The organism is Enterobacter sp. MGH119 (genome assembly GCF_001037675.1).
Classification (GTDB): Bacteria; Pseudomonadota; Gammaproteobacteria; order Enterobacterales; family Enterobacteriaceae; genus Enterobacter; species Enterobacter hormaechei_C.
In genome coordinates, this window is the sequence record NZ_KQ089929.1 from 1,509,206 (window position 1) to 1,739,891 (window position 230,686).

Annotated in this window: 211 protein-coding genes, 4 tRNA genes, 1 pseudogene and 1 riboswitch (2 of these 217 cut by a window edge); of the genes and pseudogenes, 94 read left to right on the forward strand and 122 right to left on the reverse strand. The window is 55.5% G+C overall.

Annotation, left to right across the window (positions count from 1 at the left end):
- From fabD to yceD, 5 genes are all read right to left on the reverse strand, one after another.
- Positions 1-662, reverse strand: the 5' portion of a protein-coding gene (gene fabD / locus SK53_RS07200; RefSeq protein WP_003857958.1) for an ACP S-malonyltransferase. Its footprint begins 268 nt before the window's first position; the window shows 662 of its 930 coding nt (coding positions 1-662); its start codon is at positions 660-662; its stop codon lies off the left edge, out of view.
- 15 nt (positions 663-677) lie between these two features.
- Complete coding sequence (locus tag SK53_RS07205; RefSeq protein WP_003857960.1) at positions 678-1,631, reverse strand: beta-ketoacyl-ACP synthase III; 954 nt, start codon at positions 1,629-1,631, stop codon at positions 678-680.
- 6 nt (positions 1,632-1,637) lie between these two features.
- Positions 1,638-2,672 (reverse strand): phosphate acyltransferase PlsX, encoded by a 1,035-nt coding sequence (gene plsX / locus SK53_RS07210; protein ID WP_003857962.1) that lies wholly within the window; start codon positions 2,670-2,672, stop codon positions 1,638-1,640.
- Between the two features lie 81 nt (positions 2,673-2,753).
- Positions 2,754-2,927 (reverse strand): 50S ribosomal protein L32, encoded by a 174-nt coding sequence (gene rpmF / locus SK53_RS07215; RefSeq protein ID WP_003857964.1) that lies wholly within the window; start codon positions 2,925-2,927, stop codon positions 2,754-2,756.
- 16 nt (positions 2,928-2,943) lie between these two features.
- Positions 2,944-3,465 (reverse strand): 23S rRNA accumulation protein YceD, encoded by a 522-nt coding sequence (gene yceD, locus SK53_RS07220; protein WP_003857966.1) that lies wholly within the window; start codon positions 3,463-3,465, stop codon positions 2,944-2,946.
- Positions 3,466-3,605: 140 nt separating this feature from the next.
- Between yceD and SK53_RS07225 the strand changes: the two genes are divergently transcribed.
- Complete coding sequence (locus SK53_RS07225; protein WP_032609001.1) at positions 3,606-4,190, forward strand: Maf family protein; 585 nt, start codon at positions 3,606-3,608, stop codon at positions 4,188-4,190.
- Between the two features lie 95 nt (positions 4,191-4,285).
- On the opposite strand, the gene rluC is transcribed toward SK53_RS07225, so the two are convergent.
- Positions 4,286-5,233 (reverse strand): 23S rRNA pseudouridine(955/2504/2580) synthase RluC, encoded by a 948-nt coding sequence (rluC, locus tag SK53_RS07230; protein ID WP_003857970.1) that lies wholly within the window; start codon positions 5,231-5,233, stop codon positions 4,286-4,288.
- Positions 5,234-5,803: 570 nt separating this feature from the next.
- Between rluC and rne the strand changes: the two genes are divergently transcribed.
- The gene (rne, locus tag SK53_RS07235; protein ID WP_048208944.1) at positions 5,804-8,920 is read left to right on the forward strand and encodes a ribonuclease E; all 3,117 of its coding nucleotides are present in this window, start codon (positions 5,804-5,806) and stop codon (positions 8,918-8,920) included.
- Positions 8,921-8,960: 40 nt separating this feature from the next.
- On the opposite strand, the gene SK53_RS07240 is transcribed toward rne, so the two are convergent.
- Positions 8,961-9,899 carry a LysR family transcriptional regulator gene (locus tag SK53_RS07240; protein WP_086598422.1) on the reverse strand — a complete coding sequence of 313 codons (939 nt, stop codon included), beginning with the start codon at positions 9,897-9,899 and terminating at the stop codon, positions 8,961-8,963.
- Between the two features lie 109 nt (positions 9,900-10,008).
- Here SK53_RS07240 and SK53_RS07245 point away from each other — a divergent pair, with 109 nt between their 5' ends.
- Positions 10,009-11,220, forward strand: coding sequence for an MFS transporter (locus SK53_RS07245; RefSeq protein ID WP_045330545.1), 1,212 nt, complete (start codon positions 10,009-10,011; stop codon positions 11,218-11,220).
- Positions 11,221-11,295: 75 nt separating this feature from the next.
- Here SK53_RS07245 and flgL read toward each other — a convergent pair whose 3' ends face one another.
- The 11 genes from flgL to flgB all read right to left on the reverse strand — a co-directional run bounded on the left by flgL (position 11,296) and on the right by flgB (position 21,153).
- Positions 11,296-12,249: a flagellar hook-associated protein FlgL gene (gene flgL, locus SK53_RS07250; RefSeq protein ID WP_003857977.1), complete on the reverse strand. Its 954-nt coding sequence runs from the start codon at positions 12,247-12,249 to the stop codon at positions 11,296-11,298.
- A 16-nt stretch (positions 12,250-12,265) separates the two neighbouring features.
- Complete coding sequence (flgK, locus tag SK53_RS07255; RefSeq protein WP_048208947.1) at positions 12,266-13,906, reverse strand: flagellar hook-associated protein FlgK; 1,641 nt, start codon at positions 13,904-13,906, stop codon at positions 12,266-12,268.
- Positions 13,907-13,981: 75 nt separating this feature from the next.
- Positions 13,982-14,935: a flagellar assembly peptidoglycan hydrolase FlgJ gene (gene flgJ, locus SK53_RS07260; protein ID WP_017384732.1), complete on the reverse strand. Its 954-nt coding sequence runs from the start codon at positions 14,933-14,935 to the stop codon at positions 13,982-13,984.
- Complete coding sequence (locus SK53_RS07265) at positions 14,936-16,033, reverse strand: flagellar basal body P-ring protein FlgI (protein ID WP_048208948.1); 1,098 nt, start codon at positions 16,031-16,033, stop codon at positions 14,936-14,938.
- 12 nt (positions 16,034-16,045) lie between these two features.
- Positions 16,046-16,744, reverse strand: coding sequence for a flagellar basal body L-ring protein FlgH (gene flgH / locus SK53_RS07270; protein ID WP_003857987.1), 699 nt, complete (start codon positions 16,742-16,744; stop codon positions 16,046-16,048).
- A gap of 57 nt (positions 16,745-16,801) precedes the next feature.
- Positions 16,802-17,584: a flagellar basal-body rod protein FlgG gene (gene flgG, locus SK53_RS07275; RefSeq protein ID WP_000625853.1), complete on the reverse strand. Its 783-nt coding sequence runs from the start codon at positions 17,582-17,584 to the stop codon at positions 16,802-16,804.
- Positions 17,585-17,595: 11 nt separating this feature from the next.
- Positions 17,596-18,351 carry a flagellar basal body rod protein FlgF gene (locus SK53_RS07280; RefSeq protein WP_003857990.1) on the reverse strand — a complete coding sequence of 252 codons (756 nt, stop codon included), beginning with the start codon at positions 18,349-18,351 and terminating at the stop codon, positions 17,596-17,598.
- 20 nt (positions 18,352-18,371) lie between these two features.
- The gene (gene flgE, locus SK53_RS07285) at positions 18,372-19,580 is read right to left on the reverse strand and encodes a flagellar hook protein FlgE (protein ID WP_003857992.1); all 1,209 of its coding nucleotides are present in this window, start codon (positions 19,578-19,580) and stop codon (positions 18,372-18,374) included.
- Between the two features lie 26 nt (positions 19,581-19,606).
- The gene (gene flgD / locus SK53_RS07290; protein WP_003857994.1) at positions 19,607-20,317 is read right to left on the reverse strand and encodes a flagellar hook assembly protein FlgD; all 711 of its coding nucleotides are present in this window, start codon (positions 20,315-20,317) and stop codon (positions 19,607-19,609) included.
- Positions 20,318-20,328: 11 nt separating this feature from the next.
- Positions 20,329-20,733, reverse strand: a complete 405-nt coding sequence (gene flgC / locus SK53_RS07295) for a flagellar basal body rod protein FlgC (RefSeq protein WP_003857997.1) — start codon at positions 20,731-20,733, stop codon at positions 20,329-20,331.
- A 3-nt stretch (positions 20,734-20,736) separates the two neighbouring features.
- Positions 20,737-21,153 carry a flagellar basal body rod protein FlgB gene (gene flgB / locus SK53_RS07300; protein ID WP_003857999.1) on the reverse strand — a complete coding sequence of 139 codons (417 nt, stop codon included), beginning with the start codon at positions 21,151-21,153 and terminating at the stop codon, positions 20,737-20,739.
- 157 nt (positions 21,154-21,310) lie between these two features.
- On the opposite strand from flgB, the gene flgA reads away from it, so the two are divergent.
- The 3 genes from flgA to flgN all read left to right on the forward strand — a co-directional run bounded on the left by flgA (position 21,311) and on the right by flgN (position 22,787).
- The gene (gene flgA, locus SK53_RS07305; RefSeq protein ID WP_003858001.1) at positions 21,311-21,970 is read left to right on the forward strand and encodes a flagellar basal body P-ring formation chaperone FlgA; all 660 of its coding nucleotides are present in this window, start codon (positions 21,311-21,313) and stop codon (positions 21,968-21,970) included.
- 93 nt (positions 21,971-22,063) lie between these two features.
- Positions 22,064-22,357, forward strand: a complete 294-nt coding sequence (gene flgM / locus SK53_RS07310; RefSeq protein WP_003858002.1) for a flagellar biosynthesis anti-sigma factor FlgM — start codon at positions 22,064-22,066, stop codon at positions 22,355-22,357.
- Between the two features lie 4 nt (positions 22,358-22,361).
- The gene (gene flgN, locus SK53_RS07315; protein WP_003858003.1) at positions 22,362-22,787 is read left to right on the forward strand and encodes a flagella biosynthesis chaperone FlgN; all 426 of its coding nucleotides are present in this window, start codon (positions 22,362-22,364) and stop codon (positions 22,785-22,787) included.
- Positions 22,788-22,846: 59 nt separating this feature from the next.
- Here the strand turns inward: flgN and murJ are convergent, their stop codons facing one another.
- The 4 genes from murJ to rimJ form a co-directional block, all read right to left on the reverse strand.
- Positions 22,847-24,382 (reverse strand): murein biosynthesis integral membrane protein MurJ, encoded by a 1,536-nt coding sequence (gene murJ / locus SK53_RS07320; protein ID WP_003858004.1) that lies wholly within the window; start codon positions 24,380-24,382, stop codon positions 22,847-22,849.
- A 129-nt stretch (positions 24,383-24,511) separates the two neighbouring features.
- The gene (locus SK53_RS07325; RefSeq protein WP_023315806.1) at positions 24,512-25,435 is read right to left on the reverse strand and encodes a Gfo/Idh/MocA family protein; all 924 of its coding nucleotides are present in this window, start codon (positions 25,433-25,435) and stop codon (positions 24,512-24,514) included.
- Positions 25,436-25,437: 2 nt separating this feature from the next.
- Positions 25,438-26,088 carry a YceH family protein gene (locus SK53_RS07330; protein WP_003858006.1) on the reverse strand — a complete coding sequence of 217 codons (651 nt, stop codon included), beginning with the start codon at positions 26,086-26,088 and terminating at the stop codon, positions 25,438-25,440.
- Between the two features lie 9 nt (positions 26,089-26,097).
- The gene (gene rimJ, locus SK53_RS07335; protein ID WP_003858007.1) at positions 26,098-26,682 is read right to left on the reverse strand and encodes a ribosomal protein S5-alanine N-acetyltransferase; all 585 of its coding nucleotides are present in this window, start codon (positions 26,680-26,682) and stop codon (positions 26,098-26,100) included.
- Positions 26,683-26,918: 236 nt separating this feature from the next.
- Here rimJ and mdtH point away from each other — a divergent pair, with 236 nt between their 5' ends.
- The 9 genes from mdtH to SK53_RS07380 all read left to right on the forward strand — a co-directional run bounded on the left by mdtH (position 26,919) and on the right by SK53_RS07380 (position 33,576).
- Positions 26,919-28,127, forward strand: coding sequence for a multidrug efflux MFS transporter MdtH (gene mdtH / locus SK53_RS07340; RefSeq protein ID WP_003858008.1), 1,209 nt, complete (start codon positions 26,919-26,921; stop codon positions 28,125-28,127).
- 98 nt (positions 28,128-28,225) lie between these two features.
- Positions 28,226-28,786, forward strand: a complete 561-nt coding sequence (locus SK53_RS07345; RefSeq protein WP_003858009.1) for a lipoprotein — start codon at positions 28,226-28,228, stop codon at positions 28,784-28,786.
- 128 nt (positions 28,787-28,914) lie between these two features.
- Positions 28,915-29,961: a dihydroorotase gene (gene pyrC / locus SK53_RS07350; RefSeq protein WP_023315804.1), complete on the forward strand. Its 1,047-nt coding sequence runs from the start codon at positions 28,915-28,917 to the stop codon at positions 29,959-29,961.
- Between the two features lie 74 nt (positions 29,962-30,035).
- Positions 30,036-30,281, forward strand: a complete 246-nt coding sequence (dinI, locus tag SK53_RS07355) for a DNA damage-inducible protein I (RefSeq protein ID WP_003858011.1) — start codon at positions 30,036-30,038, stop codon at positions 30,279-30,281.
- A gap of 273 nt (positions 30,282-30,554) precedes the next feature.
- Positions 30,555-30,809, forward strand: coding sequence for a biofilm formation regulator BssS (gene bssS, locus SK53_RS07360; RefSeq protein WP_003858012.1), 255 nt, complete (start codon positions 30,555-30,557; stop codon positions 30,807-30,809).
- Positions 30,810-30,921: 112 nt separating this feature from the next.
- Entirely contained in the window at positions 30,922-32,040 is a 1,119-nt protein-coding gene (solA, locus tag SK53_RS07365) for an N-methyl-L-tryptophan oxidase (protein WP_023324445.1), read from the forward strand.
- A gap of 50 nt (positions 32,041-32,090) precedes the next feature.
- Positions 32,091-32,204, forward strand: a complete 114-nt coding sequence (locus SK53_RS07370; protein WP_003858014.1) for a YceO family protein — start codon at positions 32,091-32,093, stop codon at positions 32,202-32,204.
- A gap of 225 nt (positions 32,205-32,429) precedes the next feature.
- Positions 32,430-32,996 carry a cytochrome b gene (locus SK53_RS07375; protein WP_003858015.1) on the forward strand — a complete coding sequence of 189 codons (567 nt, stop codon included), beginning with the start codon at positions 32,430-32,432 and terminating at the stop codon, positions 32,994-32,996.
- 1 nt (position 32,997) lies between these two features.
- On the forward strand, positions 32,998-33,576 hold the full coding sequence (locus tag SK53_RS07380) for a YceI family protein (RefSeq protein ID WP_022650779.1): 579 nt from the start codon (positions 32,998-33,000) through the stop codon (positions 33,574-33,576).
- A 38-nt stretch (positions 33,577-33,614) separates the two neighbouring features.
- Here SK53_RS07380 and SK53_RS07385 read toward each other — a convergent pair whose 3' ends face one another.
- Positions 33,615-34,664 (reverse strand): oxygen-dependent tRNA uridine(34) hydroxylase TrhO, encoded by a 1,050-nt coding sequence (locus SK53_RS07385; RefSeq protein ID WP_048208952.1) that lies wholly within the window; start codon positions 34,662-34,664, stop codon positions 33,615-33,617.
- A gap of 218 nt (positions 34,665-34,882) precedes the next feature.
- Between SK53_RS07385 and SK53_RS07390 the strand changes: the two genes are divergently transcribed.
- The 3 genes and pseudogenes from SK53_RS07390 (at position 34,883) to SK53_RS07400 (ending at position 37,650) form a co-directional block, all read left to right on the forward strand.
- Entirely contained in the window at positions 34,883-35,809 is a 927-nt protein-coding gene (locus SK53_RS07390; RefSeq protein ID WP_048208954.1) for a Kdo(2)-lipid IV(A) acyltransferase, read from the forward strand.
- 141 nt (positions 35,810-35,950) lie between these two features.
- Positions 35,951-37,196, forward strand: a pseudogene (gene mdtG, locus SK53_RS07395) (multidrug efflux MFS transporter MdtG).
- Between the two features lie 79 nt (positions 37,197-37,275).
- Entirely contained in the window at positions 37,276-37,650 is a 375-nt protein-coding gene (locus SK53_RS07400; RefSeq protein WP_003858026.1) for a MysB family protein, read from the forward strand.
- Between the two features lie 7 nt (positions 37,651-37,657).
- Here SK53_RS07400 and SK53_RS07405 read toward each other — a convergent pair whose 3' ends face one another.
- The 3 genes from SK53_RS07405 to mdoG all read right to left on the reverse strand — a co-directional run bounded on the left by SK53_RS07405 (position 37,658) and on the right by mdoG (position 42,044).
- Positions 37,658-37,885, reverse strand: a complete 228-nt coding sequence (locus SK53_RS07405) for a YceK/YidQ family lipoprotein (protein WP_003858030.1) — start codon at positions 37,883-37,885, stop codon at positions 37,658-37,660.
- An 84-nt stretch (positions 37,886-37,969) separates the two neighbouring features.
- A complete protein-coding gene (gene mdoH, locus SK53_RS07410) occupies positions 37,970-40,498 on the reverse strand; it encodes a glucans biosynthesis glucosyltransferase MdoH (RefSeq protein WP_015570846.1) in 2,529 nt (842 codons plus the stop codon).
- A complete protein-coding gene (mdoG, locus tag SK53_RS07415) occupies positions 40,491-42,044 on the reverse strand; it encodes a glucans biosynthesis protein MdoG (RefSeq protein ID WP_048208956.1) in 1,554 nt (517 codons plus the stop codon). Before mdoG ends, mdoH begins: the two co-directional genes overlap by 8 nt.
- 255 nt (positions 42,045-42,299) lie before the next feature.
- Between mdoG and mdoC the strand changes: the two genes are divergently transcribed.
- Positions 42,300-43,439, forward strand: a complete 1,140-nt coding sequence (mdoC, locus tag SK53_RS07420; protein ID WP_023315799.1) for a glucans biosynthesis protein MdoC — start codon at positions 42,300-42,302, stop codon at positions 43,437-43,439.
- Between the two features lie 41 nt (positions 43,440-43,480).
- Here mdoC and ymdB read toward each other — a convergent pair whose 3' ends face one another.
- From ymdB to csgB, 5 genes are all read right to left on the reverse strand, one after another.
- Positions 43,481-44,017 (reverse strand): O-acetyl-ADP-ribose deacetylase, encoded by a 537-nt coding sequence (gene ymdB / locus SK53_RS07425; RefSeq protein WP_023324442.1) that lies wholly within the window; start codon positions 44,015-44,017, stop codon positions 43,481-43,483.
- 80 nt (positions 44,018-44,097) lie between these two features.
- Positions 44,098-44,418, reverse strand: a complete 321-nt coding sequence (locus SK53_RS07430; RefSeq protein WP_048208959.1) for a type 1 fimbrial protein — start codon at positions 44,416-44,418, stop codon at positions 44,098-44,100.
- Positions 44,419-44,571: 153 nt separating this feature from the next.
- Complete coding sequence (csgC, locus tag SK53_RS07435) at positions 44,572-44,904, reverse strand: curli assembly chaperone CsgC (RefSeq protein ID WP_003858040.1); 333 nt, start codon at positions 44,902-44,904, stop codon at positions 44,572-44,574.
- A 56-nt stretch (positions 44,905-44,960) separates the two neighbouring features.
- A complete protein-coding gene (gene csgA, locus SK53_RS07440) occupies positions 44,961-45,416 on the reverse strand; it encodes a curli major subunit CsgA (protein ID WP_003858043.1) in 456 nt (151 codons plus the stop codon).
- A 39-nt stretch (positions 45,417-45,455) separates the two neighbouring features.
- On the reverse strand, positions 45,456-45,911 hold the full coding sequence (csgB, locus tag SK53_RS07445) for a curli minor subunit CsgB (RefSeq protein ID WP_003858046.1): 456 nt from the start codon (positions 45,909-45,911) through the stop codon (positions 45,456-45,458).
- Between the two features lie 743 nt (positions 45,912-46,654).
- On the opposite strand from csgB, the gene csgD reads away from it, so the two are divergent.
- The 4 genes from csgD to csgG are packed head-to-tail and all read left to right on the forward strand — an operon-like array spanning position 46,655 to position 49,002.
- Positions 46,655-47,305 (forward strand): biofilm master transcriptional regulator CsgD, encoded by a 651-nt coding sequence (csgD, locus tag SK53_RS07455; RefSeq protein WP_003858049.1) that lies wholly within the window; start codon positions 46,655-46,657, stop codon positions 47,303-47,305.
- Positions 47,306-47,309: 4 nt separating this feature from the next.
- Positions 47,310-47,699: a curli production assembly/transport protein CsgE gene (csgE, locus tag SK53_RS07460; protein ID WP_003858052.1), complete on the forward strand. Its 390-nt coding sequence runs from the start codon at positions 47,310-47,312 to the stop codon at positions 47,697-47,699.
- Positions 47,700-47,725: 26 nt separating this feature from the next.
- Positions 47,726-48,142: a curli production assembly/transport protein CsgF gene (csgF, locus tag SK53_RS07465; protein ID WP_003858054.1), complete on the forward strand. Its 417-nt coding sequence runs from the start codon at positions 47,726-47,728 to the stop codon at positions 48,140-48,142.
- Positions 48,143-48,168: 26 nt separating this feature from the next.
- Positions 48,169-49,002 (forward strand): curli production assembly/transport protein CsgG, encoded by an 834-nt coding sequence (gene csgG / locus SK53_RS07470; RefSeq protein WP_003858055.1) that lies wholly within the window; start codon positions 48,169-48,171, stop codon positions 49,000-49,002.
- A 43-nt stretch (positions 49,003-49,045) separates the two neighbouring features.
- Here csgG and SK53_RS07475 read toward each other — a convergent pair whose 3' ends face one another.
- From SK53_RS07475 to ghrA, 4 genes are all read right to left on the reverse strand, one after another.
- On the reverse strand, positions 49,046-49,528 hold the full coding sequence (locus SK53_RS07475; RefSeq protein ID WP_075262515.1) for a DUF1097 domain-containing protein: 483 nt from the start codon (positions 49,526-49,528) through the stop codon (positions 49,046-49,048).
- A 96-nt stretch (positions 49,529-49,624) separates the two neighbouring features.
- Complete coding sequence (locus SK53_RS07480; RefSeq protein WP_003858059.1) at positions 49,625-50,179, reverse strand: TorD/DmsD family molecular chaperone; 555 nt, start codon at positions 50,177-50,179, stop codon at positions 49,625-49,627.
- Between the two features lie 19 nt (positions 50,180-50,198).
- Positions 50,199-50,936 carry a phosphatase gene (locus SK53_RS07485; RefSeq protein ID WP_022650773.1) on the reverse strand — a complete coding sequence of 246 codons (738 nt, stop codon included), beginning with the start codon at positions 50,934-50,936 and terminating at the stop codon, positions 50,199-50,201.
- A gap of 84 nt (positions 50,937-51,020) precedes the next feature.
- Positions 51,021-51,959 (reverse strand): glyoxylate/hydroxypyruvate reductase GhrA, encoded by a 939-nt coding sequence (gene ghrA / locus SK53_RS07490; protein ID WP_003858063.1) that lies wholly within the window; start codon positions 51,957-51,959, stop codon positions 51,021-51,023.
- Positions 51,960-52,188: 229 nt separating this feature from the next.
- Between ghrA and SK53_RS07495 the strand changes: the two genes are divergently transcribed.
- Positions 52,189-52,276, forward strand: a tRNA-Ser gene (locus SK53_RS07495).
- Between the two features lie 131 nt (positions 52,277-52,407).
- Here the strand turns inward: SK53_RS07495 and SK53_RS07500 are convergent.
- The gene (locus SK53_RS07500; RefSeq protein WP_045894142.1) at positions 52,408-53,313 is read right to left on the reverse strand and encodes a LysR family transcriptional regulator; all 906 of its coding nucleotides are present in this window, start codon (positions 53,311-53,313) and stop codon (positions 52,408-52,410) included.
- A 109-nt stretch (positions 53,314-53,422) separates the two neighbouring features.
- Between SK53_RS07500 and SK53_RS07505 the strand changes: the two genes are divergently transcribed.
- The 3 genes from SK53_RS07505 (at position 53,423) to SK53_RS07515 (ending at position 55,206) form a co-directional block, all read left to right on the forward strand.
- Positions 53,423-54,283: a pirin family protein gene (locus tag SK53_RS07505; protein ID WP_032608986.1), complete on the forward strand. Its 861-nt coding sequence runs from the start codon at positions 53,423-53,425 to the stop codon at positions 54,281-54,283.
- Between the two features lie 20 nt (positions 54,284-54,303).
- Entirely contained in the window at positions 54,304-54,981 is a 678-nt protein-coding gene (locus SK53_RS07510) for an isochorismatase family protein (RefSeq protein ID WP_003858068.1), read from the forward strand.
- 137 nt (positions 54,982-55,118) lie between these two features.
- Positions 55,119-55,206, forward strand: a tRNA-Ser gene (locus SK53_RS07515).
- A gap of 474 nt (positions 55,207-55,680) precedes the next feature.
- Here SK53_RS07515 and phoH read toward each other — a convergent pair.
- The 4 genes from phoH to efeU all read right to left on the reverse strand — a co-directional run bounded on the left by phoH (position 55,681) and on the right by efeU (position 60,257).
- The gene (phoH, locus tag SK53_RS07520; RefSeq protein ID WP_048208965.1) at positions 55,681-56,469 is read right to left on the reverse strand and encodes a phosphate starvation-inducible protein PhoH; all 789 of its coding nucleotides are present in this window, start codon (positions 56,467-56,469) and stop codon (positions 55,681-55,683) included.
- Positions 56,470-56,969: 500 nt separating this feature from the next.
- Entirely contained in the window at positions 56,970-58,253 is a 1,284-nt protein-coding gene (efeB, locus tag SK53_RS07525) for an iron uptake transporter deferrochelatase/peroxidase subunit (RefSeq protein WP_003858074.1), read from the reverse strand.
- 3 nt (positions 58,254-58,256) lie between these two features.
- On the reverse strand, positions 58,257-59,384 hold the full coding sequence (gene efeO, locus SK53_RS07530; protein WP_023324437.1) for an iron uptake system protein EfeO: 1,128 nt from the start codon (positions 59,382-59,384) through the stop codon (positions 58,257-58,259).
- Positions 59,385-59,423: 39 nt separating this feature from the next.
- Complete coding sequence (efeU, locus tag SK53_RS07535) at positions 59,424-60,257, reverse strand: iron uptake transporter permease EfeU (protein ID WP_023324436.1); 834 nt, start codon at positions 60,255-60,257, stop codon at positions 59,424-59,426.
- A 251-nt stretch (positions 60,258-60,508) separates the two neighbouring features.
- Between efeU and SK53_RS07540 the strand changes: the two genes are divergently transcribed.
- Positions 60,509-61,693: a NupC/NupG family nucleoside CNT transporter gene (locus SK53_RS07540; RefSeq protein WP_003858081.1), complete on the forward strand. Its 1,185-nt coding sequence runs from the start codon at positions 60,509-60,511 to the stop codon at positions 61,691-61,693.
- 82 nt (positions 61,694-61,775) lie between these two features.
- On the opposite strand, the gene SK53_RS07545 is transcribed toward SK53_RS07540, so the two are convergent.
- Both SK53_RS07545 and putP read right to left on the reverse strand, forming a co-directional pair.
- Positions 61,776-62,195 (reverse strand): DUF3574 domain-containing protein, encoded by a 420-nt coding sequence (locus tag SK53_RS07545; protein ID WP_048208968.1) that lies wholly within the window; start codon positions 62,193-62,195, stop codon positions 61,776-61,778.
- 71 nt (positions 62,196-62,266) lie between these two features.
- Positions 62,267-63,775 carry a sodium/proline symporter PutP gene (putP, locus tag SK53_RS07550; RefSeq protein ID WP_003858085.1) on the reverse strand — a complete coding sequence of 503 codons (1,509 nt, stop codon included), beginning with the start codon at positions 63,773-63,775 and terminating at the stop codon, positions 62,267-62,269.
- 422 nt (positions 63,776-64,197) lie between these two features.
- Here putP and putA point away from each other — a divergent pair, with 422 nt between their 5' ends.
- Together putA and SK53_RS07560 are read left to right on the forward strand one after the other, a co-directional pair.
- The gene (putA, locus tag SK53_RS07555) at positions 64,198-68,160 is read left to right on the forward strand and encodes a trifunctional transcriptional regulator/proline dehydrogenase/L-glutamate gamma-semialdehyde dehydrogenase (protein WP_048208970.1); all 3,963 of its coding nucleotides are present in this window, start codon (positions 64,198-64,200) and stop codon (positions 68,158-68,160) included.
- A 51-nt stretch (positions 68,161-68,211) separates the two neighbouring features.
- Entirely contained in the window at positions 68,212-68,607 is a 396-nt protein-coding gene (locus SK53_RS07560) for a lysozyme inhibitor LprI family protein (RefSeq protein ID WP_015570864.1), read from the forward strand.
- On the opposite strand, the gene rutR is transcribed toward SK53_RS07560, so the two are convergent.
- The gene (rutR, locus tag SK53_RS07565) at positions 68,604-69,242 is read right to left on the reverse strand and encodes an HTH-type transcriptional regulator RutR (RefSeq protein ID WP_023324433.1); all 639 of its coding nucleotides are present in this window, start codon (positions 69,240-69,242) and stop codon (positions 68,604-68,606) included. The two genes, SK53_RS07560 and rutR, sit on opposite strands and share 4 nt — an antisense overlap.
- Positions 69,243-69,487: 245 nt before the next feature.
- On the opposite strand from rutR, the gene rutA reads away from it, so the two are divergent.
- Genes rutA through rutG form a run of 7 tightly spaced genes read left to right on the forward strand, consistent with a single transcriptional unit; the run spans position 69,488 to position 74,926 of the window.
- Complete coding sequence (gene rutA, locus SK53_RS07570) at positions 69,488-70,579, forward strand: pyrimidine utilization protein A (protein ID WP_003858092.1); 1,092 nt, start codon at positions 69,488-69,490, stop codon at positions 70,577-70,579.
- Positions 70,579-71,268, forward strand: coding sequence for a pyrimidine utilization protein B (gene rutB, locus SK53_RS07575; protein ID WP_023324432.1), 690 nt, complete (start codon positions 70,579-70,581; stop codon positions 71,266-71,268). Before rutA ends, rutB begins: the two co-directional genes overlap by 1 nt.
- 11 nt (positions 71,269-71,279) lie before the next feature.
- Entirely contained in the window at positions 71,280-71,666 is a 387-nt protein-coding gene (gene rutC, locus SK53_RS07580; RefSeq protein WP_032608979.1) for a pyrimidine utilization protein C, read from the forward strand.
- A 7-nt stretch (positions 71,667-71,673) separates the two neighbouring features.
- The gene (gene rutD / locus SK53_RS07585; RefSeq protein WP_048208973.1) at positions 71,674-72,474 is read left to right on the forward strand and encodes a pyrimidine utilization protein D; all 801 of its coding nucleotides are present in this window, start codon (positions 71,674-71,676) and stop codon (positions 72,472-72,474) included.
- A gap of 9 nt (positions 72,475-72,483) precedes the next feature.
- Entirely contained in the window at positions 72,484-73,074 is a 591-nt protein-coding gene (locus SK53_RS07590; protein ID WP_023324429.1) for a malonic semialdehyde reductase, read from the forward strand.
- A gap of 13 nt (positions 73,075-73,087) precedes the next feature.
- A complete protein-coding gene (gene rutF, locus SK53_RS07595; RefSeq protein WP_023324428.1) occupies positions 73,088-73,582 on the forward strand; it encodes an NADH-dependent FMN reductase RutF in 495 nt (164 codons plus the stop codon).
- 21 nt (positions 73,583-73,603) lie between these two features.
- Positions 73,604-74,926 carry a pyrimidine utilization transport protein G gene (gene rutG, locus SK53_RS07600; protein WP_023324427.1) on the forward strand — a complete coding sequence of 441 codons (1,323 nt, stop codon included), beginning with the start codon at positions 73,604-73,606 and terminating at the stop codon, positions 74,924-74,926.
- Positions 74,927-75,036: 110 nt separating this feature from the next.
- On the opposite strand, the gene SK53_RS07605 is transcribed toward rutG, so the two are convergent.
- Together SK53_RS07605 and SK53_RS07610 are read right to left on the reverse strand one after the other, a co-directional pair.
- The gene (locus SK53_RS07605) at positions 75,037-75,957 is read right to left on the reverse strand and encodes a DMT family transporter (protein WP_003858106.1); all 921 of its coding nucleotides are present in this window, start codon (positions 75,955-75,957) and stop codon (positions 75,037-75,039) included.
- Between the two features lie 116 nt (positions 75,958-76,073).
- Positions 76,074-76,244 carry a con-10 family general stress protein gene (locus SK53_RS07610; RefSeq protein ID WP_001273664.1) on the reverse strand — a complete coding sequence of 57 codons (171 nt, stop codon included), beginning with the start codon at positions 76,242-76,244 and terminating at the stop codon, positions 76,074-76,076.
- A 391-nt stretch (positions 76,245-76,635) separates the two neighbouring features.
- Between SK53_RS07610 and wrbA the strand changes: the two genes are divergently transcribed.
- Together wrbA and SK53_RS07620 are read left to right on the forward strand one after the other, a co-directional pair.
- Positions 76,636-77,232 (forward strand): NAD(P)H:quinone oxidoreductase, encoded by a 597-nt coding sequence (gene wrbA / locus SK53_RS07615; protein ID WP_006809323.1) that lies wholly within the window; start codon positions 76,636-76,638, stop codon positions 77,230-77,232.
- Positions 77,233-77,250: 18 nt separating this feature from the next.
- The gene (locus SK53_RS07620; RefSeq protein WP_003858110.1) at positions 77,251-77,478 is read left to right on the forward strand and encodes a YccJ family protein; all 228 of its coding nucleotides are present in this window, start codon (positions 77,251-77,253) and stop codon (positions 77,476-77,478) included.
- A 32-nt stretch (positions 77,479-77,510) separates the two neighbouring features.
- Here SK53_RS07620 and agp read toward each other — a convergent pair whose 3' ends face one another.
- The gene (gene agp / locus SK53_RS07625; protein ID WP_032657984.1) at positions 77,511-78,752 is read right to left on the reverse strand and encodes a bifunctional glucose-1-phosphatase/inositol phosphatase; all 1,242 of its coding nucleotides are present in this window, start codon (positions 78,750-78,752) and stop codon (positions 77,511-77,513) included.
- A gap of 92 nt (positions 78,753-78,844) precedes the next feature.
- Positions 78,845-79,345 carry a DedA family protein gene (locus SK53_RS07630; protein WP_003858113.1) on the reverse strand — a complete coding sequence of 167 codons (501 nt, stop codon included), beginning with the start codon at positions 79,343-79,345 and terminating at the stop codon, positions 78,845-78,847.
- Between the two features lie 158 nt (positions 79,346-79,503).
- Positions 79,504-79,673, forward strand: a riboswitch (M-box (ykoK) riboswitch).
- Positions 79,674-79,733: 60 nt separating this feature from the next.
- On the opposite strand from SK53_RS07630, the gene SK53_RS07635 reads away from it, so the two are divergent.
- Positions 79,734-80,735, forward strand: a complete 1,002-nt coding sequence (locus SK53_RS07635; RefSeq protein ID WP_003858115.1) for a magnesium transporter — start codon at positions 79,734-79,736, stop codon at positions 80,733-80,735.
- A gap of 42 nt (positions 80,736-80,777) precedes the next feature.
- Here the strand turns inward: SK53_RS07635 and SK53_RS07640 are convergent.
- Positions 80,778-80,865 (reverse strand) — tRNA-Ser (locus tag SK53_RS07640).
- Between the two features lie 253 nt (positions 80,866-81,118).
- Between SK53_RS07640 and SK53_RS07645 the strand changes: the two genes are divergently transcribed.
- Positions 81,119-81,637, forward strand: a complete 519-nt coding sequence (locus SK53_RS07645) for a LuxR C-terminal-related transcriptional regulator (protein WP_003858117.1) — start codon at positions 81,119-81,121, stop codon at positions 81,635-81,637.
- Between the two features lie 40 nt (positions 81,638-81,677).
- Here SK53_RS07645 and SK53_RS07650 read toward each other — a convergent pair whose 3' ends face one another.
- The gene (locus tag SK53_RS07650) at positions 81,678-83,291 is read right to left on the reverse strand and encodes a mechanosensitive ion channel family protein (RefSeq protein ID WP_048208976.1); all 1,614 of its coding nucleotides are present in this window, start codon (positions 83,289-83,291) and stop codon (positions 81,678-81,680) included.
- A 173-nt stretch (positions 83,292-83,464) separates the two neighbouring features.
- Here SK53_RS07650 and SK53_RS07655 point away from each other — a divergent pair, with 173 nt between their 5' ends.
- From SK53_RS07655 to SK53_RS07665, 3 genes are read left to right on the forward strand one after another with little or no spacing between them, the layout of a single operon-like run.
- A complete protein-coding gene (locus SK53_RS07655; RefSeq protein ID WP_022650752.1) occupies positions 83,465-84,472 on the forward strand; it encodes an ABC transporter substrate-binding protein in 1,008 nt (335 codons plus the stop codon).
- Positions 84,469-85,500 (forward strand): FecCD family ABC transporter permease, encoded by a 1,032-nt coding sequence (locus SK53_RS07660; protein WP_032608974.1) that lies wholly within the window; start codon positions 84,469-84,471, stop codon positions 85,498-85,500. The genes SK53_RS07655 and SK53_RS07660 overlap by 4 nt, the downstream gene beginning before the upstream one ends.
- Positions 85,497-86,258 (forward strand): ABC transporter ATP-binding protein, encoded by a 762-nt coding sequence (locus tag SK53_RS07665; protein WP_048208978.1) that lies wholly within the window; start codon positions 85,497-85,499, stop codon positions 86,256-86,258. The genes SK53_RS07660 and SK53_RS07665 overlap by 4 nt, the downstream gene beginning before the upstream one ends.
- Positions 86,259-86,319: 61 nt before the next feature.
- Here SK53_RS07665 and SK53_RS07670 read toward each other — a convergent pair.
- Both SK53_RS07670 and SK53_RS07675 read right to left on the reverse strand, forming a co-directional pair.
- Positions 86,320-86,407: transfer RNA gene (locus SK53_RS07670), tRNA-Ser, on the reverse strand.
- Between the two features lie 144 nt (positions 86,408-86,551).
- Entirely contained in the window at positions 86,552-88,180 is a 1,629-nt protein-coding gene (locus SK53_RS07675) for an ABC transporter substrate-binding protein (protein WP_048208979.1), read from the reverse strand.
- 270 nt (positions 88,181-88,450) lie between these two features.
- Here SK53_RS07675 and yccA point away from each other — a divergent pair, with 270 nt between their 5' ends.
- The gene (yccA, locus tag SK53_RS07680) at positions 88,451-89,110 is read left to right on the forward strand and encodes an FtsH protease modulator YccA (RefSeq protein WP_003858127.1); all 660 of its coding nucleotides are present in this window, start codon (positions 88,451-88,453) and stop codon (positions 89,108-89,110) included.
- Positions 89,111-89,198: 88 nt separating this feature from the next.
- Positions 89,199-89,528 carry a sulfurtransferase TusE gene (gene tusE, locus SK53_RS07685; protein ID WP_032610197.1) on the forward strand — a complete coding sequence of 110 codons (330 nt, stop codon included), beginning with the start codon at positions 89,199-89,201 and terminating at the stop codon, positions 89,526-89,528.
- On the opposite strand, the gene yccX is transcribed toward tusE, so the two are convergent.
- Positions 89,525-89,806 (reverse strand): acylphosphatase, encoded by a 282-nt coding sequence (yccX, locus tag SK53_RS07690; protein ID WP_017693676.1) that lies wholly within the window; start codon positions 89,804-89,806, stop codon positions 89,525-89,527. The genes tusE and yccX overlap by 4 nt on opposite strands.
- A gap of 93 nt (positions 89,807-89,899) precedes the next feature.
- On the opposite strand from yccX, the gene rlmI reads away from it, so the two are divergent.
- Entirely contained in the window at positions 89,900-91,090 is a 1,191-nt protein-coding gene (rlmI, locus tag SK53_RS07695; RefSeq protein ID WP_023315772.1) for a 23S rRNA (cytosine(1962)-C(5))-methyltransferase RlmI, read from the forward strand.
- A 60-nt stretch (positions 91,091-91,150) separates the two neighbouring features.
- Positions 91,151-91,468, forward strand: coding sequence for a heat shock protein HspQ (gene hspQ / locus SK53_RS07700; RefSeq protein WP_003858136.1), 318 nt, complete (start codon positions 91,151-91,153; stop codon positions 91,466-91,468).
- Positions 91,469-91,500: 32 nt separating this feature from the next.
- Here the strand turns inward: hspQ and SK53_RS07705 are convergent, their stop codons facing one another.
- On the reverse strand, positions 91,501-91,914 hold the full coding sequence (locus SK53_RS07705) for a CoA-binding protein (protein ID WP_003858138.1): 414 nt from the start codon (positions 91,912-91,914) through the stop codon (positions 91,501-91,503).
- A gap of 171 nt (positions 91,915-92,085) precedes the next feature.
- Between SK53_RS07705 and SK53_RS07710 the strand changes: the two genes are divergently transcribed.
- Together SK53_RS07710 and mgsA are read left to right on the forward strand one after the other, a co-directional pair.
- Complete coding sequence (locus SK53_RS07710) at positions 92,086-92,748, forward strand: curli synthesis inhibitor (RefSeq protein WP_023315770.1); 663 nt, start codon at positions 92,086-92,088, stop codon at positions 92,746-92,748.
- 80 nt (positions 92,749-92,828) lie between these two features.
- On the forward strand, positions 92,829-93,287 hold the full coding sequence (gene mgsA / locus SK53_RS07715; protein WP_003858146.1) for a methylglyoxal synthase: 459 nt from the start codon (positions 92,829-92,831) through the stop codon (positions 93,285-93,287).
- 53 nt (positions 93,288-93,340) lie between these two features.
- Here mgsA and helD read toward each other — a convergent pair whose 3' ends face one another.
- Positions 93,341-95,395: a DNA helicase IV gene (gene helD / locus SK53_RS07720; protein ID WP_048208981.1), complete on the reverse strand. Its 2,055-nt coding sequence runs from the start codon at positions 95,393-95,395 to the stop codon at positions 93,341-93,343.
- A 122-nt stretch (positions 95,396-95,517) separates the two neighbouring features.
- Between helD and SK53_RS07725 the strand changes: the two genes are divergently transcribed.
- Together SK53_RS07725 and yccS are read left to right on the forward strand one after the other, a co-directional pair.
- Positions 95,518-95,964: a YccF domain-containing protein gene (locus tag SK53_RS07725; protein WP_003858149.1), complete on the forward strand. Its 447-nt coding sequence runs from the start codon at positions 95,518-95,520 to the stop codon at positions 95,962-95,964.
- 18 nt (positions 95,965-95,982) lie between these two features.
- The gene (gene yccS, locus SK53_RS07730) at positions 95,983-98,145 is read left to right on the forward strand and encodes a YccS family putative transporter (RefSeq protein ID WP_048208983.1); all 2,163 of its coding nucleotides are present in this window, start codon (positions 95,983-95,985) and stop codon (positions 98,143-98,145) included.
- Here the strand turns inward: yccS and SK53_RS07735 are convergent.
- On the reverse strand, positions 98,102-98,728 hold the full coding sequence (locus tag SK53_RS07735) for a TfoX/Sxy family DNA transformation protein (protein ID WP_023315767.1): 627 nt from the start codon (positions 98,726-98,728) through the stop codon (positions 98,102-98,104). The two genes, yccS and SK53_RS07735, sit on opposite strands and share 44 nt — an antisense overlap.
- A 217-nt stretch (positions 98,729-98,945) precedes the next feature.
- On the opposite strand from SK53_RS07735, the gene sulA reads away from it, so the two are divergent.
- Together sulA and ompA are read left to right on the forward strand one after the other, a co-directional pair.
- Positions 98,946-99,455: an SOS-induced cell division inhibitor SulA gene (gene sulA, locus SK53_RS07740; RefSeq protein ID WP_048209418.1), complete on the forward strand. Its 510-nt coding sequence runs from the start codon at positions 98,946-98,948 to the stop codon at positions 99,453-99,455.
- 356 nt (positions 99,456-99,811) lie between these two features.
- On the forward strand, positions 99,812-100,864 hold the full coding sequence (gene ompA / locus SK53_RS07745; protein ID WP_017694761.1) for a porin OmpA: 1,053 nt from the start codon (positions 99,812-99,814) through the stop codon (positions 100,862-100,864).
- Positions 100,865-100,929: 65 nt separating this feature from the next.
- On the opposite strand, the gene matP is transcribed toward ompA, so the two are convergent.
- Positions 100,930-101,382, reverse strand: a complete 453-nt coding sequence (gene matP / locus SK53_RS07750) for a macrodomain Ter protein MatP (protein ID WP_003858158.1) — start codon at positions 101,380-101,382, stop codon at positions 100,930-100,932.
- 186 nt (positions 101,383-101,568) lie between these two features.
- On the opposite strand from matP, the gene SK53_RS07755 reads away from it, so the two are divergent.
- Both SK53_RS07755 and fabA read left to right on the forward strand, forming a co-directional pair.
- Positions 101,569-103,329 (forward strand): AAA family ATPase, encoded by a 1,761-nt coding sequence (locus tag SK53_RS07755; RefSeq protein WP_032608967.1) that lies wholly within the window; start codon positions 101,569-101,571, stop codon positions 103,327-103,329.
- 68 nt (positions 103,330-103,397) lie between these two features.
- Positions 103,398-103,916 (forward strand): bifunctional 3-hydroxydecanoyl-ACP dehydratase/trans-2-decenoyl-ACP isomerase, encoded by a 519-nt coding sequence (gene fabA / locus SK53_RS07760; protein WP_000227926.1) that lies wholly within the window; start codon positions 103,398-103,400, stop codon positions 103,914-103,916.
- 71 nt (positions 103,917-103,987) lie between these two features.
- On the opposite strand, the gene rmf is transcribed toward fabA, so the two are convergent.
- The 6 genes from rmf to rlmKL form a co-directional block, all read right to left on the reverse strand.
- Positions 103,988-104,155 carry a ribosome modulation factor gene (gene rmf, locus SK53_RS07765; RefSeq protein WP_003858162.1) on the reverse strand — a complete coding sequence of 56 codons (168 nt, stop codon included), beginning with the start codon at positions 104,153-104,155 and terminating at the stop codon, positions 103,988-103,990.
- Between the two features lie 254 nt (positions 104,156-104,409).
- Entirely contained in the window at positions 104,410-104,976 is a 567-nt protein-coding gene (gene pqiC, locus SK53_RS07770) for a membrane integrity-associated transporter subunit PqiC (protein ID WP_022650740.1), read from the reverse strand.
- Positions 104,973-106,613 carry an intermembrane transport protein PqiB gene (pqiB, locus tag SK53_RS07775; RefSeq protein ID WP_003858166.1) on the reverse strand — a complete coding sequence of 547 codons (1,641 nt, stop codon included), beginning with the start codon at positions 106,611-106,613 and terminating at the stop codon, positions 104,973-104,975. The genes pqiC and pqiB overlap by 4 nt, the downstream gene beginning before the upstream one ends.
- Positions 106,614-106,617: 4 nt before the next feature.
- Positions 106,618-107,871 carry a membrane integrity-associated transporter subunit PqiA gene (gene pqiA / locus SK53_RS07780; RefSeq protein ID WP_045336731.1) on the reverse strand — a complete coding sequence of 418 codons (1,254 nt, stop codon included), beginning with the start codon at positions 107,869-107,871 and terminating at the stop codon, positions 106,618-106,620.
- Between the two features lie 13 nt (positions 107,872-107,884).
- The gene (locus SK53_RS07785; RefSeq protein ID WP_006809352.1) at positions 107,885-109,792 is read right to left on the reverse strand and encodes an ABC transporter ATP-binding protein; all 1,908 of its coding nucleotides are present in this window, start codon (positions 109,790-109,792) and stop codon (positions 107,885-107,887) included.
- A gap of 12 nt (positions 109,793-109,804) precedes the next feature.
- A complete protein-coding gene (gene rlmKL, locus SK53_RS07790; protein WP_048209420.1) occupies positions 109,805-111,913 on the reverse strand; it encodes a bifunctional 23S rRNA (guanine(2069)-N(7))-methyltransferase RlmK/23S rRNA (guanine(2445)-N(2))-methyltransferase RlmL in 2,109 nt (702 codons plus the stop codon).
- Between the two features lie 98 nt (positions 111,914-112,011).
- Between rlmKL and SK53_RS07795 the strand changes: the two genes are divergently transcribed.
- Positions 112,012-113,121: a YcbX family protein gene (locus SK53_RS07795; RefSeq protein WP_003858174.1), complete on the forward strand. Its 1,110-nt coding sequence runs from the start codon at positions 112,012-112,014 to the stop codon at positions 113,119-113,121.
- On the opposite strand, the gene zapC is transcribed toward SK53_RS07795, so the two are convergent.
- Together zapC and pyrD are read right to left on the reverse strand one after the other, a co-directional pair.
- Positions 113,118-113,660 (reverse strand): cell division protein ZapC, encoded by a 543-nt coding sequence (zapC, locus tag SK53_RS07800; RefSeq protein ID WP_022650736.1) that lies wholly within the window; start codon positions 113,658-113,660, stop codon positions 113,118-113,120. The two genes, SK53_RS07795 and zapC, sit on opposite strands and share 4 nt — an antisense overlap.
- Positions 113,661-113,826: 166 nt before the next feature.
- The gene (gene pyrD, locus SK53_RS07805) at positions 113,827-114,837 is read right to left on the reverse strand and encodes a quinone-dependent dihydroorotate dehydrogenase (protein ID WP_015570907.1); all 1,011 of its coding nucleotides are present in this window, start codon (positions 114,835-114,837) and stop codon (positions 113,827-113,829) included.
- Between the two features lie 249 nt (positions 114,838-115,086).
- Here pyrD and ssuE point away from each other — a divergent pair, with 249 nt between their 5' ends.
- From ssuE to ssuB, 5 genes are read left to right on the forward strand one after another with little or no spacing between them, the layout of a single operon-like run.
- Entirely contained in the window at positions 115,087-115,662 is a 576-nt protein-coding gene (ssuE, locus tag SK53_RS07810) for an NADPH-dependent FMN reductase (protein WP_048208986.1), read from the forward strand.
- A complete protein-coding gene (locus tag SK53_RS07815; RefSeq protein WP_048208988.1) occupies positions 115,655-116,617 on the forward strand; it encodes a sulfonate ABC transporter substrate-binding protein in 963 nt (320 codons plus the stop codon). Before ssuE ends, SK53_RS07815 begins: the two co-directional genes overlap by 8 nt.
- Positions 116,614-117,759 carry an FMNH2-dependent alkanesulfonate monooxygenase gene (gene ssuD, locus SK53_RS07820; protein ID WP_003858183.1) on the forward strand — a complete coding sequence of 382 codons (1,146 nt, stop codon included), beginning with the start codon at positions 116,614-116,616 and terminating at the stop codon, positions 117,757-117,759. Before SK53_RS07815 ends, ssuD begins: the two co-directional genes overlap by 4 nt.
- Before the next feature lie 9 nt (positions 117,760-117,768).
- The gene (gene ssuC, locus SK53_RS07825) at positions 117,769-118,560 is read left to right on the forward strand and encodes an aliphatic sulfonate ABC transporter permease SsuC (protein ID WP_003858185.1); all 792 of its coding nucleotides are present in this window, start codon (positions 117,769-117,771) and stop codon (positions 118,558-118,560) included.
- The gene (gene ssuB / locus SK53_RS07830) at positions 118,557-119,327 is read left to right on the forward strand and encodes an aliphatic sulfonates ABC transporter ATP-binding protein (RefSeq protein WP_023324411.1); all 771 of its coding nucleotides are present in this window, start codon (positions 118,557-118,559) and stop codon (positions 119,325-119,327) included. Before ssuC ends, ssuB begins: the two co-directional genes overlap by 4 nt.
- Before the next feature lie 102 nt (positions 119,328-119,429).
- On the opposite strand, the gene pepN is transcribed toward ssuB, so the two are convergent.
- A complete protein-coding gene (gene pepN, locus SK53_RS07835) occupies positions 119,430-122,042 on the reverse strand; it encodes an aminopeptidase N (RefSeq protein ID WP_048208990.1) in 2,613 nt (870 codons plus the stop codon).
- A 254-nt stretch (positions 122,043-122,296) separates the two neighbouring features.
- Between pepN and pncB the strand changes: the two genes are divergently transcribed.
- The 4 genes from pncB to SK53_RS07855 all read left to right on the forward strand — a co-directional run bounded on the left by pncB (position 122,297) and on the right by SK53_RS07855 (position 128,108).
- Positions 122,297-123,499, forward strand: coding sequence for a nicotinate phosphoribosyltransferase (gene pncB / locus SK53_RS07840; RefSeq protein ID WP_003858188.1), 1,203 nt, complete (start codon positions 122,297-122,299; stop codon positions 123,497-123,499).
- Between the two features lie 168 nt (positions 123,500-123,667).
- The gene (asnS, locus tag SK53_RS07845) at positions 123,668-125,068 is read left to right on the forward strand and encodes an asparagine--tRNA ligase (RefSeq protein ID WP_003858191.1); all 1,401 of its coding nucleotides are present in this window, start codon (positions 123,668-123,670) and stop codon (positions 125,066-125,068) included.
- 606 nt (positions 125,069-125,674) lie between these two features.
- Positions 125,675-126,733, forward strand: a complete 1,059-nt coding sequence (ompF, locus tag SK53_RS07850; protein WP_022650730.1) for a porin OmpF — start codon at positions 125,675-125,677, stop codon at positions 126,731-126,733.
- Positions 126,734-126,917: 184 nt separating this feature from the next.
- A complete protein-coding gene (locus SK53_RS07855; protein ID WP_003858198.1) occupies positions 126,918-128,108 on the forward strand; it encodes an amino acid aminotransferase in 1,191 nt (396 codons plus the stop codon).
- A 54-nt stretch (positions 128,109-128,162) separates the two neighbouring features.
- Here SK53_RS07855 and SK53_RS07860 read toward each other — a convergent pair whose 3' ends face one another.
- From SK53_RS07860 to cmoM, 7 genes are all read right to left on the reverse strand, one after another.
- Entirely contained in the window at positions 128,163-128,810 is a 648-nt protein-coding gene (locus tag SK53_RS07860; protein WP_022650729.1) for an MBL fold metallo-hydrolase, read from the reverse strand.
- Positions 128,811-128,830: 20 nt separating this feature from the next.
- Positions 128,831-129,382 (reverse strand): YcbK family protein, encoded by a 552-nt coding sequence (locus SK53_RS07865; protein ID WP_003858202.1) that lies wholly within the window; start codon positions 129,380-129,382, stop codon positions 128,831-128,833.
- Positions 129,383-129,557: 175 nt separating this feature from the next.
- Positions 129,558-131,381 (reverse strand): L,D-transpeptidase, encoded by a 1,824-nt coding sequence (gene ldtD, locus SK53_RS07870; protein ID WP_003858203.1) that lies wholly within the window; start codon positions 131,379-131,381, stop codon positions 129,558-129,560.
- 179 nt (positions 131,382-131,560) lie between these two features.
- Complete coding sequence (mukB, locus tag SK53_RS07875) at positions 131,561-136,009, reverse strand: chromosome partition protein MukB (RefSeq protein ID WP_032657945.1); 4,449 nt, start codon at positions 136,007-136,009, stop codon at positions 131,561-131,563.
- On the reverse strand, positions 136,009-136,713 hold the full coding sequence (mukE, locus tag SK53_RS07880; protein WP_003858208.1) for a chromosome partition protein MukE: 705 nt from the start codon (positions 136,711-136,713) through the stop codon (positions 136,009-136,011). The genes mukB and mukE overlap by 1 nt, the downstream gene beginning before the upstream one ends.
- Positions 136,694-138,016 carry a chromosome partition protein MukF gene (gene mukF, locus SK53_RS07885; protein WP_015570962.1) on the reverse strand — a complete coding sequence of 441 codons (1,323 nt, stop codon included), beginning with the start codon at positions 138,014-138,016 and terminating at the stop codon, positions 136,694-136,696. The genes mukE and mukF overlap by 20 nt, the downstream gene beginning before the upstream one ends.
- A 3-nt stretch (positions 138,017-138,019) precedes the next feature.
- Positions 138,020-138,799 carry a tRNA uridine 5-oxyacetic acid(34) methyltransferase CmoM gene (cmoM, locus tag SK53_RS07890; protein WP_003858212.1) on the reverse strand — a complete coding sequence of 260 codons (780 nt, stop codon included), beginning with the start codon at positions 138,797-138,799 and terminating at the stop codon, positions 138,020-138,022.
- A 120-nt stretch (positions 138,800-138,919) separates the two neighbouring features.
- Between cmoM and elyC the strand changes: the two genes are divergently transcribed.
- Positions 138,920-139,699, forward strand: coding sequence for an envelope biogenesis factor ElyC (gene elyC / locus SK53_RS07895; RefSeq protein WP_048208993.1), 780 nt, complete (start codon positions 138,920-138,922; stop codon positions 139,697-139,699).
- Here elyC and SK53_RS07900 read toward each other — a convergent pair.
- The 13 genes from SK53_RS07900 to SK53_RS07960 all read right to left on the reverse strand — a co-directional run bounded on the left by SK53_RS07900 (position 139,676) and on the right by SK53_RS07960 (position 154,599).
- On the reverse strand, positions 139,676-140,569 hold the full coding sequence (locus tag SK53_RS07900) for a YcbJ family phosphotransferase (RefSeq protein WP_048208995.1): 894 nt from the start codon (positions 140,567-140,569) through the stop codon (positions 139,676-139,678). The genes elyC and SK53_RS07900 overlap by 24 nt on opposite strands.
- 142 nt (positions 140,570-140,711) lie before the next feature.
- On the reverse strand, positions 140,712-141,458 hold the full coding sequence (gene kdsB / locus SK53_RS07905) for a 3-deoxy-manno-octulosonate cytidylyltransferase (protein WP_003858218.1): 747 nt from the start codon (positions 141,456-141,458) through the stop codon (positions 140,712-140,714).
- Positions 141,455-141,637, reverse strand: coding sequence for a protein YcaR (gene ycaR, locus SK53_RS07910; RefSeq protein ID WP_003858220.1), 183 nt, complete (start codon positions 141,635-141,637; stop codon positions 141,455-141,457). The genes kdsB and ycaR overlap by 4 nt, the downstream gene beginning before the upstream one ends.
- Before the next feature lie 45 nt (positions 141,638-141,682).
- Positions 141,683-142,912: a winged helix-turn-helix domain-containing protein gene (locus SK53_RS07915; protein WP_003858222.1), complete on the reverse strand. Its 1,230-nt coding sequence runs from the start codon at positions 142,910-142,912 to the stop codon at positions 141,683-141,685.
- Positions 142,913-142,955: 43 nt separating this feature from the next.
- Positions 142,956-143,933, reverse strand: a complete 978-nt coding sequence (gene lpxK / locus SK53_RS07920) for a tetraacyldisaccharide 4'-kinase (RefSeq protein WP_003858225.1) — start codon at positions 143,931-143,933, stop codon at positions 142,956-142,958.
- Positions 143,930-145,678 (reverse strand): lipid A ABC transporter ATP-binding protein/permease MsbA, encoded by a 1,749-nt coding sequence (msbA, locus tag SK53_RS07925; protein WP_003858227.1) that lies wholly within the window; start codon positions 145,676-145,678, stop codon positions 143,930-143,932. Before msbA ends, lpxK begins: the two co-directional genes overlap by 4 nt.
- A gap of 36 nt (positions 145,679-145,714) precedes the next feature.
- The gene (locus tag SK53_RS07930) at positions 145,715-147,979 is read right to left on the reverse strand and encodes a ComEC family protein (protein WP_048208997.1); all 2,265 of its coding nucleotides are present in this window, start codon (positions 147,977-147,979) and stop codon (positions 145,715-145,717) included.
- 212 nt (positions 147,980-148,191) lie between these two features.
- Positions 148,192-148,479, reverse strand: coding sequence for an integration host factor subunit beta (gene ihfB / locus SK53_RS07935; RefSeq protein WP_003858233.1), 288 nt, complete (start codon positions 148,477-148,479; stop codon positions 148,192-148,194).
- Between the two features lie 170 nt (positions 148,480-148,649).
- Positions 148,650-150,323 (reverse strand): 30S ribosomal protein S1, encoded by a 1,674-nt coding sequence (gene rpsA, locus SK53_RS07940; protein WP_003858235.1) that lies wholly within the window; start codon positions 150,321-150,323, stop codon positions 148,650-148,652.
- A gap of 111 nt (positions 150,324-150,434) precedes the next feature.
- Complete coding sequence (gene cmk, locus SK53_RS07945) at positions 150,435-151,118, reverse strand: (d)CMP kinase (protein ID WP_003858236.1); 684 nt, start codon at positions 151,116-151,118, stop codon at positions 150,435-150,437.
- Positions 151,119-151,303: 185 nt separating this feature from the next.
- On the reverse strand, positions 151,304-152,587 hold the full coding sequence (aroA, locus tag SK53_RS07950) for a 3-phosphoshikimate 1-carboxyvinyltransferase (RefSeq protein WP_003858238.1): 1,284 nt from the start codon (positions 152,585-152,587) through the stop codon (positions 151,304-151,306).
- Between the two features lie 68 nt (positions 152,588-152,655).
- The gene (serC, locus tag SK53_RS07955) at positions 152,656-153,744 is read right to left on the reverse strand and encodes a 3-phosphoserine/phosphohydroxythreonine transaminase (protein ID WP_003858240.1); all 1,089 of its coding nucleotides are present in this window, start codon (positions 153,742-153,744) and stop codon (positions 152,656-152,658) included.
- Positions 153,745-153,906: 162 nt separating this feature from the next.
- Positions 153,907-154,599, reverse strand: coding sequence for a DUF421 domain-containing protein (locus SK53_RS07960; RefSeq protein WP_003858241.1), 693 nt, complete (start codon positions 154,597-154,599; stop codon positions 153,907-153,909).
- Between the two features lie 127 nt (positions 154,600-154,726).
- On the opposite strand from SK53_RS07960, the gene ycaO reads away from it, so the two are divergent.
- The 4 genes from ycaO to pflA all read left to right on the forward strand — a co-directional run bounded on the left by ycaO (position 154,727) and on the right by pflA (position 161,028).
- On the forward strand, positions 154,727-156,487 hold the full coding sequence (ycaO, locus tag SK53_RS07965; RefSeq protein WP_048209423.1) for a 30S ribosomal protein S12 methylthiotransferase accessory factor YcaO: 1,761 nt from the start codon (positions 154,727-154,729) through the stop codon (positions 156,485-156,487).
- Positions 156,488-156,892: 405 nt separating this feature from the next.
- On the forward strand, positions 156,893-157,750 hold the full coding sequence (gene focA / locus SK53_RS07970; RefSeq protein ID WP_017384832.1) for a formate transporter FocA: 858 nt from the start codon (positions 156,893-156,895) through the stop codon (positions 157,748-157,750).
- A 51-nt stretch (positions 157,751-157,801) separates the two neighbouring features.
- Complete coding sequence (gene pflB / locus SK53_RS07975) at positions 157,802-160,084, forward strand: formate C-acetyltransferase (RefSeq protein WP_023315750.1); 2,283 nt, start codon at positions 157,802-157,804, stop codon at positions 160,082-160,084.
- 203 nt (positions 160,085-160,287) lie between these two features.
- Positions 160,288-161,028 (forward strand): pyruvate formate lyase 1-activating protein, encoded by a 741-nt coding sequence (pflA, locus tag SK53_RS07980; protein ID WP_003858250.1) that lies wholly within the window; start codon positions 160,288-160,290, stop codon positions 161,026-161,028.
- 36 nt (positions 161,029-161,064) lie between these two features.
- Here the strand turns inward: pflA and SK53_RS07985 are convergent, their stop codons facing one another.
- From SK53_RS07985 to lrp, 10 genes are all read right to left on the reverse strand, one after another.
- The gene (locus SK53_RS07985; RefSeq protein WP_022650721.1) at positions 161,065-161,586 is read right to left on the reverse strand and encodes an anti-virulence regulator CigR family protein; all 522 of its coding nucleotides are present in this window, start codon (positions 161,584-161,586) and stop codon (positions 161,065-161,067) included.
- A 123-nt stretch (positions 161,587-161,709) separates the two neighbouring features.
- On the reverse strand, positions 161,710-162,858 hold the full coding sequence (locus tag SK53_RS07990; protein ID WP_003858254.1) for an MFS transporter: 1,149 nt from the start codon (positions 162,856-162,858) through the stop codon (positions 161,710-161,712).
- Between the two features lie 274 nt (positions 162,859-163,132).
- Complete coding sequence (locus SK53_RS07995) at positions 163,133-163,996, reverse strand: dimethyl sulfoxide reductase anchor subunit family protein (protein ID WP_047654007.1); 864 nt, start codon at positions 163,994-163,996, stop codon at positions 163,133-163,135.
- A 1-nt stretch (position 163,997) separates the two neighbouring features.
- Positions 163,998-164,615, reverse strand: a complete 618-nt coding sequence (locus SK53_RS08000) for a DMSO/selenate family reductase complex B subunit (protein ID WP_017384545.1) — start codon at positions 164,613-164,615, stop codon at positions 163,998-164,000.
- Positions 164,616-164,625: 10 nt separating this feature from the next.
- On the reverse strand, positions 164,626-167,070 hold the full coding sequence (dmsA, locus tag SK53_RS08005) for a dimethylsulfoxide reductase subunit A (protein WP_022650720.1): 2,445 nt from the start codon (positions 167,068-167,070) through the stop codon (positions 164,626-164,628).
- 211 nt (positions 167,071-167,281) lie between these two features.
- The gene (gene serS / locus SK53_RS08010; RefSeq protein WP_048209000.1) at positions 167,282-168,574 is read right to left on the reverse strand and encodes a serine--tRNA ligase; all 1,293 of its coding nucleotides are present in this window, start codon (positions 168,572-168,574) and stop codon (positions 167,282-167,284) included.
- Positions 168,575-168,666: 92 nt separating this feature from the next.
- Entirely contained in the window at positions 168,667-170,010 is a 1,344-nt protein-coding gene (rarA, locus tag SK53_RS08015) for a replication-associated recombination protein RarA (RefSeq protein WP_048209002.1), read from the reverse strand.
- A 9-nt stretch (positions 170,011-170,019) separates the two neighbouring features.
- Complete coding sequence (gene lolA / locus SK53_RS08020; protein ID WP_003858270.1) at positions 170,020-170,634, reverse strand: outer membrane lipoprotein periplasmic chaperone LolA; 615 nt, start codon at positions 170,632-170,634, stop codon at positions 170,020-170,022.
- Positions 170,635-170,761: 127 nt separating this feature from the next.
- Positions 170,762-174,430, reverse strand: a complete 3,669-nt coding sequence (locus SK53_RS08025) for a DNA translocase FtsK 4TM domain-containing protein (protein ID WP_045350874.1) — start codon at positions 174,428-174,430, stop codon at positions 170,762-170,764.
- A gap of 135 nt (positions 174,431-174,565) precedes the next feature.
- A complete protein-coding gene (lrp, locus tag SK53_RS08030; protein WP_000228469.1) occupies positions 174,566-175,060 on the reverse strand; it encodes a leucine-responsive transcriptional regulator Lrp in 495 nt (164 codons plus the stop codon).
- Between the two features lie 543 nt (positions 175,061-175,603).
- Here lrp and trxB point away from each other — a divergent pair.
- The 5 genes from trxB (at position 175,604) to infA (ending at position 181,427) form a co-directional block, all read left to right on the forward strand.
- On the forward strand, positions 175,604-176,572 hold the full coding sequence (gene trxB / locus SK53_RS08035; RefSeq protein ID WP_003858303.1) for a thioredoxin-disulfide reductase: 969 nt from the start codon (positions 175,604-175,606) through the stop codon (positions 176,570-176,572).
- Between the two features lie 114 nt (positions 176,573-176,686).
- A complete protein-coding gene (gene cydD, locus SK53_RS08040) occupies positions 176,687-178,453 on the forward strand; it encodes a heme ABC transporter permease/ATP-binding protein CydD (RefSeq protein ID WP_023324401.1) in 1,767 nt (588 codons plus the stop codon).
- Complete coding sequence (gene cydC, locus SK53_RS08045; protein WP_048209005.1) at positions 178,453-180,174, forward strand: heme ABC transporter ATP-binding protein/permease CydC; 1,722 nt, start codon at positions 178,453-178,455, stop codon at positions 180,172-180,174. Before cydD ends, cydC begins: the two co-directional genes overlap by 1 nt.
- Positions 180,175-180,219: 45 nt before the next feature.
- A complete protein-coding gene (aat, locus tag SK53_RS08050; protein WP_003858309.1) occupies positions 180,220-180,924 on the forward strand; it encodes a leucyl/phenylalanyl-tRNA--protein transferase in 705 nt (234 codons plus the stop codon).
- 284 nt (positions 180,925-181,208) lie between these two features.
- Positions 181,209-181,427 (forward strand): translation initiation factor IF-1, encoded by a 219-nt coding sequence (gene infA, locus SK53_RS08055; protein ID WP_002211347.1) that lies wholly within the window; start codon positions 181,209-181,211, stop codon positions 181,425-181,427.
- A gap of 71 nt (positions 181,428-181,498) precedes the next feature.
- Here the strand turns inward: infA and SK53_RS08060 are convergent, their stop codons facing one another.
- The 3 genes from SK53_RS08060 to clpS form a co-directional block, all read right to left on the reverse strand.
- A complete protein-coding gene (locus SK53_RS08060; RefSeq protein ID WP_080316471.1) occupies positions 181,499-181,960 on the reverse strand; it encodes a hypothetical protein in 462 nt (153 codons plus the stop codon).
- A gap of 466 nt (positions 181,961-182,426) precedes the next feature.
- Positions 182,427-184,706 (reverse strand): ATP-dependent Clp protease ATP-binding subunit ClpA, encoded by a 2,280-nt coding sequence (clpA, locus tag SK53_RS08065; protein WP_006809407.1) that lies wholly within the window; start codon positions 184,704-184,706, stop codon positions 182,427-182,429.
- Between the two features lie 27 nt (positions 184,707-184,733).
- Complete coding sequence (clpS, locus tag SK53_RS08070; protein WP_006174393.1) at positions 184,734-185,054, reverse strand: ATP-dependent Clp protease adapter ClpS; 321 nt, start codon at positions 185,052-185,054, stop codon at positions 184,734-184,736.
- A 267-nt stretch (positions 185,055-185,321) separates the two neighbouring features.
- Here clpS and cspD point away from each other — a divergent pair, with 267 nt between their 5' ends.
- Positions 185,322-185,543 (forward strand): cold shock-like protein CspD, encoded by a 222-nt coding sequence (gene cspD / locus SK53_RS08075; protein ID WP_006809408.1) that lies wholly within the window; start codon positions 185,322-185,324, stop codon positions 185,541-185,543.
- 70 nt (positions 185,544-185,613) lie between these two features.
- Here the strand turns inward: cspD and macB are convergent, their stop codons facing one another.
- Together macB and macA are read right to left on the reverse strand one after the other, a co-directional pair.
- Entirely contained in the window at positions 185,614-187,554 is a 1,941-nt protein-coding gene (gene macB / locus SK53_RS08080) for a macrolide ABC transporter ATP-binding protein/permease MacB (RefSeq protein WP_045350872.1), read from the reverse strand.
- Positions 187,551-188,666, reverse strand: coding sequence for a macrolide transporter subunit MacA (macA, locus tag SK53_RS08085; RefSeq protein WP_017384842.1), 1,116 nt, complete (start codon positions 188,664-188,666; stop codon positions 187,551-187,553). Before macA ends, macB begins: the two co-directional genes overlap by 4 nt.
- Positions 188,667-188,825: 159 nt before the next feature.
- Between macA and SK53_RS08090 the strand changes: the two genes are divergently transcribed.
- Entirely contained in the window at positions 188,826-189,782 is a 957-nt protein-coding gene (locus SK53_RS08090; RefSeq protein ID WP_022650714.1) for a VirK/YbjX family protein, read from the forward strand.
- On the opposite strand, the gene SK53_RS08095 is transcribed toward SK53_RS08090, so the two are convergent.
- The gene (locus SK53_RS08095) at positions 189,779-191,437 is read right to left on the reverse strand and encodes an ATP-dependent endonuclease (protein ID WP_023324396.1); all 1,659 of its coding nucleotides are present in this window, start codon (positions 191,435-191,437) and stop codon (positions 189,779-189,781) included. The genes SK53_RS08090 and SK53_RS08095 overlap by 4 nt on opposite strands.
- A gap of 291 nt (positions 191,438-191,728) precedes the next feature.
- On the opposite strand from SK53_RS08095, the gene aqpZ reads away from it, so the two are divergent.
- The 8 genes from aqpZ to SK53_RS08135 all read left to right on the forward strand — a co-directional run bounded on the left by aqpZ (position 191,729) and on the right by SK53_RS08135 (position 201,744).
- Positions 191,729-192,424 carry an aquaporin Z gene (aqpZ, locus tag SK53_RS08100; RefSeq protein ID WP_026080729.1) on the forward strand — a complete coding sequence of 232 codons (696 nt, stop codon included), beginning with the start codon at positions 191,729-191,731 and terminating at the stop codon, positions 192,422-192,424.
- Positions 192,425-192,604: 180 nt separating this feature from the next.
- Positions 192,605-193,504 (forward strand): LysO family transporter, encoded by a 900-nt coding sequence (locus SK53_RS08105; protein ID WP_022650712.1) that lies wholly within the window; start codon positions 192,605-192,607, stop codon positions 193,502-193,504.
- Between the two features lie 144 nt (positions 193,505-193,648).
- On the forward strand, positions 193,649-195,301 hold the full coding sequence (gene hcp / locus SK53_RS08110) for a hydroxylamine reductase (protein WP_017384847.1): 1,653 nt from the start codon (positions 193,649-193,651) through the stop codon (positions 195,299-195,301).
- A 10-nt stretch (positions 195,302-195,311) separates the two neighbouring features.
- Complete coding sequence (gene hcr / locus SK53_RS08115; protein WP_045347129.1) at positions 195,312-196,280, forward strand: NADH oxidoreductase; 969 nt, start codon at positions 195,312-195,314, stop codon at positions 196,278-196,280.
- Positions 196,281-196,432: 152 nt separating this feature from the next.
- Positions 196,433-198,151 (forward strand): ubiquinone-dependent pyruvate dehydrogenase, encoded by a 1,719-nt coding sequence (gene poxB / locus SK53_RS08120; protein ID WP_017693711.1) that lies wholly within the window; start codon positions 196,433-196,435, stop codon positions 198,149-198,151.
- Positions 198,152-198,189: 38 nt separating this feature from the next.
- Positions 198,190-199,191, forward strand: coding sequence for a low-specificity L-threonine aldolase (ltaE, locus tag SK53_RS08125; protein ID WP_022650711.1), 1,002 nt, complete (start codon positions 198,190-198,192; stop codon positions 199,189-199,191).
- Between the two features lie 10 nt (positions 199,192-199,201).
- Positions 199,202-200,638, forward strand: coding sequence for an SDR family oxidoreductase (locus tag SK53_RS08130; RefSeq protein WP_022650710.1), 1,437 nt, complete (start codon positions 199,202-199,204; stop codon positions 200,636-200,638).
- Between the two features lie 92 nt (positions 200,639-200,730).
- Complete coding sequence (locus tag SK53_RS08135; RefSeq protein WP_017384852.1) at positions 200,731-201,744, forward strand: NAD-dependent epimerase/dehydratase family protein; 1,014 nt, start codon at positions 200,731-200,733, stop codon at positions 201,742-201,744.
- A gap of 145 nt (positions 201,745-201,889) precedes the next feature.
- On the opposite strand, the gene SK53_RS08140 is transcribed toward SK53_RS08135, so the two are convergent.
- From SK53_RS08140 to gspC, 15 genes are all read right to left on the reverse strand, one after another.
- Positions 201,890-203,710: a chitinase gene (locus SK53_RS08140; protein WP_048209011.1), complete on the reverse strand. Its 1,821-nt coding sequence runs from the start codon at positions 203,708-203,710 to the stop codon at positions 201,890-201,892.
- A gap of 134 nt (positions 203,711-203,844) precedes the next feature.
- A complete protein-coding gene (gene iagB, locus SK53_RS08145; RefSeq protein WP_048209013.1) occupies positions 203,845-204,285 on the reverse strand; it encodes a type III secretion system invasion protein IagB in 441 nt (146 codons plus the stop codon).
- A 101-nt stretch (positions 204,286-204,386) separates the two neighbouring features.
- Positions 204,387-207,089, reverse strand: a complete 2,703-nt coding sequence (locus SK53_RS08150; protein ID WP_023324390.1) for a glycosyl hydrolase family 18 protein — start codon at positions 207,087-207,089, stop codon at positions 204,387-204,389.
- A 253-nt stretch (positions 207,090-207,342) separates the two neighbouring features.
- On the reverse strand, positions 207,343-208,140 hold the full coding sequence (locus SK53_RS08155; RefSeq protein ID WP_023315730.1) for a prepilin peptidase: 798 nt from the start codon (positions 208,138-208,140) through the stop codon (positions 207,343-207,345).
- Positions 208,137-208,622 (reverse strand): type II secretion system protein GspM, encoded by a 486-nt coding sequence (gspM, locus tag SK53_RS08160; protein ID WP_022650705.1) that lies wholly within the window; start codon positions 208,620-208,622, stop codon positions 208,137-208,139. Before gspM ends, SK53_RS08155 begins: the two co-directional genes overlap by 4 nt.
- Entirely contained in the window at positions 208,619-209,752 is a 1,134-nt protein-coding gene (gspL, locus tag SK53_RS08165) for a type II secretion system protein GspL (protein ID WP_048209015.1), read from the reverse strand. The genes gspM and gspL overlap by 4 nt, the downstream gene beginning before the upstream one ends.
- A gap of 15 nt (positions 209,753-209,767) precedes the next feature.
- Complete coding sequence (gene gspK / locus SK53_RS08170; RefSeq protein ID WP_023315728.1) at positions 209,768-210,778, reverse strand: type II secretion system minor pseudopilin GspK; 1,011 nt, start codon at positions 210,776-210,778, stop codon at positions 209,768-209,770.
- Positions 210,775-211,434, reverse strand: a complete 660-nt coding sequence (gene gspJ, locus SK53_RS08175) for a type II secretion system minor pseudopilin GspJ (protein WP_048209016.1) — start codon at positions 211,432-211,434, stop codon at positions 210,775-210,777. The genes gspK and gspJ overlap by 4 nt, the downstream gene beginning before the upstream one ends.
- Positions 211,431-211,811, reverse strand: a complete 381-nt coding sequence (gspI, locus tag SK53_RS08180; protein WP_048209018.1) for a type II secretion system minor pseudopilin GspI — start codon at positions 211,809-211,811, stop codon at positions 211,431-211,433. Before gspI ends, gspJ begins: the two co-directional genes overlap by 4 nt.
- On the reverse strand, positions 211,804-212,289 hold the full coding sequence (gene gspH, locus SK53_RS08185; RefSeq protein WP_023315725.1) for a type II secretion system minor pseudopilin GspH: 486 nt from the start codon (positions 212,287-212,289) through the stop codon (positions 211,804-211,806). Before gspH ends, gspI begins: the two co-directional genes overlap by 8 nt.
- On the reverse strand, positions 212,289-212,738 hold the full coding sequence (gene gspG, locus SK53_RS08190; protein ID WP_003858352.1) for a type II secretion system major pseudopilin GspG: 450 nt from the start codon (positions 212,736-212,738) through the stop codon (positions 212,289-212,291). Before gspG ends, gspH begins: the two co-directional genes overlap by 1 nt.
- Before the next feature lie 3 nt (positions 212,739-212,741).
- The gene (gspF, locus tag SK53_RS08195) at positions 212,742-213,950 is read right to left on the reverse strand and encodes a type II secretion system inner membrane protein GspF (RefSeq protein WP_048209020.1); all 1,209 of its coding nucleotides are present in this window, start codon (positions 213,948-213,950) and stop codon (positions 212,742-212,744) included.
- A complete protein-coding gene (gene gspE, locus SK53_RS08200; protein ID WP_048209022.1) occupies positions 213,950-215,428 on the reverse strand; it encodes a type II secretion system ATPase GspE in 1,479 nt (492 codons plus the stop codon). Before gspE ends, gspF begins: the two co-directional genes overlap by 1 nt.
- Positions 215,429-215,442: 14 nt before the next feature.
- Positions 215,443-217,365 (reverse strand): type II secretion system secretin GspD, encoded by a 1,923-nt coding sequence (gene gspD, locus SK53_RS08205; RefSeq protein ID WP_048209024.1) that lies wholly within the window; start codon positions 217,363-217,365, stop codon positions 215,443-215,445.
- Between the two features lie 13 nt (positions 217,366-217,378).
- Complete coding sequence (gene gspC, locus SK53_RS08210) at positions 217,379-218,110, reverse strand: type II secretion system protein GspC (RefSeq protein ID WP_048209025.1); 732 nt, start codon at positions 218,108-218,110, stop codon at positions 217,379-217,381.
- A gap of 300 nt (positions 218,111-218,410) precedes the next feature.
- Here gspC and SK53_RS08215 point away from each other — a divergent pair, with 300 nt between their 5' ends.
- Together SK53_RS08215 and SK53_RS08220 are read left to right on the forward strand one after the other, a co-directional pair.
- Complete coding sequence (locus SK53_RS08215) at positions 218,411-219,973, forward strand: ExeA family protein (RefSeq protein ID WP_032608937.1); 1,563 nt, start codon at positions 218,411-218,413, stop codon at positions 219,971-219,973.
- Positions 219,973-220,605 carry a hypothetical protein gene (locus SK53_RS08220; protein WP_048209028.1) on the forward strand — a complete coding sequence of 211 codons (633 nt, stop codon included), beginning with the start codon at positions 219,973-219,975 and terminating at the stop codon, positions 220,603-220,605. Before SK53_RS08215 ends, SK53_RS08220 begins: the two co-directional genes overlap by 1 nt.
- Before the next feature lie 3 nt (positions 220,606-220,608).
- Here the strand turns inward: SK53_RS08220 and SK53_RS08225 are convergent, their stop codons facing one another.
- The 3 genes from SK53_RS08225 to SK53_RS08235 all read right to left on the reverse strand — a co-directional run bounded on the left by SK53_RS08225 (position 220,609) and on the right by SK53_RS08235 (position 222,652).
- Positions 220,609-221,232 (reverse strand): helix-turn-helix domain-containing protein, encoded by a 624-nt coding sequence (locus SK53_RS08225; protein ID WP_022650695.1) that lies wholly within the window; start codon positions 221,230-221,232, stop codon positions 220,609-220,611.
- 269 nt (positions 221,233-221,501) lie between these two features.
- Positions 221,502-222,332 carry an N-acetylmuramoyl-L-alanine amidase gene (locus SK53_RS08230; protein WP_022650694.1) on the reverse strand — a complete coding sequence of 277 codons (831 nt, stop codon included), beginning with the start codon at positions 222,330-222,332 and terminating at the stop codon, positions 221,502-221,504.
- Positions 222,329-222,652, reverse strand: a complete 324-nt coding sequence (locus SK53_RS08235) for a heavy metal-binding domain-containing protein (RefSeq protein WP_003858361.1) — start codon at positions 222,650-222,652, stop codon at positions 222,329-222,331. Before SK53_RS08235 ends, SK53_RS08230 begins: the two co-directional genes overlap by 4 nt.
- A gap of 97 nt (positions 222,653-222,749) precedes the next feature.
- On the opposite strand from SK53_RS08235, the gene SK53_RS08240 reads away from it, so the two are divergent.
- The 6 genes from SK53_RS08240 (at position 222,750) to artJ (ending at position 227,269) form a co-directional block, all read left to right on the forward strand.
- Positions 222,750-223,268, forward strand: coding sequence for a lipoprotein (locus SK53_RS08240; RefSeq protein ID WP_023315717.1), 519 nt, complete (start codon positions 222,750-222,752; stop codon positions 223,266-223,268).
- A gap of 226 nt (positions 223,269-223,494) precedes the next feature.
- Positions 223,495-224,223, forward strand: a complete 729-nt coding sequence (artP, locus tag SK53_RS08245; RefSeq protein WP_048209030.1) for an arginine ABC transporter ATP-binding protein ArtP — start codon at positions 223,495-223,497, stop codon at positions 224,221-224,223.
- A gap of 18 nt (positions 224,224-224,241) precedes the next feature.
- On the forward strand, positions 224,242-224,973 hold the full coding sequence (artI, locus tag SK53_RS08250) for an arginine ABC transporter substrate-binding protein ArtI (protein WP_006174322.1): 732 nt from the start codon (positions 224,242-224,244) through the stop codon (positions 224,971-224,973).
- 6 nt (positions 224,974-224,979) lie between these two features.
- Positions 224,980-225,696: an arginine ABC transporter permease ArtQ gene (gene artQ, locus SK53_RS08255; RefSeq protein ID WP_003858367.1), complete on the forward strand. Its 717-nt coding sequence runs from the start codon at positions 224,980-224,982 to the stop codon at positions 225,694-225,696.
- Positions 225,696-226,364, forward strand: a complete 669-nt coding sequence (gene artM / locus SK53_RS08260; protein WP_003858369.1) for an arginine ABC transporter permease ArtM — start codon at positions 225,696-225,698, stop codon at positions 226,362-226,364. Before artQ ends, artM begins: the two co-directional genes overlap by 1 nt.
- 173 nt (positions 226,365-226,537) lie before the next feature.
- On the forward strand, positions 226,538-227,269 hold the full coding sequence (gene artJ, locus SK53_RS08265) for an arginine ABC transporter substrate-binding protein ArtJ (RefSeq protein ID WP_015571008.1): 732 nt from the start codon (positions 226,538-226,540) through the stop codon (positions 227,267-227,269).
- Between the two features lie 75 nt (positions 227,270-227,344).
- On the opposite strand, the gene SK53_RS08270 is transcribed toward artJ, so the two are convergent.
- The 3 genes from SK53_RS08270 to rlmC form a co-directional block, all read right to left on the reverse strand.
- Positions 227,345-228,814: a sensor histidine kinase gene (locus tag SK53_RS08270; protein WP_048209032.1), complete on the reverse strand. Its 1,470-nt coding sequence runs from the start codon at positions 228,812-228,814 to the stop codon at positions 227,345-227,347.
- Positions 228,798-229,505 (reverse strand): response regulator transcription factor, encoded by a 708-nt coding sequence (locus SK53_RS08275; RefSeq protein ID WP_048209034.1) that lies wholly within the window; start codon positions 229,503-229,505, stop codon positions 228,798-228,800. Before SK53_RS08275 ends, SK53_RS08270 begins: the two co-directional genes overlap by 17 nt.
- A 121-nt stretch (positions 229,506-229,626) precedes the next feature.
- On the reverse strand, positions 229,627-230,686 hold the 3' portion of the coding sequence (gene rlmC / locus SK53_RS08280; RefSeq protein ID WP_048209036.1) for a 23S rRNA (uracil(747)-C(5))-methyltransferase RlmC. The gene runs 68 nt beyond the window's last position; only the last 1,060 of its 1,128 coding nucleotides appear in the window; its start codon lies off the right edge, out of view — the gene reads right to left on this strand; it ends in the stop codon at positions 229,627-229,629.

Consider the following 230,686-nt stretch of genomic DNA (forward strand, 5'->3'; position numbering starts at 1 on the left):
AAGGTCATTTTTTCCAGCTCAACCGCGAGCTTATCGGCTGCGGGCTTCATCAGCGCGCAGTGAGACGGCACGCTCACCGGCAGGGGCAGTGCACGTTTTGCGCCCGCAGCTTTACAGGCAGCGCCTGCACGCTCAACCGCTTCTTTATGACCCGCGATTACCACCTGGCCTGGCGAGTTAAAGTTTACCGGAGAAACGACCTGACCTTCAGCAGATTCTTCACAGGCTTTAGCGATAGAAGCATCATCCAGACCGATGATGGCAGACATGCCGCCCGTGCCTTCTGGCACCGCTTCCTGCATGAATTTACCACGCAATTCAACCAGGCGTACCGCGTCAGCGAAGGCAATCACGCCAGCGCAGACCAGCGCAGAGTATTCACCGAGGCTATGACCCGCCATCAGCGTCGGCGCTTTGCCGCCCTGCTGCTGCCATACGCGCCACAATGCGACGGATGCCGCCAGCAGTGCCGGTTGAGTCTGCCAGGTTTTGTTCAGTTCTTCAGCGGGGCCCTGTTGGGTCAGCGCCCACAGATCATAACCCAGCGCGTCAGAAGCTTCACGGAAAGTCTCTTCAATAACCGGATAGTTTGCTGCCATTTCAGACAACATCCCAACAGTTTGCGAGCCCTGTCCCGGGAACACAAAAGCAAATTGCGTCATTTTTTAATCCTTATCCTAGAAACGAACCAGCGCGGAACCCCAGGTGAACCCGCCACCAAAGGCTTCAAGCAAGACCAGTTGGCCCCGTTTAATTCGTCCATCGCGTACCGCTTCGTCAAATGCGCACGGTACCGATGCCGCAGAGGTGTTGCCGTGGCGATCGAGCGTCACCACAACGTTATCCATAGACATGCCCAGCTTCTTCGCCGTCGCGCTGATAATACGCAGGTTAGCCTGATGCGGTACCAGCCAGTCGAGTGCGGCGCGGTCCAGATTGTTCGCTTCCAGCGTCTCATCAACGATGTGAGCCAGTTCAGTCACGGCCACTTTAAACACTTCGTTACCTGCCATTGTCAGGTAAATTGAACTGTCCGGATTAACGCGATCGGCGTTAGGCAGCGTTAACAGCTCGCCGTAGCGGCCATCGGCATGCAGGTGCGTGGAGATGATGCCCGGCTCTTCGGACTGCCCCAGCAGCACCGCGCCCGCGCCATCGCCAAAAATAATGATCGTTCCGCGATCGGTTGGATCGCAGGTACGCGCCAGCACGTCAGCGCCGATCACCAGCGCATATTTTACGGCGCCCGATTTTACATACTGATCGGCGATGCTCAGTGCATAGGTGAAACCCGCGCATGCTGCTGCAACATCAAATGCCGGGCAGCCTTTGATGCCGAGCATGTTCTGCACCTGGCACGCTGCGCTTGGGAAGGCATGCGTGGCAGAGGTGGTCGCCACCACAATAAGCCCGATCTGTTCTTTATCAATGCCAGCCATCTCAAGCGCTCGCTGAGCGGCTTCGTAGCCCATGGTGGACACAGTTTCGTCTGGCGCGGCGATACGACGTTCACGGATACCTGTGCGCGTGACAATCCACTCGTCAGACGTATCTACCATTTTTTCAAGATCGGCGTTGGTACGCACTTGTTTTGGCAGGTAGCTGCCGGTACCTAAAATCTTCGTATACATGTACGCTCAGTCACTTTTAGCTAATACAGATCCCAGGCGAGCGGCAATCCTCTGAGGGACTTGACGCTGCACCGCCTGCACTGCCTGTTCAATCGCGACGGTAAATGCTCGCTGATTGGCGGCGCCATGACTCTTAATCACGATGCCGCGCAATCCTAACAGACAGGCGCCATTATACTGGTCGGGGTTGAGGTGACTGAATCGCCGCGTCAGGCTTTTTTGTAACCAACGCTTTAATATAATCAGCCACCAGGACCTTTTTTTACCGTCTCCCTGCGATTTCAGCAGAGAAAGGAACATTCGTACGACCCCTTCCATGGTCTTCAACGTCACGTTTCCGGTGAAGCCATCACACACTAATACATCCGTTTTGCCCGTCAGCAACTCATTGGCTTCGAGATAACCAATATAGTTGATGGAGGGGACCTGTTTGAGTATTTCCGCAGCGTCGCGGATACTGTCCAGACCTTTGGTCTCTTCTTCACCAATATTCAATAACGCAACGCGGGGATTGTTAATCCCGAGCACGTCTTCTGCCAGCACCGACCCCATAACGGCAAACTGAGCCAGCATTGTACTATCACAATCCACGTTAGCGCCCAGATCCAGCACCACCGTTTTGCCCTTCTGCTGATGCGGTAACACCGTCACCAGCGCCGGACGCTCAATGCCCTCAATCGGCTTGAGCAATAATTTCGACAGCCCCATCAGCGCGCCAGTATTTCCCGCGCTGACGCAAGCCTGTGCTCGCCCTTCTTTCACCAGCTCCAGCGCCATTCGCATAGAGCTGCCGCGGCTATTACGAATAGCCTGCGATGGCCGGGCATCACTGGCAATAACTGACTGCGCAGGAATAATCTGCAGACGCGAACGTTGTTCAAAGTCAGCTTTTGCAAGTAATGGCGTGATTGTGTCGGGATTACCGACTAAAAGAAGTGTGAGTTGCGAATTAGAATTCAGTGCCTGCAATGCTGCAGGCACTGTCACGGTAGGGCCAAAATCTCCCCCCATGACATCTAACGCCAGGGTTAGACGTGTCAAGGTATCGTCGCAGCCTGGTTCGGTAAACTCCCCGTTTGCACGGGGAAGTTCCTCACTAAGCCTAATCACGCTGACGCGTGATTACTTAGTGATAACCTTGCGGCCGCGGTAGAAACCGTCAGCGGTGATGTGGTGACGCAGGTGTTTCTCACCAGAAGTCTTGTCTACAGACAGGCTGGTAACTGCGGTCAGCGCGTCATGGGAACGACGCATGCCACGTTTGGAACGGGTTGGTTTATTCTGTTGTACGGCCATGGACCTTACTCCTCAATTACTTACGCTTTAAGCTGGCTAATACGGCAAATGGGTTTGGTTTTTGCGCTTCATCAGGCAGTTCCCCAAAGACCATGTCCGCCTCGGACACTTCACAGTGTTCAGAATCATGCACCGGAACGACTGGCAGGGAGAGGATGACTTCATCTTCAACCAGCGCCAGAAGATCGATTTCACCGAATTCGTTAACCTCAATCGGCTCATACGCTTCCGGGAGTGCTTCAGCCTGTTCGTCAGAACGAACCGGACTAAAACAATACGTTGTGTGAACATGCTGTACAAACGGTTTCCCGCAACGCTGACATTCGAGCGTTACCGTCACCTTTGCATCACCGGTTAACACGGCGAGACGCTGGTTGTCGATAGCGAACGACATGGAGCATTCTACATCACTGTCCACACTGACTACAGATTCGGCAATACGCTCAGCCTGATCGGAAGAATAGATTCCTTCGTAATCGAGGCGTTTTTGAGCCGTACGAACCGGATCAAGAGTCAGGGGTAATTTTACCTTTTGCATAGGGCGCGCATATTAACTTTGTAACGTCATAGAGTCAAAGAAAAAGGCAACCAGAGCTGCCTTTTGCCAATTATTCGCACACATTGCGGCCTGTAGTTTAAAATGGCTGGCATCGATACGCTATATCTGGTGATAAAAATATGCCAAATCTCGTCCTTGCTTCCACTTCACCTTATCGCCGAATGCTGCTGGAAAAGCTCGGGATCCCGTTTGAATGCGCTGCGCCGGAGGTGGATGAAACGCCACAGCCGGGCGAGTCACCGCGTCATCTGGTGACCCGTCTCGCGAAAGAGAAAGCACAGTCGCTGGCCGCACGTTACCCCGCTCATCTGATTATAGGCTCCGATCAGGTTTGTGTGCTGGACGGCGAAATCACCGGCAAACCGTATACGGAAGAAATCGCCTGCCAGCAGCTTTTGCGTGCGCGAGGCAGTATCGTGACCTTTTATACCGGCCTGGCGCTATATAATTCGGCTTCCGGCCATCTGCAAACCGAGTGCGAGCCGTTTGATGTGCACTTCCGTCATCTTAGCGAACAGGAGATTATGGATTATGTGCGTCGGGAACGTCCGCTGAACTGTGCAGGGAGCTTTAAAAGTGAAGGACTAGGGATTGCGTTGTTCGACAAGCTCGATGGCCGCGATCCCAACACGCTGGTGGGGTTGCCGCTGATTGCGCTGTGCCAGATGTTAAGGCGAGAAGAGTGTAATCCGCTGACGATGTGACCGTTGCGGCCTGATGCCCCCACCCCGGCCCTCTCCCTGTGGGAGAGGGAGAAAAACATGTAGGCCGGGTAAGCGCAGCGCCACCCGGCACAAAATCAGCCGCGCAGAACTTTCAGACAGCGTTTGAGCTGCTCATCCAGCGGCGCTTCAATACGGATAACTTCACCGGTATTAGGATGGGTGAACTTAAGCGCTGCCGCATGCAGGAACAGACGCGATAGCCCCGTCCCCGCCAGCTGCTTATCAAATTCGCGATCGCCATAGCGGTCATCAAACGCAATCGGATGGCCCGCAAACTGGGTATGGACGCGAATCTGGTGAGTACGCCCCGTCACCGGACTACAGCGCACAAGCGTGGCGAATTCGTAGCGCTCTTCAACTTTAAAGCGCGTCTCAGACGGTTTCCCTTCCTGATTAACACGAACAATGCGCTCGCCGCTTTGCAGAATATTTTTCAGCAGCGGCGCCTGCACCACTTTCACGTGGGACTGCCACTGGCCGCGCACCAGCGCCAGATAATCTTTCTGCATCCCTTTTTCGCGCAGCTGTTCATGCAGTGAACGCAGCGCAGAACGTTTTTTCGCCACCAGCAGCACGCCAGAGGTATCACGGTCAAGACGGTGAACCAGTTCGAGGAAACGCGCTTCCGGGCGCAGCGCGCGTAACCCTTCAATCACGCCGAAGCTTAGGCCGCTCCCCCCGTGTACCGCCGTTCCGGACGGTTTATTCAGCACCAGAATGTGGTCGTCCTCATAAAGGATAACGTCGCTCAGGGCCGCGACTTTTTGCAGCTTCGGAGAAACGACCTCTTCTTCACGCTCTGCAACACGTACCGGTGGAATGCGGACTTCATCGCCCGCCTCGAGCTTATACTCTGGCTTCACGCGTTTTTTGTTCACCCGCACCTCGCCCTTACGCAAGATGCGATAAATCATGCTTTTTGGCACACCCTTCAACTGGGTGCGCAAAAAATTATCGATACGTTGCCCCGCCTCGTCGTCGGCGATGGCAACCATTTTTACGGCTGGAGTCTCTGTTTTCATGGTTGGCGATTCTAAATAGCGTCAGGCATTAGCGCCACTCATTTTTCTATGCTTATATTTACTTTTATCCGGACCGCTCCCCTTTCGCGCAATCGATTTGGTGGTTATTAAACCAATCACCCCGTTGAAGTGAAGAAACTGTGAGTAACCGGGTGATAATTGGTAAAAGTCATCTTGCTATAACCCGGCGAGCAGTGGAATAATGAATCCGTTTTCCGCGTTAAATCCGGGTTTTGTAAGGATGTCGACGGAATGACCAATTTTGTCTGACCGATCATCCACGCAGCAATGGCGTAAGACGTATTGATCTTTCAGGCAGTTAGCGGGCTGCGGGTTGCAGTACTTCCCGGTATAAGGATTGTTCTCTGGAGAGTTTTCCCAGGCAATTCCCCTGATAATTGCGCTGTGTTTCCGTATGAAACACAGGCAACCGACACTCTGCGCCTCTTAAGCGAGCGACAACCGTGAGGTTGGCGACGTGAATAGACACGAGGCCATCGGTTCATACCCCGGAAAGCGTCACCTTGCCCGCAGCTTTGTCGTCAATGTAAGAATAACGAGTAAGTTACGATGAAAAGAATGTTAATCAACGCAACTCAGCAAGAAGAGTTGCGTGTCGCCCTTGTGGATGGGCAGCGCCTGTACGATCTGGATATCGAAAGTCCTGGACACGAACAGAAAAAAGCGAACATTTACAAAGGCAAAATCACCCGCATTGAACCAAGCCTTGAAGCTGCATTTGTCGATTACGGTGCTGAGCGTCACGGTTTCCTTCCTCTCAAAGAAATCGCCCGCGAATATTTTCCTGCAAACTACAACTCCCATGGCCGTCCGAACATTAAAGATGTTCTGCGTGAAGGTCAGGAAGTTATCGTCCAGATCGATAAAGAAGAGCGTGGCAACAAAGGTGCCGCACTGACCACCTTTATCAGTCTGGCAGGAAGCTATCTGGTGTTGATGCCAAACAACCCGCGTGCGGGTGGCATCTCTCGCCGTATCGAAGGTGATGACCGTACAGAGCTGAAAGAAGCGCTGGCAAGTCTTGAGCTACCAGACGGCATGGGCCTTATCGTGCGCACCGCAGGCGTCGGCAAATCTGCCGAAGCATTGCAGTGGGACCTGAGCTTCCGTCTGAAGCACTGGGAAGCCATCAAGAAAGCGGCTGAAAGCCGTCCTGCTCCGTTCCTGATCCACCAGGAAAGCAACGTCATTGTGCGTGCCTTCCGTGATTATCTGCGTCAGGACATCGGTGAAATTCTGATTGATAACCCGAAAGTGCTTGAGCTGGCTCGCCAGCACATCGCCGCGCTGGGTCGCCCGGATTTCACCAGCAAAATTAAACTGTACACCGGTGAAATCCCGCTGTTCAGCCACTATCAGATTGAATCCCAGATCGAGTCTGCCTTCCAGCGTGAAGTGCGTCTGCCGTCCGGCGGTTCTATCGTTATCGATACCACCGAAGCGCTGACCGCTATCGACATCAACTCCGCGCGTGCAACCCGCGGCGGCGACATCGAAGAGACCGCCTTCAACACCAACCTAGAAGCCGCTGATGAAATCGCCCGCCAGCTCCGCCTGCGCGACCTGGGTGGTCTGATTGTTATCGACTTCATCGACATGACCCCGGTTCGCCACCAGCGTGCGGTTGAAAACCGTCTGCGTGAAGCGGTGCGCCAGGATCGCGCGCGTATCCAGATTAGCCATATCTCGCGCTTCGGCCTGCTGGAAATGTCCCGTCAGCGTCTGAGCCCGTCACTCGGCGAGTCCAGCCATCACGTCTGCCCGCGCTGTTCCGGGACAGGTACCGTGCGTGACAATGAATCGCTCTCCCTCTCTATTCTGCGTCTGATTGAAGAAGAAGCGCTGAAAGAGAACACCAAAGAGGTTCACGCCATTGTTCCGGTGCCGATTGCCTCCTACCTGCTGAACGAAAAACGTGCAGCGGTGAGCGCAATCGAAGCGCGACAGGGCGGCGTTCGCTGCATCATCGTGCCAAACGACGAGATGCAGACCCCGCACTATCACGTGCTGCGCGTGCGTAAAGGTGAAGAGACAAGCACCCTCAGCTACCTGCTACCGAAGCTGCATGAAGAAGAAATGGCGCTGCCATCGGATGAAGAGCCTGCCGAGCGTAAACTGCCTGAGCAGCCTGCATTAGCAACCTTCATCATGCCGGAAGCCCCGCCGGAAGCGACGCTGGAAAAACCAGCGGCAAAACCTGCCGTGCAAAAGGCGGCCCCTGCCGTGCCAAAAGCGCAGCCTGAGCAGCCGGGTCTCCTGAGCCGCATCTTCGGCGCGCTGAAAAAAATGTTCGCTGGCGAAGAAGTTCAGCCTGAGCAGCCGAAAGAAGCGCCAAAAGAAGCGAAACCAGAGCGTCAGCAGGACCGTCGTAAGCGTCAGAACAATCGTCGCGATCGTAATGACCGCAACGACCGTAGCGATCGTAACGAGCGCCGTGATAATCGTTCCGAGAACAACGAAGGTCGTGAACAACGCGAGGACAACCGTCGCAACCGTCGCGAGAAGCAACAGCAGAACGTTGAAGATCGTGAGATTCGCCAGCAGGCGGGCGATGAGTCCGAGAAGAGCAAACAGCGTGACGAGCAGCAACCTCGCCGCGAGCGTAACCGTCGTCGTAACGACGAGAAACGCCAGGCCCAGCAGGAAGTCAAAAACCTGAACCGCGAAGCGCCTGTTGAACAGCAGGACACGGAGCAGGAAGAGCGTACTCAGGTTATGCCGCGTCGTAAGCAGCGTCAGCTGACCCAGAAAGTGCGTGTGGGTGCTGTTCAGGCGGAAGAAAACGACGTTATCGCGGTTGAAGCAGCAGAAAGCACAACGGGTACACAGGTTGCGAAAGTTGACCTGCCAGCCGTAGTAGAAAATCAGGTTGAGCAGGACGAAAGCAGCGAAAACCGTGACAACGCAGGTATGCCGCGTCGCTCCCGTCGTTCTCCGCGTCATCTGCGCGTGAGCGGTCAGCGTCGTCGTCGTTACCGTGACGAGCGTTACCCAACTCAGTCGCCAATGCCATTGACCGTGGCGTGTGCGTCACCAGAGATGGCATCCGGTAAAGTCTGGATCCGTTATCCGGTTGCTCGCCCGGAGCAGGCTATTGAAGAACAGGCTGTGACCGAAGAGGTGATTGCACCGATAGCAGCGGTGGAAGACGTCGTGACTGAAGCGGCAACCGTGGTTGAACCGCAGGTTGTTGACACGGCGGCACCGCAGGCTGTGGAAGTGGAAACGACCCATCCTGAAGTCATTGCTGCGCCGGTTGATGCCGCTCCGCAGATCATTGCCGAAGAAGATACCGTGGTGGCTGAAGAAGTCGCGGAAGACGCTCAGCCAGTCTCCGCAGCAGAAGAGCCCGCAGACGTTACCGTCGAAACGGTGACTGAAGAGGTTGTTCAGGACGTCGAGATTCAGGTTGAACCTGTTGTCGAAGAGGTCAAAGCGCCTGAAGTGAAATCAGAGCCGATTGAGGTCGTTGCAGCTGTAGCGCCTGCTCACGTTGCTACCGCGCCGATGACTCGCGCCCCGGCACCTGAGTATGTGCCTGAAGCGCCACGCCATAGCGACTGGGTTCGTCCGGCATTCAACTTCGAAGGCAAAGGTGCTGCCGGTGGTCACAGTGCAACGCACATGGCTACTGCGCCAGCTACTCGTCCTCAGCCTGTTGAATAACGCACGCTAATACTGAAAGCCGACCTTCGGGTCGGCTTTTTTATGGCTGTTGCAGGGGCTTTCTCATTCCGGTGACCTCCGGCATTATCTGCCGCATCAGCTCCAGAAAACGCCGCAAGCGCGCCGGATAATAACGAGACCAGGGGTAAACCAGATGTACCGGTAGCGCTGCCGGCTGCCACTCTGGCAGTAGATGCACCAGTCGTCCTTCCTGAATATCATCCTGTACTGTCCAGCTGGATACCACCGCAACGCCTAGCCCGGTGAGTGCCGTATTGCGCGCCACATACAGGCTGTCGGTACTCAGGCGTGGCGTAATGGTAACCCGCGTCGGGGCAGATGATGCATCGTGGAAAAGCTCCACATGGCGTTGATAAAAAGAGCTGATGGCAATCCAGGGAAGCTGTTGCAAATCTTCCGGCGTTTTAACCGCGGGATAACGGGCCAGTAATTCCGGTGAAGCCACCACCGAGCGCGGCACTTCAGCCAGCAGCACGGACACGGTTGCCGGATCGACTTCCACACCCACCCGAATAGCACAGTCAAGGTTGTCGCCGAGGAAATCAACCGAGCGATCGTTGAGCATCCACTCAACAGAAAGCTGGGGATAGCGCTGCAAAAATTCGGTTAACGGTTTCAGAAGCTGATCCTGGCCAAACGCGTGCGGGGCGCGCACCCTCAGCACCCCAACCGGTTCATCTTCCGTCTGCCCTACCTCGTCTTCCAGTGCCAGCCAGCTGTCAATCACCCGTCGGGCATGCTGATAGCAGCGTTCGCCGTCATCGGTCAGCCGGGTCGTATGGGTTGTGCGCAGCATCAGGCGTACTCCCAGCATGGTCTCAAGCGACTGCAACCGTCGGCTCACCGTGGCCTGGGTTGTTGCCAGCTGACGTGCTGCCGCAGAAAGAGACCCCGCCTCCACAATGCGAACAAACGTTCGCATCAGTTCTACCCGATCTATACGCTCAGGCCTTTTCATATCATTTCCATCCATACGCTACACGTATAAGCGTTTTACCACCGCGCCCGCTACCGTCGCAAGGCGTACTGATAAAAAATAGCCGCACACGACGAATGAGGAACATCTTATGAACACAACTACCACCCGGGCCGTAAGCCGCTGGGTAATCTTAATGCTGGCGCTCGGTGCGGGCTTTAGCGTGGCATCCATCTATTATGCCCAGCCTCTGCTGCCGCTGATGGGCTCAGACCTGAACCTGAGCATCGAAGGCATGGGCATGGTCCCGACGCTTACCCAGGCGGGTTATGCCTTAGGTATCCTGTTTCTGCTCCCGCTCGGCGATCGTCATGATCGCAGAACGCTGATCCTGATAAAAAGTGCGGCTCTGGCGCTGTTCCTGCTGGGTTGTAGCCTGACCGGACAACTGCACTCCCTGCTGCTCACCAGCCTGCTGATTGGCATGGCCGCCACCATGGCGCAGGATATTGTCCCGGCCGCAGCGATCCTCGCGCCGGAAGGCAAACAGGGAAAAACGGTCGGCACGGTGATGACCGGCCTGCTGCTGGGGATTTTGCTCTCCAGAACCGTGAGCGGCGTGGTGGGTGAAGCCTTTGGCTGGCGGGTGATGTATCAGCTGGCCGCCGCAAGTATTGCCTTTGTCGGCGTGGTCATGTGGGCCGTGCTTCCCCGCTTCGCCGTTCACTCCACGCTGAGCTACCCGGCGCTGATGCGCTCCATGGAACACCTCTGGCGCCGCTACCCGGCGCTGCGTCGGGCCGCGCTGGCCCAGGGTTTTCTGTCGATTGCCTTTAGCGCATTCTGGTCAACGCTGGCGGTCATGCTGCTGGAACGGTATCACCTTGGCAGCGCCGTGGCGGGTGGATTTGGTATTGCCGGAGCCGCTGGCGCGCTGGCCGCACCGCTGGCAGGTGGTCTGGCAGATAAGCTGGGCGCCGGTAAAGTCACCCAACTGGGTGCCGCGCTGGTGACCCTCTCGTTTGCCCTGATGTTCCTGATGCCGGCACTGGATATACACGGTCAGTTGATCCTGATTGCCCTCTCCGCGGTCGGTTTCGATCTCGGCTTGCAGTCCAGCCTCGTGGCCCACCAGAATCTGGTCTACAGCCTTGAGCCGCAGGCCCGTGGACGCCTGAACGCTCTGCTGTTTACCGTCATTTTCATCGGAATGGCGCTGGGTTCGGCATTAGGCAGCAATATCTACACGCTGGCAGGCTGGTCTGGCGTGGTGGCTCTGGCAACCCTGTGTGGTGCCATTGCGCTGGCTATCAGAGTGATTGAAAGCGCCCGGGTGCTGTCCGCACAGGCAGAAAGTGTGTAAAAAAAATGCCCAACCCGGACGGGTTGGGCAGTCAAAACATGCCCAGTTTCAAGACATGTAAAACAGGTCAGAGTCTTATCTGTTCATCTGGAACAAAGACATACCCTGCATATCGCTAAAGGCTTTATACGAGGCCTGCAACGCCGCCTGCTGCATGGTGTAGGACGAAATCACCGAGTTCCAGTCCACGTCAACCAGGTTACTCATCTGCTGGGTCTGACCCAGCGCGCGGTCTTCACCCAGAGCGTCCAGCTTGCCCAGCTCATCCAGCTTGATGCCGAGGTCGGCGCGCACGGTCAGCACGTTGTTGAGGGAGTTGCTAAGGCCACGGTTGGCTTTATCAATAGCCGCCGTAAACGCCTCGGCTTTCGTTTCATCCTCCCCAATCGGCGTATTCAGCGCTTCAATTGCGGAGTCGAGGATCTTGAACAAATTCGTTTCCGGTTTACTACCATCTGGCTCTGGCTTCGCATTGCTGGTGAAGCTATCGAAAACTTCAGTGCCCGTATGGCTGATTTGCATCGTGCGCGCGGAGTCAACCTGCTGGCTGATTGGCGTTCCGCCGCCCTTATAATCACCCGTAGTCTGGTCGAAAGCCGCCGCTTCGGTCTTGTAACCGGAAAAAATATAGCGGCCGTTACCGTCCGTGCTGTTAGCCAGGTTCATGAGCTGATCGCGAATACCTTGCAGGTTCGTGGCCAGCGAAGCGCGGTCATCGTCACTTAAAGTACCGTTGCCCGCATTGACAATCTTTTCCTGAGCAGCCTGGATAGCGGTTGTCACTTGCGATAACACGTTCTCTTCCAGCGAGACTTTCGTCGTAGCGAAGGAGCGCGCCAGCGCATACTGGCTGTTTTGCGTTTGAGCCTGAGAGAGCACAACGGCCTGCGAGGCGGCAATCGGATCGTCAGATGGACGATTGATGCGCTTCCCCGTAGACATCTGCTCGCCGTAGCTGAGCCAGAGACTTTGGGAGTTCGTCACGCCGCGCATGCTTTGCTCATACATCATTTGAGTACTAATACGCATTTTTTATGCCTCAGCCTTAGCGGATATTGATCAATGCATCAAACAGCGTGCTCGCCGTTTGCAGCACCTGCGCATTCGCCAGATAGTACTGCTGATAGCGTTGCAGGTTGCCATACTCTTCATCCAGGTTAACCCCGGAGATTGACTGCTGTTGTTTGGTCAGCTGCGTCACCACGTTAACTTTGGTTTCGCTGCTGGTTTTCAGCGACGCCGTGGTGCTGCCCACCGTACTGACCAGCGCGGCATAAGCATCGTTAAAGGTTTTGTTCCCCCCCACCAGCTTAGCGCTCTGTAAATCCAGCAGCTTCTGGCCATTGGTATTGTCGCTTTCGCCGCTTCCTTGCGCGGAGGCCATCGCCAGTTTGGATTCGTCGCTGATCGCAACGTCCATATTCACAATGACGTCATTCACCGGTTTGACGATGAAACTGTCTTTATTATTGGCTGAGCCGCTAATCTTAACGTTAAGACCATCAAACGACAGATTACCGCTGGCGTCAGGCTTGGCCGTGAAGCTGGTGTTGTCCGACAGACGCGTGATTGTCCAGTCAGTACCGTTATACTCAACTTTGTAGTTTGTCGCCTGGACCTTGGTACTGTCCGTCATCGTGGCCGTAACGGACGCGCTTCCGGTGTTTTTGCCGTTACTCAGCACTGCCGGGGAGCCAAAATCAAACAGCTTGCCGCCTTTATCCCCGTTGGCATCAAAGCCCGCCTGGTGCTGGGTATTCATGGCATCCGCAAACGCCAGCGCCATCTGGTTGAGGGTGTTTCGCGCCTGATCCAGATCCTGAGAACGGAACGTTAACATCCCTCCAAGCGACCCCGTGGTGATCTGTTTTTCTGAGATCTCCACGTTGCCTGCTGCGGCATCCACATACGCAATCGTTGTACGCGCTGGGTCCGCACTGGATTTCACCGCCGCCAGCTGACTTGCGTTGCTGCCCTGTACCAGGGTGTAACCGTTGGCGATAGAGATGTTATACGTGCCGCTGTCCTGTACGGTAACGTCCACACCGACAATCTTGTTCAGTTCACTCACCAGCTGATCGCGCTGATCGAGCAGTTCGTTCGGGGATGCGCCCGCCCCTACGCCAGTCAGCCGGGAGATCTGATCGTTAAGGTTAGCAATCTGCTTCGCATAGTTATTGATCTGATCAACGCTGGTAGAAATCGCCGTATTGACCTGCGCATCCTGATCGCGGAGATATTGATCGTTGGTTTTAAACTGGTTTACCAGACCATCCGCCTTACCGAGCACCGTCTGGCGTGCAGCCGGATCTTCTGCGTTACTCACCAGCGTTTGCAGGCTTTTAAAGAAATCCTGGAGGTTGGCAGAAAGCGAGTTCGTGGTATCCGACAGCACGTCGTCAATTTTTGACATCTGCTGGTAGCGCGTGGTCAGCCCACTGCTCTGGTTCTGCGCCGCACGCAGCTGGTTGGTGATAAACGCATCATATTCACGCTGAACGCCGGAGACATAGACCCCGTTACCCACCCAGCCACCACCGGCCAGGGTGCTGTTTGATGCCCCCAAGATGGTGGTCTGGCGGGTATAACCTGCCACGTTGTAGCTTGAAATATTATTACTGACGGTATTGAGTGCCGACTGCGCAGCACTGAGGCCACTCATGGCGCTGTTAATCAAACTGGACATGGGGGTTCCTTTTATACGTTCAGACACGAGTCCTGATGAAGGTTATCGGCAACCTCCTCCGGGACTTGAGAACTTTCAGAACAGATTTTCGAGATCTGTGCTATACGCTTTACTGACCTTCTCAGACATGGATTTCAGCTGCTGGATCATGCTGGTCAGCTTGCGTGCATAGTTTGGATCGGTCGCGTAGCCGGCATTCTGCAATGCCTGAGCGCCCTGCTCTGGCGTGGCGGCCTGGGTCACCGCAGTGTAGCGCGGGTTCCGGCTCAGCAGCCCGACATAATCCGACAACGCTTCCAGATACGAGCTGTAGACGCGGAATTTGGCTTTCACCTTCACTGCCGCACCGTTTTCATATTCGGTGGTGGTGATTTCAGTGGTCGGCCCTTTCCAGCTGGAGGTGGCCTTCACGCCAAAGATGTTGAAGCTCGGCTCGCCGTTCTCCCTGCGGATCTGACGTTGCCCCCAGCCCGACTCCAGCGCCGCCTGCGCCAGAATCAGATGGTGCGGCACGCCGCTCTCTTCACTGGCAAGACGCGCCGGCAGGGAGAGCTGCGCCAGGAAGTCTTTGCTGTCGCCGGAGAGCGGCTCGTCACGCGTTTCTGCCGGCTTCGGCATCGCCTTACGCACCATCTGCGTTAGCGCCTGATTTTGATAACTGGTCACCTTTTCCAGATCAAACTTCAGCGGCACCTGCGGCGGAGCCTCTTCAGGCGGGAGTCCCTGAGCGGCTGCGGTCTGCTTCACGATCATGTCCGCCAGGCCGAGCCCCTTTCCGGCGGTCATTTGCTGGGCAATCTGCTGATCGTACATGCTGGTGTAAAGCCGCGTGGAATCACTGCTGAACATGCCATCTTTCGGCAGAGTTTCACGCATGCTTTTCAACATCATCTGCACGAACATGCCTTCCACCTGACGGGCAACCGGGCGGATATTCGCCGCCGGATCCTTGCCCGCTTTGGTTTTCAGCTCGTTGAGCGACTGGGCATCCCAGGCGGCACTGGTCAACAGTTTGCTATCGGTCAGCATTTAGATGATTTCCAGTTTGGCGCGCAGGCAGCCTGCACTTTGCATGGATTGCAGAATGGACATCAGATCCATTGGCGTTGCACCCAGCGCGTTCAGAGCACGCACCACGCTGTTCAGGTTGGCGCTGGAGCGCACGCTCTGCAACGAACCGCCGCTCTGTCGTAAATCAATCTGCGTTTGCGGGGTCACTACCGTCTGACCGCCACCAAACGGGGTATCCGGCTGGCTGACGTTGGCCGAGCGGTTAACCGTGACGGAGAGATTGCCCTGCGCCACGGCGCAGCTGTCCAGCGTCACTTCGCGGTTCATCACCACCGAGCCGGTACGGGAGTTGATAATGACTTTCGCATCCTGAACCGGCACGTTCACTTCCATATTCTGGATATCGGCCAGCATTCGCACCTGGTTGCTGCTGCCGGTTGACGTGCGGATCTGCACGGTGCGGGCATCCAGAGCGGTGGCGCTGCCGTAGCCCCGGCTGCGGTTGATGGTGTCAGCAATCTGCTGCGCCAACGTAAAGTCTTCGTTATTCAGTTGCAGGTTAATGGTGTTGCCGGTGCCGAACTGGGTCGGCAGCTCACGTTCGATGATCGCGCCGTTGGTAATACGTCCCCCGTTCAGCTGGTTCACCTGCACGCTGCTGCCGCCCGCCGACGCGCCTGCTCCGCCAACCAGAATGTTGCCCTGCGCCAGAGCATACACCTGGCTGTCGACGCCTTTCAGCGGTGTCATCAGCAACGTACCGCCACGCAGGCTTTTGGCATTACCCATCGACGAGACAACCACGTCGATGGTCTGCCCCTGACGCGCAAAGGCCGGATAAGACGCGGTCACCATCACGGCCGCCACGTTTTTCAGCTGCATGTTGGTCCCGGCCGGTACGGTAATACCGAGCTGCGAGAGCATGTTGTTCAGGCTCTGGGTGGTGAACGGCGTCTGGGTCGTCTGGTCACCCGTCCCATCCAGCCCCACCACCAGGCCATAGCCAATCAGGGAGTTTTCGCGCACGCCCTGCACGCTGGTGAGATCGCGTATGCGATCGGCCAGCGCAACGGTAGCGACCAACGACAGCGCCACGGCGAAGAGAAATTTATACATAGGTCACCTCGCTTACATCGGCGATAGGTTAAGGAAGAAGCGTTGCAGCCAGCCCATATTTTGCGCTTCGTTGATGTAGCCGTTGCCGACGTACTCAATGCGCGCATCCGCCACCTGGGTGGACGGTACGGTGTTGGTGCCGCTGATAGTGCGAGGGTTAACCACACCGGAGAAACGAATGAATTCCGTACCCTGGTTAATGGCGATCTGTTTTTCGCCCACCACGTGCAGGTTGCCGTTCACCAGAACCTGGTCAACCGTTACCGTCAGCGTTCCGCTGAAGGTATTGCTGGCGTTCGCGCCACCTTTACCGTTAAAGGTGTTGCCGCCGGAGGCTTCCACATCCGCACGGGCGTTGCCGAACAGCCCTTGCAGATAGCGCGGTACGGTGTCGAAGCCAAAATTGGTTTTGCCGTCGCGGCTGGCGTTCGCCGACGAGCTCTTGCTCGCGCTGACGTTTTCCTGCAACACAATGGTCAGCGTATCGCCGACGTTACGCGGACGACGGTCTTCAAACAGCGGCTGATAACCGTAGTTAATCGGCTGCGCGGTCTGGAAAATAGAACCGTTCACCACCGGCGCGGGGCCGGGAACGGGTTGGGCGGTAGTCGCACCCTGTACCAATGGTTTAGACGGGATCCAGGCACACCCGCTGAGGGTGACGGCCAGAACAGTCAGGATCGGATAACGAAACGCCGCGTTTTTTTGCATTGCCTTCATCTTCGAAAACAGGGAGCCGGTGCGACGTTTACCGCACCGGGCTACACCTTAGAGTTGCGTCAGTTTTTGCAGCATCTGGTCGGTCGTCGACACTGCTTTACTGTTAATTTCATAGGCGCGCTGGACCTGGATCATATTCACCAGCTCTTCCGCCACGTTAACGTTCGAGGTTTCCACATACCCCTGATACAGCAGCCCCGCCCCGTTCAGGCCCGGGGTACTTTCATTTGGCGTGCCGGAAGACTGCGTTTCGGTGTAGAGGTTCTCACCGATGCTTTCCAGCCCGGTATCGTTCATGAAGGTCGTCAGATTGAGCTGTCCAACCTGGACCGGCGCGGCCTGACCTTGCTGAGTGACGCTGACGATACCGTCACGACCAATGGTGATACTCAGCGCGTTCGCCGGGATGGTGATCGCAGGCTGAACCTGGAAGCCGCCCGCTGTCACCAGTTGACCATTCTGATCCACCTGGAACGAACCATCGCGGGTATAGGCGGAGGTCCCGTCAGGCAGCTGCACCTGGAAGAAACCCTGACCTTTGATGGCAACGTCTTTACTGTTGTTGGTCTGGGACAGGTTGCCCTGGCTGTGCAGACGCTCGGTGGCAACCGGGCGCACGCCGGTACCAATTTGCAGACCGGACGGCAGCGTGGTTTGCTCAGAAGACTGCGCCCCTGGCTGACGAATCGTTTGATAAAGCAAATCTTCGAAAACCGCACGCTGGCGCTTGAAACCATTGGTGCTGACGTTTGCCAGGTTGTTGGCAATCACATCCATATTGGTTTGCTGTGCGTCCAGACCGGTTTTCGCGATCCATAAAGAACTGATCATAGGGAGTCCTGTTAACTCATAGCCAGAAGTTGGTTAGCCTTGCCTGCGTTTTCATCGACGCTGCTGATAATTTTCATCTGCATTTCGAAGCGGCGGGCGCTGGCGATCATGTCGGTCATGGCTTCTACCGGTTTGACGTTACTGCCTTCCAGCACGCCGGACATCACGCGGATGGTCGGGTCGGCCTGTAACGTGGCGCCACGCGTGGCCTGCGCCGCCTGGGTCAGACGGAACATCCCGTCATCGCCACGCTGCACTTCGTTGCCTTCCGCTTTCACCAGCTTCAGACGACCGACAGGCGCAACGGTGTTAGCCGGGTCGCCCGGGTTTAACGCCGAAATCGTCCCGTCTGCCGCAATGGTCAGCTCTGACCCTTCCGGCACCGTCAACGGACCGGCTTCGCCCATCACCGGATGCCCCTGAATCGTCAGCTGCCCGGTGGCGCTCACCTGGATATTACCGTTGCGGGTATACCCTTCCCCGCCGTCAGCCGTTTGCACCGCCAGCCAGCCGTCCTGCTGAAGGGCAACGTCCAGCGGACGCGCGGTGTAATCCATCTGGCCTGGCGTCATGTCGGCGCCCGGCGTGGAAGCGGTGACCAGCGTACGCGTGGGCAATGACAGCCCTTCTACCGGCACCGCACGCAGCGCGTTGAGCTGCGCACGAAAACCTGGCGTGGAGGCGTTCGCCAGGTTGCTGGCGGTAACAGCCTGCTGGTTGAGCGTCTGGCTTGCTGCGCCCATCGCTGTATATATTGCGTGATCCATTGCGCTTTCCCGTCAGCTGCTTAACGCAGGTTAACCAGCGTGTTAAGGATCTGATCCTGGGTTTTGATGGTCTGCGCGTTGGACTGGTAGTTACGTTGCGCGACGATCATGTTCACCAGCTCTTTACTCAGATCGACGTTAGAGGCTTCCAGCGCGCCGTTGGTCAGCGTGCCGAAGTTACCGGAACCCGCAGTACCCAGCAGGGCAACACCGGAAGACTGCGTGGCAGACCAGACGTTGTCCCCTTCGGATTTCAGGCCTTCGTTGTTGGCGAAGTTTGCCAGCACGATCTGGCCCAGCACCTGGGTCTGTTCGTTCGAATAGTTACCGACAACGGTACCGTCATCGTTGATCTGGTAGCTCACCAGATCGCCCGGCTTATAACCGTTCTGGCTCGTCGCCACGATGTTGTTCGCACCGGTATTCTGTTGCATGGAGTTGGCGAAACTCATGTCAAACGTGGCTGGCGTCGCGCCCGGAACGGTGCCCGTTGTGATCTTGATATCATCGCCACCCGTCAGCACGCCGCTCGCGTTAAAGGTCAGCGTGGTTGCCAGTTTCGCTGCATCTCCCGCTACGCTGCCGTCCTGGGAATACACCTTCCAGGAGTTAGCTGGCGTCGCGTTTTTGACATAGAACAGGTTCATGTTGTGCGCATTACCCTGGCTGTCAAACACCGTCACGGTGCCTTTCTTGTTGTAAGAGTCAGGGTTGGCCGGGTCGAAGGCGACGGTTGGTGCAGTATCGGTGGAGTTCAGGTTGATCTGCTGAGAGGCCGTGGTGGTGGACTTCGCCGCCATCAGCGTCGTTGGGATGGAGATCGCCTGCGGATTCGCACCGGTTTGCACCGTAGGCGGCGTGCCGGCAACCGGATAACCGGTTAACTGAAGCCCCTGCATGTTCACCAGGTTACGGTTTTCATCCAGCTTGAACTGGCCGTTGCGGCTGTAGAATACGGAACCGTTGGCATCCACCATACGGAAGAAACCGTTCTGGCTGATGGCGACGTCCAGACCGCGACCGGTGTTGGTGGTCGTCCCGTCGGTGAAGTCCTGGGTGATACCCGCCACCTTCACGCCCAGGCCCACTTTAGAGCCTGCAAACATATCTGCAAAAGACGCAGAACCGGATTTAAAACCATAGGTCGCGGAGTTGGCGATGTTGTTGCCAATGACGTCCAGGTTGGTGGCCGCAGCATTCAGGCCGCTGACCGCTTGAGAAAAGGCCATGACTTACTCCTGATAAGTATGAAGGCTTAGATAATCTGCCGAACTTCGTCGAGTGTGGTGGTACCGGAGGTACCCAAATCCAGTTTGTTACCATCGCTACCTTTGATGACGCCCTGAACCAGGGCAAACTGTAGCGGCTGAGCCACCAGCTGAGTGGTGCCGTTGCTGGCGCTAATCGCAACCTGATACGAGCCGTTAGGCGCTTTAGTGCCGTCGGTCAGGCTGCCATCCCAGGTAAAGGTATGAACGCCCGCTTTAAGCTCGCCAATCTCAATCGTGCGCACCACGTTGCCGCTGGCGTCTTTGATGGTGGCGGTGACTTTGTCGGCCGGCTGCTGCAACTCAACGCCAAACGGCGTCGTGGTGGTGGTGGACGTGCCATCGGTAGTGCTGGTGCCCGCCAGAATCGTGGTCCCCGGGATCATCACCCCGTGACCGATCAGGTTGGCGGCCTGCAAGGACTGGCTGTTATCGATTTGACCGGAGACCGAGCCGAGCGTGGTGTTCAGTTTCTCAATGCCGCTGACGGTACTGATCTGCGCAAGCTGCGTGGTCAGTTCGTTGTTCTGCATCGGATTGGTCGGGTCCTGATTTTTCAGCTGCGCCACCAGCAGGGTCAGGAAGCTGCTCTGTAAATCGGAGGCATTGCTGCCGGTGAGAGAGCTGGAACCGGTCGCACTGCTGGTGCTATTGACGCCGGTATTTGTCGGGTCATTCACGTTTACGGCGATGGACATGCGTGTCTCCTTTACTGGCCGAGAGTGAGTGTTTTGAGCATCATGCTCTTCACGGTATTAAGCACTTCGACGTTTGCCTGGTAGCTGCGCGACGCGGACATGGAGTTCACCATCTCCCCGACCACATCCACGTTCGGCATTTTCACGTAGCCGCTGGCATCCGCGAGCGGGTTGCCTGGCTCGTAAACCAGCTTGTCGGGTGCCTGGCTCTCAACCACGTCCGCCACTTTTACGCCGCCCGTTGCCGCACCCGGTGCAGCATCAACCTGGAAGACAACCTGTTTAGCGCGATACGGTTGCCCGTCAGGGCCGGTCACGCTGTCGGCGTTGGCCAGGTTACTGGCGGCCACGTTCAGTCGTTTAGACTGCGCCGTTAATGCCGAACCGGCGATATCAAAAATATTCAGCAAGGCCATTTACTAATTGCCCCCCTGTAGGACGGTCATCATGCCTTTAATTTGCCCGCCGAGTAGCGTCAGGCCTGTCTGGTATTGCAGGCTGTTATCGGCAAACTGTGTGCGCTCCCGGTCCATGTCGACGGTGTTACCATCAAGCGAGGGCTGATCGGGAATACGGTAAAGCAGGTCGGTCGTTGGCGCGGTCATCGCTTGAGCGGGAATATGACGTGAGGATGTCAGGGCCAGTGAGACACCCGTTCCTTCGGCACGTCCACGCTCCATCACTTTTTTGAGTTCACTGGAAAAATCAATATCGCGCGCCTGATACCCGGGGGTATCCGCGTTGGCGATATTGGCGGCTAAAATCTCCTGCCGCTGGGCGCGTAAATTGAGCGCTTCCTGCTGAAAACGTAACGCGGCGTCGAGTTTATCGAGCATGTCTCCTCCGCTGATGAGAAAATTTCAGTTCACAGCTTAAATCTCAAGGCGTCTCCCTTATCGACGGAATAAGCGCAAAATGCGTCGCTATTTGTTGCGTTGATGGAAAACCACTGCGGGTAGAATTTGCTTAATTCTGGACATGGTGGAACGTGCGATGCGGACTTTTAAACGTGGCCTGGCGGCGACCCTACTGCTTTTGAGCCCTCTGGTGCAGGCTGAGGGGTTAGAGGACCAGCTCAATGCATTCTTTGCGCAGAAGCTGGCCGGTTTCAGCGATGACGTACGCGTGACCGTGCGCACCCCGCCTAACCTTTACCCTTCCTGCGAAGCCCCGTCATTTAGCGTGACCGGCAGCACAAAGTTATGGGGTAACGTGAACGTGCTGGCGCGTTGCGCCAATGAAAAACGGTATTTACAGGTTGCGGTACAGGCGACGGGCAATTATGTTGTCGCCGCCGTTCCGATTCCGCGAGGTAGCCTGCTGCAACCTGACAGCGTAACGCTGAAGCGAGGCCGTCTGGATCAGCTTCCACCGCGGACGATGCTGGACATTAACCAGGCTCAGGAGGCGGTCAGCCTGCGCGATGTCGCCCCTGGACAGGCGATACAGCTATCCATGCTGCGCCAGGCATGGCGGGTGAAAGCGGGACAACAGGTGATGGTGGTCGCCAATGGCGAAGGGTTTAGTATCAACAGCGAAGGAAAAGCGCTGAATAATGCCGCAGTGGCGCAAAATGCCCGGGTCAGAATGTCCTCAGGCCAGGTGGTCAGCGGCACGGTCGGTCCTGATGGGAATATTCTGATTAACCTGTAATCTTTTTAAAGATTTCGCGGCGACTGCCGATAAATATTCAACAAATGATGATGTCAGGCGCAAACGCCGCGAACCCTCGATGAGGACAACACTATGAGCATTGATCGTACATCAGCCCTGAAGCCGGTTAGCACTGTACAACCTCGCGAAACGAATGAGGCTGCCCCGCAAAAAACGCGTCTGGAAAAAACGTCGACGGCTAACAGCACCAGCGTCACGCTGAGCGATGCGCAGTCGAAGCTGATGCAGCCAGGCAGCAGCGATATCAACATGGAACGTGTTGAAGCGCTGAAAACGGCTATCCGTAACGGCGAACTGAAAATGGATACCAGCAAAATCGCTGATGCGCTGATTCAGGACGCACAGAGTTTCCTCCAGAGTAACTAACCGTATGAGTCGACTGTCAGAAATACTGGATCAGATGACGGTGGTCCTGAACGACCTGAAAACGGTGATGGATGCCGAACAGCACCACCTCTCTTCTGGTCAAATCAACGGCAGCGCGTTGCAACGCATAACTGAAGATAAAAGCTCGCTGCTGGCGACCCTGGATTATCTGGAAAAACAGCGACGCGCTGAGCAAGACGCGAAACGCAGCGCCAATGATGAGATCAACGAACGCTGGCAGACCATTACAGAAAAAACCCAGCATCTTCGCGATCTCAACCAGCATAACGGCTGGCTGCTGGAAGGTCAGATTATCCGTAATCAGCAGGCGCTTGAGGTGTTAAAGCCCTATAAAGAGCCGGGGCTGTACGGTGCGGATGGTCAGACGGCCACGGCACGTATCACGGGCGGGAAAAAGATTTCGATTTGACGCAGTAGCGGCACGTCATGAAGCGGGGAGCACCTTCTGGTGAACTCCCCTTTTGACGTTTATACCGTGCGGCGGGTGAATTCTTTCACCTTGAAGCCAAGCACCGCCAGCGTGGCAAAGTACGCCACCACCCCGACCGCCACCACGGCCATCAGACGCATCAGGCGGTAAGGCATGGTGCCCTGCGCCCATTCAGGCATGACATACAACATGCCAACCAGCGCAGCCGCCATCACCACTACCGCGATCGCCAGACGCAGCAGGAAGCTTGCCCAGCCCGGCTGCGGTGTGAAGATATCCTGCTTGCGCAGCTGCCAGTACAGCAGCCCGGCGTTCAGACAGGCCGCCAGACCAATCGACAATGACAGCCCCGCGTGTTTCAGCGGTCCAATAAACGCGAGGTTCATCAGCTGCGTCATAATCAGCGTCACAATGGCAATCTTAACCGGCGTTTTGATGTCCTGACGTGAATAGAAACCGGGCGCAAGCACCTTCACGACGATCAGCCCCATCAGCCCCACCGAGTAGGCTACCAGTGCACGCTGGGTCATGGCGGCATCAAAGGCGGTGAATTTTCCATACTGGAACAACGACACCGTCAGCGGTTTTGCCAGGATCCCCAGCGCCACCGCGCTTGGCAATGCCAGCAGAAAACAGAGACGCAGTCCCCAGTCCATCAGGCGGCAGTATTCATCGTGGTTGCCGCTGGCGAAACTTTTCGACAGCGACGGCAGCAGAATAGTCCCCAGCGCCACGCCCAGCACCCCTGATGGAAACTCCATCAGACGATCGGCGTAGTACATCCAGGACACCGAGCCCGACACCAGGAAAGAGGCGAAGATGGTATTGATGATCAGCGAGATCTGGCTGACGGACACGCCGAGTATCGCCGGTCCCATCTGTTTAATAACGCGCATTGCGCCCGCATCTTTGAAACTAATGCGCGGCAGAACCAGCATGCCGATCTTTTTCAGGTGCGGAAGCTGGTAAGCAAGCTGTAACACCCCGCCGACGGTCACGGCCCAGGCCAGCGCCAGCACCGGTGGGTTAAAATGCGGCGCGGCGAACAGCGCAAAGCCAATCATGCTGACATTAAGGAACGTGGGGGCAAAGGCCGGCACGGAGAAGCGGTTCCAGGTATTCAGGATGGCACCCACCAGCGACGCCAGCGAAATCAGCAGAATATAGGGGAAGGTTATCCGCAGCAGTTGCGTCGTCAGGGCAAATTTATCCGCCGTGTCGGCAAAGCCCGGTGCCGTTACCATGATTACCCAGGGCGCTGCCAGCATGCCCAGGACGGTCACGATCGCCAGCGCCAGCGTCAGTAAACCGGAAACGTAAGCCACAAAGACGCGGGTGGCATCTTCGCCCTGCTTGCTTTTATATTCCGCAAGGATCGGGACAAATGCCTGTGAGAAAGCCCCTTCGGCAAAAATACGACGCAGCAGGTTCGGCAGCTTGAACGCAACGAAAAAGGCGTCAGTCGCCATCCCTGCGCCAAAAACCCTTGCCACAATGGCATCGCGCGCAAAGCCAAGCACGCGGGAAAACATGGTCATCGAGCTGACGGCCGCCAGCGATTTTAATAAGTTCATTAACGTGAAGTTCCACAACCCTACGGATTTCCAGGACGGATAAGCGAAAGCGCCACCCGGCAAAGCCAACAAGCGGCGCTTAGTCTAACCGGATTTCAACGAATTACTATCGGCAGATGTTACAGCGAGTTATTCCGACATGGCTTCGCGCCAGAGTCGTTCCACGATGCGCTGCGCCAGAATGGCCTGCTCCCCGGACGTTTCAGGAACCGTCTGATTCTGCACGCAGGTGATGAAGTGACGCGCGCAGCCCACAAAGCCACGCTGTTCCAGGGTGCTCTGCCAGCCGGGAACGGGTAACGCAACCACGCCATTGCCCTTCTCTTCCCGCCACTCTCGCATATCGGTGACGTCATACAGCGCGCCATCCGTAACGGCCTGCACGGACTCGCGCTGGCTGCCCGCCCGACGATGCATGCTGGTCGTCACCTGCAAATGCTCAACGGCAAAATGATGTTCGGCGTAAACCATCTCACCCTGCTCGCTGGTCAACAGCGTGCCGCTTTGCAGCTGGGCTTTTCCGTTACTCAGCCACAGGGCCGTATCCACGACGTGGAGATAATCATCCAGCAGCGTGAAGCGCAGATCGTTCGGCCCCACGCTGTCGGTACGGTGCTTATCCATACGCAGAGAGGCGAACGAGCCGGACTGCGCTTTAAGCTGCTGATAGAGGGGCGCAAAACGGCGGTTGAAGCCGACCATCAGCGTCAGCTTTTTACGCGCGGCCAGCTCAATCAGTCGCTCAGCATCCTGTACATTTTCCGCCAGGGGTTTATCCACGCAGACGTGAACGCCTGCATTCAGCAACTCGCTCACCACCTGGTAGTGCGTCGCGGTTGAGGTATGCACAAATACCGCATCACATTCGCGGGCTAAATCCTGTAGCGAACCGGCATAAGGGATGCGCCAGGTTTTGCAGATGCGCTCTGCTTTCTCGCGGGTGGGCGACCACGCCCCTTGCAGCGTCCAGTCTGACGCGGCGCCTAAAACGGGCAGCCAGGCTTTTTGCGCAATCCCTCCCAGCCCCACAACACCAATGCGTAATGTTGTCACGATTAATCTCCCAGATGTGCGAGTAACGCATCCAGACGCTGCTTCAGCCCGGCAACCTCGTCTTCCAGGGCTGCCACGCGCGCGGTCAGGCTTTCGTTTGATGCTGGCGTGTCGGATACGACGGCCAGCGCAGAGGGCTCCACGTCGCCGCTAAACAGGTGCATGTAGCGGCTTTCACGCTTGCCCGGTTCGCGGGGCAGACGCACCACGTAGGGACCGTCCTCGCGTGAGGCTAATCCCTCCAGCGTCTGTTCAACGTCCTGCATATCCTGAAACTCATGCATGCGGGAGGCGCGTGTGCGCAGTTCCCCCGGCGTCTGCGCCCCGCGCAGCAGCAACGTGGTGATAACAGCCACTTCCGCAGCGCTGAGTTTTAAATCGCCAAATTCAGAATTACAAAAGCGCTGTTCATATTTAGTGACGCGGTTACCGAAGCCGCTGACGGTGCGCAGGTAGTGGCGCTTCACCAGCTCATCAAGGATATCCTGCACCTCGTGCTCGCCAAGGTTCATCACCGGCTCACGGTTCGTCTTCTGGTTGCAGGCCATCGTGACGGCATTCACGGACAGAGGATACTGTTCCGGCGTGGTGACCTGCTTTTCCAGAAGGCAGCCGATCACGCGCGCTTCGGCGCCATTTAACTGATATTTCATCTTTTCTCCTTAACGACCCGCGGTCCACTCCTGTGTGGTGAGCGCGGTGAGCACATGGTCCCGCCACTCGCCGTCAATCAGCAGATAATCTTTGGCATAGCCTTCTTTCTCAAACCCCAGGCGGGCCAGCAGATCGCCGCTGCGCTTATTGTGCGGCATGTAGTTAGCCATAATGCGATGGATATGTTGCGTGCGCTGCATGTAGCGAATCGCCGCCGTCAGCGCCTCAAACATGAGCCCCTGTCCCTGCCATTTCTGGCCGATGGAATACCCGAGATAGCAGGCGTGAAACGACCCGCGTACCACGTTTGAAAAATTGGCAATGCCAACGATCTCTTTCTCTTCCGGATCGAGAAGCGCGAAATAAAACGCACTTCCCTGTTTATGAAATTCCGCAATCATACTGAGGCGCGCCTGCCAGCCAGAGGGGTAGCAGTGGCTCTCGTCCCGAACGGGTTCCCAGGGTTTTAAAAACTGGCGATTCTCGGCGTAATAATCCGCCAGACGCCAGGCATCACGCTCATGCACCAGACGAACGACCAGCCTGTCCGTCGTCAGACGCACTTTTGGCACATTACTGCGATAGCCAAACATCGTTACCACTCCTTCCCGTCGCTTCTGCTCTGCCTGTTAGCTTTACTATACCTGTGCCTGCGCCTTCTGTGAAAACAGTGACATACCATTTTGATCGCTTTTCACATTTTTCGATGAGAACTCTCTATCAAAGCACCTTTTTGATAAAAAAATATTGTCGCCAGCGGGTATGGGAAAAAGCGCGGCGACACCGCAGAATGTTAGCGTGCTCACCTTTTATTTTCCCTGGAGGGAAAATGTCCCGCGTATCACAGGCCAGGAGCCTGGGTAAATATTTCCTGCTCGTCGATAACATGCTGGTCGTGCTCGGCTTTTTTGTCGTTTTTCCGCTTATATCAATTCGTTTTGTCGATCAAATGGGCTGGGCGGCATTGATGGTCGGGATCGCGCTGGGTCTACGCCAGTTTGTACAACAGGGTCTGGGCGTGTTTGGCGGCGCAATAGCTGACCGCTTCGGCGCGAAACCGATGATCGTCACCGGCATGCTGTTACGTGCGGCGGGATTCGCCACCATGGCAATCGCTCATGAACCCTGGCTGCTGTGGTTCTCCTGTTTCCTTTCCGGGATTGGCGGCACCCTTTTCGACCCACCGCGTACCGCGCTGGTGGTTAAGCTTATCCGTCCGCAACATCGGGGGCGCTTCTTCTCGATTTTGATGATGCAGGACAGCGCAGGCGCGGTGGTGGGCGCCCTGCTGGGAAGCTGGCTGCTGCAATACGATTTCCGCCTGGTTTGCGCCACCGGCGCGGTGTTGTTTATTCTCTGCGCGCTGTTTAACGGTCTGTTTCTGCCCGCATGGAAGCTGTCGACGGTGAAAGCACCTGTGCGGGAAGGGCTTGACCGTGTGTTGAGCGATAAACGCTTCGTCACCTATGTGTTAACCCTGACCGGCTACTACATGCTCGCCGTGCAGGTCATGCTGATGCTGCCCATTATGGTTAACGATATTGCCGGCACGCCAGCGGCGGTGAAATGGATGTATGCCATAGAGGCCTGCCTCTCACTGACTCTGCTCTATCCAATTGCCCGCTGGAGCGAGCGCCGTTTCCGGCTTGAGCACCGTCTGATGGCCGGGCTGTTGCTGATGACGCTGAGCATGATGCCCATCGGTCTGGTAAGTTCGCTTCAGCAGCTGTTTATGCTGATCTGCACCTTCTATATTGGCTCAATCATTGCCGAGCCAGCCCGTGAAACGCTGAGCGCGTCACTTGCCGACGCCCGGGCCCGGGGCAGCTACATGGGCTTCAGCCGTCTCGGGCTGGCGCTTGGCGGCGCGCTGGGTTACACCGGTGGCGGCTGGCTGTTTGATGCCGGAAAAGCGCTCCATCAGCCGGAGCTGCCGTGGGTCATGCTCGGCATGGTCGGCTTTATGACGCTGATTGCCCTCTGGTGGCAGTTCAGTGATAAACGCAGCACCCGCGGGATGCTGGAGCCTGGCGCCTGACCTCTTACATTATCAGTTTTTTCTGCTGGTTTCTGTAGGATCACCCTGACATACTGGCGTATCAGGACAGATGCGCCGATTTTATGTTGAGGAACGCCATGAAAAAGATCGTTATTGCCGCTGCGTTAATTGTCAGTGGTCTGCTGGTGGGATGTAACCAGCTTACGCAGTACACCGTCAGTGAGCAGGAAATTAATCAGGCGCTGGAAAAACATAATAACTTTTCAAAAGATATCGGCGTGCCCGGCCTTGCGGATGCGCATATCGTCCTGACGAATCTCGCCAGCCAGATTGGTCGCGAGGAGCCTAACAAAGTCACCCTTTCCGGCGATGCCAGCCTCGATATGACCTCGCTCTTCGGCAATCAGAAAGCGGATATCAAGCTGAAGCTCAAGGCGCTGCCGGTCTTTAATAAAGATAAAGGGGCAATTTTCCTGCAAGAGATGGAAATCGTCGATGCGGTTGTAACGCCGGATAAAATGAAACCGGTGCTGCAAACGCTGATGCCGTATCTCAACCAGTCGTTGCAGAACTACTTTAACCAACAGCCTGCCTATGTTCTGAGCGAAGACAAAAGCAAAGGTGAATCTCTGGCGAAAAAATATGCCAAAGGGATAGAGGTGAAACCGGGTGAAATCATCATCCCTTTCACCGACTAAATACTCCGGGCGCTCAGGCGCCCGTTTTTTTTAACGGAATAGTGTGCAAACGAAAACGTTTCCGCTTATGATTTGTGTCCGGCAAAAACAGCCATCTTATGACTGATCTCTTTCAAGCCGGAGCTTCCATGACTGTACAATCCCAGGTTCTCAAAATCCGCCGCCCAGACGACTGGCATATCCATCTTCGTGATGGCGACATGCTGAAAACCGTCGTGCCGTATACCAGCGAAATTTATGGCCGTGCGATTGTTATGCCTAACCTGGTTCCGCCAGTCACTACCGTCGAGGCCGCGATTGCCTATCGCCAGCGTATCCTTGACGCCGTTCCGGCCGGGCACGATTTTACCCCGTTGATGACCTGCTACCTGACGGACTCGCTGGATCCCAATGAGGTTGAGCGCGGGTTTAACGAAGGTGTGTTCACCGCCGCGAAGCTCTACCCGGCGAATGCCACCACCAACTCCAGCCATGGGGTGACCAGTATCGACGCCATCATGCCCGTTCTGGAGCGTATGCAAAAACTGGGCATGCCGCTGCTGGTGCACGGGGAAGTGACCCACGCCGACATTGATATTTTCGATCGCGAAGCACGTTTTATCGAAACGGTCATGGAGCCGCTGCGCCAGCGTCTTCCGGGGCTGAAAGTGGTGTTTGAACACATTACGACTAAAGATGCCGCAGAGTATGTCCGGGATGGAAACGAGCTGATTGCCGCCACCATCACCCCGCAGCACCTGATGTTTAACCGTAACCACATGCTGGTGGGCGGCGTTCGCCCACATCTGTATTGTCTGCCGATCCTCAAGCGCAACATCCACCAGCAGGCGCTACGTGAGCTGGTCGCCAGCGGCTTCCCGCGCGCGTTCCTCGGCACGGATTCCGCGCCGCATGCCCGTCACCGTAAAGAGGCGAGTTGCGGCTGTGCAGGCTGCTTTAACGCCCCGACCGCCCTGGCAAGTTACGCGACCGTGTTTGAAGAGATGAATGCGTTAGACCATTTCGAAGCCTTCTGCTCCCTTAACGGCCCGCGTTTCTACGGTCTGCCGATCAATGACACGTTCATTGAGCTGGAGCGCAAAGAAAGCCAGGTTGAAGCGTCGATTGCGCTCACCGACGATACGCTGATCCCCTTCCTGGCCGGTGAAACCGTAAACTGGACGGTAAAACGCTAAAAAACTGTCGCCCCCTGTTGTCAAACCGACAATATGACTGTATAAATAAACAGTATATTACACAGGGGGCATTTATGCGTATTGAAGTCACCATTGCCAAATCCACCGTCCTGCCTGCTGGCGCACTCGACGCTCTGGCGGGTGAACTATCCCGACGTATTAACAGCACTTTTCCTGAAAACGATGGCGCCGTAACGGTACGTTATGCGACAGCAAACCATCTTTCCGTCATCGGCGGTGCGAAAGAAGACAAAGAACGCATCAGCGAAATTTTGCAGGAAACATGGGAAAGCGCCGACGACTGGTTCATCACTGATTAAAATTTGCTCCCTCATTGTGTTTTTTGCCGGGTCGCCCCGGCTTTTTTTCGTTTCGTCTCCTGAAAGTTCAAAATATTTCAGCATCTTCTTAGAAAATCGTGAACAAGATGGCGTTTTATTGTTCGAACAATCCTAAAAAGCAGAAAAATGTGTTGCTACCCGTTTATTTTTTCCTGCTGAACCCTTATTAATTGATATACTGAAATTGCTTTCAGAAAAACATGCATTGAACCTCAAAGTCGTTGTCTTCTAACACGCATTAAGGGGGTTATAATGGAAAAGAATAGTGAAGTGATCCAGACCCATCCGCTTGTTGGCTGGGATATCAGCACCGTAGACAGCTACGATGCGCTGATGCTGCGTTTGCACTACCAGACCCCAAATCAGCTAAACCGTGATGAAGCGGAAGTTGGACAGACGCTGTGGCTTACAACAGACGTCGCCCGTCAGTTTATCTCTATTTTGGAAGCAGGCATCGCAAAAATAGAATCTGGCGACTACCAGGAAAATGAGTATAAACGGCATTAATTTTATGCCTCTTCACTCAACAGGCACCCTCGCGGTGCCTTATTTATTTCGTTCTTGTATAAGCCTACATAGTTAATTACTCTGCTAACAAAGCGTTAGTAAAGAGAAGCCTATGAAATACGATTTGATCATTATCGGAAGCGGCTCCGTAGGATCTGCCGCCGGTTATTACGCCACGCAGGCGGGTCTGAATGTGCTGATGATTGACGCCCATCGTCCTCCCCACTCTGAAGGAAGCCATCACGGCGATACCCGTCTGATCCGTCACGCTTATGGCGAAGGTGAGCGCTATGTACCGCTGGTGCTTCGGGCTCAGACGCTGTGGGATGAGCTGGCCGCCCTCACCGAAGAACGCATTTTTGAGCGCACCGGGGTCGTTAACCTGGGGCCAGCAAGCTCCACGTTTCTGGCGACCGTCGAGGAGAGCGCGAAAGCCTACCGCCTGGACGTCGAGCGTCTGGATGCGAACGGCATCATGGCGCGCTGGCCGGAAATTTCTGTCCCTGAAGACTACATTGGGTTGTTTGAAGCCAACTCTGGCGTACTGCACAGCGAAACGGCCATTAAGACCTGGATTGATCTCGCCGCCAAAGCGGGCTGCGCGCAGTTGTTCAACTGTCCGGTCACGGGCATCACCCACCATGCAGAGGGTTCAACCGTCACCACCTCTGAAGGTGAATATACCGCCACGCGTCTGCTGGTGAGTGCGGGAACGTGGGTGACGAAACTGCTGCCGGACCTGCCCATCCAGCCGGTGCGAAAAGTCTTCTCCTGGTTCCAGTCTGACGGGCGTTACAGCAGCCAGAACAAATTCCCGGCGTTTACAGGCGAGTTACCCAATGGCGACCAGTTCTACGGTTTCCCCTCGGAAAAAGACGCGCTCAAGATTGGCAAACATAACGGCGGGCAGGTAATTTCCTCTGCGGAAGAACGCAAACCGTACGGAGCTTATCCGCAGGATGGTTCCGAAGCCTTCACGTTCCTGCGTAATATCCTGCCGGGCGTAGGCGGGTTGCTTTACGGCGCAGCGTGCACCTACGACAACACCCCGGATGAAGACTTTATCATCGACACCCTGCCGGGGCACGACAACACCCTGCTCGTAACCGGGCTCAGCGGTCACGGGTTTAAATTTGCCTCTGTGTTAGGTGAAATCGCCGCCCAGTTTGCTCAGGGGAAAGCGCCTTCGTTTGATCTCAAGCCCTTCGCGCTCTCGCGCTTTGATCGATAATACCTCTTCAGGCTCCGAGTAACCGGGGCCTGTTTAGCGAGAGGGGCATGATGCGCAGACTGGTGAATTACCTTATCAATAACATCCGCGAGCATTTCATGCTCTACATTGTTCTTTGGTCGCTACTGGCGATCATTGACGTTATCTATATTGTATTCTTCTGAACGTTCTCGCTGACGTTTATTGACACTCCTTTAAATTTATTTAACTTATATTTTTAAAAAACGTCGCCTCAAATTTATTGAACGAAGCGATTGAAATACATTGCGGAAACACATTCAAATTCGCTGAAATAAATTAAATAAAATACATTATTCATTTTTTTCAGTTGCATTATTTATTTAACCCGTCCATTTTTATTGCTCAGTCATTTGAGAACGGAAATTCATATGCAATGGCGTAACTCCTCCCGTCGCTACGGAATAATATCCATGTGTTTACACTGGCTATTTGCAATTGCCGTCTATGCCATGTTTGGTCTCGGCCTCTGGATGGTGACATTAAGCTATTATGACGGTTGGTATCATCAGGCCCCCGAATTGCACAAAAGCATTGGGGTTCTGCTGATGATGGGTCTGGTTTTTCGCGTGATCTGGCGACATATCTCTCCGCCCCCTCCTGCGCCCAAAAGCCATGGCCGACTTACCCGCATAAGCGCTGTTGGCGCGCATATCGCACTCTATGCCCTTCTGTTCGCCATTCTGATCAGCGGCTATCTCATTTCGACCGCAGACGGCAAACCGATCAGCGTATTTGGGCTTTTTGATGTCCCAGCCACGCTGGCTGACGCCGGTTCACAGGCTGACACCGCAGGTGTGGTTCATTTGTGGCTGGCATGGAGCGTAGTGATCCTGTCTGTCCTGCATGGCCTTGCGGCCCTGAAACACCACTTTATTGATAAAGACGATACGCTGAAGCGCATGCTTGGCCGTTCGTCAGTTGACTCTGGAGCATAAAATGAAAAAACGCCTGTTGGGTATCGCATTAGGTTCGCTGTTATTTACTACCGGTTCGGCCCTGGCCGCCGACTATAAAATTGATAAAGAGGGCCAGCATGCCTTCGTCAATTTCCGTATTCAGCATCTGGGTTACAGCTGGTTATATGGCACGTTCAATGATTTCGATGGCACATTTACTTTCGACGAGAAAAACCCTGCTGCCGATAAAGTGAACGTCACCATTAATACCAACAGCGTCGACACTAATCACGCCGAGCGTGATAAACATCTGCGCAGCGCTGAATTCCTGAACGTGGGCAAATTCCCGCAAGCTACTTTCGCGTCGACAGAGGTGAAGAAAGACGGTGATAAACTGGCTATTACAGGTAATCTCACGCTGAACGGCGTAACAAAACCGGTCACACTGGATGCCAAATTAATTGGACAGGGTGACGATCCATGGGGCGGAAAACGTGCTGGCTTTGAAGCCGCAGGCAAAATTCATCTGAAAGATTTTAATATCACCACGGATTTAGGCCCGGCATCGCAGGATGTAGAGCTGATTATTTCGGTGGAAGGCGTTCAGCAGAAGTCATAAAACAGGCCCGGCAGGCTTGTGAGCCGCCGGGCAGTGTTTTACTCCGGGTCCGGAATACCCAGTTTGATATTCAGTCGGCCCCGGGATTTATTAAAGATCTTATTCCCGTTCTCGCGTCCGGCACGGCGACGACGTTGCTCTTCTTCAGGCAACATACTCTCTTCACTGCACAGCTCGCTACAGCAGCCATTAAACTTCTCGGCACATGCAGGGCACTGAATAAACAGCAGATGACACCCGTCGTTTTTGCAGTTGGTATGCGTATCGCACGGTGTTCCGCACTGGTGGCAGTGCGCGATCACGTCCTCTGAAATTCGCTCGCCCATACGCTCATCAAACACAAAGTTCTTACCGATAAAACGCACCGGTAAACCCTGCTCACGGGCGCGGCGGGCATACTCGATAATCCCACCCTCAATGTGCCAGACTTTATTAAACCCGTTGTGCTTCATCCAGGCGCTGGCTTTTTCACAGCGGATCCCCCCGGTACAGTACATCACGATCTTTTTGTCTTTATGCTCCTGCATCATCTCAATCGCTTTCGGCAGTTGCTCGCGGAAGGTGTCGGCAGGAATTTCCATCGCATTTTCGAAGTGCCCCACTTCATATTCGTAGTGGTTACGCATATCGATGAACACCGCATCCGGATCGTCGAGCATCGCGTTCACTTCAGCGGCCTTCAGGTATTCCCCCACATTAGCAGCATTGAAGCTCGGATCGTCAATGCCATCCGCCACAATACGCTCGCGCACCTTCATGCGCAGCACCCAGAATGATTTACCGTCATCATCCAGCGCAATATTCAGGCGTAAGCCGTTAAGCGCCGGATCAAACCCGTAAAGGAGATCGCGGAAGGCGCTGACCTTGCTTTCCGGCACGCTGATCTGCGCGTTAATCCCCTCACGCGCCAGATAGACGCGACCAAACACGTTCAGGGCGGTGAAAGCCTGGTAAAGCGCATCGCGGGTCGCCTGTGGATCGTCGATGGTGAAATACTTATAGAAAGAGATCGTTGTGCGCGGTTCGGTTTCGGCCAACATACGCGCTTTCAACATCTCATTCGAAACGCGGTTGTGTAACACTGGCATGGTGTACAAGTCCTGCAATCGTTGAGAAATAAAAATCGGTCGGCATGATATAGCAAACAAAGACAATTTACATCCACACAATTTACGCTACATTTCAGTGAATCTGATTAATCAGACTTAACATTTGCATATTCTTTCATGTTTCGATGACAGACATTTTGGCTATGCCTTAAAAAATGAGACAATAGCCTTTCAGGACGTTAGAACACAGGACAGACATGACCCAGTTACCGAAATTTACTGCCGCGCTTTTGCATCCCCGCTATTGGTTAACATGGTCAGGCATTGGCTTGTTGTGGCTAATTGTACAGCTGCCTTATCCCGTCATTTTCCGCATGGGTAAAGGGCTGGGTCGCATTGCTCAGCAGTTTATGAAGCGTCGCGCCAGGATCGCGTATCGCAACCTTGAGCTTTGCTTTCCTCAGATGAGTGAATCTGAGCGCCACGACATGGTGGTTAAAAACTTCGAATCTGTCGGCATGGGGCTGATGGAGACCGGTATGGCCTGGTTCTGGTCGGATAAGCGCATGGCGCGCTGGACGGAAGTGGCCGGGACCGGCATGGAGCCAGTGCATACTCTTCAGGCCAACCAGACTGGCGTCCTGCTGATTGGCGTTCATTTTCTGACGCTCGAAATTGGCGCACGCATGTTCGGCATGCAGGCGCCCGGTATTGGCGTTTATCGTCCTAACGATAATCCGGTGATCGATTTGATCCAGACCAAAGGACGTATGCGCTCCAATAAAAGCATGATCGACCGAAAAGACCTGAAAGGGATGATCCGCGCCCTGAAATCAGGTGAAGTGGTCTGGTACGCCCCGGATCATGACTATGGCCCGCAATCCAGCGTGTTTGTTCCGTTCTTTGCGGTGGAAGATGCAGCGACGACCACCGGGACCTGGATGCTGGCGCGAATGTCCAAAGCGGCTATCGTGCCGTTTGTACCGCGCCGTAAACCAGACGGTTCAGGCTATCAGCTCATCATGCTGGAGCCGGAGCTCGCGCCACCGCTGATTGATGCGGAAACCACCGCCCGCTGGATGAACGGCGTTGTCGAGAAATGCATTATGCTCGCCCCGGAGCAGTACATGTGGCTGCATCGCCGCTTTAAAACCCGGCCTCAGGGCGTCCCTTCACGTTATTAACCTGCATGCGGCCATCCGGGCCGCATGTTGTTTTAGCTTTAAAAGCTCCCCGTCATTGCGGCAATCATACCCCGGGCGCATAATTAGCAGGCTTATTACCTCACTGGTCACGGTGCCCTGCACCTCATTATGCGGATAGTTATGTCCCCCACAGATGCTCCCATAAACTGGAAACGTAACCTGACGGTTGCGTGGCTGGGTTGTTTTCTTACTGGCGCCGCCTTTAGCCTGGTGATGCCTTTCCTGCCCCTCTACGTTGAGCAGCTCGGCGTCACCGGACATAGCGCCCTGAATATGTGGTCCGGCCTGGTGTTCAGCATTACGTTCCTGTTCTCCGCCATTGCGTCGCCTTTCTGGGGTGGGCTGGCGGATCGCAAAGGCCGCAAAATTATGCTGCTGCGCTCCGCGCTCGGCATGGCGATCATTATGCTGCTGATGGGGATGGCGCAGAACGTCTGGCAGTTCCTGATATTACGCGCACTCCTGGGTCTGCTCGGGGGATTTATCCCTAACGCCAACGCCCTGATCGCCACCCAAATCCCGCGCCAGAAAAGCGGCTGGGCGTTGGGCACGCTCTCCACTGGCGGCGTAAGTGGCGCACTGCTGGGCCCGCTGGCGGGCGGGCTGCTGGCCGACCACTACGGACTGCGGCCGGTATTCTTCATTACCGCCAGCGTGCTGTTCCTCTGCTTCCTGGTGACGCTTATCTGTATCCGGGAGAATTTCACGCCGGTAGCCAAAAAAGAGATGCTGCACGCCCGGGATGTGCTGGCCTCGCTGAAAAACCCAAAGCTGGTGCTGAGTCTGTTTGTGACCACCATGATTATCCAGGTGGCCACCGGTTCAATCGCGCCTATTCTGACGCTCTATGTCCGCGATCTGGCGGGAAACGTCAGCAATATCGCCTTTATCAGCGGCCTGATCGCCTCTGTTCCCGGCGTGTCCCGGCGTGGCGGCGCTACTGAGCGCGCCGCGGCTCGGCAAGCTGGGAGACCGTATCGGCCCGGAAAAGATCCTGATCTGCGCCCTGATCGTCTCCGTCCTGCTGCTGATCCCCATGGCGATGGTGCAGTCTCCCTGGCAGCTCGGCATCCTGCGCTTCCTGCTGGGGGCTGCCGATGGCGCACTGCTCCCGGCCGTGCAGACGCTGCTGGTCTATAATTCCACCAACCAGATAGCTGGTCGTATTTTCAGCTATAACCAGTCGTTTCGCGATCTGGGTAACGTCACCGGGCCGCTGGTCGGTGCGGGGATTTCAGCCAGTTTCGGTTTCCGGGCGGTCTTTATCGTGACAGCAGGCGTCGTGCTGTTCAACGCCGTTTATTCGTGGCTCAGCTTATCCCGGGCGCTACGCCCGGGGCGAATAAGACAACATCGTGACGGCTAATTTTCGCATTCATACTTGCAAAATCACATAATCAGCTATTCTTTCCCTGAATACCTTCACGAAAAACAGGGAGACACCAATGACCATGTACGCCACGCTGGAAGAAGCAATTGATGCCGCTCGCGAAGAGTTCCTCGCTGATAATCCCGGCATTGAGGAAGAAGATGCTGACGTGCAACAACTCAATATCCAAAAATACGTCCTACAGGACGGCGATATTATGTGGCAGGCCGAATTCTTTGCTGATGAAGGTGAAGATGGTGAATGTCTGCCGATACTGAGTGGTGAAGGTGCACAGGCGGTATTCGACGGCGACTATGACGAAATTGAGTTACGTCAGGAGTGGCTGGAAGAAAATACGCTGCACGAATGGGACGAAGGCGAGTTTCAGCTCGAACCGCCGCTGGATACCGAAGAGGGTCAGGCCGCAGCGGACGAATGGGACGAGCGATGAGCTCCCGTTACTCGTAAGGGCCGTGACTGGCATCAATGGGCAGCAGCAGCGTGTCGAAAATCAGCGAAAACGGCAGATCGAGCACGGTGAGATAGCGCCATGCGGAATCGCGAACGTCCCACTGTACGCCGGGGTAGTATTGATTCCCGTGGCCCTGCCCGGGGATGGTGCGGCTGATAATGCTGCCGCAGCCGCTGAGCAGGCATGCCATCATGACGACAATGATTACTTTCATGTCTGACCTCTAAAAAAATACCGGCGATTAAGCCGGTATTTCATTTGGCGGGTGGCGCTTCGCTTACCCGCCCTACTTAACAACTTACTTCGCCTTCAGTGCCAGCGGATTCAGCTTAACGTCCTTATAGTAGTTCACCCACGAAGAGTATCTCTCCGGCGCGGACCACACGCGGTAGTGAAGCCGTGCCATCGTCACCGGATCGCTCAACAGCACCAGACGACGGTCGCGGTTAAGCTTTTCTGGCGTCTCGTTCAGCGCCTGCTCAACGTGGCGATCGCGGGCGATCTCCAGCACCTGGCTGGCGCGGTGACGCGCCGTCGCCATCGCGGTTGCCAGCGCGTTGAATGACGGGTTAAACACGGCGTGCATAAAGCCATCATCCAGCGTGCGTTTGCGGTTCTGCTCCAGATAGGTATCGGTATCCACCAGCACCTGCGGCGGAGAATACTCTTCCGGGATCAGGAACAGCTTCCAGCGTTTGGTACGCAGGCCCACCGTGGAACGGCTGGAGATCACCGACACAAACGGCGACAGGATCAGCGAGAAGACGATTGGCGCCAGCCAGAACAGGAAACGCAGATCCAGCCAGGCCATACCAACGGCCCACACCAGGCCCAGCAGCAGCTGAGAGCCGTGGCGCATAAAGGCCTCACTCCACGGCGTAGAGTCATCGTCACGCTGCGGTGAATTCCACACCACTTCCCATCCCAGGAACGCGCTCACCACAAACACCGTATGGAACAGCATACGCACCGGCGCCAGCAGGACCGAGAACAGCACTTCCAGCAGCAATGAAAGGGTCACGCGGCAGAAGCCACCGTACTCCTTCGAACCTTTGCACCAGATCAGAATGATACTGAGCAGCTTAGGCAGGAACAGCAGCACCATGGTCGACGCGAACAGCGCAATCGCCAGCTCCGGACGCCACTGCGGCCACACCGGGAACAGCTGGCGCGGTTGCAGGAAGTATTGCGGCTCCGTCAGAGCATGCACAACCTGCAACGCGGTCGAGAGTGCCAGGAACATAAACCACAGCGGCGCAGACAGATAGGACATAACGCCCGTCAGGAACACCGCACGGTGAACAGGGTGCATCCCTTTCACCAGGAACAGGCGGAAGTTCATCAGGTTACCGTGACACCAGCGGCGGTCGCGTTTGAGCTCATCCAGCAGGTTCGGCGGCAGCTCTTCATACGAGCCAGGCAGATCGTAGGCAATCCAGACGCCCCACCCTGCACGACGCATCAGAGCAGCTTCCACAAAGTCATGCGACAGAATGGACCCGGCAAACGACCCTTCACCCGGCAGCGGCGCCAGGGCACAGTGCTCGATGAATGGCTTCACGCGGATAATGGCGTTGTGGCCCCAGTAGTGAGATTCACCCAGCTGCCAGAAGTGCAGACCGGCAGTAAACAGCGGCCCGTAGACGCGGGTCGCAAACTGCTGGCAGCGCGCATACAGCGTGTCCATACCTGACGCTTTTGGCGAGGACTGAATAATACCCGCGTTCGGGTTGGCTTCCATCAGACGGACCAGCCCGCTCAGGCAGTCGCCGCTCATCACGGAGTCCGCATCCAGTACCACCATGTAGCTGTACTGGTTACCCCAGCGACGACAGAAGTCATCAATGTTCCCGCTCTTACGCTTAACACGACGACGACGACGGCGGTAGAAGATCTGCCCTTCCCCCTGCACCTCGGCAATCAGCTCCATCCAGGCTTTTTGCTCTGCCACGCAAATATCCGGGTTGTAGCTGTCGCTCAGGATATAGACGTCGAAATGCGCCGCGTTACCGGTCGCCTTCACGGACTCCCAGGTGGCACGCAGCCCGGCGAATACGCGGTCAACGTCTTCGTTACAGATAGGCATGATCAGCGCGGTACGGTGCTCAGGATTGAGGGGTTCATCCCCGACCGTCGACGCGGAAATGCTGTATTTGTCACGCCCCATCAGCAGTTGCAGGAAGCCCATCAGCGCCGTCCAGAACCCGGCGGAGACCCAACAGAACAGCACGGCGAACAGCAGAAGAATGCCGCTCTGTAAAATATACGGCAGCAGCTGCATGAAGGAGACCCAGATATCCTGGCCAATCATGTCAGCAGGGTTAATCAACGCCCAGCCCTGGTACGGCAGAATGGTTTTCATGTACCAGGTGGCGACAACCGTCTGCGCCAGCGTCAGCAGCAGCAGAATGTAACGACGAATCGTTCCTACGGTACGCCATTTCTGCTCGGAGGCCTGCTGTTCTTTGGTAAGACGTGACAGATAGCGCGGTGTCACGTCACGCCCACGCAGACGATCCCAGAAGCGGCCCACCGGGTTGGTGCGCCACGGATCGGGGAACATCGAGGAACGCGTGGCCTTCGGCATCGCCTGTAGCTGGTCACGCCCTTCGTCATCCTTGATTAACTGCCCTTCTGCCAGCGAGTCCGGCCATGCCTGCTCCAGACGTGCCTTCACTGACCCCAGCGGCGTATCATCATCACGGGAAAAATGACGATGTTCACCATCCAGCGCGGTGTGAACCGCGCGGATGTCGCTCGCAGGGAGCGCCGCTTTTTCAATGTCCGTCAGCGGCATGGCATCAATATATTCAGATGTATTATTCATTGGCAGGTAGCTGATAGCTCCAGGTTTCACTCAGCGGCTTATCGTTACTGACCAGCGCGGCGCGCATTTCAGTGGTCTGTTTCGGATCCTTCACCTTCACGCGCAGGGTCAAACGCCACCCTTTGGTGACCGGGTTGTACCGCACGGCGTTTTCAACGATTTCACCGTTATCGCCAATGCTGGCCTGTGCCGTCACGGCAGTATCCGGCGCCAGTTTTTTCATATCCTGCCCGGTGAAGTCCAGGATAAATGCCAGCGTGCCATCCGGCTGACGAATCAGGTTGGACTGCTTCACGTCACCCGTTGAACGACGCGTCTGCATCACATACGCATTATCCGGTGCGTGCAGCTTGTCTTCGTCACGGCTGAAGGTAATCGCATACTTGAAGTTCATCTCTTTACCGGCTTCAGGCAGCTGATCCGGTGTCCAGTACGCCACGATGTTATCGTTGGTTTCATCGTTGGTTGGAATTTCAACCAGCTCAACCTTACCTTTACCCCAGTCGCCTTTCGGCGTAACCCAGGCGCTTGGGCGCAGATCGTAGCGGTCATCCAGATCTTCAAAGCGGGAGAACTGACGGCCACGTTGCAGCAGACCAAAGCCCTGCGGGTTTTCCATCGCAAAGCTGCTGACCGCGAGGTGTTTCGGGTTGTTCAGCGGACGCCAGATCCACTCGCCGTTACCGGCATGGATGGAGAGGCCATTGGAATCATGCAGTTCAGGACGGAAATTAGTCGCCGGAGATGGCTGGTTCGGCCCAAACAGGAACATACTGGTCAGCGGTGCGACGCCCAGTTTGCCCACTTTATCGCGCAGGTAAACTTTAGACTGCACGTCAACCACCGTGTCACGCCCTGGCATGATCACGAAGCGATAAGCGCCGGTCGCACGAGGGGAGTCCAGCAGCGCATAAATTGTCAGACGTTTGTCGGTTGGTTTTGGACGTTCGATCCAGAACTCGCGAAAACGTGGAAATTCTTCACCTGATGGCAGCGCGGTATCAATTGCCAGACCGCGCGCAGAAAGCCCGTACACCTGCCCCGCGCCAATCACGCGGAAGTAGCTGGCGCCAAGCATGCTGACGATTTCATCGTTTTTATCTTTGCTGTTAATCGGATAAAGCACCTTGAAGCCTGCGAAGCCGAGGTCTTTCACCGTGTCTTTATCGTGTTGCACATCGCCAAAATTGAAGTAATCCGGGCTGTACTTGATTTTGCGTACCGCGGTCGCCGTCACTTCATTGATGGCAACTGGCGTGTCGAAGTACATACCCTGGTGGTAAAATTCAAGCTTGAACGGGGTTTTAATATTGTTCCAGTACGCTTTATCGTGATTGAACTGGATCTGCTGATAGTCCGCGTATTTCATGTCGCGGAAAACGGAGGGCAGGTTACTTTTTGGCGCTTCGTAGCTCTTGCCCGCCATCGATTTTGCCTGTTTTGCGACATCATCGATGTTAAAGGCCAGTGCAGATGAGGTATACAGTGACAACAGCACTGCTACACCCAACCAACGCATTTTCATCATTTGTGGTTTATGTTTCATAATAAGTAAGCACTTCCCCCTTTGTGTGCTTATATCGATCCGATCCATTTTAATGGAAACTCAGGCAATCCGACAACATTATCACTGCTTTGTTCAGCTCGCTGGCTCATGGATTAAGCAAATGAAAGAACCCGCTTTTCACTTTGCGTGCTTATCCTGGAGACAGGGTGTCGGTCTTGGTGTAGGGTTGGCTCCGAATGTAACCATTATGAGCCTTAGGGATAAGGCGAAAAGTCTGAGAATGCGCAAAGTTATATGAGCACAACCCCTGTACAACGTGAATATTTCCTCGACTCGATCCGCGCATGGCTCATGCTATTGGGGATCCCTTTTCATATTTCACTGATCTATTCCAGCCACACCTGGCACGTGAACAGCCAGATGCCCTCCTGGTGGCTGACGCTGTTTAATGATTTTATCCATGCCTTCCGCATGCAGGTGTTTTTTGTTATTTCCGGTTATTTCTCTTACATGCTCTTCTTGCGCTATCCCCTCAAGCGATGGTGGAAAGTGCGCGTGGAGCGCGTGGGCATACCGATGTTGACGGCCATTCCGCTGCTGACGCTGCCGCAGTTCATCATGTTGCAGCATGTTAAAGGCAAGGCGGAAAACTGGCCGAATCTCTCCTTCTATGAGAAATACAACACCCTGGTCTGGGAGCTTATTTCCCACCTCTGGTTCCTGCTGGTACTGGTGGTGCTAACCACGGTGAGTTTGCTGATCTTCAGCCAGCTGCGTCAGCGCGCGAGCACCACATCCTCGACCTTCTTCGCCAACATCACCCTGGGCAAGCTGTCGCTGCTGTTTCTTGCGCTGGGGGTCGCGTATGCCGCCATCAGGCGTACCCTGCTCATTGTCTACCCTCCCATTCTGAGCGATGGGCTGTTTAATTTCGTGGTGATGCAGACCCTGTTCTACATTCCCTTCTTCCTGATTGGGGCGCTGGCATTTATTCATCCCCGGCTTAAAGCGCTGTTTACCACCCCCTCCCCCTGGTGTGCGGTGGGTGCTGCGCTGGCCTTTGCCGCCTATCTTCTCAATCAGCGCTATGGCAGCGGGGACGCGTGGATGTATGAAACAGAGAGCGTTATAACGATGCTGATGGGCCTGTGGATGGTGAACGTGGTGTTCGCCCTTGGCCATCGTCTGCTGAATTTTAAATCCAGTCGCGTCACCTATTTCGTTAATGCTTCGCTGTTTATCTACCTGGTTCACCATCCGCTGACGCTGTTTTTCGGGGCGTACATTACGCCGCATATCGCCTCGAATGCGCTGGGCTTCTTCACCGGCCTGGTCTTTGTGGTTGGCATTGCCATCGTGTTGTATGAAATCCACCTGCGGATCCCGCTTTTGCGTTTCCTGTTCTCAGGCAAACCTCAGGTTAAAGCGGGATAACAAAACGGCGCCTCCAGGGCGCCGTTTTTGCACTTCAGACATCAAAATGCCTGGCTGCGCGCGGTCAAAATCCGCTGATACAGGTCGGCGGTGTGCTCATCGAAACAGACAAAAATGACTTTTTCCGGCATGGGTTTGAGGGAAAGGTAGTGATAAACGGTATTCACGGCGATCGTAGCTGCCGCTTCCTTTGGATAGCCGAACACCCCGGTGCTAATGGCGGGGAACGCCATGGTCTTATACCCGTTATCCGCCGCAAGCCGCAGGCAGTTACGATACGCCTGCTCCAGAATCTCAGCCTCATGGCGGTCGCCACCGTGCCAGACGGGTCCAACGGTATGGATCACCGCTTTGGCCGGGAGATCGCCCGCAAGCGTAATAACAGCATGCCCCGGCGGGCACTCTCCCTGCTGCTGACGCACGGTTTTGCATGCTTCAAGGAGTTGAGGGCCTGCGGCCCGGTGAATGGCACCGTCCACCCCGCCACCACCCATCAGGGAGGAATTGGCTGCGTTGACGATCACGTCAACGCGCACCGTCGTGATATCGCCATGAATAACGTCGATTTGCGGTCTCATAAACACCCTCTGCAACCCGCCTTTTTCACCAGTGTATCGCAGAGGGAGAAGGAGAAAAACTGCCGCGAAAAAAACGTCGGTTAGCGGTAATCCACCTGAACGACCGCAAGCGTTTTCTGTTCATTCAGGTATTTCATGCTGACAGCGGCCAGAGCTGAATGAGGATCATGGCCCCGGAGCGCCTCGTCATAACTGATGGTATGCGTTTTCATACGGTTATTTTCCGGACAGGAGATCGCAAACTGCTGATGCCGGGGCGTGACTTCGCACGGGTCAGCGACCACCGCGCCACGAAAATGAATCACCCCACCATTTTCTATAGTTGCTGAATAAGCCGGAGAAAAAAAAGAGGACAGGATCAGTCCCAGACCAGAAATAATACACGCTGCGGATTTGAACATTATTTGTACTCCTCAATGAAATTCGTCCTTGAGGGGTAAAAACGCTCCGTTATGACGTATCAATTTAAGCAACCCGATGACTGGGTTCTTGATATCAGCATAGCTTACCTGTGCAGCGCCGCCACTTTATTAAATCATTGATTTCATGAATTATTAAAGCGCACTTACCGGTGCGTTCCACTGCTGTGATAAATGAAGCGATTTTCCATCGGAAACGGTGACGATTATTTTTACCGCATCCCCTGAGCGAATATTTAAACTGATTCGCGTTAAATCAATCGGCTGATTAGCGGGTATAAAAAGAGTATTTTTCTGCCGCGATGTACTTTGTCCCCCCTGCCCCTGTCGGACAGATAACACCTCAACCTGACATTCGCAAGCGTCTGCCAGCGTGACCTGAGGAATAATGGTTGTCATATTTGCCTGCTGTGAGGTGCTGAACGTTATCTGGCTGGCAAGCGCGGCAAGGAGAATGAAGGTGCTCATGAGATCCTCCCGAAAAAAAACAGGGCGCATGCCCTGTTTTTTGGTACAGAAATGAATCAGTACTGGTGTGCGGTCGCGTTGTTGCCAAAGCCAACCTGGTGCACAGTCACCGTTGAGCCGGACGCTGTCTGGTCTACCGCCGCGCCGTTGCCGCCGCCGAACTGTTTCACGTTGATAACAGAGTCTTTGCTATTCCACTGGTCGATGGTGGCGCTGTTACCAAAGCCTTTTTGCAGCAGATCGATAGAACTGTCATCAGAGCCCTGGCCAACATCTGCGCCGTTACCACCACCATGCTGGGTAATGGTCAATTCAGAATCTCGGGCGTCCGTCTGCAAAGCAAGCGCGGAGTTACCGCCGCCGTACTGGTAAATGCTCAGGGTTGAGTCAGGGCCGTTATTGCCGCCACCCCAGCCACCACCGTGGCCGCCGCCAAATTGTGGTACCGCACCTGCGAAAGCACTGCCAGAAACTACGATTGCTGCAATAACTGCCACTTTGAAAAGTTTCATGGTAAACCCCCATCGGATTGATTAAGGCGTCACACATCGCTAACGTTGAATAACGCGAATAGCCATTTGCGACTGTCTCTGTACTACAACTGCTGTTTTCTGCGTACCATACTGCGTTATATTCGCCCTGTTACCCGAGCCTTTCTGGATAATCATGGCGGTGTTGCCAAAAGCGCCCTGCTTAATACTCGCATCGTTGCCGTTGCCGGTCTGATCGATATAAGCAAGGTTATACGTCCCTGACTGATCAACATTCGCGCGGTTATTCCCGCCCTCCTGAGAAATAACGGACAGCAATTTAGAACCGTCCTGGCGTACATCAGAATTATTTCCTGAACCCTGTTGACCAATAATGGCTGCCTGATTGTATGAAGCTTTACTTAATTCATTTATCGCAAAATTATATTCAGAACTGGCTAAATCTGAATCACCTGCGATTACAAACCCAGGCGCACCCAGTAATGTAAACATCATAAACAACGTTTTGTTTTTCATGCTGTCACCCTGGACCTGGCTATAAAAAAGTATCTCTTGCTCCGTTAACGCGATTCGTTTTGTTAACGCCGCGTTACGGAAAAGAGTATGTCTGCCGAAACATGTTTAATATCTCACCCGTGCGCCTTATTTTTATATTCTCCTTCACCTCAAAGTCGTAAATCTCGCCTGAAACGACGGGATACACGCCTAAAGCAGAAAACAAAAATGTCTTCCTGCGCTTGTACAACAGCGAGACAGACTGTCCAACCTGCACCGGCTTCTTCAGACAAAAAAGACAATGCCCTTTGCCACGCGCGTGACACGAAGCAAGTTTTCTTAAGAAAAAATTCTGGCTTAGGGAAGTCTTATGTTTTTAGCAGAGATCATACTTTTTACCGGCTGGCTTAGAATAATACAAAGCCAAATAATTCAACCCATTATAATTTACTTTATGGTTTTTAAAATCTGTGCACGTTTATACACATGTACAACTTTCCCCTTATCTTAAAATCTATTAGCCCTGCAATATACACAAATTAATATCGAATTTTACATTCTGTTACACGATTAACACTTGCTTTAAAGTTTGCAATAGCTAGATTGAAAACAGCAGTACGTTATTTGTTTTTAATTTTACCGCCTCCTTTGGAGGAAGGTTTTTTAACTACACACAGCAGTGCCACACCTGTCAGTACCTCTGGTGCCCTTTTCAATAATACGAGGGCAACTGCCGGGTGTCATAAATAACGTGGGGTTTCATCATGTTTAATGAAGTCCATAGCTTACCCGGTCATACATTATTGTTGATCACAAAACCTTCCTTACAAGCGACAGCGTTATTGCAGCATTTAAAGCAATGCCTGTCTCTTAACGGGAAACTGCATAATATTCAACGTTCTTTTGATGATATCGCTTCTGGCAGCATCATTCTTCTCGATATGATGGAAGCGGATAAAAAACTCATTCATTACTGGCAAGATAATTTAAGCAGGAAAAACAATAATATCCGCGTATTGTTATTAAATACGCCTGATGAGTATCCTTTCCGCGAAATTGAGAGCTGGCCGCATATTAACGGCGTGTTTTACGTCACTGAAGAAGAAAACCGTGTCGTGGAGGGTTTGCAGGGCATATTGCGGGGGGAGTGTTATTTCTCGCAGAAACTGGCCAGCTACCTCATTACCCACTCCGGAAATTATCGCTATAACAGTTCGGAATCGGCCCTTCTGACCCACCGTGAGAAAGAGATCCTGAACAAACTGCGTATTGGTGCTTCAAATATTGAAATCGCCCGTTCGTTATTTATCAGCGAAAATACGGTTAAGACGCATCTTTATAATCTTTTCAAAAAGATAGCTGTTAAAAATCGCACGCAGGCGGTGTCGTGGGCAAACGATAACCTCAGGCGTTAATAGCATGAAACGCACCTTAAGTTGGATTGCCGCCGCAGGCATTATGCTTGCTGCCGGAAACCTTCAGGCTGTTGAGGTAGAAGTTCCCGGACTGTTAACCGACCACACCGTCACCTCTGTCGGACACGATTTTTATCGTGCCTTCAGCGATAAGTGGGAAAGCGATTATCCGGGTAACTTAACCATCAACGAACGGCCCAGTGCGCGGTGGGGAAGCTGGATCACAATAACCGCTAATCAGGACGTTATTTACCAGACTTTTTTATTCCCAACGAAAAGAGACTTCGATCAGAACGTCGCTTTCGCGCTGGCACAAACAGAAGAAGCTATTAACCGCCTACAGTTAGACAAAGCCCTTTTGAGCACAGGCGATTTAGCAAAAGATGAGTTCTAACAACGATACCAATTTCGGAGGCTGTAATGCGTCTCGCACACACAGTGATTTCGTTAATGCTCATTGCGCCGTTGAGCTGGGCCGGAAATATGACATTCCAGTTCCGCAACCCTAATTTTGGCGGCAACCCGAATAACGGAGCCTTTATGCTTAACCAGGCTCAGGCTCAAAACTCCTATAAAGACCCCAGCTATGACGATGATTTCGGTATCGAGACCCCGTCAGCCCTGGATAATTTTACTCAGGCCATCCAGTCGCAAATATTAGGTGGCTTATTAACTAACATTAATACCGGAAAACCCGGCCGGATGGTCACCAACGACTTTATCGTCGATATTGCCAATAAAGACGGGCAGCTTCAGTTAAATGTGACAGACCGAAAAACCGGTAAAACGTCGACAATCCAGGTTTCCGGTTTGCAGACCAGTTCAACTGATTTCTAAACAACCCCGAAATAAGGACAATTATTATGCAGCGCTTTTTTATTTTAGTTGCAGTGTGCTTATTAAGCGGTTGTTTAACTGCCCCGCCAAAAGAAGCCGCTAAACCCACCCTGATGCCTCGTGCCCAGAGCTATCGGGATCTGACGCATCTGCCGGTCCCAACCGGAAAGATATTCGTCTCGGTGTATAACATTCAGGATGAGACGGGTCAGTTCAAACCGTATCCGGCCAGTAACTTCTCGACAGCCGTACCGCAGAGCGCCACCGCGATGCTGGTTACCGCCCTGAAAGATTCTCGCTGGTTTATCCCGCTGGAACGTCAGGGGCTGCAAAACCTGCTTAACGAACGAAAAATCATTCGTGCCGCGCAGGAGAATGGTACCGTTGGCGTCAATAACCGCATGCCGCTACAGTCTCTCACCGCAGCCAATATCATGGTGGAAGGCTCGATTATCGGCTACGAAAGTAACGTGAAATCGGGTGGCGCGGGTGCGCGTTACTTTGGCATCGGGGCCGACACGCAGTATCAGCTGGACCAGATTGCCGTCAACCTGCGCGTGGTTAACGTGAGCACGGGTGAGATATTATCCTCGGTGACCACCAGCAAAACGATTCTCTCTTATGAAGTGCAGGCCGGGGTATTCCGCTTTATCGATTACCAGCGTCTGCTGGAGGGTGAAATTGGCTATACCTCTAACGAGCCGGTCATGCTGTGTCTGATGTCGGCCATCGAAACCGGCGTGATTTTCCTGATTAATGACGGTATCGATCGCGGCTTGTGGGATCTTCAGAATAAAAGTGACGTGAGTAATGCGGTGCTGGTGAAATATCGTGAGATGTCGGTGCCGCCAGAGTCATAATCGACGGCGCATAAAAAAGGCGAGAATTCCGTCTCGCCTTTTTTTATTTACTTACCGCAGGAACGCGCTGGCTCTTCTCGCGTCGGGCCGCAAGCCAGAGGCCGCTGTTCTTCATGGCGTAGCCAAACAGTAACCCCAGCATGAGCGAAGGGACCACCAGCTTCCAGTCCCCCTGCCCTGCAAAGGTCGCGCAGGCACCCATGAACGTGCCGGGCACAAAGGACAACAGCAGATGTTTTGCCTGAACGCACATCAGGAAGGCCACAATGCCGGTCATGGCGTACCCCAGGATTTCCAGATGCGGCGCCAGCGCGCTGCCTTTCATAATGACCAGCGCCCAGACCACGCCACTCAGTAACGTGCAGCCTGAAATAAAGAGCCCTTTGAGACCACCCTGCGGGCAGGCGAAATAGGCCGTGCAGCCAAGAAAACCAGCCCAGCTCAACAAGCCGAGAGAGACAGCCACCCAACCCCAGAGGCCGGAGAGGATGCCAGTCGTGATTGCAATACAAAGTAATATGTTCATGGTGCGCATCTTAGCAGATGCGCACCATATAAATGAGATCAGAAGCACATTACGTGCAAGTTGAAATGTATCGTTGCAGAATTTTTGTGATTCAAGTCACTCTTCGTTCTCTTCTTCCAGCTCGTCCCACATAGCAGCGATAGCGTCACGCGTCAGCGGAGCCAGCGTTCTCCAGAATGGCGAGGTGGCGTGGGCTTCAACTTTACCCAGGAAGGTGCCAACCCACGGCAGCAGATACGTTTCGAACAGGGTTTCAATCGCCTCGTTCTCATCATCACCTGCATTATCTTCAATCCAGGAGGCCGCCAGCAGCAGGGTACCGATATGATCGGCAGGCATATCCGTCAGCGGCATGCCGCGTTCTGAAAGAAACGCCCGAACTTCCGCTTCGGTCGCACCTTCCTGCCAGGCAGAACGATACGGCGACACGCGACACTCTTCCCCCACAAACAGCGCGTTGTAATCCGTTGAAATCTGCTGCATATCGCAGCTTTTTTGCAAGCGTTCCAGCAGTTCATCCTGTTCCAGCGGCCAGCTCTGCGCCAGTTTACCTTCACGAATCAGGGTAAACAGCGGAACCAGCAGCGGATCCTGCGGCTGGCGGTAATATAAGGTGCCCAGCACGCGGCAAAGGATGGAAAACTCATTCATGTTTTTATTCCGTTATTAATTAAAGATCGGCAAATTCATCAATCGGCGCCATGCCGCGCGACTCAAGGAAGTCGAGCATACGACGCGGCGTGACGTTCAGGATCTGTTCTTCCGGGAAATTCACGTCCCGCAATATTTTCAGGCACTCGCTGAAATCCCCCAGCGTGAAGGCCATGTGTGAATCAGAGCCCAGCGCCACCATTCCGCCCGCGTCACGCACGGCCGCCGCCACTTCGCGGCAGTTGGCTTCACTGCCCTTACGCGAGTGAACAAAGGAGGAGTTGTTAATCTCCAGCGCCACGCGGTGCTTCGCTGCCGCCTGCGCCACGGCCTGAATATCAATCGGGTATTTCGGATTTCCCGGGTGGCTGATAATGTGCACGTTGCCGCTGGCAATAGTGGCAATCATCGCTGCGGTGTTGGTCTCTTTATCCTGGGGCGCAAAGACCGGCTCATGGAAGCCAGCGAGGATCAGATCTAAAGAGGTCAGCATCGGGCCGGTGCAATCAATTTCACCGTCGGTATTTTTGATGTTCGCTTCGATGCCGCGCAGTATCCCAATACCGTCCACCAGGCGTGGCCAGATACGCATATTCACAAAATGCCAGTAGTGAGGCGCATCCGCCATATCCGGACCGTGATCGGTTATCGCAAACAGTTTGATGCCTTTCAGCTTCGCCTGAGCGATATAATCATGGAGGTTACTGTAAGCGTGAGTACTGGCGACGGTGTGCATATGCAGGTCAACGGGATACATCTTTCTCTCCTCTGCGGTTTTTCCAAAGGATAGCAGTTATCAGCGGCGAATATTAGCAAAAACCCGGCGAACGCCGGGTTTCTCTCAGTAGCCTCGCTGTCTGTCGACCTGTCCGGTCACCGCGTTGCCCTTCTCTATTTCGCTGATGGTATGCGAGATGTACGCCACGGCCTCCGCCGGTCGCGTCACGGCCGCAATATGGGGCGTCATCGCCACGCGCGGATGTGCCCAGAGCGGGCTGTCTTTTGGCAGCGGTTCGCGGCTATACACATCCAGCATTGCGCCTTTCAGTTTACCGCTATCCAGCGCTTTCAGCAGATCGTCTTCCACAACGTGTACCCCGCGCGCCAGGTTCATTAAGTAGCTGTCTTCTGCCAACTGGTTGAGGAGCGTACCATTGATAATGCCGACCGTTTCCGCCGTATTCGGCAGCAGGTTAATGAGGACGCGAGTCCCTTTCAGGAACGCCGGGAGTTCGTCCGTTCCGGCAAAGCTCTCGACGCCAGGATACTCCTTACGGCTCCGGCTCCAGCAGCGCAGTGGGAAGCCCCACGGTGCGAGCGCTTCGGCGACTTTCGAACCCAGTACACCCGCGCCGAGGATGCCGATGGTGAAATCTTCACGCTGATAATCCGGAAGCGGTTCCCAGTGGGATTGCTGTTTAAACGCCTGATAATCGTCGAAACGGCGGAACCAGTGCAGCACCTGGCTCACGGCATATTCCTGCATCTGCTGCCCCATACCGGTATCTTCCAGACGAAACAGGGGAATATCTTCCGGCAGCATTTCAGGGTGTGCCTTCAGCTTACTGAGAATGGAATCCACCCCCGCACCAAGAGCAAATACCGCCTTCAAACGGCGTCCCTGAAGCATTTCGACCGGGGGATGCCAGACCAGCGCGTAGTCGGCATGTTCATTATCGCCCTGTTTCCATTCGCGAACGCGTGAGCCAGGCAGTGCCGCCGTAAGCGCATTAATCCAGTAAGCCGTATCAAAAGTGGGGTGATAGAAGATAATATCCATAGTCATTGCCTTTTATTGCACTGTTTTATTTTCATTTTCAACTGGCTTGCCAGCATAACAAATTTATCGCTAAACCGCGTTGCTGATAAAAGAGGCGCATTTCGCACATTTCGGAATCAGGTTGCCTGAAGTTTGTCTAAACACGCTAAATTACTGAAAAAGTGGGTTGACGGCAGTACGGCTTTTACTTACATTAGCGCCCGTCCCGACAACAACGGGATGACAATATGGTGAGGTGTCCGAGTGGCTGAAGGAGCACGCCTGGAAAGTGTGTATACGGCAACGTATCGGGGGTTCGAATCCCCCCCTCACCGCCATATTTGAAAAAGAGCTCGCATGAAAATGCGGGCTTTTTTTTCACATGTTGCACGCCTGTGGGGGATTCGAACTTTGCAGCCCCTGCGGTAATTGTGTCGGGTGGCGCTACGCTTACCCGACCTACAAAAAGCTAGTCTTCAACCATCTTTGCATACTCTTCGGTGAGAAAATCCACCAGCGTCCTGACCGATGGCAGCAGGCCGCGCCGGGAAGGATACACCGCATGGATCACTTCCCGTCTGGGTTCCCAGGCATTCAGCACCCGAACAAGTTCACCTGAAGCCAGCTGATCCTTCACCATCAAAATGGGCAGCTGTACCACGCCCACGCCCGCCATCGCCGCCTCCCGCAGCGCCAACATGTCGGTAGTCACCAGGCGCGGCGTGAAGTGAATTTCTGCCTTTGCGCCCTCCGGCCCGTTCAATTCCCACTTATGCAGGTGCTTGCCCGCCCCTATACTTAACCCCGGCCACTCGCTGAGTTCAGAGGGCATCGCCGGGTTGCCCATCTGTTCAATCAGTGCCGGCCCGGCAACCAGACAGTGTCCCCTGTCCGCCAGCACCCTTAATACCAGATCGCTGTCATCAAACGGGCGCGGACGAACGCGGATCGCCACATCCACCCCCTCCGCCACCAGATCGACCCGGCGGTTGGTGGCTTCGAGCTGAAGGTTGATCCCCGGATAGCGCGCCATAAACCGCGCCAGCATGGGCCCCACGTGAACGTGCAGCAAGGTGACAGGACAGGTGATCCGGACCATACCACGCGGCTCAGCCTGTAAAGCAGCCACCGCCTCCTCCGCAGCTTCAGCCTCCACCAGCATAGCTTTACAGTGCTGATAGAATGTCTGCCCCACCTCCGTCACCGCAAACTGCCGCGTGGTACGTTGTATCAACCGAACACCCAGGCGTTCCTCCAGCTGCGCAATCCGACGGCTCAGTTTCGACTTAGGCTGATCGAGCGCCCGACCCGCCGCTGCAAAGCCGCCATGCTCCACCACCTTCACAAACCATACGAAATCATTGAGGTCCTGCATACGCCTCCATTGTTCCATTTAAGGAACAGTGAATGTCATTTTCGCTATCTACCGGGATATTAACCCTGAATATAAGCTAATTCCATCAACAGGACATCAGGAGTTAATCATGAAAAACGTAACAGGCGTGTATACCGCACCTCGTCCGCACTGGGTCGGTGACGGTTTTCCGGTTCGTTCGATGTTTTCTTACCAGACGCATGGCGAGCCCCTGAGCCCGTTCCTGCTGCTGGACTACGCCGGACCGCATACCTTCCCGGCGGATGGCGCGAAACGCGGCGTGGGCGAGCATCCTCATCGCGGTTTTGAAACGGTGACCATCGTCTACTCAGGCGAAGTGGAGCACCGTGATTCAACCGGCAGAGGCGGCGTTATTGGTCCAGGTGACGTGCAGTGGATGACGGCGGGCGCAGGCATTTTGCACGAGGAGTTCCACTCCAGCGCGTTTTCGCAGAAAGGCGGTGAACTGAAAATGATGCAGCTGTGGGTCAACCTGCCCGCCAGGGACAAAATGGCGACGCCTGGCTACCAGAGCATCACTCAGGCGGATATCCCGGTGGTCACCCTGCCGGATAACAGCGGAACATTGCGCGTGATTGCTGGCCGCTTTGGAGAGGTAACCGGCCCGGCGCATACCTTCTCACCGCTGAACGTGTGGGATCTCGCGCTGCATCAGGGTAGCCACCTGACGCTTAATCAGCCCGAAGGCTGGAGCACGGCGCTGGTTGTCGTTGAAGGCAGCGTGACGGTGAACGGCACCACGCCTGCCGGTGAGGCGCAACTGGTCGTGCTGAGCCAGAGCGGTGACAAACTGCATCTCGAAGCCAGCAGCGATGCCAAAGTGCTGCTGATGGCCGGGGAGCCGCTGAATGAACCCATCGTGGGCTATGGCCCGTTTGTGATGAACAGTAAAACCGAAATCGCCGAGGCTATTCGCGATTTTAACTCCGGCCGCTTTGGCCAAATCTAAACGTAATAAAGGAGCGCATTATGTCTACCCCTGCAAACTTCAACGGTGCACGTCCCGTTATTGACGTAAACGATGCCGTTATGCTGCTTATCGATCACCAGAGCGGGCTGTTCCAGACCGTAGGAGACATGCCAATGCCTGAGCTGCGCGCCCGTGCAGCAGCGCTGGCAAAAATCGCCTCGCTGGCGAAGATCCCGGTGATCACCACGGCGTCGGTTCCACAGGGACCGAACGGCCCGCTTATCCCGGAGATCCACGCCAACGCGCCGCACGCACAGTATGTGGCACGCAAGGGTGAGATCAACGCCTGGGATAACCCGGAGTTCGTGGCGGCGGTGAAAGCCACCGGGCGCAAAACGCTGATTATCGCGGGGACGATCACCAGCGTCTGCATGGCCTTCCCGTCCATCAGCGCGGTGGCGGACGGATATAAAGTGTTTGCGGTGATTGATGCCTCCGGCACCTACAGCAAAATGGCGCAGGAGATCACCCTGGCGCGCGTGGTGCAGGCAGGCGTGGTGCCGATGGACACGGCAGCCGTTGCTTCCGAAATTCAGCGCACGTGGAACCGTGAAGATGCGGGTGAATGGGCAGAGGTGTACACACACATCTTCCCTGCCTACCAGCTGCTGATCGAAAGCTACAGCAAAGCGCAGGACGTGGTGAAAAATAGCGAAGTGCTCGATTCGCAGCGTTAATCCTGCGCGCTGCGACATAAGCTGATTAAGGCTTAACCGAACAAGCACGAATGCTGAAAATCTGCTTGACCGTTTTAGCGCAACTCCCTATAGTAGCGCCCCGTTGCCCCCCAAGCGGTCAGGCAGCAAAACAATATGGTGAGGTGTCCGAGTGGCTGAAGGAGCACGCCTGGAAAGTGTGTATACGGCAACGTATCGGGGGTTCGAATCCCCCCCTCACCGCCATATTTGAAGAAGAGCTCGCATGAAAATGCGGGCTTTTTTTTCGCATGTTGTACGCCTTTGGGGGGAATGAGAACCCCCGACCGGGGTTCGACAACTGGCGCAGCCAGTTGGACAGACTGAGAGCGTAGCGAACAGGCTGCCCGCAGGGTGAGCGCAGCGAGTCAATCCCCCCCTCACCGCCATATTTGAAGAAGAGCTCGCATGAAAATGCGGGCTTTTTTTTGCATGTTGTACGCCTTTGTGGGGAATGAGAACCCCCGACCGGGGTTCGACAACTGGCGCAGCCAGTTGGACAGACTGAGAGCGAAGCGAACAGGCTGCCCGCAGGGCGAGCGCAGCGAGTCAATCCCCCCGGTGCTGTATGCAGCTCGGTGCGGCCTGAGTCCCTCACCCTAACCCTCTCCCCTGGGAAGAGGGGATAAAATGCACAAAAAACAAAGCCCGGTTTCCCGGGCCTTGAACACAACAGCATATTCAATAATACGCTTGTAGCGTGCGCTGGCAGAGCGCCGAGCGGACGCAATCCTCTTTTGTGAAGCGTACCACCCCTATCATCTCATCTTCCTCAAAACGTGACATGGCATCGCTCAGGCCAGACTTGACGCCCGACGGCAGGTCACACTGGGTAATATCGCCATTGACGATCACCGTCACGTTCTCCCCGAGGCGCGTTAAAAACATCTTCATTTGCGCAGCGGTCACGTTCTGAGCCTCGTCAAGAATAACGACCGCATTTTCAAATGTACGTCCGCGCATATAGGCGAACGGCGCGATTTCCACCTTGCCAATCTCTGGTCGCAGGCAGTACTGCATAAAGGAAGCGCCCAACCGCTTCACCAGCACGTCATAGACGGGCTTGAAGTACGGGGCAAACTTCTCGGAAATATCGCCGGGCAGGAAGCCCAGATCTTCATCCGCTTGCAGTACCGGACGGGTAACGATGATCCTTTCCACGTCCTTATGAATCAGCGCCTCCGCCGCTTTGGCGGCGCTGATCCAGGTTTTCCCGCATCCGGCTTCCCCGGTTGCAAAGATGAGCTGTTTACTCTCGATAGCATTCAGGTAGTGCGCCTGAGCTTCATTTCGCGCCACAATTGGCGATGCATCGCGGCTGTCCCGCGCCATGCCAATGGATTCTACGCCGCTCATCTGCACAAGCGAGGTGACCGATTCTTCTTCACGCTGCTTATGGCTACGTGAATCCCGTCTCAGCACACGTTTTGCTTCACGACGAGCTTTGATCACTGCTTTCTGTCTTCCCATGGATAGCACCTTGAGTTGTTGGTATTCATCACACGCGCCAGCATCGGCACGATTATGCGCACGAACATCAGAGGGTTGGCTTCCTTGTAAGCCATTGCTTGCATTACCGGATGACGATATACAACGGCTACGCGCACCGTTATGCACGTCGGTAGAAAAAGGTTGTTGAGGTGAAGGAGAGAATTTGGTGGTGAAGAAATCGCTGCCGGAGTCTGAGCCTCCGCGCCGGGTACTGCGGTTGATATGTTTACCTTGTCCAGTACAGGACGCAACCATTCGCGATCTCCATAGTGAGTTAACATCACTGCCGGGAACTACCGCTGTCTTCTCTTAAGTACATCAGGAATTATCATAAATGCAACATTTATTTTACCTGAATGCAACTTTTCGGACTGCCCCTACATGGAAAATCAGTCTTATATAGAAATATTACAGAAATATAACAATAAGATAGTCCGGGAAAAAAATAATGTCCCCGCGAACTGTCGCAGGGACGATTATCAGGCTTCTATGAGACCCTGAGCGAGCCAGGCGTTCGCGTCACGCGCGCCGGGCAGGGCAAAGAAATAGCCGCCGCCGATGGGCTTAATGTACTCTTCCAGCGCTTCGCCGTTGAGCCGCTTCTGCACGGTGAGGAATCCTTTCTCCAGATCGTGCTGATAGCAGACAAACAGCAGTCCCATATCAAGCTGCCCGGAGTTGGTCACCCCCAGCGAGTAGCTGTAACCCCTGCGCATCATCAGGCTGGATTGCGTCTCTTTGGTGCGAGGATTGGCGAGGCGAATATGGCTGTCCAGCGCGATGACATCCCCGTTCGGATCGCGGGCGTAGTCGGGTTCATCGTGCTCGAGCTTCATGCCGAGCGGTGCGCCGGTTTGCTTATCGCGGCCGAAGATAGTCTGCTGCTCTTTCAGCGGCGTGCGGTCCCAGAACTCCACGTGAAACTGAATGATACGCACCGCCTGATAGCTGCCGCCCACCGCCCAGGCCGGTTCGCCCTGATCCGCCGTAACCCAGACCACCTTGTTCATCAACGCGGTATTGCTGCTGTCCGGGTTGGCGGTACCGTCTTTGAAGCCCAGCAGGTTGACCGGCGTCTCTTTCCCTTTACTGCGCGCGGCGTGGTCAGAGATAAAACCTTCCCGCTTCCAGCGCACGCTCAGCAGATCCGGGGTGTGCTTGATAATATCGCGCAGGGCGTGGATCACCGTATCCTGGGTATTAGCGCAGATCTGCAACAGCAGATCGCCGTGGCACAGCGCCGCGTCGAGAGAATCATTCGGGAATCGCGTCATTTTTTGCAGCGCTTTCGGCTTCTGCTTCGCCAGACCGTAGCGATCATCAAATAGTGATTCCCCCACCGACACGGTGATGGTCAGATTATCGGGAGCGATAAACGCCCCGAGGATCCCGGAATCCATCGGCGGCAGGCGCGGATTCGGTGTTTCCGGTGCCGGACCGCCGGCGGTGAGGAAGGCAATGCGCGTGGTTAATAGCCTGAACAGACGCTCAAGGTCGGCCTTATCACTCGCCAACGAATCGAAAGCCACCAGCATCATCGAGGCCTGCTGCGGCGTCAGGATCCCCGCCTGGTGCTCACCATAAAACGGCTGCGTTTCCATACGCGCGTCCGGGGAGAGCGTGCCGGGGGCGCTTTGCGGTTTTGCCGCATGCGCCACCGGACAGCCGCCCGCCAGGGCAAACGCGCCGCCCAGCGCCCCTACCCCTTTTAACAACCGACGTCGGGAAGGTTCCGCCACGTCGTACTCGTCATGCTCGTTCATCGCTTAATCCAGACCCAGTACGCCACGCAGCAGGGAGAGATCTTCCGCCAGCGTCGTAATCGGGCCTTTCAGCGCGTTACGGTCAGCATCGGTCAGCTTGTCGTAGGTTTCGAACCCGTCTTTGGTGCGGTATTTCGACAGGATAGCGTCAACTTTCTTAAAATTGGCATCCACTTTCGCCAGCAGTTCGCCGTTCTCTTTTTGCAGTTGTGGCCGCAGCAGATCGACAATTTTCTGTGCGCCGTCAACGTTTGCCTGGAAGTCCCACAGGTCGGTGTGGCTGTAACGATCTTCTTCACCGCTGATTTTGCTGGCGGCTACTTCTTCAATTAGGCCCGCTGCGCCACCCACCACTTTCGACGGTGGGAATGCCAGCTCGCTGATGCGTTTTTGCAGCTCCAGCACGTCGCTGTTTAGCTGCTCGGCGTATTTCTCCATCCCCCTGGTGGAGTTATCGCCAAACAGGGCTTTTTCCAGACGGTGGAAGCCGGTGAATTTCGGATCGGCGGCCTTCTGCTCGTAGTCGTCTTCACGGGCGTCAATGCTGCCATCGAGGTCAGAGAACAGCTCGGCAATCGGCTCGATGCGCTCGTAGTGCTGACGTGTAGGCGCATACAGGGATTTCGCTTTTTCGATATCGCCCGCTTTCACCGCGTCGGTAAAGGCTTTGGTGCCTGCCACCAGGTCCGCCGTCTCTTTGGTGACGTAGGCTTTATAGGCGGTAATAGCGTCGCCGAGACTCAGCAGCGCCGTGCCTTTGGCCGCGTCCGCCGTCGCTGCGCCTTTGACGATCAGCTTACCTTTCGGGTTAGTCAGCAGGCCGCAGGTCATGTCATATTCCCCGGGCTGAAGATTTGCGGTCATCTTCTGGCTGAAGCCCGGCGCGATATTCTCGCGCTCTTCCACCACCATCACGCCTTTCAGGATCTCCCACTCCAGCGCTTTCTGGCTGTGGTTCTGAATAATAAACTGGGTTTTACCGCTGTTAACCGTGATGGTCATCGGCTCACACTGTTTATCGTTGACGGTGACTTTGACCTGCGGAATATCTGCTGCCTGAGCGGCGAAGGCAGACACGAGCAGCGCGGCGATGCCTGCGCATAACGCACTACGACGGAACTGAATGGCCATGACTCTTCCCTTTAAAGTATGTTGTAACTAAAACAGCACTTACGGCGCAACGCGCGACGTCTGCGAGCCGGTACGCGGCGGCATAGCGAACAGGATCAGCGCCGGAACCAGATAGATAAAGTACATCGCCACTTCGCTGACGCTCGGCGTTTCCTGGTAGCCGAAGATCCCTTCGAGCAGGGTACCGGTCAGTGAATGGGTCGACAGGACGTTGCTGAGATCGAACGCCACGTCCTGGAAGTGGTTCCACAGGCCCGCTTCGTGGAAGGCGCGGATCGCCCCTGCCGCCAGTCCCGCGGCCACCAGCAGAATAAACAGGCTGGTCCACTTGAAGAACGCGCCCAGGTTAAGACGAATGCCGCCCCAGTAGAGCAGGAAGCCAAGCACAACCGCCGTGGCCAGCCCGAGCATCGCGCCCAGCGGCGGCCAGATGCCCACGTCCTGCTGAAAAGCCGCGAGCAGGAAGAACACGGACTCCAGGCCTTCACGCGCCACGGCGAAAAAGACCATCATGATCAGCGCCCAGCCGTGGTGGTTGCCTTTTTGCAGGGCGTTATCCACCGCCTGCTCAAGCTGTACCTTCACGTTACGGGAAACTTTGCGCATCCAGAACACCATCCAGGTGAGGATCACCACCGCTATTACGGCAACAATGCCTTCAAACAGCTCCTGCTCTTTCTGCGGAAATTCACCGGTGGTTTCGTTGATAAGAATACCCAGCCCCAGGCAGAGCGCCGCGGCAAGGGAAACGCCAACCCACATCACGCCAATCCAGCGTCCGCGCTGGGTACGCTTCAGATAACTGGCGATAAGGCTAACAATCAGGGCCGCTTCAAGGCCTTCACGTAACATAATGAGAAAAGGAACAAACATGCCGACACCTTAAATGTTTATCGCGGTCAACTGATGCAAAGAAAGGTAAATTCTTGTGATAGTGATTATCATTACGGCAACAAGAAAAACAAGCGAAATGTGTTGCGTTTTGATGACCAGATGTAAACGCATTGCGGAGTAATAATTGCTTGAGTAACCGTTGCGTTTATAAGGTATAACGAAAATGCCCATTTACGGTTAACCGGGGCTGTGGCTAAATGTCCACCTCGAAAACCAACTGAAAATAAACCATGTTTAAAATTGTCCATTTCCTGCTGGCGCTGGTGATTATTCTTGCGCTTGCCTGGCTGGTGAGTTTCGACCGCCGAAAAGTTCGTATTCGTTTCGTTTTACAGCTGATCGTGATTGAAATTGCGCTGGCGTTCTTTTTCCTGCATGCAGAAAGCGGTCTGTTTATTATTAAATACGTCTCCGGTTTCTTTGAGTCGCTGCTTAAATTCGCTGCCGAAGGGACGAATTTTGTCTTTGGCGGGATGGGTGAAAAAGGGCTGGCGTTTATTTTCCTTGGCGTGCTCTGCCCCATTATTTTTATCTCAGCGTTGATCGGTATTCTTCAGCACTGGCGCATTCTGCCGATCTTTATTCGGGTGATCGGGACGCTGCTGTCAAAACTGAACGGCATGGGCAAGCTGGAATCCTTCAACGCGGTGAGCTCGCTGATCCTCGGTCAGTCGGAAAACTTTATTGCCTACAAGGGCGTACTCGGGGATCTCTCCTCGCGTCGTCTGTTTACGATGGCTGCCACGGCTATGTCGACGGTGTCGCTGTCGATTGTCGGGGCCTATATGACCATGCTCGACGCCAGATTTGTCGTCGCGGCGCTGATCCTGAACATGTTCAGCACCTTTATTATTCTTTCGGTCATTAACCCGACCCGCCCGGAAGCGGAGCCGGATATCAAGCTGGAAAAACTGCACGAATCCCAGAGCTTCTTTGAAATGCTGGGCGAGTATATTCTGGCCGGTTTTAAGGTGGCAATGATTATTCTGGCGATGCTGATTGGTTTTATCGCCCTTATTAGCGCCGTTAACGCCCTCTTCTCCAGCATATTTGGCATGAGCTTCCAGCAGATTCTGGGTTATGTGTTTTATCCGCTGGCGTGGCTTATTGGTATTCCGTTGAGCGATGCCTTAAACGCGGGGAGCATTATGGCAACTAAACTGGTGGCGAATGAATTTGTGGCGATGATCGAGCTGCAAAAAATTGCCCATCAAATGTCACCTCGCGGGCTGGGTATTTTGTCCGTGTTCCTGGTGTCGTTCGCTAACTTCGCTTCCATTGGCATTGTGGCGGGGGCAATAAAAGGTCTGAACGAGCAGCAGGGCAACGTGGTGTCGCGGTTTGGTTTGCGTCTGGTGTACGGCGCGACGCTGGTGAGCCTGCTTTCGGCGAGCTTTGCGGGGTTGGTGTTGTAAGTTTTGTGCGGTTAATGCCCGGCGGCGCTTCGCTTGCACGGGCCTACGATACTACAACGGCGGGATTTCCCGCCGTTTTTCATTAAAACTGCACGCACACCGGCTGGTCAACCCGCATCACCGACTCCTGCGCGAAGCGTGACTTATAGATCCCGCGCAACGCTTCAATATTCTTCTCACTCTGCGCATCTTTCCCGTGGATCAGCATCAGCGCCTTGCTCGGCTCGCGCGCCACCTTGCCGTCGTTACCCAGCCACTGACCACGGGCATCAAACACCGTTAAGCCATCGCGAAAACGCGGCGTCACGTCCTGGTCAACAAACTGCTGCCACTCGCTGCCGGTAATCTGCGCCCCTGCCGGGCGATTCAAGCCAAAATAGAGCGTGGTCTGCTGCATCTGGTTATCCGCTTTGCAGGTTTCCACCGGCACGTGCTGCGCGGGTGCGTTACAGCCCGCCAGCATCACGAATGCTGCCATCATTAACCCTGTTTTAATTCTCATTGATGAAGACTCACATAGGTGAAAGGACTATCCCCTCTCCCCACCGGGGAGAGGGTTAGGGTGAGGGGAGATTACTCAGCCTGAAGCTTAGTCGGCGGCGCAGTGTGGTAGTGCGCGTCGGCTTCCGCAAAGCGTTTCTGCATGGAGGCAGACGGTGCTTTACCCAGCAGGCTGAAGACAACGATACCGATGCTGCCGAAGATGAAGCCAGGAATGATTTCGTACAGGCCCAGCCAGGCGAACTGTTTCCAGACGATAACGGTCACCGCACCAATAATCATCCCCGCCAGCGCACCGTTGCGGGTCATGCGTGACCACATGACGGAGAACAGGACTACCGGCCCAAACGCGGCACCGAAGCCCGCCCACGCGTAGCTCACCAGCCCCAGCACGCGGTTTTCCGGGTTTGCTGCCAGCGCAATCGCCACCAGCGCAACCAGCAGCACCATAAAACGCCCTACCCACACCAGCTCTTTCTGGCTCGCGCCCTTACGCAGGAACGCTTTGTAGAGGTCTTCGGTGATGGCGCTGGAGCACACCAGCAGCTGACAGCTCAGGGTGGACATCACCGCAGCCAGGATCGCGGAGAGCAGAATACCGGCAATCCAAGGGTTAAACAGAATCTGCGCCAGTTCGATGAACACGCGCTCGGCGTTCTGGTTCACCGCGCCCGCCTGCGCCGGGTTGTTGTTAAAGTACGCAATGCCGAAGAAGCCAACCGCGCACGCGCCCGCCAGACACAGGATCATCCACGTCATGCTGATGCGACGCGCGTGAACGATGGTATGGTGAGAATCCGCCGCCATGAAACGCGCCAGAATGTGCGGCTGGCCGAAGTAGCCCAGGCCCCAGCCCATCAGGGAGACGATGGCGACAAAGTTCAGCCCTTTCAGCATATCGACGTTTTCGATGCTCTTCTGCTTGATCACTTCCAGCGATTCGCCAAAGCCGCCGACGGTGAAAATGACAATCACCGGAGTCAGGATCAGGGCGAAGATCATCAGGCTCGCCTGCACGGTGTCGGTCCAGCTTACCGCCAGGAATCCGCCCACGAAGGTATAGAGGATGGTCGCGGCCGCACCGGCCCACAGGGCGGTTTCATAGCTCATGCCGAAAGTACTTTCGAACAGACGCGCGCCCGCCACGATGCCGGAAGCACAGTAGATGGTGAAGAACAGCAGGATCACCACCGCAGAGATAATGCGCAGGATACGGCTGTTATCTTCAAAGCGTCCGGTGAAGTAGTCCGGCAGCGTCAGGGCGTTGTTGTTGGCTTCGGTATGCACACGCAGACGGCCTGCTACCAGCTTCCAGTTGATCCATGCGCCAACGGTCAGGCCGATGGCGATCCAGCTTTCGGAGATACCGGAGATGAAAATCGCGCCCGGCAGCCCCATCAGCAGCCAGCCGCTCATGTCGGAAGCGCCCGCAGAGAGTGCGGTGACCATCGGGCCTAAGCTGCGCCCGCCGAGGATGTAGTCGTCAAAGTTTTTAGTGGAACGCCATGCCAAAAACCCTATCAGGATCATGCCAAAAATATAAACGAGAAATGTCACCAGCATCGGTGTGCTAATAGCCATTCAAATTCTCCAAAATGTCGAGCGACAACCGTCCGGGTTGCCTTGTTATGTCATCACCGGAACGTAGTGATGTGTGTATGTGTTTCCGTTGGGCGCGCTATCCTGCCGTATACGCATCCCACTGACAAACGATTTAACACTGCATTTACATGAATTTCATCACTGGTTTTATACGTCTTTCCTATAGGTTGCACTCGCTCACGCTTTTACGGGTTGCACCTTTAAAAAGTGTTAAGCACCGCATAAAAACTGGGCTCAGAAACGGCCGCACGTTCTTTTTCACAGCTAACTAATCGTTAACAATCCATTCATTTTCCAGCTTGCAGACCAGGTCACATTTAACACGGTTGCACAAAGTTGCAACATGGTGGATATTTCACGCTATCAACAGAACGCTATTACAGAACAACAGGAGTTTTGGCATGGGGATGACCACCATGGGGGTTAAGCTGGATGACGCTACCCGCGAACGGATTAAAACCGCTGCGACCCGCATCGACCGCACACCGCACTGGTTAATCAAGCAGGCGATTTTTAACTATCTGGAAAGACTGGAGAGTGAAGAAGGTCTGCCGGAGCTGCCTGCCCTGCTGGCGGGCGCAGCGAACGAAAGCGAAGAAGCCGCGACGGCCGTTGAGGAGAACCACCAGCCGTTCCTCGAATTTGCCGAGCAGATCCTGCCGCAGTCCGTCAGCCGCGCCGCCATTACCGGCGCCTACCGCCGTGCCGAAACCGACGCCGTGCCGATGCTGCTGGAGCAGGCGCGCCTGCCGGAAGCCGTTGCCGCTCAGGCGCACAGCCTGGCGTATCAGCTCGCCGACAAGCTGCGTAATCAGAAAACCGCCAGCGGACGCGCCGGGATGGTTCAGGGTCTGCTGCAGGAGTTTTCCCTCTCCTCACAGGAAGGCGTGGCGCTGATGTGTCTGGCGGAAGCGCTGCTGCGTATTCCGGATAAAGCCACCCGCGATGCCCTGATCCGCGACAAAATCAGCAACGGCAACTGGCACTCCCACATTGGCCGCAGTCCGTCGCTGTTCGTTAACGCCGCCACCTGGGGCCTGCTGTTTACCGGCAAGCTGGTCTCCACCCATAACGAAGCCAACCTGTCGCGCTCCCTGAACCGCATCATCGGCAAGAGCGGCGAGCCGCTGATCCGCAAGGGCGTGGACATGGCGATGCGCCTGATGGGCGAGCAGTTCGTCACCGGGGAAACCATTGCCGAAGCGCTGGCGAACGCCCGCAAGCTGGAAGACAAAGGCTTCCGCTACTCCTACGACATGCTGGGTGAAGCGGCGCTGACCGCCGCCGACGCGCAGGCCTACATGGTCTCTTACCAGCAGGCGATCCACGCCATCGGTAAAGCGTCCAACGGTCGCGGTATTTATGAAGGTCCGGGCATCTCTATCAAGCTTTCCGCCCTGCACCCGCGCTACAGCCGTGCGCAGTACGACCGGGTGATGGAAGAACTCTACCCGCGCCTGAAGTCCCTGACCCTGCTGGCGCGCCAGTATGACATCGGCATCAACATCGACGCCGAAGAGGCGGACCGTCTGGAGATCTCCCTCGACCTGCTGGAAAAACTGTGCTTCGAGCCGGAGCTGGCGGGCTGGAACGGGATTGGTTTCGTTATCCAGGCCTACCAGAAACGCTGTCCGTTCGTCATTGACTACCTGATTGACCTGGCCAGCCGCAGCCGTCGCCGCCTGATGATCCGTCTGGTGAAGGGCGCCTACTGGGACAGCGAAATCAAACGCGCCCAGATGGAAGGTCTGGAAGGTTATCCGGTCTATACCCGCAAGGTCTATACCGACGTCTCTTACCTCGCCTGCGCGAAAAAACTGCTCGGCGTGCCGAACCTGATTTATCCTCAGTTCGCCACCCACAACGCCCACACCCTGGCGGCGATCTACAGCCTGGCGGGTCAGAACTACTATCCGGGCCAGTACGAGTTCCAGTGCCTGCACGGCATGGGCGAACCGCTGTACGAGCAGGTGACCGGTAAAGTGGCCGACGGCAAGCTGAACCGTCCGTGCCGAATCTATGCCCCGGTAGGTACCCACGAAACCCTGCTGGCCTACCTGGTGCGTCGTCTGCTGGAGAACGGGGCGAACACCTCCTTCGTTAACCGCATCGCCGATACCACCCTGCCGCTGGACGAACTGGTGGCCGATCCGGTACAGGCCGTTGAGAAGATGGCGGCGCAGGAAGGCCAGATTGGTCTGCCGCATCCGAAGATTGCCCTGCCGCGCGAGCTGTATGGTGCAGGTCGCGTCAACTCGGCGGGTCTGGATCTCGCCAACGAACACCGTCTGGCGTCGCTCTCTTCTGCCCTGCTAAACAGCGCATTGCAGAAGTGGCAGGCCAGGCCGATCCTTGAGCAGTCCGTTGAGGACGGTGAAATGCAGCCGGTGATCAACCCGGCAGAGCCGAAGGATATCGTCGGCTACGTGCGCGAAGCCACGGAAACGGAAGTGGAGCAGGCCCTGGAGAGCGCGGTGAACAACGCGCCAATCTGGTTTGCCACCCCGCCGCAGGAGCGTGCCGCCATTCTGGAACGCGCGGCGGTGCTGATGGAAGATCAGATGCAGCAGCTGATCGGCATTCTGGTGCGTGAAGCGGGTAAAACCTTCAGCAACGCCATCGCCGAAGTGCGCGAGGCGGTAGACTTCCTGCACTACTACGCCGGTCAGGTGCGCGATGATTTCGACAACGAAACCCACCGTCCGCTCGGCCCGGTGGTGTGTATCAGCCCGTGGAACTTCCCGCTGGCGATCTTCACCGGCCAGATTGCCGCGGCGCTGGCCGCAGGCAACAGCGTGCTGGCGAAACCGGCAGAGCAGACCCCGCTGATTGCCGCCCAGGGCATTAACATTCTGCTGGAAGCGGGCGTACCGGCGGGCGTGGTGCAGCTGCTGCCAGGGCGCGGTGAAACGGTCGGGGCCAAACTGACCTCCGATAACCGCGTACGCGGCGTGATGTTTACCGGTTCTACCGAAGTGGCCTCCCTGCTACAACGCAACATCGCCACCCGTCTGGATGCGCAGGGCCGTCCTACCCCGCTGATCGCTGAAACCGGCGGCATGAACGCCATGATCGTGGACTCCTCCGCACTCACCGAGCAGGTCGTCGTTGACGTGCTGGCTTCTGCCTTCGACAGCGCGGGCCAACGCTGTTCCGCCCTGCGCGTACTGTGCTTACAGGATGACGTGGCTGACCACACGCTGAAGATGCTGCGCGGTGCGATGGCGGAATGCCGCATGGGCAACCCGGGCCGTCTCACCACCGACATCGGGCCGGTGATCGACGCGGAAGCCAAAGCCAACATTGAAAACCACATTCAGACCATGCGTGCCAAAGGCCGTCCGGTGTTCCAGGCGGTGCGCGAGAACAGCGAAGATGCCCGCGAGTGGCAGACCGGCACCTTCGTGCCGCCAACGCTGATTGAGCTGGCAAGCTTCGACGAGCTGAAAAAAGAGGTCTTCGGCCCGGTACTGCACGTGGTGCGCTACAACCGTAACAACCTCAACGAGCTGATCGATCAGATCAACGCCTCGGGTTACGGCCTGACGCTTGGCGTGCATACCCGTATCGACGAAACCATTGCCCAGGTGACCGGCAATGCTAGAGTTGGCAACCTGTACGTCAACCGCAACATGGTTGGCGCGGTCGTGGGCGTGCAGCCGTTTGGCGGTGAAGGTCTCTCCGGCACCGGCCCGAAAGCGGGCGGTCCGCTCTATCTGTACCGTCTGCTGGCAAACCGTCCGGAAAATGCGCTGGGCGTGACGCTGGCGCGTCAGGACGCGGAATATGCGGTGGATGCGCAGGTGAAAGCCGTGCTGACCCAGCCGCTGGACGCGCTGATTAAGTGGGCTGAAAATCGTCCTGAGCTGCGTGCGATTGCACAGCAGTACGGCGAGCTGGCGCAGGCGGGAACACAGCGTCTGCTGCCGGGTCCTACCGGCGAGCGCAACACCTGGACGCTGATGCCGCGCGAGCGTGTGCTGTGCGTGGCGGATAACGAGCAGGATGCGCTGGTGCAGCTGGCAGCCGCAACGGCAACGGGCTGTGAGGTGCTGTGGCCGGAAGATGCCCTGCATCGCGACCTCGCCAAACAGTTGCCAAAAGCGGTTTCGGCCCGCATTCGCTTTGCGAAGGCCGATGCCCTGCTGACCCAGCCGTTTGACGCGGTGATCTACCACGGTGATTCCGACCAGCTGCGCGAACTGTGCGAGCAGGTTGCGGCCCGCAGCGGTGCCATCGTTTCCGTGCAGGGCTTTGCGCGCGGGGAAACCAACCTGCTGCTGGAGCGTCTGTACGTTGAGCGCTCGCTCAGCGTCAACACCGCGGCGGCGGGGGGTAACGCCAGCCTGATGACAATCGGCTAACGCTGTGCTAATAAGGCTCCGGAGACGGAGCCTTATTTTATTGGGGAGTGTATGAAACGATATCTTATCGCAGGCGCAGCACTGCTGCTCAGCGCCAGCGCGCTGGCCGACGAGTGCGACAAAGCGACCACCCAGACAGAACTCAGTGCCTGTGCGGCAGAGCAGTACCAGGCTGCGGATAAAAAGCTCAACCAGACGTACCAGGCCGCCATCAAACGCGCGGCAGCCCCTCAGCGCGACCTGCTGAAAAAGGCGCAGCAGGCGTGGATCGCCCTGCGTGACGCAGACTGTAAATTGATGGGTTCAGGAACCGAAGGTGGCACTATTCAGCCGATGATTATCAACCAGTGCCTGACGGAGAAAACAGCGGAGCGCGAAGCCTTTCTGGCCTCGTTGATGCAGTGTGAAGAGGGCAATTTAAGCTGCCCTTTCCAACCGGCTGATTAGCGCACACGGATCCCTTCGATAATCATCCGCTGTACGTTTTCCAGGGTGCTCTGGAAAAACGCCTCGTCCTGGAGCGTTTTACCGGTCACCGCCTCGACCTGGGCCGCGAAGTCAGCGTAGTGCTGGGTTGAGGCCCAAATCATGAAGATCAGATGATGCGGATCGACGGGCGCCAGTTTTCCGCTGGCGACCCATCCGGCAATAATGGCCGATTTATCGTCCACCAGCTGCTTTAGATCTCCCGTCAGCTCCGCCTGCAACAGCGGCGCGCCCTGCAACATCTCCAGACAGAACAGCCTGGATGCCTGCGGGTAATCACGCGATACCTCCAGCTTCAGCCTTATGTACTCCTCTATCGCCACCAGCGGGGCCAGCTCTTCGCGAAACGCCTTGAGAGGTGCCAGCCAGATATCGAGGATTTGCTGCATCACCGCCACATACAGCGCCTCTTTCGACGGGTAGTAGTAGAGCAGATTGGTCTTGGACACCCCGGCCTGCTCCGCCACCTGCTCAAGGCGCGTACCGTGAATACCAAACTGCGAAAATGTCTCCAGCGCAGCGCTGAGGATCGCCTGTTTCTTGGCGCTCACCGCCTGCGAACGTTTTCCGGGTGTTTTCACTGCGCCTTGTGTCATTTTCGCTCTCCATTTTCTGTCCTGCGCTCAGCATAGCAAAACCCCCGTCTCGCCACGACCTTCTGCACCCTCAGCGCGCATGAGTGCCTGTTTTCTGTGCAATGATTTTGACCATCTAGTCCACATTTTCGCTGTTAATTTCAACAACCATCATTTAACACCCTAATAACAAAGTGATTTTCAAAACTGGCACTGCCTTTGCAAAAACATCGTGACACCTGCGACGTAATGAAGAGAGGTTCGTGATGAAAATTGGCGTATTTGTACCGATCGGCAACAACGGCTGGCTTATCTCGACCACTGCCCCGCAATACATGCCGACCTTTGAGCTGAATAAAGCCATCGTGCAGAAAGCGGAGCATTACCATTTCGACTTTGCGCTCTCGATGATCAAGCTGCGCGGTTTCGGCGGTAAGACCGAATTCTGGGACCACAACCTGGAGTCCTTTACCCTGATGGCGGGCCTGGCGGCGGTCACCTCGCGGATCCAGATCTACGCCACCGCCGCCACCCTTACCCTGCCCCCGGCGATCGTGGCGCGGATGGCCTCCACCATCGACTCCATCTCCGGCGGGCGCTTTGGCGTTAACCTGGTCACCGGCTGGCAAAAGCCGGAGTACGAGCAGATGGGGATCTGGCCGGGGGACGATTACTTCTCCCGTCGCTACGACTACCTGACTGAATATGTGCAGGTGCTGCGCGATCTGTGGGGCACCGGCAAAAGCGATTTCAAAGGCGATTTCTTCACCATGAACGACTGCCGCGTCAGCCCGCAGCCGTCGGTGCCGATGAAGGTTATCTGCGCCGGGCAGAGCGACGCCGGGATGGAATTCTCCGCGAAATACGCCGACTTCAACTTCTGCTTCGGCAAAGGCGTTAACACCCCTGCCGCCTTCGCGCCCACTGCGGCACGCATGAAAGCGGCCGCCGATAAAACCGGGCGCGACGTGGGCTCCTACGTGCTGTTTATGGTGATTGCCGACGAAACCGATGACGCCGCGCGCGCCAAATGGGAACGATACAAGGACGGCGCGGATGACGAAGCGCTGAGCTGGCTGACCGAGCAGAGCCAGAAGGATACCCGCTCCGGCGCGGACACCAACGTTCGCCAGATGGCCGACCCGACGTCTGCCGTCAATATCAACATGGGCACCCTGGTTGGCTCGTATGCCAGCGTCGCCAGAATGCTCGACGAAGTGGCTGCCGTGCCCGGCGCCGAAGGCGTGCTGCTGACCTTCGATGATTTTCTCACCGGCGTGGAAACCTTCGGCGAGCGCATTCAGCCGCTGATGCAGTGCCGCGCCCACATCCCTGCCGTGACGAAGGAGGTGGCGTAATGACGACCCTCAACGCTCGCCCGGAAGCCATTACCTTTGACGCGCAGCGCAGCGCGCTGATCGTGGTGGATATGCAAAACGCCTATGCCAGTAAAGGCGGGTATCTGGATCTGGCCGGGTTTGACGTCTCCACCACGCAGCCGGTGATTGAGAACATCAAAACCGCCGTGCACGCTGCGCGCGCTGCGGGCATGCTCATCGTCTGGTTCCAGAACGGCTGGGACGACCAGTACGTCGAAGCTGGTGGTCCCGGCTCCCCCAACTTTCACAAATCCAACGCCCTGAAAACCATGCGCCAACGGCCAGAACTCCAGGGCACGCTGCTGGCGAAAGGCGGCTGGGATTATCAGCTGGTGGATGAGCTGGTACCGGAAGCCAGCGATATCGTACTGCCGAAACCGCGCTACAGCGGCTTTTTCAATACCCCGCTCGACAGCCTGCTGCGCAGCCGGGGCATTCGTCATCTGGTCTTTACGGGCATTGCCACCAACGTCTGCGTGGAGTCGACCCTGCGCGACGGCTTTTTCCTCGAGTATTTTGGCGTGGTGCTGGAAGACGCTACCCATCAGGCCGGGCCGGATTTTGCCCAGAAAGCCGCCCTGTTCAATATCGAAACCTTTTTTGGCTGGGTCAGTAACGTCAATGATTTCTGCGACGCGCTGAATCCCCCGCTCGCCCGCATCGCCTGAGGAGAACCGCTATGCCGAAATCCGTGATTATTCCGCCGGGCACCAGCACCCCGATTGCCCCCTTCGTTCCCGGCACCCTCGCCGACGGCGTGGTGTATGTCTCGGGCACGCTGCCGTTTGATAAAGACAACAACGTGGTATTTATCGATGACCCAAAGGCGCAAACCCGCCACGTGCTGGAGACGATCAAAACCGTGATCGAAACGGCGGGTGGCACGATGGAGGACGTGACCTTCAACAGCATCTTTATCACCGACTGGAAAAACTACGCCGCGATTAACGAAATCTACGCGGAGTTTTTCCCGGGCGATAAACCGGCGCGGTTTTGCATCCAGTGCGGGCTGGTAAAGCCGGACGCGCTGGTTGAAATTGCCACCGTTGCGCACATCGCGAAGTGAGGCCGCCATGAAACTGTCCATTTCCCCGCCCCCCTTTGCGGGCGCGCCCGTGGTGGTACTGATTGCCGGGCTCGGCGGCAGCGGGAGCTACTGGCTGCCTCAGCTCGCCGTGCTGGGGCAGGAGTATCAGGTGGTGTGCTACGACCAGCGGGGCACGGGGAATAACCCGGATACCCTGCCGGAAGACTACACCCTCGCACACATGGCCGACGAGCTCGCACTGGCGTTAGCCGGGGCAGGGATCGCCCGTTACTGCGTGGTCGGCCACGCGCTGGGGGCGCTGGTGGGCCTGCGGCTGGCCATCGATAAGCCCGACGCCCTTACCGCGCTGGTCTGCGTCAACGGCTGGCTGACGCTCAATGCCCATACCCGACGCTGTTTTGACGTTCGCGAACGTCTGCTGCATGCGGGCGGCGCGCAGGCGTGGGTAGAGGCACAGCCCTTGTTCCTCTACCCGGCAGACTGGATGGCCGCCCGTGCCCCGCGGCTGGAGGCCGAGGACGCGCTGGCGCTGGCCCATTTTCAGGGCAAAGCCAATCTGCTGCGCAGGCTGCATACGCTGAAGCAGGCCGATTTCAGCCGCCACGCTGCACGCGTTCGCTGCCCCGTGCAGATTATCTGTTCCACCGACGATCTGCTGGTGCCGTCCGTCTGTTCTGATGAACTGCACGCCGCACTCCCGCACGCCCGCAAAACGGTCATGCGCCAGGGCGGGCATGCCTGCAACGTGACCGCGCCGGACATCTTTAACACTCTGCTGCTGAACGGGCTTGCCAGCCTGCTGCACAGCCCAGAACCCGCTTTGTAAGGAGTTTGAATGAGCGAAGCCATCACGCCCGCCGCGCTGGAAACGCTGTTTACCGGCGCACGTACCCATAACGGCTGGCTGGATATACCGGTCAGTGACGAGACGCTGCGCGAGATTTATGACCTGATGAAATGGGGGCCGACGTCCGCCAACTGTTCCCCGGCGCGCATTGTCTTTGTGCGAAGCCCGGAAGGAAAAGAGAAGCTGCGCCCGGCGCTCTCCAGCGGCAACCTTGAGAAAACGCTCACCGCCCCGGTCACGGCAATTGTCGCCTGGGACAGCGAGTTTTATGAGCGCCTGCCTGTACTGTTCCCGCACGGCGATGCCAGAAGCTGGTTTACCGCAAGCCCCGCGCTGGCGGAAGAGACCGCCTTTCGCAACAGCTCGATGCAGGCCGCGTACCTGATCTTCGCCTGCCGCGCGCTCGGGCTGGACACCGGGCCGATGTCGGGTTTTGACCGGGAAAAAGTGGACGCGGCCTTTTTCACGGGCACGCTGCTTAAAAGCAATCTGCTGATTAACATCGGCTATGGCGATATGCGCAAAGTTTATGGGCGCTTACCGCGTCTGACCTTCGAAGACGCCTGCGGGCTGGCGTAAATAAGGAGCCATCATGACGACCCTTGATCAACAAACGTTCCGTGATGCCATGGCCTGCGTCGGTGCGGCGGTCAATATCATCACCACCGACGGCCCGGCGGGAATGGCGGGCTTTACCGCAAGCGCGGTATGCAGCGTAACCGATACCCCGCCCACTCTGCTGGTTTGCCTCAACCGCGGCGCGTCGGTCTGGCCGATTTTCAGCGAGAACCGCACCCTGTGCGTTAACACGCTGAGTGCCGGACAGGAGCCTTTATCCAACCTGTTTGGCGGTAAAACGCCGACTGAGGACCGCTTTGCCGCTGCCCGCTGGCAGACGGGGGAGACGGGCTGCCCGCGTCTGGAGGCGGCCCTGGCCTCATTCGACTGCCGCATCAGCCAGGTGGTGAGCGTCGGCACCCACGACATTCTGTTTTGCGACATTGTATCGATTATCCGCCACCCGGCGCCGCAAGGGCTGGTGTGGTTCGACCGCGGCTATCACGCACTTATGCGACCCGCCTGTTAATCCGCATTCAGGAGACAGATCATGTTCGGACTTCCCCACTGGCAGTTGAAATCGACCTCCACAGAAGAAGGCGTGGTCGCGCCGGATGAAAGGCTCCCGCTCGGGCAGACCATGGTGATGGGCGTGCAGCATGCGGTCGCGATGTTTGGTGCGACGGTGCTGATGCCCATGCTGATGGGGCTGGATCCTAACCTCGCCATTTTGATGTCGGGTATGGGTACCCTGCTGTTCTTTTTTGTCACCGGCGGGCGTGTGCCCAGCTATCTGGGCTCCAGCGCCGCCTTCGTTGGGGTGGTCATTGCAGCGACCGGGTTTAACGGTCAGGGTATTAACCCCAACCTGAGCGTGGCCCTCGGCGGCATTATCGCCTGTGGGCTGGTCTACACCCTGACCGGTCTGGTGGTGATGAAAGTCGGCACGCGCTGGATCGAGCGAATGATGCCCCCCGTCGTCACCGGGGCGGTGGTGATGGCGATAGGCCTGAACCTCGCGCCGATTGCGGTGAAGAGCGTATCCGGCTCGCCGTTTGAAAGCTGGATGGCGGTGATAACGGTGCTGTGCATCGGCGTGGTGGCGGTCTTTACGCGCGGCATGATCCAGCGGCTGCTGATCCTGGTCGGGCTGATTGCGGCCTGTCTGGTCTACGCGCTGCTGGCGAACGTGTTCGGCCTCGGCAAACCGGTTGATTTCACACTGATTCATCAGGCCGCCTGGTTCGGCATGCCGCACATAACCTCGCCCACCTTTAACGCTCAGGCGATGATGCTCATCGCGCCTGTCGCGGTGATTCTGGTGGCTGAAAACCTGGGCCATTTGAAAGCCGTAGCGGGAATGACCGGCCGCAATATGGACCCGTATATGGGACGGGCGTTTGTGGGAGACGGTCTGGCGACCATGCTCTCCGGCTCGGTCGGCGGCAGCGGCGTGACGACCTACGCGGAAAACATCGGCGTGATGGCAGTGACCAAAGTCTACTCGACGCTGGTCTTCGTGGCGGCGGCGGTGATGGCGATGCTGCTCGGCTTTTCCCCAAAATTCGGCGCATTGATCCACACCATCCCGGCACCCGTGATTGGCGGCGCCTCGATTGTGGTATTTGGTCTTATTGCCGTCGCGGGGGCACGTATCTGGGTGCAGAATCATGTTGATCTGAGCCAGAACGGTAACCTGATCATGGTGGCGGTGACACTGGTGCTGGGGGCGGGTGATTTCGCCCTGACGCTGGGCGGGTTTACGGTAGGCGGGATTGGCACGGCGACCTTCGGCGCGATCCTGCTCAACGCCCTGCTGAGCCGCCGGAAAAGGGATGTACCGCAAGGAAAAGCCATCACCCCTTCCACCTGAAATACGTGCCGCATTCTTGCCGGGTGACGCTACGCTTACCCGGCCTACAATTGGCAAGTAGGCCAGAGCAAGCGAAGCGCCGCCGGGCTAAACGGACAGGGTGCGCGTTGTTAGCTATCTGCCCCTTGTTCAGCGCTCAATCCGGCAGTCGCCTTACGTCGTTTTTTTAACTTCAACTCGCTCACCAGCACCCCGGCGATAATAAATGCCGCGCCCACCAGCGCCAGCAGCGGCAGACGCTCCCCGGCGAGTCGCCCGAAAATACCCGCCCACACCGGTTCACCGGTGTAAATGACCGTCGCCCGTGTCGGGGATACGCTGCGCTGCGCCCAGTTCATGGTAACCTGGATAATGGCGCTGAAAATACCCAGCCCCAGCGCCACGACGATAAGCCCGGTAGACATCGGCGGGACGGACTCCCCTGCCGGCACCATCGTCGCGAACGCCACCAGCGACGCGGTGGCAAGCTGCACCACCGTCACCCGCTTGACGTCCACTTTTCCTGCCCAGGCGCTAATCAGAATAATTTCTGCCGCAATGGCGACGGCCCCCACCAGAGTGATGATCTCCCCCGGCCCCAGCGCCAGCAGATTATTTTCCGGCCCGGCTAATAAAATAAGGCCGATGAACGCCAGCACGATGCCAATGCACGACATCAGGCCCGGCATTCTGCCGAGGCACAGCCACTGCAACAGCGGCACCAGCGGTACGTACATGGCGGTGATGAAGGCGGATTTACTGCTGGAGATAGACTGGAGCCCCCACGTTTGCAGGCTGTAACCCATGGCAATCGCCACGCCAATGGCGACACCCGCTTTAAGCTCTCTCAGGGTCAATCCGCGCAGGGTTTTCAGTGAAATAAGCGCCACGGCAACCGCAGCGGTTGCAAAACGCAGCCCTACAAAGAAAAACGGATCGCTCATCGTGACCGCGTACTGAACGGCAAGAAAGGTTCCGCCCCAGAACATGGTGATCAAAATCAGGATGGCTTCCTGAGGCTTAATGGAGAAGGTAAAACGGGAAACGGACATGGGACACCAGCACGAAGAATCAATCCTGTAGTGTGCGATGCCTTTGATGACAGTTCAATGTAGCAGACATAAAAAAACCGCCGGGAAACCCGGCGGCAGAGAGTTAACCCGGCGTACTACTTGTTGCTGCCGTGGCTATTTTTACCCCCTTTTTTACCAGCCTCTGATGCGCGCTGAGGGTCGTTTTTAAAGTTGCCCCCGCTAGACTGGCCACCTTTACGACCTGCTTCTGATGCTCTTTCACGGTCTTCAGCGAAATTACCTGAACCACCACGATGGTTTGCCATCTCTAACCTCCAGAGTGTGAAACATTAGACATCATATTGCATTCAGTAAAAGAGGATTCTTTCACCTCGCGGCTCAAGGACAGTGCCTTTATCTGTGCCGCGTGAAACTAAGCTTAGTGTAATGCGGCTATCCGGCAAGCGAGAGGTAATATTCTGCAACATGATCTCAGCCTTTCGTATGAAATATTGAGGAAGTCATTCATAAGCCATTCTTATATTTTGAAAAATCCGCGCCGCGAAAGTTGTTTCATTTTGCTACAAAGCACGTAACGAAAAGATATTGTTATATATCAAAGAAATGCCGTTCATTTTTGCAGTCTGGCTGTGATGTCATATCTTTAAAGGAACGCAGCGATCCGCTGTAAGAAAAACCAACGAGGAGTGATGCAAAATGGCAAAAGTTCTGGTGCTCTATTATTCCATGTATGGACACATTGAAACCATGGCTCACGCAGTAGCAGAAGGCGCAAACAGAGTAGACGGCGTTGAGGTCGTGGTTAAACGCGTACCGGAAACCATGCAGGCGGAAGCCTTCGCCAAAGCCGGGGGGAAAACACAAAACGCCCCGGTCGCCACCCCGCAGGAGCTCGCGGACTATGATGCCATTATCTTCGGCACCCCGACCCGCTTCGGCAATATGTCCGGCCAGATGCGCACCTTCCTCGACCAGACGGGCGGGCTCTGGGCCTCCGGCGCGTTATACGGCAAGCTGGCCAGCGTGTTCAGCTCTACCGGCACGGGCGGCGGCCAGGAGCAGACGATCACTTCCACCTGGACAACGCTTGCGCATCATGGGATGGTCATTGTGCCGATTGGCTACGGCGCGCAGGAACTGTTTGATGTCTCCCAGGTCCGTGGTGGTACGCCCTATGGCGCAACAACGATTGCCGGTGGGGATGGTTCACGTCAGCCAAGCAATGAAGAACTTTCAATCGCCCGCTATCAGGGTGAATACGTCGCGGGTCTTGCCAAAAAACTGAACGGCTAACCTAACAGGAGGACAAGTATGCCAACTCAAGAATCCAAAGCTCACCACGTGGGCGAATGGGCAAGTTTACGCAATACCTCTCCGGAGATTGCCGAAGCCATCTTTGAAGTCGCCAATTATGACGAAAAGCTGGCTGAACAGATTTGGGAAGAAGGCAACGATGAAGTGCTGGTTCGCGCCTTCAAAAAAACCGACAAAGACTCGCTGTTCTGGGGCGAGCAAACCATCGAACGTAAAAACGTCTGAACGTTCCCCCCGCCCACGCGGGGGGTTATTTTCTATTTCGCCGCGTTATCCATCACCGCATTGAATTTATCGACAGGACAGAAGCCGTTGCCATCCACCGGACAGCCCTTCAGCTCCAGCGTCACGCGCTGCGCAGGGGATTGCAGCGACAGTACGCTAGCGTTACGCAGCTGATCTGAACTCTGGTAAACATACTCAATTTTCATCAGCTCCTGGTTAGTGTTTTTATCATGCCAGCGCTGGAAGACAATTTTACCGCCAATCGGGGTTCTTTCCTGCTGGTCGTGCAGCTGATAAGGCCTGAAGTCCAGCGCGGTCAGCAGCGAGGCGATGTTAGAGTCGTGCCCTACCAGCAGGGTGATTTTTGGCGCTTTTGCCTGGTCGGTCACCAGCGCTTTATCAATGTACTTCACCAGCGGTTTAGCCACGTTCTGCGCCACCTCCGTCGACGTAAACAGCGAGTCCTGATAGCCGTTTTTCAGCTTCGACAGCACGCGCCACTGCTGATCGGTTTTGATTTCCCCCCAGGCAACCTGGTCTGTCGGGAAGCCTTCGTAATACTGTAGCGTGAAAGCATCTACCAGCGAGTTACCCACCTTCAGCGGCCCGGAGACGCCCGGCTCTTTTTCATAATCGGCGCTGAACGTATCTTTCGCCTCCGTCAGGGAGCAGACTTTTTTCTCCTTGCAGGACGGCGAGTCGCTGTAGTTTGTCAGCTGTTCCAGCAGTTTGTAGCTTTCATCCAGCTGCATTTTCTGCCGTTCCGTCTCCATCGCTTTCAGCGCTTTCTCGCGAAACTCAGGGGAGTTATCGGTAATGACCGGATTGAAGGTGGGGTCCATGGTGCCCATTTTTTCCTGGTGATGCACAGGAACATCGCACCCGGGGAACGCGCCGGTGATAAAGAACTGCGCGGTCGCCACGGTGCGCTGGAGGCTGTTGGCGTAGGCATAGACGGTATCCGCTGGCGGGCATTCACCCGTCTTCACCATCCCCTGCTCTGCCAGCCACTCGCGCATATAGTGACCCATATACACTTCCAGTACGCCACCTTTGGTGGTGAGCTGTCCACCCGGGACGTCCCACTCCGGCCACTGCTTCGGCGTGGACTGCTCCAGCACGCTGCCGTTATTGGCAAGCGGCGCGCGCAGGTTGTGGCGGCTCATGATGAGCACCTGTTCCAGCTGATAGCCATCCGGCGTGTCCTGTGCCTGCGCCCCAAACGTCACTGAAAGCGTTCCTGCCACGGCGACAGCGAGTAGTGCTTTTCTCATCCCTTTTTCCTCATGCGTTTTTATCGTTACGCTGAGTGTGACAGACTGGTGACCGTTTTTTCGGGAAGCATTTCTCAAACTGATGAATACGTTCAGATGCTGATGCCGGTGACGATGCCGACATACAGCGCCGCCCATGCGCAGGCTGACAGCAGGCTAACGACGTAAACCTTCATCGCGCTCATCCTGAGCATGCCGGCCGCCAGCGGCACGATATAACGCAGCACCGCCAGGAAACGCGACGTGAACAGCGCGACTACGCCGTTCTTTTGCAGCTGATGCTGTACCCGCAGAATCTTATCGGCATGTTTTGCGGTGAGGCGTGACACCAGCCGGGTATGCCCCATCAGCTGGCCGATATGGTAATTCAGCACCGAACCTGCCGTAGCGCCCATCACCACCGCCAGCCACGTCATTCCGGGATGCAGACTCGACTGGCTGACGGCGATCCCCGCCATCAGCATGACCGATGCGGGCGGCAGCACCGAGGAGACCAGCACCGTCGATTTACTCAACGCCATAACAACGAGCAGCGCGAACAGATGCGTCGGATAATGCGCAAAATGATCCAGCAGCGTGTCCAGCCATGCCATTTTACTCTCTCCGGTAACAAATGAATTCTCCATTTAAAAAGAAAACAGTTTAATAAAACCTCAACATGCGTTTAATACTATTCATTTAAACCGTTCTTCAACATTATTAAAATTCCTCAGCAGCAGTTTTAAATAAGCGTATTATCCCTCTCGTTTTACAACGATCTCGTTATGGCGAGGCTCCTGTACAAATAAACGTTATCGCTCTGGTGGGTTCGAGAGAACCGGCACAGGGTAAAACAGGCACTGTCGAATCAAGGCTTTGTCAGTATAACTTCCCTTGCGGGATACGGTGTACAGTGCTGAACCCAGGACGTGGGGATCTCCTTTCCGACATGCCCTGTCTTGCTCGCCCCTGAGAGATTTTATTATTCAAAGGGAATTTACTATGTCTTACGCTATTCACAACCAAAACCTGGCTTTCAATGACAGCGCCATCGCGCAATATATGAATACCGATTTTATCGTTATTGATATTTCATTATGCGTGGCTCTGGCACGCGAGCAGTTCTTTGAAAAATTAAAAGATGATGATATTCCGTCGCATATTTTTATCGAAGATAACGGTCGCCTCGCGGGTTTGATCGCCGTACGCAAATTGTTGCAGGCCACCGACACCGTGCAGCCCGTTAAGGGGTTGATGATATCGGATTTTATTCAGCTCAAACCGGAAGATGAGCGGGCGGATGTCGCCGGGCTGCTGGCGCATGCGGGTGCGGATGTAGTGCCGGTGGTGACCCACGGCAAGCTGGTGGGCTGCCTTACCGAGCGTGAAATCGCCCATCTGCTGGAAGATGACGTTACTGAAGATGCCCAGCTTCAGGGGGCGACGCTGCCGCTGGAGAAGCCCTATCTGGAAACCAGCGCCTTCAGCCTGTGGAAGAAACGCTCCGTCTGGCTGCTGCTGCTGTTTGTCGCGGAAGCGTATACCAGCTCGGTGATCCAGCATTTTGAAGAGGCGCTGGAATCCGCCATTGCGCTGGCGTTCTTTATTCCGCTGCTGATTGGCACCGGCGGAAACAGCGGGACGCAGATCACCTCGACGCTGGTGCGCGCCATGGCGCTGGGTGAAGTCCACCTTCGCGATGTGGGTCGCGTGCTGCGCAAAGAGATGAGCACCTCGTTAATGATTGCCGCCACGCTGGGTCTGGCGGGTTGCGTTCGCGCCTGGATGATGGGCATTGGGATGGAAATCACGCTCATCGTCAGCCTGACGCTGGTCTGCATTACGCTGTGGAGCGCCATCGTCTCGTCGGTGATCCCGATGGTACTGAAACGCTGCAAAATCGACCCAGCGGTGGTCTCCGCACCGTTTATCGCCACGCTAATCGACGGCACCGGGCTGATTATCTACTTCAAAATTGCGCAGTATACGCTGGGGCTGGAATAACGAAAAAACCCTGCGATATTGCTATCGCAGGGTTTTCGAATTTGGCGGAAGCGTAGAGATTCGAACTCTAGAACCCTTTCGGGTCGCCGGTTTTCAAGACCGGTGCCTTCAACCGCTCGGCCACGCTTCCAAAGTGAGGCGCACTATAAACATCTCTGAGCATGATGTAAAGCACGAATTTGCATAACATTACACGTCTTCCGTCCTCCCCTTCCGTCCTGCTGATTTCTTCGCCATCGACTGGCTAAAATGTAAACATTTATTTTTACATTCATAACGTTTATTAGATTCGCGGGTGGTCATTTAGACTCTTTTTCGCACAACACTCATTAACCGTAGATCACTGCGTTAAGAGATAGCCATGACTTTATTTAACGACGATTATGAATTTTTTATTTATCAGTGATAACTATTACCTTTGCCATGGTGTATCAAGCTCCCTGACATCAACCCATTTGATTCGCGATGACGCGGATATTCACGATCTTGATGGGGTCGATCAGGCGATGGATTTTATCATTGCGATTGAACAGGATAAGTTACGCAATAAAACCATTCGGCAGGTCAAAAAAGTTAAGCGTGATTACATTGTCCTGATGCATGAGATAGAAGCCAACCGCGCAGTGAGAATCGATAATATTATCTATTCGTCGATGCATTTTACTGCTCACCCTTTTCAGCAGCTGATGCGCTTTTACCGGGCGCTCAGAACACACTCCTTTACGCGACGAGAATATGACGTGCTGAAGCTGTTTCATTTGGAAAACCATGAGATCGCGAAAAAGCTGCAATTGTCACAAAAAACGACCAGCACCTACCGCGTGAGGATCCTCGAGAAATTAAATATGCGCTCAAAAAACATTCTGGCGATGACCCGTGTAAAATCGGCGATCGTCGATTAAAAGCTGTAACATTTTGCCTTGCCACGGAAAAACCGGGCCGTCACGTTTCGCCCTGAGGGGGTTTGGCTGGCGCGGTATACCAGTTCTCTTTGGCAACCATCACGCTGCCCTCTGGCTGCATAACAAAATTCGGGGACATGATCTGCACGTTAAATTCGTTAAACACATCCTGTATCTGGCTATGCAGTTCATTGCGGGCAACCGCGAGGGACTGATCGGGCAGCAGGCGGACCTGCAATTCGTAAGCGATATACCAGTCCATTAACCCTAACTGGCGCACCAGCGGCGGCTCGGAAAGGTCAACCCCTTTTGCCCGTTTCGCGGCCAGCTCCAGCATGGCATGCACCTGACGCCATGGGGTGTCATAACCGATAGTGACGCTGACCGTCAGATTGAGGCTGCCATCGGGCTGTAGCGCGCTCAGGTTGGTGATCTTACCGCTCACCACCACCGCGTTGGGCACGGTAACGACATAATTTTCCCGGGTAATAATTTTGGTCGCCAGCATGCCAATTTCACTGACCTTACCTTCGTTATCCGCCACCCGAATGACATCGCCTTTACGCAGTGCGCGGGAGTAAATCAGGACCAGACCGCTCATGGCATGGTTCATCACCCCTGCCGAACCCAGCGTTAACATCAGTCCAAAGAAGACGCTAATACCTTTAAACGCCAGCGAGTTTGCACCGGGAAGAAACGGCCAGGCGGCGGAGAGAGCAAATAGCCAGACGGCAACGGAAATGAGCTTACGGGTAGCCCCCACGGTTTCCGGATGTACGCCGGGAAGTTGCAGACGACCAGCCTCCACCTGATTCAGCACCATCTTAAGAAGCTTCAGAATAAAAGCGGTAATGAGGAAAATGATCAGAACAATCGTCAGCCCCGGCAAGGCCGAGACAATCGCCAGGGCGATTTGCTGCACCACGCGAAGCGTCCAGTCTCCCAGCGACGTGCCCCACACCCGCGTCCACGGAAACAGACTGAATGCCCAGCTCAGCCAGACGTAAAAGCCGATCAACCCCAGCAGGAACATCAGCAAGGCGTAAAGCCGAATCTCAATGGCGCCAATGTACCGCCGCCAGCTTTGCGGCACCCGGCTGCGATTCTCCACAATACGCCGACGGTAGACGCGCCGGAACCAGCGCCAGGATCGCCACGCGCCGTAGCAGAGCAGCAACAGCGCCAGCAGGCCAGCGGCAGCTTTTACCGTCGACAGCGCCAGCCAGCCGGAATCGTATTGATCGCGCAGCGCCATTCTCTGTGCTTCCATGCGCGCCAGCACGCGCTGTGCGGCCTGATCGAGGGTAAGATCGTCCCCTTCGTCCAAATCCCCTTCCGTCAGCAGCATCACAGGTTTACCGTTCATCACTATCAGCCGTCCCTGCTGGTTATAGCGGGTCACGGGGACGATGCTGAGCGGCTCACGCACATCCGCCTCGGTAAAATTGCGCAGGGTGTTGCGGATGCGTAAAACGCGCTCTTCCGGCGTGGTCAGGCCAAATTTCGCCTGTAGCATGACGATGGGCTGATGGAAGATATAGACCGTTCGGGCGCGCTCCTGCTCCGTAGGCGCCTGGCGGGGCTCTGCGGCATACGATGAGAAGGCGCTCAGGGCGGCAAAACAGAACGCAAACGCGAGCAGGATCTTTTTCATCCTCACTCCCCCAGGTCAGAAATCTTGTTATTTTTCAGGCAACCCGCGAATGCCAGGTGGGTATGTTGAGAATAGTCCAGCCTTTCGTTTCTGCAACAAGCGACGGTGAGCGTGTTGCTCTCAATCGCAATATATGTATTATGTTATAACATAACAATTTCGGATAGCGTTCTATGTTACTTAAAAAAGGGTTATTTCTGGCTTCACTGCTCTCCATGGCACCTGCCGCTTTCGCCGCAACCACCTGGCCTCTCACGATTGAAAATTGCGGCGTAAAGCAGACCTTTACGCAGGCTCCTCAGCGCGTCGTGACCGTGGGTCAGCATGAAACAGAATTACTGCTCGCACTGGGGCTGGAGAAAACCATCGCCGCGACGTCAGTCTGGTTCGGCACGCTGCCACCCACGCTGGAGGATGCCGGGAAAAACCTCCCCCGGCTTGCGGATAATTCCCCCTCCTTTGAGGCCGTGGTAGGGCAGAAACCTGAACTCGTTCTCGCGCAGTATCACTGGCACATTGGTCCGCAGGGAGAAGTGGGAACCCGTGAACAGTTTGCGTCGCTGGGGATTAATACGTGGATCTCCCCTGCCGACTGCACGGATAAAACGGTAACGGAAACCTCAAACGCAGACGGAGCACGTAGCGCGCCGTTTTCACTGGCGGAAATTACGCGGGAAGTGACAGATCTGGCGACGATTTTTGATGTTTCCGCGCGAGGTGAGCAGCTCAATCGTGCGCTGGCGGAGCGTATTAAAAAGGCCCAGGCGCGCGCCTCCGCGAAACAACTTAGCGTCGTATTCTGGTTCTCCAGCAGCCGTCTGAATGGCGATCCCTGGGTGGCGGGGAATTACGGCGCGCCTGGCTGGATTAGCCGCACGCTGGGGTTGAAGAACATTATTGACTCTCACGACGAATGGCCCGCTGTAACGTGGGAACATATTGCCCGATCGCAGCCGGACGTGATTGTTATCGCCGGGATGTCGCGCAGGCTCTATCCTGCCGATGAGGTTGAGGTAAAAAAAGCGTTCTTGCGCAGTGACCCGGTGACAAAGAACATGCCTGCGGTCAGGAACAACCACATCATCGTGGTGCCAGCGATGTCGTTAAACCCTTCATTGCGTAACGTCGATGCGGTTGAGCTTATCAGCGATCGGCTGGCTTCTTTCCAGGATGAACAATGAGTCATTTCGCTTTTGACCGCCGCCAGCAGGGTTTACTGGCAGCAGGTGCCATGGCGCTGCCGCTGATGCTGGTCTTTGCCGCCAGTATCGGGGATATGCCGGTGTCGTATGCCAGTACCGGGAAAGCGATCCTCAACGGACTGGGTTTGACCTCTTATGCGTTGCCGCAAACGGAGGAAGGTATCGTCTGGCAATATCGCATGAGCCGGGCAGTAATGGCCGCGTGCAACGGCGGCGGCCTGGCGTTGTGCGGGCTGGTGTTACAGTCGATCCTGCGTAACCCTCTGGCTGAGCCTTATCTGCTGGGGATTTCCGCGGGCGCCTCGCTGGGGGCCGTCTGCGTGATGCTTCTCGGCATGGGGGGAAGCGTGATTGGCGTGAGCAGCGGTGCGTTTGTCGGCTCGTGCGCCGCCTTTGCGCTCATCATGGTGATAACAAACGGGATGAGTGAAAGCCCGTCGCGCATTTTGCTGGCTGGCATTGCGGGCACCCAGCTCTTCAACGCCATGACCGCGTACGTCGTCAGCACGTCCGCCAATGCCGAGCAGTCCCGTAGCGTCATGTTCTGGCTGCTGGGAAGTCTGAGCGGCGTGCGCTGGCCTGACGCGCTGCTGGCGCTGGCCGTTACGCTGGCGGGTTTACTGGTGGTATTGCTCTTTTCACGGGCGCTGGACACCTTCACCTTCGGGGATGAGGTCTCCACCACGCTGGGGATCCCGGTTACCGCCGTGCGTATTGTCTTATTGCTGACCTGTGCCATTGTTACCGCAACGCTGGTGAGCGCCACCGGCGCAGTGGGGTTTGTCGGGCTGGTCATTCCCCATGTGACGCGCATGCTATGCGGGCCGGGCCATCGTCGCTCGATCCCGCTGACGTTTCTTATCGGCGCCCACTTTATGATCCTCGCCGATATCGTCTCACGCACGCTGATTGTGCACCAGGTTCTCCCCATCGGGGTGGTGACTGCGCTGGTGGGCGCCCCCGTCTTTGTGGCGTTGCTTTATCAAAACCGAAAGGAGCATCCATGAATATTACTGTGGCCGGGTTAACCGTAACCCGACAAGCGCAGACGGTGCTTAAGAATATCGATCTCGACCTGCCATCCGGGCAGATTATCGGCCTGTTAGGGCCAAACGGCTCGGGCAAGTCGACGCTGCTGCGCTGTCTCGCCGGGCTGTTTCCACGACTCGGCGAACGCGTGGCGCTTAATGGCACAACGCTCGGCATGATGCCGCTGAAAAAACGCGCGCAGCACATGGCGTTTGTCCCGCAACATGCTGAGGTCGACGGAGAACTGACCGTTGAGGACATTGTCAGACTGGGGCGTACGCCCTACCGGAAAACATTCCAGAGAACCTCGCGCGACGATGAGGCTGCGGTTGAGCAGGCGATTGGTCTGATGCAGTTATGCCGCTTACGCCAGCGGCGATGGCACTCTTTGTCTGGCGGAGAGCGCCAGCGAAGCCAGATAGCCCGCGCGCTGGCCCAGCAGCCGCAGGTGCTGTTGCTCGATGAACCGACAAACCACCTGGACATTCAGCACCAGCTGGAGCTGATGCGGCTCGTTTCACAGCTGCCGCTTACGGTGGTGGTTGCACTGCACGATCTCAATCTTGCAGCCAATTATTGCCAGCGTCTGATCCTCCTGAAGGCCGGGCAGATCGCCGCCACGGGCGCGCCCGAAGCGGTTCTGACGCCGGCAAACATTGAGGACACCTGGTGCGTAAAAGCTCAGGTCTGCAAGGCCGACGCCGGGATCACGATAAGCTACAACATGGTGGCATGACGGAAGCCTGGCGCAAAAGCAAAAAACCCCTGCGATATTGCTATCGCAGGGGTTTCGAATTTGGCGGAAGCGTAGAGATTCGAACTCTAGAACCCTTTCGGGTCGCCGGTTTTCAAGACCGGTGCCTTCAACCGCTCGGCCACGCTTCCTAAGTGAGGCGAACTATAAACACCTCACCGCGCCCTGTAAAGAGTACGCGCATTCGTTCGCTTTAAAAATAGCCAAGATGCGTTTAATCGGTTGAATAGACGACAGATTGGCCGTTTTGGCAGCATAATATCCACCGCGGATCGTTAGTGCTTTTTGATGTACATATCTTTGGTGTAGTAGTACCCGAGCTTGTCTGGCGTGAAGCCCCCTACCCACGGTTTCACCAGGTGCGTGCGCACGTAATGATAAACAGGGATCGCCGGGACATCGCGTCCCAGCAGATCTTCTGCCTGCTGGTAGAATTTACCGCGCTCCTCCGCCGTTTTCGATTTCGCCGCGTTCACCAGTGCCCGATCGTAGTCCGGATTGCTGTACTGAGTGGTGTTTTGGCTGTCCCCGGTACGGAAGTTGTTCAGGAAGGTTGCCGCATCGTCGTAATCGGCAATCCAGGCGTAGCGTACCGCGTCAAAATTATGGGTGTGCATGGTATCAAGCATGGTTTTCCACTCCTGATTTTGCAGCTTCGCCTCCACGCCGAGGTTCTTCTTCCACATTGAGCTGGCGGCAATGGCAATACGCTGGTGCGATTCCGAAGTGTTATAGAGAAGATTAAAACTGAGCGGATGGCTGTCGTTAAATCCGGCTTCGGCCAGCAGCTTTTTCGCCTCGGCAATGCGTTTATCCATCGGCCAGCTGGCGTAATCCGGGTTCTGAAGCTTGACGCCGCCAATATCCGGCTGGCTGATGAGCCATGCCGGGCGCTGACCCTGCCCTAATACTTTATCGGCGATAATGTCTTTATCCAGCGCCAGGTTCAGCGCCTTGCGCACGCGGGCGTCGTTGAACGGCGGCCGGGTGGTGTTGAACTGATAATAATAGGTGGCAAGCTGCGGTGAAACGTCCAGCTCGCTCCCCAGCGTTTTCTTCAGCTGTGCAAACTGGTTGATCGGCACCGTGTAGACAATGTCGATTTCGCCCGCTTTATAGCGGTTGACGTCAGCGGCTTCAGAGGAAATGGGCAGATAGGTCACCTTGTTGATGACGGTATGTTCGTTATCCCAATATTTCGGGTTACGCACCGCGACAATGCGTTCGTTCACCACCCACTGTGACAGTTTATAGGCCCCGCTGCTGACAAAGTGCTCCGGTTTGGTCCACTTATCTCCGAAACGGCCCACCAGGACTTTATCTATTGGCACCAGAGACGGATGAGCCAGCATCGCCAGGAAAGCGGCGTTGGGTTGCGTGAGCGTCACTTCCAGCGTGCTGTCATTGATGGCTTTCACCCCCAGCGACTCGGGCGCTTTTTTGCCTTCTGCGATATCAGTGCCGTTGACGATACGCATACTGCCGGGATAGCTGGCATACGGAGAGGCGGTTTTCGGGTCGACCAGCCGCTGCCAGCTCCAGACAATATCTTCCGCGGTGATGGGGGTTCCATCGCTCCAGGTAATGCCCGGACGCAGATGGAACGTCCAGACGGTGTTGTCTTTATTTTCCCATTTCTCCGCCAGGCGCGGCTGGGTTTCACCTGCCGGAGAGACGTTGACCAGCCCGTCGAATAAATCGCTGATAATATTAAATTCGACATCGCTTTCGACTTTATGCGGGTCGAGCGAGGCGGGCTCAGTGCCGTTGTTCCTGACCAGTTCCTGCTTATCTGCCAGCTGGGTTCCTGCCGGCACCTTAGCCGCCCAGGTTGCCGTGCTGGCGCACAGGATCCCTGCGGTTAACAAAGAGAGTGTAAAGTGCGTGCGTGTTTGTGGTTTCATTTCCTTCGCCTTATTGTCTGTTTTTATGACGATCCGGAAATAACTCTTAGCGGCCTTAGGGAAATAACGCAATATTTTTCAGTGACCTATAAGAGGTTGATCTGAATACGCCCTACAAACCGCACTTCATTCTGAGTACAAAGGCTTTGCCAGAATAAAAAACCAGCATAATCCCTAAGGGGCTGAGTAAAGATGGGTAAAACCACTTTGCGTCTGCCGCGCCGTTTCCTATTCTTTGCGCTAATTACATCTGTCATAAGAGAGTGACTCATGGATCGTATAATTACTTCTTCACGCGACCGCACATCGCTACTCAGCACCCATAAGGTGCTGCGCAATACCTATTTCATGCTCAGCCTGACGCTGGCGTTTTCGGCGATCACCGCAACGGCCAGCACCGTACTGATGCTGCCTTCTCCAGGCCTGATCCTGACGCTGGTGGGTATGTACGGTCTGATGTTCCTGACCTACAAAACCGCGGATAAACCGGTGGGGATTCTCTCCGCGTTCGCCTTTACCGGCTTCCTGGGCTACATTCTGGGGCCAATCCTGAATGCCTATCTGTCTGCCGGAATGGGCGACGTGATTGGTATGGCGCTGGGCGGTACCGCGCTGGTGTTCTTCTGCTGCTCGGCCTACGTGCTGACCACCCGTAAGGACATGTCCTTCCTTGGCGGTATGCTGATGGCGGGTATCGTGATTGTACTGGTCGGTATGCTGGCGAACATCTTCCTGCAATTGCCTGCGCTGCATCTGGCAATCAGCGCGGTGTTTATCCTGATTTCATCCGGCGCAATCCTGTATGAAACCAGCAACATCATTCACGGCGGTGAGACGAACTATATCCGCGCCACCGTGAGCCTGTATGTGTCGCTGTACAACATTTTTGTCAGCCTGCTGAGCATCCTGGGCTTCGCCAGCCGCGATTAACTCACCGTGCTGTGAACAGGGCCCCGCTTATGCGGGGCTTTGTTTTTTTGGTAGACTGAGGCGGTTTTTGACTAAAGCGTGAATGAATATGTTGAGTTTTGAAGGCAAAGAGATCGAAACCGATAACGACGGTTATCTGAAAGAGAGCAGCCAGTGGAGCGAAGCGCTGGCGGAGAAAATTGCGGATAACGAAGGAATTACCCTCTCCCCGGAACACTGGGAAGTGGTGCGCTTCGTGCGAGAATTTTACCTTGAATTCAACACGTCGCCAGCTATCCGCATGCTGGTCAAAGCCATGGCGAATAAATTTGGCGAAGAGAAAGGCAACAGCCGTTATCTGTATCGCCTGTTTCCGAAAGGCCCGGCTAAACAGGCGACAAAAATCGCCGGCCTGCCAAAGCCGGTAAAATGCATTTAATAGCGAATACTGAAGTCAGCGTATTCCCGGTCGGGTTGATGCGGTTCCGTTAGCACCTTATCAACCCGCGCGCTGCGCGGCCCGCCCGCTTTCAGCCACGCCACCAACTTCTCAACCCGATCCGCCTCACCGCAGGCCACAACCTCCACGCTGCCATCATCCATGTTACGCGCATACCCCGTCAGCCCGAGCTGAAGGGCTTCGCGCTGGGTGCTGTAGCGGAATCCGACGCCCTGTACAAGGCCATGGACCCAGGCAATGGTGCAAACATTTGACATCATCCTTCTCCTTATCCGACTGGCGCGTTGCATTTCCTCACTGAAGTCGGGAAAATGGCGGCCATTTCATTGGAATCGACAGAATAGCAAATTATGAGTGTACGTTTAGTGTTAGCCAAAGGGCGCGAGAAGTCATTACTGCGCCGTCATCCCTGGGTCTTTTCCGGCGCGGTTGCCCGCATGGAAGGTAAAGCCAGCCTCGGTGAAACCATCGATATTGTTGACCATCAGGGGAAATGGTTAGCACGCGGCGCATACTCGCCTGCATCTCAGATCCGCGCGCGCGTCTGGACGTTCGATAAAGAAGAAGCCATCGATATCGACTTCTTTGTCCGTCGTCTGCAACAGGCGCAGCAGTGGCGTGAGTGGCTGGCAAAGCGTGACGGGCTGGACAGCTATCGTCTGATTGCCGGAGAGTCCGACGGGCTGCCGGGCGTGACCATTGACCGCTTCGGCAATTTCCTGGTGTTGCAGCTGCTGAGCGCCGGGGCGGAATACCAGCGTGCCGCGCTGATTAGCGCCCTGCAAACCCTGTTCCCGGAATGTGCCATTTACGACCGCAGCGACGTGGCGGTACGTAAAAAAGAGGGCATGGAGCTGACGCAAGGCCCGGTCACCGGCGAACTGCCGCCTGCCCTGCTGCCTATTGAAGAGCATGGCATGAAGCTGCTGGTGGATATCCAGGGCGGCCATAAGACCGGTTATTACCTCGACCAGCGTGACAGCCGTCTGGCAACGCGCCAGTACGTTGCCGATAGGCGCGTGCTGAACTGCTTCTCTTATACCGGCGGCTTTGCGGTCTCTGCCCTGATGGGCGGCTGTGCCCAGGTTGTGAGCGTCGACACCTCACAGGAAGCGCTGGACGTGGCGAAACAGAACGTTGAGCTGAACAAGCTGGATCTGAGCAAAGCGGAGTTTGTGCGCGACGACGTGTTCAAACTGCTGCGTAAATACCGCGACCAGGGCGAGAAATTTGACGTTATCGTGATGGACCCACCTAAGTTTGTAGAAAATAAAAGCCAGCTGATGGGCGCTTGCCGTGGCTATAAAGACATTAACATGCTGGCGATCCAGCTGCTGAACCCGGGCGGCGTACTGCTGACGTTCTCCTGCTCTGGCCTGATGACGACAGATTTATTCCAAAAAATCATCGCCGATGCCGCAATAGATGCGGGTCGTGATGTACAATTTATAGAGCAGTTCCGTCAGGCCGCCGATCACCCGGTGATCGCTACCTACCCGGAAGGGCTGTATCTGAAAGGGTTTGCCTGTCGCGTCATGTAACTTGAAAAGAGAAATATTGCCCGCACATAGTGTGTATGTAATGTTTCCCGGGAGGTGACTATGATTGCCAGCAAATTCGGTATCGGCCAGCAGGTCCGCCACACCTTGCTCGGATATTTGGGTGTGGTCGTGGATATCGACCCGGAGTATTCCCTTGATGAACCGTCAGCAGACGATCTGGCCGTTGACGCAGAGCTTCGCGCCGCGCCCTGGTATCATGTGGTTATGGAGGGCGACGATGGTCAGCCTGTCCATACCTATCTTGCCGAAGCGCAGCTGAGTGGTGAACTACAGGATGAGCATCCGGAACAACCCACTATGGACGAGCTTGCTCAGACCATCCGCAAACAGTTACAGGCACCAAGACTGCGTAACTAAAGGTGTAAAAAAGCCCGTCAAACGGGCTTTTTTTATTTTGCCAGCCCCAGACGGGGAATATCGATTGCCGGACAGCGATCCATCACCACTTTCAGCCCGGCATCGCGTGCCAGCACGGCCGCCTGCTCATTAATCACGCCCAGTTGCATCCACAGCGTTTTCGCGCCAATGGCGATCGCTTCCTGCGCCACGCCCCAGGCCGCTTCTGAATTACGAAAAACGTCCACCATATCCACCTTTTCCGGCACGTCCGCGAGCGTCGCATAACCCTGCTGACCCAGCAGCGTTTTCCCCGCCACCTTCGGCGAGACCGGGATCACGTGATATCCCTGGTCCAGAAGGTATTTCATGACCCGATAGCTTGGGCGATCCGGTTTATCGCTCGCGCCGACCAGCGCGATAGTGCGCGTGGTCGTCAGAATCTCGACAATGTCGTTCTCTTTCATGCTGTTCCTCCTGGTTATTTTCAAAGTGTACGTCAAAGCGAACATCTCAACCACGCATCCCATACAGAAGTATGAGGGCAAAACGGCAGAATATGTCTATATGTTAGTAAACGTGTTTATCGAAAAATTTTGATACATTCTTACCGGGTAGTTTGTCTACAGGAGTCTGCTATGAAAACCGGCATTGCCTGGGCTGTGGTTGCGTTAATCATGCCGGTTTGTGTTTTCGCAACTACTCTCAGACTCACAACCGACATTGACCTGCTGGTGCTGGACGGGAAAAAAGTCTCCAGCTCCCTGCTGCGGGGCGCAGACAGCATCGAGCTGGATAACGGCCCGCACCAGGTGGTTTTTCGGGTGGAAAAGACCATTCGCCTCGCCGACAACGAACAGCAGGTGTACATTTCGCCTCCGCTGGTGGTCAGCTTTAATACCCAGCGTATCAGCCAGGTCAATTTTCGTCTCCCGCGCCTTGAGACAGAAAAGGAGTCACTGGCATTTGATGCCTCGCCGCGCATTGAACTGGTGGACGGGGATTCCATGCCCATCCCGGTAAAGCTGGATATTCTGGCGCTGACAAAAAGGCCAAAGGGAACTGACTATGAAGCGGACACCGAGACCTACAACAGGGCCAGCAGGCGCGCCTCGCTGCCCCAGTTCGCCACCATGATGGCGGATGACAGTACCCTGCTTTCGGGCGTATCGGAGCTGGATGTACTCCCCCCTCAGTCGCAGACCCTTACTGAGCAACGTCTCAAGTTCTGGTTCCAGAATGCCGATCCGGACACGCGCGCCCGTTTTCTGCAATGGGCGAAACAGCAACCTTCGTCGTAAGCCACATTTTTTTGTCCTTTCTCTTGCAGCATCAGTCAGTTCCCGTCATCGTGTAGCGAGGTAACCTCACGGATAAGATTATGGAACTGACAACACGCACACTTCCGGCGCGCAAGCACATTGCTCTGGTTGCGCACGATCACTGTAAACAAATGCTGCTTAACTGGGTTCGTCGCCATCAGCCTCTTTTACAGCATCATGCCCTTTCTGCTACGGGAACAACCGGCAACCTGATCCACCGCGAAACTGGTCTGGAAGTGAATGCCATGCTGAGCGGCCCGATGGGGGGTGACCAGCAGGTAGGCGCTCAGATTTCAGAAGGTAAAATTGACGTTCTGATTTTCTTCTGGGATCCGCTGAACGCGGTTCCGCATGATCCGGACGTTAAAGCGCTGCTGCGTCTGGCTACGGTGTGGAACATTCCGGTAGCCACCAATCTTTCAACGGCAGATTTCATCATTGAATCGCCGCAGTTTAACGATCCGGTGGAGATTTTGATCCCGGATTATCAGCGTTATCTTGCGGAGAGACTGAAGTAGTTTTTTGCCCGGTGGCGCTGCGCTTACCGGGCCTACAGAATTTGCCCGGCGCGTTACGGCTTTCTCGTCACCGGCACGTCAATACTCTTCAAAATATCGACAAACACCGACGGCTCCTCTTTGTTGAACAAGAGCCACACGCGATGGCGCGCGCGGGTTATCGCCACGTACAGTAAGCGCCGCTCCTCTGCATCCGGAAAATCTTCCGGAACAGGTAATAACGCCTCTTCCATCACGGATTCCCGCGCCGGCGCCGGGAAACCGTCGCTCCCCTCTTTTAGCCCCACCACAATCACGTAGTCGGCCTGCTGCCCTTTACTGGCATGAATGGTCATGAAATCGAGCTGTAGTTTTGGCCAGCGCGTCGCCGCTTTTTCCAGCGCCGTCGGCTTGAGGTGGTGGTAACGCGCCAGCACCAGAATTCGTTCATCCGGTTTCGCATAGCCGCTCAGTTTATCCAGCAGCGGTTCCAGCTGATCGTCCGCCAGCAGCGTGACGGCCTTTTTATCCCCAGACCTCAGGCTGTTAAGCGGTTTCGACAGCTGATGCGGGTTCTGCTGAATAAAACGGTTGGCTATTTCGCCAATCCGCGAGTTGAAGCGGTAGGTGGTGTCCAGATCGCTGCGATCGCCTTCCCCAAAATAGTGGTGGAAGGCCGTCGTGAGAGAAAGTTGCGCCCCGCTGAAACGGTAGATAGCCTGCCAGTCATCGCCCACGGCAAACAGCGACGTGTGTTTATTCTGCGCCCGCAGCGCCGAAAGCAGCGCAGCGCGCTGCGGCGAGATGTCCTGAAACTCATCCACCAGAATGTGTTTCCACGGGCTGACGAAGCGCCCTTTCTCCAGAATGATAATGGCCTGATGGATCAGCCCCGAAAAATCGACCGCGTTTTCGTCTTTCAGCGCGGTTTTCCACGCTTTCAGCATCGGCGCCATCAGCTTAACCCGCTTAGAAAACACGGCGCGGATCGACTCCGGTGCGCTTTCTATCATCTCCGCCTGAGAGCCGCCGTGCATGCGCATCAGGCTTACCCACCGGTCTAGACGAGAGCCCAGCCGGCGCGCCAGCTTTTCATCCTGCCAGAAGCTGCCCTCCGGCACCTCCCAGTTGAGTTCCTCTTCAAGCCACTGACGCCAGCCTTTCGCCTGCGCCTTTTTTTCACTGCACTGCTGACGCCATGCCTTGATAAACAGCGTCTGGCGAGCCTGAGCGTCGTTCTCCAGCTTGCTGACAACAGGGACTTTTTTGCTGCCCTGTTGAATGATGTGTAAAGCGAGGGAGTGGAACGTGCGCGCCGAGATATCCTGGGTATGCAAACGCGCCTGAATGCGCTCATCCATCTCCTGCGCCGCCTTGCGACCAAAGGCCAGCAGCAAAATCTGGTCGGCAACCGCCTCGCCCGTTGTCAGAAGCCAGCCCGCGCGTGCCACCAGCACCGACGTTTTGCCGCTCCCGGCGCCTGCCAGCACTAAAAGAGACTGCTCGCCATTCACCACGGCGCGCGCCTGGGCAGGATTGAGGGGTGATGATTCCACCGTACTGAAAAAATCGGCATATTGCGTAAGCATCGCCTCAGTCCAGGCCTGGTTATGCGCCAGACGGCTTTTCTCGATATCGTTCAGCCAGGCCTGACACTTCCGCCACGCGTCGCGGCAGTTATCAAATTCCTCAAGCCGCGCCACCGGTAAAGGCAATGCCATCAGCGCCTGGGCAATTTTTTGCTGAAGCCCGGCGGTTTGCTGGCGCGTCAGCCACTTCTGCTGCGTATTGCTTAGCGCGATATCGTCCAGCACCTGTTGCAGCACCTGTGCGGCTATCACGCTCATCTCCTGGCTCCACTGTTGCCAGCGCGTATTCAGATGGTAGTGGAAGCGTTGGGTTTCCGCCCACTCGGTCCCGTGAAGCCGCACCACTTTGTCTGACGGCAAGACGAACTCCAGCTCCCCCCATACCAGCCCTCGTTTACAATGAATGGCCAGTAGCTGATTAAACGGAATAAGATATTCGTGGCGTTCCCCGGAGACTTTCACTCCCGCATTGAGAAGGACAACCTTGTCGTAAGGGTGCTGCGCCAGGCGTTTGCCCATTGAAGTTGCTTTCAGTTCCATATCCTGCCGGATCCACGAGGTCATAATTTGTCAGACAGTTTAACTGCCAGTTTTAAGGTGCTCCAGCCCAAAAAAACGTTACAATCACCGGGCGTTAATCATATCGAAGGAAATGAGGGTTTATGCGTACCGTTCTGAATGTGTTGAATTTTGTCCTTGGCGGTTTTGCCACCACCCTTTCCTGGCTTTTTGCCACCCTGGTGAGCATTGTGCTCATCTTCACCCTTCCGCTGACGCGCTCCTGCTGGGAAATCACCAAACTGTCCCTCGTTCCTTATGGAAATGAAGCCGTGCACGTGGATGAGCTGGAGCCGGAAAGAAAAAATGCCCTGATGAATACCGGCGGCACGCTGCTGAATATTTTATGGCTGATCTTCTTTGGCTGGTGGCTGTGTCTGATGCATATTTTCGCCGGCATCGCCCAGTGCATTACGATTATTGGCATTCCGGTTGGCATCGCTAATTTCAAAATTGCCACCATCGCCCTGTGGCCGGTAGGACGCCGAGTTGTCCCGGTCGAAGTCGCGCAAGCCGCGCGTGAAGCCAATGCCCGTCGTCGTTTTCAGTAATAAGGACTGGCCGCTCTCATGCTAAGCCCCCTGCTTCGTCGCTATACATGGAACAGTAACTGGCTGTATAACGTCAGGATTTTTATCGCCCTCTGCGGCACCGTCGCTCTGCCGTGGTGGCTGAATGATGTGAAGCTCACCATCCCCCTCACGCTTGGGGTGGTGGCCGGTGCGCTGGCGGATCTCGACGACCGCCTGGCCGGTCGTTTGCGTAATCTGGTCATCACGCTGGTCTGCTTCTTTATTGCTTCCGCCTCCGTTGAGCTGCTTTTCCCGTGGCCCTGGCTGTTTGCCTTAGGGCTGACGGTGTCCACCAGCGGCTTCATTTTGCTCGGCGGCCTCGGGCAGCGCTACGCCACTATCGCGTTTGGCGCCCTGCTGATTGCCATTTACACCATGCTGGGCGTCTCTCTTTACGAGCAGTGGTATCAGCAACCGGTCCTGCTGCTGTTGGGTGCTATCTGGTATAACCTGCTGACCTTAACCGGGCATCTTATTTTTCCGGTTCGTGCCTTACAGGACAACATTGCCCGCAGTTACGAACAGCTGGCCCACTATCTGGAGCTGAAATCCCGGCTGTTTGATCCGGATATTGAAGAGGACAGTCAGGCGCCCCTGTACGATCTGGCGCTGGCAAATGGCCAGCTGGTCGCTACGCTGAACCAGACCAAAGCGTCTCTGCTCACCCGTCTGCGCGGCGATCGCGGTCAGCGCGGTACACGGCGCACACTGCACTACTATTTTGTCGCCCAGGATATTCACGAGCGCGCCAGCTCCTCGCATGTGCAGTACGCTGACCTGCGCGAGAAATTCCGCTATAGCGACGTGATGTTCCGTTTCCAGCGCCTGCTGTCGATGCAGTCTCAGGCCTGCCAGCAACTTGCGCGCTCAATACTGCTGCGCACGCCCTATCAGCACGATCCGCGCTTTGAACGCGCATTCAGCCACCAGGATGCGGCGCTCGATCGCGTTCAGGCCAGTGGGACATCACCGGAACAGTTCAAAGCCCTGGGATTCCTGCTCAACAACCTGAGAGCCATTGATGCTCAGCTCGCCACCATTGAGTCTGAACAGGCGATGGCGATGCCGGGCAATGACGCTGACAACCAGCTTGCCGACGACAGTCTCAACGGTTTCAGCGATATGTGGCTGCGCCTGAGCCGTCATTTTACGCCGGAATCCGCCCTCTTTCGCCATGCGGTAAGGATGTCGCTGGTACTGTGCGTCGGCTACGCGTTTATCCAGATAACAGGATTGCACCACGGCTACTGGATCCTGTTGACCAGCCTGTTTGTCTGCCAGCCGAACTATAACGCTACCCGCCATCGGCTCGCGCTGCGTATTGTCGGGACATTAGTCGGGGTCGCCATCGGGCTGCCGGTGCTCTACTTTGTGCCATCCGTAGAAGGGCAACTGATCCTGATTGTGATTACCGGTGTACTGTTCTTCGCTTTCCGCAATGTGCAGTATGCCCACGCCACGATGTTCATCACGCTGCTGGTGCTGCTCTGCTTCAATCTGCTGGGTGAAGGCTTTGAGGTGGCCCTCCCCCGTGTGATTGACACGCTAATCGGCTGCGCCATCGCCTGGGCGGCGGTGAGTTTTATCTGGCCTGACTGGCGTTTCCGAAATTTACCGCGCGTGTCCGACAGAGCAATGAACGCCAACTGCCGCTACCTGGATGCTATTCTTGAGCAATACCATCAGGGTCGCGATAACCGTCTGGCCTATCGGATTGCCCGTCGCGATGCGCATAACACTGACGCAGAGCTGGCTTCCGTTGTCTCGAATATGTCAACTGAGCCGCGCGCTACGGCAGAAATCCGTGAGACAGCCTTCCGCCTGCTGTGTCTGAACCACACGTTCACCAGCTATATCTCTACCCTTGGCGCCCACCGAGAGAAACTGACGAATCCGGACATCCTGGCGCTGCTGGACGACGCCGTTTGCTACGTTGATGATGCGCTTCATCATCAACCTGCGGATGAGCCACGGGTTCACCAGGCACTGGATGAACTGGTGCAACGTATCGCACACCTTGATCCAGGCACCGACAACAAAGCTCCACTGGTCCTTCAGCAAATTGGCCTGCTTATCGCTTTGCTGCCGGAAATTTGTCGGCTGCGACAGCAGATCGCTACCTGGCGGAATGATGGCCCTGCGACTCAGGCAGCGCATTAAACCACTCCGTAAGCTCCCGGCGAATATCCGCCGGGAGTGCCGCTTCATGTAACCCTTCAATCGCGCCTTCAAGCGCGAACAATACCCGGATACTCAGCGCTTTATTCTTCGAGCGCATTTTCAGCCAGCTCGTCTTCGCCCCCAACTGTCGTAGCGTCTCTTCATTGGTAATGCCCGCCTCCATAAGCAGGACCTCAATCTGAAAGGTCAGGTTCGGCAGATCTTTAAGCCGGTTACGCTGATGGCGCTGGTAGCGCTCTTTCCTGGCGGCATCGAGCGCAAACGAGGAGAGCTGAAGCAGTTTTTCCCTGTTTTGCCACAGACCTTCGTCCACACGGTAGTAATTAAGCAGCACTGGGCGTCCTCGTTTCATCAGGGTCAGAAAAGAGGAAGCGTTTTTTACACAGTATTTTGCACTTTGCTCACAGGCGCGAAGGTACAGCTCGCCGTCAGACACCATCGCGAACACCGCTTCATCCACGGCCAGGGTATAACCGCCAAACAGGGCGCGATGATGAATTTCGCCCAGCGGAGAGAGGTATTCTTGAGATTGATAAATCCGCTCATAAGATATCTTTTTCATGATAATTCCATTAAAAATCATACAGTAACCACGATATTTCTTACTAACGGATCCGTTAGCAGGAAAATAGGCAACTTATTGCCGTTGGGCAAGATGATTTTTTCATGTTCACCAGGAATGGATGAAATTTGCGAGTCGCTTTCCGAAAATGAGGTTGATCTTTATGCATACAGGGGTTACTGTATATCCATACAGTAACTACAGGGCTGGAATGATTATGTACACTTCAGGCTATGCAAATCACTTAACACCTTCTACTTCTGCCGCAGGCAATGCTGCGCAGAATTCTATCGGGCGTGAATCGACAGGGCTTATCAGTGAAGTGGTTTACCGTGAAGACCAGCCGCTGTTGACACAACTCTTACTCCTGCCGCTTTTGCAGCAGCTCGGGCAACAGTCTCGCTGGCAGCTCTGGCTGACGCCACAGCAAAAATTAAGTCGCGAATGGGTTCAGTCGGCTGGGCTGCCGTTAGCGAAGGTGATGCAGATTAATCAACTCTCCCCTTGCGATACGGTCGAGTCGATGGTCCGGGCATTACGTACCGGGAACTATAGCGTCGTGATTGGGTGGTTGCATGAGGATCTGTCGCAAGAGGAACATTTGCGTCTGACTGAAGCGGCTGAAGAAGGTAACGCGATGGGTTTCATCATGCGGCCAGTTCGTGGAGATTCCTATCGCAGAGGACAACATCCCGGGCTAAAAATTCACTCAAATGTGTACCATTGAGTGATTTTAAGAGTTTTCCTGGAATTTTTTTCGACCGCAGTATGCAAAAAAAGTTCAACGCGCCAAAACTGCGGCAAGTCTTGTCTGACGCGGTTCTCGTTAATTTTACTGCACAAAATTCGTTCAAAAATTGTTAAATATTAGGTATACGGAACTTTTTTTTTCATATGCCTGACGGACTTCACACTTGTAAGTTTTCAGCTACGTTGTAGACTTTACATCGCCAGGGGTGCTCGGCCTAAGCCGAAGATATCGGTAGGTTTATATTTGACCACGCCCCCCGGTGAAGGATTTAACCGTGATTCCTCCGATGGAGATATTCATGGCAAATTTTGGATGATAACGAGGCGCAAAAAATGAAAAAGACAGCTATCGCGATTGCAGTGGCACTGGCTGGCTTCGCTACCGTAGCGCAGGCCGCTCCGAAAGATAATACCTGGTATGCAGGTGGTAAACTGGGCTGGTCTCAGTTCCATGACACCGGTTGGTACAACAGCAGCCTGAACAACGATGGCCCTACTCACGAGAGCCAGCTGGGTGCAGGTGCGTTCGGTGGCTATCAGGTTAACCCGTATGTTGGCTTTGAAATGGGTTACGACTGGTTAGGTCGTATGCCTTACAAAGGCGACAACGTAAATGGCGCTTTCAAAGCTCAAGGCGTACAGCTGACCGCTAAACTGGGTTACCCAGTAACTGACGATCTGGACGTGTACACCCGTCTGGGCGGCATGGTATGGCGTGCAGACTCCAGCAACAGCATCGCTGGTGACGACCACGACACGGGTGTTTCCCCAGTATTCGCTGGTGGCGTTGAGTGGGCAATGACCCGTGACATCGCTACCCGTCTGGAATACCAGTGGGTTAACAACATCGGTGACGGTGCTACCGTTGGCGTTCGTCCAGACAACGGCATGCTGAGCGTTGGTGTTTCTTACCGTTTCGGTCAGCAGGAAGATGCGCCAGTCGTAGCTCCAGCTCCGGCTCCAGCGCCAGAAGTACAGACCAAGCACTTCACTCTGAAGTCTGACGTTCTGTTCAACTTCAACAAAGCTACCCTGAAACCAGAAGGTCAGCAGGCACTGGATCAGCTGTACACCCAGCTGAGCAACCTGGATCCTAAAGACGGTTCTGTAGTGGTTCTGGGCTTCACCGACCGTATCGGTTCTGACGCTTACAACCAGGGTCTGTCTGAGAAACGTGCTCAGTCTGTAGTTGATTACCTGGTATCTAAAGGTATCCCAGCTAACAAGATCTCCCCACGTGGTATGGGCGAATCTAACCCAGTTACCGGTTCTACCTGTGACAACGTGAAACCACGCGCTGCACTGATCGACTGCCTGGCACCAGATCGTCGCGTAGAGATCGAAGTTAAAGGTATCAAAGACGTTGTAACTCAGCCTGCGGCATAAGTTATCGTCTTATAAAAAAACCCCGCCATGCGGGGTTTTTTATTATCTGAAGAAAAGCAAAACGCTTATTTTTTACCTAACAGTGCCTGTAGATCGTTCTTCAGCGTCGACATCTGGCTGGCATACTTCTCTTTGTGCTCGGCATCTTCAATCAGCTGCACCACCGTTTCCGACAGGGTTTTCCCGCGCCGTTGCGCAAGCCCGGCCAGACGCTGCCAGACCATAAACTCCAGGTCGATGGATTTCTTACGGGTGTGCTGATGCTCGGCATTGAAATGCCGTTTACGACGAGCACGGATAGTTTGCTTCATCCGGTTTAACAGGGCCGGATTAATGTGTTTCTCAATCCAGCCGTTGACCAGTACCGGTTCGTTTTCGAGGGTCAGCAACATATCCACAGCTTCTTGCGCCGCGCTGGCTTCGATGTAGCAGGTGATCAGCTCCCCTTCACGGTGCTTTTTGACCAGGTACTTCCATTTCCAGCCGCTTTCGAGGTTTTCCAGTTGTTGATATTTCATTGCGATCTCAGTGTTACCGTGTAACTCTGTTCAGAATATCAGTTTTTTGGCAATCTGCTGAAAAGAAATCATATCCTGTGAAACGCCGCAGGCGATCCGCATGACGAAAACCCGAATCCTGATTGGGCAGAGTGCGCCGCTTACGGTATACTCCACGGTTTTACTTCTGACTAAAAAACATCAACTTTGACCATTACGAAACTTGCATGGCGTGACCTGGTTCCGGATACCGAGAGCTATCAGGAGCTGTTTGCACAGCCAGACCTCACAAAAGAACACGAATTCATACTTAGCGATACACAACCGCGTTTGCATTACGCGCTGGAGCAGATGTCATCCCCATGGGCTACATCTCCTTTCATGCTGCTCAAAGCCCCGGAAGAAGCCGAGTATCTGACGCTTCTCGGTGATGCCATGCGCCAGTTGCAGCCAAAAACGAATGCCGTTTTTGGTGGCCAGTATCATATTGCCGGACGTGACGTGACGTACGAACCTGCCACGCAGGCAGACGGACAGTTCGCTGCAAAAGGCGAGGTGATCACCGCCAACTGGGTGGAAGCAGAACAGCTGTTCGGCTGCCTTCGTCAGTTCAATGGCGATGTGTCACTGCAACCGGGGCTGGTACACCGCGCGAATGGCGGCGTGTTGCTCATCTCCCTTCGCACCCTGCTTGCTCAGCCTCTGCTGTGGATGCGCCTGAAAACGGTGGTGACGCAGCAACGTTTTGACTGGGTAGGCTACGACGATTCGCGTCCGCTGCCTGTATCCATTCCGTCTATGCCGCTGTCGCTGACCGTCGTGCTGACGGGCGACCGTGAATCTCTGGCTGATTTCCAGGAAATGGAGCCAGAACTCGCGGAGCAGGCTGTCTATAGCGAATTTGAAGATAATATTCAGATCGCCGATGCCGATGACATGGCGCAGTGGTGTCAGTGGGTTATGGCCGTGGCGGAACGTTTCGCACTGCCCTCGCCTGCCGAGGATGCGTGGCCGGGCTTAATCCGCGAGGCCGTACGCTACACTGGCGATCAGGAAACCCTGCCGCTCTGCCCGCTCTGGATCGGTAAACAGCTGCGTGAAGTGGGGGTTATCAGCGGTAACGGTCCGTTTACCGGTGAGCAGCTTAGCCAGATGCTGGCCCAGCGTGAATGGCGTGAAGGTTATCTTGCTGACCGTATGCAGGATGAAATTCTGCTGGAACAGATTCTGGTGGAGACCGAAGGCGAACGTATCGGGCAAATCAACGCCTTGTCCGTCATCGAGTTCCCCGGACACCCGCGCGCCTTTGGTGAGCCTTCCCGTATCAGCTGTGTCGTACACATTGGTGACGGCGAATTTACCGATATCGAACGCAAGGCCGAACTGGGCGGAAACATTCATGCCAAAGGCATGATGATCATGCAGGCGTTCCTGATGTCTGAACTTCAGCTCGAGCAGCAGATCCCCTTCTCTGCCTCGTTGACCTTTGAGCAGTCCTACAGTGAAGTCGACGGCGACAGCGCCTCAATGGCGGAGCTGTGTGCCGTGATCAGCGCGCTTGCAGACGTGCCGATTAACCAGAATATTGCGATTACCGGGTCCGTGGATCAGTTTGGCCGTGCCCAACCGGTGGGCGGACTGAATGAGAAAATCGAAGGCTTCTTCGCAATCTGCCAGCAGCGCGGTTTAAACGGCAAACAGGGCGTGATTATTCCGGCACCTAACGCTCGCCATTTGAGCCTGAGCCAGGCGATTCTGGATGCGGTAGAGCAGGAACAATTCACCGTCTGGGCCATCGAAGGGGTTGAGGATGCACTACCCTTACTGACAAACCTGGTCTGGGACGGCGAAGGCCAGACAACCCTGATGCAGACCATTCAGGAACGTATAGCTCAGGCGACACAGCAGGATGCTCGTCATCGTTATCCGTGGCCGTTACGCTGGTTAAGTTGGTTTAGTGCGAACTGATCGGACTTGTTCAGCGTACACGTGTTAGCTATCCTGCGTCCTTCACTAAAATAAGGCTTACTGAGAACATGGTAGATAAACGCGAATCCTATACTAAAGAAGACCTTCTTGCCTCTGGTCGCGGTGAACTGTTTGGCGCGAAAGGCCCGCAGTTACCAGCCCCAAATATGCTGATGATGGACCGTGTCGTGAAAATGACCGAAACCGGCGGCAACTTTGATAAGGGTTACGTAGAAGCAGAACTCGATATCAACCCGGACCTGTGGTTCTTCGGTTGCCACTTTATTGGCGATCCGGTAATGCCTGGCTGCCTGGGCCTCGATGCCATGTGGCAGCTGGTTGGCTTCTATCTGGGCTGGCTTGGCGGTGAAGGCAAAGGCCGTGCGTTGGGCGTAGGCGAAGTGAAATTCACCGGTCAGGTTCTGCCTACCGCGAAGAAAGTCACCTACCGTATCCATTTCAAACGCATCGTTAACCGCCGCCTGATTATGGGCCTGGCGGACGGTGAAGTGCTGGTAGATGGTCGCCTGATCTATACCGCGAACGACCTGAAAGTGGGTCTGTTCCAGGATACCTCCGCTTTCTGATAACGGCTTTTAGCCCCATCCAGAAAGGCGAAACCTCCGCATTGCGGAGGTTTCTTTTTAAAGAGACGGTATCAAGCAAGTACTGCCCTGTCTCCGATGGCTTCTCGCCAGCCCCCTAGCCATTGGGACCTTTGATTCAGGGCCTGATAGGGACACATTTCTTTTGAACGTCCGGCGATGCCAGCCTGATAACCACGTTGATGAGCCCTTTCCAGGCGATCTCGTTTCTGTCTCTTCATGCCTCGTTTCCCTCATTCTTTTGTCTGGTGGAAAGAAAACAGTGGTTGCAATATGTGCAAGCACAGTTAACGAATACCCCGAATCGACGTCAGCGTCAACGTTCAAAATTCATACGGGTGTCATATTTGTGAGCTACATGGAAGATCGTTTGTACAAAAAATGTGACGCGGGACAAGTAACAACCTGAACGCAAAACGAAAAAAAAGCCGCAATCAGCAAGAAGCTGAGTGCGGCTTTCGTCGATGAATTTTACTTATGGCAGGCGGGAAATCTCTCTTGCGATAGCAGCCGACTCCTGTGACCACCCCTGCGCAAGCACTTTCACCATTTCGTCATAACCATCTTTCTGCTGCTTCAGTTCCAGATGGAAAGGACGCTTAATAAGCTGGCCCTGATGATTCAAGAGCCACTCCCCGCTGATAACAACAGCACCATCATAGCGGCCATGGAATCCCGTCACGTTAACATTCAGAGTGTCCTGATCGCTTCCCAGAGGCTGCGAGGCAACGACCCAACCGGGGAGCTGGCTGCTCAGATTCGCCACCAGCGTATTGCGTAGCTGCTGATCCAGCGGGCTGGCCCACAGGTTATTGTTGGCGATTACGTACTGCACATCGCTGGTCTGGTAGACCACCCCGTTGCCCGCCAGGTAATCTGGCACGGCAACCTGTTCAACCCACAGCAGACGGCTGCCCTGCGAGGTGCTGCTCTGCGCACCGGACTGGGCGCTTAACGGCAGCTGGTAGTAGCTTTTGTTATCGCTTCCAGAGCTACAGGCCGTTAATACCAGTGCGCCTGCGATGATTAGCCATTTTTTCATTGTTTCGCCCTCTTAGGCTCAGGATCCTTTTTGTCTTTCGCTTCAAACACCAGCGCGTTGCTCTTTTCATTGAGCGTTTTCAGAACGGGCTGTAGCTCGCGTAAAACCTGATCAAGACGTTGCATATCCGCCACCATCTTGTTGTAGGCCGCTGAGCCCGGCTGGAAGCCCTGCATACTACGATTCAGTTCGCGCAACGTTTTCTGCATATCCTGCGGCAGCTGCTGCATGGACTGGTTGGCCGTGATCTTGTTGATATTATCCAGGGTGGTTTGCAGACGTTGCATCGTTGCCTGGCTCTGATGCAGTGATCCCGTCGCAGCCTCAAGCATTGGATTCAGCGGCAGATTGTTGATCTTATCCAGCGTTTCCATCAGACGCTGTTGGATCTGCGCCAGGCCACTGCTGACCGTAGGAATGATTTTGTAGCCACCAAATTCACGGATACCCGTCATTGGTGGCGCTTTTGGATAGAAGTCCATATCGACATACAACGCCCCTGTGACCAGGTTGCCGGTTTTCAGCGAGCCGCGCAGCCCGCGATTCAGCAGGTCGCTGATATGCTCCCCAATATCCTGGTCCTCGCCTATCTGGTTAATCAAACGCTCAGGCTCAATGCGGATCAGCACCGGAATACGATAATCATCATCAAGCATCTGCTTCAGTCCCGGAACAAAGTAAGGCACTTGTCCCACTGTCCCCAGACGAATACCGCGGAACTCAACTGGCGCCCCTGGCTGCAAGCCGCGTACAGAGTCCTTAAAGAACATCAGGTAGTCGATGTGATCGGTATAGAGCGCATCCTGAATGCTTTTTTGATCGTCAAACAGTCTGAAGGCGGTTTTCTCCGCCACCGGTTGTCCCAGATCTATACCTTCCGGCACGTCAAAACTGACGCCCCCACCAAACAGCGTGGTGAGTGAACCCATCTCAACGCGCATCCCCGCAGAGGTGAGATCTACCGCGATCCCGCTGTCTTTCCAGAAGCGAACGTTGCTGGTCACCAGGCGGTCATTAGGCGCGTTGATAAATAGCTGATAGCTGATGGTCCGTTTTTGCGGATCGAAGGTGCTTGTTTCAACCGAACCGACGCGATACCCACGGAACAGCACCGGATCGCCCGGCGAGAGCTGGCCCGCTTTTTTACTGTCCAGAATAACGCGGATCCCTTTTGCATCCGGTGGCGCAAGCGGCGGTGAATCCAGCAGCTGATAGTTTGCTGGCTGGGCGCCTTTGTTGCCGGGCTGGAGTTCAATATAAGCCCCGGACAATAGCGTCCCTAAGCCGCTGATCCCTTCTCTCCCAACCTGCGGTTTCACTACCCAAAAAACAGAATCTTCATGGAGCAGTTTTTCCATGCCAGCATTCAGGCGGGCCTTGATTTCAACATGGGTTAAATCATCCGTCAGGGTCGCGCTTTCCACGACACCCACATCCACGCTGCGGCTCTTGATGGTGGTTTTTCCGCCCTCAATCCCCTCTGCATTGGTGGTAATTAGCGTGACTTCCGGTCCCTGATGGCTGTAATGATAAAACAGGATCCATGCACCGATCAGCGCGGTCACGATGGGGAAAATCCACACCGGCGACCAGTTTCTGACCTTCTGCACTTTAGCCTCTCCACTCTTATTTTCCATGCTCTTACTCTTCCTCATGGCTTGAATCGGGCTCACGATCCCACGATAAACGAGGGTCGAAGGTCATGGCCGCAAACATGGTCATAATGACGACCAACGCAAACATCAGCGCTCCCATAGCGGGATAAATACTCATCAGCCCACCCATACGCACCAGCGCTGAGAGAACCGCAATCACGAACACGTCAATCATCGACCAGCGGCCAACAAATTCCACGACCTCATAAATCAGATGCATGCGCTCGCTGTCTCGCTTACCGTGCCCTTTTGCATCCCAGCAAAGCCAGGCAATGGCAATCATCTTTAAGGTCGGAACCATAATACTGGCGAGGAATATGACGCCTGCTACAGGGTAAGATCCCTCGCTCCACAGCAAAATCACCCCAGCCAGTATGGTCGAGGGCATTCTGTCGCCGAGCAAATCGGTGATCATGATCGGCAAGATATTGGCGGGCAGATAGAGCATGACAGAGGTCACCAGCAGCGCCATGGTCCATTGCAGGCTATTTTTGCGCCGGACGTGACCTTTTGTTTCACAACGCGGACACACCTCGACATCCGCGGGCAGCACGGCGGTGCAGCACGAGCAGGAGCGAAGCCCCTGACGGATACCCGGTACGCCCACCTTTACCGTCTGCGAGAGCGTCGGCGCCGGGGCAATATCGTCCCAGGCCCAGCGTCGGTCCACGCACTGGAACGCGCGCAGTTGCAGCACGCAATACAGACACCACGGAATAAAGCTGCTGCCAATCCCCACATCGCCGTAGGCCATCAGCTTCACGAAGCTGACCAGGATACCCGCGAGAAAAATTTCCGCCATCCCCCAGCTTTTCAGCTGGAAAAGGATCCGCGCGAGTTTGATTTTAAGGACAGTGGGCATCCTGACGCGGTTGACCAGCAGCAGAATGACGACCAGGCAAAAAGCCGGGACGATCTGCACGAACAGAAGAAAGAAGGTGCCAAGGCTGGCGTAATCTTCCGAGAACATCACGCCAGGAATTTCCAGTAAATCTACCTGGCTTACCATCCCACCCACTTTCATAGAGATAAAAGGGAAGAGATTGGAGAGCAGTAACATGAACAGGGCTGCCAGCGCGTAAGCCGTGGGACGCTGCCTTGGCGCGTCCCACTCGGTCGTCAGCGTAGCGCCGCAGCGCGGGCAGGCAGCTTTATGTCCGTGACCAAGCTCTGGCAACGCCACGAGCATATCGCATTGCGAGCATAATATATGCCGATCGGCATGGTGCTGGTCACACATAGATTATCCCTGTTTATGCGCCGTTTTTCAGAGACTCAAGGTACTCCCAGCGCTCAAATGCCTCTTCCAGCGCCTGTTCAGCCTGGGAGAGTTCAGCCAATACTTTCTGAGTATAGTCGTGAGGCTGCGTAAAGAATGACGCATCAGCGACCTGGATTTGCAGTGCTTCCAGTGCAGCTTCCAGCTCTTCCAGACGCTGCGGCAGCCCCTCCAGCTCGCGCTGCAAGTTATAACTCATTTTAGCAGGAGACTTTTTGACAGTTTCTGCTTTTGCAACAACAGGTTCAGCGACATTTTTGGTCTTCGCCTGTTTTTGCGCCAGCGACTGTGATTGCTGTCCACGCGCGTCATGATAGCCGCCTACATATTGCCCGATGCGTCCTTCGCCTTCGAAGATCCAGCACTCGGTCACGGTGTTATCGACAAACTGACGATCGTGGCTGACCAGCATCACGGTTCCCTGATAACCATCAATCAACTCTTCCAGCAGTTCCAGCGTTTCGACATCCAGATCGTTAGTCGGTTCATCGAGAATCAATAAGTTACTGGGTTTCAGGAACAAACGCGCCAGCAAAAGACGGTTACGCTCACCGCCGGACAGCGCGCGCACCGGCGTCATGGCGCGTTTCGGGTGGAACAGGAAGTCCTGAAGGTAGCCCAGCACGTGACGCGGCTTGCCGTTAACCATGACCTCCTGTTTGCCCTCAGCGAGGTTATCCATCACCGTACGGTCTGGATCCAGCTCTGCGCGGTGCTGGTCGAAGTACGCCACTTCCAGTTTGGTACCGCAGTGGATACGACCGCTGTCGGCCTGGAGCTGGCCGAGCATCAGTTTCAGCAGCGTGGTTTTACCGCACCCGTTCGGGCCGATCAGCGCAATTTTGTCGCCGCGCTGAACCTGAGCGGAGAAATCGTTCACCAGCACTTTGCCGTCAACCGAATAATTCACGTTCTCCATTTCGAAGACAATCTTGCCCGAGCGTGACGCCTCTTCCACCTGCATTTTGGCGCTCCCCATGACTTCACGGCGTTCGCTACGTTCGCGGCGCATCGCCTTCAGGGCGCGAACGCGGCCTTCGTTACGGGTACGACGCGCTTTAATGCCCTGACGGATCCAGACCTCTTCCTGGGCCAGCTTGCGGTCGAACTCGGCGTTTTGCAGCTCTTCCACGCGCAGGTTCTCTTCTTTCTCCAGCAGATAGGTATCGTAATCGCCCGGATAGGTCACCAGCTTGCCGCGATCAAGATCGACAATGCGCGTGGCCATATTGCGGATGAACGAACGGTCGTGGGAGATGAAGATAATGGTGCCGTTAAAGGTTTTCAGGAACCCTTCCAGCCAGTCAATCGCTTCGATATCCAGGTGGTTCGTCGGTTCGTCCAGCAGCAGCACCTTAGGCCCGCTCACCAGGGCACGGCCCAGCGCCGCTTTACGCAGCCAGCCGCCGGAGAGCGCCGACAGCTCCATATCCGCTTCCAGGCCAAGCTGGGCCAGCACTTCATTAATGCGGTTTTCCAGCTGCCACAGACCGTGGTGATCGAGCATCTCCTGCACTTTTGCCAGCTCGTTGAGATTCTTGTCGCTCGGGTCCGTCATCACCAGATGCGAAATCTCGTGGTAACGCTTGAGGTATTCCGCCTGCTCTGAAATCCCTTCGGCCACAAAATCGTAAACGCTGCCGGTGACGTTACGCGGCGGATCCTGTTGCAGACGAGAGACGATCAGATCCTGCTCGTAAACAATACGGCCGTCATCCAGCCCCTGCTCACGGTTGAGGATTTTCATCAGCGTCGATTTACCTGCGCCGTTACGGCCCACCAGACAGACGCGCTCGTTATCTTCGATATGCAGCTCTGCATTATCGAGAAGCGGTGAGTCGCTGAAAGAGAGCCACGCGCCGTGCATACTAATTAAAGACATTTATTTTTCCTTTCAGACTGCGGAAATCAGCCAGCAGTTGTGGATTTGACGGTTACGGGCAAAGTCCTGAGACAGCGTTTTTTGGCTGATTTCTTGTGCTTTCAGTCCCAGTTCGGCCAGGCCGTCGTGATCCATGCGGAATCCGCGCTTGTTGTTCGAGAACATAATGGTGCCGCCTTTACGCAGCAGGCGCTTCAGGTCGGTCATCAGGCGCAGGTGATCGCGTTGAACGTCAAAGCTATCCTCCATACGCTTGGAGTTAGAGAAGGTCGGCGGATCGATAAAGATCAGGTCAAACTGCTCGTCGGTATCGCGCAGCCAGCCCAGCACGTCGGCCTGTAACAGGCGATGCTGACGACCGGTTAAGCCGTTAAGACGCAGGTTGCGCTCTGCCCACTCCAGATAAGTACGGGACATATCGACCGTGGTGGTGCTACGCGCGCCGCCAAGCCCCGCATGAACGCTGGCGCTGCCGGTATAGGAGAACAGGTTCAGGAAGTCTTTGCCCTTGCTCATCTGGCCCAGCATGCGGCGGGCGATACGGTGGTCGAGGAACAGACCGGTATCAAGGTAGTCGGTCAGGTTAACCCACAGGCGCGCGTTATATTCGCCCACTTCGATGAAGTCACCCTTCTCGCCCATCTTCTGATACTGGTTTTTGCCTTTCTGACGCTCACGGGTTTTCAGCACCAGCTTGTTTGGCGAAATGCCGAGTACGGCGATGGTGGCCGCAATCACATCCAGCATACGCTGACGCGCTTTTTGCGCATCGATAGTTTTCGGCGGGGCGTATTCCTGAACCACTACCCAGTCCGCATAGCGGTCAACCGCCACGTTGTATTCCGGCAGGTCAGCGTCGTACAGGCGATAACATTCGATGCCTTCCTGCTTTGCCCACTTCTCAAATTTCTTCAGGTTTTTGCGCAGGCGGTTGGCGTAATCTTCCGCCACGCCTGACGGTTTGCTATCCGCCGCTATCTCTGCCAGATGGTAGTTTTTCTGCACGCAGTCCAGCGGGCCGTTTTTCGCCTTGAACTGGCGATCGGCACGCAATTGCAGGCAGCTCAGCAGCTCCGGCGAGGCGCTAAACAGGGAGAGGTTCCAGCCGCCGAAATGCGCTTTCATGTTGCGGCCCAGCAGGCTGTGCAGTGCAATCAGCGCCGGCTCGCTGTCCAGACGCTCACCATACGGCGGGTTGCTGATCACCGTACCGTACGGGCCTTTTGGCAACGGGTTGGTCAGGTTCGCCACGTCTTTCACCTCGAAGGTGACCAGCTCGCCGATACCGGCACGACGGGCGTTGCTGCGCGCACGTTCAATCATCCGTGCATCGCTGTCCGAACCGTAAAAGTGAGAGGTGTATTCCGCCAGCCCTTTACGGGCGCGGGTCTGCGCATCGTCTTTGACCTCTTTCCAGATGGCCTCATCGTGCTGCGCCCAGCCTTTGAAGCCCCAGTGGCCGCGGTGCAGCCCTGGCGCACGGTCGGTGGCCAGCATCGCGGCTTCAATCAGCAGCGTACCGGAACCGCACATCGGATCGAGCAGCGGCGTACCTGGCTGCCATCCGGAGCGCATCACGATAGCGGCAGCCAGCGTTTCTTTGATCGGCGCCATCCCGGTGCGATCGCGATAACCGCGCAGATGCAGGCCTGCGCCGCTCAGATCAAGGGAAATACTGGCCGTATCGCCGTTCAGCCAGACATTGATACGCAGATCCGGGTTTTCACGGTCAACGTTCGGTCGTTCTTTATTACGACGCGTGAAGCAGTCCACAATGGCATCCTTAACGCGCAGGGCACCGTACTGGCTGTTGCGGATCTCATCGTTGACGCCGTTGAAATGCACCGCAAAGGTGGCGTCCGGGGTGAAGATCTCTGTCCAGTCGATCATCTGTACGCCGGTGTAGAGATCAAGATCGCTGTAGACCTTGCACTCTTTCATCGGCAGCATGATGCGCGACGCCAGACGGCTCCACATCAGGCTCTGGTAAATAAGCCGCGTGTCGCCCTCAAAATGGACACCACCCTGAACCACCCGGCACTCTTTCGCGCCCAGGGCTTCCAGTTCAGTTTTTAACAGCTCTTCCAGCCCACGGGCCGTACTGGCAAACAGAGAATTCATATCGTCACTTTTACTCATAGAAAATTGTCGCGCATTATAGCTAATATGGCGTGTATGTCATAAAGTTGAAGGCTTATTTTCTTTAGCGGGAGTGTGTAGTGGCGACGTTATCCAGGCTTTTTATTCATCCGGTGAAATCGATGCGCGGTATCGGCGTGACTCACGCGCTGGCCGATATGAGCGGATTCGCCTTCGATCGTATTTTTATGGTCACCGAGCCTGACGGTACGTTTATCACCGCACGTCAGTTCCCGCAGATGGTTCGCTTTACGCCTTCCCCGCTTCATGACGGGCTGCATTTGACCGCGCCAGACGGTTCAAGCGTCGTGATCCGCTTTGCTGATTTTGCGCCGCTTGATGCGCCAACGGAAGTGTGGGGCAATCATTTTACCGCGCGTATCGCGCCGGATAACATTAACCAGTGGCTCAGCGGCTTTTTCTCCCGTGACGTTCAGCTGCGCTGGGTTGGGCCTGCGCTGACCCGTCGCGTGAAGCGCCACGATGCGGTTCCCCTCTCCTTCGCGGATGGTTTTCCCTTTCTGCTGACCAGCGAGGCCTCGCTGCGAGATTTACAAAAACGTTGCAAAGCCAGCGTGCAGATGGAGCAGTTTCGCCCGAATCTGGTGGTGACCGGAGCGGAGGCCTGGGATGAAGATACCTGGAAAGTCATCCGCATCGGCAGCGTTATTTTTGACGTGGTGAAACCGTGCAGCCGCTGTATTCTCACCACCATTAGCCCGGAGAAAGGCCAGAAGCATCCTTCCGGTGAACCGCTAAAAACCTTGCAGTCATTTCGCACCGCGCAGGATAAAGGTGATGTCGACTTCGGCCAGAACCTGATCCCCCGCTCCAGCGGTGTGATCCGCGTGGGCGACGAGATCGAGATCCTTACCCGCGGGCCTGCCAGGGTGTACGGCGCAGGTCAGGAAGAAGAGATGGTTGACGTGGTAACCAACGTCGCTTCCGCGGTGGATATTCACTGGGAAGGCAAAGTTATCCGTGGTAACAATCAGCAGGTGCTACTGGAACAACTGGAACAGGCGGGTATCCGCGTACCGTATTCCTGTCGCGCGGGGATTTGCGGATGCTGTCGCATTAAACTGGTCGATGGTGAAGTGAGTGCCCTGAAGAAATCTGCGATTGGCGGTGACGGCACGATCCTGTGCTGTAGCTGTGTCCCGAAAACATCCGTACAGCTGGAAGCTTAAACCGCCTGTTCGAGGCTGAAGGAATCAACGCGCAGCTGTGGCTTCAGCCTGTCGTTCATCACTTTGATGGCATCACCTAACTGCATAACTCGCCCGGCAATGGTCACGCCGGGTTGGGCCAGCAAACAGAGCGCAGCGTTTTCACCGGGTTCAACCACCAGCAAATTCACCTCCTCTTCGGTATCGCTCAGATTGACGCTCGCCGCATCGCCGATAGCCGGGGTCCAGCTCATGCCGTGCGCAAGGAAATGCCAGCTTTTCGGCATTTGCGGTTTCAGGAAACGGATCGCCACCAGTGCATTTAATACCAGTTCAGCGCGCTGTTCTTTGGAGAGATCGAACTCGCGGCATTTTTCTTCGAAAGAGAAATAGAGTGCAGCATCGTCAACGCAAAAGCCTGAGGGAGCAAACGCGTCTGGCGTTAACATTCGGCGCGCAAAACGAGAGCGAAACAACATGCCATTGGCTAAGTCGAGCATCATACGGTCATGCTCTTCACAAAAATACCAGCGCCAGTTATCGTCAGGTTTAATTCGCATGTTTCTCTCCCGTCCCCTAAACGTCCTGTACTAAAAATGTCCTGTTTGCCGCTTCGCTTATAACACTAGTAATAAAAGACTATAATGTCTAAATAAGCAACAATGACGGAATATAAAACAACCAGGGCTGGAAATAAAGCCCTGGTTGTCTGATTAAGAGAAAAGATTAGATATGCGTGACGATTTCTTTAATCAGCGGCGGCCCTTTAAAAATAAAGCCGGAATAAATTTGCACCAGCGATGCGCCTGCCGCCATCTTCTCACGTGCAGCGATGACGGAGTCAATGCCACCCACGCCAATAATCGGCAGCTGGCCTTTTAATTCCGCGGAGAGTGCGCGAATAATTTCGGTGCTTTTTAATTGTACCGGACGGCCACTTAATCCACCCGCTTCGTCACAGTTTTTCATTCCCTGAACGAGAGAGCGATCGAGTGTCGTATTGGTCGCAATCACACCATCAATATTATGGCGAACTAAACTGTCGGCAACCTGGATCAATTCTTCTGCCGAAAGATCCGGGGCGATCTTAACCGCGACCGGAACATATTTATGGTGGATCGCCTGTAGCGCCGTTTGTTTATTTTTAATGGCGCTAAGAAGATCGTCGAGCGCTTCGCCATATTGTAATGAACGCAGCCCTGGGGTGTTAGGCGAGGAAATATTCACCGCAATATAACCGGCATAGGCATAGACTTTTTCCATACAAATCAGATAGTCATCTTTACCCTGCTCGACCGGCGTGTCTTTATTTTTGCCAATATTTATACCCAGCACGCCATCAAAATGGGCTTTCTTAACGTTCTCAACCAGATGATCGACGCCAAGGTTATTAAAGCCCATGCGGTTGATCAGCCCTTCGGCTTCAACCAGGCGAAACAGACGTGGCTTGTCATTTCCCGGCTGCGGACGCGGCGTTACCGTCCCGATTTCGATCGAGCCAAAGCCCATCGCACCGAGTGCATCAATGCATTCGCCATTTTTGTCCAGACCGGCCGCCAGGCCCAGTGGATTTTTGAAAGTCAGGCCCATGCACTGAACTGGTTTTTCCGGCACGTTTTGACGCACCAGCGCGGCCAGAGGCGTTCCTGTAATACGGCGTAACTGCTGAAATGTAAATTCATGAGCGCGCTCAGGATCGAGCTGGAAAAGGGCTTTACGAACGAAGGGGTAGTACATGAACTCTCCTGGATTCCCGGTGTGCAAACCGGGAGGGGATTATGTGCGATCCCGCCCGGAAAGGGAATTGACCTGTGGCAAAAAAAGCCACGTAAAACGCAATCGTTTACTTATCGGTTCGCTTCTTATGCATTTTTCTGCATTCATCCTGAGGATAAATCATTTAGTGGAATAACCACGCAATGTCACACTCCTGAAAATTGTTATGAATGTTAGATAAAAGCAAACAATTAGTTATAAGGAGCAACCATGCACGTCATTACCCTGGCCGGAAGCCCCCGCTTCCCCTCTCGCTCCAGCGCACTGCTGGAATACGCTCGCGAAAAGCTTAATGCTCTGGATGTCGAAGTGTGTCACTGGAATTTGCACAATTTCGCGCCTGAAGATCTGCTCTACGCCCGTTTCGACAGCCCGGCGCTGAAAACCCTGATCGAACAACTTAAGAGTGCTGACGGGCTGGTCGTCGCGACACCGATTTATAAAGCTTCTTTTTCCGGCGCACTGAAAACGCTCCTCGATCTGCTGCCCGAACGTGCGCTGGACGGTAAGGTCGTCCTGCCGCTGGCCACAGGCGGTACGGTAGCCCATTTACTGGCGGTGGATTATGCCCTCAAGCCGGTTCTGAACGCGCTGAAAGCACAGGAGATCCTGCATGGCGTCTTCGCTGACGACTCACAGGTAATCGACTACCAGCATAAACCGCATTTCACGCCGAATCTGCAAACCCGCCTCGACAGCGCGCTTGAAACCTTCTGGCACGCCCTGAACCGTCGGGATCGCCACGCGGCGGCATTTCATCAATCACAAGGAGTGTCGCATGTTTAAAACAGTTACCCGTATCGGGCTGGCAGGTCTGCTGGCAGTGGCGTCGCTGGCTCAGGCGACGGAGAAAGCGCCGGAGAGCCTGCGTATCGGTTATCAGAAAGGCAGCGTCAGCATGGTGCTGGCGAAAAGCCATGCGTTGCTGGAGAAGCGTTTCCCGGAGACCAAATTCTCATGGGTTGAGTTCCCTGCCGGGCCACAGATGCTGGAGGCGCTGAACGTCGGGAGTATTGATTTAGGCAGCACAGGCGATATCCCGCCGATCTTTGCGCAGGCTGCCGGGGCGGATCTGGTTTACGTTGGCGTTGAGCCCGCCAAGCCGAAGGCAGAGGTTATTTTGGTGCCGGAAAACAGCGAGATCAAAAGCGTCGCCGACCTCAAAGGCCATAAGGTTGCTTTCCAGAAAGGTTCCAGCTCGCACAACCTGCTGCTGCGCGCGTTGCAGGAGGCCGGCCTTAAATTCACCGATATCCAGCCCGTTTACCTGACGCCTGCCGATGCGCGCGCGGCGTTTCAGCAAAAAAATGTTGATGCCTGGGCTATCTGGGATCCGTATTACTCCGCCGCACTGTTGCAGGGCGGTGTGCGGGTGCTGAAAGACGGCACCACCCTGAAGCAGACCGGTTCGTTCTACCTGGCGGCACGTCCTTACGCTGAGAAAAATGGCGCATTTATTCAGCAGGTGCTGGATACCTTCTCTCAGGCCGATGCGCTGACCCAAAGCGAGCGTCAGCAGAGCATCACGCTGCTGGCAAAAACCATGGGCCTGCCTGAACCGGTGATCGCCACCTATCTTGACCACCGTCCTCCCACCACCATAGCACCGGTTGACGCCCACGTTGCCGCTCTCCAGCAGCAAACGGCAGACCTCTTTTATCAAAACCGCCTGGTTCCAAAGCAGGTGAATATTCGCGAACGCATCTGGCAACCCGCTGGCATTGAAGGAAAAAAATCATGAGTCTGAATCTTTTCTGGTTTTTACCCACCCACGGTGATGGACACTATCTTGGCACAGAAGAAGGCGCCCGCCCGGTCGATCACGGCTACCTACAGCAGATCGCCCAGGCGGCAGACCGCATCGGTTTTACCGGGGTGCTGATCCCGACGGGCCGTTCATGTGAGGATGCGTGGCTGGTTGCCGCGTCAATGATCCCCGTCACCCAGCGCCTGAAATTCCTGGTAGCCTTGCGCCCGAGCGTGGTGTCGCCCACCGTCGCGGCGCGTCAGGCGGCAACGCTGGACAGGCTTTCCAACGGCCGTGCGCTGTTCAACCTTGTGACGGGCAGCGATCCGCAGGAGCTGGCGGGGGATGGCGTTTTCCTCGATCATACCGAACGCTATGAAGCCTCTGCAGAGTTCACCCGCGTCTGGCGACGTCTGCTGGAAGGGGAAACCGTCACCTTCGAAGGGAAACATATCCACGTTCGCGATGCGCAGCTCTACTTCCCGCCGTTACAGCAGCCTCGCCCTCCCCTCTATTTTGGCGGATCGTCGGACGTGGCGCAGGAGCTGGCGGCTGAGCAGGTCGATCTCTATCTGACCTGGGGCGAGCCACCGGAGCTGGTGAAAGAGAAAATTGCTCAGGTACGCGCTAAAGCCGCAGAACATGGCCGTACGGTGCGCTTTGGTATTCGCCTGCACGTGATCGTCCGCGAAACCAACGACGAGGCCTGGCAAGCCGCCGACCGTCTGATCGCTCATCTGGACGACGATACTATCGCTAAAGCACAGGCGGCGTTTGCCAAAACCGACTCCGTGGGCCAGCACCGTATGGCCTCCCTGCACAACGGCAAGCGTGAAAATCTTGAGATCAGCCCGAACCTGTGGGCCGGGGTGGGTCTGGTGCGCGGCGGCGCCGGCACGGCGCTGGTCGGCGACGGCCCAACCGTAGCGGCACGCATTAATGAATACGCGGCGCTGGGGATCGACAGCTTTATCCTGTCTGGCTACCCGCATCTGGAGGAGGCGTACAAGGTGGGTGAACTGCTGTTTCCGCACCTGGATGTCGCTATCCCGGAAATTCCGCAGCCACGCCAGCTTCAGTTACAGGGCGAAGCCGTGGCGAACGCGTTTATCCCGAGAAAAGTCGCGCAAAGCTAAGGAGCCACCATGTCTGCAACCGCACAAAAATGGCTACTGCGCGCCGCGCCGTGGTTTCTGCCCGTCGGCATTGTCCTCGTCTGGCAACTGGCGTCTTCAACTGGCTGGCTGTCGAGCCGCATTTTGCCCTCTCCGGAGGGCGTTGTGGAAGCGTTCTGGTCGCTCAGCGCCAGCGGTGAGCTGTGGCAACATCTTGCCATCAGCTCCTGGCGCGCGGTAATCGGCTTTTCGATTGGCGGAAGCATCGGCCTGACGCTGGGGCTGATCAGCGGCCTGTCCCGCTGGGGTGAGCGGCTGCTGGATACCTCCGTTCAGATGCTGCGTAACGTGCCGCATCTGGCGCTTATCCCACTGGTTATTTTGTGGTTTGGCATTGATGAGAGCGCCAAAATTTTCCTCGTGGCTCTGGGAACGTTATTCCCGATTTATATCAATACCTGGCATGGGATCCGCAATATCGATCGCGGTCTGGTTGAGATGGCCCGCAGCTATGGCCTGTCAGGTTTTGCCCTGTTTACCCATGTGATCCTGCCGGGCGCCCTGCCCTCCATTATGGTTGGGGTGCGTTTTGCGCTCGGCCTGATGTGGCTAACCCTGATCGTGGCGGAAACCATTTCGGCTAACTCCGGCATTGGTTATCTGGCCATGAACGCCCGCGAGTTCCTGCAAACGGACGTGGTGGTGGTTGCCATTATCCTTTATGCCCTGCTCGGCAAACTTGCGGACGTCAGCGCCCAGTGGCTGGAACGTAGCTGGCTGCGCTGGAACCCGGCCTACACCGCTCAGGAGGCGAAAGCATGAATACTGCACGACTGAACCAGGGAACACCGTTACTGCTGAACGGCGTGACCAAACGCTACGGCGACAACACCATTCTGAATGCACTGGATCTGCACATTCCTGCCGGACAGTTTGTTGCCGTTGTCGGCCGCAGCGGTGGCGGCAAGAGTACCCTGCTGCGTCTTTTAGCCGGGCTGGAAGCGCCAAACAGCGGTGACATTCTGGCAGGCACTACGCCGCTGGCCACGATTCAGGATGATACGCGCATGATGTTTCAGGATGCGCGTCTGCTGCCGTGGAAAACGGTGATGGATAACGTCGGGCTGGGACTGAAGGGCAGCTGGCGGGAGGACGCCCGGCAGGCACTCGCTGCGGTAGGGCTGGAGAATCGCGCGGGAGAGTGGCCTGCGGCCCTGTCGGGTGGACAAAAGCAGCGCGTAGCGCTGGCACGCGCGCTGATTCATCGTCCCGGCCTGCTGCTGCTTGATGAACCGCTCGGCGCGCTTGATGCCCTGACGCGGATCGAAATGCAGGATCTGATTGAAACCCTATGGCAGACGCACGGCTTTACGGTGCTGCTGGTGACGCATGATGTCAGTGAAGCCGTGGCAATGGCAGACAGGGTGCTGTTAATAGAAGAAGGTAAAATTGGTCTGGATCTGACGGTAGATATTCCGCGTCCTCGCCGCGTGGGATCGGCCCGACTGGGGGAGCTGGAAGCCGAAGTGCTGGATCGGGTGATGAAGCGTGGGGTAAGTGAACGGGTGTTGATTAAAGCTAATGCCTGATGCCCGCACCCCGGCCCTCTCCCACAGGGAGAGGGAGAAAAAACTAAAAACGGCAACCGAGGTTGCCGTTTTGCTTTTACCTGCCCACCGGGCAATTTTTTATTACGCTAAGGCCTTAGCAATCTTCTCGTACAGATCGCCAGACAGATTTTCCAGCCCTTTCAGCTGCTCAAGCGCGGCGCGCATTTTCGCCTGACGCTGCGCATCGTAACGTTTCAGGCGGATCAGCGGCTCAATCAGACGAGACGCCACCTGCGGGTTACGGCTGTTCAGCTCGGTCAGCATTTCAACCATGAACTGATAACCGCTGCCGTCTTCGGCATGGAACGCGGCCGGGTTGCTGCTGGCGAAGGCACCAATCAGAGAGCGGACGCGGTTCGGGTTGCTCATGGTGAACGAACGGTGCTTCAGCAGGCTACGTACTTTGCTGAGTACATCGGCTGCCGGACTGGTGGCCTGAAGGATGAACCACTTGTCCATCACCAGACCATCCTGATACCACTTGTCGTCGTACTCCTGCATCAGCGCATCGCGGCACGGCAGCTCGGCGGCAACGCTTGCAGCCAGCGCGGCCAGGGCATCCGTCATGTTATCGGCTTCGTGGTACTGCTTGCTGACCAGCGTGTTCGCCAGCTCTGCCTCACCAAACGCCAGATAGCGCAGGCAGGTATTGCGCAGGGAACGTTTACCGATATCCGCATGTTCCACCCGATACGCGTCCAGCTTGTTGGCGTTGTAAATGGCGAGGAACTCATCTGCCAGTTCGGTCGCCAGCGTGCGGGTCAGTGCTTCACGCACGGCGACGATGGCAATCGGATCAATGATGTCAAACAGCTCGGCGATTTCAGTCGCAGACGGCAGCGTTAAAATTTCAGCCGCCAGCGCCGGGTCAATGTTCTCATCCAGCAGGATGGCACGGAACGCGTCTGCCACATGAACCGGCAGCGTCAACGGCTGGCCCTGCTGGTAACGGTTGACGTTCAGCTTGATGTAGGTCGCCAGCAGACTTTGTGCCGCATCCCAGCGCGAGAAATCGTTGCGCGCGTGACGCATCAGGAACGTCAGCTGCTGATCGCTCCACTTGTATTCGAGTTTCACCGGCGCGGAGAATTCGCACAGCAGGGCGGGAACGGGCTGGAAATAGACGTTATCGAAGATAAAGGTCTGCTCTGCCTGGGTCACGTTCAGCACGTTATGCACCGGGTAACCGCCCTTCTGTAACGGGATCACGTTGCCTTCGTTGTCGTACAGCTCAACGCTGAACGGAATGTGCAGCGGATGTTTCTCTTCCTGCTCGGCCGTTGGCGGCGTGCGCTGGCTGATGGTCAGCGTGTACTGCTCGGTTTCCGGGTTGTAGTCGTCTTTGACCGTCACGATCGGCGTACCGGCCTGGCTGTACCAGCGGCGGAAATGAGACAGATCCACGTTAGAGGCGTCCTCCATCGCCTGGACGAAATCGTCGCAGGTGGCCGCACTGCCGTCGTGACGCTCGAAGTAAAGCTGCATCCCTTTCTGGAAATTCTCTTCGCCCAGCAGGGTGTGGATCATGCGGATAATTTCAGCGCCTTTTTCATACACCGTCAGGGTGTAGAAGTTATTCATCTCAATGACTTTATCCGGGCGGATCGGGTGGGCCATTGGGCTGGCATCTTCTGCAAATTGCAGACCACGCATAGTGCGCACGTTGTTGATGCGGTTCACCGCCCGCGATCCCAGATCGGAGCTGAACTCCTGATCGCGGAAGACGGTTAAGCCCTCTTTCAGGCTCAGCTGGAACCAGTCGCGACAGGTGACGCGGTTCCCGGTCCAGTTATGAAAATATTCGTGGCCGATAACACGTTCGATATCGAGGTAATCTTTATCCGTGGCGGTATCGGTACGCGCCAGCACGTATTTGGAGTTAAAGATGTTAAGACCTTTATTCTCCATCGCGCCCATGTTGAAGAAATCGACAGCAACAATCATATAGATGTCGAGGTCATATTCGAGACCAAAGCGCGTTTCATCCCACTTCATGGAGTTGATGAGAGAGGTCATTGCCCACGGTGCGCGGTCAAGGTTGCCACGATCCACGAACAGCTCCAGCGCGACTTCACGGCCAGAGCGCGTTTTAAAGGTGTCGCGGAGAACATCGAAATCTCCCGCTACCAGCGCAAACAGATAGCAGGGTTTCGGGAACGGATCCTGCCACTGTACCCAGTGACGGCCATTCTCCAGTTCCCCCTCGCCAATCCGGTTGCCGTTGGAGAGCAGGTACGGGTACAGCGTTTTGTCGGCAATAATTTTGGTGGTAAAGCGCGCCAGGACGTCCGGGCGATCAAGATACCAGGTAATGTGGCGGAAACCTTCGGCTTCACACTGGGTACACAGGGCTACGCCTGACTGGTAAAGCCCTTCCAGCGCGGTATTGGCGGCAGGGCTAATTTCATTCACGATGCGCAGGGTAAAGCGTTCCGGCAGGTTGTCGATGACCAGCTGGTTGCCTTCTTCTTTATAGTCTGACCAGGCTTCATCGTTAATATGCAGGGAAACCAGCGTCAGGTCTTCACCATCCAGACGCAGCGGCACGGCTGTCGCGCTCTGGCGCGTCACCTGGCTTACCGCCGTCACGACGGTTTTTGTGGCATCCAGGTCGAAAGTCAGATCGATATCGCTTATCAGGTATTCCGGCGCACGGTAGTCGTGGCGGTATTTAGCTTGTGGCTGTTGTGTCATAGAAAACCTTATGCATCGTTTGTCGAGTAACGATTCAATATATTCCTGTTGTGTAAAACGCGCTATGCAGAATGTTCATCTTTTCAGGCACAACGCCCTTTTTAGCTACATTTTTATAACACGGGGCACGAAATGCTCTCGACCATAAAGTGTGCTTATGTTGTGATCGGGGTTCAATAAATCACTAAACAGGGTATACTCCGGAGTTGTTTATTGTACTAAACGCTCCCGTGAGAGGATGCTACAGCGCACCTATGACTCAATTCGCTTCTCCGGTTCTGCATACGTTGCTGGATACCGACGCGTACAAGCTGCATATGCAGCAAGCCGTGTTTCACCACTATCATGATGTCCATGTTGCGGCGGAATTTCGCTGCCGGGGTGACGACTTGCTGGGTATCTACGCAGATTCCATTCGTGAACAGGTCGAGGCCATGCAGCATCTGGCGCTCACCGATGACGAATATCAGTGGCTTTCAGGCCTGCCTTTCTTTAAAGCGGACTATCTGAACTGGCTGCGTGAGTTCCGCTATAAGCCGGAACAGGTCACCGTCACCAATGATAACGGCAAGCTGGACATTCGTCTGACCGGCCCGTGGCGCGAGGTGATCATGTGGGAAGTGCCGCTTCTGGCCGTGATCAGCGAGCTGGCCCACCGCTATCGCTCCCCTGAAACCGGTGTGACGCAGGCGGTCGCCGCTCTGGAGAATAAACTCGTTGAGTTTTCCAGACTGACCGAAGGGCTGGATATGTCCCGCTTCCGTCTGATGGACTTTGGCACGCGCCGCCGCTTCTCTCGCGAGGTTCAGGAAGCCATTGTCAGACGTCTGCAACAGGAGCCGTGGTTCGTTGGCACCAGTAACTACGATCTGGCACGTCGCCTTGATTTAACGCCGATGGGCACCCAGGCGCACGAATGGTTCCAGGCGCACCAGCAGATTAGCCCTGACCTTGCCAACAGCCAGCGCGCCGCCCTCGCCGCGTGGCTAGAGGAATACCCGGATCGGCTGGGTATTGCCCTTACCGACTGCATTACCATGGACGCGTTCCTGCGCGACTTTGGCCCTGAGTTTGCCGAACGCTACCAGGGTTTGCGCCATGATTCCGGGGACCCGGTTGAATGGGGTGAGAAAGCCATCGCCCATTACGAAAAGCTGGGTATCGACCCAATGAGTAAGGTGCTGGTCTTTTCCGATAACCTTGACCTGGCGAAAGCCGTCGACCTTTATCGCCACTTCTCATCGCGGGTGAACCTGAGTTTCGGGATTGGTACGCGGTTAACCTGTGATATCCCTCAGGTAAAACCGCTGAACATCGTCATAAAACTGGTGGAATGTAACGGTAAGCCGGTCGCGAAGCTCTCCGACAGCCCTGGCAAAACCATCTGCCATGACAAAGCGTTTGTCCGCGCATTACGTAAAGCCTTCGATCTGCCTCAGGTTAAAAAAGCCAGTTAACGGCTTCGGGGGAGCCTTCATGGCTCCCCTTCTCTTATTTATTTCTTATTTCTTCTCTCAAGACGGTGAAATTTACTTGTCTGATAGCGGATGGCAGGTAACATAGATATCCCCCCTATAAGGGCGGACAAGTGTTTATTTTTTCCGACTATTAACAGAGAGAATATTATGAGCGTTGTGCCTGTAGCCGACGTACTCCAGGGCCGTGTCGCCGTTGACCAGGAGGTCACCGTGCGCGGATGGGTGCGTACTCGCCGAGATTCTAAAGCTGGCATCTCCTTCCTCGCCGTCTATGACGGTTCCTGCTTTGATCCTGTACAGGCCGTCATTAATAATTCTCTGCCCAATTACAATGATGACGTTCTGCACCTGACAACCGGTTGTTCCGTGATCGTCACCGGTGTAGTGGTGGCCTCTCCGGGCCAGGGCCAGAGCTACGAAATTCAGGCGACCTCGGTGGAAGTGACCGGCTGGGTTGAAGATCCGGACACCTACCCGATGGCTGCAAAGCGTCACAGCATCGAATATCTGCGTGAAGTTGCGCACCTGCGTCCGCGCACCAACCTGATTGGTGCGGTTGCCCGCGTGCGTCATACGCTGGCGCAGGCGCTGCATCGCTTCTTTGACGAGCAGGGTTACTTCTGGGTTTCTACTCCGCTGATCACGGCATCCGATACCGAAGGCGCAGGTGAAATGTTCCGCGTTTCAACGCTGGATATGGAAAACCTGCCGCGTACGCCGGAAGGTAAAGTGGATTACGACAAAGACTTCTTTGGTAAAGAAGCCTTCCTGACGGTTTCTGGCCAGCTGAACGGCGAAACCTACGCCTGTGCGCTGTCTAAGATCTATACCTTCGGCCCAACCTTCCGTGCGGAAAACTCCAACACCAGCCGTCACCTGGCGGAATTCTGGATGCTGGAGCCGGAAGTGGCCTTTGCCGATCTGAATGACGTGGCAGGCCTGGCAGAAGCGATGCTGAAATACGTGTTCAAAGCGGTTCTCGAAGAGCGCGCAGACGACATGAAATTCTTCGCTGAGCGTGTCGATAACGACGCCATCGCCCGTCTTGAGCGCTTCGTCTCCGCAGACTTCGCGCAGGTGGATTACACCGACGCGGTCGCTATCCTGGAAAAATGCGGTGAGAAATTCGAAAACCCGGTTTACTGGGGCGTGGATCTCTCCTCCGAGCACGAACGTTATCTGGCAGAGAAGCACTTCAAAGCACCGGTTGTGGTGAAAAATTATCCGAAAGACATTAAGGCGTTCTATATGCGCCTTAACGAAGACGGTAAAACCGTTGCCGCGATGGACGTGCTGGCGCCGGGCATCGGTGAGATTATCGGTGGCTCCCAGCGTGAAGAGCGACTGGATGTGCTGGACGCGCGTATGCAGGAGATGGGTCTGAACCCGGCGGACTACAGCTGGTATCGCGATCTCCGTCGCTACGGCACCGTCCCGCACTCCGGCTTTGGCCTGGGCTTTGAACGTCTGATTGCTTACGTAACAGGTGTTCAGAACGTACGTGATGTGATTCCGTTCCCACGCACACCGCGTAACGCAAGTTTCTAACCGACCAAATCCTTAATGGCCAGCAAATGCTGGCCATTATTTTATCCTGCAATGTCAGTTTTCGTCAGTCAAAAGTAAGCGTCTTTAAACCACAACCCCGCGATTACCTCTACCTGTTACGTTTTGTTTCCACGAAATACCCTGAGATAAAAAATTAACTCCATTTTTATGGCGCTTAATACAATCCTTACGCAATAGCACAAAAAACAACCACCATCACAGCCATCTGGATGGCTTTTGTCGATTATAAGAAAAAATGAGCCGTTTAACTTCTGTTTATACGAAAGGCCTTTAGCTAAATTAAACATAAGGAAATCATATATATAAGAATAAAGCGGAGGGTTAATTCACCAGAAAGCGCTGAAGTTTGAGGTGCTTCACAAAGTTCCCAAAAATACATATTTAGTTACATATATTTTCTTTTGGTAACTGAATTTTGAAGATTGTAGCACTTTCAGTGTAGCGAAACGGTTCTATGAATGGAAAGATGCCTGTCAGACACATAAAGACACCTAACTCTCATCAATAGTTCCGGAAATATTTATTGACAGAATTTATTGACGGCAGTGGCGAGTGTCATAAAAAAACCAATGAGGGTAATAAATAATGATGAAGCGCAATATCCTGGCAGTGGTAGTCCCTGCCCTGCTGGTAGCCGGTGCAGCAAACGCTGCTGAAATCTATAACAAAGACGGCAACAAATTAGATCTTTACGGGAAAGCAGTCGGCCTGCATTACTTCTCCGATAATGACAGCAACGATGGCGACAACACTTACGCACGTCTGGGCTTCAAAGGCGAAACTCAGATCAACGATCAGCTGACTGGCTACGGTCAGTGGGAATACAACTTCCAGGGTAACAACTCTGAAGGTGGCGATGCACAGAACGGCAACAAAACCCGTCTGGCATTCGCAGGTCTGAAATTCGGTGACGCAGGCTCCTTCGACTACGGTCGTAACTACGGTCTGGTCTATGATGCAATCGGCATCACCGATATGCTCCCTGAGTTCGGTGGCGACACCGGCGCGAGCGATAACTTCTTCTCTGGCCGTACCGGTGGCCTGGCGACGTACCGTAACAGCAACTTCTTCGGCCTGGTTGACGGTCTGAACTTTGGTGTTCAGTACCTGGGCAAAAACGAGCGTACTGATGCAGTACGTTCCAACGGCGACGGCTGGGCAACCTCACTGAGCTATGATTTCGAAGGCTTCGGCATTGTGGGTGCTTATGGCGCCGCTGACCGTACCAACAACCAGCAGACGCTGGAATGGGGTAAAGGCGACAAAGCTGAACAGTGGGCAACCGGCCTGAAATATGACGCGAACAACATCTACCTGGCAGCTATTTATGGCGAAATGCGTAACGCAGCGCGTCTGGGCAGCCGTGGTTTCGCTAACAAGTCTCAGGACTTCTCTGTCGTCGCTCAGTACCAGTTCGATTTCGGTCTGCGTCCATCCATCGCTTATTACAAATCTAAAGCGAAAGACGTAGAAGGTATCGGTGATGAAGACTACATCAACTACATCGACGTTGGTGCGACATACTACTTCAACAAAAACATGTCTACCTATGTTGACTATCAGATCAACCAGCTGAAAGACGACAACAAGCTGGGCATCAACAACGACGACATCGTGGCTCTGGGTCTGGTTTACCAGTTCTAATCAGCACACCTCGTTGTTATATGCTTAATGAACAGGGCTTCGGCCCTGTTTTTTTATTCCTGAGAGAAAATAATAGCGACTTTTGAAAAGCCGCACGCTTTTCGTCGCAAACGGTTGGCATTTTGTAAATCTACCGTTAACCTGATAGCGGATTTCACTTCTGTAATCACAATGGAACTTCGTCATGTTTGAGAACATTACTGCCGCTCCTGCCGACCCAATTCTGGGCCTGGCCGATCTGTTTCGCGCCGACGACCGCCCTGGAAAAATCAACCTGGGTATTGGTGTATATAAAGATGAAACCGGCAAAACTCCGGTACTGACCAGCGTCAAAAAAGCTGAGCAGTATCTGCTGGAAAACGAAACCACCAAAAACTACCTCGGTATTGATGGTATCCCTGAATTTGGTCGCTGCACCCAGGAGCTGCTGTTCGGCAAAGGCAGCACCATTGTGAGCGAAAAACGCGCCCGCACGGCGCAGACCCCAGGCGGTACCGGCGCACTGCGCGTGGCGGCAGATTTCCTGGCGAAAAACACTTCTGTGAAGCGTGTGTGGGTAAGCAATCCAAGCTGGCCGAACCATAAGAGCGTGTTTAATTCTGCGGGTCTGGAAGTGCGTGAATACGCCTACTACGACGCAGCCAGCCACGCGCTGGATTTCGACGGCCTGCTGGCCAGCCTGAGCGAAGCCCAGGCGGGCGATGTGGTGCTGTTCCACGGCTGCTGCCATAACCCAACCGGTATCGATCCTACGCTTGAGCAGTGGGAACAGCTGGCTAAGCTGTCCGTTGAAAAAGGCTGGCTGCCGCTGTTTGACTTCGCTTACCAGGGCTTTGCCCGTGGTCTGGAAGAAGATGCAGAAGGTCTGCGTGCATTCGCCGCCGTGCATCAGGAGTTGATAGTCGCAAGCTCCTATTCCAAGAACTTTGGTCTGTATAACGAGCGTGTCGGCGCCTGTACGCTGGTGGCTGCTGACGAAGCAACCGTCGATCGCGCATTCAGCCAGATGAAGTCCGTGATCCGCGCTAACTACTCCAACCCACCGGCACACGGTGCGTCTGTGGTCGCGACGATCCTGAGCAACGATGCGCTGCGCGCCATCTGGGAGCAAGAGCTGAACGATATGCGTCAGCGCATTCAGCGCATGCGTCTGCTGTTTGTGAACACGCTGGCTGAGAAAGGCGCTGACCGTGACTTCAGCTTCATCATCAAGCAGAACGGCATGTTCTCCTTCAGCGGCTTGACCAAAGAGCAGGTGCTGCGCCTGCGTGAAGAGTTTGGCGTGTATGCCGTTGCATCTGGCCGCGTGAACGTTGCAGGTATGACGCCTGACAACATGGCGCCGCTGTGCGAAGCCATTGTCGCGGTGCTGTAACCTGCATCCCTAAAAAAAAGCCTGCATCGTGCAGGCTTTTTTATTTTACCGGGTTTACCAGACAGGCATTTCATCCTGAAGGAACGGGTTATGCAACCGCTCATCCCCCAGCGTTGACATTGGTCCGTGTCCAGGGATAAACGTCACATCATCACCTAACGGTAATAACTTCTGCTTAATCGACTGAATCAGCTGACCGTGATCGCCGCGTGGGAAATCACTGCGTCCTACGCCCCCTTTGAAAATCACGTCACCGGAAATCAGCAGACGCGACACGTCATCAAAGAAGACAATATGGCCGGGCGTATGTCCGGGGCAATGCAACACCTGTAAAGTTACATTCCCTACGTTAACGCGATCGTCTTCGTTCAGCCAGCGGTCCGGTGTCAGTGGCTGACAGTCTTCCAGGCCAAACATACGGCTTTGAGCAGGTAATCCCTGTAGCCAGAACTCATCTTCTTTTTCCGGGCCGATAATCGGCACACCGTAGTATTCAGCCAGTTCAGCCGCTGCACCCACATGGTCGAGATGGCCATGGGTGAGTAAAATCTGCATCAGCGTTACACCGCTGGCAGCGACTTCCTGCTTGATTGTCTCAGCGTCGCCACCGGGATCAACAAGCGCGGCCAGTTTAGTTTGTTCACACCAGATCAATGAACAGTTCTGTGAGAACGCGGTAACCGGAATAATACGATAGTTCATACTGCTCCTGTGTTTCGTTATTACCAGTGCCGAACCGGCCCGGTATCAATATGCACAAAGTTGCTACGTGGGTAGTATCCTACACCACCTGCGCGCATAGATAACGCCGCTTTGCGAATATTGGCTAACGAAACGCCCTCAATATGGAAATCCATCGCCTGCCCTTTGGTGTGATAGCTTTTTTTCGCTACCCCACGGCTGTGAGCACGCAGTTCATTGTTGGTATCCAGAGAGCGATAGCCAGAGATGAGCTGCACCGGCCTTTTGGTCCCTAGCAGTCCCTGCAAGCGGTAAAGCTGATCGAATAATCCAGGGTCGATGGCTTTGATTTTATTCGCGCGGAAATCACGGAAAAAATGGTTGAGTCTTGCTAATTCATCCTGAATATAGCCTCTGCCATCGAAAAATTCCGCTTTAAGCGTCTCACCAGTATGCAGATTGTTGAGCGTTAAAATACGCGGACGAGGTGTCGAGAGGGTGGCAAATGCTGGCGTCGGAAGGATGGCTGCTGCGCCCAGCGCAACGCCACCTAACGCCAGCAATTTGCGGCGATTAGCGTCAAATTTGTCCATGATAATCAGGTCTACAGGTAAAAGAAATTGTCAATATGCTTAGCGCACGAAGGGCACCATAACTGGCAAAACCTGTTACGTCAAGGCGCCCAACCCCAGTAAATACGCGGCTTGCAGCCAGATCGCCTCATATTCACCATAACTTACGACAATCATTTTTACCGAACTACTTCATTTACCTGATTAATTGTTCCGCTTTTGGCAAAATTTGTGCGCCGGATCGCGCTGTCAGATCATAATTGTAAATATCTGTACGATACTGGGTACGTCCGTCTGCCCCTACAAACGCCGTCAGATAGTAAAGATTGACCGGAATATTGTGGCGGATATTGACGTAACGCGTATCTCCCTGCTTCAGCGCATCTGATATCCGCGTATCGTTCCAGCCTGCATCCTGCAACAGCATATTTGCCAGCTCAGAGGCCTTGTTCACGCGGACACAGCCCGAGCTGAGCGCGCGTGCGTCTTTCTGGAACAAATTATGGTTCGGGGTATCATGCAGATAGATTGCGTCCGAACTTGGCATATTGAATTTGTAACGTCCCAGCGAGTTATGTGCGCCCGGTGCCTGCTGGAAACGGAACGGCAGGTTCGAAGGCGTAATCGTTGACCAGTCCACCATCCAGGGGTCAATCGCTTCTTTGCTGTTCCAGCCACGCATCACCGTATAGTTATGTCGCTCCAGATAACCCGGGTCATTCCAGACCTTAGGCAGAATATCTTTGCGCGCCAGCGTCGGCGGCACGTTCCACGGCGGGTTAACCACCACGTTATTCAGCGCGCTGCTCATCATTGGCGTTTTACGGTCAGGTCGGCCGACAATCACGCGGGACGCCAGCACTTCACTACCGTCCTGATAGTAGACCAGGGAGTACGCCGGAATGTTGACCATAATGCCGGTGGATAACGTGCCCGGCAGCAAGCGCAAGCGCTGGATATTCAACGCCAGCACTCCAGCCCGCTGGGCCGGAGAGACGTTCAGCCAGTCGCGAGTAGATGGACCAATCACGCCGTCAGCGCCCAGCCCCTGCGCGGCCTGGAACTGCTTCACTGCGGCGACCAGCTCGCGATCGTAAGCGGCGGGCTTATTGCTCAACGCAACGGCGGTTTTCTCTTTTACCGGCGCCGACGGGCTGACGACCGCATTTTGCGTCTCGTCACCGGGCAGCGCAATTTTAGGGCCGCTGTCGAGAATGCCGGAGCGTTTCATAATTTCGCGGATCGCAGGCACATCGCTACTCCACTGCCCCGGACGCAGCGTTGTGGTGCCGCGCAGCTGAGGCCACGGGCGGGAATCCGCAACCAGCTCAAGAAGCGACTGATGCATCGTGGCATACTGCGGATGGGCAGGCGCAAGGCTTGCGATAAAGCGCGGCAGTTCGCCGTTATCCAGCGACAGCTGCCACTGGTTAATGACGGACAGCGCAGGCGTCGCCAGCTTGTACGGCTTACTGCTGTATAACCAGCGGTTGCCGTTCACCGAAATCCCCGCAACAAATTGTAAGTAGCCCATCATGGCATCAGACAGCACCACGTCACGCGCTTGTCCGGTCACGGCAGGATCGGTCAGGAGTTCAACCCAGGTCGTGAACTGCGGCTGAAAACCTGCAATCGCCACTTCAGCCAGCTGCTGCTGGAAGGCACGTACCGCCTCGCGATTTTCCCACATCGGTTTCATATCGCGCGCAGCGTAAAGCAGCGTGAGCTGGTTAATATAAGCGGGAGTATAGCCCGAGGGCAGCCCGGTCATAAGCTGCTGACGTAATGATCCAGTATCGATGCCTTCCGGCAGTGGTTTAATGCCGGCCATGATGGCCGTCGCCGGAGACTGATCCAGCGGTTGTGACAGCGACGTCGGCTGCGCGCCCATCGTCGCGGAGCTGTCAGTCGGTACAATTTCAGGCTCATCGGCCTGAGCGGTAAACAGTGGAGCAAACATCACTGTCAGGCACAAACTCAGCGCAGACAGCTGACGACCACGATTCTTCTTAAGCAACATCCCTTGCCCCCTGTTTTTCACGACATGCCCAGTATTCTGGAGCTTTCCTTCAGTATAGAAAGGCATACACGCTGCTGCCTTGCCTTATGTAAAGAAGTTTAAAGATAACGCAGCCCTGAACACAAGTTAAGTGAATAAAAAAAGCGGCGCATGAGCGCCGCTATTTGTCGCACCCCAGGTTAAGAGGCGTCAGCCGTGCCCGGTAATGACTCCGGTGGCTGCGGGGCGAAACCACGCAGGCCCACGACGTGCACGTGTTCACTGTTCTGGAACACCTTACGCACCAGCTTATAGGTTGTCCCTTTTTCCGGACTGATGTTTTCCGGCGCCGCGATGATGAGCTGCATATCGAGTCGCTCGCAAAGCTCAAACAGCGTGGCGATGGAGCGGGCGTCGAGACGCGCGGCTTCATCGAGGAACAGCAGACGACATGGAGAGATGTCTTTGCCGCGCAGACGACGCGCTTCATCTTCCCAGCTCTGCACCACCATCACCAGAATCGACATACCGGTACCGATGGCTTCACCGGTAGAGAGCGCACCGGATTCCGCGCGCAGCCAGCCGTCTGAGCCACGGTTAACCTCAACTTCCATTTCCAGATAGTTGCGGTAGTCCAGCAGCTCCTCGCCGATGGTTTGCGGCGTACGCTGGCCCATGTCAATCTGCGGATTCAGACGCTGATACAGCTTCGCCAGCGCTTCGGAGAAGGTCAGGCGGTTACTGTTGAACAGATCCTGGTGCTGCTCATGCTGTTCAGACAACACGTCCAGCAGCGTGGAGTGCGCCTCACGCACGTTCACGTTCAGCCTCACGCTGTTGACCTGGCCAAACGACACGCTTTGCAGGCCCTGGTTCAGCTGACGGATACGGTTCTGCTCGCGCTGAATGGTTTTACGAATAATATTCGCCACGCTGCGGGAGCTGATTGCCAGCTTTTGCTCGCGGGAGGTCAGCTCTTCCGTCAGACGGCCCAGCTCGATCTCCATCTGTTCGATCGCTTCAACCGGATCGTCGGTACGGATGATGTCCTGACGGATACGCTCGCGCAAGTGCTGATACACCGCCACGAAGAACTGGATTTTGCGCTCAGGACGCTTCGGATCTTCGGACATGCGCAGCACGTCGCGCAGGTGTTCGTTATCCGCCACCGCCAGACGCAGCGCGCCCAGCGCCTTATCCGACATAGAACGCAGTTCATCGGCCGACAGATACGCCAGCTCGCGGCGGTGCAGACGACGCTCCACGTTGTTGTCTTTCACCATGCGCATCACCGCGCACCAGCCCGCCTTCGCGGTCACAACCTGCTCGCGCATCTCGTGATAGTCACGTTCCAGCTTGCGCAGGCGACGCGTCAGGTTGTCCATCTCCGCTTCACAGAAGGTCAGCGCTTTTTCCAGCTGATTACGACGCGCACGGTTGTTGCTGAGCTGAGCATGCAGCTCATCGCGGCGAATACGTGCCCGCTCTTCTGCACCGCTGTCGGCGCGCACGCCAATGTCCTGCAACTCTTTATGCAGGTCGTTTAACAGCTCTTTCTTGGTGTCGAAGGAGCTTTTCAACGACGCCATCACCTGACTGTACTGGCTCAGCTGTGCGGCGTGAGTACGCATCGCTTCGCGCGCGCGCGTACGTTCCGCTTCCGCCTGCTCAAGGCGCTGGCGCAGCTTTTCATTAAGATCGCTGTTCCCGCTCAGCATTTCTGCTGAATCGGAGTAGCCGAAGTGCGCGCGACGTTGCACCACTTCCGTCAGGGCAAACGCCTGCTGACGCGCTTCGCGCTGCACCTGCTGTGACCAGGCGTAATCCTCTTTTAACTGTTCAAACTGTTCCGGGTCGCTCTGGAGAACGGAAACCATCGGCTCCAGCTTCGCCAGCTGATTGCCGTGCTGCTGCACAAAGCGCGCGGCTTCCTGCGCCTCGTCCAGTCGTTCCTGAATTTCATCCACGCGGTCGGCGAGCGTATCGTCCGCCAGCAGGTTCAGGCGTGGCAGAATGCGGTTAAGCGCCGCAACGCCCTCTTTCGCCTGCTCGAACTGGACGCGGCTCTGCTGGTTGTCATTTTCATGGCTAGCCAGCGCACGCTCCAGCTCACCGCGGCGGGTGTTGAGCTTGCGAATTTCGGCTTCCGGATCGGGCTCAAAGGCCACGCCCAGATGGCTGCCGATAAAGCGGCTGAACGCCTGATGCAGACGCTGCGTTTTTTGTACATCAAACGACAGGGTCGCAAAACGTTCAGAAAGCGTTTCGCGCTCGGCATGCAGGCTTTCAATGCGGCTTTCACGCGCGGCGCGGCCAAACAGCGGCAGTTCCGGGAAGCGCGAATAGCGCCACTGGCGATCGGCGATTTTCACCACCACCGCTTTTTCCAGCTCGTCAACGCTGAATACGCTGTCATCAAACGACTGCGGATCTCCTTCGATGAGGTAGAGATCTTCCGGGCAGTCTTCCAGCCCTGCAAGCTGGTCAGAAATCAGCGACAGATCCGGCACCACAATCGCGTTACGGGATGGACCGTACAGCGCGGAGAAGTACGGCGCATCGTCCAGACCAACATCGTCGTAAATTTCAGACAACAGCACGCCGCCGAAACGCTCGGCTAAGGCATTCAGACGCGGATCTTCTGAGCCGCCTGGCTGGCTTAAACGCTCGATCTCCTCATCGACGTCACGCTTGCGCGCGCCCACTTCGTCACGCTCAACAATCGCTTCACGCTCACGCTCCAGCAGCTGTTGCATGTATTCGGTGACGTCCTGGCTGGAGGCAAACTCCTGGCCACACTGTTCGCTGAGCTGGTTCAGGCTGCTTTGTGCAGCCAGCCAGATCGGCGCACGCTGTAAGAGCGTCGTCGAACGGGACTGAAGCTGTTCCAGCTCCTGACGCAGCGTCATGCGCTGTTCGCTGGCATTCGATACGGTATCGGACAGGGCCGCAATACGCGCTTCCAGTTCCTGATGCAGGGCCTCAAGCTCGTCGAAATCGTAATTTTTACCCTGACGCTTGCAGAATTCCGCCAGCAGACGCTCGGCTTCCTGCTGTTCACGCAGACGCTGTTCCAGCTCGTTCAGGCGCATGCGCAGCGGCTGCACCTGTTCGGCCAGATGGCGTTGATTGACGCCGTCGCGCAGCAGCTCACGGGCAACGTCCCACGCTTCGTTACGCGCCAGCGGACCGTTAATCGCCACCACCAGCTGGTACGCCTGCTCAAACTGGCTATGCGCCGTTTGCGCCACGCTCATTTTCTGATCGAGAGAAAGCAGTTTCTCAGTGGCTTCCTGCTCTTTGGCCTGGAAGGTATCCAGCCATTCGTCAGCGCTTTCCGGGGTCAGGTCCGGCAGATGGCACAGCTCTTTGGCACGCTGCAACGCCTGCAACGCCTGGTTGTACTGAATCGCACGCGTCTGCTGCACGTCCAGCGCCTGCTGGTAGTCAGCGAGCTGGCTTTTCAGCTCATCCACTTCCAGCTCGGCGGCTTCCGCGCGGGCTTCGTTCTCTTCCTGCAATTCGGCAGCTTCGGCCACCACTTCATTTTGCTCTTCAAGACGAATTTGCAGCTCATCAAGATCGGCTTCGTAGCGCTCGATTTTTTCCTGCTGACGCAGCGCGGTCTGCACCAGATTCAGATGATCGCTGGCCGCCTGGTAATCGGCTTCCAGATCCCCTTCCGCACCATTGTGCTCGCCCAGTTCGCGCGCCATTTCGACATGCTTATACTGCTCGGCCACCAGCTGTTTGCGGGAGGTAAACAGCTCGCGGCGATACTCCAGCGCCTGATCGAGATGAATACGGCGCTCGTTGGCGTGGCGCATATAGTCCGCCGCCACGTAGTTGGTGGCTTCGCTGATCAGGTGCTTAAACAGGTCCCGGTCAGACTGCGTAACGCGAATCGCTTCCAGCGTCATGCGGTTTTCACGCAGCGCGGCTTCCATATCCTGGAAGGCCTTACGCACGCCGCTGTTTTCCGGCAACAGGTAGTCGCGCAGGGAGCGGGTAATGGCGCTGGAGATACCGCCGTACAGGGAGGCTTCAATCAGACGGTAGTATTTACTACGATCTGACGCGCTGCGCAGACGACGGGCTACCACGCCGAGATCGAACATCAGAGAGTGGTAGTCGGTAATGGAATTAAACTGCTTAAACTGCACGCCTTCGATAGCTTCCAGCTTGTCTTTCAGCTCCTGGAGCGTCAGGACGCGCGCCTGACGTTCATTCAGGGTTTCCGTCAGCAGCGCGGTTGGCTGTACGGAGGTAGGCAGCCCCTGGATCGCAAACGGTTTGATATCTACTTTACGATCGCGGCCGGCAACCTGTTGCAGACGCACGCCTACAACCACGCGCTGATGGCGGGAGTTGATCACGTCCAGCACTGAATAACAAACGCCCGCTTTCAGCTTACCGTGCAGACCTTTATCACGAGAGCCGCTCGTGGCGCCCGCTTCAGTGGTGTTACGGAAGTGCAGCAGGGTCAGGTCAGGTATCAGCGCCGTCACGAAGGCCGCCATGGTGGTGGATTTACCCGCCCCGTTACCGCCGGAGAGCGTTGTCACCAGCTCATCCAGATCGAAGGTTCGGGCAAAGAAGCCGTTCCAGTTAATCAGCGTCAGTGAGCGAAATTTACCGCGTTCAATCATTACTCTTCCTCCCCGCTATCCGGCTGATTCTCTTCGTGCTCGTCATTGAGCTGCAAATGGTTTTCCACCGGCATCGCTTCACCGTCACGGATCATGCGCAGCTGCGCTTCACGCGCATCATCACCCGCACGCACGTCGGCGCCAAAACGGAAGACCGATTCGGTGATGCGGAACTTGCTGCTGTCGTGACCCATGAACCAGACCATTCCCAGACGGCGTAGACGGTTAAGGGATGAGCGAACTTTTTCCTGTAATTTCTGACGGTCCAGATCGGACCCCGTTGAGCGGTTATTCACCAGCTTGAGCAGCTTGCTTTCATCCGCCAGCGACAGCAGCTCATCGTATAGCTCCTGCTGGGTGAAGATCCCTTCATTCGCCAGACGTTCCGGGCTGAGATAGAGGTAGCAGAGAATTTTGCCGACCATCATATCCAGTTCGGAAAGCACCGAGCGCGGAATAAGCGTGGTAGAGCGCGGACGCAGGTAGAAAAACCCTTCCGGCGCGCGGATCAGCTCAACGTTATAGCGAGCGTAAAACTCTTCCAGGTACTCCTGAAAGTCCATCAAAAAGGCGTGATTATCCAGCTCGTCAAGGCCAATGTGACGACCGGCACGCAGCTGGCTGTCCAGCGCCGGAAACAACGGATTCGCCAGCGCCTGTGCCAGCTTAACTGGCATCACTTGTTCAATATTTGTCAATGACATGCGCCTGTACCTTGGCTCCGTAATCGTTAATCGGCTGCCACTTCGGCGGCAGTCCGGTGAAATCGGCTTGTGCGATGCCCAGGCGCACCGCCTGGTCTACAACAATGCGGGCAACATCGAAGTGGCGCGCGCGCGGATACTGCGCCAGATAGTCGCGTACCACGAGGCCAAGATCCAGCGGTGCTTGTCTGGTTTTGTAGACAGCGAGCTGTTCTTCGATCATCGCCGCAAGCTGCTCGCGAATTTCGTTAAATTCTTCGTATTCCAGATCCGGCGGCAGTTCACCGGTGACCTCTTCATCGCGCAGCGCCATCTCTTCGTCGCGCATATCCAGCAGACGATCGGCGTTGGCGTAGGTCAGCGCCCACGGCGCATCGAAATAGGTCTGTACCGACTGGCGCAGACGTTGAGCAAAGACGCGATTCTTATCCATATCGATGGCGGTACGGATAAATTTATGCACGTGGCGATCGTAACCGATCCACAGGTCGATTGACTGCTGGCCCCAGCTGATAATGCGGTCAAGCTTGCTCTGCAAATCAAACACCAGACGGTCGATAAAATGCAGATCGTCGTGCGCCATTGTCGCGTCCTGGATGCGCAGCAGATTGGCCTGTAGCTTATCCCCCGCCGCCTCCAGCGTATCCTGCAACTCACGCAGCGTACCGGACGTTTCTGACAGCAAGAGTTCACAGCTGGAGATAGCCGCACGCCAGTCTTTATTAAGCAGTTGAGCGATATCGTCTTTCACCTGCTGCTGCTGTTCGTCCATCAGACGTTGAGTCAGATCGATACTGTCGAAAATCTCGGCGACCGAGTATTTCAGCGGCGCGTAAACGTTGCGATGCCAGTGGAATTCGTCACCGTTTTCATCAGCCGCGTCGGCGGCACGCTTCAGCTCACCTGCAACAATAGAGAGCTGCATGGAGAGACGCAGCGTGGAAAATTCGCGCTGGCGGATGTAATAGTCGGTAATGCCAATGCCCAGTGGCGTAAGACGATAGATGGCGTTTCCTTCCGCCTGCTCGCTGGTAAAGCGGTTCAGCAGACGTTGACGCACCATATCATTGATTGCGTTGTTGGCACGCACGCTAATGGTTTCGCTGGTTTGCTCAAACGCATCACTGACGTGGCGGAACGCATCCACCAGTTCGCCTTCACTCATTTCGCCATCCAGGCGTTCGCCGTTTAGCGTCGCAACCGCCAGCAGGAATGAGAGTCTGTCTACCGGCAGCGAGATGGAGAAATCGTTTTTCCTGGCCCAGGCAACCAGTTCAGGGACTGTCTGGGAAAATTCACTCATAGATTATCCTTGCATCTGCGGCTTGCGCGCGGTGACGTGTATATAGCGGCCAAGGCTCAGATAAGGCTCCTGGCGGCAGTACCGCGTCTCTATTTCTGTTAAGGCGTCTAAACAGTCATCCTGTTTTTGTTTATCACGCAGATAATCATGAAACACCCTCACGCCGGTTTTGCCGGTAATTTCCCAACCGATCTCCTCCAGCCAGCCATAGACCTGCTGCGGTTCACGGGGGAAATCCGGTGAAAGCGTGCGTCGTTTCTTTTTATACATGCCCTGCTGTACGTAGCCAAAATTGCCGACCAGCACGTTTCGCATTAGCAGGCCGTTGGCATTGTAAAACATCAGCGATAACGCACCGCCCGGGCGCAACATCGACCACAGCGTTTTTAACATCGCCTGGGGTTCGGCGATCCATTCGAGCACAGCATGAAACAATATCAGATCAACCTGCGTTTCCAAATGCTGCGGAATGTCCTGAGCGGCGCAATGTATAAAATGCATGTTGTCGCTCACACCTTTCTCTTCTGCCGCTCGCCCGGCGCGCGCAACCATCTCGGCAGAAAGATCGCAAAGCGTGACGTGATGTCCCCGCTGCGCCATCAGAATTGCAGTCTGACCTTCCCCACCGCCGGCATCCAGCACGCGCAACGGTCGGTCACCGAATTCAGCCAGCAGCTTGTCCAGATCCTGCCAGAGGATCGTCTGACGAAGCTGACCTTTGGTGGTGCCATAAATGTTGCGCGAAAACTTTTCCGCGATGTCATCAAAATTGCGATCCCGCATTGGGAGGGTTCCACTCACTGCAAAACCGCTATTTTGTCACACCCGCGCGGAGAATGAACCACTCTGGTGTAATATCACCGACAATCGCCTGCTGTATGGTTAAAAAAGGAACCAAAAAGGATGCTTTTTACCCTAAAAAAATATATCGGAGGCATGATGCTTCCCCTTCCCCTGCTGTTGCTTCTCATCGCGCTGGGGCTGGCAATGATATGGTTTAGCCGCTTTCAGAAAAGCGGTAAATCCCTTGTTACCGTGGGCTGGCTGGCGCTGCTGTTACTCAGCCTGCAACCGGTCGCTGACGGTTTATTACGTCCGATTGAAAACACCTACCCGACGTGGCAGGGAAATCAGAAGGTGAGCTATATCGTGGTGCTGGGCGGCGGGTATACCTGGGATCCGAACTGGGCGCCCAGCTCGAACCTGATCAACAACAGCCTGCCGCGCCTGAACGAGGGGATCCGCCTGTGGCTGGCCAATCCTGGATCGAAGATGATCTTCACGGGCGCTGCGGCAAAAACCAACCCGGTCAGTACCGCTGAAGCAGGAGCAAGAGTGGCTGAATCGCTTGGCGTACCGCGTTCCGCCATCATCACGCTGGATAGCCCAAAAGATACCGAAGAAGAGGCGGCGGCGGTGAAACAGGCCATCGGTGATGTACCGTTCCTGCTGGTGACCTCTGCTTCACACCTGCCGCGCGCAATGATCTTCTTTGAGAAGCAGGGCCTGCATCCGCTTCCTGCTCCGGCAAACCAGCTGGCCATTGACGCCCCGCTCAATCCGTGGGAACGGATAATCCCGTCCCCGGTATGGCTGATGCACAGCGACCGCGTCGGCTACGAGACGCTTGGCCGCTTGTGGCAGTGGCTTAAAGGTTCGTCAGGCAAGCCAGGGCAGGAGTGATTTTGCGGCCAGATCGAAACTGGCGCGATTAAAGCGCCCGGTGTTGACCAGTTGCGCCACCTCATCCCAGAGAAGATAGAGCCAGCGTCGCCAGAGAAAGGCCTCCGCAACGGGGGCGCGCTGAAGATAGTGCCAGAGCAAATCTTCCGCCGCCCCGCCCTCGCTCAGCCTGAACAGTTCGTACTCGCGCGGCGCCCAGAGCATGATCCCCGGCCCGACCATCGCCAGCAGTTGGTCGCTGCGCGAGTCTTTAAGCATACTGCGTAGCGTGAAGTTGCCGTGAACCAGCACGCAGTTGTCGTTAAAACCCTCAAACAGCGCCGGCAGACATTCCCGGGTGCGGAACAGAATACGTTTGTCCTGCATCGTTAAGCCGGTGTTGTTGAACTGGTTCAGCGTGCCCCACAGCACTTCGACACGCTGGCGATACCACAGCGGCCACAGGTTTTCCTGGGTGCTGTCTACCGCGCCAACAAGACCCCGGCTGTCCTGCCGATGCCAGGCAAGCAGAGCCTCGACAATCTGATCTTTCAGCTGTTCCCAGCGCTCCGGTGTACGCGTCGGGGCTTCAACAGAAACCCCGCGTAAACGCTCGATAAGCAGAACATCCGGGCCGGGATGCTCCTCATGGGTCATCACGCCGTAGACCGTCGGAATACGGACAGTCCCTTCCCGCGCCAGCATCGACATTTTCCAGGCCAGCTGTCTGGCGACGCCCGGCGAGGTAAAACTTCTGGCCATCAGCGGCATGGGGTTTCCCTGACTGTCATACAACGACCAGAGTGCGGTATCGGCCTTTTCATTCACGCATTCCACCCGGCTTAGCTTTTCGCCAAGGAGATGGCTGAGTTCAGCACGCAGCTGTTCCATATGAGATTACCCCCATTAAGACTACTGCTTTTATAATGAGCGCGCGAAACCCGGATGTCACCCGGTAGAGATCAATAATGAAAAAGAAAAGGAAAATCGCCTGGCGGGAGAGCATCCCCCCAGACGAGGGGATGCCAGCGAATTAACGCATTTCGACGCGTACGCGCTCGAGATCTTCAGGGGTATCCACGCCGGTGCCGGGGATTTCCTGGGCAACCGCAACGTGAATTTTCTCGCCGTACCACAGCACGCGAAGTTGTTCGAGCATTTCAATATGCTCCAGCGGGCTTGGTGCCCAGGCGACGTAGCGACGAATAAAGCCGGCGCGGTAGCCGTAAATACCGATGTGGCGCAGGAAGGTTTCGCCGATTGTCTCTTTCGATTGCGCGAAACGATCGCGATCCCACGGAATGGTGGCGCGGGAGAAATAGAGCGCGTAGCCCTCTGCGTCCATGACCACTTTCACCGCATTCGGATTGAACGCCTCTTCAGCGTGGTGAATCGGCACCGCGAGGGTTGCCATCCCGACCTGACGCCGAGCCAGGTTGTCGGCCACCTGACGGATAATCGCCGCCGGGATCATCGGCTCATCGCCCTGCACGTTCACAATCACCGTCTCGTCGCTGAAACCGCATTTTTCGACGACTTCCGCCAGGCGCTCGGTGCCTGACTGATGATCGGCACGGGTCATGCACACTTCCCCACCCGCGGCCTCAACCGCTCGTGCGACATCCGGGTGATCGGTGGCGACGATGACACGTCCGGCGCCCGATTCGCGTGCCCGTTCAAGGACATGCACAATCATCGGTTTGCCATTGATATCCACCAGCGGTTTACCTGGCAGGCGCGTTGAAGCATAACGCGCAGGGATAATGACAACAAAACTCATGGTTTGATCTCTTCTGCCACCAGTGAACGGGCTTCATTTTCCAGCAGGACCGGAATACCGTCACGCAGCGGGAACGCCAGGCTGTCCAGTTTGCAAATCAGCTCTTGTTTATCCTGGCTGTAATACAGTTTGCCGTTGCACACCGGGCAGGCAATAATTTCTAGTAAACGGTGATCCATAGTTCCTCCGTATGGGTAATCCCTAAAGCTTATCATATTCCCTTTTCAGGGAGTGTCTGTTTCCCAGCCATCTCGACAGGTCGCAAACAGCTCCACAGGCACGCGACCGAGTACAATTTCATGCGCCCCCTGCCAGCGCGCAAATTCACTGAGCGCAGTCGTTAACCCTTTTTCCAGGCCAGCCGTCACCTTTATGCCCTCTTCCAGCCAGAGCGCGATAATTTCAAGCATGCCGGTTTTACGGTGCATTTTAGCGTCCATGCGCCCGACAAGCTGTCCTTTGTGCAGCAGCGGCAAAACAAAATAACCATACTGACGCCTGGGCGCCGGGGTGTAGCATTCCAGACGGTAGCTGAAATCAAACAGCTGTTCGGCCCGCTTTCTGTCCCAGACAACGGGGTCGAACGGCGACAGCACGGCACTGTGGGTCGCCTGGAGTTTGCCCTCCTGCGCCTGCGCCAGCAGAGGGAACAAATCCGCATGCAGCCACATTTCACCTAACGACTCTACCGAGACCGGCATGACGCGCTGTTCGCGCTGCCACGTTTCGAGCAGTGGTTTTAGCTGCGGCTGACGCAGACGATAATAATCCGCCAGCCACTGCGGGAGGAAGATGCCAAGGCTGCGGGCGCTGTTCCCGAGCATGATGGCTTCGGCTACCTCCTGAGACAGCAGGTCACGCGTATCGTCCCAGTGAGGCATAACGCGGTGCGTGAGGTCATAGACGCGCTGAAAGTTGCGGCGCTCGACCACCATCACTTTGCCCGACGTAAACAGCCCTTCAAGATGGCGTTTGTGCGGTTTCCACTCCCACCATCCGCTGGCGCCTTTTCGCGGGTGTTCAAAATCCGCGGAGCGTACCGGACCGTTTTTCTGAATATGGGCAATCAGTTGTTCTATTTCATCCGCGTGTTCCACCATCCACTCCTGGCGGTATTTCCAGCCCATTTTGTCCGGGGCGAGCATGCGGTGACGCACCAGTGCAAAATCGCTGCGCGGGAGAAAACAGGCTTCATGCGCCCAGTATTCCATCAGTTCGCCCTGACTCAGCGCATTATCCAGCCACTGCGGAGGATAGTTTCCCAGGCGGCTAAACAGGACCAGATACGGGCTACGCGCCACGATGTTAATGGTGTCGATTTGCAGCAACGACATGCGTTGCACGGTAGAGAGGATATCAGCTGGCTGCGCGCGGCGGCGGGGCTTTTTCAGAAGCCCCTGGGCGGCAAGATGCAGGTTTCGTGCGGCTGCAAGTGAGAGTTGCGGTAGAGACATGCGTTTTCCTGTCAGTCAAAGCGCCACCGGAACCGCGTAGAAGTTACTGCACTAACGCGAGCAGTTCCTTGAGCAAATGTTCCGGCTGTTCGCCGCTGAGTTCAGCGTCAACCGGCAGATACCACCAGTTTTCTTTCGCAAAGGCCCGGCATTTTACCGCGTCTTTTTCCGTCATGATCAGCGTCTGTCCCGGCGCTGCCAGCCTTTCAACCTCTTCGGCAACTAACGCCTGGTGATCGGCGAGCGGCACCCGTTTATCAAGCTTTGCGCCGCACTTCTCCAGCGTTGCGAAGAAACGCGGCGGATGACCTATACCGGCCATCGCAACCAGATGTTCCAGTTGCGCGACGTCTTTACGCTCGCCGGTCAGCATATTTACGGCCTGTCCGGGACGAAGAAGCATCGGGATTTCGCTCGCTCTGGCTTCACCACCGTTCACAATCACGGCATCAACGGTTTTCAGGCGCGACGCACGCTCGCGCATTGGACCGGCTGGAAGCCACCAGCCGTTGCCAAAACGCCGAACGCCGTCAATGACCACGATCTCTTTATCACGCGCCAGCGCGTAATGCTGCAAACCATCATCGGTAATGATGATTTGTACATCATGCTCCGCAAGCAGTGCCTTCACGGCATCACTGCGCACCGGCGATACCGCAACCGGCGCGCCGGTACGCTGGTAAATCAGTACCGGCTCATCACCGGCTTCAGCGGTTGTCGTAGCTGGGCTCAGCACCAGTGGATACTGCGCCGATTTACCACCGTAACCGCGTGAGACAACTCCCGGGCGGATACCGCGCCTCTGGAGCTGCTCTGCCAGCCAGATCACCACCGGGGTTTTGCCGTTTCCACCCGCCGTCAGGTTGCCGACCACCACTACCGGTACCGGTGCGCGCCAGGCGCGCTTGATCCCAAGGCGGTAAAGCAGACGAATAGCACCGCTCACCAGGCCATACAGCCAGGAGAGCGGGAGAAGCAGCACCCACAGAGGGGATTCACCCGACCAGATGCGTGCAATCATTGACCGAACTGCATTTTATGAAGCTGCGCGTAAACACCACGCTGTTCCAGCAGGTCCGCATGGCTGCCGCGTTCAACGATCACGCCATCTTCCACCACCACGATTTCGTCAGCCTGTTCGATGGTCGACAGACGGTGCGCGATAACCAGCGAGGTACGGTTTTTCTGTAATTCATCCAGAGCAGACTGGATAGCGCGTTCAGATTCCGTATCCAGTGCGGACGTTGCTTCATCGAGGATCAGAATCGGACTGTTGCGCAGCAGCGCACGGGCAATCGCGATACGCTGACGCTGACCACCGGAGAGCAGCACCCCGTTTTCGCCAATGATCGTATCCAGACCGTTATCCATTTTGTTAATGAAGTCCATCGCATAGGCCATACGCGCCGCATTCTCGATCTCTTCACGGCTGTACTCTTCGGTACGGGCATACGCAATGTTGTTCGCCACCGTATCGTTGAACAGATGCACGTTCTGCGATACCAGCGCGACCTGGTTACGCAGCGACTGGAGGGTATATTCCCGCAGGTCGTGACCATCAAGCAGGATCTCGCCCTGGTCGATATCGTAGAAACGGGTAATCAGGCTGGCAATGGTCGACTTGCCCGAACCGGAACGACCGACCAGCGCGACGGTTTTACCCGCCGGGATGGACAGGCTGATATCACGCAGCGCCGGCACTTCACGGCCTGGATAGGTAAAGGTCACGTTACGGAATTCCAGGTCGCCTTTAGCGCGCTCGATCACGCGTGTACCTTCATCTTTTTCCTGTTCGGAATCGAGGATGCTGAACAGCGTCTGACAGGCTGCCATCCCGCGCTGGAACTGGGCGTTGACGTTAGTCAGCGATTTCAGCGGACGCATCAGCGCGATCATGGATGAGAACACCACGGTAATGGTACCCGCAGTCAGGGTTTCCATGACGCTCGGGAAGCTTGCGGCATACAGGACGAAGGCCAGGGCCAGAGAGGCAATCAGCTGAATGATCGGATCGGAAATCGACGAGGCCGATACCATTTTCATCCCTTGCAGACGCATTCTGTTGCTGACCTTGTCAAAGCGTTTGGTTTCGACTTCCTGACCGCCGAAGATCAACACTTCCTTATGGCCTTTCAGCATCTGCTCGGCGCTGGTAGTCACCTGCCCCATCGTATTCTGCATATTTTTACTGATGTTGCGAAAACGCTTTGATACCACGCGGATCGCGATGGAGACAATCGGCGCCAGCACAATAAGGATCAGCGACAGTTGCCAGCTGTAATAGAACATCATCGCGAACAGGCCGATGATGGATGCGCCTTCACGCACAACGGTAATCAGTGCGCTGGAAGAGGACGACGCAACCTGCTCTGAATCGTAGGTAATACGCGACAGCAGGGTACCGGTTGACTGCTTGTCAAAGAATGAGACCGGCATCCCCATCATATGGCTGAATAACCGACGGCGCATGGTCATCACCACTTTACCGGATACCCAGGAGATGCAGTAGCTGGATACATAGCTGGAGATTCCGCGTAAGATCATCAGCCCAATAACCACCAGCGGCATCCATAGCAGCACTGATCGATCCGTTTTACCGAAACCGTCATCCAGTAACGGTTTGAGAAGCGATAACATAAACGTATCGCTGGCTGCGTTGAGGATTAACGCTACGCCCGCCACGATCAAGCCTGCTTTGAAAGGAGCAATCATCGGCCAGAGCCGGCGGAACGTTTGCCACGTGGAGAGATCTTTGTCGTTATGCATTCAAAAAACCAGCATTTGTTGAAATAGCCGCATATTCTACCCGTTATCTACGGGCGCGCCAAACCACTGATGATACCAACGCGGTAAATAGTGTTCACGTAAGCGGCGAATTTGCCGACTTTGGTGCGAAAACGTCACAGATATCTGTCCGGACTGCGGAGTATCAAGCCAGAGATATCCCTCAGTTCGATAGCGCCTGACTACTTTGATGGAAGGGAAACGCCACGCGTTATAGCGGGCCATCGAGGCCAGCGAAACCTGTCCCTCCACGCGCTGTAGCAGCGGTGTTGAAGATGACGTGTTACTTCCATGATGCGGCACCTGAATCAGTGTAGACGCTAGTTGACGCCAGCGGTGGCTCAGCATTGCCAGTTCTGCCTGCCCTTCAATATCTCCGGTCAGTAAAACGCTTTGTTCGCCGTCATCGATTTTTACCACGCAGGAGCGGTTGTTACCTTTTGCCGAGGTATTTTCGGGTGGCCAGTGCACGGAGAACGTTAAACCCTGCCACTGCCATCGCTCTCCACGAAAGCAAGGAAGATGCCCGGCCCAGGATAAGGGGCTTCTGATCCACATTGCGGGCCAGGCAGCTTTTAGCGATGCCAGTCCCCCCGCGTGGTCGAGATGTTCATTGCTCAGGATCACCCCTTCCGGCCTCAGATGATGCCAGCGTAGCCAGGGGATAATCAGCTGCTGCGCACTGTCCCCACCGGGCCATGCCAACCCAGTGTCATACAGAATGGCCTTCCCGTGACGCTCAATGACCATCGCCAGCCCCTGCCCTACATCCAGCATATGCAGGGACCAGCTGTCTGTTTTGGCCCTGTGCCAGAGGGGAAATGCCAGCACCACGCTGCCTGCCAGACAGACTGCGGGTACTGCGCTGAAGGCCCTGAATCGCCAGCCAATGATCAGCAGCCACGGCAGTAACGTCAGGTATTGCCAGCGTTCATCAACGTCCTGCCAGCCATTCGGTAAACGCATCAATAGCCAGAAAAGCCCTGCCAGAGATTTATCGGCAGCCAGCCAGACGATACTTTCCAGCGTCGCCATCGGAAACAGATGCAGAAACATGCCGAGCAGGATCAGCGGAACTGAGATAAACGTGACCAGAGGAACGGCAAACAGATTCGCCGCCAGCGAGGAGAGAGTGAAACCATGGAAAATCAGCACCTGAAGCGGCAACAGAAGCAGCAGCATACCGACCTGCAAATACAACAGCGTAACCAGCGGCCGCAGGTACCGGCCACGTTGCCAGAGCGGGAGAGGCAACCACTGATACCAAAAAATAAGCGCGGCGACCGCAAACGCTGATAGCGCCAGGCTTTGTGACAGGACCGCCAGTGGATCGAAAACCAAGATCGCCGCCACGCAGGTAAGCCATACCTGCCAGGGCGACCACTGGCGACCGCTCATTTTTAACACCGCCAGTACCACAAGCGCGATAACCGTGCGCAGCGCAGGCGGCTGTAAGCCTGTTAGCCATGCGTAAAACGCGGCAAAAATCAGCCCTGCCAGCAAGGGGATTTGCCAGATAATCCAGCGGCCCGGCAGGAAGAACTGGATGCCTCGCGCCAGAAACCAGATGACAGAAGCGGCCAGCGCAATATGCAATCCCGAGATTGCCATCAGATGCATCGTTCCGGTCTCACGCATCAGATTTTTTATCTCCCGCGAGACCGACAGCCGCTCCCCCATTCCCAGCCCCAGTATCACAGGTCCCCACTGATATGCTGAAAGCGTACTCTGTAGTGATGTCAGGTACTGCGCACGCAGGCTACAGCCTTCGTCAACGAGCGCCGCATGGGTAAACCGTCCACTCAGCGTCTGATGTCGGGCAAAGGCATTTTTCTGTGAATCATAGCCGCCATCGTTGAGTTCTCCGTGTACCGCCCTGAGCCGCAGGGTCATTGCCCAGCGTTGACCCACGCAGACGTTTTGCGGCAGATAGTTGCCATACAGCGCCACGCCCATGGCAGCCCACACACGTTCTCCATTGAGGCTGATAATCCTTCCCTGATGCATCGTTGCGCCGTCCGTTGCGGTAATGACCACCTCGGCCTGCTGCGGAACTTTCGTTAAATGGTTCATCGGCCACACGCTTTCCTGAGCGGCCAGGATCCCCCAGCACATAAAAAGCAATGCGAAGCCTGAAAACCTGAGCCATTTTCTCTGCTGTACTGATAACGCAATTCCTGCGGCAATCAGCAACCAGACAATATGCAAATCTGGCAAAACGGGTAACCAATAGAGCGGGATTATGGCCAGAATGGCGCACATACTGATAACGTGGATCCCCATCTTCACCTCCATGTTTCAGGCGATTATGCGGCGGGACTGATGCGTCGTCAGACAGAAAAGGCGTGATTTACAGCGGACGCTGCAACGTTTTTTAGCGTTTACAGTAAAGAGAAAATTTAAATGCGGCGCGTATTCAGAAATGCAGGGGCGGGATACAAAAAAAGCACCCTAAGGTGCTTTCTTTAAACTCAGTTTAACCCTGATGATTAAACTCAGTTACCGTAAATATTGGCGCGATCGCGCAGTTCTTTACCCGGCTTAAAGTGCGGAACATACTTTCCTTCCAGCTCCACTTTATCGCCAGTCTTCGGGTTACGCCCGGTACGTGGTGCACGATAGTGCAGGGAAAAACTACCGAAACCGCGGATTTCAATGCGCTCGCCCTGGGCAAGAGTGGTAGCCATATGCTCCAGCATCTCTTTAACGGCATCTTCCACAGCCTTGGCAGGGATATGCGGTTGCTGACTGGCAAGTCTTTCAATCAATTCTGACTTGGTCATGATTCCTCCGGTTCCTTTCAAACCCATTAGCTGAACAGCTTATTAAACAAGGGCGGCCGTAGCCGCCCTTTGTTATTGATTACAGGACGAATCCTGCAATCTGTCAAGTCTGCTCTCCATCCTTCGCGCTGTAAATGCGTTACAGCTCAAATGATGGTGCGAACCTGAACTTACTCGCCTTTAGCTGCTTTGAAAGCTTCAGCCATTGCGTTGTTAGAGAAGTTTGCATCTTCCTGTTTGTTCACAGTTGCGATTGCATCTTTCTCATCAGCTTCGTCTTTAGCACGAACAGACAGGCTGATTGCACGGTTCTTACGGTCAACACCGGTGAACTTAGCTTCAACGTCGTCACCAACGCTCAGAACCAGAGTTGCATCTTCAACGCGGTCACGTGAAGCTTCGGAAGCGCGCAGGTAACCTTCAACGCCGTCAGCCAGTTCTACGGTTGCGCCTTTAGCGTCAACAGCAGTCACTTTACCGTTTACGATTGCGCCTTTCTTGTTCAGTGCAACCCAGTTGTTGAACGGATCTTCTGCAAGCTGTTTAACGCCCAGGGAGATACGCTCACGCTCTGCGTCAACTTGCAGAACAACTGCTGCGATTTCGTCGCCTTTTTTGTATTCACGAACTGCTTCTTCGCCTGCAACGTTCCAGGAGATGTCAGACAGGTGAACCAGGCCATCGATGCCGCCGTCCAGGCCGATGAAGATACCGAAGTCAGTGATAGACTTGATTTTACCTTCAACACGGTCACCCTTGTTGTGGGTTTCCGCGAACTGCTGCCATGGGTTGTTTTTGCACTGCTTCAGGCCCAGGGAGATACGACGACGTTCTTCGTCGATATCCAGAACCATCACTTCCACTACATCACCAACGTTAACAACTTTGGATGGGTGGATGTTTTTGTTGGTCCAGTCCATTTCGGAAACGTGCACCAGACCTTCAACGCCTTCTTCGATTTCAACGAAGCAGCCGTAGTCAGTCAGGTTGGTTACGCGACCAGTCAGTTTAGTACCTTCTGGGTAACGCTTAGCGATAGCTACCCATGGATCTTCGCCCAGCTGTTTCAGGCCGAGGGATACACGAGTACGCTCGCGGTCGAACTTCAGCACTTTAACAGTGATTTCGTCGCCCACGTTCACGATTTCGCTTGGGTGCTTAACGCGTTTCCACGCCATGTCGGTGATGTGCAGCAGGCCATCAACGCCGCCCAGGTCAACGAATGCGCCGTAGTCAGTGAGGTTCTTAACGATACCTTTGACTTCCATGCCTTCCTGCAGGTTTTCCAGCAGCTGATCGCGTTCTGCGCTGTTTTCGGATTCGATAACGGCACGACGGGAAACAACAACGTTGTTACGCTTCTGGTCCAGCTTGATTACTTTGAACTCAAGCTCTTTGCCTTCGAGGTGCAGGGTGTCACGGACTGGACGAACGTCTACCAGAGAACCTGGCAGGAACGCACGAATACCATTCAGCTCAACAGTGAAGCCACCTTTAACTTTGCCGTTGATAACACCGACCACAGTTTCAGCTTCTTCGTAAGCTTTTTCCAGCGTGATCCATGCTTCGTGACGTTTAGCTTTCTCACGAGACAGCAGGGTTTCGCCGAAGCCGTCTTCTACTGCGTCCAGAGCAACGTCAACTTCGTCACCTACCTGGATTTCCAGCTCGCCCTGGGCGTTTTTGAACTGCTCAGCCGGGATGGCAGACTCAGATTTCAGACCGGCGTCAACCAGTACAACGTCTTTGTCGATAGCAACAACAACGCCACGAACGATGGAACCCGGACGGGTTTCGATTTCTTTTAAGGATTCTTCAAACAGTTGAGCAAAAGATTCAGTCATGTTTAATCTTCAGGTTAATATTAACGTCCACCTGGCTCCGTGCCGGATGGGGTTGTTTCACATACCCGCCGTCAATCCATTGCAGCGGGGGTACTGCTAAATCGGTCGCGATTACGCGAGTGCCAGTTTTTGGCGCGCATATTGTAGCGCTTTTTCAATCACTTGCTCAATAGTTAAACTGGTTGAATCCAGCACTAATGCGTCTTGCGCGGGAACAAGTGGTGCGACGGCGCGGTTACGATCGCGGTCATCGCGCTCTTTTATCTCGGATAAAAGGCGATCAAAGTTAACACTAAACCCCTTTTCCTGCAACTGAAGCATGCGGCGATGGGCACGTTCTTCTGAAGAGGCGTCAAGGAAAATTTTCACTGGCGCATCAGGGAATACCACGGTTCCCATGTCGCGGCCGTCGGCGATCAGCCCCGGCGCTTCACGGAAACCGCGCTGGCGACGTAACAGCGCTTCACGAACGCGTGGGAACGCCGCCACCTGAGAGGCCGCATTGGCCACTTCCTGGGTACGGATTTCACCGCTGACATCTTCCCCTTCCAGGATCACTTCAAGGTTGCCATCGGTCGAGACAAAGCGCACATCCAGATGCGCAGCCAGCGGTACCAGCGCTTCTTCAGACGCAACATCCACATGATGATGCAGCGCAGCCAGCGCCAGCACGCGATAGATTGCTCCCGAATCTAAAAGATGCCATTGCAATGCTTCCGCCATCGCTTTGCACAGAGTACCTTTCCCTGCGCCACTTGGCCCATCAATGGTGATTACCGGGGCAATTGCCGTCATCTTTTTCTCCTTAATTAAGGCATACCGTTTACATGAACGCCGCGCATTATACGCGCCAACGTGCGCAACTGTTACCTTTGCGTGCAAATTACGGAATGATTGAAGCAGAGTGTAGAAGAAATGAAAGAGGATGAGTGTCAGAAAGCGTAAGGAAATGCCGCATCAGGTGATGCGGCATACGATCATCAGGCCAGGGTGCTAATGCGCGTCAGCTGTTCGAAGTAGTCCGGGAACGTTTTTGCCGTACACTTCGGATCAAGGATAGTGACTGGCGTATCTGACAACGCCACCAGCGAGAAACACATCGCCATGCGGTGATCGTTGTAGGTGCCAATTTCTGCAAATTGCAGTTTTGCCGGCGGCGTGACGCGAATGTAGTCTTCGCCCTCTTCTACCTCGGCCCCCACTTTACGCAGCTCGGTTGCCATCGCGAACAGGCGGTCCGTCTCTTTCACACGCCAGTTGTAAATGTTTCGCAGCGTGGTGGTGCCTTTCGCAAACAGCGCAGCGGTAGCAATGGTCATCGCCGCATCCGGAATATGGTTCATATCCATATCAATGGCGTTCAGCTCACCGTGGGTACAGGAGATGAAGTCATCGCCCCAGGTCACCACCGCGCCCATTTTTTCCAGCACGTCAGCAAAACGGATATCGCCCTGCACGCTGTTGCGGCCAATGCCCGTCACTTTTACCGTACCGCCTTTAATCGCACCTGCGGCAAGGAAATAGGAGGCGGAGGAAGCATCGCCTTCAACCAGGTAGTGGCCCGGGGACTGATACTGCTGCGCTCCGCGCACCACGAAGCGCTGATAAGACTGGTTTTCCACCTCAACACCAAAGGTGTTCATCAGGTGCAGGGTAATATCAATGTACGGCTTAGAAACCAGGTCGCCTTTAATGCTGATGACGGTGTCCTGTGGTGCCAGCGGTGCGGTCATCAGCAGCGCGGTCAGGAACTGGCTGGAAACGCTACCGTCAACCTCTACATTGCCGCCAGTGAATCCCCCGCGCAGACGCAGGGGCGGGTAATTTTCCTGCTCAAGATAATCAATCTGCGCGCCGCCCTGGCGCAGGGCATCCACCAGATGGCCGATCGGACGCTCTTTCATTCGCGGCTCACCGGTCAGCACAATATCGTTACTCCCCAGACACAGCGCAGCGGCCAGAGGACGCATCGCGGTACCGGCGTTACCCAGGAAAAGCTCCAGCGCTTCAGCAGAATGTAACGCGCCGCCGTTACCGGTGACTTCACAACGGGTACGATCGTCAGACAGCGCGTACTGAACGCCCAACGCTTTCAGTGCATTGAGCATATGGCGCACGTCATCGCTGTCCAGCAGATTAGTGAGGACGGTGGTGCCGTTTGCCAGAGCTGCCAGCAGCAGAGCGCGGTTCGAGACACTTTTTGAACCAGGCAGATTAATGGTGCCATCTACCCGCGCGATAGGTTGTAACGTCAGGGATTCCATGAAACTCAACTCTCAACTCAACATAATAAAAACCCCGCAGGAACGCTGCGGGGGTGAAAAACAGCCAATTAACCGTGACGACGTTCGAAGTCGATCATGAAATCAGTCAGGGCTTTAACGCCTTCCAGCGGCATGGCGTTATAGATAGAGGCGCGCATCCCGCCTACCACACGGTGGCCTTTCAGCGCATGCAGACCCGCCGCGAAGGACTCTTCAAGGAACACGTTATCCAGGTTGCTGTCCGCCAGCTGGAACGGCACGTTCATGCGCGAACGGTTAGTTTTGGCGACATCGTTACGGTAGAAATCGCTCTTGTCGATCACGCCGTACAGCAGTTCAGCCTTTTGCTGATTGATCTTATCCATCTGCGCCACACCGCCTTTTAGCTTCAGCCATTTGAAGACCAGGCCGGAGAGATACCAGGCAAACGTTGGTGGGGTGTTGAACATGGAATCGTTGTCGTTCAGGACGGTGTAATCCAGAATTGACGGGCAAGACTTATGGGCTTTCCCCAGCAGGTCTTCACGCACGATAACGATTGTCAGGCCCGCAGGACCGATGTTTTTCTGGGCACCCGCGTAGATGACGCCGTAGCGGCTGACATCCAGCGGGGTGGACAGAATGGTTGAAGAGAGGTCCGCCGTCACAATGACATTTTCGCCAAAGTCTGGCTCTTCGTGAATGGCAATACCGTCGATGGTTTCGTTCGGGCAGTAGTGAAGATACGCGGCGTTGTCAGAAAGCTGCCACTCACTCATCGGCTTCACGGCGCGCAGACCGTCAACGGTCACTTTGGCATCGATGACATTCGGCGTGCAATATTTATGCGCTTCTTTTACCGCACTGGCCGCCCAGTAGCCCGCATCAACGTAATCAGCGGTGGTTTTGTCGCCCAGCAGATTGAGCGGGATACCCGCAAACTGGCCGCGTCCACCGCCGTGACAGAACAATACTTTGTAGTTCGAGGGAATGTTCAGCAGATCGCGAAAATCCTTTTCTGCCTCTTCCGCCACCTTAATAAACGCTTTACCCCGGTGGCTGACTTCCATCACCGACGTACCCAGACCGTTCCAGTCACACAGCTCCTGTTGAGCCTGTTTGAGCACATCTGTCGGTAACATTGCCGGACCTGAACTGAAATTAAAGACTTGAGCCATTTCCCCTCACCACGCTAAAAGCCATAAGTTATAACTGTGGATATCGGTTTTATCATTCAGTGACACGCGCCGCAATGTCTAAAACTGATGGCCGAAGAAATGTGCCCCTCGTCACACAAAACAATCTGCCGTACCGTTGTCACAAAACCGACAAAATCGCTGTCAGGTGATGCGTTTAGCCCGGCTAACCTTCGTCCATTCTGGATTCGTACAGCGGGGGCATAATTGATGATCGCCCGCCTGCATGACCACCACATGGCTACATTTTATGCAGGCATACTCCCCCGCTTCAGGTACAGTTTTGTATCGCTCGATGAGCATATCCGGCAGGATGCACAGACCGGGCTTCACCTCATCGTCGGGATAGTAATAAACGCTGATTTGACCATTCGTTTCCATAATCGCCAGACGCACCTGCCCCAGTTGCTCAACACTGCTCAGACGGAGTTCCATAAAGAACTCAAACTCCGTCATATTGGCGCTTTGCACATTCTCCCAGGCCAGTTGACCGTCCTCGACGATAACGACCGGCTTCCCTTCAAGCAGATCTTCCAGCTTTTCACTTTTCGACATCAGCCACATGACAAGGCGGTAAAGCAGCGCCAGTGTGACAAAAACGATAAATACCGGCACCATCGGCACATCATCATAGAAGGCGACATCCCCCGCCGCGGAACCCAGCGTCAGGATGATCAATACTTCAAAAAGCGACATCTGCCGCACGCCGCGACGACCGGTGATTTTAAGAAACAGGAAGACCAGAACGAAGGTATACAGACTACGCAGCGCCACTTCGCCTAAAAATTCAGGGGGGACTTTATCAAACGCCATCCGCTGGAGATCGAATGCTTTCATTTTTCTATGCCTTAACAGTGAGTTACTGACAATAAGCATAGCCCAGTCTTTTATTTTCGCCGGAGATAGCACCCGTCACGCAAAACCCGTATCATTGCGCGCTTTACGTACGATAAAAGTGAACGCCATGACTCAAACGTTTATCCCCGGCAAAGACGCCGCTCTGGAAGATTCCATCGCTCGCTTCCAGCAGAAACTGACCGACCTGGGTTTTAACATCGAAGAAGCCTCCTGGCTCAATCCGGTGCCGCATGTCTGGTCTGTGCATATTCGCGATAAAGACTGTGCCCTGTGCTTTACCAACGGTAAAGGCGCGACAAAAAAAGCGGCACTGGCCTCCGCGCTGGGTGAGTATTTTGAGCGTCTGTCCACCAACTATTTCTTTGCTGACTTCTGGCTGGGCGAAACCATCGCCAACGGCCCGTTCGTTCACTATCCGAACGAAAAATGGTTCCCGCTGACCGAAGACGATGAACTGCCGGAAGGAATTCTCGACGCGCGCCTGCGTGCCTTCTACGATCCGGAAAACGAACTGACCGCCAGCATGCTGATCGATCTGCAGTCCGGTAACGACGATCGCGGTATTTGCGCCCTGCCGTTTACCCGTCAGTCTGACGAGCAGACCGTCTATATCCCGATGAACATCGTCGGCAACCTGTATGTGTCTAACGGCATGTCCGCCGGTAACACCCGCAATGAAGCGCGCGTGCAGGGGCTGTCTGAAGTCTTCGAGCGTCATATCAAAAACCGCATTATTGCCGAATCCATCAGCCTGCCTGAAATTCCGGCAGAGGTGCTGGCGCGCTACCCGGGCGTGGTGGAATCCATCGCCAAGCTGGAAGCAGAAGGTTTCCCAATCTTTGCGTATGACGGCTCGCTGGGCGGCAAGTATCCAGTGATCTGCGTCGTGCTGTTTAACCCGACCAACGGCACCTGCTTCGCCTCCTTCGGCGCGCACCCGGACTTCGGCGTGGCGCTGGAGCGTACCGTTACCGAGCTGCTCCAGGGCCGTAGCCTGAAAGATCTCGACGTGTTTACGCCGCCAACGTTTGACGATGAAGAAGTGGCCGAGCATACCAACCTCGAAACTCACTTCATCGATTCCAGCGGCTTAATTTCCTGGGATATGTTCAAGCAGGACGCGGACTATCCGTTCGTGGACTGGAGCTTTGCCGGTACCACGGAAGAAGAGTTCGCGACGCTGATGGCGATCTTTAACGCGGAAGACCAGGAAGTGTACATTGCCGACTACGAGCATCTTGGCGTTTACGCGTGCCGCATCATCGTGCCTGGCATGTCTGATATCTATCCGGCGGAAGATCTGTGGCTGGCGAACAACAGCATGGGCGCGCATCTGCGTGAAACGCTGCTGGCTCTGCCGGGCAGCGAATGGGAGAAAGAGGATTATCTGAACCTGATCGCCCAGCTGGACGAAGAAGGCCATGATGATTTCACCCGCGTACGCGAACTGCTGGGTCTGGCGACCGGAAAAGATAACGGCTGGTACACCCTGCGCATCGGCGAGCTGAAAGCGATGCTGGCGCTGGCGGGCGGCGATCTGGATCAGGCTTTGGCCTGGACCGAGTGGACGATGGAGTTTAACCAGTCCGTCTTCTCCGCCGAGCGCACTAATTATTACCGTTGCCTGCAAACGCTGCTCCTGCTTTCTCAGGAAGACGACCGCGAGCCATTGCAGTATCTGAACGCCTTTGTGCGTATGTACGGTGCGGATGCCGTTGAAGCTGCCAGCGCGGCGCTGAGCGGTGAAGAACCATTCTACGGCCTGCAAGCGGTTGACAGCGATCTGAAAGCCTTCCCGGCGCATCAGTCACTGCTGAATGCGTATGAAAAATTGCAGAAGGCAAAAGCCGCTTACTGGTCAAAATAAGCGCATATAACATTAATGGCTGTAGGCGTATTCAATCGCCTGAGCTATATTACGGGGCAATTTCATTGCCCCTTTTTTTTATTTTTCCGCAATGACGTTTAATTGTAATAATTAAGTTAACCACGGGTAAATATAAAAACGCTTACCTGAGCTTTACTGTTACTAATTATAATAAATACTCCATTTTAATTAACTGTTCCATGGGAGGCTGAAGGAAAAAATTCAACTCTTTTCATAACTTTTAAAATTTATTTTTATACGGATAATCAAATACTTACTCCGCTTTTGCTGTAAAACCATACACACTGCGGGCCTATAAGCCAGGCGAGATATGATCTATATCAATTTCTCTTCTATAATGCTTTGTTAGTATCTCGTCGCCGACTTAATAAAGAGAGAGTTAGTGTGAAAGCTGACAACCCTTTTGATCTATTACTCCCCGCTGCGATGGCGAAAGTTGCCGAAGAAGCGGGTGTCTACAAAGCCACGAAACATCCGATGACGACGTTCTTTCTGGCCATTACGGCTGGGGTGTTCATCTCCATCGCTTTCGTCTTCTATATCACAGCCACCACCGGCACTGCCGGTATGCCTTTCGGCATAGCGAAACTGATTGGTGGTATTTGCTTCTCACTGGGCCTGATTCTCTGCGTCATCTGCGGCGCCGACCTCTTCACCTCAACGGTGCTGATTGTTGTGGCAAAAGCCAGCGGAAGAATTACCTGGGGTCAACTGGGGCGCAACTGGCTCAACGTTTACGTTGGCAACCTGATTGGCTGTCTGCTCTTTGTTCTGCTGATGTGGCTCTCTGGCGAGTATATGACCGCCAACGGCGGCTGGGGGCTTAACGTCCTGCAAACCGCCGACCACAAAATGCACCATACATTTATCGAAGCCGTTGCTCTCGGCATCCTCGCAAACCTGATGGTCTGCCTGGCGGTCTGGATGAGCTACTCTGGTCGTAGCCTGATGGATAAAGCCATGATTATGGTTCTGCCGGTTGCGATGTTTGTTGCCAGCGGCTTTGAGCACAGTATTGCGAATATGTTCATGATCCCGATGGGGATTGTTATCCGCAACTTTGCAAGCCCGGAGTTCTGGACTGCTGTAGGTTCAACCCCGGAAAGTTTTTCACACCTGACGATTATGAACTTCATTACTGATAACCTGATCCCCGTCACTATCGGGAACATTATCGGTGGGGGTCTGTTAGTTGGGTTGACATACTGGGTCATTTACCTGCGTGGCGGCGATCATCATTAATGGTTGTCTCAGGCAGTAAATAAAAAATCCACTTAAGAAGGTAGGTGTTACATGTCCGAGCTTAATGAAAAGTTAGCCACAGCCTGGGAAGGTTTTACGAAAGGTGACTGGCAGAATGAAGTCAACGTCCGTGACTTTATTCAGAAAAACTATACCCCGTATGAAGGTGACGAATCCTTCCTGGCTGGTGCGACTGACGCAACCACCAAGCTGTGGGACAGCGTAATGGAAGGCGTTAAACTGGAAAACCGCACTCACGCGCCAGTTGATTTTGACACCTCCGTTGCTTCTACCATCACTTCTCACGATGCTGGCTACATCAATAAAGCCCTTGAGAAAATTGTTGGTCTGCAAACTGAAGCACCACTGAAACGCGCAATCATCCCGTTCGGTGGTATCAAAATGGTTGAAGGTTCCTGCAAAGCGTATAATCGCGAGCTGGACCCAATGCTGAAAAAAATCTTCACCGAATACCGCAAAACCCATAACCAGGGCGTATTCGATGTTTACACCAAAGACATTCTGAACTGCCGTAAATCTGGCGTTCTGACCGGTCTGCCAGATGCCTATGGCCGTGGCCGTATCATCGGTGACTACCGTCGCGTTGCGCTGTACGGTATCGACTTCCTGATGAAAGACAAATACGCGCAGTTCGTCTCTCTCCAGTCTGACCTGGAAAACGGCGTAAACCTGGAAGCGACTATCCGTCTGCGTGAAGAGATCGCTGAACAGCACCGTGCGCTGGGTCAGATCAAAGAGATGGCGGCTAAATACGGCTGCGATATCTCTGGTCCTGCTACCAACGCTCAGGAAGCTATCCAGTGGACCTACTTCGGCTACCTGGCCGCAGTTAAGTCTCAGAACGGTGCAGCAATGTCCTTCGGCCGCGTATCCACCTTCCTGGATGCGTACATCGAACGTGACCTGAAAGCAGGCAAAATCACCGAACAAGACGCTCAGGAAATGATTGACCACCTGGTCATGAAACTGCGTATGGTTCGCTTCCTGCGTACCCCAGAATATGATGAGCTGTTCTCTGGTGACCCAATCTGGGCAACCGAATCTATCGGCGGTATGGGCGTAGATGGCCGTACTCTGGTAACCAAAAACAGCTTCCGTTTCCTGAACACCCTATACACCATGGGTCCTTCTCCGGAGCCGAACATCACCGTTCTGTGGTCTGAAAAACTGCCTCTGAACTTCAAGAAATTCGCCGCTAAAGTGTCCATCGACACCTCTTCTCTGCAATATGAGAACGATGACCTGATGCGTCCTGACTTCAACAACGATGACTACGCTATCGCTTGCTGCGTAAGTCCAATGGTTGTTGGTAAGCAAATGCAGTTCTTCGGTGCGCGTGCAAACCTGGCGAAAACCATGCTGTACGCAATCAACGGCGGCGTTGATGAAAAACTGAAAATGCAGGTTGGTCCTAAGTCTGAACCGATCAAAGGCGACGTGCTGAACTATGACGAAGTCATGGATCGCATGGATCACTTCATGGACTGGCTGGCTAAACAGTACGTGACCGCGCTGAATGTTATCCACTACATGCACGACAAGTACAGCTACGAAGCCTCTCTGATGGCGCTGCATGACCGTGACGTCATTCGCACCATGGCATGTGGTATCGCAGGTCTGTCCGTTGCGGCTGACTCCCTGTCTGCAATCAAATATGCGAAAGTTAAACCAATTCGTGACGAAGATGGTCTGGCTATCGACTTCGAAATCGAAGGCGAATATCCGCAGTTTGGTAACAACGACGCTCGCGTTGATGACATGGCGGTTGACCTGGTAGAACGTTTCATGAAGAAAATTCAGAAACTCACTACCTATCGTAACGCTATCCCGACTCAGTCTGTTCTGACCATCACCTCTAACGTTGTGTATGGTAAGAAAACCGGTAACACCCCAGACGGTCGTCGTGCTGGCGCGCCATTCGGCCCAGGTGCTAACCCAATGCACGGTCGTGACCAGAAAGGTGCGGTAGCCTCTCTGACCTCCGTTGCTAAACTGCCGTTTGCTTACGCGAAAGATGGTATCTCTTACACCTTCTCTATCGTGCCAAACGCGCTGGGTAAAGACGACGAAGTGCGTAAAACTAACCTCGCCGGTCTGATGGATGGTTACTTCCACCACGAAGCGTCCATCGAAGGTGGTCAGCACCTGAACGTGAACGTGATGAACCGTGAAATGCTGCTCGATGCGATGGAACACCCTGAGAAATATCCTCAGCTGACCATCCGCGTATCTGGCTACGCAGTACGTTTTAACTCCCTGACGAAAGAACAGCAGCAGGACGTTATTACCCGTACTTTCACTCAGTCCATGTAAGTGGAATTGACTGAAATCACGCGTTAAAAAGCGTACAATAAAGGCTCCACGCAAGTGGGGCCTTTTTAACACCCTCGCTTCATCAGTCTCTTTTGTCCGCTATCTATACTTAATGGATAACAGCCAAAACAGACTCGACATAGCCTTTGAGCTGTGCATCTACATAGGCCCCCGGATGGGCCAAATTCGGAGATATCACCGCAATGTCAATTATTGGTCGCATTCACTCCTTTGAATCCTGTGGCACCGTCGATGGCCCGGGGATCCGCTTTATCACTTTCTTCCAGGGCTGCCTGATGCGCTGCCTGTACTGCCATAACCGTGACACCTGGGACACCCATGGCGGTAAAGAAGTCACCGTAGAAGATCTGATGAAAGAGGTGGTGACCTATCGCCACTTCATGAACGCGTCCGGCGGTGGCGTGACGGCATCCGGCGGTGAAGCCATTCTTCAGGCTGAATTTGTGCGCGACTGGTTCCGCGCCTGCCACAAAGAAGGCATTCATACCTGCCTCGACACCAACGGCTTTGTGCGCCGTTACGATCCAGTTATTGATGAACTGCTTGAAGTGACCGATCTGGTCATGCTCGATCTCAAGCAGATGAACGATGAGATCCACCAGAATCTGGTTGGCGTCTCGAACCACCGTACCCTGGAATTTGCCAAATACATTGCCAACAAAGGCGTCAAGACCTGGATCCGCTACGTGGTGGTGCCGGGCTGGTCAGATGATGATGACTCTGCACATCGTCTGGGTGAATTTACCCGGGATATGGGTAACGTGGAGAAAATCGAACTCCTGCCCTATCACGAGCTGGGTAAACATAAATGGGTGGCGATGGGTGAAGAGTACAAGCTCGATGGCGTGAAGCCGCCGAAAAAAGAGACGATGGAGCGCGTCAAAGGTATTCTTGAGCAGTATGGCCACAAGGTCATGTATTAACGAAAAGGCCCGGTGAAAACCGGGCCTTTTTATATTCTATTTAAAGACGCCGTTAATAACGGAAGTCACAATCGCTGTACTCAGCGCAATTAAGACCAGGTCGTCACCTACCACGCGCCATTCATAGCCCGGATAGGAAGGAAGCTGACCCAGCATATCGGCTGGCACGGTTTTCTTCGCAATGCCCGGAGGCAGTGGCTTACCGCGCGCCAGGTTTTTCGCAATACCCGGAGGCAGAGAGTCGTAGCCCGTTAAGCCGTAATTCAGGGCCAGATGGCGGGCATGATCGAAGCTTACGCGAGCATCCACATCATTACCGACATCTTTGCTGTTTTTAAAGCTCTTATCCGATTTCCCAGGGTTATCCTGACCGTTATTGTGCTTATTACCATGGTTACCAGAGTTCCCGTTACCATGATTGCCGCTATTACCTTGTCCGCCACCGTTTCCGTGACCACCGCCATTCCCGTTTCCAGGATTAGCCATGGCCGGAGCCGTTGCAAACGTTAAAGCCAACACTACGGCAAGTGCGGTAGTGGAAAAACGACGAGTAGACATGATGGCTGCCTTTTAGTGGGAGAACTCATTGGAATTATCGCCAGGCAGTAAAAACTCACAATCAGTAAAAGTCTTATATGTGACAGGGACAAAAAAGCCTGTCATCGACAGGCTTTTAATAAATCAGGCATGGGCCACTGGCGTTGGATGTTCGCCCACTTTGCGCAGCAGCATTAGCAGATAAATAAACGACACGCTGGCGATCATGATAAACAGCAGATTATCAGAATAATTTTGCATGAGCATAGCGGTAAAAGTCGGCCCCAGTAAACTGCCGATGGTGTAACTCAGCAATAAAGCCTGGTTCATCGCCACCAGCTGGTGATGCTCAACTTTCTCACAGGCCCACGCCATCGCGACCGGATAGAGCGTAAAGCCCGCAGCCCCCAGAATGAACAGCGCGGGCGCCATCGCGGCGTTGCTGAGCATGGCGAGACAGCCCATGATGACCACGAAGACCTGAACGCGCAGCACCAGCAGACGACCAAAGCGGTCCGCCAGGCGGCCAATCGGCCACTGGCCGACAATCCCCGCGCTGACCATCACCGCCATCCAGAAACCGATCCCGGAATCACTGACGCCCTGATGGTTAAGATAGAGCGGCATCAGGCCATAGAGCGAGCCCAGCACAATCCCGGAAATAATGCAGCCGTTAACCCCCAGACGCGCCTGGCGCAGTCTCAGCATCGGCCAGACGTGGGTGGCTTCCTGATGTTCGCTGTTTTGATTCACAATACGGGTAAAGAGCAGCGGCAGGATCGCCGCCAGCACCATGCCCGTCACCCACGGCAGCACGCTCATCAGGTCGGTTGGCAGTTTGCTGACCATCAGCTGTCCCAGAACGGTACCGACGTAGTAAACCATCATATAGGCCGCCAGCAGACGCCCGCGATTACGGGACGTGCCGCTGCACATCAGCGCACTTTCAACCACCACCCAGATCATGGCGCAGCCGACGCCCGCAATAAAGCGCCAGACCATCCAGCTCCAGAAGCCGACCATAAGGCCTAAACCGGCGCAGCCGACGGCAAAGATCAGCGACGCCAGATAATAACTGCGGTTAAAACCAAAGCGCTTAATAAGGCTGCCCGTTAATAAGGTGCCCAGCAGATTGCCCGTAAAAAAGGACGAGCTAACCATACCCACCTGCCAGGTCGGTAAGTTTTCATGGGCGAGCCATAGCGGGACGAGTGTGTTTAACACCGCGATCGCCAGGGTCAGCAAAAGCAGGCCACAGAGCAACAAAAGCACCGGGCGGGTATAGGTGGTCATGGATTAAAAACCGTGAGGAAGTTCAGATTTCGTGCGCATCATGCCACTGGCAAAAACAAAGTCAATCCACCGATTCAGGCGTCACGCACGTTATGCGCCTTGTCGATTTAAAAAACTCATCCTGCTAATGCAAAGCCTGCTACTGATATTAATTATCTATTTGTTTTTATTTATTTCCGGGAATTTTTACAACGAAACATCAGTCGAAAAATTTCATGAATGAAAAAAGAAAAGCCGGGCGCTATGTCCCGGCTTTTTATAACAAAATCTAAAATTAGCTGGCGATAGCCAGACCGACCGTCATATGCAGACCATAAAATACGCCGCGACCAATTAACTCCCCTGCCAGCACCAGTACAAAGGCCAGGGACAGTAACGGCAGCGCAGGCGAGTAACCTTTAAGCTGAGGGGCAATCCAGCACACCAGCGCAGCCGTCAGCAGCACCACACGCCAGGCCATCAGCGAACCGTAATCCGGCACCAGCGCCGAAGCCTGCTGGATAGAGCTGTGAATGGTCGCCAGCTCCGCTCCCTGCATGAGCGCGACAACGGTACTGATTACCAGCGCCAGCAGCGAGACCGCGGGCAGCAGGCGCATCGCCCAACCATTAATGCCAGCCACGCGCAGCAGCAGATAACCCAGCAGGGGCCCGCCAATAAACATGGTCAGGAAGAAGCTCATCGGCGTCCAGACGCTGTACCAGGTTGTAACCGTATCAATGGTGTTGTACACCCTGACCATCATCCAGACGAAGACAACGCCCAGTACCATGGTGACGATGAGCCACAACGCGCGTAACCCTGACGGCAGCTTTTTCACCGCTGCCAGTAACCACCCCAGCCCGCCAACGGCAAAGAAGATTGCGCCGCTGGCAATCTCGTTACTCAGCGAAGAGGCACCTACGCGGTTCAGGGAGTTAAACGCGCGCATCGGTGAGCCCAGGTGCAGCGTAGAGGCGATAAACCCAATGCCCATCAACACCCACAGGCCAAACATGCTTAACACTAAACGCTGCTGCTGTTCAGTATTGAGGTTCCCTTTTAACAGCGCCAGCGCAAGAACGATAAACCCGCCCGCCACGCACTGCCCAAAGACCGTGAAGATCATCAGCGGCCATTCATGCCATCCACTTCCCATCTCACACCTCCTTCGGGTTTGCCAGGTAGCCGGTGGTGTCCCCCGTCGGACGGCTGTTGGCGTTAGGTTTAATCACAATACTCGGCTTTGTGAAGTGCGCAGACGGCAGCGGCGCGACGGCAGCAAGCTGGCCGTGTTTTTTGCGCAGCTCCTCAATCGGGCCAAAGTCCAGCGCGCGCAGCGGGCAGGATTCGACGCAGATGGGCTTTTTGCCATCCGCCACCCGGCTGTGGCAGCCGTCGCACTTGGTCATGTGGCCTTTGGCGGCATTGTACTGCGGCGCGCCGTACGGGCAGGCCATGTGGCAGTAGCGACAGCCGATGCAGACATCCTCGTCCACCACCACAAAACCGTCGTCGCGCTTGTGCATTGCCCCGCTCGGGCAGACCTTGGTGCAGGCCGGATCTTCGCAGTGGTTGCAGGCAATCGACAGGTAATAGGCGAAGACATTCTGATGCCAGACGCCGTTATCCTCCTGCCAGTCGCCGCCCGCATATTCATAAATACGACGGAAGCTAACGTCCGGGGTCAGGTCTTTGTAATCCTTGCAGGCCAGCTCGCAGGTTTTGCACCCGGTGCAGCGGCTGGAATCAATAAAAAATCCATACTGGGTTGTCATCGGTTACTCCTTACGCCTTTTCAACCTGAACGAGGTTTGTGTGGGATGGGTTGCCCTTCGCCAGCGGCGATGGACGCTGCGTAGTGAGAACGTTGATGCAGCCCGCCTGATCGATACGGTTCGCATCCGGGTTATACCAGGCCCCTTCCCCCAGCGCGACAACGCCAGGCATCATACGCGGAGTCACTTTAGCTTCGATATGCACTTCGCCACGTCCGTTGAAGATACGTACGCGATCGCCATTACTGATGCCGCGGGCTTTCGCATCCATCGGGTTGATCCACATCTCCTGTCGGCAGGCCGCTTTCAGTACGTCAACGTTGCCGTAGGTGGAGTGAACACGCGCTTTGTAGTGGAAACCGGTCAACTGAAGCGGGAATTTCTCCGTCAGCGGATCGTTGTAGTTTTCGAAGCCTGGCGTATAAATCGGCAGCGGATCGATAACGTCCCCTTCCGGCAATTCCCACGTTGCGGCAATTTTTGCCAGCTCTTCGGAGTAGATCTCGATTTTGCCCGACGGCGTGGTCAGCGGATTGGCCTGCGGATCGTCGCGGAAAGCTTTATACGCCACATGATGCCCTTCCGGATCGCGCTGCTTGTACATGCCCTGCTTGCGGAAGGTATCGAAGTCCGGCAGGTCAGGAATGGCTTTGCGGGAAAGCTCGTGCAGATGGCGCATCCACCCTTCCTGAGTACGTCCTTCAGTGAACTGCTGCTCAACGCCAAGACGTTTCGCCAGCTCGGAAGTCATCTCATAGATGGTTTTGCACTCGAAGCGCGGTTTGATGGCCTGGTCAGTGAAGATCACATAGGACATGTTGCCGCAGGAGGCATCCAGCGCGAAATCCATCTGCTCAGACGCGGTGCAGTCTGGGAGCAGAATATCGGCATACTTTGCCGATGAGGTCATGTGGCAGTCGATCACCACAATCATTTCGCACTTCTTATCATCCTGCAAAATTTCATGGGTGCGGTTGATCTCTGAGTGCTGGTTGATCAGGCAGTTACCGGCATAGTTCCAGATCATTTTGATCGGCACGTCCAGCTTATCTTTGCCCCGAACACCGTCGCGCAGCGCAGTCATTTCCGGGCCGCGCTCGATCGCGTCTGTCCACATAAACATGGAGATGCTGGTCTGAACCGGGTTATCCAGCGTTGGCATACGTTCAAACGGTACTTCATACGAGCCTTCACGCGCCCCGCTATTACCGCCGTGAATACCGACGTTGCCAGTCAGAATCGAGAGCATAGAAATAGCGCGGGTGGCAATTTCGCCATTCGCGTGGCGCTGAGGTCCCCAGCCCTGGCTGATATAAGCCGGTTTGGTTGAACCAATTTCACGTGCCAGCTGAACAATACGTTCGACAGGAATGCCGGTGATAGTGGATGCCCACTCCGGGGTTTTCGCCACGCCGTCGCTGCCCTGGCCAAGAATATAGGCTTTATAGTGCCCGTTAGCCGGTGCGCTGGCTGGCAGCGTCTTCTCGTCGTAACCGACGCAGTATTTATCCAGGAACGGCTGGTCGACGAGGTTTTCAGTAATCATCACATACGCCAGCGCATTGACCAGCGCCGCGTCGGTACCAGGGCGGATGGGGATCCACTCGTCTTCACGCCCTGCGCCGGTATCGGTGTAGCGCGGATCGACGATGATCATTCGTGCGTTGGATTTGGCGCGCGCCTGCTCAAGGTAATAGGTTACCCCGCCGCCGCTCATGCGCGTTTCGCCTGGGTTGTTGCCGAACAACACCACCAGTTTACTGTTCTCGATATCCGACGGGCTGTTGCCGTCTGCCCAGCCGCCGTAGGTATAGTTCAGGCCCGCGGCAATCTGTGCGGAAGAGTAGTCGCCGTAATGATTGAGATAGCCGCCGCAGCAGTTCATCAGGCGCGCCACCAGCGTTTTACCCGGCGGCCAGGAACGGGTCATGGTGCCGCCAAGCGTCCCGGTGCCGTAGTTGAGGTAGATAGATTCGTTGCCGTACTCTTTGATCAGGCGCTGCATGTTGGTCGCGATAATATCGTAGGCTTCGTCCCAGCTAATGCGCTCGAACTTCCCTTCCCCACGCTTACCGACGCGCTTCATTGGGTATTTCAGACGATCCGGGTTATATACGCGACGGCGCATTGAGCGACCACGCAGACAGGCACGAACCTGATGTAACCCTTCGTAGTTATCATCGCCGGTATTGTCGGTTTCGACATATTTGATTTCACCGTCCACCACGTGCATACGCAGTGGGCAGCGGCTACCGCAGTTAACGGTACAGGCACTCCACACCACTTTTTCCGGGGCTGAAGCGGGAGACAGAGCCTCCGCCGCCGACGCCAGTCGGGTAAAGGGGAGCGTAAAGGCGCTGCTGGCAACCGCCAGACCACCTATTGCCGTGGTTTTCATCAACCCACGGCGAGTGACCTCGGCAGCCATTAACGCTTCAGGCGCTTTGATTTTCATAAAGACTCACTTTGGTTGCTCACAAAGAAAAGAGAGGCGGCGCAAACCGCTATGTAGTTTTATTTATAACGAATTACAACGTTATTGGTGTTTTATGCTGACTTTCGTTCGGAGGAGTATTACTACTTTAGAGGGAGGGGTTATTGCTTCGTATCAAATCAGAGTCATAAAAAAAGCGCCCTGAGGCGCTTTTTTGTCTTAGAGCAAATAATTAGCCGATGAACTGCTGGCCTTTCATGTAAGGGCGCAGCACTTCAGGGATCTCAATGCGCCCGTCAGCCTGCTGGTAGTTTTCCAGCACAGCAACCAGCGTACGGCCTACTGCCAGACCAGAACCGTTCAGGGTATGAACCAGACGGGTTTTCTTGTCAGATTTGCTGCGGCAACGCGCCTGCATACGACGCGCCTGGAAATCCCAGACGTTGGAGCAGGAGGAGATTTCACGGTAGGTGTTCTGCGCAGGCACCCAGACTTCAAGGTCGAAGGTTTTGCAGGCACCGAAGCCCATGTCGCCGGTGCACAGCGCCATACGACGGTATGGTAGACCCAGCAGCTCCAGCACTTTTTCCGCGTGGCCGGTCATCTCTTCCAGCGCGTCCATAGACTCTTCCGGACGAACGATCTGCACCATCTCAACTTTATCGAACTGGTGCATACGGATCAGACCGCGCGTATCGCGACCGTAAGAACCGGCTTCAGAACGGAAACATGGAGAGTGCGCAGTCAGTTTGATTGGCAGATCGTCTTCGTCGATGATCTCATCACGCACAAGGTTGGTCAGCGGCACTTCCGCAGTTGGGATCAGCGCGTAGTTGCTGCTGTCAGCTTCCTCGTCCAGCGGACGGGTATGGAACAGATCGCCGGCAAATTTCGGCAGCTGGCCTGTACCGTACAGCGTATCGTGGTTAACCAGATACGGAACGTAGGTTTCGCTGTAGCCGTGCTGCTCGGTGTGCAGATCCAGCATGAACTGCGCCAGCGCGCGGTGCAGGTGAGCAATTTGCCCTTTCATTACCACGAAGCGAGAACCGGTCAGCTTAACCGCTGCCGCAAAGTCCAGGCCCGCGTGCATTTCGCCCAGCGTCACGTGATCGCGCACTTCGAAGTCAAACTCGCGAGGCGTACCCCAGCGTTTCACTTCAACGTTGTCGTTTTCGTCTTTGCCGACAGGCACGCTGTCGTCAGGAATGTTCGGGATCGCCAGAGCAATATCGCGAATTTCAGCCTGAAGAACCTCCAGTTCAGCTTTCGCCTGATCCAGCTCTTCACCCAGTTTGTTCACTTCCAGGCGTAATGGCTCAATATCTTCCCCGCGCGCTTTCGCCTGGCCAATGGATTTCGATCGAGAATTACGCTCTGCTTGCAGATTTTCAGTTTGTACCTGCAAAACTTTACGACGCTCTTCAAGAGCGCGCAGCTTATCTACATCCAGCTTAAAGCCCCGGCGTGCCAGTTTTTCAGCGACTGCGTCTGGCTCATTACGCAGCAGATTGGGATCGAGCATGCTTATCCTGTGCTTATCGAATTAAAAAAGGAAAAAGTGACCACAGCCTGCGGCCACAGAGATATATTGCCAACATTACCGCAACGATTGAACTAACGGTAGCGTTTTATAGGGCTATTTTGATCCTGTCCGGCAAGCCAGGCGAGCTTTTCGCCAATCTTACCCTCAAGACCTCTGTTTGTAGGGTGATAATAGCGGGTTTGTGCCATCTCCTGCGGGAAATACTCCTCCCCGGCGGCGTAGGCATTGGGTTCATCATGGGCGTAGCGATACTCCTGCCCGTAACCCATTTCTTTCATCAGCTTTGTAGGGGCATTGCGAAGGTGTACCGGAACGTCGTAATCCGGACGTTCACGTGCATCCGATATCGCCGCTTTGAAGGCGGTATACACCGCGTTACTTTTCGGCGCGCAGGCCAGATAGACAATTGCCTGCGCAATGGCACGCTCACCTTCCGCGGGTCCGACGCGGGTAAAGCAGTCCCAGGCGGAAATAGCGACCTGCATGGCGCGTGGATCGGCATTACCGACATCTTCTGACGCAATGGCCAGGCAGCGACGCGCGACATATAACGGATCGCCACCGGCGGTAATGATACGCGCATACCAGTAGAGTGCCGCATCCGGCGCGCTGCCGCGCACGGATTTATGTAACGCAGAGATAAGGTCGTAGAAACGGTCGCCTTTATTATCGAAGCGCGCACTGCGTTCACCGGCAATTTCGGTGAGCAGTTCAGGCTTCAATACGCGCTTGCCCGCATCGTCCACTTCGGCCATATCGGCCATCATTTCCAGCGTATTCAGTGCCCGACGCGCATCGCCGTTGACCAGTTCAGCGATCGCACGACGCGTCTCGTCCGGCAGAACGATATCCTGTCCGCCGTAACCCCGCGCTTTGTCCTCCATCGCCTGGGTCAGAACCTTTTCGATATCCTCTGTGGTCAGGGATTTAAGCAGGTAAACGCGGGCGCGGGAAAGCAGCGCGGAGTTGAGTTCAAACGACGGGTTTTCCGTGGTTGCGCCGATGAAGAAAATCGTGCCGTCTTCAATGTGCGGCAGAAACGCATCCTGCTGGCTCTTGTTGAAACGGTGGACTTCATCAACAAACAGAATGGTGCGGCGCCCGGCATTACGGTTTTGCCGTGCGCGCTCGATCGCCTCGCGGATCTCCTTCACGCCGGAGGTAACCGCCGAGATGCGCTCAACGTCCGCGTTAGCATAGCGGGCGATCACTTCAGCGAGGGTGGTTTTGCCGGTGCCGGGTGGCCCCCAGAGGATCATGGAGTGCAGATGCCCCGCCTCAATAGCGCGCGGCAAGGGTTTCCCCGCAGCCAGCAGGTGTTGCTGGCCGATGTACTGCGCTAAATTTTCTGGCCGCATACGGGCGGCCAGAGGTTGAAACGCATTATCTGAAAAATCGAGCGACAGGTTGCTCACTCATGCCTCTTACTTATTACGTTGGTCATCCACCGTTACGCCCTGCGGCGGGGTAAAGGTGAATTTCGAAGCATCTACAGCGCCGTTTTGCTGAGACTTAAGCTGATAGCTACTGCGCTGATCGTCCTGCTCAACCGCGCCGAACTGATTGATGGTACCGTTGCTGCTCACGTTAATCGTGAACTGCTTCAGATTACCGTTGCTGCCTTTTGGCGTCAGGACGAACTCATCACCGTTTTGTTTGATGTTGTACTGCTGCCAGTCGCTGGACTGGTTACGGGCAATGAGCATAAACGGCGTATTGCTGGTCGCGTCTTTCAGCCAGGTGGCGGTCGCCTGCTCAACAAACGGGTTGTAGAACCACAAGGTTTTCCCGTCGGACACCAGCACGCTTTCATCAGGCTGGGTCATGTGCCAGTTGAAGAGATTCGGGCGTTTCACCCACAAATCCCCCTGACCTTCCTGCACCGCGTTGCCGCTGCCGTCAGTCACTTTTTGCGTGAAGCTGGCGTGGAAGCTGCTCACTTTATCCAGTCGGCTTTTAAGGTCGCTTGCTGCATCAGCCCAGACGCTGCTGGCAACAAAACTGGAGAGTAATGCACAGGCGATGGCGATTTTTTTCATTGTTATTCCTTAAAATACGTCTTCCCGATATGGGGGTTCCGTTTCTATTCTGGACCTGCCTGAAGGCAGGCGACAGAAGAATATGCTTAATTTTTGCTGATTTACCCTTCTTTGCAATCGCTGAAGGTTAATCAAAAGGCGGTGGTGCCAGCACCTCTCGGTTACCGTTATGCCCCTGTTCGCTCACAATACCCTGGGCTTCCATCTGCTCGATAATACGCGCCGCGCGGTTGTAGCCGATACGGAACTGGCGCTGGACGCCGGAGATGGACGCCTTACGTTTTTCGGTGACGAAATTAACCGCCTGGTCAAATAACGGATCCAGTTCTTCGCCGCCGTCAAAACCACCGCCGCCACCTTCGCTTTCACTGTCGGAGGTGATGCCGTCAACGTATTGCGGCCGCCCGCGCGCTTTCCAGTCCTGTACCACCGCATGCACTTCCTGGTCGCGAACAAACGCACCGTGGACACGCACCGGCGAGGTGGAGTTCGGGCCGGAATAGAGCATATCACCCATTCCCAGCAGCGACTCTGCACCGCCCTGGTCAAGGATAGTACGCGAGTCAATTTTACTCGACACGGTAAACGCGATACGGGTCGGGATGTTTGCCTTAATAAGCCCGGTGATAACGTCTACGGACGGACGCTGCGTTGCCAGTACCAGGTGGATGCCCGCCGCACGCGCTTTCTGTGCCAGACGCGCAATCAGCTCTTCCACTTTCTTACCAACGGTCATCATCAGGTCGGCAAATTCATCCACCAGCACCACGATGTAAGGCAGTTTTTCCAGCACCGGATGCTGGGCATCCATGCTGTCACCCGGCTTCCAGTATGGGTCCGGAATCGGACGGCCCATACGCGCCGCCTCGGCGATTTTCTCGTTATAACCGGCCAGGTTACGCACGCCCAGCGCCGACATCAGCTTGTAGCGACGCTCCATTTCATTGACGCTCCAGCGCAATGCGTTGGCGGCGTCCTTCATGTCGGTCACCACTTCCGTTAACAGGTGCGGAATGCCTTCGTAGACGGACAGTTCAAGCATTTTCGGGTCGATCATGATGAAACGCACATCTTCAGGCTGCGCTTTGTAGAGCATACTGAGGATCATGGCGTTCACCCCGACTGATTTACCGGAGCCGGTGGTACCCGCAACCAGCAGATGCGGCATCTTCGCGAGATCGGCAACCACCGGATCGCCGGCGATATCTTTACCCAGCACCACGGTCAGCGGGGACGGGTTGTCGCGGAATTTGGTGTTATCCAGAACTTCACGCAGATAAACGGTCTGGCGTTTCTTGTTTGGCAGCTCAAGGCCAACGTAAGGCTTACCTGGGATCACCTCCACCACGCGTACCGCCACGGTCGACAGAGAACGCGCCAGGTCACGGGACAGGTTAGAAATACGTGCCGCTTTTACGCCTGGCGCCAGATTCAGTTCGAAACGGGTGATCACCGGGCCAGGTGAGTAGTTCACCACGTCCGCTTTAATACGGAAGTCAGCCAGACGCGCTTCCACCAGACGGGCCATCTGTTCAAGGGCAAAGGTATCCACCGGCTCGACTTCCGCTGGCGGCGGCGTTAACAGATCCAGCGACGGCAGCGGCGTACTTGGTCGTTGCAGCGGACGGCTGTCTCCGTTACGCATCAGCAGCGGGTGAATCAGGCTTTCCTGCGGCTGTGGTGCTGGCTGCTGGAACTGCGGCTGCGGCGGTTGGGCCGGTGGTGTATGCGGCTGCGCATAAGCCTGCGACGCTGGCTGTGGTGGCTGCGCATTAACCTGCGGCGCTGGCGCCTGACGCACCGGTTCCGCTTCCGGCATCACGCTCGGCGTGAACAGCGGTTCGCTCGGACCGTCATCCACCAGATCTTTCATCGGTGAAAATTCAAAGTCCGAGAGCGAGAACGGATTTGCCCCCGAAGGCTGCTCACCGGAATAACGTTGCTGTTGCGTGGCGGCAAACTGACGCGCTAATTCCGCTTCGGCAGCATCATCTTCATCCTGCTGAGAATGAACATCGTGTTGGTACTCATTCCCGTAGCGTTGAGTCTGTTGGGCAGCAAACTGACGCGCCAGCTCATCCTGATGCAGTTCGTCGGCATCATCTTCGTAGTCGGATTCACGGGCTTTCTCTTCGGCCATACGCTGAGAAGGCAGTTTAATGCCATAAGAGGCCAGCTCCCGGCGCGTAGGTACGCGCACGCGATTAGGGCGCGGCAATTGTGGACCAATGCCCTCTTTCACCTGAGGACGCGGCGCACCGTCGGTTGCCGGGCTGAATAGCGGAGCGGACGCGGCAGCGGCTGCCGTTGCCTGCTTCACGGTTTCTGCTCCTGACGCAACGGCTGGCGCTGGGTCTACAGGTGCAACGCTCGCAGAAGGCGCTTTTACAACAGGCTCCTGCACCGGCTCAGGCACGGGCTGATACCAGGCGGCAAGCTGCTCGCGCTCACGGGCACGGCGCTCTTCCACTTCTTCAAAATAGTACAATGGCGGACGTGATGGCTTCGCTTCCTCCACCACTTCGGGTTCAGATACCGGCGCAACATATGGCTGTTCAGGCACAGCGGGTTCGGGCGTATAAGCCTGATACGGCTGTTGCGGCTCGCTGGCAGGCTCAGACGGCTGATACGATTGCTGACACTGTTCCTGCTGCACAGGAATATAGCTTTCAGGCTCCGGCGCAATGGTCGGTTCAGGCGTATGGACGCCTGGCGCAGTCTGCCAGTCCACCTGCGGTTGCTGGATCGCGGACTCCGGTGCCGGAACAGGCGAGGACGGCATCACGGCTTCAACAGGCGCAACATGGGCCTGCGCAGCCGTCGTTGCGGCGGCAGCAGCGGCTACCGGTTCAGTCACGGAATGACCATGCAACAGCGGATCGTATTCGTCATACTCACCCGGCGTAGCTCGATGACCAGAGAACAACACATCATCAGGATCGACGGCCGCACCGCGATACTCAATCTGCTCGTCTTCATCCATACGTTTGCCGGAGAAAAGCGCGGCATCCGTTTTACGGCCTAACGGGTTAGCGAATTTTTCAGCAACGCGCTGGCGGCGTGCCAGAGCACCGCGCAGAATACGGGCACGGCGGGATTCACGACGCTGCACAGGTGCCTCGTCTTCCTCTTCGTATTCATCTTCATATTCGTCTTCATCGACCCACGTATCATCACGACGGGTACGATTGCTGGCAAACGTCAGCAGAGTCAGAATAAAGCTGCCGATTTTTTCGGCAATGCTCACCCAGGACCAGCCGGTAAACAGCGTCAGGCCCGCCGCCCAGATGCAGAGCAGCGCCAGCGTGCCGCCGCTGCTGTGAAGCATCGGTTGCAGCGCGGAGCTCAACAGGCTGCCAATCACACCGCCGGAGGCGAAATACCAGATGTCATCGGCATTGATCGCCGCCAGTCCGCAGGAGGTGAGGATCAGCGCCAGGGCGCCAATCAGGCGCAGCGAAACGGCAAAATAATCGATGTAGTCGTCGTTCTGTCGATGACGCCAGGCAAACCAGCATCCGCCAATAATGATGACAGGAAGGGTATAGGCCATCACACCGAAAATGAAGAAGAGCGTGTCCGCAAGCCAGGCACCGGGAACGCCACCCAAATTATGGATAGGCTCATGCCATGCGGTTTGCGACCAGCTGGGATCTGAGGGGTTGAAACTGAGTAAGGCAGCCATCAGCCAGACGGCAAAAAGGGCAATAACAATCAGTAACGCCTCAAGGAGACGACGTCCGCTGCTTAGCTTAGATAATGTGACTTCTTTGTCTTCAGTGTATTCCTGGCTCAAGAAAGGCTCTCCAGGTATCAGGCATGTCCTGCCTGTGTGCTAAAACGGACAACAGCGCCGGGACTCCCCGGCACTGTTGCTGTATGGATTAACAGGAGTGTAATCAAACTACACTGATTTTGCACCTGTTCCGTGTTAGCGCGTCTTAATAACCAGACGATTGCTCTGTTTGACCTCTTCCATCACCACATAAGTACGGGTGTCGTTCACGCCTGGCAGACGCAGCAGGGTTTCACCCAGCAGCTTACGGTAGGCGGACATATCGGGCACACGGGTTTTCAACAGGTAGTCGAAATCACCGGAGACCAGATGACACTCTTGAATTTCTTCAAGTTTTTGTACAGCGGCGTTAAATTGCTCAAACACATCCGGTGCACCACGATTCAGAGTAATCTCAACAAATACCAGAAGTGAGGCATCCAGATAATGCGGGTTCAGCAGAGCCGTATAGCCCTGGATAAAACCCTGTCTTTCCAGTCGACGCACACGCTCAAGGCACGGCGTCGGGGAAAGTCCCACACGTTTTGAAAGCTCGACGTTGGAAATACGCCCATCCTTTTGCAATTCATTAAGAATGTTACGATCGATACGGTCGAGATCTTTGCCAGGGCGCTTCTTGCTATCTACCATTATTATTGTCTCTCTGTATTCCTTCCCTACTCCTGCCTGGACCCTGTGCACATCACTGTTCAGAGCCTGTACCCGTTATTCATCACATCGCCTGGTTATGTATTAGACGCGATGTGGATTCGGGTTCTGCGGTAAGAAGACCGTTGCCCGAAAGCAGTCACAGACATCACGTATGGCGTCTGTCCACACCATGCGTAGATTTCACTGACCCGGTAAAAATGGCATTTCCGTGCATGTCTATGCGGCATGCAGTTCGTGCGTCTTTTTTTCTTCCTTGAATGTTTTCGCAAAAGCGCAGGGGATTGTCAAAGCAAAACATCGATTTTTAGTACAAGATGCCGGATATTCATTACGGAGGGGTATTAATCCTCATTTTATTGCCTTATAAACGCGCTGTTTTCAGTAGCAGACGTGATGTGACCGCCTCTGACCCATAGGGCGCGTCTATTGCATATATCGGAAGCAAAACTGCCCTGCTCTTTTTTTACGGCAACAAATTCCCTACAATCCAGCCCATTGCCTGCCAACAACAATGGGGATCTCATGGGCACGACCAAACACAGTAAGCTGCTAATCCTTGGATCTGGACCTGCGGGTTATACCGCAGCGGTCTATGCTGCACGCGCTAACCTGCAACCGGTACTGATCACCGGGATGGAAAAAGGCGGTCAGTTGACCACCACCACGGAAGTGGAAAACTGGCCGGGCGACCCGAACGACCTGACCGGGCCGCTGCTGATGGAGCGCATGCACGAGCATGCCGCCAAATTCGAAACCGAAATCCTGTTCGACCACATCAATAAAGTGGATTTGCAGAACCGTCCGTTCCGCCTGACGGGTGACAGCGGCGAATACACCTGCGATGCGCTGATCATCGCCACCGGCGCCTCTGCCCGCTATCTCGGTCTGCCGTCTGAAGAAGCGTTCAAAGGCCGCGGCGTGTCAGCCTGCGCGACCTGCGACGGTTTCTTCTATCGCAACCAGAAAGTTGCGGTGATCGGCGGTGGTAATACTGCGGTCGAAGAAGCGCTGTATCTGGCAAATATTGCCTCAGAAGTACACCTGATCCACCGTCGCGACACCTTCCGCGCGGAGAAGATCCTGATCAAACGCCTGATGGACAAAGTGGCGAGCGGTAACATTGTGCTGCATACCAACCGTACGCTGGAAGAAGTAACTGGCGATCAGATGGGCGTGGCGGGGCTGCGTATCCGTGATACCCAGAACACCGATAACGTCGAAACGCTGGAAGTGGCAGGCCTGTTTGTGGCAATCGGTCACAGCCCGAACACGGCTATCTTTGAAGGTCAGCTGGAGCTGGAGAACGGCTACATTAAAGTGCAGTCTGGCATTCACGGCAACGCCACCCAGACCAGCGTTCCGGGTGTCTTCGCAGCTGGTGACGTGATGGACCATATTTATCGTCAGGCGATCACCTCTGCGGGCACCGGTTGTATGGCCGCGCTGGACGCAGAACGCTACCTGGACGGGCTGGCTGAACAAGGTAAATAATCTTTACAAGTCAGTAACAAACGTAAATAAAGGCGGCCACTGGTCGCCTTTATTTTTGCTCACGTGTAACATGCAGATGTCAAATTTCTTATAACGTCACCTGCAAAGTACGCAATGGAAAAAACCCGTCAACAAGAGTTAACCCGCTGGCTGAAACAGCAAAGCGTTCTGTCCCGCCGCTGGCTTATGATTTCCCGCGTTCTGGGATTTATCAGCGGTCTGTTGATTGTTGCCCAGGCATGGCTGCTGGCCCGCATTCTCAACCATATGATCATGGAGAACATCCCGCGCGAAGCGCTGCTGTTGCCGTTTATCGTTCTGGCGCTGGTTTTCGTTCTGCGTGCGTGGGTGGTCTGGCTGCGCGAGCGGGTTGGGTTCCATGCCGGGCAGCACATCCGCTATGAGATCCGCCGCAAGGTGCTCGATCGGCTTTCAGAAGCCGGGCCTGCGTGGATCCAGGGCAAGCCGGCCGGTAGCTGGGCGACGCTGATCCTTGAGCAAATCGACGATATGCACGATTACTACGCGCGTTATCTTCCGCAGATGGCGCTGGCGGTGTTTGTGCCTCTGATGATTGTTATCGCCATCTTCCCGGTTAACTGGGTGGCGGCGCTGATCCTGCTGGGGACCGCCCCGCTGATCCCGCTGTTTATGGCGATGGTCGGCATGGGCGCGGCTGATGCTAACCGCCGCAACTTCCTGGCGCTGGGTCGGTTGAGCGGTCATTTCCTGGACCGTCTGCGCGGTATGGAAACCCTGCGGATCTTTGGTCGTGGTGAAGCGGAAACCGAAAACATTCGCCTGGCGTCGCAGGATTTTCGTCAGCGCACCATGGAAGTGTTGCGCATGGCCTTTCTATCTTCTGGCGTACTTGAATTTTTCACCTCCCTGTCGATTGCGCTGGTGGCGGTTTACTTTGGTTTCTCCTACCTCGGCGCGCTGGACTTTGGTCACTACGGTACGGCGGTTACGCTTTCCGCTGGGTTCCTGGCGCTGATCCTGGCCCCGGAATTTTTCCAGCCGCTTCGCGATCTCGGCACCTTTTACCATGCCAAAGCGCAGGCGGTGGGTGCTGCCGACAGCCTGAAAACCTTCATGGAAACGCCGCTGGCGCATCCGGAGCGTGGTGAGGTAACGCTGAATACGAACGATCCGGTGACCATTGAAGCACAGGATTTTTCTGTTCTGTCGCCTGAAGGCAAAGTACTGGCCGGTCCGCTGAACTTTACCCTGCCTGCCGGGCAACGTGTGGTGCTGGTGGGTACCAGCGGCTCAGGTAAAAGCTCATTGTTGAATGCGCTTTCAGGTTTTATGGCGTACACCGGATCGCTGCGTATCAACAAAACGGAGCTGCGCGAGCTCGATCCTGATGCCTGGCGTAAACAGCTAAGCTGGGTGGGGCAAAACCCGCAGCTGCCAGCTCCGACGCTTCGCGAGAATGTGCTGCTGGCACGCCCGGATGCGCGTGACGATGAGCTGCAATCGGTCCTCGACCGCGCCTGGGTCAGCGAGTTTCTGCCGCTGCTTGCGCAGGGTATCGATACCGTCATTGGCGATCAATCTGCCGGGCTGTCAGTAGGCCAGGCACAGCGCGTCGCGGTTGCCCGTGCGCTGCTGAACCCCTCTTCGCTAATGCTGCTGGACGAACCCGCCGCCAGCCTGGACGCTCACAGCGAGCAGCGCGTGATGGATGCGCTTAACGCAGCCTCACGCCAGCAAACCACCCTGATGGTGACTCACCAGCTGGAAGGTATTGCCGACTGGGATCAGATCTGGGTGATGGAAAACGGACACATTGTTGAGCAAGGCGATTACGCCGCGCTTGTTGCCGCGCAGGGGCCGTTTGCGACCCTGCTGGCGAACCGTCAGGAGGATATCTGATGCGCGCCCTGCTTCCGTATCTTGCACTGTATAAACGCCACAAATGGATGCTGACGCTCGGGATCGTGCTGGCGATCGTCACTCTGCTGGCCAGCATCGGTCTGCTTACGCTTTCCGGCTGGTTCCTCTCCGCGTCTGCGGCCGCAGGCTTTGCCGGGCTATACAGCTTTAACTACATGCTGCCTGCCGCCGGGGTGCGCGGTACGGCGATTACGCGAACTGCCGGGCGCTACTTCGAGCGTCTGGTCAGCCACGACGCGACCTTCCGCGTGCTGCAACACCTGCGTATTTATACGTTCAGCAAACTGCTGCCCCTCTCCCCTGCCGGGCTGGCACGTTTTCGACAGGGCGAATTACTCAACCGCGTGGTCGCAGATGTGGATACGCTGGATCACCTCTATCTGCGCGTCATTTCACCCATGGTGGGCGCGTTTGTGGTGATTGTCGTGGTCACGCTGGGGTTGAGTTTCCTGGATGTTCCCATCGCACTGACGCTCGGCGGCATCATGCTGATGACGCTGATTATTCTGCCACCCCTGTTTTATCGTGCAGGTAAAACCACCGGGGAAAACCTGACGCGCCTGCGCGGGGAATACCGCCAGCAGCTCACCGCCTGGTTGCAGGGACAGGCCGAGCTCACCCTTTTTGGCGCCAGCAAGCGCTACCGCGCCCGCATGGAAAATACGGAGCTGAACTGGCATGAAGCCCAGCGTCGCCAGTCTGAACTGACCGCTTTCTCCCAGGCGCTGATGATGTTAATTGGTGGGATTGCCGTAATCGCCGTGCTCTGGATGGCCTCCGGTGGCGTGGGCGATAACGCGCAGCCTGGCCCGCTAATTGCGCTGTTTGTTTTCTGTGCCCTGGCAGCCTTTGAAGCCTTAGCCCCGGTTACGGGCGCCTTTCAGCATCTCGGCCAGGTGATTGCCTCTGCGCTGCGCATTACGGATATTGCCGAGCAGGAGCCGGAAGTGAAGTTCAGCGCGGGTCAAACCGCTGTGCCGGAGCAGGTCGCGCTGACGCTCAGCAATGTCACTTTCGCCTACGACAAGCCGGCGCAAAACGCGCTGGAAGACATCACCCTTTCTGTTGATGCCGGCCAGCGCATTGCGATCCTTGGCCGTACGGGATGTGGAAAATCGACACTTCTGCAACTTCTCACGCGCGCGTGGGACCCACAGCAGGGCGAGATTCGGTTTAACGACGTTCCGCTGTCTGGTTTTAGCGAAGCGGCCTTGCGTAAAACGGTCAGCGTCGTGCCCCAGCGGGTGCATCTGTTCAGCGCTACGCTGCGCGATAATCTTCTTCTGGCGGCACCAGACGCCTCCGACGATACGCTGCGGGCAATGCTGGAGCAGGTTGGGCTGCACAAGCTGCTTGAAGACGATGGCTTGAACAGCTGGCTGGGTGAAGGGGGTCGACAGCTTTCCGGCGGCGAACTGCGTCGTCTGGCCATTGCGCGTGCGCTGCTGCACGATGCGCCGCTGATGTTGCTGGATGAACCGACAGAAGGACTGGATGCCACGACTGAGAGTCAAATCCTTGATTTACTGGCGAATGTGATGAAAGGTAAAACCGTACTGATGGTCACGCACCGTCTGCGCGGGCTGGTGAATTTCGATCAGATAATTGTGATGGACAACGGACACATAATTGAGCAAGGTAGTCACGCAGAGCTGCTGGCAAAACAGGGTCGCTACTACCAGTTTAAACAGCGCCTGTAGACTATATTTGTAGCGTCCTCTCTCGCGTACTGGAGTTCTGTTGTCATGCGCCTGGTGCAGCTTTCTCGCCATAATATTGCGTTCCCTTCACCGGAGGGGGCGCTGCGTGAACCTAACGGCTTGCTGGCTCTGGGCGGCGATCTCAGCCCGGCACGGCTCTTAATGGCTTACCAGCGCGGCATCTTCCCTTGGTTTTCGCCTGGCGACCCGATCTTATGGTGGTCTCCCGACCCGCGAGCCGTGCTGTGGCCTGGGCAGTTTCACCTGAGCCGCAGCATGAAGCGGTTTCATGCAAAATCACCCTTTCGCGTCACGCTCAATCACGCCTTCGGCCAGGTTATCGAAGGCTGCGCTGAAGATCGTCATGAAGGCACCTGGATAACCCGCGATATCATTATCGCCTACCACCAGCTTCATGAGCTGGGCTACGCGCACTCTATTGAAGTATGGAAAGAGGATAACCTCGTCGGCGGAATGTACGGCGTGGCGCAGGGCACGCTGTTCTGCGGTGAGTCGATGTTCTCCCGTGCCACGAATGCGTCAAAAACCGCGCTGCTGGTGTTTAGCGAGGAATTTGCCCGACGTGGCGGACGGCTGATGGATTGTCAGGTGCTGAATGAGCACACCGCCTCGCTCGGCGCCGTTGAAATCTCCCGCCGACACTATATCGAACATATTGAACAATGCCGAAAAGAGACCCTTCCACGCGATTTTTGGGTTCCCAGAGCGCTCTTTATGCCCAATGCCTAAATGTTTTCCGCATATTTTTTATGAGGGTGTTATAATTATGCCGCAGAGTAGCTTCTGCCTGTTGCCCCGCCGCCGTTTGGGACCCTCGCTTCAGATAACGTCCTGACGTTTATCCTGTCGTCTCCCCTTTACGAATGCGCTTTCCGTTCGGTTGTACCGTGACGCTTGGGCAATACGCTGAGACTGTTTTGCTGCGTTTTAAACGCGCAATTCTTTACTTAATTGAGGAATTTCGGCATTATCTTGCCGGTTCAAAACTTGGTAGTGATACCCCAGAGGATTAGATGGCCAAAGAAGACAATATTGAAATGCAGGGTACCGTACTTGATACGTTGCCTAATACCATGTTTCGCGTAGAACTGGAAAACGGTCACGTGGTAACTGCGCACATCTCCGGTAAAATGCGCAAAAACTATATCCGCATTTTGACGGGCGACAAAGTGACTGTTGAACTGACCCCGTACGACCTGAGCAAAGGCCGCATTGTCTTCCGTAGTCGCTAATTGTTTTCGCCTGTAATGGCAGATGAATATTTAAAAGGTCGGGATATTCCCGGCCTTTTTTATTTATGGTCTTAGTGTGGCTGTGTCGGCAGATGTATAGTCATGCTCGGGTTCATAGGTACGATTAAATCTTCAGCTATCGCGTGGGTAATGTCATGCAGCAGTCCCGTCAGGTGCGGCAGCATATCGCGGTCAACATGCGATACCAGCAGCACATGGTTTAACGCCCGGCAGTAGTCGCATTTCGTTTCGGTATCTTCCAGCAACCACTCTTTTTGTCGCGGTTGCTCCGCGTCGTCCTCAAATTCAACCACCTGAAAATCACGCATTGACTCTGTGAGGCCGGATTTCACCTCTTCCAGGTAGGCTCCGAGGCAACGGCAAACGGGCTGCGTTTGCGGAAGTGATTTGCAGTCGAGGAGGATTTCGGTGAGCAGTTTGCAGCGCTCGGCAAGGGTTGGGAGATCGGGGTTGAGTGAGAGTTCGCTATAGAGCTGGGAGATAGACTGGTTTTCCATATTCATAATTTCCATATTAAAAGCTGAAAACTACCACCAGAAACGCCAACTTCGGGTGGCAGACTGAACCGGTTTGGCGTACCGACCATATGGAAAATCGGCGCTTCAAAAGAAGCCCCGGTTCAGTCCACCATAATAGAAGATACGGATTATACCGCAGCTAAAAAAAGAGTGAACGAAACCAATGATGTTGCGTTAGCAACATCTTTCCATATGTGTGTAATCAGGACGCCAATCCCGACACCTGATTTTGCAGGTGCGCCGCCATTTTATTACTGTGAATTTATCCAGCAACTGACTTCGAAAGAATCTGGAAAGCGCCTCGCAAAATTCCTCTGCGGTCTGTTGCCCTCACCCCAACCCTCTCCCACGGGGAGAGGGAGAAAACACTAATAACGACAACACTGTTGTCGTTTTGCTTTTACCCTGGCACGCATAAAAAAACCGGGCTTTTGCCCGGTTTTTAGACCTACGTAAGAAATCAGTGAGCCGCTTCCGGCTTGTGCTTCGCCGCACTCTGGAAATCGTACGTCAGTTCGTTCTTCGCCTGATCCAGCCCTACCGTTACCTGGCCGCCGTCCACCAGCGAGCCAAACAGCAGCTCGTTCGCCAGCGGTTTTTTCAGGTTGTCCTGAATCACGCGCGCCATCGGACGGGCACCCATCGCACGGTCGTAGCCTTTCTCAGCCAGCCAGTTGCGGGCCTCCTGGCTCACTTCCAGCGACACGCCTTTCTGATCCAGCTGAACCTGCAACTCGACGATGAACTTGTCCACCACCTGATGGATCACCTCGGTAGACAGGTGATCGAACCAGATAATGTTGTCCAGACGGTTACGGAACTCCGGCGTGAAGATCTTCTTGATCTCTTCCATCGCATCGGTGCTGTTATCCTGGTGGATCAGGCCGATGGATTTACGCTCGGTTTCCCGCACCCCCGCGTTGGTGGTCATCACCAACACCACGTTGCGGAAATCGGCCTTGCGCCCGTTGTTATCGGTCAGCGTCCCGTTGTCCATCACCTGCAACAGGATGTTGAACACGTCCGGGTGCGCTTTCTCGATTTCATCGAGCAGCAGGACCGCGTGCGGATGCTTGATCACCGCGTCAGTGAGCAGGCCGCCCTGGTCAAAGCCCACGTATCCCGGAGGCGCACCAATCAAACGGCTGACGGTATGACGCTCCATATACTCGGACATATCAAAGCGCAGCAGCTCAATGCCCAGCGCTTTGGAGAGCTGAACCGTTACCTCGGTTTTACCCACACCGGTCGGACCGGCGAACAGGAAGGAACCAACCGGCTTGTGGTCATGCCCCAGGCCAGCACGAGCCATCTTGATCGCTTCGGTTAAAGCCTCAATGGCTTTATCCTGACCAAAGACCAGCATTTTCAGGCGATTGCCGAGGGTGCGCAGCGTATCACGGTCGCTCTGAGAAACGCTCTTCTCAGGAATACGCGCGATGCGGGCCACCACGGACTCGATATCCGCCACGTTCACGGTTTTCTTACGCTTGCTGGCTGGCATCAGGCGCGCACGCGCACCCGCCTCATCAATCACGTCAATCGCCTTATCTGGCAGATGACGGTCGTTAATGTATTTCACCGCCAGCTCCACCGCCGCACGGACCGCTTTCGCGGTGTAACGCACGTCGTGGTGTGCTTCGTACTTGGTTTTCAGGCCGTTGATGATCTGCACCGTTTCGTCAACCGACGGCTCGGTAACGTCGATTTTCTGGAAACGACGCGCCAGCGCACGATCCTTCTCAAAGATGTTGCTGAACTCCTGGTACGTCGTGGAGCCCATCACGCGGATCTTGCCGCTGGAGAGCAGCGGTTTAATCAGGTTAGCCGCATCCACCTGGCCACCGGAGGCCGCACCTGCGCCGATAATGGTGTGGATCTCATCGATAAACAGGATGCTGTTGGTATCCTGCTCCAGCTGTTTTAACAGCGCTTTGAAGCGTTTTTCAAAATCACCACGGTATTTGGTGCCCGCCAGCAGCGAGCCGATGTCCAGCGAGTAGATGGTGCAGTCAGCGATCACTTCCGGCACGTCGCCCTGCACAATGCGCCAGGCCAGCCCTTCGGCAATCGCGGTTTTACCCACGCCAGATTCCCCCACCAGCAGCGGGTTGTTCTTGCGTCGACGGCACAGCACCTGGATGGCACGCTCCAGCTCTTTGTCGCGGCCAATCAGCGGGTCGATACCGCCAACGCGAGCAAGCTGGTTAAGGTTGGTGGTGAAGTTTTCCATACGATCCTCCCCGCCTGCTTGCTCTTCATTGCTGTTGATCTGTCCGCTGGGATCCGATGCCTGGTTAGGCTCGTCTTTTCGCGTTCCGTGAGAGATGAAGTTGACCACGTCGAGCCGGCTGACTTCGTGTTTGCGCAGCAGGTAGGCCGCCTGGGACTCCTGCTCGCTGAAGATGGCGACCAGGACATTGGCGCCAGTCACTTCGCTACGTCCGGAAGACTGGACGTGGAAAACCGCGCGCTGCAACACGCGCTGGAAGCTGAGCGTCGGCTGCGTGTCGCGCTCTTCTTCACTGGCTGGCAGCACCGGTGTGGTTTGTTCGATGAAGGCTTCGAGTTCCTGACGTAGCGCCACCAGATCCACGGAGCAGGCTTCCAGCGCTTCGCGGGCAGATGGGTTGCTAAGCAGTGCGAGCAGCAGGTGCTCGACGGTCATAAACTCATGTCGGTGCTCACGCGCTCTGGCGAAAGCCATGTTTAAACTGAGTTCCAGTTCTTGATTGAGCATAGGCACCTCCCCCAATTTTATGCCTTATCAGGCCTTTTCCAGCGTACACAGCAACGGATGCTCGTTCTCCCTCGCATAGTCATTCACCATCGCTACTTTGGTTTCCGCGACTTCGGCAGTGAAGATGCCGCAGATCGCTTTGCCACGATAATGAACGGTAAGCATCAGTTGCGTTGCACGTTCAACATCATAAGAAAAGAACTTTTGTAGCACGTCAATAACAAATTCCATTGGCGTGTAATCATCGTTCATTAACATAACTTTATACATAGATGGCGGTTTTAGCGCGTCGCGCACTTTATCTTCCGCCAGCTGGTCAAAATCCAGCCAATCGTTGGTCTTACCCATTATGCATAACCACTTTGAATCTACCTCAGATGTTAGATAACAATCATCTATTACTGTCATCCGCGATGTCTGTCACAAACTGTTGCAATAGCGTTAACTGCCTCAAATTTTGGTTGATTATTGTCCCAACTCCAGCGCCAAACGCTTGACGGCTTCTTCCGTTTCTCTAAATTGTACAAGCGTGAGTTGGCGAGGTTTTGAACAGCCCCCACTCCACCACCGGTTCATTCCATCTTAATTTATAAGATTTACGAAGGATGTCGAAGCATGGAAATGGGTACTGTTAAGTGGTTCAACAACGCCAAGGGGTTTGGCTTCATTTGCCCCGAAGGCGGCGGCGAGGATATCTTCGCTCACTATTCCACCATTCAGATGGATGGTTACAGGACGCTCAAAGCCGGGCAGTCCGTCCGGTTCGATGTACACCAGGGGCCAAAAGGCAATCACGCCAGTCTTATCGTGCCCGTTGAAGCAGAAACGGTTGCATAGCTCTCTGATTCATTGTGTACACCCCGCAGGCAAAATGCCAGCCCGATCGGCTGGCATTTTTATTTTCGGGCTATTCCCGCGCCAGCGCATCCACCGGATCGAGCCGCGCCGCGTTTCGCGCCGGCAGCCAGCCGAAAAGAATACCGGTGAAGGTGGAACATAAAAACGCCGTCAGGATCGCCATCGGCGAGAAGCCAATTTCCCAGCCCGGTAAGAAGAGCTGGAGCGCGAAGGCGATCATCATCGAAAGCGCAATCCCCATCGCGCCTCCCACCAGACACACCAGCACCGCTTCAATCAAAAACTGCTGGAGCACGTCGCTGGCTCTGGCCCCGACCGCCATGCGGATGCCTATCTCCCGCGTACGTTCGGTCACCGACACCAGCATAATGTTCATCACCCCAATCCCGCCGACGACCAGCGAAATCACCGCCACCAGCGTCAGGAACAGCTGAAGAGTACGTGTGGTCTTTTCCGCCGTTTTCAAGAGGCCGTCCATGTTCCAGGTGAAGAAATCCTTTTTCCCGTGGCGCAGGGTTAACAGCCGCTCAAGCTGCTGTTCCGCCAGCGCGCTGTCGTAGCCCTCCTTCACTCGCACGGTAATGGAGTTAAGCCAGGACTGCCCCATAATGCGCCCGGAAATGGTGCTGTATGGCAGCCAGACGCGCAGGATCTTGCTGCTGCCAAACATGGACTGTTTCTCTTCCGCCACACCAATCACCGTGGCGGGCATGTTACCCACCAGGATCACTTCCCCCACTACACGGGTTTTATTGGGGAAAAGCTGTCTGCGCGAGTTCGCGTCCAGCACCACCACCTGCGCCCTGCCCGCCAGCTGCTCCGCGTTGAAGGTCGCCCCTTCGCTAAAGGTCATGCCGTAGACGTTGAAGTAATCTCCGCTGACGCCGTTAGCACTGGCCGCCACGTCGATGTTGCCGTAGCGCAGACGCAGGTTTTGCGACACGGCAGGCGTGGCGGAGTTCACCCACGGCTGCTTCTGAATAGCCGCCAGATCGTCGTATTTCAGCGCCTGCTGATACTGCGGCTCGTCGTCGCCAAAATCTTTGCCGGGGTAAACGTCGATGGTGTTAGTCCCGATGGCCCGAATATCCGCCAGCACCAGCTGTTTCGCCGCATCGCCCACCACCACAATCGACACCACCGAGGCAATACCGATAATGATGCCGAGCATGGTCAGCAGAGTGCGCATTTTGTTGGCCGCCATCGCCAGCCAGGCCATGTTCAGCGCCTCGCGGAAACCGCTGGAAAACTGGCCCCAGCCGGTGGACGCAGGCAAAGCTTCTTTCGCCGCCGCCGCTCTGGACTGACGCGGCGGCGGGTTGCTGACCAGCTCGCCGTCGTGGATCTCGATGATGCGTTCCGCCTGCGCCGCGACCTGTGGATCGTGGGTGACGATAATCACCGTATGCCCCTGATCGCGAAGCTGATGCAGGATCGCCATCACCTCTTCACCGGAATGGCTGTCGAGCGCACCGGTTGGCTCATCGGCGAGGATCACCTGTCCGCCGTTCATCAGCGCGCGGGCAATACTCACGCGCTGCTGCTGACCGCCGGAAAGCTGCGAAGGCTGATAATCAACACGCTCCGCCAGCCCAAGACGCGTTAACAGCGCCTTCGCGCGTTCAAGGCGTTTTTTGCGCTCGACGCCCGCATACACCGCCGGCACTTCCACATTCTGCGCCGCGCTCAGGTGTGAAAGCAGATGGTAACGCTGAAAGATAAAGCCAAAATGCTCGCGACGCAGCTTCGCCAGCGCGTCGCCGTCCAGGGTGGAAACATCCGTCCCGGCCACGCGATAGGTGCCGCTGCTGGGCTTATCCAGACAGCCAAGAATGTTCATCAGCGTTGATTTACCCGAGCCCGACGCCCCGACAATCGCCACCATTTCACCGGCTTCAACGCGCAGGGAGATGCCCTTCAGCACCTCCACCGGCCCGTCGCCGGACGGATAGCTGCGACGAATGTCATTCAGCTCAAGCAGCGCCGTCATTGCGCGGCTCCAGGCAGGGTTTCGCTGGTGACCACTTCTTCACCCTCTTCCAGCCCTTTTACCACCACCACGTCGGTGTCGTTACGCGCGCCAATCACTACTTCCCGCTCGCGGGTTTCGCCGTTGCGCAGCACTTTCACCTTGTAGCGATTGTCCCCGGCGGATTCGCCCAGCGCGGAGAGCGGAACCGTCAGCACGTTTTTCACGCCGGTCAGCTGGATATGCACCTGGGCGGTCATGTCCAGACGCAGCACGCCCTGCGGGTTTGGCACCTCAAAACGCGCATAGTAGAAGATGGCGTCGTTAACTTTCTCCGGCGTCGGCAGGATATCTTTCAGCACCCCTTCATAGCGGGTTTGCGGATCGCCCAGCACCGTAAACCAGGCTTTCTGCCCCGGCTTAAGGTGAATGACGTCCGCTTCGGATACCTGGGCTTTCACCAGCATGGTGCTCATATCCGCCAGGGTCAGGATGTTTGGCGCCTGCTGCGCGGCGATGACCGTCTGGCCTTGCAGGGTGGTTATCTGCGTCACTTCCCCGGCCATTGGCGCAACGATTTGCGTGTAATCGAGGTTGGTTTTCGCCGTATCCAGCGAGGCCTGATTCCGTTTGATTTGCGCATCGATGGTGCCAATCTGCGCCTGCTTCACCGCCAGCTCCGTGGCGGCTGTGTCCAGATCCTGTTTCGAGATGGCCTGCGTTTTCGCCAGCGCCTGCTGGCGCGTCAGGGTGACCTGAGCGAGATTACGCTCCGCCTGAGCCTGCGCGCGCTGCGCGCGCAGCTCCATCAGCGTCGCTTCCACTTCGCGGATCTGGTTTTGCGCCTGCTCAGGATCGATCACGCCCAGCAGCTGGCCTTTTTTAACCTTATCGCCAATCTCAACTGACAGGGTTTTAAGCTGACCGCTGACCTGCGCGCCCACGTCAACCTTACGCAGGGCATCCAGTTTCCCCGTCGCCAGCACGTTTTGTTGCAGCTCGCCCGGACGAACAATCAGCGTTTGATACTGTGGTACCGGCGCGTTCAGTACCTTCCATAACCAGAATCCGCCCGCTAACACCACTACCGCCAGCAGCAGAAACAGCTTTCTGCGTTTTCCCTTCAGGTTCATAAATATTCCAAATAGTTGTTCTGGCTATCATCACCGTTGATTTTATCTAAACCACTCCTCAACGAAACCCCCGATCCCCGTAATCGTCGGGAATTGTTTACCCGATGTTGATAAAGCGCCTGCTGAAATAGCGATATTCCACCAGAAGCAGGATCTAACATGTCTTCCATCGTCGATACACCTTATTCAACGCTGCCCCAGCCTAAATCGGGCTGGCAACTGTTTAAAAGCCTGACATCGGGTTCCCTCACGCCGGGGCTGGCGTGGCAAAATCCGGCATATCGACGTAAGTTTATGTTGCGCTCGCTGGCAACGCCGTTCACCACTGCGCGCCTGCTCGGAAACCTTGCAAAACAGCCCCGTCTGATGCAGATCCTGCGCGTGCAGCCCGGCCTGCCGTGCCGCCTGCACCGGCCGTGGCTGACCGTAAATATGGGTCGTCAGAATACGCTGGACGCATTGAACGATCACTATCAGATGATGAGCCGCCATCTTCCGGCGTCGCTGCTGAACGGCTACCTCTCCAGCCAGGGCATCACGCTGGTGACGTTAACGGGCAAAGAGGAACAGCAGTTTAGCGTTCGCCTGAGCGCGGATGCGTTTCTGGACAAAGAAGGGGAAGCGACCCTCACTTTTTGCGACCACCAGAACACGGTGCTGGCCGAGCTGACCTTTACGCTGTGCAAATACCAGGGCAAAACAACGCTCTTCATCGGCGGAATGCAGGGGGCGAAAGCGCATGTCCCGCACGAGCACATTCAGCTGGCGACCAAAGCCTGTCACGGACTGTTCCCAAAACGTCTGCTGGTTGAAGCGGTCATGACGCTGGCAGGCGCCTTCCCGGTCGAGCAGATCCTCGCGGTGAGTAACGCCACCCACATCTACCGCAGCTGGCGCTATCGCAAGAAAAAAGAGGGAAAATTGCTGGCTGACTATGACAGCTTCTGGCGCTCCCTTGGCGGACAGCAGCAGGATAACGGCAACTTTGCCCTGCCACTGACCATGCCACGCAAACCGATGGAAGAGATTGCGAGTAAAAAACGGTCCGAATACCGCCGCCGCTATACCCTGCTTGATAGCCTGATCCAACAGGTTTCGCAGGCGACTGACCGCTAATCGGCCCTCCCGCGAGCCAGCCAGAGGACGCGGGAGAACATTTTACGCAGCAGCGTGGGCACCGACTCCACGCCTCGCCTGCCGGCTTCCGTCGCGACTTCAATGGCCAAATCCGGTTTTGACGACCGATGGATAGCTTTGGCAATCACCCGACGCATGTTCATGGGTACATCCACCGGGATCATCGCCACGCGGTGAAAGACGTCGTCAAATCCCTGACGGTACATAAAGTGCTCCATGTCCATCGCAGGCAGCGCGGTCAGATGTTCCCGCTCCTCTTCACGATCGTTATTGAGCAGGCTGCGCACGGTCGCCGCATATTTTTTACCCGCCTCATCGCCATCCACCAGCACGTGCCACTCTATCCCCATCCGGCGCGCAAATTTGATCAGCGGTTTTAAGCCAGACTGAGCAAATTCGATCACTTTGATCCCTTCGGCATCAAAGTGGTGCCCGCACTGGCGAGCCAGCTCGTTTATCACCCAGGTTTCCGTTTCCCCTTCCACCAGCAACCAGCAGCGAGCAAACAGGGAAGAGGCACGGTTAAAACGGATATGAAACGCAATCCGTCGGCCATCTTCGGCATTTAACCCGCCGGGCCCGAGCCGGTAGGCGGTGACCCGCGACGATTCACGCACCAGGCGGCAGACATACTCTACCGGCGTCAGAGAGAGCAGCTCTCCGGAATTCGTGGTGGTGACTCGCTGCAACGGCAGCAGATTAAGAAGATGCCACGCCACGGAAAGCATAATCGGGTGGAGCCGCGTTTCCGGATCTTCCACCAGCAGCAGCGGGCGCGCGTCCCGATCCAGGCGCACCGTCCCTTTCGCCTGTAAAAGCGTGGAGAATAAACCCAGCAGGATCACCCGATGCGTACGCCCGCCGGGGCGGTCGATCATGCGGTTGATAATATCGAGATAGCGCCAGCTTCGTTGTTCATCGTGCGAGCGGCGACGCATCAGACGGTGGCGCGCCTGCCCCGTTCCCTGCTCGGAGAAGTAGTGCTCCAGCAGTTGTACCATGGCAGACAGTCCCTGACGGATCTGGCCGTCGGTGAGGTTCTGCGGCCGTGAGACCAGTTCACGGGCGAGGAAATCCAGTTCGCGGGCGGTTACTTCCACCTCGGGCATATTCGGCACGGTGCCGTTACGGATCCGCCGCATAAAACGCGCGTCGCGTAAGCGCAATACGGGGGAGAGGCGGATAAGATGTCGGGCAAGCTCGTCAATATTATCGAGCGGGATCGGATTCCCCTTCTCATCAAGAAATTCACGCAGGGTTAATACCCCGTCGTTTTGCGCCATTTCGCCCTCAAGGCGATAGAAAATACGCTGGAACCCATCTTCACAGGGAACCCAGCAGGCCGACATAGGGCGAAAACGACGCACGCGATGGCGGCCGGGCTCGGATTCGCGGAAGGTCAGAATGATATGCAGGTGTTTCTCGCGCCCGTTGACATCCCCCGGCGGAAACCAGAAGTCATCATGAACGAAGTGGTACAAGTTCTCTTCGGGCGAAAGCAGCAGCGTCAGGGCATCCAGCAGGCTGGATTTACCCCAGGCGTTTTCGCCTATCAGGACGTTGTTCTGTTCCAGTTGCAGCGACAGGCGGTTAATCCCGCGAAACCCGACAATCTCCACACGTTCGAGTAGCATACATCCCCCGCAATTCGGCCACTTTTTCCTTCAAGTTATCAGCAGTATAGCGGCAGGCTGTGGGTCACGACAGCAGAATATACGCCCCCTTAATTATTGGGCTATGCTCTAATTACCTCCGTTCTGAACAAGGATTGACATCACATTGCCTTAAATCAAATTTAGTGAATTTATTTGAGTGGCGAAGGGATGTTGATGGTTTCAAAATACTGGCTCTTTGAGTCGTCATCCCTTTATGGCGATATAACCCGCGCGCAGGAATGGGCGCGGACGTTTATTATTGAGGTGGTTATGTTCAGAAAATTAGCGGCAGAATGCTTTGGCACATTCTGGCTGGTGTTTGGTGGCTGCGGTAGCGCAGTACTGGCAGCCGCATTTCCGGAATTAGGTATTGGATTTGTCGGCGTCGCGCTGGCATTCGGTTTAACCGTATTAACCATGGCATTCGCCGTGGGGCATATTTCCGGCGGTCATTTCAACCCGGCCGTCACATTAGGTTTATGGGCGGGCGGACGTTTCCCGGCGAAAGATATTATTGGCTATATTATTGCCCAGGTTATTGGCGGTATTATTGCCGCGGCGGTGCTGTACGTAATTGCCAGCGGAAAAGCCGGGTTTGACGCCGCGGCCAGCGGATTTGCGTCGAACGGCTTCGGCGAACACTCGCCAGGCGGCTACTCAATGCTGTCTGCTATCGTGATTGAAATTGTGCTCACCGCAGGTTTCCTGTTGGTGATCCACGGCGCAACGGACAAATACGCGCCTGCGGGCTTTGCCCCCATCGCTATTGGTCTGGCGCTGACGCTGATCCACCTCATCTCCATCCCGGTGACCAACACCTCCGTTAACCCGGCGCGCAGCACCGCGGTGGCTATTTTCCAGGGCGGCTGGGCGCTTGAACAGCTGTGGCTATTCTGGGTGATGCCAATTATCGGCGGTATTCTGGGCGGCGTGCTGTATCGCACCCTGCTGGAAAAACGCGATTAATGGTTTTCCCCCCTCTCCCTGTGGGAGAGGGCCGGGGTGAGGGCATCAGGCCGCACCACCCCAAATAGACAAGCCGGGTAAGGCGTAGCCGCCACCCGGCTTTTTTTGTAGCTTTACCTCACAGCCTTTATTGGGTAGTGTCTCTGGCGCTTAACTGATACTCAAAAGGACCGGCTGTTCATGTTCTCAGGACTCCTCATCATTCTTCTGCCCCTGATTGCGGGCTACCTTATTCCGCTGCGTCATGAATCGGCCTTAAAGCTTATTAATCGTTTTCTCAGCTGGATTGTTTACGTCATTCTGTTCTTTATGGGGATCAGCCTGGCCTTCCTGGATAATCTGGCGACGAACTTGCTTTCCATCCTGCATTATTCTGCGGTTACGGTAGTGGTTATTCTGCTGTGCAATATTGCCGCGCTGTTCTGGCTGGAACGCACTATTCCCTGGAAAAATCACCATCATCAGGAAAAGCTTCCCTCCCGTATTGCGATGGCGCTGGAATCATTAAAGCTGTGCGGCGTGGTGGTACTCGGTTTTTTACTGGGTCTGACCGGCTGGGCATTTTTACAGCACGCAACGGAAGCCAGCGAATATACGCTTATTTTCCTGCTCTTCCTGATTGGTATTCAGCTGCGAAATAATGGCATGACGCTGAAACAGATTGTCCTTAACCGCCGGGGCATGATGGTTGCCGTTATCGTTGTGGCCAGCTCACTGGCGGGGGGAGTGATTAACGCCTTTATTCTCGATCTGCCGCTGAAAACCAGCCTGGCGATGGCGTCCGGTTTCGGCTGGTATTCGCTCTCAGGTATTCTGCTGACCGAATCGTTTGGTCCGGTGATCGGCAGCGCCGCCTTCTTTAACGATCTGGCGCGCGAGCTGATAGCCATCATGCTGATCCCCGGCCTGGTACGCCGCAGCCGCTCTACTGCGCTGGGCCTGTGCGGGGCCACCTCAATGGACTTTACCCTGCCGGTGTTACAGCGCTCGGGAGGGCTGGAGATGGTTCCTGCCGCCATTGTACACGGCTTTATTCTGAGCCTGCTGGTACCCATTCTGATGGCGTTCTTCTCAGCCTGATACTGCTTTGGCGGTAGTGAACCTGCCGCCAAAATTGCGCTAAATCAATAACCCTCCACTTAGTATAAGAAAGCACTTTTCTCTGCTGTGGCACAGGCATAACCTTAAACATGTATCTCAAATATAACTTTAACAGGTGTGATTATGTTTTGTGTGCAATGTGAACAAACCATCCGTACCCCGGCAGGCAACGGCTGCTCTTACGCGCAGGGTATGTGCGGCAAAACCGCAGAAACGTCCGATCTCCAGGATCTGCTGATTGCGGCGCTGCAAGGCTTGTCCGCCTGGGCCTTCAAAGCCCGTGAATATGGCATTGTCGATCACTATGTCGACAGCTTTGCGCCGCGCGCATTTTTCTCCACGCTGACCAACGTTAACTTCGATTCTCCACGCATTGTGGGCTATGCCCGCGAAGCGATTGCCCTGCGTGAAGCCCTGAAAGCGCAGTGCCTGAATGCCGACGCCAGCGCCCGCGTGGACAACCCGATGGCGGAGCTACAGCTGGTGAGCGACGACCTGGGCGAGCTACAGCGTCAGGCCGCAGAATTCACCCCAAATAAGGACAAAGCGGCAATTGGCGAGAACATCCTCGGCCTGCGCCTGCTGTGCCTGTACGGTCTGAAAGGTGCTGCGGCCTATATGGAGCACGCGCACGTACTCGGCCAGTACGATAACGCTATTTACGCCCAGTACCACAAAATCATGGCATGGCTGGGCACCTGGCCTTCCGACATGAACGCCCTGCTGGAATGCTCGATGGAAATCGGCCAGATGAACTTCAAAGTGATGAGTATTCTGGATGCCGGTGAAACCAGCACCTACGGCCACCCAACGCCAACGCAGGTCAACGTCAAAGCGACCGAAGGCAAATGCATCCTGATCTCCGGTCATGACCTGAAAGATCTCTACAACCTGCTGAAGCAGACCGAAGGCACCGGCGTTAACGTCTATACCCACGGCGAAATGCTGCCCGCGCACGGCTACCCGGAGCTGCGTAAATTTAAGCATCTGATCGGTAACTACGGCAGCGGCTGGCAGAACCAGCAGGTGGAGTTCGCCCGCTTCCCTGGCCCAATTGTTATGACCTCTAACTGCATCATCGACCCGACCGTCGGCGCGTATGACGACCGTATCTGGACCCGCAGCATCGTCGGCTGGCCGGGCGTGAGCCACCTTGAAGGCGACGATTTCGGTCCGGTTATCGCTCAGGCGCAGCAGATGGCAGGCTTCCCGTACAGCGAAATCCCGCACCTCATCACCGTCGGTTTTGGCCGTGAAACCCTGCTGGGTGCGGCGGATTCCCTGATTGACCTCGTCAGCCGTGAAAAACTGCGTCACATCTTCCTTATCGGCGGCTGTGACGGCGCGCGCGGGGAACGTAACTACTTCACCGATTTCGCCACCCGCGTACCGGAAGACTGCCTGATCCTGACCCTGGCCTGCGGTAAGTACCGTTTCAACAAGCTGGACTTCGGCAACATCGAAGGTCTGCCGCGCCTGGTGGATGCGGGTCAGTGTAACGATGCGTATTCAGCCATCATTCTGGCGGTCACGCTGGCAGAGAAACTGGGCTGCGGCGTGAACGACCTGCCGCTGTCGCTGGTGCTCTCCTGGTTCGAGCAGAAAGCGATCGTTATTCTGTTGACCCTGCTCTCTCTCGGCGTGACCAACATCGTCACCGGGCCGACTGCGCCAGGCTTCCTGACGCCGGACCTGCTGGCCATCCTGAACGAGAAATTTGGTCTGCGTTCCGTGACCAACGTTGAAGATGATATGAAGCAACTGCTGAGCGCGTAAGGAGTAACTCATGACCATGCCAACCTCACAATGTCCGTGGCGGATGCAGGTTCATCACATCCATCAGGAGACGCCGGATGTGTGGACGCTGTCGCTGCTGTGCCATGACTACTACCCGTACCGCCCAGGTCAGTATGCGCTGGTTAGCGTGCGTAATTCGGCGGATACCCTGCGCGCCTACACCCTCTCCTCCACGCCGGGCGTGAGCGAATACATTACGCTCACCGTCCGTCGTATTGATGACGGCGCAGGATCCGAGTGGCTGACCCGGGACGTGAAGCGCGGGGATTACATCTGGCTGTCTGACGCGCAGGGCGAGTTTACCTGTGACGACAAGACGGAAGATAAATTCCTGCTGCTGGCGGCAGGCTGTGGCGTGACGCCGATTATGTCGATGCGTCGCTGGCTGGCGAAATACCGTCCTCAGGCCGACGTGCAGGTGATTTTCAGCGTGCGTTCCCCGGAAGATGTGATTTTTGCCGAAGAATGGCGCAACTATCCGGTGACGCTGGTGGCTGAGCACAACGCGACGCACGGTTTTGTCGCGGGGCGCCTGAGCCGCGAGCTGCTGCAAAGCGTGCCGGATATTGCGAACCGCATCGTGATGACCTGCGGCCCGGCGCCTTATATGGAGATCGTGGAGAAAGAAGTGAAAGCGCTCGGCGTGACCCGCTTCTTCAAAGAGCAGTTCTTCACGCCTGTAGCGGCAGCGGCGACCAGCGGGATGAAGTTCACGAAGCTGCAACCGGCGCAGACTTTCTTTGGCCGCGTGGGCACCACGCTGCTTGAAGCGCTTGAAAGTAACAACGTGCCGGTAGCGGCGGCCTGTCGCGCCGGGGTGTGCGGTTGCTGTAAGACCAAAGTGGTTTCCGGTGAGTACACGGTCACCAGCACCATGACGCTGACCGACGCGGAAATTGCCGAGGGCTATGTGCTGGCATGTTCGTGCCATCCGCAGGGAGACCTGGTGCTGGCATAATCTGGCGCAGTGCCCCCATTTGTTGCCGGGTGGCACTGCGTTTACCCGGCTTACGTTGTGCCTACTGCCTGTGCGTATGGAATACCAGGCAGCCAATACAGTGACTTTCTTCTAAGCTTGTAAGCGATATCACATAAAGGAGAAGAACCACCATGAAACAAACCGTGGCTGCATACATAGCAAAAACTCTTGAGCAGGCTGGCGTAAAGCGTATCTGGGGCGTCACCGGCGACTCTCTGAACGGACTCAGCGACAGCCTTAACAAGATGAAGACCATTGAGTGGATGCCCACCCGCCATGAAGAGGTCGCCGCCTTTGCCGCCGGTGCCGAAGCGCAGCTTACGGGTGAACTCGCTGTATGTGCGGGTTCCTGCGGACCAGGAAACCTGCACCTCATCAACGGTCTGTTCGACTGTCACCGCAACCATGTTCCGGTGCTGGCGATTGCGGCTCACATTCCGTCATCTGAAATCGGTAGCGGCTATTTTCAGGAGACGCATCCGCAGGAGCTGTTCCGTGAATGCAGCCACTATTGCGAGCTGGTCTCATCACCGGAGCAGATCCCACAGGTGCTGGCGATAGCCATGCGTAAGGCGATCCTGAATCGCGGGGTTTCGGTGGTTGTGCTGCCGGGGGACGTGGCGCTGAAGGCCGCACCTGAAACCGCCACCACCCACTGGTACTCTGCGCCACAGCCAACCATTACCCCTGCCGAAGAAGAGCTGAAAAAGCTGGCGCAACTGCTGCGATACTCCAGCAATATCGCCCTGATGTGCGGCAGCGGCTGCGCCGGTGCGCATAAAGAGCTGGTGGAATTTGCCGGCAAGCTCAAGGCGCCAGTGGTGCATGCCCTGCGCGGGAAAGAGCACGTTGAATACGATAACCCGTACGATGTCGGCATGACCGGGCTGATCGGTTTTTCCAGCGGCTTCCACACCATGATGAACGCCGACACGCTGATCCTGCTCGGCACTCAGTTCCCGTACCGCGCGTTCTACCCGACGGATGCCAAAATTATCCAGATCGACATTAATCCCGGCAGCATCGGTGCGCACAGCAAGGTGGATATGGCGCTTATCGGCGATATCAAATCCACCCTCGCCGCCCTGCTGCCGCTACTGGAAGAAAAAACGGACCGCAAATTCCTGGATAAAGCCCTGAGCGACTATCGCGATGCGCGTAAGGGGCTGGACGATCTCGCCAAACCGAGCGAAAAAGCGATCCACCCGCAGTATCTGGCGCAGCAGATCAGCCACTTCGCCGACGACGATGCCATCTTCACCTGCGACGTGGGTACGCCCACCGTCTGGGCAGCACGCTACCTGAAAATGAACGGCAAACGACGCCTGCTTGGGTCGTTCAACCATGGCTCAATGGCCAACGCCATGCCGCAGGCGCTGGGCGCAAAAGCGACGGCACCGGAACGTCAGGTGGTGGCGATGTGTGGCGACGGCGGGTTCAGTATGCTGATGGGGGATTTCCTGTCGGTGGCGCAGATGAAGCTTCCGCTGAAAATCGTGGTCTTTAACAACAGCGTGCTGGGCTTCGTGGCGATGGAGATGAAGGCCGGAGGCTACCTCACGGACGGCACCGAGCTGCACGACACCAACTTCGCCCGCATCGCCGAAGCCTGCGGTATCACCGGTATTCGGGTGGAGAAAGCCTCAGAGGTGGACGACGCCCTGCAACGCGCCTTCGCCATCGACGGCCCGGTGCTGGTGGATGTGGTGGTCGCCAAAGAAGAGCTGGCGATCCCGCCTCAAATCAAGCTGGAACAGGCCAAAGGATTTAGCCTCTACATGCTGCGCGCCATCATCAGCGGGCGCGGTGACGAGGTGATCGAACTGGCAAAAACCAACTGGCTCAGGTAAAACATCTGGCATCGCCTTTTTAAATATAAGGACATGCCATGATTGATTTACGCAGTGATACCGTTACCCGTCCGGGCCGCGCCATGCTCGAAGAGATGATGGCCGCCCCGGTCGGGGACGACGTCTACGGCGATGACCCGACGGTCAACGAACTCCAGCGCTATGCGGCCGAGCTGAGCGGTAAAGAGGCTGCTCTGTTCCTGCCCACCGGCACGCAGGCTAACCTGGTGGCGCTGCTGAGCCACTGCGAGCGCGGCGAAGAGTATATCGTTGGCCAGGGGGCGCATAACTACCTGTACGAAGCCGGCGGCGCGGCGGTGCTCGGCAGCATCCAGCCGCAGCCGATCGATGCTGCGCCGGACGGTACGCTGCCGCTGGACAAAGTCGCGGCGAAAATCAAAGCCGACGATATTCACTTCGCCCGCACTAAACTGCTGAGCCTCGAAAACACCCATAACGGTAAAGTCTTGCCGCGCGAATACCTGAAAGCGGCATGGGATTTTACCCGCGAGCGCAAGCTCGGCCTCCACGTTGACGGCGCACGTATCTTCAACGCCGTGGTGGAGTACGGCTGCGAGCTGAAAGAGATCACCCAATATTGCGACTCGTTCACCATTTGCCTCTCTAAAGGGCTGGGCACGCCGGTAGGTTCCCTGCTGGTTGGCAGCGCAGACTACATCAGACGCGCCAACCGGTGGCGCAAAATGACCGGCGGCGGGATGCGTCAGGCGGGTATTCTGGCGGCTGCCGGACTGTACGCCCTGAAAAATAACGTGTCACGCCTGAAAGACGATCACGACAATGCGGCGTGGATGGCAGCGCAGCTGCGTGAAATCGGCGCTGATGTCATGCGACACGACACCAACATGCTGTTTGTCCGCGTCGGCGATGAGCATGCTGCCGCGCTGGGCGACTTTATGAAAGCCCGAGGCGTGCTGATCAACGCCTCCCCGGTCGTGCGACTGGTGATGCATCTTGACGTTAACCGCGAGCAGTTGACCGAGGTGGTGAAACACTGGCAGGCGTTTTTACAGCGTTAAGGAGCATACCGTGCCGCAACGTATTCTGGTGCTCGGCGCCAGCGGGTATATCGGTCAGCATCTGACCACTGCGTTAAGCCAGCAGGGGCACCAGGTGCTGGCAGCGGCACGCAACACGGAACGCCTGCAAAAGCTACATTTGCCTGGCGTGACGTGTCACAACGTTGACCTTAACTGGCCGAAAGCGCTTCCTGCGCTGCTGGAAGGGGTCGATACGCTTTACTACCTTGTCCACAGCATGGGCGAAGGCGGCGATTTTATCGCCCACGAGCGTCAGGTGGCGATGAACGTTCGTGATGCGCTGCGGCAAACGCCGGTGAAGCAGGTGATTTTTTTAAGCTCACTCCAGGCGCCTGAGAACGAGCAGTCAGATCATCTGCGCGCCCGACAGCTGACGGCAGAAACGCTGCGAAGCGCCCGTATCCCCGTCACCGAACTGCGGGCAGGGATCATCGTCGGCGCGGGTTCCGCCGCGTTCGAAGTGATGCGCGATATGGTCTACAACCTGCCTGTGCTTACGCCGCCGCGCTGGGTACGCTCGCGCACCACGCCCATTGCGCTGGAGAATTTACTCCACTATCTGGTGGCATTGCTGGATCACCCGGCGGAGCAGCATCGCGTGCTGGAGGCGGCAGGCCCGGAAGTGCTGAGCTATCAGGCGCAGTTCGAACATTTTATGCGGGTGAGCGGCCGCCGCCGCTGGCTGATCCCCATCCCCTTCCCGACCCGCTGGATTTCGGTGTGGTTTTTGAATGTGATCACCTCCGTGCCGCCGACGACTGCCAAAGCGCTTATACAGGGACTGAAGCACGATCTGCTGGCGGACGATCGTGAACTGCGTGCCTTGATCCCTCAGGAATTGATCCCCTTCGACGATGCCGTACGCAATACGCTGAAAGAAGAAGAGAAGCTGGTGAACTCCAGCGACTGGGGCTACGACGCGCAGGCGTTTGCCCGCTGGCGGCCCGAGTACGGCTATTATCCGAAACAGGCGGGCTGTACGGTCAAAACCACGGCCAGCCTGGCAGCGCTGTGGGAAGTTGTGAACCAGATTGGCGGCAAAGAGCGCTATTTCTTCGGCAATATTCTGTGGCAAACGCGCGGCGCGCTGGATCTGCTGGTCGGTCACCGGCTGGCAAAAGGGCGCCCTGCCCATCCCTGGCTGAAGGTGGGCGATACCGTCGACAGCTGGAAGGTGATTATCGTTGAGCCGGAAAAACAGCTGGCGCTGCTGTTTGGCATGAAGGCGCCGGGGCTGGGGCGGCTCTGCTTCACCCTGAAGGACAAGGGCGACCATCGTGAACTGGACGTTCGGGCATGGTGGCATCCGCACGGAATGCCGGGTCTGTTTTACTGGTTGCTGATGATCCCGGCACACCTGTTTATCTTCCGCGGAATGGCGAAACGGATTGCGCTACTGGCAGAAGAAAAGCGGGAAAATAACTAAATAAAACTCTTAATCTTTCACCTTTCCCATTGCAACACATCGTAATTCACGAAAGAATGCGCACGAAATTCTTTTCAACACAGTGGATTGTTATGAAGGTACTGGTTACCGGGGCGACCAGCGGCTTAGGCCGAAATGCGGTCGAGTTTCTGCGCAACAAAGGCATCAGCGTGAGGGCCACTGGTCGCAATGAGGCGATGGGTAAGCTCCTGCAAAAAATGGGCGCTGAATTTGTCCATGCCGATCTGACGGAGCTGGTCTCCTCTCAGGCCAAGGTGATGCTCGCCGGTATCGATACGCTGTGGCACTGCTCCAGTTTTACCTCCCCGTGGGGTACCCAGGAAGCCTTTGATCTCGCCAACGTGCGCGCCACGCGCCGTCTGGGTGAATGGGCCGTCGCCTGGGGCGTGCGTAACTTTATTCATATTTCCTCTCCGTCGCTCTATTTCGACTATCACCACCATCGTGATATTCAGGAAGATTTCCGCCCGGCGCGCTTTGCCTGTGAGTTTGCCCGCAGTAAAGCGGCGGGCGAAGAGGTGATCGACCTGCTGGCCCAGTCAAACCCGCACACCCGCTTTACCGTGCTGCGTCCGCAGAGCCTGTTTGGGCCGCACGACAAAGTCTTCATCCCGCGACTGGCCCAGATGATGCATCACTACGGCAGCGTGCTGTTACCGCGCGGCGGCGATGCGCTGGTGGACATGACCTATTACGAAAATGCCGTTCACGCCATGTGGCTGGCGAGCCAGCCGGAATGCGATAAGCTGGTGTCGGGGCGCGCGTATAACATCACCAACGGCGAACCCTGTACCCTGCGCAGCATTGTGCAAAGGCTAATTGACGAATTAAAAATCGACTGCCGGATCCGTTCCGTTCCCTACCCAATGCTGGACATGATTGCCCGCAGCATGGAGCGTTTTGGCAGCAAATCGGCGAAAGAGCCTGCGCTGACGCATTACGGTGTGTCGAAGCTCAACTTTGATTTTACGCTGGATATTTCTCGGGCGGAGAACGAGCTGGGATATAAACCGATTGTCTCGCTGGATGAAGGGATAGTGCGTACGGCGGCGTGGTTACGGGATCACGGGAAGTTGCACCGGTAAGCGTTCCTGCCTCATGTAGGCCGGGTAAGCGCAGCGCCACCCGGCAAAAAACAGAGAGTGCGGACTGATGCCCTCACCCCGGCCCTCTCCCACAGGGAGAGGGTGCAGACACTAAAACGGCAACCCTGGGGGTTGCCGTTTGCTTTTACAGAGCCGTCCAGGCTTCAGCCCATGCCAGACCTGCGCCTGGTTCATAGTACGTTGGAGAGTTGTTACACCAGCCGCTGTACGGGAACGGTTTGCACTGGAACAGTTTACCGTGGTTGTTCACGATATCACCGGCGTTGTACTTGCTGTTCGCGCTCCATGCCGGGTAAGACGTATCTTCTCCGGATGGCGTTGCCGCTTTCGCTTTCACGTTCAGCAGGTAAGACGTGGTGCTGCTCAGCTCGCCATCGCTGACGGTCAGGCTCACTTCATACTGCTGCGCCGTCGCAGACTCTGGCGCTGTGAAGGTCACAACCGCTTTGTCCTGACCGGTAACAGTCTGACCATCCTGGGAACGCCAGGTATACGTCAGTTTGTTGCCATCAGGATCGGTAGAGCCTTCCGCACTCAGAGAAACCTGCGCACCTGCTTCCACTGCACCGATCGGACCGGCAATCTGCGCAACCGGCGCGTGGTTCACCACAACAGGTTCGACCGGGGTTTCATCCGGCGTTGGTGTTGGCGCTGGCGTTTCATCGCCAGATGGCGTCGGTGTTGGCGTGACCGGGGTTTCGTCCGGGGTAACGGAAGAACCATCATCGTTAACGATTTTCACGTTAAAGAACTTCTGCACGCACTTGCTGTAGTCACCTTCTTTAAAGGCGCTGAACGGAGTCTGGTAGCCCACCAGCTGGCAAGAGTAGGTCTTGCCGTCCGGGGTATCCGCGCTCCATCCCCAGTCCTGTTCCCAGTAAATCTTCAGGGCGCCTGCGCCACCTTCGTCGAACTGCTTCATGTTGGCGCAACCCAACACTTCGTTCGCCGGAACAGGCACTTTCAGGTAGTTTGCAAACTCTTTGTAGTATTTGATACGGTTCTGAGACTGCGCAATTTCAGTCGGGCCGCCGCACTCAACGCCGCCGTTGATGATCTGGGTGGTCACACCAAAGCCCGGAACCAGACCGTTGGCTTTATCGTGGTCGTTCGGCTGCCATGTACCGTCGATCACCTGCAACATGCTTGGTTTTGGCGGCTGCGGATAGGCGAAGAAGAAGATCGCACTCGCCAGGTTCAGCCAGGTGTCCGCCACCAGCTCAGGTTTGTCGAGCAGCGTACGCACGTCGCCGTACATCGCTTCAGAGAATGGACCGTAGTTGTAGTTGTAAGACAACTGTTTCGCACCGCGTCCGAAATAGCTCAGGAAATCGCCGTCTTTATCTTTACCGCAAGGCCAGGTCTGTCCTTGCCAGACGTCCGGGTTACATTCGCCGTTATAACCGCCCTTCTGCCCTTCGCTCCAGCCCATTTCACGTACGTGGATCAGCGCCTGACGCCATTCGGCTTCCGGACGCCAGCTTTCGTGGCCGCCAGTTTCCTGGGCAAAGTGGGCAAACATGGTGGCCAGCTCTTTGCGACAGATGGCGTCGCTGTCACGACCGTCATTATAGGTTTTACACAGCGCCGGGAATTTACCCACGGCTTTCAGGAAGTTGCTGTAGGTATAGGCCTGGGCGCGCAGCGGGAAGAGATATTCCCAGTCGCTGGCTTTCACAATCCCTTCAACGCGTTTAACGTTGTCCGGGTTCGCCGCCCGGCCTGGCTCAATCAGTTCGACCTGCGCGTTATCCAGCGTCTGGATGGTCTCTTTAACCGAAGCCATCAGCGGGGAGTCCGTCAGTTCCTTCTCTTTCTTCGCCAGATCGCTGGCTTTGATGGTGTACGGCTCACTGCTGGTCTCCTTCAGATTCGCAGCCTGGGCCATGAATGGCGCCACGCAGGCTCCCGCAATGAGTACACTCAGTAACGTCCTTTTGTTCATTTCAGTTTTCCTGTTCGTTTCAAATTAAATGTTAATATCCCGGCTTAGGTATTACTCCGTTAATACATAAACCACATTCAGCTGTTTTCACTTTTCGAAGAACACCTTCAGGAATTCTTCAAAAATAAAAAACGTTAATAACGTGCCGCTAATTTCAGTTGCTGATATTTGGCCCAGACCTTATGGGCATATTTCATCCTCTGCGGATAATTTTCTTTTTTCAGTCCGGCGTTATACGCGCCAACGGCTTCCCAGTTGTAGCCATACACCCTGATCATCCCGGAAAGGAGAGAAGCCCCGACCATGATCGAAGTACACGGCTCCGTGATTAATCGATATTCGTCGATGCCTCTGCTTTCCAGCGCGGTAAAATGCGAACTGTTGATTTGCATCAGCCCGACATCCCGCGTGCCATCGCGGTTTTGCCCAACCGCATACGGATTCATTCCGGATTCCACATTCGCTATCGCGTACAGTAAATAAGGATCGACATGATAATAATGCGCCGCTTTATCCCAACAATTTGCCAGTGCGCTTTGGCTTATTATCAATAACAACAAAATTAACTTTTTCATTTTTACCTGCTGACAGTTTCGGTTATTTCTCCTTACCAACATCCTGTAAAATGAATTTTGAATCACTCCCCCTCTAAAGGGGGAGTGATTAATGGGTTAGATTATTTGCAATCTGTTGATGCGCCTTCTTTTACCCATACGTCGCTGTTGGCTGGGTTATCACCACGGGTCCACCATTTCGCACGGTAAACGTTACCTTCATAGGTGGTAGTGTCGCCGCCGTTGTAGACCAGGTCAGAACGCCAGTTCATCTTCACGTTGCTCACCAGCTCCCATGCATCCACACCGAAGCCAGGCTGATTGCCCTGAGTCCAGTACTTCGCTTTCCACACCAGATGGTCGAAGCTTACGGTATCGCCACCGTTGTAGATTTTGCTAGATTCCCACGCCGCGTATTTGCTGGCGTTGGCATCCACAGGTGCATCGCAGCTTCCTTTGTCAGACGGAGGAGTCACATCATCAGCCGGAGGGGTAACGTCATCCGCCGGGTTAGTGTCTTCGTCAGCAGGTACCGGTGCAGGCGCCGCTTTCGGATTCACGGTAACCTGGACGTTAGACTGCACGCTGGTCTTACCGTCGCTCACTACCACGCTCAGGGTGTAGGTAGACGTCGAGCTCACTTCCGGCGCCGTGATATTCACGTTCGCGGAGTCAGTTCCAGTGGCGTGCATATCTGCTGGTACGCTCCAGGCGTAGGTCAGCGCATCACCGTCTGGGTCCGCAGCCTGGGCATGCAGCGCATAGGTTTCACCAGATTCAAGCGTGATCGCTTCCATTGGGTTTAAAACCGGTGCCTGGTTAGCTTTCGGCGCCTTGTTCACCACCTGGACATCAATCGCGTTGCTCAGGCCTTTTGCATCGGTCACCGTCAGGCGGAACGTCATGGTCTGGTCGGTGGTCGCTGCCGCAACATTGAAGGTCGCTTTCGCTTTGGTGCTGTTGTTGATGGTGACAGACGGACCAGAGACCTGAGTCCATTTGTAGGTAATCGCATCGCCATCAGGATCGCTGGAAGCAGAGCCATCGAGCGTGACGGTTGCCGGGCCAGACACGTTCTGATCGGCAGAGGACGCGATTGGCGCGTGGTTGGTGACCACCGGATCAACCGGAGTCGAGTCGCCGCCCAGCAGGCTTTCGTTCATCGCATTCAGAATGTCGCCGGTATCAGAGTCGATAGACCACGCGAACAGACCGCCCAGTTTATTGGCCAGAACATACTTGCCTTTCGCCGTGGTTGAACGCGCATCTTCATACGAGATCAGGTCGCCGGTGGATTTGTTGAAGACGTAAGGGGCTTCAGCGGTCGTGTCGTAGCCGTATTCCCAGCCCGGTTTGCCTTTGTATTCGTTCACGATCTGACGATAGTCAACCACGCCCGGTTCCCAGGTGCCTTTCACCATGCCGGTTGCCGTACCGGTGAATGGATTGTCACCGGTGTAGCCATGCACGCCGGTCCAGCCGCGGCCATACATGCCCGCACCCACCACGATCTTGCCTGGCTGTACACCCTGCGCAAGCAGCGCGTTAACGCCGTTTTCAGTGGTGTAATCAGTGTCCGGACGCCATGCTGGCGCACGCAGCGCAGCCTGGTGGCCGAGAACGGTGTTGCTCCAGCCGCCATAGAAGTCGTAGCTCATCAGGAAGATGTGGTCGAGATACTGCTGAGCCGTGGTGTAATCCACGTCTTCGATCTTATCGCGACCTGCACCGATGGCGCTGGTCAGTTCATAGGTACGGCCCGTCTGTGCAGACAGCTCGTTCAGCATGGTGCGCAGGTCGTGCATCAGTGCGGTATAGGTTGCTTTATCCTGCTGCGGGTTACCCAGGTTTTCGGTTACACCGCCACCGCCCGGGAATTCCCAGTCGATATCCACGCCGTCAAAGAATTTCCACGTCTGGAGGAAATCTTTCACAGAAGAGACAAAGCGTGCTCGGATAGCCGGGTCGCCCATGTGGAAGAACGGATCGGAAAGCGTCCAGCCGCCGATAGATGGCAGCACTTTCAGGCCTGGATGCGCTTTTTTCAGCGCCATCAGCTGGCCAAAGTTACCTTTGTACGGATCATCCCAGTTGGAGACGCCAGCCTGTGGTTTTTGCAGCGCAGCCCATGGGTCGTGGATCGCCACGGTAAAGTCAGGACGGCCCTTACAGTCGTTCTGAAGCACGCGGAAGCTGTTACCACCTTCAATGGTTTTCAGGCCGTCGTTGATGCCGTCACCGCCACAGATTGGAATGAAGCCGTACAGAATGTGGTTGAGGTTTGCCGCAGGGATCTTATCAACCGGGAAGTTACGGTCGTAAACGCCCCATTCCGGGAAGTAGGCCGCAACCACTTTATCGGTATGCTTCGCGAACGCTTTGTTGTTCTCCTGGAGAGACGTATTCAGCGGCAGCAGGTGGCTACCGTCGGTGTCAGCCACAATAATCAGCTTACTGGCGCTTTTCGCACAGCCGCTGGCATTACAGACTTCAACCTGTTCCTGATAACGCCCGCCTTTTTTCACTTTAAACGTTGCAGAGCCCGTCGCACCGGCTGCGCCGGTCCATACGGTCTGTCCGTCCAGCAGAACTTTCGCAGAAGTTGGCGCATCACCACTCCAGACGTTCCACTCAACTTTTACATCCACGCCATCGTTATGCACTTTGACAAGATTGTTATAATCCTGTGCAGCCTGATCCACTTCCACCAGGGCAAATTTGTCATTGCCATAGCCGATCGTCGGTGCACCTGGCGCTGCTGCAAATGCGGAGCTGGTTGCCGCCGCAATAAAGAGCGCCAGATATTTTGGCTTCATAAATTTCATTTTTATTTCCTGATAAATTTATTTATAACGTAGTAACCCATGTCTTCCGTGAGATCATGGATGCGTTTCGCGTAATGCGTATTTAACCAACGTGAGTGCCGTGAACAAAAAATTGTTGCTGCGTTGTATTCCTCCATTAAAAGATACAAGCCAAATCCCGTGTAGTTTATATCTCTTACGATACACTGAGCGTAAAGGATCGTCCTTTCCTTCCTCCATCAAAAAGATTTATAAAAAATCTTGACCTGTATATTTAAAATGTGAAAGCAATTTGCTGACTAATAAAAACCCCTATTCCAGCAAAGGCGAGATAAGGACCAAAAGAAATAGTGAGGTTATTTTTATTTAAATTATTTACGGCGAAATAACCGACAATACCGCTTAACGCTGCCGCCAGTTCAATAGAGGGCAACGCCTGCCAGCCGCACCAGGCGCCCAGCGCCGCCAGTAGCTTAAAATCCCCGTAACCCAGACCTTCTCGTCCCGTGATCAGACGAAAAGCCCAGTAGAGCAGCCAGAGCGACAGATAGCCCGCCACCGCGCCGAACAGCGCATCGCGTAGCGGCAACGTGTGGTCAAACACATGAAGCAAGAGACCTGCCCACAGCAGCGGCTGGGTCAGGCAGTCCGGAAGCAGCTGGTGCTGCCAGTCGATCATGGCCAGCGGCAGTAAAAAAGCCGCCAGTAACCACAAAGAGAACAGCGCCTGAACGTCCGGCATGCACCAGGCCGTGATGCCAAAAAACAAGGCGGAGATCAGTTCGACCAGAAAGAGTCGCAGCGGGATCGCGCTGCCGCACTGGTGGCAGCGCCCCCGTAATAAAAGCCAGCTGAGCAGCGGGATGTTTTCCCACGCGGCGAGGGCGTGCTGGCACACCGAACAGTGCGAGGCCGGAATGAGCAGATTACCGCTCCCCTCCTCATCCATCACCATCCCCGGTACGCGTTCGGCGACAACGCCAAGAAAACTGCCCACAATGCCGCCCAGGATCGCACTCATTATCGGGAACCCTACCGGAAAGGCATCCCGCATCAGCGCGAAGGTATTCATGCGTTTTTTGCCCAGGTGAGTTGCACCTGCGCTTTCACATCGCTGAGGTGGTCAACCGGCGTGAGGTTAATTTTTTGCAATCTCACACCGGTGGTCTGATTAATTTCACGCAGCCAGCTTTTTAATTCATACACATTAACCCGATTCACCACGAACGATAAAGTTTGCCCCTCCTGGCGCACATCCGTCAGCGAAAGGTTAATTTCATGGGCGCTATTCTCGACCACCGTACGCGGATTATCCGTTTTGACTAACTGGATCTGAAGATGATTTTTATCAATTTCACTGCGCATCCAGTTAAGCGTCTCTTTTTGTCTTTTAAGTGTCGATTTACTATTTTTAATCATATTATCCAAGGGGATCACTCCTGTGTAATACACCGCTGCCCCCACAATAGCAACGGCACATATTTTTAAAATGATTTTTTCCCGGGCGCTGTAATTCTGATAGCGCGCTTTCAGCTGTGCGATTCGCTCTTTCATTTATGTTTCCCTGCGATCATGGCGGTATACGGTTCGGTTGTTGAAACAGGCTGTAAGGTAAAATCAAAATTCTCACTGGTCTGGTTAACAAACGCCTGCAACGCGGGCTGGTTTTGCGCGCTGACGCTCAGCGTCAGGGTGTTTTGCTGCGCATCGTATTCCAGCAGATCGATCTCCATCGCAGGGACTGACTGCCGGGCTTTCTCCAGCTCCTCAAGCTGAAGAAAGAACCCCTTGCTCTGTTTTTTCAGGCTTTGGCCAAAGTGATATTTGATATTGGTCTGCTGCCGCATGCTGGGGAAATGGTGCTGATAAACCTGGACGATCTCCTGCTGCACCCGATTTTCCTGCTGCACCAGCATCCAGGCCATCGCAATGCGTGGCCCCAGCAGCAGACCAACAGACAGCACGCCCGCCGCCACCATCGCGGCTTTCATCCTTTTCGCTGCCCGCCCATGACCGGCCTTAAGGCTGAATTCACCGTGAAGCAGGTTAACGCGACAGGTTTGCCACTGCGGCTGGATCAGCGCCAGCGGATGCTGCCAGGCATGCTGCACGTCAATGTGCACCTTCGCAGGCGCATCGCCGTAACACCACACTTCCCCGACCCCGGCTTTCTGCATTAACAGCGGCAGCAGGGTTGCCTCCATTTCACCCGCCACATGGGGCGATAAACGCAGCCAGTAGCCATCATCCTGCGCGACCAGCGTGCTGCCCCCTGCCGTCACGGGCAGGAGCCAGGCATCAGGCAGGGCCTGAATCACGTTTAATCCGGCCTCCTGACAGCGGGTTAATGTTGCGCGCAGGCGGTCGGCGTCAATGGCCACGGCGTCGACGTCGGCGCCTTTTTTGTGGAGTACCGTCCAGTGGAGGTTGTCCACGTCGCCAATCAGCGTCTCTTCTGCCATCCACGAGAAGGCCATTCCCTGAGAAGCCACCTTTTTCGGTAGCCTAAAATGGCGGAAAATCATGTCGCTGGCGGGTAACAGGAGACAAACGCGCGTAGCCAGGGGGTGTTCGGCCAGCATCTCCAGGCTGTCGACCACCTCGACGCGCTCGCTGCCGGACTCACACCACATTATTTTCCCGCCCTCGCGGCTGTCGGGACGAACAAAAAGTACCTGTTTCATAACGTTCTACTTTTCTTATTCAATCATTCGGTAACGACGCTGCCACGTCACGATCTCACCGGCTTCGTTATTCACCTGAAGCTGGCTGACCACGCGAAGCGTTAATTCATCGGTATTACCGGTGTAATTCACGCGGAAGTACCGGCTGTTTATAGAAAATTGATCCACCACCTGCGGGAGATCGTCTTTTAACTGCGGGAAGGCCTGCTCCAGCGCTTTGCTGAACGCTTCCATATTTTCCCAGCCCGATTCCGGACGCGAATCCAGCAGGCGAACGGCGTCATCCCGCGTGAGTTTTCCCGGGAACATGGCCGCCAGCACGGCGGCCTGTTCCGGTTGCAGGGTGTTCACGTCCACCTTGCTGGCGGCGTCCGGCAGCGCGCATAACAGCTTGCTCACCTTTGGATATGCCGTAACAGGGAACGCCGGCAGCAGTTTGATTTCCGCGATGCTGCGCATCATCTGATTTGCCGGTTGCCGCGCGGGCACGACGCCAGCCCACGCATCGCTTTCGGCCCCCTCCTTCGCCGTGGTGCTGTCACCATCGAGATAATCCACCAGCTGGAAATAGACCGCCTCCGCCGTGCCCGGACTGAGCCCACTTTCCGTCAGAAGTTGTTCTACAATCCGCGCTTTACGCGGTGTTTCCGCCACCGCGGGAGCGCTTTGCCCCTGGGGTGCGATGTCGGCGGTCAACAGGTTATTGACGTTAAAGCAGTCCTGCGCATCTTCCACCTGGCTCACGACCGTGTAATCTTCACCCTGCGTCTCCAGCGGCTGATGCCAGTCGCCGTCCAGCGCCAGCGGCTTGCTCTCGCCGCTGGCGTCGGTCTGTAACCGGTCCTTCACCACTTTTTCCTGGGCCTGCATCGCCCAGCGCAGCTGCTGCTGGCTTACCTGATAATGCGTTTTCTGCAAATTACGGCAGAACTGCTGGCTGATTTTGGCGGCCAGCGCCGACATCATCACCAGCAAAATCAGCACCACCAGCAGGGCTACGCCCTGTTGTTGACGGATCCGCTTCATGGTCTGGTCTCCGGCGAAGGGGCAGGCACAGGGGCTGCATCCGGGGGCGTCCCAGGCGCGTCGGCGGCTTTCTCTGGCGCCGCGGCAGCGGCCACCTCCTGCATATCACCCGGCGTGGTGAATACCCAGCGCCAGGTATCCCCGTTTTCCATCGTCAACGTAACCTCCACGCCGTCCGGCAGATGGGCGGCGTCGCTCCAGCTTTTCAGCCAGCCCTGACGATAAAACCGCCACTGCAATGATTTAACGCCGCTGACAATCGGCACTTCGTCAGGCTTAACGTCCGCCGGGCCGTCAATGACCGGCCAGACGTCGCGATACAAACGCCCCTCTTCCAGCCGCCAGCGCACGCGCTCCAGTTGGACCGTTCCGCTCACGCCATTCAGGGTGGTCAGTTCAAGGGCATCGCCCGCCTGACGAAACAGCTCCGGCTCATTACGCGGGGCGCGCGCCTGAAGCTGGAAAAAATCACGCTCCATCAGACTCCAGGCGCGCTGAAGCTGGTTGAGCTTTGCGGCGCTGGCATCCGTCGCCGAACTGGTACGCATCGCGCCGTCCAGAATTTGCCAGGCCAGGGTGCTGATCACCGCGAAGATAGTCAGCGCAATCATGATCTCCAGCAGGGTAAATCCGCGCTGGCGTCGCGTTTTCTTCACTTGCTCTCTCCCGGCGGAATGATATGCAGGGAAATAACCGGCTGGCTCTCATCGCCTTCCGCATACACGCGTATTGTATTCGCCCAGACGTTGTCGGCCGTTTTCACCCGCTGCTTACGCCAGTTCCAGCTGCGCCCGCCCATGATTTCCGTCCCCTGCTGTTCAGCATCCGGGAAGTCGGTTTTCGTGAGCTGTGCTTCCGCCAGCTGGTTTTCCGCCACCCAAGTGGCCTGCAAGGTATCGGCCAGGCCATGGGTAAAACGCACGTTCAGGGAGACCGAGTTCATCAGCGCCAGCGCGGCGGTGGAGAAAATCACCAAAGCGACCATCACCTCCAGCAGCGTCATCCCCTTTTGCTTTTTGTTGCCGTTAGCCATCGTTTTCTACCGATACCGGCGCCGCACCTTGCGACACCACGCGGAAATGGTGCTGTTTGTCATAACTTTGCAGCGTCAGCGTAAAGCGGCTGATTTCACCGTCCGGTAAAAAGATTACCTGCGGCTCGGACGTCACCGTCGCGGCCAGGCGCTGCGGCGAGAGCGACACATGCATCTCTTCCGGAAAATCACCTTTGGTGGAAATGCGTCCGGCAGATAATGGCACCCAGTGACGCTCGCCATTTTCATCGGCGATCGTCACCAGCTGATATTTATCGGTGGCGATCACCAGCCCGACAATATTTCCGTCCATCACCGCACGGTCTGAACCATAATCAACGAGCGCTTTTAATTGCTGGCCAAATATATCCGCGCCGCTGCGCGAAGGAATGGTGGACACCACCATCATGGCGCAACTGGCAAATATCACCAGCGCCAGAATAATTTCCAGCAACGTAAAGCCGCGTTGATTTTTCATTATTTCTCTTTCTTATCCAGAGACCAGTTGGTAATGTCATCGGCGGTATTGGCTTCGCCGTCCGGACCGGCTGAGAAGACGTCCACCGCGCCGTGTTCACCCGGGCTCACCAGCAGATAATCATTGCCCCAGGGGTCCTGCGGCAGGCGACGGATATAGCCGTCCGTGCGGTAGCCGTTCGGGATTGGCGCGATTTCAGGTTTGGTCACCAGCGCCTGCAAACCCTGCTCTGTGGTCGGGTAGCGGTGGTTATCCAGCTTGTACATATCCAGCGAGCCTTCGAGCGCGACAATATCGCTGGTTGCTTTTTGCGTGTCGGCTTTTTCCTTATTGCCCATTAAATTTGGCACTACCATACTCGCCAGTACGCCGAGAATAACAATGACCACCATTAATTCGAGCAATGTAAAGCCCGCCTGGCGAGCCAGGTTTTTACGTTTTAAAGCCATGATTTAACCTACCATATTATTAAGTTGCAGAAGCGGTTGTAATATTGAAAGCACGATGAATAAAACAATCGTCGCCATGGATACCACCAGCGCCGGTTCAAAGACCGACAGCGTTAATGTAATTCGATGTTGTAAGGCCGATTCCTGATTTTCCGCCGCGCGATCCATTAAATTACCTAATTCCCCGCTCTCTTCACCGGAGGCAATCATATACAGCATGGTGGGCGGAAATAATTTCGCCTGTTCCAGCGCCGCATATAGCGACGCCCCCTGGCGCACGGTGTCGGCGGCCTGCTCCAGCACCTGCCGGGCATAGCGGTTTTCGATACCGTCCATCGCGATATACATCCCCTCCAGCAGCGGCACGCTACTGGCCTGCAAAATACTCAGGGTACGGATATAGCGGGCGCTGTTGATGGCGCAGACCAGCTTTTTAATCGGCGAGCCGTTCACCAGCCAGCTGTGCCAGCGAAAACGGTTTTTGGCATTCCTCAGCCAGGTTTTGAAGCCGATAAAGCCGCCCCCCAGAATGCCCACAATATAAATGCCCCAGGCTTGCAGGAAATCACTTACCGCAATCAGCGTCCGGGTGGTGATCGGCAGCTGCTGCTTCATGTGAGTGAACTGCTCGATCACCTGCGGCACCACCGCCACCAGCAGGATGCTGATGACCGCGATGGCGACCACGGTGAGGGTTATCGGGTAGACCATCGCCTGCGTCAGCTTGCTTTTCATCTTCTGGCGCTGCTCGTTGTACTCCGCCAGCTTCTCCAGCACGTCGCCCAGGTGACCGGTTTTCTCCCCGGCCATCACCAGCGTGCAGTAAAGCTTGTCGAAGGTGCGCGGGAACTGGCTGAAGGCATCGAACAGGGTGTGGCCTTCCACCACCTTCTCGCGGATCTCCACCACCATCGCCGCCAGCTTTTTGTCTTCCGTCTGCTTCGAGATCGCCTTCAGCGCGCTCTCCAGCGGCAGCGCGGCGTTGACCAGCGTCGAAAGCTGACGGGTAAACATCGACAGCACCGGGGTGGAAAGCTTCGCCCCGGTTTTCGCTTTCCCGCCTGCCGCCGCCTCGCGGGTTTCGGTAATGCTGACGGGCATCAGCTTTTGCTCGCGAAGCCACTGGCGAACCTGCTTCTGCCCCTCGGCCTGTAACGTCCCGCGCTGGGTTTTCCCCGCGGCATCCGTCGCTGTCCAGGCGTAGAAAGCCATTATGCATCCCCCCCACGCTCGGCGGTGACGCGCATGACCTCTTCCAGAGACGTCACGCCGCCGATCACCTTCAGCAGCCCGTTTTCACGCAGGCTGTAGGCCTGCTTAAAGAGCTGCGTTTCGAGGGACATTTCGTCCTTATCTTCATGGATGGCGCGGCGCATGGCGCTGTCCACCACCAGAAATTCATGAATACCGGCGCGGCCCTGATAGCCGCTCTGACGGCAGTGTTCGCACCCCACCGCGCGGTAAATCGCTTCTGGCGGCGCGTCCATAAAGCTGAACAGCGCTTTTTCATTGGCGTCCAGCGGACTGGTGGTCCGGCAGTGCATACACAGCCGACGCACCAGACGCTGGGCAATGACACCGAGCAACGATGAACCGATTAAGAAGGACTCCAGCCCCATATCCCGCAGACGGGTTATCGCCCCTGCGGCACTGTTGGTGTGCAGCGTCGACATCACCAGGTGACCGGTCAGCGACGCCTGCACCGCAATCTGGGCGGTCTCACCGTCACGAATTTCCCCGATCATTACCACGTCCGGGTCCTGACGCAGAATGGCGCGCAGCCCACGGGCAAAGGTCATGTCCACGCGCGGGTTAACCTGCGTCTGCCCCACCCCTTCCAGCTCGTACTCAATCGGATCTTCCACGGTCAGAATGTTGCGTTCGTGGCCGTTCAGCGCCGAGAGTATGGCGTACAGCGTGGTACTTTTACCGGAACCCGTCGGGCCGGTAACGAGGATGATCCCGTGCGGGCGGTCGATCAGCCCTTTCAGCTTCTCCAGCTCTTCATCAATCAGCCCCAGCTTGTTGATGTCGGGCTTGAGATTGCTTTTATCGAGCAGGCGCATCACCACGCGCTCGCCGTACTGGGACGGAATAGTCGACACACGCACGTCGATGGCCTTCCGACCGATGCGCAGAGAGATACGGCCATCCTGCGGGAGGCGTTTTTCGGCAATGTCGAGTTTCGACATGACCTTGATACGCGACACCAGCAGCGGGGCGAGCTTACGCGCCGGTTGCAGCACCGGGCGCAGCACGCCGTCAACGCGAAAGCGAATGCTCAGGGTGCGCTCGAAGGTTTCGATATGAATATCCGACGCGCCGTCCTTCACCGCCTCGCCGAGAATGGCGTTGATCAGGCGGATCACCGGCGAGTTTTCGTCGTTATCGAGCAGATCTTCGTTATCCGGGATCTCCTCGGTTAACGCCATCAGATCGATATCCGCGTCCATGTCGTCCACCAGCTGCTGCGACACGCCGCTGCTCTGCTGCCAGATTTTGGCCAGCATCTCATCAAACGCTTCCGGCGCCAGGGTGATCGGGACGAACGCGCGTCCAAGCACCCGGCGCACCTCCAGCAGTGCTAACGCCGGGGTGTCCTCACGGATATAGACGTCATTGTTGTAAAGCAGAACGCCGTTATCTTTTGCGTAGTTGCTGCTACACAGGGATTTACTCAGTTCGTCCACGGTATCCCTCCGCCTTACTCTTTAAACGGATTGCGTGCCGCGGAGGTTTTCACCGGTGCGACGTGAGGGCTTGCTGAAGGAAACGCGGGCAGGACGGCGTTGTCGCTCGGCTCAACAATACCGAGCTTTTTCTCTTCCACGCGCTGCATCTGGCGCACCCGGATCTGGTCATATTTCTCTTTCGAGGCTGCGCTGTAGTTGTCATCGTCACGCAGGACGGTGGTATGAATAAACACCATCAGGTTGCGTTTAGAGGTATCCTGCGAGGTGTAGCGGAACAGCTGCCCGACCAGCGGGATATCGCCGAGCAGCGGCACTTTGGAGACGGACTGTTTGGTCACATTTTCCATCAGGCCGCCGAGCACCACCGTCTGGCCACTGTGAACCATCACTTCGTTATTGATCGTGCGCGTGTTGAAGGTTGGGCCGAGGCTCGAATCTTCCGTCGCGCTGTTGTCAACGCTGGACACTTCCTGCTCAATCTTCAGGTGGATCATGTCGCCATCGTTGATTTGCGGCACAATCTTCAGCTTGGTACCGACGGTTTTACGCTCAACGGAGTTAAACACGTTGTCGCCGCTGGTGGTTTGCGAACCGGAAAGTACCGGCACATCCTGACCCACGTTGAACGACGCTTCTTTGTTATCCAGCGTGACCACGCTTGGCGTGGAGAGGATGTCATTTTTGCCGTCGGTGGAAAGCGCAGTCACCAGCGCACCAAAATCACCGTTAAAGAAGCCGGTCGCCAGGCCAGTGAAGCTTGCCCCTTTCATGGTGCCATTTTTAATCTGGCTGATTGGCAGGCCGGTGGAGCCGAACTGCACGCCGCCGTGCTTGCTGGTCCACTGCACGCCGAGATCCAGGCCGTTCCCGTCCTGCACTTCCGCGATGATGGCTTCCACCAGCACCTGCGGACGACGGATGTCCAGCTTGTCGATCACCTTCTCAAGGGAGTTCATCACGTTAGGCTGGGCGGTAATCACCAGCGAGTTGGTTGCTTCGTCGGCGGTAATGTTCAGATCGCTGGACGCTGGCGCGGTTTTCGACTTCGGCGCGCCGGCCTTGTCCTTCAGCTGCTCGCCGATGCCGGTGAGTACCGGCACCACCTTAGTGGCGCTGGCATACTTGAGATAGAAGACGCGGGTATTCCCCTCGTTGTTCTGCTCGCGATCCAGCTGATGGATCAGGGAGCGGGTCCGCGCGCGCGCATCTTCCGAACCGCTGATCACCAGGCTGTTGGTTTCGTCATCGGCCACCACCTTGGTCGCCAGCTGCGGCGCGTTCTGCCCTTTCTGCTCTTCGTTGTTGAGGTTATTCAACATCTCCGAGAGCTCTTTGGCGGACGCAAAGCGAAGCGGCACGATTTCACGACGCTGAATACCGTCTTTGTCCACGCGCTGGACCAGATCCACCAGGCGGTTCACCACCGAAGCTTTACCGGTTAACAGCAGGACGTTGGACGGCTCAAAGTGGACCACGTTACCGATGCCGGTGGCATCGTTGAGCTGACGCAGCAGCGGCGCCAGCTCGCGAACAGGCACGTTTTCCATGCGCACGACGCGGGTGATGATCTCGTCGCCTTTGCCCGGGTTCTTGCTGTCTGCCAGCGGCGCACCGGCGGTACGCGCCACGCTTGAGCGCACCACTTTGACCATGCCGTTGTCCATCGGGATCACCGACAGGCCGTAGAGATCCAGCACGCTCAGAAAGAATTGGTAGTACTCATCTTCCGTCAGCACGTTGTAGGTTCGGACCGAGACGGTGCCCTGGACGGACGGGTCGACCAGAATGGTTTTGTTGAGATTGCGGCCTACCGTATCGATAAACTCGCGAATATCAGTATTTTTAAAACTCGCGCTAAAGTTAGCTGCAAGCAGCGAACTGGAATATAACGACAATGCGGTCAGCGCCACGCACGCCCAGGGAAATTTTTTCATGTCTGCACACTTGTTAATTGTTTAGAACATTAACCCGAATATTTTCAAGGTGAGCGTGACGCCGCACGACGACATCCGCTTCTTTCATTTTCGACCAGTTGGCAATAATGCTTTTCGCTTTTGCTTCATCGGTCATATCGACAGAGTTAACCTGAACCGCCACATCGCCTTTTTCCAGACCTGACTGACTGTAAAAGGCGGAGGCATTCCTTGGATTTATCCTGTAGCCTTCCAGTCGGCCTTTTTCAATGATGGGTTTTAACACCAGATAATCATCAAGATGCAAACTTTCTGCGCCAGTATCTTTCGTCGATTTTGTAACCGGGCCGCTATCCACGCCCCCCTTAAAATAGTCCGGTTTATTTAACGCCAGTACCTGCGTAGCACCTTCATAATTAACCACCACATTATCTTTGTTTATTTCCTGAATAAATGCGTCGTTAAATCCGGCGAGAGGTTCACCCTCACGGTAGCTTCGCTGACCGCCTGGGGTTTTGATAACAGCAAAGGAGAGCCAGGCGTCATCACTGCGCACAATGCCCTCTATCTCCGCTGCCAGCGGGGCTTTTGCCGCATCCGCTAAGTTCTCCTGACGGACGGCAGCCGTAAAAAGCGTGAAGGGTTTATCTTCGCGCGTTTTTTTCAGCGGCTGTAGATCAGCTTTAGCCAACTTATTCGTAACTTTTTTATAATCTTTTAAGGTGAGATACCCTTGCTGGCCGCTAAAAATGAGCAGCGCAAACATAATACAAGGCGTTATCCACCGTGACAGAAATGAGAACCTCATTTTTTATCCGGCCTATAGCAAAGCAAAAATAAGCAGCGTCATACTGCGCCAATATGGAGGAAAATAGTAATAAGCTGTTGCAAATACGACCACTGACTTCGCCACCAACTTTCATACAGAAAAATATTGACCGTATAAAATCCAGATGTTAGGCGCGGCCAGCTGGATATTTTTACCCTGTCTGCAAATTGACCGCTCAGGGGCATTACCTTACTTTCTGCTGCTGTTGCTATTCCTAATCAGAGACGGTCAGTCGTTATGTATCAGAGCCACTTTAATTTTAAAAATCCGCCATTCAGGACAATCACCCGTTTATCCGGTGATTTTCTGGTGCCTTATCATCAGGACGTGTTCAACCTGCTGAAAGAGAAAACCCAGCTGGCGGGTATTATCGGGCTTTTTTGCGACGACGCTCCGCTTCTGAGCCACTTCATCGACGCGCTGAAAGCCAGCAGCAATACCGTTATTGCCATCAACGCGTTTCCCAAACTGAGTGCCAGTAGCCTGCTGTACAAACTCAACCCGGGAACGAAAGCGATTAAAGATCGCATGCAGGCGGTGGATGCCGTCCTGCGCCAGTGGCAGGAGGGGAAAGCAAAATCCAGAGTGCTGACGATCGCCCATTCCGAAGCCATGAAGGAGAGCTGCCGTGAAGTCCTGGGAACGCTGCTCACGCGCGCCCAGGAGCTGAACTTCCGGCTCGCCGTGGTGCTGACGGGTGCTGCGGAGCAGGAACGCCTGCTAAAGCAACCTGAACTGCGCGAATATACGCACACACATCATGTCCTGCGCCCCCTCACCTGCCGCGAATACCTGAGCTATGTGCAGGCGCAGTGCGAAGAACACGACTGTGAACATTCGCCGTTGCCGCCTGCCCGCGTGCGCAAAATGCACACGCTGACCAAAGGCAACATCAGCAAACTGAACGCGCTGGCACACCTGTCAATGCTCGCCGCCTGGACGGAACGCGCGGCGCAGGTCAGCCCACGCCATTTACGTCTGGCGGCGGGAGAGATCCTGCCCGCCAAAAAACACGGTAAGCGCCTGGCAACCGTGGGGCTGTTTGCGTCCGTGCTGTTTGCCGCCTGCGGCTGGTATTTTACCTCGTCGATCGGCGCGCGCCTGCCGATCCAGCTGCCGGTGCCCGTCAGCTGGAAACAGCAGACGCCAAAACCTGAGGCAGCCGTAGTGCCGGTTATCGACAACGAAATAGTTAATCAGCCGGATGCGATGCATCAGCTTTATCTCATGTGGGGGTATGACGCCTCGGCCGACGATGCGCTGTGCCAGAACGCCGCTAAAGTGAACCTGATGTGTAAACAGGGGAACGCGTCCCCGGAGACGCTGGCGCAGGAAGGGTATCCGTGGGTCAGTGAGCTGAAAACCAGCGGTCACCTTAACTATGCAGTGGTCGCCAGGGTCGGAGATACATCAATTGACTTGTTAATGAATAACCGGACCTGGCAGGTAAGCCGCAGCTGGTTTAACCGGCATGCGACCGGCAACTTCACCCAGTTGCACCGCCTGACACCGGAAGGAAAAGACGCGATCGGCACGGCCAGCGACAGCAAAGACATGGCCTGGCTCGATCAGCAGTTAAGCATCGCGTTGAGCCAGCCCGAAACGCATGCCCGGATCTGGACCGCAGAAATGATGAAACGCACCCGCGAGTTCCAGCAAAAAATGCATCTGCACGTGGATGGCATCCCCGGTGAAGAAACGCTGATGCAGCTGATGCGCGTGACCAACAGCACGCCGGGCGTACTGATTCAGGCAACCCGCACCACCCCGGACGCAAAAATGCAGGAGAAGAAAGCCTAATGTCGACCATCTGCCTTGCGGCCCAGCGCAGCTATACAACCGGGGAAGCGGTCTGGTTTTCGTACCGCCTCCCCAGCCTGAAAAACGTATTCGGCAAAACAGCGTTATGGCTGGTCGGGCTTTGCGCCATGCTGGTTGTCGGCCTGTATATGCACGTCTACTGGAACCTGCGCCACCCGGCACCTGAACCGGTCAACGCCAGCGTTGCCAAACCGGAAACGCAGCTTTCGGAAATGCATTACGTGTACGTGAGTAAACCGTTCCCGCATCCGCAGCCTAAAGTTGCGCCAGTGCATGTTGATGTTCCACCGATGCAGGATCTGCCGATCAGCAGTGATGATGCCGACTGGCAGCAGGCGCCCGAGGGCGCGGTGCCGCACGATACCTCGCGGGATACCTTACCCGGAACCGAGGCGCATGAGCACGATATCGCCCCCGCCAGCACGAGCAGTGAAGAGTCATCATTAACGGAATTATTTAAGCAGGCATTAAAAGAGCAGGAGCAGGATTATTCTCAAGGAAAAATTCCCGCGCCGCCGGTTGACGAAACGCAGGTTAATTCACAAGCGAGTGTAAAAAACAGTGGAAATAACCGTTCTCCTTTGAGTGAGAAAGGAGAACGGCGGGAGTAGGTATTAATATTTTTCAGGCAGTGCGGTGAGGTTAAGCAATCGACCTTTTTCCACCACAATATATTGACCTTTTTTCAGATCGGAGAGGATTTTGATAATAGTACTACGTGCGAGGTTAGTGTATTCCTGAATGTAATCATAAACGTTAATATCACGTTGCTGATGAACAGTCAGATCGTTAATCTCATATAAAAATTCACGAACAACAGAATACGCACTGCGGGCAACCAGAACATCATCACGTTTGCTCATCACGCATATGTACCAGGAAAGGACTTTGGTCAGGTCAGGCCACAGATTTTTTTCGGTCATCAGCTGGGCGAAGACCTCTTTCTTGATCGAGCGAACGACCGTATTCGTCCGGACAAGGCCGTACATATGGGTGGCGTTGTAATACATTGACGATAGGCCGAAAAGGCATTGTCCGGTGACAGTAAACATGCACAGTTCGTCAGATTCACGTCGAAATTCGACTTCGCCGCTGACGATGACATGAATGTAACCGGAATCAGTAGTGGAAATTTTCTGCCATTTCTTTAACGTTTTTTCTTCAACGCCTGCGGTTGCAGAAATAATTCTTTCCATTTCATATTGTGGACGTAATTTTTTTCCATAGATGCTTAACATTGTTATACCCGATTTAAGATGTGATTTTTTAAAATAAGATGGCCGCGGCATTTACGCCGAACCATAAATTTTTACCTGATGAAAATCTCAAGAATAAAAATAAAAGAGTAAAGTTTTTGATTAATTCGCTACATTACTTAGCGCGCTATGTGTCCATCTTAAATCGGGATAATTTTAAGTCAATTAACTAAAAATGAAATGAGTTTGTACTTAGGATTAATCTGATAGAAACTTAAGAAAATATACTCACTCGGGGGTAATCCGAAGGTTTACCCCTGCCCGTATTTCTCTAAAAGTGCTTCGGCAATCGCCATGGTTTCCACATCCGCTACGCCATTCCATAACTGCGGGCGGAAATGCATCTGGAAAACCATGATGATGCGTTTTTGCTGTGCGGGCGTGCTGTTTTCTGGCACCTCGTAACCGTAGCGCGCCAGCAGATCGAGCAGCGCTGCGGTATCAACCTGCTGATAATGCGGTCGGCCGTTGATATAAAAATTCACCCGCGCCGGATCGGGCCAGGCCCCGATACCCTGCTGCGCCAGCTCGCGCCACGGAAACATCGGGCCAGGATCGTCTTTGCGCTGCGGGGCGATATCCGAGTGTGCCACCACGTTCTGCGGTTTTATGTCGTAGCGGGCGATGATATCTCTGGCAAGCGGGATCAGCGCCGCAATTTGCCCCGGTTCGAAGGGGGTAAAGGTTTTCACGCCATCGGTTTGCCGCCAGCCGCGGTTTTCCAGCTCAATGCCGACGGAGGTATCATTTATGCGGTTGGTGCCACGCCAGAAGCTGATGCCCGCATGCCAGGCCAGCTCGCTCTCCGGGACCAGCTGCCAGATACGCGGTTTGCCCTGTGGAGCTGGGGGCTTTGCGGGAATGAGATAGTGAGAGCTGACGTTTTTATCGGTCAGGGTCGCAAGCGAGGTGTCGAAATCGTCGGCGGTGTAGTGAATAACCAGCACCTTTATACGCGGGTAGGCCGCCTGCGCCTGATGGCGCGTATCCAGCTCGTACGCGCCTTTATCAACGATGCCCTCTTCCGAGGCGCATCCTGCCAGCAATATCGCCAGCAGGAGGGTTGAGAGCGAACGCTTCATCGACGGGTTTTCACCGCCGTACCGCTTACGCTCACCATCAGCATGCTGGCATCTTTCCCGACCGTTTCGTAGTCGATATCAATACCTACCACCGCATCCGCGCCCAGCGCTTTGGCCTGCTCGCCCAGCTCCTTAAACGCAATGTCACGCGCTTTACGCAGCTCTTTCTCGTACGCGCCGGAGCGACCCCCGACGATATCCCGAATGCCGGCAAAGAAGTCCCGGAATATGTTCGCGCCCAGAATCGCCTCACCGGTGACCACGCCGCAGTACTCGGTAATCGGTTGACCTTCCAGGGTTGGCGTTGTTGAAAACTGCATACTTTCTCTCCTTCTTTAGCGTTCAATGCGTTAGCAACTGCATTATCGGTTCGTTACGCTATGATTGAAAGGATAGTTAATAAATAAGGAAATCAACATGCGCTACTCTGCTTTAACGCTTTTAGTGCCATGCGCGCTGGTGCTCAGCGCCTGCACAACGCCGGTCACGCCAGCCTTTAAGGATATCGGAACCCGCAGCGGCCCTTGTATTGAGGGTGGCCCGGACGCCGTGGCGCAACAATTTTATGATTACCGTATTCAGCATCGCGGTAATGACCTGACCGCCCTGCGCCCGTACCTGAGCGATAATCTGGCGAAACTGCTCACCGACGCTTCGCGCGATCCGCAGCATAACGCCCTGCTGTCATCCGATCCGTTCTCCAGCCGCGCCACGCTGCCGGACAGCGCCGACGTCGCCAGCGCATCCACCATTCCAAATACCGACGCACGCAATATTCCCCTGCGCGTGAAGCTAACCCAGGGGACGCAAACCTGGCAGGATGAGGTGCTGATGATCCGTGAAGGCCAGTGCTGGGCAGTAGATGATGTACGCTACATTGGCGGCAGCGTTCATGCCCCGGCAGGCACCCTTCGCCAGTCGATTGAGAACCGCTAACGCATCCGTTAAATAAACGTTAACCCCGTAAAATGTCCGGCATTTCAGGCGGAATGCCGACATTTATACTCGCCCCCCTTTCCCGTCGCTATTTTGTGCTATGTTTAAGAGTAAACACGGGTTATATTTAACTTTTAACGCATAAATATTGCATAACTATTCTGTCAACGGTACTATCTGCGGCCTCAATTGCTATAGTTTGCCTGGATGAGTAAAGACTGCCCCGATGAGTATTAAACTAAACGGCATTAACTGCTTCTACGGCGCACACCAGGCGCTGTTCGACATTACGCTGAGTTGCCCGGAGGGCGAAACGCTGGTTTTGCTTGGCCCAAGCGGCGCGGGAAAAAGCTCCCTTCTGCGTGTTTTAAATCTGCTTGAAATGCCCCGTTCGGGAACGCTGGCCATCGCCGGTAACCATTTTGACTTCGCGAATACCCCTTCTGATAAAGCGATTCGTGAACTGCGTCAAAACGTGGGCATGGTTTTCCAGCAATACAATCTCTGGCCGCATCTGACGGTGGTGCAAAACCTGATTGAAGCCCCGTGCCGCGTGCTTGGCTTAAGCAAAGACCAGGCGATGGCGCGCGCTGAAAAGCTGCTGGAACGTCTGCGTCTGAAACCGTACAGCGACCGTTATCCTCTGCATCTCTCTGGTGGTCAGCAACAGCGTGTGGCGATCGCCCGTGCGCTGATGATGGAGCCAGCGGTGCTGCTGTTCGATGAGCCGACCGCGGCGCTGGACCCGGAAATTACTGCCCAGATCGTGAGTATCATTCGTGAGCTGGCGGAAACCAACATTACCCAGGTCATCGTGACCCACGAGGTGGAAGTGGCGCGCAAAACCGCCAGCCGCGTGGTCTATATGGAAAACGGGTATATCGTTGAGCAGGGTGACGCGAGCTGCTTCACTAACCCGCAAACCGATGCCTTCAAAAACTACTTATCACACTGATGTGTTAGGGAAATTATAATGAAAAAAGTATTGATTGCCGCGCTGCTTGCTAGCGTCAGCCTTTCCGCTACCGCAGCCCAGACCATCCGTTTCGCCACTGAAGCGTCCTACCCTCCGTTTGAATCCATTGATGCGAACAACAAGATTGTTGGCTTCGACGTGGACCTGGCAAATGCCCTGTGTAAAGAGATCGACGCGACCTGTACCTTCAGCAACCAGGCGTTCGACAGCCTGATCCCAAGCCTGAAGTTCCGCCGTATCGACGCCGTAATGGCCGGTATGGACATCACACCGGAGCGTGAGAAGCAGGTTCTGTTCACCACCCCTTACTACGACAACTCGGCGCTGTTCATCGGTCAGAAAGGTAAATACGCCTCCGTTGACCTGCTGAAAGGCAAGAAAGTCGGCGTGCAGAACGGCACCACGCACCAGAAATTCATCATGGATAAGCACCCGGAAATCACCACCGTGCCGTATGACAGCTACCAGAATGCGAAACTGGACCTGCAAAACGGTCGTATCGATGCGGTGTTCGGGGATACGGCTGTCGTGACTGAATGGCTGAAAGCGAACGACAAGCTGGCTGCCGTGGGTGACAAGGTGACCGATAAAGACTACTTCGGTACAGGTCTGGGTATTGCCGTACGTCAGGGCAACACCGAGTTGCAGCAGAAATTCAACGCTGCGCTGGAAAAAGTGAAGAAAGACGGCACCTACGAAACCATCTACAAAAAATGGTTCCAGAAGTAATTCCTGATGAATGAAATTTTTCCTTTAGCAAGCGCCGCCGGGATGACCGTCGGCCTTGCCGTTTGTGCACTGATTATCGGCCTCGTACTGGCGATGTTCTTTGCGGTGTGGGAGTCCGTTAAGTGGCGCCCTGTCGCATGGCTCGGTTCAGCGCTGGTGACTGTGCTGCGTGGACTCCCGGAAATTCTGGTGGTCCTGTTTATCTATTTCGGCTCCTCACAGCTGCTGTTAACGCTGTCGGACGGCTTCACGATTAATCTCGGCTTTGCGCAAATCCCGGTGCAGATGCAGATCGAGAACTTCGACGTCAGCCCGTTCCTGTGCGGCGTGATTGCGCTCTCCCTGCTCTATTCAGCCTATGCGTCGCAAACGCTGCGCGGCGCGCTGAAAGCGGTGCCACAGGGTCAGTGGGAATCCGGTCAGGCGCTGGGCCTGTCGAAAGCGGCGATCTTCTTCCGCCTGGTGATGCCGCAGATGTGGCGTCATGCCCTGCCAGGGCTGGGTAATCAGTGGCTGGTACTGCTGAAAGATACCGCGCTGGTAAGCCTGATCAGCGTGAACGATTTGATGCTGCAAACCAAAAGTATCGCCACCCGTACGCAGGAGCCGTTTACCTGGTACATCGTCGCGGCGGCAATCTACCTGGTGATCACGTTGCTGAGCCAGTACGTTCTGAAGCGTATTGACCTGCGCGCAACGCGTTTTGAACGGAGACCAGGCTGATGCTGGATTATTTACCCGAACTGATGAAAGGGCTGCACACCAGCCTGACGCTGACCGTCGCGTCTATCATCGTGGCGCTGATCCTGGCGCTGATCTTCACCATCGTCCTGACGCTGAAAACGCCAGTGCTGGTGTGGATTGTACGTGGCTACATTACGCTCTTTACCGGTACGCCGCTGCTGGTGCAAATCTTCCTGATTTACTACGGCCCGGGGCAGTTCCCGTCGTTACAGGAATACCCGGTGATCTGGCACCTGCTCTCTGAACCGTGGCTCTGCGCCCTGATTGCCCTCTCGCTGAACAGCGCCGCCTACACCACGCAGCTGTTCTACGGTGCCATTCGCGCGATCCCGGAAGGCCAGTGGCAGTCCTGCGGAGCGCTGGGCATGAGCAAGAAGGATACGCTGGCGATCCTGCTGCCCTATGCCTTTAAGCGCGCGCTCTCTTCCTATTCCAACGAAGTCGTTCTGGTGTTCAAAAGCACCTCACTGGCCTACACCATCACCCTGATGGAAGTGATGGGCCACGGACAGCTGCTGTACGGACGCACCTACGACGTAATGGTGTTCGGTGCGGCGGGTCTGGTCTATCTGGTGGTCAACGGTCTGCTGACGCTGATGATGCGTCTTATCGAGCGTAAGGCGTTAGCGTTTGAGCGCAGGAATTAACCACGCAAATGCATAAAACGGTATTCATGGAGCGGGTAACCTGATGGGTTATCCGCTTTTTTTTGTGATTGAAATAATACTTAATCATTTTTATTGCATATAAATTCATTAACTGGCATTGTACATCCAGGCCGCAGACACGGCGCATCAATAAGACAGACGGGAGCATTACAATGAAAAAGTTAGTTCTGGCCGCATTACTCGCAACCTTCGCCGCTGGCGCATCCGCCGCCGATAAAATCAATTTTGGCGTTTCTGCCACCTATCCGCCGTTTGAATCGCTGGATGCCAGCAACCAGATCGTCGGTTTCGACATTGACCTGGCGAAAGCGCTGTGCAAACAGATGCAGGCCGACTGCACCTTTACTAACCACGCGTTTGACAGCCTGATCCCGTCCCTGAAATTTAAAAAATACGATGCGGTGATCTCCGGCATGGACATTACGCCAGAGCGCAGCAAGCAGGTCGCGTTCACCGACCCGTACTACGCGAACTCTGCGGTGGTGATTGCGAAGAAAGGAGCTTATAAATCTTTCGACGAGCTGAAAGGCAAGCGCATCGGCATGGAGAACGGCACCACGCACCAGAAATACCTCCAGGACAAGCATCCTGAAGTGAAAACCGTGGCCTACGACAGCTACCAGAATGCCATTATCGACCTGAAAAATGGCCGTATCGATGGCGTATTTGGCGACACCGCAGTCGTGAATGAGTGGCTGAAAACCAACCCGCAGCTGGGTACAGCGACGGAGAAAGTGACCGATCCGCAGTATTTCGGCACCGGCCTCGGTATTGCCGTGCGTCCGGATAACAAGGCTCTGCTTGAGAAACTGAACGGCGCGCTGAAAGCGATCAAAGCTGACGGTACGTACCAGAAAATCAGCGAGCAGTGGTTCCCTCAGTAATCTCTTTTTGCCGGGTGGTCTGGCCTGCGGGGGTGGTCTGTAGGCCGGATAAGCGCAGCGCCACCCGGCAATTTCTCATAGCGGTACAAAGAACCTGAACCGCGCCCCGCTCACGGACTCCATCAGCCTGATCCCACCGCCGTGCAGCTCCAGCATTCTCTTCACGATTAACAGCCCTAATCCCCCACGGTTCTCTCGCGACGCCTGAGGATTTAACGCTGAAGGCCGCTGGAACAAATCGTCGCGCAGCGAGGCATCTACGCCCGTACCATCGTCTGCCACTTCGACCTGAAGTCGTTCATTCTCCTGCCAGACCGCCAGACGAATTTCTCCGCCGCTCGGCGTATGACGGATGGCGTTATCCAGAAGGTTAGTGACCACGCGCTCGATCATCGACACGTCGGCGTTCACCAGCGGCAATCGCCCCGGCACATCAATACGCAGGTTCACCTCGCGCGTGCGGGCGGTAAGCTCAAACTTCTGCGCCACGTCGGAAATCAGTTCAGCCATGGCAAAACGCTCGCGCTGGGGCTTGATGCCGCCGTGCTCAAGACGCGCCAGCTCGAACAGCTGCTGCGACAGATGGCGTACCTTTTGCCCCTGACGCAGCGCGGTAGCGAGGTACTGCTGATGCTCCTGCGGCGACAGCGTGGCGGATTTGAGCGACAGCGTTTCCAGATAACCCAGCAGCGACGTCAGCGGGGTGCGTAAGTCGTGCGAAATGTTGGCGATAAACTCCCGGCGCTGGCGGTCGCTGTCGGCCAGCCGATCCCACTGAGAGGTGATTTTGCGCGCCAGCTCGATAAAGGTATTGCGCAGGATCGCCACTTCATCCTGGCCGGCAGGCTCAAGCGGCTGGGCCGCCAGCTGCTTAATCGCGCTGATGCTGTCCTGCTCCAGCCCGGCCACGTCCAGCGTGAGCTCTTTAACCGGGCGCGTCACCCAGTACCAGAGCAGCACCCCCGCCAGCAGACCAAACAGCGCCACCAGCAGCATCGACCACAGCGCCGTACTCCAGAGCGCTTTGTGCCAGGCCATCTCCGCCAGCGCGTTGGACTCTTCCCCCTGCAAAATAATGTACAGATACCCCTTCAGCTCGCCGTCCTGCCGCAGCGGGGTGGCGCTGAAGACTTTCTTATTCTGGCTTCGGGGATCGTCGCCAAACACCGGCATCACCGTCCCGCTCAGGAAATTCTGTATCGGCGCGAGGTCAATTTTTTGCCGCTGAATGTGCCCCGGCGGGGCGGCATCGGCCAGGATATCGCCATCAGGCGAGACAACATACAGCTCGACGCTCGGATTAAAGGTCATCAGCCGGTCGAACAGCGGTTTTAAGGCGCTGCGATCCACCCTGCCCTGCGAATCCAGAATCGCTTCCCGCTGCACAATCTGCTGCGCCAGCCCGCCGGAGAGCCGCTGCACCATCGCGTTGCCGTACTGCATGCTACTGTAGAGCTGCACCGCACAGGCGACGGTGGCGCAGAGCAGCAGTAACACCGTAAACAGCAGCGTCAGGCGCTGGCTCAGGCTAAAGCGACGCATCATGATTCTGCTCCGCGAATTTGTAGCCTTTGCCCCAGACGGTGCGAACGATCTCCGGCTCGGCGGCATCTTTTTCTATTTTGATGCGCAGGCGGTTAATATGGGTGTTGACGGTGTGTTCGTAGCCTTCGTGCTGATACCCCCACACCTGCTCCAGCAATGCCAGACGTGAAAAGACCTCTCCAGGATGGCGAGCAAAAAAATAGAGCAGTTCAAATTCACGCGGAGTGAGATCGACGTGTTGACCGTTAAGACGCACGGTGCGCGCCAGCGGATCGATAGTCAGACCGTGCGCCTGAATAATGCCGTCCGTCTGCGCCTGGCCCATCGCCTGCTGTCGGCGGAACAGCGCCTTAATGCGGGCAATCAGCTCCTGCACCGAGAAAGGTTTTGCCAGATAATCATCCGCCCCGGTTTCCAGGCCGGTAATACGGTCAGTTTCACTGCTGCGGGCGCTAATGATGATAATGGGCAGGTAACGGGTCATCTGGCGGATACGGCGGCAAATATCCAGACCATCAACATTCGGCAGCATCAGATCGAGGATCACCGCGTCCCACGGCTGTGTTTCAAGACGCTGTAAGGCGTTGCCCCCGTCGGGCTCGTGGGTAATGGCGTAGCCTTCATCTTCCAGGTTAAGACGCAGGAGTGCCGCGATATCGTGGTCATCTTCTACCAGCAGGATCTGCTTCATGGGTAAGCCTTTATTTGTTTCTCATGGCTTAAGCTTACCCGATTTCACCGGGGGGAAGAGTTCACATTTTGTTGAACATTGTGTGGGGTTTATGCCGGGGGGCGGCTTCGCCTTACCCGGCCTACGCTTTGGTTAACAACGTCAACACTTCATAATGGGCGGTATGGGGGAACATATCGAAAAGCTGAACGCGCGCGATGCGGTAGCCCGGCAGGCTGGCGATATCCTTCGCCATGGTCTGCGCGTTACAGCTGGAGTAGACGATGTACTCCGGCGCCATCTGGCTCAGGTAGTCGCAGAGCGCCTGGCCGATGCCCCGGCGCGGCGGGTTCACCAGCACCAGCTCCGGCACGTTGCCCTGCCCGGTCGCGAACTGCGTGGAGTCCAGCGCCTGGAAGTGCAGATTCGTCAGCCCCAGCTCCGCGGCGGACTGCTTCGCGCAGGCAATCGCTTCGGCGGAGATCTCAATGCCGGTGAGCTGCATGTCTGGCGTGGCACAGTGCAGGCCAAAGCCGCCGACGCCGCAGAACAGATCCCACATGTGATGAACCTGTAACGCACGCACCCAGTCGCGCGCGGTGATGTACAGCGCGCTGGCGACGGTGGGGTTAGTCTGAAAGAAGCTTTGCGGACGGATCCACAGCGGCACGCCGTTAAAACGCTCCTCCAGCGCATGCTGTTCGGTGAAGAAGATCTCTTTCTCCCCTTCCATGATCGCCATATGCACCGGCTGAATATTTGCGGTGATAACCTTGAGCTGCGGAAGCTGTTGCTGCAATCCCGGAAGTGCCGCGCGCAGCTGCTCTAGTTTGGTTTCCGAACGCAGCACAAAGCGCAGCATCATCCCGCCGTCGATCTGGCTTTCGGTCAGCAGAAGGTATTTCAGCTCGCCGCGCCTGCGGGCAACGTTATAGGGCGTTAACCCCGCCCGGGCGATAAACGGTTTCAGAGCGCTAAACACCGACTCAAACGAGGCGGGATACAGCGGGCAGTCGGTTAAATCTTCCGGCGTACCGTCGCGGTGCAGCATCCCCAGCAGCGGCTTTTCAACGCTGCCGCTGACCACCATTTTGGCTTTATTGCGAAAGCCCTGCTCCGGGCCGCTGACGGGTGCGCACCACTCGCCCACCGCGTGTGCTGCCAGTAGCTGTTGCAGGTTGGCCATTTTGGCGGTGAGTTGT

Excerpts from the sequence above, each read along its gene's own strand:
- SK53_RS07205 (WP_003857960.1), bottom strand. The coding sequence starts at position 1,631 with ATGTATACGAAGATTTTAGGTACCGGCAGCTACCTGCCAAAACAAGTG.
- rpmF (WP_003857964.1), bottom strand. The coding sequence starts at position 2,927 with ATGGCCGTACAACAGAATAAACCAACCCGTTCCAAACGTGGCATGCGT.
- yceD (WP_003857966.1), bottom strand. The coding sequence starts at position 3,465 with ATGCAAAAGGTAAAATTACCCCTGACTCTTGATCCGGTTCGTACGGCT.
- SK53_RS07225 (WP_032609001.1), top strand. The coding sequence starts at position 3,606 with ATGCCAAATCTCGTCCTTGCTTCCACTTCACCTTATCGCCGAATGCTG.
- rluC (WP_003857970.1), bottom strand. The coding sequence starts at position 5,233 with ATGAAAACAGAGACTCCAGCCGTAAAAATGGTTGCCATCGCCGACGAC.
- rne (WP_048208944.1), top strand. The coding sequence starts at position 5,804 with ATGAAAAGAATGTTAATCAACGCAACTCAGCAAGAAGAGTTGCGTGTC.
- SK53_RS07240 (WP_086598422.1), bottom strand. The coding sequence starts at position 9,899 with ATGAAAAGGCCTGAGCGTATAGATCGGGTAGAACTGATGCGAACGTTT.
- SK53_RS07245 (WP_045330545.1), top strand. The coding sequence starts at position 10,009 with ATGAACACAACTACCACCCGGGCCGTAAGCCGCTGGGTAATCTTAATG.
- flgL (WP_003857977.1), bottom strand. The coding sequence starts at position 12,249 with ATGCGTATTAGTACTCAAATGATGTATGAGCAAAGCATGCGCGGCGTG.
- flgK (WP_048208947.1), bottom strand. The coding sequence starts at position 13,906 with ATGTCCAGTTTGATTAACAGCGCCATGAGTGGCCTCAGTGCTGCGCAG.
- flgJ (WP_017384732.1), bottom strand. The coding sequence starts at position 14,935 with ATGCTGACCGATAGCAAACTGTTGACCAGTGCCGCCTGGGATGCCCAG.
- SK53_RS07265 (WP_048208948.1), bottom strand. The coding sequence starts at position 16,033 with ATGTATAAATTTCTCTTCGCCGTGGCGCTGTCGTTGGTCGCTACCGTT.
- flgH (WP_003857987.1), bottom strand. The coding sequence starts at position 16,744 with ATGCAAAAAAACGCGGCGTTTCGTTATCCGATCCTGACTGTTCTGGCC.
- flgG (WP_000625853.1), bottom strand. The coding sequence starts at position 17,584 with ATGATCAGTTCTTTATGGATCGCGAAAACCGGTCTGGACGCACAGCAA.
- SK53_RS07280 (WP_003857990.1), bottom strand. The coding sequence starts at position 18,351 with ATGGATCACGCAATATATACAGCGATGGGCGCAGCAAGCCAGACGCTC.
- flgE (WP_003857992.1), bottom strand. The coding sequence starts at position 19,580 with ATGGCCTTTTCTCAAGCGGTCAGCGGCCTGAATGCTGCGGCCACCAAC.
- flgD (WP_003857994.1), bottom strand. The coding sequence starts at position 20,317 with ATGTCCATCGCCGTAAACGTGAATGACCCGACAAATACCGGCGTCAAT.
- flgC (WP_003857997.1), bottom strand. The coding sequence starts at position 20,733 with ATGGCCTTGCTGAATATTTTTGATATCGCCGGTTCGGCATTAACGGCG.
- flgB (WP_003857999.1), bottom strand. The coding sequence starts at position 21,153 with ATGCTCGATAAACTCGACGCCGCGTTACGTTTTCAGCAGGAAGCGCTC.
- flgA (WP_003858001.1), top strand. The coding sequence starts at position 21,311 with ATGCGGACTTTTAAACGTGGCCTGGCGGCGACCCTACTGCTTTTGAGC.
- flgM (WP_003858002.1), top strand. The coding sequence starts at position 22,064 with ATGAGCATTGATCGTACATCAGCCCTGAAGCCGGTTAGCACTGTACAA.
- flgN (WP_003858003.1), top strand. The coding sequence starts at position 22,362 with ATGAGTCGACTGTCAGAAATACTGGATCAGATGACGGTGGTCCTGAAC.
- murJ (WP_003858004.1), bottom strand. The coding sequence starts at position 24,382 with ATGAACTTATTAAAATCGCTGGCGGCCGTCAGCTCGATGACCATGTTT.
- SK53_RS07330 (WP_003858006.1), bottom strand. The coding sequence starts at position 26,088 with ATGAAATATCAGTTAAATGGCGCCGAAGCGCGCGTGATCGGCTGCCTT.
- rimJ (WP_003858007.1), bottom strand. The coding sequence starts at position 26,682 with ATGTTTGGCTATCGCAGTAATGTGCCAAAAGTGCGTCTGACGACGGAC.
- mdtH (WP_003858008.1), top strand. The coding sequence starts at position 26,919 with ATGTCCCGCGTATCACAGGCCAGGAGCCTGGGTAAATATTTCCTGCTC.
- SK53_RS07345 (WP_003858009.1), top strand. The coding sequence starts at position 28,226 with ATGAAAAAGATCGTTATTGCCGCTGCGTTAATTGTCAGTGGTCTGCTG.
- pyrC (WP_023315804.1), top strand. The coding sequence starts at position 28,915 with ATGACTGTACAATCCCAGGTTCTCAAAATCCGCCGCCCAGACGACTGG.
- dinI (WP_003858011.1), top strand. The coding sequence starts at position 30,036 with ATGCGTATTGAAGTCACCATTGCCAAATCCACCGTCCTGCCTGCTGGC.
- bssS (WP_003858012.1), top strand. The coding sequence starts at position 30,555 with ATGGAAAAGAATAGTGAAGTGATCCAGACCCATCCGCTTGTTGGCTGG.
- solA (WP_023324445.1), top strand. The coding sequence starts at position 30,922 with ATGAAATACGATTTGATCATTATCGGAAGCGGCTCCGTAGGATCTGCC.
- SK53_RS07370 (WP_003858014.1), top strand. The coding sequence starts at position 32,091 with ATGCGCAGACTGGTGAATTACCTTATCAATAACATCCGCGAGCATTTC.
- SK53_RS07375 (WP_003858015.1), top strand. The coding sequence starts at position 32,430 with ATGCAATGGCGTAACTCCTCCCGTCGCTACGGAATAATATCCATGTGT.
- SK53_RS07380 (WP_022650779.1), top strand. The coding sequence starts at position 32,998 with ATGAAAAAACGCCTGTTGGGTATCGCATTAGGTTCGCTGTTATTTACT.
- SK53_RS07385 (WP_048208952.1), bottom strand. The coding sequence starts at position 34,664 with ATGCCAGTGTTACACAACCGCGTTTCGAATGAGATGTTGAAAGCGCGT.
- SK53_RS07390 (WP_048208954.1), top strand. The coding sequence starts at position 34,883 with ATGACCCAGTTACCGAAATTTACTGCCGCGCTTTTGCATCCCCGCTAT.
- SK53_RS07400 (WP_003858026.1), top strand. The coding sequence starts at position 37,276 with ATGACCATGTACGCCACGCTGGAAGAAGCAATTGATGCCGCTCGCGAA.
- SK53_RS07405 (WP_003858030.1), bottom strand. The coding sequence starts at position 37,885 with ATGAAAGTAATCATTGTCGTCATGATGGCATGCCTGCTCAGCGGCTGC.
- mdoH (WP_015570846.1), bottom strand. The coding sequence starts at position 40,498 with ATGAATAATACATCTGAATATATTGATGCCATGCCGCTGACGGACATT.
- mdoG (WP_048208956.1), bottom strand. The coding sequence starts at position 42,044 with ATGAAACATAAACCACAAATGATGAAAATGCGTTGGTTGGGTGTAGCA.
- mdoC (WP_023315799.1), top strand. The coding sequence starts at position 42,300 with ATGAGCACAACCCCTGTACAACGTGAATATTTCCTCGACTCGATCCGC.
- ymdB (WP_023324442.1), bottom strand. The coding sequence starts at position 44,017 with ATGAGACCGCAAATCGACGTTATTCATGGCGATATCACGACGGTGCGC.
- SK53_RS07430 (WP_048208959.1), bottom strand. The coding sequence starts at position 44,418 with ATGTTCAAATCCGCAGCGTGTATTATTTCTGGTCTGGGACTGATCCTG.
- csgC (WP_003858040.1), bottom strand. The coding sequence starts at position 44,904 with ATGAGCACCTTCATTCTCCTTGCCGCGCTTGCCAGCCAGATAACGTTC.
- csgA (WP_003858043.1), bottom strand. The coding sequence starts at position 45,416 with ATGAAACTTTTCAAAGTGGCAGTTATTGCAGCAATCGTAGTTTCTGGC.
- csgB (WP_003858046.1), bottom strand. The coding sequence starts at position 45,911 with ATGAAAAACAAAACGTTGTTTATGATGTTTACATTACTGGGTGCGCCT.
- csgD (WP_003858049.1), top strand. The coding sequence starts at position 46,655 with ATGTTTAATGAAGTCCATAGCTTACCCGGTCATACATTATTGTTGATC.
- csgE (WP_003858052.1), top strand. The coding sequence starts at position 47,310 with ATGAAACGCACCTTAAGTTGGATTGCCGCCGCAGGCATTATGCTTGCT.
- csgF (WP_003858054.1), top strand. The coding sequence starts at position 47,726 with ATGCGTCTCGCACACACAGTGATTTCGTTAATGCTCATTGCGCCGTTG.
- csgG (WP_003858055.1), top strand. The coding sequence starts at position 48,169 with ATGCAGCGCTTTTTTATTTTAGTTGCAGTGTGCTTATTAAGCGGTTGT.
- SK53_RS07475 (WP_075262515.1), bottom strand. The coding sequence starts at position 49,528 with ATGAACATATTACTTTGTATTGCAATCACGACTGGCATCCTCTCCGGC.
- SK53_RS07480 (WP_003858059.1), bottom strand. The coding sequence starts at position 50,179 with ATGAATGAGTTTTCCATCCTTTGCCGCGTGCTGGGCACCTTATATTAC.
- SK53_RS07485 (WP_022650773.1), bottom strand. The coding sequence starts at position 50,936 with ATGTATCCCGTTGACCTGCATATGCACACCGTCGCCAGTACTCACGCT.
- ghrA (WP_003858063.1), bottom strand. The coding sequence starts at position 51,959 with ATGGATATTATCTTCTATCACCCCACTTTTGATACGGCTTACTGGATT.
- SK53_RS07500 (WP_045894142.1), bottom strand. The coding sequence starts at position 53,313 with ATGCAGGACCTCAATGATTTCGTATGGTTTGTGAAGGTGGTGGAGCAT.
- SK53_RS07505 (WP_032608986.1), top strand. The coding sequence starts at position 53,423 with ATGAAAAACGTAACAGGCGTGTATACCGCACCTCGTCCGCACTGGGTC.
- SK53_RS07510 (WP_003858068.1), top strand. The coding sequence starts at position 54,304 with ATGTCTACCCCTGCAAACTTCAACGGTGCACGTCCCGTTATTGACGTA.
- phoH (WP_048208965.1), bottom strand. The coding sequence starts at position 56,469 with ATGGGAAGACAGAAAGCAGTGATCAAAGCTCGTCGTGAAGCAAAACGT.
- efeB (WP_003858074.1), bottom strand. The coding sequence starts at position 58,253 with ATGAACGAGCATGACGAGTACGACGTGGCGGAACCTTCCCGACGTCGG.
- efeO (WP_023324437.1), bottom strand. The coding sequence starts at position 59,384 with ATGGCCATTCAGTTCCGTCGTAGTGCGTTATGCGCAGGCATCGCCGCG.
- efeU (WP_023324436.1), bottom strand. The coding sequence starts at position 60,257 with ATGTTTGTTCCTTTTCTCATTATGTTACGTGAAGGCCTTGAAGCGGCC.
- SK53_RS07540 (WP_003858081.1), top strand. The coding sequence starts at position 60,509 with ATGTTTAAAATTGTCCATTTCCTGCTGGCGCTGGTGATTATTCTTGCG.
- SK53_RS07545 (WP_048208968.1), bottom strand. The coding sequence starts at position 62,195 with ATGAGAATTAAAACAGGGTTAATGATGGCAGCATTCGTGATGCTGGCG.
- putP (WP_003858085.1), bottom strand. The coding sequence starts at position 63,775 with ATGGCTATTAGCACACCGATGCTGGTGACATTTCTCGTTTATATTTTT.
- putA (WP_048208970.1), top strand. The coding sequence starts at position 64,198 with ATGGGGATGACCACCATGGGGGTTAAGCTGGATGACGCTACCCGCGAA.
- SK53_RS07560 (WP_015570864.1), top strand. The coding sequence starts at position 68,212 with ATGAAACGATATCTTATCGCAGGCGCAGCACTGCTGCTCAGCGCCAGC.
- rutR (WP_023324433.1), bottom strand. The coding sequence starts at position 69,242 with ATGACACAAGGCGCAGTGAAAACACCCGGAAAACGTTCGCAGGCGGTG.
- rutA (WP_003858092.1), top strand. The coding sequence starts at position 69,488 with ATGAAAATTGGCGTATTTGTACCGATCGGCAACAACGGCTGGCTTATC.
- rutB (WP_023324432.1), top strand. The coding sequence starts at position 70,579 with ATGACGACCCTCAACGCTCGCCCGGAAGCCATTACCTTTGACGCGCAG.
- rutC (WP_032608979.1), top strand. The coding sequence starts at position 71,280 with ATGCCGAAATCCGTGATTATTCCGCCGGGCACCAGCACCCCGATTGCC.
- rutD (WP_048208973.1), top strand. The coding sequence starts at position 71,674 with ATGAAACTGTCCATTTCCCCGCCCCCCTTTGCGGGCGCGCCCGTGGTG.
- SK53_RS07590 (WP_023324429.1), top strand. The coding sequence starts at position 72,484 with ATGAGCGAAGCCATCACGCCCGCCGCGCTGGAAACGCTGTTTACCGGC.
- rutF (WP_023324428.1), top strand. The coding sequence starts at position 73,088 with ATGACGACCCTTGATCAACAAACGTTCCGTGATGCCATGGCCTGCGTC.
- rutG (WP_023324427.1), top strand. The coding sequence starts at position 73,604 with ATGTTCGGACTTCCCCACTGGCAGTTGAAATCGACCTCCACAGAAGAA.
- SK53_RS07605 (WP_003858106.1), bottom strand. The coding sequence starts at position 75,957 with ATGTCCGTTTCCCGTTTTACCTTCTCCATTAAGCCTCAGGAAGCCATC.
- SK53_RS07610 (WP_001273664.1), bottom strand. The coding sequence starts at position 76,244 with ATGGCAAACCATCGTGGTGGTTCAGGTAATTTCGCTGAAGACCGTGAA.
- wrbA (WP_006809323.1), top strand. The coding sequence starts at position 76,636 with ATGGCAAAAGTTCTGGTGCTCTATTATTCCATGTATGGACACATTGAA.
- SK53_RS07620 (WP_003858110.1), top strand. The coding sequence starts at position 77,251 with ATGCCAACTCAAGAATCCAAAGCTCACCACGTGGGCGAATGGGCAAGT.
- agp (WP_032657984.1), bottom strand. The coding sequence starts at position 78,752 with ATGAGAAAAGCACTACTCGCTGTCGCCGTGGCAGGAACGCTTTCAGTG.
- SK53_RS07630 (WP_003858113.1), bottom strand. The coding sequence starts at position 79,345 with ATGGCATGGCTGGACACGCTGCTGGATCATTTTGCGCATTATCCGACG.
- SK53_RS07635 (WP_003858115.1), top strand. The coding sequence starts at position 79,734 with ATGTCTTACGCTATTCACAACCAAAACCTGGCTTTCAATGACAGCGCC.
- SK53_RS07645 (WP_003858117.1), top strand. The coding sequence starts at position 81,119 with ATGAATTTTTTATTTATCAGTGATAACTATTACCTTTGCCATGGTGTA.
- SK53_RS07650 (WP_048208976.1), bottom strand. The coding sequence starts at position 83,291 with ATGAAAAAGATCCTGCTCGCGTTTGCGTTCTGTTTTGCCGCCCTGAGC.
- SK53_RS07655 (WP_022650752.1), top strand. The coding sequence starts at position 83,465 with ATGTTACTTAAAAAAGGGTTATTTCTGGCTTCACTGCTCTCCATGGCA.
- SK53_RS07660 (WP_032608974.1), top strand. The coding sequence starts at position 84,469 with ATGAGTCATTTCGCTTTTGACCGCCGCCAGCAGGGTTTACTGGCAGCA.
- SK53_RS07665 (WP_048208978.1), top strand. The coding sequence starts at position 85,497 with ATGAATATTACTGTGGCCGGGTTAACCGTAACCCGACAAGCGCAGACG.
- SK53_RS07675 (WP_048208979.1), bottom strand. The coding sequence starts at position 88,180 with ATGAAACCACAAACACGCACGCACTTTACACTCTCTTTGTTAACCGCA.
- yccA (WP_003858127.1), top strand. The coding sequence starts at position 88,451 with ATGGATCGTATAATTACTTCTTCACGCGACCGCACATCGCTACTCAGC.
- tusE (WP_032610197.1), top strand. The coding sequence starts at position 89,199 with ATGTTGAGTTTTGAAGGCAAAGAGATCGAAACCGATAACGACGGTTAT.
- yccX (WP_017693676.1), bottom strand. The coding sequence starts at position 89,806 with ATGTCAAATGTTTGCACCATTGCCTGGGTCCATGGCCTTGTACAGGGC.
- rlmI (WP_023315772.1), top strand. The coding sequence starts at position 89,900 with ATGAGTGTACGTTTAGTGTTAGCCAAAGGGCGCGAGAAGTCATTACTG.
- hspQ (WP_003858136.1), top strand. The coding sequence starts at position 91,151 with ATGATTGCCAGCAAATTCGGTATCGGCCAGCAGGTCCGCCACACCTTG.
- SK53_RS07705 (WP_003858138.1), bottom strand. The coding sequence starts at position 91,914 with ATGAAAGAGAACGACATTGTCGAGATTCTGACGACCACGCGCACTATC.
- SK53_RS07710 (WP_023315770.1), top strand. The coding sequence starts at position 92,086 with ATGAAAACCGGCATTGCCTGGGCTGTGGTTGCGTTAATCATGCCGGTT.
- mgsA (WP_003858146.1), top strand. The coding sequence starts at position 92,829 with ATGGAACTGACAACACGCACACTTCCGGCGCGCAAGCACATTGCTCTG.
- helD (WP_048208981.1), bottom strand. The coding sequence starts at position 95,395 with ATGGAACTGAAAGCAACTTCAATGGGCAAACGCCTGGCGCAGCACCCT.
- SK53_RS07725 (WP_003858149.1), top strand. The coding sequence starts at position 95,518 with ATGCGTACCGTTCTGAATGTGTTGAATTTTGTCCTTGGCGGTTTTGCC.
- yccS (WP_048208983.1), top strand. The coding sequence starts at position 95,983 with ATGCTAAGCCCCCTGCTTCGTCGCTATACATGGAACAGTAACTGGCTG.
- SK53_RS07735 (WP_023315767.1), bottom strand. The coding sequence starts at position 98,728 with ATGAAAAAGATATCTTATGAGCGGATTTATCAATCTCAAGAATACCTC.
- sulA (WP_048209418.1), top strand. The coding sequence starts at position 98,946 with ATGTACACTTCAGGCTATGCAAATCACTTAACACCTTCTACTTCTGCC.
- ompA (WP_017694761.1), top strand. The coding sequence starts at position 99,812 with ATGAAAAAGACAGCTATCGCGATTGCAGTGGCACTGGCTGGCTTCGCT.
- matP (WP_003858158.1), bottom strand. The coding sequence starts at position 101,382 with ATGAAATATCAACAACTGGAAAACCTCGAAAGCGGCTGGAAATGGAAG.
- fabA (WP_000227926.1), top strand. The coding sequence starts at position 103,398 with ATGGTAGATAAACGCGAATCCTATACTAAAGAAGACCTTCTTGCCTCT.
- rmf (WP_003858162.1), bottom strand. The coding sequence starts at position 104,155 with ATGAAGAGACAGAAACGAGATCGCCTGGAAAGGGCTCATCAACGTGGT.
- pqiC (WP_022650740.1), bottom strand. The coding sequence starts at position 104,976 with ATGAAAAAATGGCTAATCATCGCAGGCGCACTGGTATTAACGGCCTGT.
- pqiB (WP_003858166.1), bottom strand. The coding sequence starts at position 106,613 with ATGGAAAATAAGAGTGGAGAGGCTAAAGTGCAGAAGGTCAGAAACTGG.
- pqiA (WP_045336731.1), bottom strand. The coding sequence starts at position 107,871 with ATGTGTGACCAGCACCATGCCGATCGGCATATATTATGCTCGCAATGC.
- SK53_RS07785 (WP_006809352.1), bottom strand. The coding sequence starts at position 109,792 with ATGTCTTTAATTAGTATGCACGGCGCGTGGCTCTCTTTCAGCGACTCA.
- rlmKL (WP_048209420.1), bottom strand. The coding sequence starts at position 111,913 with ATGAATTCTCTGTTTGCCAGTACGGCCCGTGGGCTGGAAGAGCTGTTA.
- zapC (WP_022650736.1), bottom strand. The coding sequence starts at position 113,660 with ATGCGAATTAAACCTGACGATAACTGGCGCTGGTATTTTTGTGAAGAG.
- pyrD (WP_015570907.1), bottom strand. The coding sequence starts at position 114,837 with ATGTACTACCCCTTCGTTCGTAAAGCCCTTTTCCAGCTCGATCCTGAG.
- ssuE (WP_048208986.1), top strand. The coding sequence starts at position 115,087 with ATGCACGTCATTACCCTGGCCGGAAGCCCCCGCTTCCCCTCTCGCTCC.
- SK53_RS07815 (WP_048208988.1), top strand. The coding sequence starts at position 115,655 with ATGTTTAAAACAGTTACCCGTATCGGGCTGGCAGGTCTGCTGGCAGTG.
- ssuD (WP_003858183.1), top strand. The coding sequence starts at position 116,614 with ATGAGTCTGAATCTTTTCTGGTTTTTACCCACCCACGGTGATGGACAC.
- ssuC (WP_003858185.1), top strand. The coding sequence starts at position 117,769 with ATGTCTGCAACCGCACAAAAATGGCTACTGCGCGCCGCGCCGTGGTTT.
- ssuB (WP_023324411.1), top strand. The coding sequence starts at position 118,557 with ATGAATACTGCACGACTGAACCAGGGAACACCGTTACTGCTGAACGGC.
- pepN (WP_048208990.1), bottom strand. The coding sequence starts at position 122,042 with ATGACACAACAGCCACAAGCTAAATACCGCCACGACTACCGTGCGCCG.
- pncB (WP_003858188.1), top strand. The coding sequence starts at position 122,297 with ATGACTCAATTCGCTTCTCCGGTTCTGCATACGTTGCTGGATACCGAC.
- asnS (WP_003858191.1), top strand. The coding sequence starts at position 123,668 with ATGAGCGTTGTGCCTGTAGCCGACGTACTCCAGGGCCGTGTCGCCGTT.
- ompF (WP_022650730.1), top strand. The coding sequence starts at position 125,675 with ATGATGAAGCGCAATATCCTGGCAGTGGTAGTCCCTGCCCTGCTGGTA.
- SK53_RS07855 (WP_003858198.1), top strand. The coding sequence starts at position 126,918 with ATGTTTGAGAACATTACTGCCGCTCCTGCCGACCCAATTCTGGGCCTG.
- SK53_RS07860 (WP_022650729.1), bottom strand. The coding sequence starts at position 128,810 with ATGAACTATCGTATTATTCCGGTTACCGCGTTCTCACAGAACTGTTCA.
- SK53_RS07865 (WP_003858202.1), bottom strand. The coding sequence starts at position 129,382 with ATGGACAAATTTGACGCTAATCGCCGCAAATTGCTGGCGTTAGGTGGC.
- ldtD (WP_003858203.1), bottom strand. The coding sequence starts at position 131,381 with ATGTTGCTTAAGAAGAATCGTGGTCGTCAGCTGTCTGCGCTGAGTTTG.
- mukB (WP_032657945.1), bottom strand. The coding sequence starts at position 136,009 with ATGATTGAACGCGGTAAATTTCGCTCACTGACGCTGATTAACTGGAAC.
- mukE (WP_003858208.1), bottom strand. The coding sequence starts at position 136,713 with ATGTCATTGACAAATATTGAACAAGTGATGCCAGTTAAGCTGGCACAG.
- mukF (WP_015570962.1), bottom strand. The coding sequence starts at position 138,016 with ATGAGTGAATTTTCCCAGACAGTCCCTGAACTGGTTGCCTGGGCCAGG.
- cmoM (WP_003858212.1), bottom strand. The coding sequence starts at position 138,799 with ATGCGGGATCGCAATTTTGATGACATCGCGGAAAAGTTTTCGCGCAAC.
- elyC (WP_048208993.1), top strand. The coding sequence starts at position 138,920 with ATGCTTTTTACCCTAAAAAAATATATCGGAGGCATGATGCTTCCCCTT.
- SK53_RS07900 (WP_048208995.1), bottom strand. The coding sequence starts at position 140,569 with ATGGAACAGCTGCGTGCTGAACTCAGCCATCTCCTTGGCGAAAAGCTA.
- kdsB (WP_003858218.1), bottom strand. The coding sequence starts at position 141,458 with ATGAGTTTTGTTGTCATTATCCCTGCGCGTTATGCTTCAACGCGCCTG.
- ycaR (WP_003858220.1), bottom strand. The coding sequence starts at position 141,637 with ATGGATCACCGTTTACTAGAAATTATTGCCTGCCCGGTGTGCAACGGC.
- SK53_RS07915 (WP_003858222.1), bottom strand. The coding sequence starts at position 142,912 with ATGTCTCTACCGCAACTCTCACTTGCAGCCGCACGAAACCTGCATCTT.
- lpxK (WP_003858225.1), bottom strand. The coding sequence starts at position 143,933 with ATGATTGCACGCATCTGGTCGGGTGAATCCCCTCTGTGGGTGCTGCTT.
- msbA (WP_003858227.1), bottom strand. The coding sequence starts at position 145,678 with ATGCATAACGACAAAGATCTCTCCACGTGGCAAACGTTCCGCCGGCTC.
- SK53_RS07930 (WP_048208997.1), bottom strand. The coding sequence starts at position 147,979 with ATGGGGATCCACGTTATCAGTATGTGCGCCATTCTGGCCATAATCCCG.
- ihfB (WP_003858233.1), bottom strand. The coding sequence starts at position 148,479 with ATGACCAAGTCAGAATTGATTGAAAGACTTGCCAGTCAGCAACCGCAT.
- rpsA (WP_003858235.1), bottom strand. The coding sequence starts at position 150,323 with ATGACTGAATCTTTTGCTCAACTGTTTGAAGAATCCTTAAAAGAAATC.
- cmk (WP_003858236.1), bottom strand. The coding sequence starts at position 151,118 with ATGACGGCAATTGCCCCGGTAATCACCATTGATGGGCCAAGTGGCGCA.
- aroA (WP_003858238.1), bottom strand. The coding sequence starts at position 152,587 with ATGGAATCCCTGACGTTACAACCTATCGCGCGGGTAGATGGCACCATT.
- serC (WP_003858240.1), bottom strand. The coding sequence starts at position 153,744 with ATGGCTCAAGTCTTTAATTTCAGTTCAGGTCCGGCAATGTTACCGACA.
- SK53_RS07960 (WP_003858241.1), bottom strand. The coding sequence starts at position 154,599 with ATGAAAGCATTCGATCTCCAGCGGATGGCGTTTGATAAAGTCCCCCCT.
- ycaO (WP_048209423.1), top strand. The coding sequence starts at position 154,727 with ATGACTCAAACGTTTATCCCCGGCAAAGACGCCGCTCTGGAAGATTCC.
- pflB (WP_023315750.1), top strand. The coding sequence starts at position 157,802 with ATGTCCGAGCTTAATGAAAAGTTAGCCACAGCCTGGGAAGGTTTTACG.
- pflA (WP_003858250.1), top strand. The coding sequence starts at position 160,288 with ATGTCAATTATTGGTCGCATTCACTCCTTTGAATCCTGTGGCACCGTC.
- SK53_RS07985 (WP_022650721.1), bottom strand. The coding sequence starts at position 161,586 with ATGTCTACTCGTCGTTTTTCCACTACCGCACTTGCCGTAGTGTTGGCT.
- SK53_RS07990 (WP_003858254.1), bottom strand. The coding sequence starts at position 162,858 with ATGACCACCTATACCCGCCCGGTGCTTTTGTTGCTCTGTGGCCTGCTT.
- SK53_RS07995 (WP_047654007.1), bottom strand. The coding sequence starts at position 163,996 with ATGGGAAGTGGATGGCATGAATGGCCGCTGATGATCTTCACGGTCTTT.
- SK53_RS08000 (WP_017384545.1), bottom strand. The coding sequence starts at position 164,615 with ATGACAACCCAGTATGGATTTTTTATTGATTCCAGCCGCTGCACCGGG.
- dmsA (WP_022650720.1), bottom strand. The coding sequence starts at position 167,070 with ATGAAAATCAAAGCGCCTGAAGCGTTAATGGCTGCCGAGGTCACTCGC.
- serS (WP_048209000.1), bottom strand. The coding sequence starts at position 168,574 with ATGCTCGATCCCAATCTGCTGCGTAATGAGCCAGACGCAGTCGCTGAA.
- lolA (WP_003858270.1), bottom strand. The coding sequence starts at position 170,634 with ATGAAAAAAATCGCCATCGCCTGTGCATTACTCTCCAGTTTTGTTGCC.
- lrp (WP_000228469.1), bottom strand. The coding sequence starts at position 175,060 with ATGGTAGATAGCAAGAAGCGCCCTGGCAAAGATCTCGACCGTATCGAT.
- trxB (WP_003858303.1), top strand. The coding sequence starts at position 175,604 with ATGGGCACGACCAAACACAGTAAGCTGCTAATCCTTGGATCTGGACCT.
- cydD (WP_023324401.1), top strand. The coding sequence starts at position 176,687 with ATGGAAAAAACCCGTCAACAAGAGTTAACCCGCTGGCTGAAACAGCAA.
- cydC (WP_048209005.1), top strand. The coding sequence starts at position 178,453 with ATGCGCGCCCTGCTTCCGTATCTTGCACTGTATAAACGCCACAAATGG.
- aat (WP_003858309.1), top strand. The coding sequence starts at position 180,220 with ATGCGCCTGGTGCAGCTTTCTCGCCATAATATTGCGTTCCCTTCACCG.
- infA (WP_002211347.1), top strand. The coding sequence starts at position 181,209 with ATGGCCAAAGAAGACAATATTGAAATGCAGGGTACCGTACTTGATACG.
- SK53_RS08060 (WP_080316471.1), bottom strand. The coding sequence starts at position 181,960 with ATGGAAATTATGAATATGGAAAACCAGTCTATCTCCCAGCTCTATAGC.
- clpA (WP_006809407.1), bottom strand. The coding sequence starts at position 184,706 with ATGCTCAATCAAGAACTGGAACTCAGTTTAAACATGGCTTTCGCCAGA.
- clpS (WP_006174393.1), bottom strand. The coding sequence starts at position 185,054 with ATGGGTAAGACCAACGATTGGCTGGATTTTGACCAGCTGGCGGAAGAT.
- cspD (WP_006809408.1), top strand. The coding sequence starts at position 185,322 with ATGGAAATGGGTACTGTTAAGTGGTTCAACAACGCCAAGGGGTTTGGC.
- macB (WP_045350872.1), bottom strand. The coding sequence starts at position 187,554 with ATGACGGCGCTGCTTGAGCTGAATGACATTCGTCGCAGCTATCCGTCC.
- macA (WP_017384842.1), bottom strand. The coding sequence starts at position 188,666 with ATGAACCTGAAGGGAAAACGCAGAAAGCTGTTTCTGCTGCTGGCGGTA.
- SK53_RS08090 (WP_022650714.1), top strand. The coding sequence starts at position 188,826 with ATGTCTTCCATCGTCGATACACCTTATTCAACGCTGCCCCAGCCTAAA.
- SK53_RS08095 (WP_023324396.1), bottom strand. The coding sequence starts at position 191,437 with ATGCTACTCGAACGTGTGGAGATTGTCGGGTTTCGCGGGATTAACCGC.
- aqpZ (WP_026080729.1), top strand. The coding sequence starts at position 191,729 with ATGTTCAGAAAATTAGCGGCAGAATGCTTTGGCACATTCTGGCTGGTG.
- SK53_RS08105 (WP_022650712.1), top strand. The coding sequence starts at position 192,605 with ATGTTCTCAGGACTCCTCATCATTCTTCTGCCCCTGATTGCGGGCTAC.
- hcp (WP_017384847.1), top strand. The coding sequence starts at position 193,649 with ATGTTTTGTGTGCAATGTGAACAAACCATCCGTACCCCGGCAGGCAAC.
- hcr (WP_045347129.1), top strand. The coding sequence starts at position 195,312 with ATGACCATGCCAACCTCACAATGTCCGTGGCGGATGCAGGTTCATCAC.
- poxB (WP_017693711.1), top strand. The coding sequence starts at position 196,433 with ATGAAACAAACCGTGGCTGCATACATAGCAAAAACTCTTGAGCAGGCT.
- ltaE (WP_022650711.1), top strand. The coding sequence starts at position 198,190 with ATGATTGATTTACGCAGTGATACCGTTACCCGTCCGGGCCGCGCCATG.
- SK53_RS08135 (WP_017384852.1), top strand. The coding sequence starts at position 200,731 with ATGAAGGTACTGGTTACCGGGGCGACCAGCGGCTTAGGCCGAAATGCG.
- SK53_RS08140 (WP_048209011.1), bottom strand. The coding sequence starts at position 203,710 with ATGAACAAAAGGACGTTACTGAGTGTACTCATTGCGGGAGCCTGCGTG.
- iagB (WP_048209013.1), bottom strand. The coding sequence starts at position 204,285 with ATGAAAAAGTTAATTTTGTTGTTATTGATAATAAGCCAAAGCGCACTG.
- SK53_RS08150 (WP_023324390.1), bottom strand. The coding sequence starts at position 207,089 with ATGAAATTTATGAAGCCAAAATATCTGGCGCTCTTTATTGCGGCGGCA.
- SK53_RS08155 (WP_023315730.1), bottom strand. The coding sequence starts at position 208,140 with ATGAATACCTTCGCGCTGATGCGGGATGCCTTTCCGGTAGGGTTCCCG.
- gspM (WP_022650705.1), bottom strand. The coding sequence starts at position 208,622 with ATGAAAGAGCGAATCGCACAGCTGAAAGCGCGCTATCAGAATTACAGC.
- gspL (WP_048209015.1), bottom strand. The coding sequence starts at position 209,752 with ATGAAACAGGTACTTTTTGTTCGTCCCGACAGCCGCGAGGGCGGGAAA.
- gspK (WP_023315728.1), bottom strand. The coding sequence starts at position 210,778 with ATGAAGCGGATCCGTCAACAACAGGGCGTAGCCCTGCTGGTGGTGCTG.
- gspI (WP_048209018.1), bottom strand. The coding sequence starts at position 211,811 with ATGGCTAACGGCAACAAAAAGCAAAAGGGGATGACGCTGCTGGAGGTG.
- gspH (WP_023315725.1), bottom strand. The coding sequence starts at position 212,289 with ATGAAAAATCAACGCGGCTTTACGTTGCTGGAAATTATTCTGGCGCTG.
- gspG (WP_003858352.1), bottom strand. The coding sequence starts at position 212,738 with ATGGCTTTAAAACGTAAAAACCTGGCTCGCCAGGCGGGCTTTACATTG.
- gspF (WP_048209020.1), bottom strand. The coding sequence starts at position 213,950 with ATGGCTTTCTACGCCTGGACAGCGACGGATGCCGCGGGGAAAACCCAG.
- gspD (WP_048209024.1), bottom strand. The coding sequence starts at position 217,365 with ATGAAAAAATTTCCCTGGGCGTGCGTGGCGCTGACCGCATTGTCGTTA.
- gspC (WP_048209025.1), bottom strand. The coding sequence starts at position 218,110 with ATGTTTGCGCTGCTCATTTTTAGCGGCCAGCAAGGGTATCTCACCTTA.
- SK53_RS08215 (WP_032608937.1), top strand. The coding sequence starts at position 218,411 with ATGTATCAGAGCCACTTTAATTTTAAAAATCCGCCATTCAGGACAATC.
- SK53_RS08220 (WP_048209028.1), top strand. The coding sequence starts at position 219,973 with ATGTCGACCATCTGCCTTGCGGCCCAGCGCAGCTATACAACCGGGGAA.
- SK53_RS08225 (WP_022650695.1), bottom strand. The coding sequence starts at position 221,232 with ATGTTAAGCATCTATGGAAAAAAATTACGTCCACAATATGAAATGGAA.
- SK53_RS08230 (WP_022650694.1), bottom strand. The coding sequence starts at position 222,332 with ATGAAGCGTTCGCTCTCAACCCTCCTGCTGGCGATATTGCTGGCAGGA.
- SK53_RS08235 (WP_003858361.1), bottom strand. The coding sequence starts at position 222,652 with ATGCAGTTTTCAACAACGCCAACCCTGGAAGGTCAACCGATTACCGAG.
- SK53_RS08240 (WP_023315717.1), top strand. The coding sequence starts at position 222,750 with ATGCGCTACTCTGCTTTAACGCTTTTAGTGCCATGCGCGCTGGTGCTC.
- artP (WP_048209030.1), top strand. The coding sequence starts at position 223,495 with ATGAGTATTAAACTAAACGGCATTAACTGCTTCTACGGCGCACACCAG.
- artI (WP_006174322.1), top strand. The coding sequence starts at position 224,242 with ATGAAAAAAGTATTGATTGCCGCGCTGCTTGCTAGCGTCAGCCTTTCC.
- artQ (WP_003858367.1), top strand. The coding sequence starts at position 224,980 with ATGAATGAAATTTTTCCTTTAGCAAGCGCCGCCGGGATGACCGTCGGC.
- artM (WP_003858369.1), top strand. The coding sequence starts at position 225,696 with ATGCTGGATTATTTACCCGAACTGATGAAAGGGCTGCACACCAGCCTG.
- artJ (WP_015571008.1), top strand. The coding sequence starts at position 226,538 with ATGAAAAAGTTAGTTCTGGCCGCATTACTCGCAACCTTCGCCGCTGGC.
- SK53_RS08270 (WP_048209032.1), bottom strand. The coding sequence starts at position 228,814 with ATGATGCGTCGCTTTAGCCTGAGCCAGCGCCTGACGCTGCTGTTTACG.
- SK53_RS08275 (WP_048209034.1), bottom strand. The coding sequence starts at position 229,505 with ATGAAGCAGATCCTGCTGGTAGAAGATGACCACGATATCGCGGCACTC.